This window comes from Bradyrhizobium sp. C9 (genome assembly GCF_002532045.1).
Lineage (GTDB): Bacteria > Pseudomonadota > Alphaproteobacteria > Rhizobiales > Xanthobacteraceae > Bradyrhizobium.
In genome coordinates this window covers 57,672-288,357 of the sequence record NZ_NWTG01000003.1, presented here as the reverse complement: position 1 = coordinate 288,357, position 230,686 = coordinate 57,672, and the positions used below count along the sequence as shown (strand labels likewise).

The window sequence follows — 230,686 nt, the reverse complement described above, 5'->3', positions numbered from 1 at the left end:
ATGATGCGGTGTGAGTCGAGATCATCCAGCGTCCGCGGCGTGCCGAAGCGCTTGATGTATTCCGGCGAGCAATAGGCATGGAAGCCGATCGAGAACAGCTTGCGCTGGATCAGGTCGGGCTGGGTCGGCTTGCGGGTGCGGATCGCGACGTCGGCCTCGCGCATCGACAAATCGAGATCCTCATCGGTGACGATCAGCGAGATCCGAATATCCGGATAGAGCGCGACGAATTCGTCGAGCCGCGGGATCAGCCAGTTGATGCCGAGTGCCGGCGGCGTCGTGATCTTGAGGTCGCCGCTGGGGCGCTCGCGGCTGTCAGTGAGCTTGGCGCGCGCCGCCTGCAGCTGCATGAAGACGTCATGCGCGGTGCGGAACAGCAGGTCGCCCTGTTCGGTGAGGATCAGGCCGCGGGCGTGGCGGTGAAACAGCGAGACCGAGAGCTCCTGCTCCAGCGCGCTGACCTGACGGGAGACTGCCGATTGCGACAGGCCGAGCTGCTCGCCGGCATGCGTGAAGCTGCCAGCCTCCGCCGCCGCGTGAAAGACCTTCAGCTTGTCCCAATCCATGTCCGTAAATCCGTCGCGAGATCGTGCCATGATTATTCCGCCGCTGCGCGATCGCTCGCGCGAAGAGCAATGAAGCGTTCGGCCTCGAGCGCCGCCATGCAGCCGAGACCGGCGGCGGTGACCGCCTGCCGAAAGGTTTCATCCGCCACGTCGCCCGCGGCGAACAGGCCGGGCACCGAGGTCGCCGTGGAGTTCGGCGCCACCTCGACATAGCCCGACGGTTTCAGCTTGATCTGGCCTTTGACGAGCTCCGTCGCCGGCGCATGGCCGATCGCGATGAAGACGCCGTCGGTCTTGAGGTCGGTCAGCGCGCCGGTCTTGACGTTCTTGAGCCGCACATGGGTGACCTTGTTCGGATTCTCGGTGCCGCAGATCTCGTCGATTGCGGAATCCCACACCACCTTGATCTTGGGATGCTTGAACAGCCGCTCCTGCAGGATGCGCTCGGCGCGGAAGTGATCGCGGCGATGCACGATGGTGACCTGCGAGGCGTGATTGGTCAGGTACAGCGCTTCCTCGACCGCGGTGTTGCCGCCGCCGACCACCACGACCTCCTTGCCGCGGTAGAAGAAGCCGTCGCAGGTCGCGCAGGCCGACACGCCGCCGCCCTGGAATTTCTCTTCCGAGGGCAGCCCGAGCCAGCGCGCTTGGGCGCCGGTGGCGAGAATCACCGTCTCGGCGAGATAGACGTCGCCGGAGTCGCAGGTCAGGCGAAACGGGCGCTGGCCGAGCTCCAGCTTGTTGACGAGATCGGTGACGATCTTGGTGCCGACATGGGCCGCCTGCTTCTCCATCTGCTCCATCAGCCAGGGGCCCTGGATCACGTCGGCGAAGCCCGGATAGTTCTCCACGTCGGTGGTGATGGTGAGCTGCCCGCCCGGCTGAATGCCCTGGATCAGGATCGGTTCGAGCATCGCGCGCGCCGCGTAGATCGCTGCGGTGTAACCGGCGGGGCCGGACCCGATGATGACGACCTTGGCATGGGTAGGCGCGGGCATTGTGAGATCCCTCTGTTTTTGGGGATTTTGATCAAGGACTTGTGCGGGAAGCGCCCCGGAAACGCGTCACGGCGGCGCCAAAAGTGTCAAATCCAAGTCTAGGATATCTGGGAAGCTATGCAAGATTTGCAATCCATGGCAGCGATTTTTCCCCGGAACTGAAGTCACATTTGCGAAATCGTGCGCTGCACGCGCAATAAAATTGCGCAATGCCGGCTGCCTGCGCTATGAGAGTTGCCGGCAGACCTGCCAAGCCTTCCGAACCCTGAGGGGAACCCAAGTCGCGTGTCGAAGAACCTTGACGAGATCGACCTCAAAATCCTCGCCGAGATCCAGGCCGATGGCCGAATCACCAATGTGGAACTCGCCAAACGCGTCGGGATCTCGCCGCCACCCTGCCTGCGCAGGGTCCGGGCGCTGGAAGAGGAGGGCTACATTCAGGGCTACCGCGGCCTGCTCGATCCCCGCCGCCTCGGCTTCGACGTCACGGTGTTCGCCTCGGTGCATCTGTCGAGCCAGGCCGACGCTGATCTCCGCGCCTTCGAGAGTTTTGTGCGCGCCGAGCCCTTGGTGCGGGAATGCTGGATGCTGTCGGGAGAAGTCGATTTCATCCTCAAATGCGTCGCCCCCGACATGGCGACGTTCCAGGATTTCGTCACCCACCTCACGGCGGCGCCGCATGTGCGCAACGTGAGGACATCGCTGGTGCTGCACAATTCGAAATACGAAGCCGCGGTGCCGTTGGGCGTGAAGGCGGCGGGCTGACGCGCCGCGAGCACCTGCCTAAGGCGTTGCGTTAGCATCGAACCCGGAATCTCGAGATTCGGGGTTCGACCATTTCATTCGCGCTGCGGATATGACTGCGATTACCTCTTGCGCATCGCGTCGACGCTGATCGGGCCTGGGCCCGAGGTCGCGAGATACAGGCAGGCGAAGCAGAACGCGATCGCCAGACTGCCGTTGTTGAGCAGCGGATAGAAGCCTTTCGGGAAGTGCCCCATGAAGTAGGCGAAAGCCATTTCACCCGCCAGGATGAAGGCCACGATCCGTGAAAACAGGCCGATCATCAGGAGACCGCCCAGGACCAACTCGAGCGTGCCGGCAGCTCCGATCAACGAGAACAGTTCGACCTTCTCGAACATTGTCCCGGGCGGGAACTTGAAAAGCTTGGCGACGCCGAACTGAAACAGCAGCAGTCCGGTGATGAACCGGAACAGGCTGAGTGCCACCGGCTGAAACTTGGATAACATCTGGTCCATTGTCATTTGCCCCCTGTTTGACACACTGGAACGTTGCACGAAGCAGAAACACACGGTGTTCGCCACCAGAATGTGATGTCAACACCTTGCACCTGGAATCATTCCTCGCCCGATGGATGTTGCGAGAGAATGCGACAGTGACACGGTGACCGCGCCACGATGCGTGTTGCGACGCAATCTTCGGCTCCGTCCCCGGTCCCCGACATGATTATACTGCATAAACATGTCACGGCCTCACTAGTATGCCGCCTTGCCGCCCTCCACTCACATTGCTGTCAGACGTGGGGAAAACGCGGGCACAAAAAAAGCCGCGTGCAACACGCGGCCTTTTTGCACCAGTCACGTCAGGGTAACTACCGCCATTCGACCTTGGTGATCTCGTAGGCCTTGGCGCCGCCCGGCGCCATCACTTCGACGGTGGTGCCCTTCTTCTTGCCGATCAGCGCGCGCGCAAGCGGCGAGGTGATGGAGATGCGGCCCTTCTTGGCGTCGGCCTCGACTTCGCCGACGATCTGCCACACCGCTTTCTTCTCGGTGTCCTCATCGATCAGCGTCACGGTCGCGCCGAACTTGATGGTGTCGCCGGACAGTTTCGAAATGTCGATGATGTCGGCGCGCGCGAGCTTGTCCTCGAGCTCGGCGATGCGACCCTCGTTATGCGACTGCTCTTCCTTGGCGGCGTGATACTCGGCGTTCTCCGAGAGGTCGCCGTGTGAACGCGCTTCCGCAATGTGTTCGATGATGCGCGGACGATCCTCCGACTGTCGCTTCTTGAGCTCGTTCGTCAGCGCGGCGTAACCGCCCGCGGTCATCGGAACCTTATCCATCATCTTCGTCCTTCATCGTGCGCGCCCGACGGCCGTGCACGAATATCCAGTTCAGCTAACGCAGGAATCAGGACGCGAATGCGCCCGGAAGCCCAGTGATTTTCGGCCCCGCTAAGGGCCGTGACAACATCCAATCGCGCGGTGAGTTCCAGCCATTCGGCTAATTGACCGCTTCGGGCCTTCAGCCCGGGCAGCGGTCAGCTTTCGGAAAAGTAACTCTGAAGCGTGCGGACCTCAAGGTCTCCGTCCCGATAGGCCCGGATCCCCCGCGCGGCCGCCACCGCGCCTGAAAGAGTGGTGTAATATGGCACTTTATGCAAGAGGGCAGCCCGCCGCAGCGAGCGGCTGTCAGCCAGGGCCTGCGGACCTTCGGTGGTATTGAAGACCAGCTGGACGTCGCCATTGGTGATGGCGTCGACGATGTGCGGACGGCCTTCGAGCACCTTGTTCACCTTCTCCGTCGGCACGCCGTTGTCGCTGAGATAGCGCTGCGTGCCCGAGGTTGCCATCACCTTGAAGCCGAGCGAGTGCAACAGCCGCACCGCATCGGCAATGCGCATCTTGTCGTCGCCGCGTACCGAGACGAACACCGTGCCCTGGCGCGGCACACGCGTGCCGCCGCCGAGCTGGCTCTTCGCGAATGCGACCTCGAAGGAGCGGTCGAGCCCCATCACTTCGCCGGTCGAACGCATCTCCGGTCCGAGCACGGTGTCGACGCCGGGGAAGCGCGCGAACGGGAATACCGATTCCTTGACGCCGACATGGTCGAGCTTCTTCTTCTTCAGCTTGAAGTCGGCGAGCTTTTCGCCGGCCATGATCCGCGCCGCGATCTTGGCGACCGGCGTGCCGATCACCTTGGCGACGAATGGCACGGTGCGGGATGCGCGCGGGTTGACCTCGAGCACGTAGATCTCGCCGTCCTTGATGGCGTATTGCACGTTCATCAGGCCGACCACGTCGAGGCCGAGCGCGAGCTCGCGGGTCTGGCGCTCCAGCTCGTCGATAGTCTTGGCGTCGAGCGAGTGCGGCGGTAGCGAGCACGCGGAGTCGCCGGAGTGAATGCCGGCTTCCTCGATGTGCTCCATGATGCCGACGATGAAGGTGTCCTTGCCGTCGGAGAGGCAGTCGACGTCGACTTCGGTCGCATCGGACAGATAGCGGTCGAACAGCAGCGGGTTCTTGCCGAGCACGGTGTTGATCTGCCCGGTCTTGTCGTTCGGGTAGCGTGCCTTGACGTCGGCGGGAACCAGCTCGGGCAGGGTGCCGAGCAGATAGTCGTTGAGCTGGGTCTCCTCGCGGATGATCTGCATCGCGCGGCCGCCGAGCACGTAGGACGGGCGCACCACCAGCGGCAGATCGAGATCGGCGGCCACCAGTCGTGCCTGCTCGACCGAATAGGCGATGCCGTTCTTCGGCTGCTTGAGACGCAGCTTGTCGAGCACACGCTTGAAGCGGTCGCGGTCCTCGGCGAGGTCGATTGCATCCGGTGAGGTGCCGAGGATCGGCACTTCGGCGGCTTCGAGCGCGCGCGCAAGCTTCAGCGGGGTCTGGCCGCCGAACTGCACGATCACGCCGTGCAGCGTGCCGTTCTTGCGCTCGGTCGCGACGATCTCCAGCACGTCCTCGGCGGTGAGCGGCTCGAAATACAGCCGGTTCGCGGTGTCGTAGTCGGTCGATACCGTCTCCGGATTGCAGTTGACCATGATGGTCTCGTAGCCGGCGTCCTCGAGCGCGAAGCAGGCGTGACAGCAGCAATAGTCGAACTCGATGCCCTGGCCGATGCGGTTCGGCCCGCCGCCGAGAATGATCACCTTCTTGCGGTCCGACGGCGCGCTCTCGTCGGCAAGCTCGCCGGCGAACGGCCGTTCATAGGTCGAATACATGTAGGCGGTGGGCGAAGCGAACTCGGCCGCGCAGGTGTCGATGCGCTTGAACACCGGGCGCACCCCGAGCGCGTGGCGCTTGGCGGTGACGTCGGCCTCGGTGGTGTCCGTGAGCACGGCGAGCCGCGCATCCGAAAAGCCCATTGCTTTCAGGGTTCGCATTGCGAACGCGTTCGGCGGCAGGCCGTTGCTGCGGACCTTGTCCTCCATCTCGACGATGGCGCGCATCTCCGCCAGGAACCAAGGGTCGATCTTGCAGGAGTTGAAGATCTCCTCGTCGGTCCAGCCGAGCCGCATCGCCTGCGCGACCTGCAGGATGCGGTTCGGTGTCGGCGTGCCCAGCGCGGCGCGAATCGCGTTCTTGTCGTCGCCGCGGCCGAGCCCCTCGATCTCGATTTCGTCGAGACCGGTCAGGCCGGTCTCGAGCCCGCGCAGGGCCTTCTGCAGGCTCTCCTGGAAGGTGCGGCCGATCGCCATCACTTCGCCGACCGACTTCATCGAGGTGGTCAGCGTGGAGGAGGCGCCGGGGAATTTCTCGAACGCAAAGCGCGGAATCTTCGTGACGACGTAGTCGATGGTCGGCTCGAACGAGGCGGGGGTGGCGCCGCCGGTGATGTCGTTGGCGATCTCGTCGAGCGTGTAGCCGACCGCGAGCTTGGCCGCGACCTTGGCGATCGGGAAGCCGGTGGCTTTCGACGCCAGCGCCGACGAGCGCGACACGCGCGGATTCATCTCGATCACGACCATGCGGCCGTCGACCGGGTTGATGCCGAACTGGACGTTGGAGCCGCCGGTCTCGACGCCGATCTCGCGCAGCACCGCCAGCGAGGCATCGCGCATGACCTGGTATTCCTTGTCGGTCAGCGTCAGGGCCGGCGCGATGGTGATGGAATCGCCGGTATGCACGCCCATCGGATCGAGGTTCTCGATCGAGCAGATGATGATGCAATTGTCCTTCTTGTCGCGCACCACCTCCATCTCGTACTCTTTCCAGCCGAGCACGCTTTCCTCGATCAGGACCTCGTTGGTCGGGGAGGCGTCGAGCCCGCGCTCGATGATGTCGAGGAATTCTTCCTTGTTGTAGGCTATGCCGCCGCCGGTGCCGCCCATCGTGAAGGAGGGCCGGATGATCGCAGGCAAGCCGATCTCCGACAGCGCCATCAACGCCTCGCCGAAGGCGTGCTCCTGATAGCGCTTGCGGCGGTCGTTCTCGCCAAGCGTCCACTGCCGCTCGAGTTCTTCCAGCGCCGCGCCGGACAGCTTCTCCCGCTCGGCAAGATATTTGTCGCGGTAGGTCTTCTTCAGCGCCGAGGCGTTGGCGAGGCGCGATTTTGGCGTCTCCAGCCCGATCTTGGTCATGGCCTCGCGGAACAGCTGGCGATCCTCGGCCTTGTCGATGGCGTCAGCGGTGGCGCCGATCATCTCGACGTCGAACTTGTCGAGCGTGCCCTGGCGGCGCAGCGAGAGCGCGCAGTTCAGCGCGGTCTGGCCACCCATGGTCGGCAACAGCGCAAAGCCGCCCGGGATGACGTTGCGCTCCTTCTCGATGATCTTGCCGACGATCTCGGGGGTGATCGGTTCGATATAGGTCGCGTCCGCCAGTTCCGGATCGGTCATGATGGTGGCCGGATTGGAATTGACGAGGACGACGCGGTAACCCTCTTCCTTCAGAGCCTTCACCGCCTGCGTGCCGGAATAGTCGAATTCGCAGGCTTGGCCGATCACGATGGGACCGGCGCCGATGATCAGGATGGTGGAGATGTCGGTTCTTTTGGGCATCAGCTCTCGCGGACTGGAATTTGGGCACAAAAAAAGGGCGCGCGTCCCGCGCGTCCCTCGAGCCATGCGCCACGTCTTGTAGCGCCGGAAGCGCGATCCCTCGCGCGCGGGAGGTCTTTAGACCAGTTTCCGCACCTGCGAAACCCCCAAAAACGCCCAATCAACTGCGATTCTGGGGGAAATTCCTCATTCGACCCATGCCCGGCTGGGGGTGCTCAGGACGCGGGGCTGGGTCATACAGGCCCGGCTTCGCCCTGCGGGCTCGCCGCGCGGTAGCCTTCGCCACAAAAGGCTTACCGAGCCGAAGCTGCGTGAGCAGCGAAGGCTGGAGGCCCGGCCTGGAGTTGAACCAGGATAAACAGTGTTGCACCACTGCCGCGTCGACGCTTCCGCCACCGGGCCGAGTGGATCATTGCTGATTATTTCAGCGGCCGCTACGTTTACTTTTGGTTAACCCTAATATCTTGCACAACCTCTGGTCAGTGGTGCGCCACGAACGTCATCCGCCACGGATTGTGCCCGATGTTGCGCGGCGCGCGTGCGGCGTCAAAGCCGGCGGCGGCGAGCTTTGCGATCATCTCGTCCTCGCGGTAGCGCTGCAGCCCGATCTTGGTGCGCAGTTGCCGGTAATCGGACAGCGCGGTCGAGGCGAGCCCGATCAAGGCATCGCGCAGGAAGCCATGGGTCGCGGCAAAACGCAGCAGCGCGATGACGTCTCGGGCCATGCCGACTTCGGGCCGCAGGATATCGCCGAGCACGAAGCGGCCCGAGGGTTTCAGCAGGCGGTGGATCACGTCGAACGCGGTGTCGAGCTCTTGCGGCGTCATGTATTGCGCCACCGAGTTCATCACCACGAGGTCGATCGAATCCGCCTCCATGTTCTTCAGCTCGTCGAGCGAGCGGACGCGGATCTTGGTGTCGGGCGCAAAGCGCGCGACCAGGCGGCCGCGCACGCCGGGCGCAGGCTCCGCCAGATAGAGCTGGGCGCAGGCATTGGCGACCTTCGCCGCCGACAGCGCCTCACCGCAGGCATAATCCAGCACCACGGCGCCGGGCGAGGTGATGTAGCCGATGATGTCGTTGGCGATGACCTGGAAATGCAGGTCGCGGTGCAGTCGGCTCGCATAGATCGTATGCGTGGAATCGTAATAGTCGATCCATTCATCCATCGCGCTTGGTATCCGGCAGCATGGGTTCCTGACTTCCAGGAACAGGTGGGCTGATGATGCGTTAGCGGTCCGGCGGCCAATGTTCAATGCGCCGAAATACGGGGGTTCCTAACAGGAAGGTCCAACGTGAGCAAAGCCAAGAGTGAAACCAAGACTGAAAAGATATCGCCCGATCTCGACACGCCGAGCGATCTGCCGCAAGCGGCGGTGGACACGATCTCGGCCTCGCTCAACACGCTTCTGGCCGACGCCTTCGCGCTCTACCTGAAGACCAAGAATTTTCACTGGCATGTCAGCGGCCGGCATTTCCATGATTACCATTTGTTGCTGGACGAGCAGTCGGACGCGATCTTCGCGACCACCGACCAGCTCGCCGAGCGGGTGCGCAAGCTCGGCGGCGCGACACTGCGGTCGATCGGCGACATCGGCAAGCACCAGACCATCAGGGACAATGACGAGCACTATGTCCCGCCGCGCGAAATGCTGCGCGAGTTGATGGAAGACAACAAGCACATGGCGGCGGCGATGCGCAAGGCGCACAAGCTCGCCGACGACCATGAGGATTCAGGCACCGCCGGCCTGCTCGAAACCTTCATCGACGAGACCGAGCGCCGCACCTGGTTCCTGTTCGAGGCAAGCCGCCAGGAAGGCAGCAACGCGGCGTAAAGCGAGCTGCCCTGCCACGCCGGCCGGATAGCCTGCAGGCGATAGCGGGACGGCGCTCGTCCGCGGCCACTAGCCGGAGTTGGCGGCTTTTGCCGGCGGCCCCGCCGGTGAGCGCAACGCGATGTAAATCGCGGGGATCACCAGCACCGTGAGCAGGGTCGACGACGCCAGGCCAAACAGCAGCGATATCGCCAATCCCTGGAAGATCGGGTCGAGCAGGATCGTTGCGGCTCCGATCATGGCGGCAAGCGCAGTGAGCAGGATGGGCTTGAAGCGAACCGCACCGGCCTCAAGCACGACCTCGCGGAGCGAAGCGCCGCCTTTGCCGCTATGGCGAATGAAGTCGACGAGCAGGATCGAGTTTCGCACGATAATGCCGGCCAGCGCGATGAAGCCGATCATCGACGTCGCCGTGAACGGTGCGCCCAGCAGCCAGTGTCCGATCAGGATGCCAATCAGCGTGAGCGGGATCGGCGTCAGGATGACGAGCGGCAGGCGGAAGCTCCCGAACTGAGCGACGACCAGCACGTAGATTCCGAGGATGGCCGCGCCGAAGGCGGCGCCCATGTCGCGGAAGGTCACATAGGTGATCTCCCACTCGCCATCCCATAGCAGCGTCGGACGTGACTCGTCCGCTGGCTGGCCGTGCAGGCTGGTCGCGGGCTTCGGCAAATTGCCCCAATCGTGGGTGTCGATGCGGCTCGCAACCTCCATCATGCCGTAGAGCGGCGCCTCGAAGCGGCCGGCGAGTTCGGCCATCACCATGTCGGCGAACCGGCCATCCCTGCGGAAGATCACCGGCGATCCCTGTTCGACCGTAGCTTTCACCACCTGTCCAAGTTCGACGACCGTCTTGCTGCCAGGCAGCGTGTTGGCCGGCACGGGTGTCGATGCCAGGGCCTCGTCCCAGGCGAGGCCACGTTTCGGCAACCGCACCACGATCTCGATCGGGTTGCGGTCTTCGCCGCGGTGCGAATAGCCGATCGGGGTGCCGCCGAACAGCGCCTGGATCGTATCGTAGACGTCGCGCTGCTCCACGGCGAAGAATTCCAGCCGATCCTGGTCGATCGACAACCGCAACCGGGGACGTTTCTCGCCGATCGAATCGTCGATGTCGACGATGAACGGCACATCGGCAAATATTTTCTTCAACTCGGCAGTGACTGCGCGGCGCGTCGCAGCGTCGGGGCCGTAGACCTCGGCGAGCAGTGTCGCCAGCACCGGTGGTCCCGGTGGAACCTCGACCACCTTGACGCTGGTTCCCTTGGGTGCGTCAAGCGCCTTGAGCCGTTGCCGGAGTTCGAGCGCAATATCGTGGCTTGCGCGTTTGCGGTCACCGCGCGCGGCCAGATTGATCTGAAGCTCACCCAGCTCGGGCTTTTCGCGCAGATAGTAATGTCGCACCAAACCGTTGAAATTGAAGGGGGCTGCGGTGCCGGCGTACGATTGCAACGAGGTCGTTTCCGGCAGCTGTCTCGCAATGTCGGCCGCAGCAAATAGCGTTCTCTCCGTGGCCTCCAGGCTTGCGCCCTCGGGCAGATCGACCATAACCGCGATCTCCGATTTGTTGTCGAAGGGCAGCAACTTGACGGTCACCGACTTGGTCGCGAAAAGCGTCATCGAGAGCAACGTCGCCACCCCGACGCCGAGCAGGAAGATCCAGGCCGCACGCTTGCTTCGGACGACCGGCGTCGCAAGGCGGCGGTACAGTCGGCCGAGGCGCCCCTCCTGGTGCAGGTGCGCGCTCGCCACGTCGTTCCTGGGCGCGAGCTTCAACATGAGCCAAGGCGCGACCACCACCGCAACGAAGAACGAGAACAACATCGCTGCCGACGCGTTGGCCGGAATCGGAGCCATGTAGGGGCCCATGAGGCCGGACACGAACAGCATCGGCAACAGGGCGGCGACGACCGTAAGCGTTGCGATGACGGTGGGATTTCCGACTTCGGCGACCGCCTCGACCGTTGCCTGCAATCGCGACCGCCCGTCATGCATCGCCCAGTGGCGGGCGATGTTCTCGACGATCACGATCGCATCATCGACCAGGATGCCGATCGAGAAGATCAGCGCAAAGAGGCTGACGCGATTGATAGTGTAACCCATCAGGTTGGCGGCGAACATCGTCAGCAATATCGTCGTTGGTATGACGACGAACGTCACAACGGCTTCGCGCCAGCCGATCGCGATCGCGATCAGCACAACGATCGAGACGGTCGCGAGTCCGAGGTGAAACAACAGCTCGTTGGCCTTCTCGTTGGCGGTCTCGCCATAGTCGCGCGTCACCGTGACCTGGATGTCGTCGGGGACGAGCCGCGCCTTCAGCTGGTCGAGCCGGCGGGCGATGTCGGCCGACACCACCACGGCATTGGCGCCGGCGCGCTTGGCGAGCGCGAGGCTGACTGCCGGCACGCGCCGCCATTGCCCGGCGCCATCACGCGCGTCGTTCCAGACGCGGTGCTCGACCGTGTTCGGTCCGATCACCACCGACGCGACATCCTTGACGTAGACCGGCCGGCCATCCCGGGTCGCGATCAAGAGCAAGCCGATGTCGGGAATGCCGGAGAGCGTCTGGCCGGCGGCCACGTTGCGCACGAGCCCGGAATCGCGGACCTGGCCTGCTACGAACGAGCGGTTGGCTTCCTTGACCTTAGCGACCAGCTGCTGGAGCGTGACGCCGAAAAGCGACAGCCTCTCCGGATCGGGTTCTACCCGGATCTGCTGTGCGGAACCGCCGGACACATAGGTCAGCCCGATATTGTCGATCTTGATGAGCTCGGAGCGCAGTTTGTCGGCGAGTTCGAACAGATCCTTGTCACTCCAGCGCTCGGCTGCTTCCGGCTTCGGCGACAGCGTCAAGACCGTCACCGCCACGTCGTTGATGCCCCGGCCGACGATCAACGGCTCGGGAATGCCGACAGGGATATGGTCGAGATTGGCCCGAACCTTCTCGTGGACGCGCAGGATCGCGTCCTCGAACTTGGTGCCGACCAAGAATCGCGCGGTGACCATTACGCGATCATCCTCGGTCTGGCTGTAGACATGCTCGACGCCGTCGATCCCCTTGACGATCGCCTCCAGCGGCTTGCTGACGAGCTCAACCGCGTCGGGGCCGCGCAAGCCGTCCGCGTTGATGCGGATGTCGACCATGGGCACGCTGATCTGTGGCTCCTCCTCGCGGGGAATCACCATGACGGCGATCAGGCCGACGGCAAGCGATGCAAGCAGGAACAAGGAGGTGAGCGGCGACGTCAGGGTCGCCCTGGTCAGCCGGCCGGACAGCCCGAGATTCATGGTTGCACCAGTTGGTCGCCGTCGCGCAGCCCGGACAGGATTTCGAGCCCGTCCGGAAGCGCAGGCATAGGTACATTGCGGCCACGCTGCACCGGCACTTCGACGGTCCGGTCGGCCTGGCGAAGCTGGACGTAGTCGATTCCGAATCTGGTCCTGACATAGCTTGCCGGAATCACGAAGGCCGGTCGCGTGCCGGCCGAGATCCACACCCTCAGTCGGTCGCCCACGAAATATTCGCCGAGACCTTCGACTGTGGCGTCCGCAATCACGCGCCCTTCCTCGATCTGCGGGTAGACGAGGTCGATGACGCCGCCCTTGGGAGCTTCCTCGCCGAGTTCTGCGGCATCGATACGGATGCTGTCGCCCGGCTTGAGGAATCGGGCGTGCCGTTCCGGCACGCGCAGCCGCAGCTTGAAATGCTGTTGCGCGACGGTGACGATGGCATCGCCGGGCAGCACGACCGAACCCACGGTCACGAGCTTCTTCAGGACCCGGCCATCGGAGGGCGCCAGTACGCGGCCCTCGCTCAGTTGCTGGCTGATCACGGCCCGCTCGGCCGTCCTTGCGCGCAGACCATTGTCGGCGACGTTCAATGCGGTCCGCGCCTCGTCGAGTTTGACGCGCGGCAGCGTGCCGCGTTCGACAAGTCCTTCGATCCGCGTGAAATCGATCTGCGCCTGGTTGGCCTGCGCCTGCAAGGCCTCGATCTGTGCGTCGAGCGACTTCATCTGCAGCACGAGCTTTTCGTCGCCGACCGTCGCGATGACCTGACCGGCCGCTACGCGATCGCCCTCGCGGACATTGAGCTGGGCAACCGTACCGCTGATGCGTCCGCGGGCGGGAGCCACGCTGATGCTCTCCACCGTTGCGAACACGGCCTTTTCGTCAGCAACCCGATGCTGCGCCACAGTGAGCGTGTCGGCGCGAGCCGGCGCCAAAGAGAGCGCGAAGGCGGTGAGGGCCGCTGGCAATATCGAAATTCGCATCGGAAATATCCGTCTCGTCATGGAAGTCGTGACGTCGCGCGCGGGTTCATCCCTTATCTTCGCCGCCGGCGCGGAAGTGTTGATCCTGCTCAATGGATGACCGTCGCGAGATCATAAAGTTCGCCTTCGTCTGCCGCCGGCCGGAGCGCAATAGGCTTCATAGAGCGCTTGCAGAACCTTCCGCGCGGGCTCGCTTGCGATCGAATAGAAGATCGTCTGCCCGTCGCGGCGAGCGGAGACCAGGCCATCCTTGCGAAGGAGCGCAAGATGCTGAGAGACCGTGGAATCCCGCAGATCGAGGAACTCGGCGAGCTCGCCCACAGATCGCTCGCCGTCGATCAACTGGCAGATGATCAGCAGCCTGTGGCGGTTGGAGAGAGACTTCAGGAGATTGCTCGCCTGATCGGCCGCGCTTTGCATGTCGTCGATATTTATATTCATACTTGCGTATATACGAACAATAGAATATATCGTCAAGCATTATCGATGACCGGGACGACCGGCGGAACGTTCAACCAAGGGAGGTGAGCATGGCGGAAGTTGTCGTGATCGGGGCCGGTCTGAGCGGCACGCTGATGGCCTACGAACTGTTGCCGCAGCTTGGCAAGGACGACCGCCTCAGCGTGATTTCGCAGGGGGCTCTCTACCACTTTGTCCCGTCAAACCCCTGGGTGGCGGTCGGCTGGCGCAGGCGCGACGAGATCGAGATCGATCTCGAGAAGGTCATGAAGCGCAAGAATATCCGCCTGCTCGTGCAGGGCGCGAAGCGCGTGTACCCGACGGAGAACCGCGTCGAGCTCGGCGACGGCACGTCTGTCGGCTATGACTATCTCGTGGTCGCGACCGGCCCGGAGCTTGCCTTCGACGAGATTCCGGGGCTCGGGCCGCAAGGCCATACCCAATCGGTCTGTCACGTCGACCACGCTTCGCATGCAAGGGAGGCGTTCGACCGGCTGGCCGCCAATCCAGGCCCCGTCGTGATCGGCGCGGTCCAGGGAGCGTCGTGCTTTGGGCCCGCGTACGAATTCCTGTTCATCCTGGAAACCGAACTGCGCCGCCGCAAGCTGCGCGACCAAGTGCCGATGACCTTCGTTACCTCGGAACCCTATATCGGTCACCTCGGGCTCGATGGCGTCGGCGATACCAAGGGCCTGCTCGAGAGCGAGATGCGTGCGAAGCACGTCAAGTGGATCACCAATGCCCGCGTCAACGCCGTCGAGGCGGGCAAGATGCTGGTCGAGGAACTGGCCGAAGACGGCTCGGTTCGCAAGACCCACGAACTGCCCTTTGCCTATTCGATGATGTTGCCGGCGTTTCGCGGCGTCGAGGCGGTCCGCGGCATCGACGGGCTGACCAATCCGCGCGGCTTCGTCGTCGTCGACAAGCATCAGCGCAATCCAGCCTTTCCCAACATATTCGCGGTCGGCGTCTGCGTGGCGATCCCGCCGATCGGGGCGACCGCAGTGCCGGTCGGCGTGCCGAAGACCGGCTTCATGATCGAGTCCATGGTGACGGCAACAGCGATGAACATTGGCGCGCTGCTCAAGGGCAGGGAGCCGACGACTCAACCGACCTGGAATGCGATCTGTCTTGCCGATTTCGGCGATTCCGGCGTCGCCTTCCTGGCGCAACCGCAGATCCCGCCGCGCAACGTCAACTGGTCCGCGAAGGGCGAGTGGGTCCACTACGCCAAGGTCGCCTTCGAAAAATACTTTCTCCGCAAGATGCGGCGCGGCGAGAGCGAGCCGTTCTATGAGCGCTTCGTGCTCGACAAGCTCAACATCGCCAAGATCAAGGAGGTCCGTACCGGAACATGAGCGAGACGTGTCAGATCGTGTGTGGGCATTGCGGGCGGACCAATCGTCTGCCGGCGGGGCGCGCGCCGGACGGTGCGCGCTGCGGCTCCTGCCATCAACCGATGTTCACCGGCCATCCGATCGAGGTCGACGAAGAGGGTTTCGCGCGTCATCTCGCGAACAGCGACATTCCCTTGCTCGTCGACGTCTGGGCTCCCTGGTGCGCTCCGTGCCGTGCCATGGCGCCGATGTTCGAACGTGCGGCGGGGCAGCTCGAGCCGAAGGTGCGGCTGCTCAAGCTCAACTCCGACCGCGCGCCTGCCACCTCGTCTCGTCTCAATGTCACGGGGATTCCGACCCTGTTGCTGATGCGCCGCGGGCGCGAGATTGCCCGTCATTCCGGGGTGATGGACGCACGCGGCATCGTTGCCTGGGCCGAGGCTGGTCTTACCCGTTCCTGATGTCACTGAAACTGAGGAGTTTGCCATGAATATCGACAAGGCCGTTCTTGCCTTCGCGGGGTGTGTCGTCTTGCTCGGCCTCGTGCTCGGCACCTACGTCAACGCCTACTGGTACCTGCTGACGGCCTTTGCCGGGCTGAACATGGTCCAGGCATCGTTTACCGGGTTCTGCCCCGCTGCGATGGTGTTCAAGAGGCTCGGGCTGCCCGGCGGATGCGCGTTCAGCTAGCCCTTGCAGTTGTTGACTTCGCAGCGCGAATGCCTGCTCTTCTCCGGAGAGACCTATGACATACCATTTCTCGAAAACCGTCGACATGCCGTTCGACGCAGCCGTCAGCGCCACGACGGCTGCGCTGAAGAGCCACGGCTTCGGTGTGCTCACGCAAATCGACGTCAAGGACACCCTCAACAAGAAGATCGGAGCTGAATTCCGGCCGTATCTGATCCTCGGGGCGTGCAACCCGAAGCTCGCCTACGAGGCGCTCACGCTGGAGGACAAGATCGGCACCATGCTGCCCTGCAATGTGGTGGTGCAGCAGCACGAAGGCGGCAGAGTGGAGATTTCGGCGGTCGATCCCGTTGCTTCGATGAGTGCGATCGAGAACCCCAAGCTCGGCGCCGTCGCCGGCAAGGTTCGCGACCTGCTCCGGCAGGTTGTCGCCGAGATCGCCTGAGACAGGCGCAGCGGATCGCCAAGCAGTGATGTATCTCGCCCTCGGTGACAAGATATGGAGGTCGCTTGCTGCAGGACTGTGCGGCAACGCCGCGCACTCCGGTGTGATGTATCTCAAGCGGTGGATGGGCTGGCTTCCGACCTTCCATCCCTACCGGGACCTGCAGCACGGTCTGAGCGAATGGCTCGGAGGCGCGGTGCATCCGGCGGTGCCGTGGGCGATGTCTTTCGTCAACGGCACCTTGATTCTCGGGATATTGTTTCGCGTCAGCTACCATTTACTGCCGGGCCACAGCGGGATCGCCAAGGGATTCGTGTTCGGCATTCTGGGCTGGATCGCAATGGGGCTGCTCTACTTTCCGGTGCTCGGCCGTGGCCTGTTTGCGTCCCAGCTCGGCCTCGGCAGCCTTCCGGCCGGATTTTCCCTCGTCATGGTGCTTGCGTACAGCGTATTCCTCGGCGCCGCGTACTCGGCGCTGCATGTGAGCGACGTGCATTGATCGGTGGGGTCAGGTGCGCCTCCACAGCCGCACCAGCGGCCCGTTCTTGCCCATCACCGGATCGGTCACGGGGATCGCCACCAGCGGGATCGTCTTCAGCGCCCGGACGTGGTTCTCCGGCGTCGGTCGTTGCAGGTCCATCGGCGGGCCCGGGGGATAGGCGCCGACCACGCTGAAGTCGCCGCTCGCCGACAGGCATTGATGCCCGGTGCCGGCCGGCAGGATCGCGACGTCGCCGGCTGTGATCTCGAGCGCACGGCCGCGCTCGCCGCCGAACTGCACGCGCGCGCCGCCGCGGGCGACGCCCAGCACCTCGTGCACGGTGGCGTGGTAATGCGCGAAGTCGTAGACGCCGTTGCGCCACATCGCGCCCCAACCATTGCTGCCGAACAGCTGCTCGATCGTGGCCTCGGGATTCTTGCCGACGCCGACCGCGCCCTTGTAAACCAGGAACGGCATCGGATTGTTCGGCACCAGGCCGTCGTCCTGAAAGACGATGCTCAGGGGTTCGGCATCCTTACTCAGCACCGGCATGGCGGCTCTCCAGCGTTGCGAGGGGCGGTGATATCAAACCGTCGGTCCGGGAACCGTTCCCGCTAGATTTTGAACTTCAACACCTCGTCCTGGAATTTGAGCCCATGTCCCGGCCGCTCCGGCGCGGTGATCATGCCGTTGGCAATCTTCGGCGGATCGACCCAGAGGTCGTCGATCAGGGCCATGTTCTCGCACCAGATGCCGTTCGGAATCGAAGCCAACAGGTGCACATTGAGTTCGGGGAACAGATGCGGCGCGATGGTGATGCCGAACGTGTCCGCAAGCGCCGCGATCTTGCGCAGGTCGGTCATGCCGCCGCGCATCGGGTCGGGTTGCAGGATCGGCAGGCAGGGATTGAGAAAGAACGGCCGCAGATCGTAGCGCGTGAAATGGGTCTCGCCGCCGACGACGCGCATGTCGAGCGCCGCCGCGATGCGCTGATAGCCGGCGAAATCATCGGCCGGCACCGGCTCCTCCAGCCAGTAGATATCGTATTTCTCGAATTTGCGTCCCATCTCGATGGCGACATCGGCACTCCAGCCCATGTTGACGTCGATCATGATGTCGATGTCGGGCCCGACCGCCTCGCGCATGCGGCGCACATTGTCGAGGTCCTGCGCGGGGGTGTGAACATGGGCGACCTGCATCTTGATCGCCTTGTAGCCCTGCTTCACGAAATGCAGCGCCTTCTCGATCATGCCGTCGCCGCCGGCGCCGCGGAAACAGCCGGAACCATAGATCGGAATCTCCGAGCGATAGTGCCCCCACAGCCGGTGCAGCGGCAGGCCGGCGCGCTTTCCGACCGCGTCCCACAGCGCGATGTCGAGCGCCGACATCGCCATCGCGGCGATGCCGCCGCGGCCATAGGTCATCGTCGCCGTCCACAGATCGCGCCAGATCGCCTCGATCGCGGTGGCATCCTTGCCGATCACACGCGGGATGATGCACTCGTCGAGACAGGCCGCGATCGATTGCATCGCCGGGCGGAACACGAATAGATAGCCCATGCCGGTGATGCCGCCCGACGTCTCGACGTCGCAGATCAGGATGTCGCGCGTCGCGCCCAGCGCTGCGCCCTTGAGCCAGCGGTCGTCGGCCCAGGGCAGCCGCAGCATCGTGACGCGGATGTCGCGGATGGTCATGTCTGGATTGGCTGAGGTCATCGGGCGTTTCCCTTCGCAGGCCGGATCATGTTGCCTGATCTCGGACAGGGAGACTCAATCACAGAGCACTGGCGCCAATCCAGCGCTGTAAGTCATGCCTCCAATGCGCGAAGATGCGATTGCATTCAGGCGCTTTTGGGAAGCTCGAACACCATGCAGGTCGTGGTGGCGTGCGCGATCAGCTTGCCGTTCTGATCGGTGATGCGGCCTTCGGCGGTCGCGGCGCGCCGGCCGGCGTTGAGCACCCGGCCCTCGGTGCGGATCTTGCCGGTGTCCTGGCTCATGCTGCGGACAAAGGAGATCTTGAACTCCAGCGTGGTGTAGCCCGAACCTTTCGGCAGCGTGGTCTGCACCGCGAGCGCCATCGCGGAATCGAGCAGGATCGCGACATAGCCGCCGTGCACCGAGCCGATCGGGTTGTAGTGGCGCAGCCCGGGGATGCTGTGGATCACCACATGACCCAACTCGGCGGTGCAGTCGAACGGCTCCACGTTCTCCATGATCGGCGGCTCCGGCAGCGTGCGGGCGAAGATGCCGCGCACGAAGTCGAGCCCCGGCATCGACGCCATCACCTCGATCGAGGAGACGCCGTAGACGGGCTCTGGGGTGGCGCTGTCGGTCATGTCGGGCAATCCTGCTGCTTGATGATCGTCATCATATGACGAGTAGCTTGGCAGAGTCCGCTCATGCAAGGCGTGACAAAAGATCATGCCCGGACCAGATGGTCCGGGCATGCGGTATTCCATGAAGGGCTGCGCCGACGGCCGCGATCTACGCCGCCTGCTTCTTTTTCCGCATCAGATCGGCAAACCGCTGGAACAGATAGTGCGAGTCGCGCGGGCCGGGTGAGGCTTCCGGGTGGTACTGCACCGAGAACACCGGCTTGCCCTCGAGCGCGATGCCGCAATTGGAGCCGTCGAACAGCGAGATATGGGTCTGGGTCGCACCGGCAGGCAGCGTCGCCTGGTCCACCGCAAAGCCGTGGTTCATCGAGGTGATCTCGACCTTGCCGGTGGTCTCGTCCTTGACCGGATGGTTGGCGCCGTGGTGGCCCTGATGCATCTTCATGGTCTTGGCGCCGACGGCAAGGCCCAGCATCTGATGGCCGAGGCAGATGCCGAAGGTCGGCGTCCCCGACGCGATCACCTTCTGGATGACGGGCACGGCATATTTTCCGGTCGCGGCGGGATCGCCGGGGCCGTTCGACAGGAACACGCCGTCCGGCTTCATCGCCAGGATGTCCTCGGCCGCCGTCGTCGCCGGCACCACGGTCACCTTGGCGCCGACGCCGGCCAGCAGACGCAGGATGTTGCGCTTGATGCCGTAGTCGATCGCGACCACGTTGAATTCCGGCGCGGTCTGCTGGCCAAAACCCTTGCCCCACTCCCAGGGGGTCTCATCCCAGGTGAAGCGCTGGCCGGAGGTGACCATCGGCACCAGGTCCATGCCCTCGAGGCCGGGCCATTCGCGAGCCTCTTCCTTCAGGCCGTGCAGGTCGAACTCGCCATTCCTGGCGTGCGCGATCACCGCGTTGGGCATGCCCTTGGAGCGGATCAGCGCGGTCAGCGCCCTTGTATCGATGCCGGACAGGCCGATGATCCCGCGCGCCTTCAACCACTGGTCGAGGTGGCGGGTGGCACGGTAGTTCGAGGGATCGGTGATCGCCGAGCGCAGGATCACGCCGCGCGCGCCTGGCGTCGCGGCCATGTTCACCGTCTCGATGTCTTCCTCGTTGGTACCGACATTGCCGATATGGGGGAAGGTGAAGGTGATGATCTGGCCGGCATAGGACGGATCGGTGAGGATCTCCTCATAGCCGGTCATCGCGGTGTTGAAGCAGACCTCGCCGACGGCGTGGCCTTCCGCGCCGAGACCGAAGCCTTCCAGCACGGTACCATCGGCGAGCACAAGGAGCGCGGTCGGTTTGTGGTCCGGCCAGGCGGGAGCGTTTTCGGGGGTTGTCATGAGCCCTTTAAATAGTCGCCGCACCCTGCGGCGTCAAAGCGAAAGGGCACGGATTCACACGGCAGTGTCCGCCGATTTGACAGGCCGGAACGGCCTTTTAATCTAAAGTTCCCTGAAGCGGCCGTTTGCTTGCCGAAAATGACCCGGTCCGGAGCTCCCGCATGGACAACACGATGCCGATCCTGCTCGTCCCGGGCCTCATCTGCTCGCCGCGGATTTTTGCCCCGGTCATCCCGGCGCTGTGGCGGTGCGGGCCGGTCACGGTCGCCAACCATGTCAGGGACGACAATATGGGGGCGATCGCCCGCCGGATCCTGGCCGAGGCGCCGCCGCGCTTTGCGCTCGCCGGGCACTCGATGGGCGGTTACATCGCCTTCGAGATCATGCGTCAGGCGCCCGAGCGGGTCGCGAAATTGGCGCTGATGAACACCCAGGCGCGGGCGGACACCCCGGAGGCGACCGCACGCCGCCGTGGCATGATCGAACGTGCCAAAACCGGTCAGTACCGGAACGTGGTCGACGAGCTGTTTCCGGGCTTCGTGCATCCGTCGCGGCAAGGGGATGCAGGCCTGCGGAAGATCGTCGAGGACATGAGCGAGGACGTCGGCGCCGAGGCCTTCATCCGCCAGCAGAACGCCGTGCTCAGCCGGCCGGATTCACGACCGAGCATGGCCTGGATCAAGTGCCCGACGCTGGTGCTGACGTCGGATACCGACAACACCGTGCCGAACGCGTTGTCAGACGAGATGGCCAACGGCATCCCCGGGGCCAGGCTCGTGGTGATCCCCGATTGCGGTCACCTGCCGCAGCTGGAGCAGCCGCAGGCCTGTGCCGATGCGCTGGTCGAGTGGCTGCGAAACTGAGGTAGAGTGGATATCGCACGCGCACATGCCGGCCGCGTCACGGCACCAGCCGAGAGGCCGCGGGGGACGCCGCTGATGGCTGCATGGCCCGCACCAGCTTGATGAATTCGACCGTCGCAGGCGACAGCGTGCGATGGCGCCGCGCATACAATGCGAAGGTCGCGCTGATGGTCAGGTCCCAGACCCTGAGCACGGTGAGGCCCCCGTCCTTGGCATGGCCGGCGAACAGCGAGTCGGGCGCCCAGCCGACCGCATCGCTGTGAAGAACCGCCTGCACCATCGCCGAGAAGCTTCCGACCGAAATGCGCGGCGTGAGCTGCTCGTGCGGCGAGACGCTCAGTGCGATCTTGCCGAATTTTCCGAGATTGCGGCGGGCAAGCGCTCTGGAGAGCGGCGGGCCGGCGAATGGATAGCCGAGAAAGTCTTCCGGCCGGAGGCTCTTGCGCCGCGCCAGCGGATGGGTGCTCCGACAGAATAGAGACATCGGCGTCGTCGCCAGAATCTCGCTGTCCAGATTCTCCCGTCCCTCGGCCTCGGTCGCGTCGGCAATGGCGATGTCGGATATTCCCTCCGATACATCGTCGACCGCCTGTTTGCTGTCGAGCGTGCGCAGCACGCATGTGAGCTTGGGGTGCGCTCCCGCCAGCCGCCCCAGCGCCTGCGGCGCCCACAACTCCGCCGGAAACACGCTGGCGCTGACCGTGATCCCGCCGGTTTCGAGGCCCCTTGCGAGATCGATCTCTCTGACCAGCTCGGACATTTCCCGAAGGACTGTGCGGCCCTGTGCCAGCACGATCGCGCCGAACATGGTCGGTTCAAGCGTGCCGGCGCCGCGATCGAACAGGCGTACCCCGAGTTCGTCCTCGAGCGCCTGCACGCTCTTGGTGAGGGCGGATTGCGTGACGCCGAGACCATTCGCGGCGCGGGTGAAATGACGGTGCTCGGCGAGGGCGCGAACCATCTGGATCTGTCGGAGCGTCGGCACGATGAAATACACTCATATGATAAGTAATATTATGAATTTGACATATATCGATACCGAGCGCTACCGCGGGCGAAACCAACTCATCCAGGGAGGGAGTTTCGATGACCGGACGTTCGACGATGGTCGGTATCATGATGGCCGCGACGATGGGGCTCGGCACGGAAGCCGCGCTGGCGCAACAGCAGCCGCCGCTGAACGCCGCCGATTCCGATCCCGTCAAGATGGGATGGATGATCGGCTCGCCGCCGCCCGCGGACAAGCTCATCCAGTTTTCCAACGGCTCGCATTTCGCCTTTCCGCAGACGCGCTGGTCGTTTGCGAATTTCCGTCGCTTTGTGCCGACGAGCAATATCTGGCGCGGCGACAGTGCCGCATCGCCGCTGCCGCGCGCCGAGCTCGCCGACATCGACACCATCACCTTTCAACCGCTCGGCCAATCCGGGACCATGACGTGGGCGCAATCGCTCGCTGCCAACTACACCGACGCGATCGTCGTGCTCCACAAGGGCAAGATCGTCTACGAGCGCTATTTCGGCGTGATGAACCAGCATGCCACGCACATCGCGATGTCGGTGACGAAGTCGTTCTTCGGCACGCTTGGCGCCACGCTGGTCGCCGAGGGCAAGCTCGACGAGAAGGCCCCGGTTTCTCAATACATTCCGGAGCTCAGGGACACGGCCTACGGCGATGCGACCGTGCGGCAGGTCCTGGATATGACTGTCGGCGTCAAATATTCTGAGAACTACGCCGATCCCAAGGCCGAGATCTTCGACCATGTGAGGGCCGGCGGTCTCGTGCCGCGCCCGCCCGGCTATAGCGGGCCGACCAGCTTCTACGGCTTCCTCGAGACATTGAAGAAGGAAGGCCAGCACGGCGAGGCGTTCGCCTACAAGACCGTCAACAGCGACGTGCTCGGCTGGCTGATCCGTCGGGCGTCCGGCAAGACCGTCGGCGAACTGCTCTCCGAGCGCATCTGGCAGAAGCTCGGCATGGAGCAGGACGCCTACATGCTGATCGACAGTGAGGGGACGGAATTCGCCGGCGGCGGGCTGAATGCGGCCGTCCGGGATCTGGCGCGTTTTGGCGAGATGATGCGGCTTGACGGAACCCATAACGGCCAACAGATCGTGCCGAAGGCCGTCGTCGACGACATCCGCAATGGCGGCCGGAAGTCCGATTTCGAGAAGGCCGGCTACAGGACGCTTCCGGGCTGGAGCTACCGCGACATGTGGTGGGTCAGCCACAATGAGCACGGCGCCTTCATGGCGCGTGGCGTCAACGGTCAGGCAATCTACGTCGATCCCAAGGCCGAGATGGTCATCGCCCGCTTCGGCTCGCATCCGCTCGCGGCCAACGCCTACAACGATCCGACGACGCTGCCGGCATTCGATGCGCTGGCCAGGCATCTGATGCAGTGAAACTGCCCGGCGCGCCGGCGTACCGGCGGCGGCGCCAATGCCGGCCCGAGGCCGGCCGTCCCGGTCCTGGGGAGGCCAGAACCGGGGCTTAACTGTTGTTCTGGCCGGGCGAAGGGCTTAGATCAGCATCCTGTAGGACGAGAGGACATCAGGATGCTGCGCGACGATATCAATACTGCGGTCAAGGAAGCGATGAAGGCGAAGGACGAGCGCAAGCTTTCCACGCTGCGCATGGTCAATTCGACCATCAAGAACGCCGACATCGACGCGCGCGGGCAGGGCAAGCCGCCACTCTCCGATGCCGAGCTCCTGAGCGTCCTGCAGAAGATGATCAAGCAGCGCCAGGAATCGGTCGAACTCTATGACAAGGGCGGCCGTGCCGAGCTCGCCGCCCAGGAGCGCGAGGAGATCGCCGTGATCTCCGCCTACCTGCCGAAGCAGATGTCCGAGGACGACGTGAAGGCCGCGATCGCGGCCATCATCGCCGAGACCAATGCTGCCGGGATCAAGGACATGGGCAAGGTGATCGGCGCCCTGAAGGCGAAATACGCCGGCCAGATGGATTTCGGCAAGGCCAGCGGCCTGGTGAAGGCCGCGCTCGCGGGATAGTGGCGGAGGCTTCCGATGTTTCGTGTCGCGGCGGACAGTCTGGAAGCTTACCTCGCCTTCGATCCGGGCCGGACCGCGGATCTCGAACAAGTCCATGCGCTGATGCGAAAGGCCGCGCCTTCGCTCAAGCGGCACTTTCATGCGGGCACACCGGCCGGCGAGGCCGGCATGCGCATGAACATGATCGGCTACGGTCAGTTTCGCTACGCGATCAAGTCCGGCAAGACGGCGGTCTGGCCGGTGATCGGGGTGGCGCTGCAGAAGAACTACATCAGCATCTATGTCGCGGTCACCCGTAACGGGAATCCGCTGGTGTCCTGCTACGCCGGTCAACTCGGCGAATTGCGGGCCGGTGGCAACAATTTCAGCTTCGAGGCGTTTGTTGATCTGAAGGCAGCTGCCGTTGCGGCGCTGTTCGCCGAGGCCGCCGATATCTTCAAGGCGGACAAGGAGAACCCGGTCCGCTACATGCAGGGAAGCTGAGATCGGCTTGCCGAGAGCCGGCGCCGGCGCCTTCGGGGCGAAGTTCTGGATAAACTGGAGACAGGCCATGGCCGATCAGCAAGCTCCTTCCGGTCCGGATCTGACACAAGGTGTGGCACTCTCGGACGTCCCGGGCACGATGTTGCTCGGCCATGTCGGCGACGCGGACGTGCTGCTGGTGCGTTCGGGGGCGGATATCTTCGCCATCGACGCGCATTGCAGCCATTACCACGGTCCACTCGCCGAAGGCCTGGTGGAGGGCGAGACCGTCCATTGCCCCTGGCATCACGCCTGCTTTGACATTCGCACCGGTGAAGCGACCGCTGCGCCCGCCTTCAGCGCGCTCGCGGTCTGGAAGGTCGAGCACGACGGCGATCGCATCGTCGTGCGCGAGAAGCGCGAGCAGCCGAAACCCCGCGTCAAGGGATCGGTCGATTCGCCCAGCAGGATCGTGATCGTCGGCGGAGGCGCGGCTGGGTTCGCCGCCGCCGAGATGCTGCGACGGCAGGACTATCGCGGCGGCATCGTCATGCTGAGCGGCGAGACCGCGCCGCCGGTGGATCGGCCGAACCTGTCGAAGGACTTCCTCGCCGGCAGCGCGCCGGAAGACTGGCTGCCGCTGAAGCCGGACAATTTCTATCCCGATACGACGATCGATCTCAGGCTGGGGACCGAGGTCAAGTCGATCGACATCGGCCGTCGCAACGTCGTGCTGGCCGGCGGCGAAACAATTCCATATGACCGGCTGCTGCTGGCGACCGGCGCGGAGCCGATGCGGCTGCCGATCCCGGGCGTGGATCAGCCCCACGTTCACGTGCTGCGCACGCTCGACGATTGCCGCGCGATCATCGCCTCGGCCAGTGGAGCGCGCCGCGCGGTCGTGATCGGCGCAAGCTTCATCGGGCTCGAGGTTGCGGCCTCGTTGCGCGCGAGGGAGATCGAGGTTCACGTGGTCGGGCTGGAACAGCGGCCGCTGGAGCGCGTGCTCGGGCCTGAGATGGGTGATTTTGTCCGCGCGCTGCACGAAGAGCATGGTGTCGTCTTCCACCTCGGCGACACGGTGAGTGCGATCGAGGGCAAGCGCGCGCACCTGAAGAGCGGACCCGTGCTCGATGCCGATTTCGTCGTGCTCGGCGTCGGCGTGAAGCCGCGGCTGGCGCTGGCGGAGGGGGCCGGGCTCGCGATCGATCGCGGCGTGAAAGTGGACGCCTATCTGGAGACCAGTGTCTCCGGCATCTACGCGGCCGGCGACATCGCGCGCTGGCCCGATCCGCACAGCCGCGAGGCGATCCGGGTCGAGCATTGGGTGGTGGCCGAGCGCCAGGGCCAGACCGCCGCGCGGAATATGCTTGGACAGCGCGAGGTATTCGATGCGGTGCCGTTCTTCTGGAGCCAGCATTACGACGTGCCGATCAACTATGTCGGCCACGCTGAGCAGTGGGACGAGATCGCAGTAGACGGCAGCATCGCCGGCAGGGACTGCATGCTTCGCTACAAGCGCGGCGGGCGTGTGCTCGCCGTCGCGTCGATCTATCGCGACCGCGAAAGCCTCGAGGCCGAGTTCGCCATGCAGCGGGCGGCAGCCTGACGGCTTCCCCGCAAGGAGGGGTTTGTGGTCGGGCGGCGATGGTCTAGTCTGCTGCCATGCTTCAGGAAGCCAAAACCTACGACGAACTCTACCGCAACTTCCGCTGGGACGTCCCCGCCCGCTTCAACATGGCTACCGCATGCTGCGACCGCCATGCCGACGGTACCGGTCGGCTCGCGCTGGTCTATGTCGATGAGGATGGCGGCGCCACGCGCACCTCGTTTGATGAAGTCGCCGACGCCTCACGCCGCTTCGCCAATGTCCTGACTGCCGATGGCCTCGTGCGCGGCGACCGCGTCGCGGTGTTCCTGTCGCAATCGCTCGAATTGCCGGTCGCGCATCTTGCCGCGTTCCGCGCGGCGCTGATCTCGATCCCGCTGTTTGCACTGTTCGGCGAGGATGCGCTCGAATTCCGCCTGTCGAACTCGGCGGCGAAAGCCGTCATCACCGATGAGGCCGGCTGGGAGAAGATCGCCAAGATCCGCGATCGCCTGCCCGAGCTGAAGAGCGTCTACATCGTCGGCGAAAAGACGCCAGCCGGTACGAAGTCATTCTGGAGCGCGATCCGATCGGCGTCCCCTGAATTTGCCACTGTGGACACGTCGGCCGACGATCCCGCGTTGATCATCTACACCTCGGGCACCACGGGCAATCCGAAGGGCGCGCTGCATGCGCATCGCGTGGTGCTCGGCCATCTGCCCAATGTCGAGATGTGCCACAACTTCCTGCCCAAGCCCCGCGACTTGATGTGGACGCCGGCCGACTGGGCCTGGATCGGCGGCCTGATCAACGGCCTGTTCGCGTTCTGGTACCACGGCATCCCGATGGTCGGTCACCGCGCCCGCAAATTCGAGCCGCAGGCCGCGATGCAGATGATGGCCGAGCTCGGCATCCGCAACGTGTTCCTGCCGCCGACCGCGCTGAAGCTGATGCGGCAGGCCGATGTGAAGAATTCCGGCGTCAGGCTGCGCAGCATCTTCACCGGCGGCGAGTCGCTCGGCGGCGAATTGCTCGGCTGGGTGCGCGAGACCTTCGGCATCGATGCCCATGAGGTGTTCGGGCAGACCGAATGCAATTTGGTGATCGGCAGCAATTCCAATCTGTTTCCGATCCGGCCGGGCTCGATGGGCCGCGCCACGCCGGGCTTCGACGTCCGCATCGTCAACGACAGAGGCGAGGAGCTGCCGCGTGGCCAGCGCGGCATCATCGGCGTGCGCCAGCCGTGCCCTTGCACCATGCTCAAGTATTGGCGCAATCCGGAGGCGACCGCGAAGAAGTATGCCGGCGAATTCCTGCTGACCGGCGATCTCGGCGTGCAGGATGACGACGGCTATTTCTGGTACGTCAGCCGCGAGGACGACGTCATCACGACTGCCGGCTATCGCGTCGGCCCGTCCGAGATCGAGCATACGCTGATGAAGCATCCGGCGGTCGCGATGTCGGCGGTGGTCGGCATTCCCGATCCGATCCGCACCGAATCGATCAAGGCCTGGATCGTGCTGCGTCCGGGCCATGCGCCGAGCGACGCGCTGGCGCGCGAGATCCAGGAGTTCGTCAAGGTCCAGCTCGCCGCCCACGAATATCCGCGCTTCGTGCAGTTCGCCGACAGCCTGCCGATGACGGCCACTGGCAAGGTGCTGCGGCGCGAGTTGCGGGCGCTGGGGTAGGCCCGCGACACAATATTGATCGGCGTCAATGCGGCTCTCGCCATTGCCTGCATCGATGCAGGATCAATCATTCGCGGCAGGACTGATGTCGGTTTCTGGCAAGTTCGATCCGGTGGTGCGCAAGATTCGCGTGGCTGACATCGCGGAGGCGCTGGGGCAGGGACTGCGCGATTTCCAGGCCGTGCCGCTCTACGGACTGATGTTCGGTGCGATCTACGTGCTCGGTGGCAATGCGATCCTGCTGTGCCTGACCGCGCTCGGCATGGTCTATCTGGCCTATCCGCTCGCGGCGGGGTTTGCGCTGATCGGCCCGTTCGTTGCGGTAGGTCTGTACGAGATCAGCAGGCGCCGCGAAGCGGGCCAGCCGATTTCGCTCGGCGCGATCTGGTCGAAGCTGCGCTCGCGCGGCGAAATCGGCTGGATGGCGTTCGTCACGTTGTTCGTGTTCGTGATCTGGATGTACCAGGTGAGGCTGCTGCTCGCGCTCCTGCTCGGGCTCAACGTTTCCTTTTCCAGCTTTCGCGAATTCCTGACGGTGGTGCTGACCACCAATGAGGGCCTCTTGTTCCTCGCCATCGGCAATGCCGACGGGGCGGCGCTGTCGCTGATTCTGTTCTCGCTGACCGTAATATCGTTCCCGCTGCTGCTGGATCGCGAAGTCGATTTCGTGACTGCTATGATCACGAGCGTGCGTGCCGTCGTGACGAGCCCGCTGCCCATGATCGGATGGGCCGCGGTTATCGTCGTGCTGCTGATCGTCTCGGCGATCCCGTATTTCCTTGGCCTGCTCGTGACAATTCCGGTGCTTGGGCACACGACCTGGCATCTCTACCGTCGCGTCGTGGTCCCGGTCGGTTCCTTTGCGGATCCGATGCTGCGGCGGGAGTGATCTTCACGACGGCATCGGGATTCCCAATTCCTTCAGCGCGGCCATCATGCGCTGTGGCGGCTGCATCGGGATCGCCATGGGCTTGCCCGTCTCCATGAGGCTCTTCAGGCTGGAAAGGATCGCCGGCCAGCCGGTGCGGCCGCCGGACAGGATGTCGTCGCTGATCGGGCGATCATGCGATTGCAGCAAGGTCAGCTTCACGCCGTCGCCGGCCGGCTCGATCTCGTAGGTCACGAGCGTCGGCCCGAGCTTCTCGACGAGCTGCGGCCAGTTGACGTTGAAGGTGATGGTCAGCCGCCTCAAGGGATCGCACTCGATCACCTCGCCGGAGATGTGCAGCGCACCGTCGGGCGTGCGCACGATGTAGGCGCCACCGACCCGAAGATCGACTTCGACCGCGTTGCCGGAGAAATACTGCCGGCTGAACTCAGCATTCGTCAGTGCTTGCCATACCCTCTCCGGCGTGGAAGCGATGTAGATCGCGTAGATGATCGCCGGTTTGAATTTCTCGATATTCATGTCCGCACGTATCCTTCGATAGATTTTCATTGTCACTCGAAGCCGTCGATCGCGAGCGCGGCAGGCGGGATCGTGACCGCCTTGCCGGTCTCGAGCAGGCTCTTGAGCCCGGACAGGATCGCCGGCCAGCCTTTGGAAATGCCGTCGAGCAGCTTGCTGCCGACGCCGAAGCCCTCATGTGTGACGGTCAGCTTCACGACATTGCCGAACGGCTCGAGCGTGAACACAACTTTCGTTGCCGGTTCCTTGCGCATGTCAGGGTCGGCCTCGTGCTTGAACGTGTAGGCGAGGCGCCGCGGCCGGTCGGCCTCGAGGATCTCGCCGGTGTCGGTGGTCTTGCCGCTCATCACCAGCGCGAGCGGCGAGCCGACCTTCCAGTCCGATTTCAGCTCGGTGTCGAACCAGTACTGCCGCGTGAAGCTACTGTTGGTCAGCGCGTCCCACAGTCTGTCCGGCGTGGTCTCGATGTAGGTAACGTAGACGAATTCGGGCTTAGGCATGGTAGGCCTCCCTCGCGCCGCTGGTGAGCAGGTCGGCCGGCAGCTCGCGTCCGGTCTCCAGGAAGCTCTTCAGGCTTGCAATCACCATCGGCCAGCCGCCGGAGATGTCACGCAGCGTCTTCGGACCGAGATTGTCGTGCGTCACGGTCAGCTTGACCACCCCGCCGTGCGGTTCGATGTCGAAGGTCACGCGTGAGACCTGTTCGCGCGCATGACCTTCCTTCACCACGTCCCAGCTGTAGGCGAGCTTGCTCGGCGGATCCGCGATCAGCACTTCGCCCTGCACGGCGCGGCTGCTGTCCTTGGACAAGTGGTAGGGCGAGCCGACCTTCCAGTCCGAGCTGACACGATAGCCGAACCAGAAGCGTTCGGTGAACTCGCTTGATGTCAGCGCGTGCCACAGCTTGTCGGCGGTGGTCTCGATATAGGTGACGTAGACGTAGTCCGGCTTACTCATCACGCTTCTCCAATTGTCTTTTCAGTTCACTGAGCGCGGCGAGCTTGCCGCGCTCGAACTTCTTGATCCACCGCTCGCCGATCTGATGGATCGGAACCGGGTTGAGGTAATGCAGCTTCTCGCGGCCATGCTTGATCGTGGTGACGAGGTTGGCCTCCTCGAGAATCACAAGGTGCTTGGTGACGGCCTGACGCGTCATGTCGAGGCCGTCGCAGAGCTCGCCGAGCGTCTGCCCGTTCTGATCGTGAAGCCGGTCAAGCAGCGTCCGCCGTGAGGCATCCGCGAGGGCTTTGAAGACTTCATCCATGGGTCGGATAATATGCAACCAAATGGTTGCATGTCAAGAGCGTGTGTTTGGGCACCGGTATGGCCGTGCTAGCGTTCCGCACAGCCAACGCAGATTGGCCTGGGAATTCGGGGTGGTGCACATGGGTGGTCGTGCTACGGCAGTTTGCTGCGCGTTCATTTTCGTCCTGCTCGCGAATGCTGCGAGCGCCCAGCAGCAGAAGATCGGCGACCCGCCTGAAGCCTCCAACATGCGGCTGGTTGGAACCAGCGACCTGCAGGCGCGCAGCGCCTATCAGCCGACCATCCATCACCAGGGCGACCGGTGGATCGCCTATATCGGCCATCACGGCGGCACCGACGACATTCCTGATCCCGTCAATCCGATGACCGGTAAGCCTGAACCAAATGGCACCTCGATCGTCGACGTCACCGATCCCGCGCATCCGAAATATCTGCGGCACATTCCAGGCCAGGAAGGCAAATACGAATCCGGCGGCGCGCAGATGGTGCGGATCTGCGACGGCAAGGATCTGCCGAAGGGCGATCGCAACGCGGTCTACATGCTGCGCACTTTCGGCAGCGAGGCACATGAGATCTGGAACGTGGCCGATCCCGCTAATCCCGTGCTGGTCACCCGGATCGGCGGGCTGAAGGACACGCACAAGAATTTCTGGGAATGCGACACCGGCATCGCCTTCCTGGTGTCGGGCGCACCGGACTGGCGCACGCGGCGCATGACGCAAATCTACGATCTCTCCGATCCCGCGCATCCCGTGAAGATCAGGGACTTCGGCCTGCCCGGGCAGGAGCCGGGCGCGACCGGCGCGGTGCCGACCGAATTGCACGGGCCGATCTCGACCGGGCCGAAGGGCAACCGGGTCTATTTCGGCTACGGCACCGACAAGGGCGGCTTCCTGCAGATCGTCGATCGCGACAAGCTTCTGAATGGGCCCAAGGAGCCGACACCGGACAATCTGAAATTCCCGGAGATCGCGCGGATGCCGCTGTCGGCGATGAACGGCGCGCACACGGTGTTTCCGATGCCTGGCATGCCGATCGCGGAATTCGCCCATGACAAGGACGGCAAGAGCCGCGACATTGTGATGATCGTCGACGAGGCGATCCAGAATGAATGCGGCGAGGCGCGGCAGATGGTGTGGTTTGCAGACGTCACCACCGAAGCGCGGCCGATGCTGATCTCGAGCTACACCGTGCCCGAGGCTTGGGGCGCGTTCTGCGAACGCGGCGGCCGGTTCGGCTCGCATTCGTCGAACGAGAGCATGGCGCCGGTCTATTACAAGAGGCTCGCCTTCATCGCCTTCTTCAACGCCGGCGTCCGCGCACTAGATATCCGCGATCCCTATCATCCAAAGGAAGTGGGCTACTTCATTCCCTCGATCACGGCGGCGACCGACAAACGCTGCGTCACGATCGACGGCAAGGACCGTTGCAAGGTCGCGATCCAGACCAACAATGTCGAGACCGACGCGCGCGGCTACATCTACGCGGTCGACCGCGCCAACACCGGCCTGCATATTCTGGAACTGACCGGCGCGGCGCGGGCCGCCGCCGGCCTGCAGTGAGCGGACGATGACGCGCCCGTGGCCGGTCATCGCGGCGATGTTCCTGGCGCTCGCCGGCCTTTCCGCCGTGGCGGGCTACGAGATGGCGCCGCCGCGGCCCGCGCAATGGCGCGAGATCGCCTGGCCGTTCCCGCGTGATGGCTGGCCCGCCGGCCGCGCCTTCCATTGCGGTGTAGCGGAGTGCGGCGCCGACGTAGAGGTCTACCTCAGGCCAAAGCTCGGCTTCTGCAACTGCGACAGCGGCGTCGCTGATGACGACGAGGTCGACCGCGTTTCCGATGTCGACATGATCAGCCCGCGCTTCGTGCCGTTGAAGGCCGGCGATGTCGTCGATATCGCCGAGATGCGCGGACGGATCAGGGCGTATGATCTTGATGGCAAGCGCACCGCGGTCGGCATCGCTGTGTCGCATCGTTGCGATCTGATGGCGGTGGCGGCGCAGGGAAAAGGCGATACTGCGAATGTGCAGCGCGAGGTGCTGGCGTTGCTGGGCTCGCAGCAAATCGTCAAATGGATGACTGCGGCTGTACAAGGGCGTTGAGGAGCCTGTCTCTCGCGCGGGAAAAATGAACGTGCCGCACACACCGCCGTCGTCCTGGCGAAAGCCGGGCCCCATAACCACCGCATTTGACGATGAATGGGATCGTGGCCGCAACATCGCCCGACTATTGTCATTCGGGGTAATGGGTCCTGGCTTTCGCCAGGACGACATCAGAATGGCCGTCAAATGGCAGCGGCGCACTGGATACACCATTCTGCGGGAGCGACCGGGGCGAGCAGGAACTGGTTTCCTCTTCCGGCTTCTACGTGCATAATTCGAACTCAACTCAGAGAGCCCCCATGTCCCTGCAAGCCTATTTCGCCTTCGTCGCCGCCTGCATTGCGCTGGCGCTGTTGCCCGGTCCGATCGTCACGATGGTGATCGCCAACGGGCTGCGCTACGGCACGCGCGCCGCGCTGACCAATGTGCTGGGCGCGCAGGTCGGCCTCGCGATTGTGATCGGCATCGTCGCCGTCGGGCTGACCTCGCTGATGGCGACGATGGGCTACTGGTTCAACTGGGTGCGCTTTGCGGGCGCCGCCTATCTGGTCTGGCTCGGCATCAAGCTGATCCGTTCGCCGGTCGAGGGCGTCGGCACCGACGATCGGCCGCCGCCGCCGCGCGGCGGGTTCTTCCTGCAGGGCTTTCTGGTGCTGCTCTCGAACCCGAAGGTGCTGGTGTTCTTCGGCGCCTTCATTCCGCAGTTCATGGACATGGACAAGCCGCACCTTCCGCAGGTGGCGCTGCTCGGCGTCACCTTCATGGCGACCGCCGTGCTGACCGACGCCGCCTACGCCTTGGCGGCCGGCCGCGCCCGCAAGTTCTTCTCCAAGGAGCGGACGCGGCTGATGTCGCGCATCTCCGGCGGCTTCATGATCGGCGGCGGCATCTGGCTGGCGCTGACGCGGGCGCGCTGAGCCCGGCGCCGGAACGGTCGCCCGCGCTACACCGCGAGCCGCTCGACGAGGTCGCGCACCAGGCCGGTCAAGAGGTCGAGCTTGTATCCGGTCATCGGCAGCGGCTTGGCTCCGGATGTTGCCAGCTCGGCGGCTTGCGCGATGGTCGCCGCGTCGGCCGGCTTTCCCTGCAGTGCCGCCGCGCTTGCCGCAAGACGCAGCGGGACCGGGGCGATGCCGCCGGCGGTGATGTGGACCTCGCGGAATACGCCGCGCTCTATCACGGCCCGCACGCAGATCTCGACCAGCGGCCATTCCGCATGCGTCCGGCTGATCGCGCGCTTGTAGAGCGCGCGCTCGCCGGCCAGCGGGGCAGGGAGCTCGATCCGCTCGATCCGTTCGCCCGCTGCGAGCAGATTGTCGGCCGCCCCGTCGCTGCCGTCGCCGAGCAGGTCGGTGATCGACAATCTGCTGCGCCGGTCGGTGACGATCTTCGCATCATAAGCCAGCAGTGCCATCGCCATGGTCGACGGATGCGGCGCCACGCAGGGGCCGAGATCGAACGCGACGTGATAGAGATGGTTGCCTGCTCGCGCCGGACAGTCGGAGCCGCCCTTCTTGAGACAGGCGATCTGCGGATTGCGGAAATACCAGCAGCGCGAGCGCTGGGCGAGATTGCCGCCGAGCGTTGCCATGTGCCGGATCTGCGGCGTGGCCAGGCCCTGCGCGGCCGCGGCAATGCCGGGATAGGCTTGCGCGAGCCGCGCATCGGATGCGATCGCGGCGATCGCGGTCAGCGCGCCGATCCGCGCCGAGCCATCCTCATTCCAAGCGATCCCGATCGTGTCGGGGCTGGCGGTGAGATCGATGATCGATCCGCACGACAGGCCGCTGCGGCGGCGCTCCGACAGGTCGGTGCCGGCGGCACGGAATTCGGGCGCGGACAGTACTTCTGCGGTTGCGACACTCATGCGGCATCCCTCCCTTTCAGCGCGGCGACGATGCGGTCGGGCCGGATCGGAATCTCGGTGAGGCGGACCCCGATCGCGTCGTGGATCGCGTTCGCGACCGCGGCCGAGGTCGGCACCGTCGAGGCCTCGCCGATGCCGACACTGTTGCCGAGCACATGGTCGAAGCCGGCTTCGTCGAAATGCACATCGATCTCCGGCGTGTCGGCGATCCCCGGGATGCGATAGTCCTCCATCCCCGCGGTCAGCACGTCACCGCTGGTCGGATCGAGCTCGCGCGCTTCGTAGAGCGCGTAGCCGAGGCCCTGGATCACCGCGCCGCAGGCCTGGCTGTGCGCCAGCGCCGGCGCTGCGATCTTGCCGACCGCGATGCCGGTGTGCACGTTGATCACGCGGACATGGCCGAGCCAGGTGTCGACCTCCACCTCGATCACCTGCACCGAGCTCGGTACGCCGGCGCCGACCGCGATGTTCGAGAAGCGGCGCATCATCCAGCCGAACACCATGCCCATCAGGCCGACCTCGCGCAGCGGCGAGCGGATGCCGGGCGCGGTGTTCTTGCCGTCCTCGCCGCGCGTCTCCGTCACCGCGATGTCGGGCGAGCGCGCGATCAGCTCGCGCCAGGGCGCGTTCGAGCCGGGCGCGGGCTTTCGTGTCGCCTGTTCGAGGATCGCGGCCTTCAGCTTCCGCACCGCCTGCAGCGTCGGCGGCATCACCGAGGCGGTGACGCGGCTGCCGCCGGAGCCCGGCCCCTCGGGCAGCGATGAATCGCCGATCCGCACGTCGATGTCGGCAGACTCAAGATCGAACTCGCGCGCGATCGTATCGGCGAGCACGCTGCGGCTGCCGGTGCCGATGTCCTGCGTCGCGGTGCTGGCGACGATGCGGCCGCCCTTGACCGCGACCTCGACCTTCACGTTGGGCTGCCAGAGATAGAGCCAGTAGCCGGTCGCCATGCCGATGCCGCGGCGATAGCGCCCATTCTGCGCAGGCTTGCGGTTGCGCCAGAGTTCGAGCCCGGAGGCCCAGTCATAAAGCCGCTGACGATTGGGATCGGGATCCCATCGCTTGCGCAAGGCGATCGGGTCGACCTTGAGCCGCAGCGCGGCCTCGTCGATCGCCTGCTCCACTGCGAACGCCATCGGCGGACCGCCGGGGCCGCGGAACGCCGCGCCGGGTGGCAGATTGCTGATGACGTCGAAATCCGAAAGATCCTTTGCCTCGGCCGGATAGATCAGCCGCGCCAGGCCCGCAATCGTCGAGTTGGTCGCGGCGCCCGTATCGGCATGCGCGGTGACGGAGAGCGCCTTCAGGCCGCCCTTGTCGGAGGGCAGCAGCGCGACCTTCAGCTCCGCGGCCGGCCGATAGCCGGCGACGGAGAGTTCTTCCTGCCGATCATAGGCAACTCTGACAGGCGCCTTCGCCTCGCGCGCGAGCTCGATGGCGGCGATGGTCTCGGTGCCGAGGCTCGCCTTCGATCCGAAGCCGCCGCCGACGTGCTCGGCGATCACGCGGACCTTGTCATGATCGAGCTTGTAGCGCTTGGCGATCTGCTCCTTCAGGTGGAACACCTGCTGGGTCGAGGCGTGCAGGGTCAGCCGGTCGCCGTCGAAGCGCGCCACCGCGGCGTGCGGCTCGAGACATGCATGCTGCTGCGTCGCGGTGCGGAAGGTGGCCTCGACGAGCAGCTTGTTGTTGGCCTGACGCGCCTCGTCGACCCAGTTGCGGGCCTTCTTGGCGCGGGTCGAGAACACCGCGGTCGGCCCGCGGATGTTCTGCTTCCATGGCGCCGGCCCGCCGGCCGCTTCCGAGACATTGCCGGCCCGCTTGCGGCTGGCCTTGTCGAACACCACAGGCGCGCCATCCTTGCGCCCGGCGTCGAGCCCGACCACCGCGGGCAACCGTTCGCTGCTCAGCTTGATCGCAGCCAGCGCGGCCAGCGCCGTCTTGCGGTCCTTTGCGGCGACCGCCGCGATCGGCTCGCCGACATAGCGCACGATCCGGTCGTCGCCGAGCAGCGACACGGCGGCGACGCCGGCGATCGCGCGCGCTGGAGCGAGATCAAGCGCGGTGATGCGGGCATGCGCCTCGCGCGAGCGCAGGATCAGGCCCTCGAGCTGGCCATCGTGGTTGATGTCGACGGTGTATTTCGCCGCGCCCGTCACCTTGTCGCGCGCCTCGATGCGGGGAGCTGCGACATTGTCGCCGTCGAAGCGGCCGGCGCAGGCATCCGCCACCGCACGGAAGATGCCGTCATAGGCGCCGCAGCGGCAGAGATGGCCCGACAGCGCCGCGCCGATCTCTTCGCGCGAAGGCACCGCCGTCCCCCTGGTTGCGCGCCAGCGGTCGCAGAACGCGGTCGCCTCCACGATGAAGCCCGGCGTACAGAAGCCGCATTGCAGGGCGTCATGCGCCATGAACGCCTTCTGCACCGGATGCAGCCCGGCGGCGCCGATGGCTTCGACCGTCGTCACCGCTTTGCCGGCCGCGGCGTGCGCTGGCATCAGGCAGCTTGCGACCGGCGCGCCATCGACCAGCACCGTGCAGGCGCCGCAGACGCCGGCGCCGCAGACGAGCTTGGTGCCGGTGAGCTTGAGCTGGTCGCGCACGATGTCGATCAAGAGCGCATCGGGATCATCGGGCAGCGATTCAACGCGGCCATTGATGGTCGTCGTGCTCATGGATGTTCTCCTGTCTTGCTGCGTGTCGGCTTTTGCCTGATCGCCGCCTTCTTGATGGGCGGCCTTGCGGATTTCGGCGAAGATTTGGACAAGACGCCGGCGCAGAGCGTCCGCACCATCACGGCCATGTCCCTCAGGAACGCATCGGACGGCTGCATCGCCGGATACTGCGACTTCGATGCGTACACTGACATTTCGACCAGCCGCGCGAATTCGGTCGGCGAGAGGCCCTGCGGCAGCTCAAGCTGCTGCTTGCGAACGATCTTCGAAATCGTCGCGACCATGCGCTCCGCATAGCGCGCGGCGTAGGTCTGGTAGAGGTCGCGCGCGTGCACGAGGTGCTCGGAATACAATTCCTCGAGATGCGGCGAGCCGTCCAGCGACGCTATCATGGTCGACATCCGCGCGGTCATGCCCGCGGCAAGGATGTCGCCGAGATTGCCACCTGCTGTCTCTGCCTCGGCAACGGCAATCTCCTCGGCCGCGATCGCGGACTCATGCACGCGCTCGATCACGGCGCGGAACAGCGCTTCCTTGGATTCGAAATGATGATAGAGCGCCTGCCGCGTCAGGCCGGCCGCTTCGGCGACCTGCTCGATCGAGGAACGGCGAAAGCCGTGCCGGCGGAATACCAGCATGGTCGCATCGAGTATGCGGGTTTTCGGTCCCATTTGACGAATTTGACAAATATAGTAGAATTGTCAAATCGCGATTTGGTGAGGGCGCCGCCGCAGCCTGGCGGCGGTGTCTCGCGCCAGTGTGAGCCGTATCACGGATCGGCGCGCGCTGCCCGCGTAAAGCTTCGTCATGCAAGGGCACCCGATCGCCCGGAGCTTGCGAGGATACGCAGATGGCCCAGGACATGACACAGGTCTACTTCCACTGCTCGAATACGCGCGGCGTGCTGATGGATCGCCGCGGCACCTCGGTGACCAGCCTCGCCGAGGCCTGCGAGGCGGCGACCCGCATGATGCGCTCGCTGGTCGCAACGGTCAGTCTAGAAGATTGGCGCGACTGGGCCGTGCATGTCAGCGACGAGGACGGCGAGGAGATCGTCATCCTGCCATTCGCATTCGTTCTCGGCAAACCGCACTAAGAGCGAGCCATGTCGTCGCTGCTGTCATTGCTACCTCTGCGCCGCGGTCTGAATGCGATCACGACCGGCTGGCAGAATTTGATCGAGCGAATGTGCGATCCCTACCGGCCCGAGCAGCACTACATGCGCGGGCCGGGCCCCAAATGGCGTGCGAAGCATCCTGTCCACGCCGGGTCAGCGGGTTGAGCGCGGCAATCCAGATTTAGAACGATCCTAAAGGATTGCGCTGCAAGCCGGACGCATCGTCGCAGGTCCCGGACGCGCTCGTTGCGAGAGCGCAACACGATCAACGATAAGTCCAACACTGGATGGGTTCTAATCGCTGCGCGACTGCTCGCATCTCTCATCGTGATAGTGACGACGGGAATGGAGACTCCCGAAATTAGGTAGCGAAGTTGACTGCGACGACCAAATCCCTGCGGCGGTGGGGCGCCGTCCACAAATGGACCAGCCTGATCTGCACCCTGTTCATGCTGTTATTGTGCATCACCGGCCTGCCGCTGATCTTCCACGACGAGATCGACGATCTCCTGCACAGTTCGGTCAAGCCGGCCGAGGTGCCCGCAGGCACGCCGCCGGCCAATCTGGATCATCTGCTCACCAACGCGCTCGCGCACGCGCCGGGTAAGGTGCCGCATTTCCTGATCTGGGATCGCGACGAGCCCGGCGCGATCTGGGTCAGCGTCGGCCCGACGATCGACGCCGATCCGACCAACAATCTCCTGATCCGGATGGATACGCATACCGGCGCCTATCTCGATTCCCCCGACGTGACCGGCCGCTTCACCTACATCATGCTGAAGCTGCACACCGACATGTTCGCAGGGCTTCCCGGAAAACTGTTCCTCGGATTGATGGGGATCCTGTTCTGCGTCGCGATCATCTCCGGCATCGTGGTCTACGCGCCGTCGATGCGAAAGCTTCGGTTCGGCGCCTATCGCGCGCAGCGGACCCGCGTCGTGCGCTGGCTCGACGTGCACAATCTCGCCGGTATCCTGCTCGTCGCCTGGACGCTGGTGGTCGGCTTTACCGGCGTCATCAACACCTGGGCCGACCTCGTGCTCAAGATGTGGCAGTTCGGCCAGCTTGCCGAGATGACCGCGCAGTACAAGGACCGGCCGGTGCCGACGAAGCTGACCTCGCTGAACGGCGCGGTTGAAGTGGCCCGGCACGCGGCGCCCGGCATGACGCCGAGCTTCGTCGCGTTCCCGGGAACCCTGTTCAGCAGCAAGAGCCACTACGCGGTGTTCCTGCACGGCGACACGCCGCTGACTTCGCGGCTGCTGAAGCCCGCGCTGATCGATGCGGAAACGGGCACGCTGACCGACAGCCGCGATATGCCCTGGTATGTGTCGACGCTCTACGTCTCGCAGCCGCTGCATTTCGGCGATTACGGCGGCATGCCGCTCAAGATCGTCTGGGCGCTGCTCGACATCCTCACCGTCTTCATCCTGGTCACCGGCGTGTATCTGTGGCTGCGCCGGCGCAAGGCGGGCGTGAGCGTGGAGCGCGCCATCGCCAACGCCGCCTCGATCGACAACCCCGCGCTCACGTCGTGACATCAGCATGGTCGCACATCGTTCATTGACCCGGATCTTCGCCGCCCCGCTCGTGATCGCGATCGTGAGCACGGTGGGATTGATCAGCGCGCTGGTCGGCGACGGCTGGTGGGATGCCGTCTCCTGGGTGGCGCTCGGCCTGCCCGTGTTGCTCTACCTGCTCTTCCTCTGGCGGCGCCGGCCGAATTGATCGGAATATGCGCATCCCTGCGGTGTCTCAACCGCGGAGATGCGGCAGAATTCGGAATGGCAATCGAACAGGCGGTCACGAGCCGTTATTCGGCTGGCAAGATGATATCGCCATTTTCCGCGCTCACATCGAAGAACCCTATTCGATGTTTCGCAGCCAGCTGTCGTACAACGCTGTACGCTTGCTCTGCACACGACCATGTAAATGCGGAATAGATTACATGTCGCCCCACGCAATGATCGGTGACTTTGGGGTCGTCAAAATCGTCAGATCGGAATGGTCCGTTCATCGCGGGGAAAACTTTTATTATGTCTTGGAAATAAGCCTGAAGTGAAGGTGTCGACACGCTTGGATCGTTGTAACTATGGCCCTCAGACCATTTTGTCTGTTGCCCGTACCACTCAAGAAAGCTCTTTCTTTCTTCCGGGGCGACGGATGGCTCGAACACCATCAAGTCATAACTCATAGGAACCTCGCAACGTTGGGGAAGCGCCCTAGCTGCGCCCTGAAATCCTAGATCAGTGCTTCCTTGCGCAGCGTCGCCTCGATCTCGCCGAGGATGCGCGCCAGCCGCTCGGCCCATGCGGTCTCTCCGGCCGGGTCGGAGATCAGGTCCTGGCGGATCTCGATGCCGGAATTCATCAGGCCGCGCTTCTCGCCATGCACGGGGATCGTGTAGTCGGTCTCGTCGCTGACTGCATAGGGCTCGTTGTCGCCGACCACGAGATCGCCCTCGCTGCGCAGATGCTTCAGCAGCAGCGGCGGCAGCATCGTGTCGCGGTGATAGAGCGTGCCGATGTGCCAGGGACGCGCGATGCCGGCATAAACCGGCGTGAAGCTGTGCAGCGACACCAGCACCGTCGGCATGCCCCGATGCGCACGCGCGTCGATGATCGCGTCGATGCGCTGATGATAGGGATCGAAGATCTGCGCGCGGCGCAACTCGGCGGCTTCGCGCGACAGGCCTTCATTGCCGGGAACGGTGGTGGCTTCGCTGATCAACGGAACCGAGCTTGCGACATGCGGCGGACGATTGCAGTCGATCACGAGCCGCGAGTAGCGCTGCGCGATCAGATGTGCGCCGAGCAGGTCGGAGAGCTGAGTTGCAACGCCGGCGATGCCGATGTCCCAGGCGATATGCCGGACGAGCTCGCTTTCAGGCAGGCCGAGGTCGCCGAGCGGCGAGGGAATCAGCCTGCCGTAATGATCGCAGGTGAACAGGAACGGCGAGCTGCCATCGGAATTGTGTTCAAGAACCGGTGAAGCGTCGGTGCTTGCGAGCAGGAACGATGGGCCACCGCCGTAATTCAAGGGCCTTTTCCTCAACTTTGCCTATTCAAGCGGCATGCTGGTCTGGAATCGAGCAGCTTTCTCTATAGATTAAGCGATCCGAAATCACGATGATTGTTTGAAGATGCCGCTCCTGACTATCCATCACAAGACCGTTTATCGCTATGCGCGCCCGGTGGCGTTCGGCGAACACCGCATCATGCTGCGCCCCCGCGACGGCCATGATCTGCGCGTGCTCGACAGCGCACTTGTGATCGACCCGCAGCCGATGTCGCTGCGCTGGATTCACGACGTATTCGGCAACAGCGTCGCGATCGCCACCTTCGACGAGCGCGCCGACACGCTGTCCTTTGTCTCGACGGCGACGGTGGAACACAATGCGGCGGATACGTTCGCGCTGACGCCTGACGACGCCGCCTACTTCTATCCGTTCCTCTACGACGATGAGGAATTCCCCGATCTGCAGCAGTTCATCACGCCGCAATATGGCGATCCGAACGGCGAGCTGTCGGCCTGGGCACGGCGCTTCCTCGACGTCGAGGCGCCGACACTGACCTTCAAGATCCTGAGCGACATGACGCATGGCATTCGCGAGGCATTCAGCTATCGCAAGCGGTACGAGCAGGGTACCCAGCATCCGCTCGATACGCTGCGGACGAAGTCCGGCACCTGCCGCGACTATGCGCTGTTCATGATCGAAGCGCTGCGCCGGCTCGGCATCGCTGCGCGCTTCGTCTCCGGCTATCTCGCGATGCCCCCCGGCAGCGCGCATGGTTATGTCGGCGGCGGCTCGACCCATGCCTGGGTGCAGGTCTATCTGCCGAGCGCGGGCTGGATCGAGTTCGATCCGACCAACGGCATCGTCGGCACGCGCGACCTGATCCGCGTCGCGGTGGCGCGCGATCCGCGTCAGGCGGTGCCGCTGCACGGCGTCTATCTCGGCGCCGCTGATGCGTATCTCGCCATGGATGTCGACATCAAGGTCGTCTCGGTCGGCGAGAGCGCGGCGGAGCGGGAGACGGCCTGACGATGCAGATCAAGGTCGGCTTCGAGATCACCTACACGGCTCCGCAGCCGACCCCGATGGTGATCATGCTGTCGATCCATCCGTCGCGCTTCGCCGACATCGTCGGCACCGAGAGCATCTCGGCCGAGCCGGATGTTCCGATCGGGCTCTATCGCGACGGCTTCGGCAATGTCTGCGGGCGTCTGGTGGCGCCTAGCGGTGGCGTCACCTTCCGCGGCAGCGCGCTGGTGCGGGATTCCGGATTGGCTGACGTCGTCAACCCGGCAGCGCAGCAGGTTCCGATCGAGCAATTGCCTGACGATATGCTGCTCTACCTGATGCCGAGCCGCTATTGCGAGACCGACAAGCTGACCGACATCGCATGGTCGCTGTTCGGCAACACGCCGCAGGGCTGGGCGCGGGTGCAGGCGATCACCGATTTCGTGCACCATCACGTGACGTTCGGCTACGAGCACGCCCATCACATGAAGTCGGCGCACGACGTCTATGAAGGCCGCGCCGGCGTCTGCCGCGACTTCGCGCATCTGGCGCTCACCTTCTGCCGCTGCATGGGCATTCCGGCGCGCTACTGCACCGGCTATCTCGGCGACATCGGCGTGCCGCCGGATGCCGCGCCGATGGATTTCTCCGGCTGGTTCGAGGTCTATCTGTCGGGCCAGTGGTACACTTTCGATGCCCGCCACAATGTGCCGCGGATCGGCCGCATCCTGATGGCGACCGGCCGCGACGCCGCCGACGTCGCGCTCACCACGAGCTTCGGCCGCATGACGCTGACGAAGTTCGTCGTGGTGACCGATGAGGTGGTGGCCTAGCGTCCCCCGGGTTTTTCTGTCATTCCGGGATGGTGCGTCAGCACCAGACCCGGAATCTCGAGATTCCGGGTTCGATACTTCGTATCGCCCCGGAATGACTCGTTAAACACATGATCTCCGACCTTCTCTTCGTCTATGGCACGCTGATGCGCGGCTTCGACCATCCGATGGCGAAGCTGCTCGCGGGCAATGCCGAATTCCTCGGACCCGCGCAGTGCCGCGGCCGGCTTTACCTCGTGAAGCACTATCCGGGCCTCGTCGTGTCGGACGATTCCGCCGACATCGTGCACGGCGAATTGTTCCGCTTGCGCGAGCCTGAGGCCATGCTGCGCGAATTCGACATGTACGAGGCCTGCGGCGAAGGCTTTCCGCCGCCGACCGAATATGTCCGCGAAATGCTCAAGGTCACGCGCGCCGACGGTAGCGTGACCGAGGCGTGGACCTATCTCTACAACTGGCCGGTCACCGAGCTGCCGCGGATCGCGTCAGGGAAGTTTCTGGAGCCCTAGCCATTAGCGCTCGGACGCCGACATGCCTTGTAGACAAGATGGCATATCGAAAAAAAGATGAAGAGCGGAATGCCCCAGAATACGACCAGTAGGCTTCCGATCACTTCGAAGGAGTTCCAGTCTTTGAGGCCACCAAAACAGATTGTGAGCACAACGATCGAGATGGCCGCCATGATTGCGATGCGCACGAACGCTCTCATCAGACCAACTCCGCCGGTTGCCGAGGTGCCACGGATCGCGCCAGGAAAATTCCTCGAGCACTGACCGCTTCAGATTTCCCGTTCGACGCGAATGTCGACCTCACGCTCGACATAGCTCCATTCCTCGGTCGCGCGCAGCATGCCGACCAGCTCGTCGAACAGGGCGACGTGCTCAGGGGCGAATTCGAACCAGGTCAGGAAGTCGAAGGGCATGCCGAGGTCGCGGGCGTGAAACAGCTGGCGGGCGATGGCGGGGAGGAATTTCAAGGTGCCGGCGATATGGTGCGACTTGTCCTCGAAGATCTCGCGGCGCTCCGGCTGCGTCAGCTCCCACCACGCTACGGATTTCCTGATCGGGATCAGCGCCGCATGCGTCGCCTCGCTGCGGCCGAGCCCGGCCTGCACGGCGGCAAGCTTCTCGCGCTCGTCCTTGTCGGTGTAGCGCAGATGGCTGGCGACGCCGGCGAGCCGCCAGGAGGTCTGCGCCGGCAGCAGCGGCAGCGCGATCGCCTCGCTCGCAACGATCGACAGCGCCGCGACCTTCGGCAGCGTCTCGCCCTTCACCCGCGTGATGGACGTGACCTGCCAGCCGCCGCTCTGTCCGCCTCTGAATGTCGTGAACATGGCGCTATCCAATCCCGGAAGCGGGGAGGGGGCAAGCTCGCCGTGCAGGCTCTCCACCGTGGATTCGGGGGTAGCCCGCTCGACGAGCCGTGACGGACCAGGCCTGTGAATAGCCCGGAAAAGCCCCACATTGTTCGGCATGCCCTGGCGTGCCGCTATATGGCTAACCGGTTGTCCGCGATTCGTCGCCCGAGCCCTGAATCACCCTGATGCGTTTCACGCCCGAATTCCTCGATGAGCTGCGCGCCCGACTTCCGGTCTCGGAAGTCGTGGGCAGGCGCGTCAAGCTCAAGAAGGCCGGGCGGGAGTGGAAGGGCCTGTCGCCGTTCCAGCAGGAGAAGACGCCCTCGTTCTTCGTCAACGACCAGAAGCAGGCCTGGTTCGACTTCTCGTCCGGGCTGAACGGCAACATCTTCGACTTCCTGATGAAGACCGAGGGCGTGACTTTCCCCGAGGCGGTGGAACGTCTGGCCGCGATGGCGGGTGTCGCGCTGCCGGCCGTGACGCCCGATGCCGCGCGCCACGAGCAGCATCGCCGCACCCTGCACGACGTGATGGAACTGGCGACGAAGTTCTTCGCCGACACGCTGGCCTCGCGGGGCGGCGCCAAGGCACGCGGCTATCTCGCCGACCGCAGCATCTCGCCGGCGACCCAGCTCCAGTTCCGCATGGGCTATGCGCCGCCGGATCGTTTTGCGCTGAAGGAGCATCTCGGCGCGCAAGGCGTCTCGACCGAGGATATGGTGGAGGCCGGGCTGCTGGTGTCCGGCGAGGACAAGCCGGTGCCGTTCGATCGCTTCCGCGACCGCGTCATGTTCCCGATCACGGATGTCCGCGGCCGCGTCATTGCGTTCGGCGGCCGCGCGCTGGAGAAGGACGTTCCGGCCAAGTACCTGAACTCGCCGGAAACCCCGCTGTTTCACAAGGGCGACAATCTCTACAATCTGTTCACCGCGCGCCAGGCCGCGCATGACGGCGCGCAGCTGATCGTCGTCGAGGGTTATGTCGACGTCATCGCGATGGTCACCTCGGGCTTTCCCGGCGCCGTCGCGCCGCTCGGCACCGCGCTGACCGAGAACCAGCTGGCGATGCTCTGGAAGATGGTGGACGAGCCGGTCCTCTGCTTCGATGGCGACCGCGCCGGCAAGAAGGCCGCCTATCGCGCCGCCGACCTTGCCTTGCCCCAGCTCAAGCCGGGAAAGAGCCTGCGTATCGCGCTGCTGCCGGAAGGGCAGGACCCCGACGATCTCGCACGCTCCGGCGGCCGCGGCGCGATCGAGGATGTGATCGGCGCCGCGCGGCCGCTCGCCGAAATGATCTGGTCGCGCGAGATCGAAGGCGGCAATTTCGACACCCCCGAGCGCCGCGCGGCGCTGGAGGCGCGGATCGGCGAGCTCACCAATGGCATCCGCGACGAGGTGGTGCGGCGCTATTACCGGCAGGATTTGCAGGAGCGGCTGCAACGCAATTTTGCCCCGGACGGGGGACGCGGCGGTTACGGCCGCGGCGGCTACGGCAACCGCGGCAATTTCGGCGGCGGACGCGGCGGCGAATCACCCCGCCAGTTTGCCCCGCGCGGCCCGGGCCAGGGCGGCCGGTTCGGCGTCAAGGGCGGCGCCACCCCCGGGTTTTCACGGGGCCCCTATCAGGCCGCGAGCCAGCAACTGGCCAACAGCCCGATCATGCGCGGCCAGCGCAGCGCGATCTCGAGCCGAGAGGCGCTGATCCTGCAATCTCTGATCAATCACCCCTGGCTGCTGCACGACCATCTCGAGGAGGTGGCGGCCCTGGAGCTCGCCCATCCCGAGGCCCACAAGCTGCGGGCTGCCATCATTGCGGCCTTTGCCCACGACCATCACCACTCTCCTGATGTCGAGGAGCAGGCCGAGAAGATGCGCGCCGATCTCGAATCAAGCGGATTATCACAGATACTTCAAAGGGTTGAGCGGGCGATCACAACCCAGGCGGTGTGGGGGGCGCAGATCGGCGCGGCGCGCGAGGATGTTTTATCGACCTGGCGTCAACTCGTTGCCTTGCATCAGAAAACCCACGCCTTACTTAGGGAAAGAAAAGATGCGGAAGCCGCCTTGGCTGAAGACTCCAGCGAGGCCAATCTGGCATGGTTGCAGGATATCCAGGCCCGGATGGCAGAAGCCGACGGGACCGAAGCCCTGATTGAAGGGTTCGGCGAATTATCGGGCCGGTTCCAGCGTAACGTCTGATAATAAAAATGCTGCGGACGGCGCTGGCCGAACCCGCAAAAAGACTCGCCAAATCCATGGTTTGGCTGCAAAAACAGGGTTAAGCGAAACTTAATAGCCTCGCGGCTATTTCAAGATGGAAACCGTCGAGACGGATCAGAGGGGTGGCGAGATTTTGCGCCGCCCTTTGTGCGTCGAGAGAGTAAATCTAGATTTTGTGCGGATGCGCGTGCGTGGCGCCATTCTGCATGACCGCGTTTCGGGAGCTTAGTGAATGGCCACCAAGGCAAAGACGCTGCAGGTTAAGGACAAGGAAAAAGACGACAAGGCAGCGGATACTCCTGAGAAGGATGCCGCTGACGCGCCGTCGCCGTTGCTCGACCTGTCGGATGCCGCGGTGAAGAAGATGATCAAGCAGGCCAAGAAGCGCGGCTTCGTGACCTTCGATCAGCTCAACGAAGTGCTGCCCTCCGACACGACCTCGCCCGAACAGATCGAAGACATCATGTCGATGCTGTCCGACATGGGCATCAACGTTACCGAGGCGGATGACAGCGAAGGCGAGGACGAGAAGGACGACGGCGACGACGAGACCGATAACGAGCTCGTCGAGGTCACGCAGAAGGCCGTCACCGAGGTCAAGAAGTCGGAGCCCGGCGAGCGCACCGACGATCCCGTGCGCATGTATCTGCGCGAGATGGGCACGGTGGAATTGCTCTCCCGCGAGGGCGAAATCGCCATTGCAAAACGCATCGAGGCCGGCCGCGAGGCGATGATCGCGGGCCTCTGCGAAAGCCCGCTGACCTTCCAGGCCATCATCATCTGGCGCGACGAGCTCAACGAAGGAAAGATCTTCCTCCGCGACATCATCGATCTCGAAGCCACCTATGCGGGCCCCGAGTCGAAGGGCGGCATCAATCCGAACCTGATCGGCAACAACGGCGCCGAGGGCGCCGCCGCTGAAGGCAATGGCGGCGACGTGCAGGCCGGCGCGCCGGCCCATGTTGCGCCGCCCGCAGCGCCGCCGTCGCCGACCCCGTTCCGCGCCGCGCCCGCCGGTGGCGAAGCCGGCGTTGAGGAGAAGGATCCGGGCGAAGCTGCCGCCGAGTCCGACATGGACGACGACGAGTTCGAGAACCAGATGTCGCTCGCCGCCATCGAGGCCGAGCTGAAGCCGAAGGTGGTCGAGACCTTCGACAAGATCGCATCCGAGTACAAGAAGCTGCGCCGCCTGCAGGAGCAGGACATTGCCAACCAGCTGCAGAGCGAGTCGCTGTCGCCCTCGCAGGAGCGCAAGTACAAGAAGCTGAAGGACGAGATCATCGTCGAGGTGAAGTCGCTGCGCCTCAACCAGGCCCGCATCGATTCACTGGTCGAGCAGCTCTACGACATCAACAAGAAGCTGGTCTCGTTCGAGGGCCGCCTGCTGCGCCTCGGCGACAGCCACGGCGTCGCGCGCGAGGATTTCCTGCGCAACTACCAGGGCTCGGAGCTCGATCCGCGCTGGCTCAACCGCGTCTCCAAGCTGTCGGCCAAGGGCTGGAAGAACTTCGTCCATCACGAGAAGGACCGCATCAAGGACCTGCGCCACGAGATCCAGTCGCTGGCGGCGCTGACCGGGCTCGAGATCGGCGAATTCCGCAAGATCGTGCACGGCGTGCAGAAGGGCGAGCGCGAGGCCCGTCAGGCCAAGAAGGAGATGGTGGAAGCCAACCTCCGCCTCGTGATCTCGATCGCCAAGAAATACACCAACCGCGGCCTGCAATTCCTCGACCTGATCCAGGAAGGCAATATCGGCCTGATGAAGGCGGTCGATAAGTTCGAATATCGCCGCGGCTACAAGTTCTCGACCTACGCCACCTGGTGGATCCGGCAGGCGATCACCCGTTCGATCGCCGACCAGGCCCGCACCATCCGCATCCCCGTGCACATGATCGAGACGATCAACAAGATCGTCCGCACCTCGCGCCAGATGCTGAACGAGATCGGCCGCGAGCCGACCCCGGAAGAGCTTGCCGAGAAGCTCGGCATGCCCCTGGAGAAGGTCCGCAAGGTCCTCAAGATCGCCAAGGAGCCGTTGTCGCTCGAAACCCCGGTCGGTGACGAAGAGGATTCGCATCTCGGCGATTTCATCGAGGACAAGAACGCGATCCTGCCGATCGACGCCGCGATCCAGTCGAACCTGCGCGAAACCACGACGCGCGTGCTGGCCTCGCTCACCCCGCGCGAGGAGCGCGTGCTGCGCATGCGCTTCGGCATCGGCATGAACACCGACCACACGCTGGAAGAAGTCGGCCAGCAGTTCTCGGTCACCCGCGAACGCATCCGCCAGATCGAAGCCAAGGCGCTGCGCAAGCTGAAGCACCCGTCACGGTCGCGCAAGCTGCGGAGCTTCCTGGATAACTGATGCTGTCATTGCCGGGCTTGACCCGGCAATCCATCGAAACAAAAGCGGCGGGCAAAGGCCCGCCGTTTTTTTGTTGGTTAGTGCATAACTCGCCCGTCAACGCCCGTGGCTACCCCTCTCTCCAACCCTCCCCCACAAGGGGGGAGGGAGCCTGACGAGCGTGCTCGCCTGACGTTGATCCACCAATCTTGCCATCGCGTCACAACGGCACATCGCGCGCCGTATGACAGTGACAATGTGAGTGAAGCACAGGCGGAAGGGCTCCCTCCCCCCTTGTGGGGGAGGGTTGGGGAGAGGGGTGCCGCTTGCTCCGATGTCGATGGGGCGCGAAGACTTCGCGCGCCGCTACTTCTTCTTCGCGCCGACGCGCTCGATGGTCTTGATTTCGAGCGGCGGGCGGCCGCCCTTTTCGGCGATCTCGCGGTCCTGCTCGCGCAGGAAGGCGCGCGCGGGCTCGTCGCCGTCCAGCCCGCCCAGCAGCTCCGAGGGCACGCGGCGGTTGGAGCGCTGCGAGCCGTCTTCATAGAAGACGTTGAAGAAGGCGAATTCGCCTTTGGGATTGGTCCCGGGTTTTTTCGGCATGGGCGGCTTGTCTCCGATCAGGCCGCCGCTGTCAAAGCAAATTACCTGCCGCGCGTGCCGATCTGCCCTGCACCATAGGACCCTTGCGCAGCGTCCGGTGCAATTCGGCCCCGCGATGCGATCGCGGCGGCCTCCGGTCACATCAACGACACATAGGCCTTAGCCCTCGAACAGCACGAACGCCGCCCACACGCTCGCGTCCTTGGCGCCCGCGACCTTGCCGTCGCGCGCATCGCGCCGGGTCTGGCGCAGCGCGTCCGAATAGGTCAGGCCCTCGGCGAGGTGCTCGTAGAAGCGCACGGTGAAGTTGGCGGTGCCCTCGTCGGCGACCGGCCACAGCGTCAGCAGCGCGCGGCGCGCGCCGGCGATGCCGAGCGCGGTCGGCAGGCCGCGCAGGCCGCTGACGAAGCTCTCGTCGCCGCGGCCGGTCTCGCAGGCCGAGAGCACCAGCAGATCAAGCCCGGACAGGTCCCAGTCCATCACCTCGAAGGCATAGAGATAGCCGTCCTTGTCGTCGTGCAGCGGAAACCTGCTGTCACCCGCGCCGGACAGCACGATGCCGCTCTGCCAGAGCGTGTCGAGGCCGGACGCCGTGCTGTCGTGATAGAAGCCGTGGGTCGCCAGATGCGCGATGCGCGCCTTGCTGATTGCCTCGCGCAGTGCGGCTTCGCTGACGCCGCGCCCGGTCAGCATCTCGACCGGAGCGCCGCGCGCGCGGGCGAGCTTTGCGATCGCCTCGATCTCGGTCTTGGTGCCGGGCAGCGGCATCGGCCCCGGCTGGCCGTATTCGATGCCACCGGCGAGCAGCATCGCGCCCGTCCGGTCGAGCTTTTCGCGCGCATGGATCGCGATCAGTGCGTCGGGGCTGGTCAGCATCCGGATCGTGGTGCGATCCTCTAGCAGGCCGCCGTCGGCGCCGGGCAGCAGCGAGAACGGCACGGCAAACAGGAAGCCGTCCGGTACCACATAGAGCGTGGTCTTGTCCTTCAGCAGAGGCTCCAGCGGCGCGAACAGCCGCGTGCGGAGGTTCTGGAAGCGGCCTTTGCTGCCGAGCGCCCTGTCGTCGGGCGTCCTGTCGTCGCGTTCCTTGGCGTCTGGATCTGGCGCGGCGGTCCGTGTCGTGCGCAGCCGTGCGATCTCGGTCCGCACGCCGCTGTCGACCATCCGGCCGGGATCGCCGAGATCGACCACGCGCGGTTCGCTCGTTGCGGTCTCGACGATGGCGTAGAGCACGGTCGCGGACAGCGGCTCCTTCGACTGGCGATCCGCCTTCCATTGCCGGGTGATGAAGTAGTTGATGACGGCTTCCTGCGGCGCGAGCAGCTGCGAGGGACGGATCGGATCCTGCGGCAGCTTCGCGCCGATCGCGTCGAGCCGCTTGTTCAGCGCCTTCTCGGCCGCGTCCTGCCGCTGCCACACGGATCTCGCCCAGTCGTCGATATTGCCCGACGAGAACAGCTCCTGCTTCTCGCCGTTGAGCCGCAGCGACGCGCGCAGCAGCGTCGCGGTCTCCTCGTCCTTATCAGCCATTTGCGTCTCGAGCCGGCGCAGCGCGGTGGCGTCGCCGCCGCCGAGCGTCTTCCAGCGCAGCACGGCGGCGGCAAAGGCCGGCTGTGCCACCGACGATCCGGCGCCGGTGGCGAAGCGACCGAACGCGAACAGCAGATGGTCGGCATGGGCGCGGATCGCCTCTGCGACCGCGCGATCGCCGGCGGTGCCGACCTCGCGCTTCATCCAGTCGAACATCTCGCGGTCGAGCGCGGTGAACGCGCGCACCGCGCGGTTCGGATCATCAGCGATCAGGGCTGTCGCGATGCCGAGCTTGATCTCGAAGCTGAGCGGATGCTGCGCGGTGAAGGCGCGGGTCGAAATCGCCAGCGCGGTCTCGCGCAGCTGCATGCCCGCATCTCGCTCGCCGCGGCGCTCGCGCTGACCGGCAGCCAGCACCGCGGCCTTGATGCGCAGGAAATCCGCAAAATTCTCCTCATTGGCGACGATCGCCTCCAGCCGCGCCAGGTCGGCTGGCGGCATCGCGGCGTCGCCTGAGGCGAGCATGTCGGTGTAGAACAGCCAGGCATCGGCCTGTCCGGCGAAGCTCGGATCCTTCGGCGCGAGCACGGTCGCTATCGCGCGATGCCGGCGGAAGTAGCGGCGGGCATCGTCGAAACGTCCGAGATTGAGGAAATCCTGTCCGGCGTTGTTGACCGTCACCAGCGTATTGAGATGGTTCTCGCCGTAATGCCTGGCGCGCTTCTCGATCGCGAACAGATCGAGCTCGAGCGCCTTCGCCGGCGCGCCGATCTCGCGCAACATGTCGGCATAATTGTTGGCGAGCTTCCAGGTGGTGCGATGGTCGGGCCCGAGCGCCTTCTCGGAAAGCTCGAAATTGTGCCGGCCCAAATTCGTCGCCGACGCCGCCGAGCCGTTGGCCGACAGCGCAACCGCGAGCTTGTCGTTGGCGATCAGCGATTCCTCGGAGCCTTCGCCCCAATAGGCGTTGAAGGCGGCGATCGCCTTCATGTAGAGCGGGACGGCTTCCGCGATCCTGGCGTGGTCGGATATCAGGATCGCGTACATCAGCAGCACGTCAGCACTGCCGGGCGGCGATTGCGCCGCCGCCTTGCCCTTGAACGCGCGCACGAACAGTTTTTCGGCCAGATCGTCGCGCTTGACCGCGCGCAGCGCGGCGGTCGCGTCGAAATATTGCTCCATGACGAATTGCGCGTCGTCGAGTCTGTCTGCCGCATCCAGCGCTGCAAGCAGCTGCGCATAGCCGGCATCGAACTTGCCGCCGCGCGTCAGCGCGATGGCGTTCTTCATCTGCGCGCCGATCGCCTGGGTGCCGCCGGCGCCTTGCGCCGGCGTGCGCTTGGCGGGGGAGTTCTGCGCTGCGGCGCTTTCGATCGGTCGGGTCAGAACAGCGCCGAACACGAGGATAATACTGAGTGATGCTGCTATCCGACGCGCGCGTGCGAGTCCCCCGGTGATCGTCATCGATTGCGTATCCTCATCGTATCGCGTTCCCAGCAAATGACGGCTTGGTCGCTGGCAGGCTGACGACGCTTTAGCGGCGCGCCTTTGTATGAACAAGACACGGCGGCCGGTCGCGCGTGGCGCGGAACCGGCGAGCCGAATTAGTGCTTCTTGGTCGCCGCCGATGCCTGTGGCGTTCATGCGTCGCACCCCGAATTGCTGCCATGCCATGTGCCGCGGGCTGTCGTCGGCGGCCGCTTGCATGCCACCGGCATGGCCGAGCCATCGGATGATGTTACCGTCGGCATGCCGGCCGGCTGTGCCGCAGCGATCGGCCGGCCTTTTGGACCGGCAGGCCGCGCGCGCGTCGGCGCAGTTTCCGGGCGACCGCCTTTCGCTTCGCAATGCAAACGCGCGCGGGTCGAAAGCGGCGGCTTTTTCTGACCATCGTCACTTGCACCGTCCCGCCCGATTCGCGTATGAGGCGCATCCTTCCTCTTCTGCAACTTTTCCTTTCATCGAAGGCGCCCCGCCGATGTCCAACGCCACCCTCGACGCCAACAAGGCGCTGGTGCTCGCGCATTGCGACGCCGTGACCAATCGGCTCGATCCCAACGCGATCCGCGTGCAGCTGGCGTCCGACTTCTTCGATCATGCCGCCGGCAAGCGGATGAGCGCCGAGGAGGTGATCGCGCATGCAACGGCCATGCACGAGACCTTCGCCGATCTGTCGGCGGTGGCGGAATGCCTGGTGGCCGAGCGCGACATCGTCGCCGGCCGCTTCGTCTGGCGCGGCCGGCACCGCAGCCCGTGGCGCGGCATTGCCCCAACCGGCCGCCACGTCGAATTCCGCGGCATGACGTTCTGGCGGATTCACGACGGCAAGATCAGCGAGCGCTGGGCCGAGATCGACTTCGTCGATCTGGAGCGGCAGCTCAAGGATTGAGGGGAATCTGCACAACTCCGCCGTGCTGCGACCGTGATCCGCGGCGATCGTCCGCGGTGTGCATCACAGGCTGACACCGACCAAGCCGATTGCCAGCGCCGCGGCCAACTGGCCGCCGCTGCGCCGCTTCATCGCCGGCGAGCATCGCCTCGGCCTGTTGATGGCGCAGCGCCGCTGGACCGCGGCGGCTCACGAATTCCTGCGCTTCGGCGTGAAGCAGGCATGGGCCTGCCTGTTCGGCGGCATCGCGGTGGCGCTGATGATTGGTACCTGGCGCTTCTATCCGCCGGACGCGCTGCTTGCGCGCTACGATTTCCTGTTTCTCTGCATGCTCGCCGTGCAGGCAGCACTGCTGGCAGGAAAGCTCGAGACATGGGAGGAGGCCAGGGTCATCCTGATCTACCATATCGTCGGCACCGCGATGGAGCTGTTCAAGACACACGTCGGCTCCTGGATCTATCCGGAGCCCAGCATCTTCCATATCGGCGGCGTGCCGCTGTTCTCGGGCTTCATGTATTCCTGCATCGGTAGCTACATCTGCCGCTGCTGGCGGCTGTTCGATTTCCGCTTCACACAGCATCCGCGCCGCCTCAGCCTGATCGCCCTCAGCGTCGCGATCTATGTCAACTTCTTCAGCCACCACTACGTCATCGACCTGCGCTGGCTGTTGTTTGTCTGGGCGATCTGGCTGTTCGGCCGCACCCGCGTCCATTTCAAGGTCTGGACCCGCTATCGCGCGATGCCGCTGCTGCTCGGCCTCGTGCTCGTGTCGCTGTTCATCTGGTTCACGGAGAACATCGGCACCTTCACCAAGACCTGGCTCTATCCCTCGCAGCGGCTCGGCTGGTCGATGGTCGGAATCGACAAGCTCGGCTCCTGGTTCCTGCTCCTGATCATTAGCTACACGCTGGTCAGCCTGGTCAATGCGCCGCTGGAGTGGAGGAGCGAGAGCGCGGCCGCGGATGCGCCGCGGCGGGACGCCGAGGCCACCGGTCAAGTGTCGGTGCCGACGCTTTGACTGCCTCGTTTGCTCCGTGGCATGATCGGCCGTTCGAAGCAGGAGGGATTGTTGCATGCTGAGGTGTCGTTTGGCGGTCGTGTTCGGCGCCTTGCTGCTTGCCACCCCCTCCTATGCCGCCCGCTGCGGCGGCAGTTTTCCGGCCTTCGTGCAGTCGTTCTCTCAGGAGGCAGCCAGCGCCGGCATCCAGCAGGACGTGATCTCGCAGGCGCTCGGCGGGGTGCAGCAGGACGGCGGGGTGCTCGCCTTCGACCGGCGGCAGCGCTACACCTTCAACAAGACCTTCGAGCAGTATGTCGCAACCCGCGTCGGCTCGGGGCGCATCAATGGCGGCCGCGCGATGTTGCAGCGGCACGCCGCGCTGCTCTCGAAGATCGAGCAGCAATACGGCGTGCCGCGCCAGATCCTGGTCGCGATCTGGGGGCTGGAGACCGATTTCGGCAAGGGCGACATGGGCAAGCTGCCGGTGTTCCGCGTGCTCACGACGCTGGCGCATGATTGCCGCCGCACCGACCTGTTCCAGGGCGAACTGCTCGCCGCGCTCAAGATCCTGCAACGCGGCGACCTCAGGCTCAACGACATGATCGGCGCCTATGCCGGCGAGATCGGCCAGACGCAATTTTTGCCGTCGTCCTACATCAAGTATGGCGTTGATTTCGACGGCGACGGCCATGTCGATCTGCGCCACTCGGTGCCCGACGTGCTGGCCTCGACCGCGAACCTGTTGCACTCGAACGGCTTCAAGATGGGCGCGCCCTACGGCGAAGGCAGCGCCAACTTCGAGGCGATGCGCGAGTGGAACAGGGCGGTGATCTATCGCAAGACGATCGGGTATTTTGCCGATCAGCTCATCGGGCGGTAAGGGCTCTTGTAGGGCGGATTAGCGTAGCGCAATCCGCCGCCATCGGATGCGCGATCGGCGGATTACGCCTTCGGCTCATCCGCCCTACGTTCTGACCGCTCGACGCGGAGCCCCCAATGGAAACCATCGGCAGCCAAAAAATCTGGTCGTTCTTCGACCGCCGGGGATGCCATCACGAAGAACTCGGCGGTGCGGGAGGGGCCGGGGCATCGCGTCGGCTCCTATCTCGAACTCGCGACCAAGATCGCCGAGCTGCAATTCCTTAACCGCGACCATGTGCTGCTGTTTCGCGGCCAGGGCGCCGACTTCAGGAACGTCAAGCGCAACTCGTCGCTGAAGCCGACGCTGTTCCGCGGCGGACGCGGCAATCCGGACCGCGAGACGCTAGCGTCGCGGTTCGCGGCGCTGGCCCGCGCCGAGCGGATCCTGATTGCGGACTACGCGAAAGCAAAATTGCTCGGGCTGGAGCGACTGAAGCGGCATCGCATCCTGCGCTGGTCGATCCTGCAGCATTACGAGGTCTGCACCACGCCGCTGCTCGACGTCACCCATTCGATCCGCATCGCGGCGTCGTTTGCCTCGCTGGCGGAGACCAGCACCGCGTTCCTCTATGTGCTCGGCGTGCCGAACTTGAGCGGCGCGATCACGGCGAGCGCCGAGGCCGGCCTGCAAATCGTACGTCTCTCCAGCGTCTGCCCGCCGGCGGCGGTGCGGCCGCATATCCAGGAGGGCTATCTGCTCGGCGAATACCCCGAAATGTCCGGCACCGAGCAGAAGGAAAACTATTTCCCCTACGAGATGGATTTCGGCCGGCGGCTGGTCGCAAAATTCTCGTTCGCGCCGGCCTCGTTCTGGAAGAACGACAATTTCCCGCAGGTGACGAAGAGCGCGCTCTATCCGTCGGAGAAAAGCGATCCGCTGTTTCGGCTGGCGCTCGGGGTGAAGAAGCAGCTGGGGTGATCAGCGCTTCGCAGCGCGATTCGTGGGGCGGATTAGCTGCGGGCGCAAGCGCGCGCCCGTGCTGAAGCATGGATTGCTTCGCTTCGCTCGCAATGACGAAGTTGTAGTGGCCGTGTAATCGCTTCACCCGTCACCCTGAGGAGGCCGCGCAGCGGCCGTCTCGAAGGGGCGACGGCCACCGGTCGGGCCGTGCATCCTTCGAGGCTCGCTCCGCTCGCACCTCAGGATGACGGGACTGATGACGTTCGCAGGGACGGCGCTATCACCTGGCGACGTCGCGCATTGAGCCGGCCCGCGCCGCCTCGCGCGCGATCCGCCGTGCCGCCGTCTTCTCCATCATCCGCTGCATCACCTTCCAGTAGGTCGCGGGACGGAAGCGCTGCAGCAGGTCCATGAAGCGGGCGTCCTTGCCGATCAGGATGCGCGGCTGGTTCTTCTCGATGCCGGCGATGATGCGCTGCGCGGCTGCGGTCGGCGTGGTCCTGGCCAGCGCGTCGAAACGCTCGATCGATTCGGAGCGGCGGGCATTGTCGGTGATACCGGTGCCGGAGCGCGAGTTGCGCGCGATGTTGGTGGCGACGCCGCCGGGATGCACGACGGAGAGCCGGACCGGACTGTTCGCCACCGCGAGCTCGTGGCGCAGGCTTTCCGAGAAGCCGCGCACCGCGAACTTGGCCGCGCAATAGGCGCTCTGGCCGGGCGGGGCGAGGATGCCGAAGATCGAGGAGATGTTGACGATGTGCGCCTCGCGCTGCCGCGAAAGCAGCGGCAGGAAGGCGCGGGTGCCGTGCACCACGCCCCAGAAATTGATGTTGAACAGCCACTCCATCTGGGCCTGCTCGATCTCGTCGAACTGGCCGAGCAGCGCGACGCCGGCATTGTTGACGACGATGTTGAGCCCGGGATGGGCGGCGCCGGCGGCCTCGGCGAATGCCGTGATCTCGCCGGGCTCGCTGACATCGAGGCGATGCACCGTGACCTTGCGCGGGCTCGCTTTGGCGATCTCGGCGGCGGCGGCCTGCAGGCCGGCCTCGTCGCGGTCGGCGATCGCCAGATCGCAGCCGCGCAGCGCCAGTTCATGCGCGAGAGCGCGGCCGATGCCGCTGGCGGCCCCGGTTACGGCGGCGGCAGATCCAGAGATCGCGGTCATGTCAGGTCAGCTCCATCTGAAAAGAGCATTAGATGAAAAGGGGGTTGGGCATGCTGTACGGGCACACGGCTGGTTTTCCCACTTTTCTCAAATTGGAACCGAACCATCCAGCGATTTTAGGCATTGACCCCGGCTCGCTCTGCAAAACAGCGATCCTCAAGGAGGCCCAGCCATGGGACAATCGAGACCCTGTCGTGCGAAGGCCCTGGTCGTCGAAGACGACCCGCTGCAGCGCGAGATGATCGAGCTGCTGCTCGCGGAGAGCGAGTTCGACGTCATTTCCTGTGAGAGCGCGGAGGCCGCGGAATTGGTCCTGCAGAGCAACGGCGACCATGTCGTGCTGATGCTGACGGATGTCGAGCTGGCCGGAAACATGACCGGCGTCGAGCTCGCTTATGCCGCCAAGAAATACAGCCCCGATCTCGATGTGATCGTGACCTCGGGCAAGCCGCTGCGGCAGCGCCTGCCTGACGGCGCCCTGTTCTGGTCCAAGCCCTGGGCGCCGCTGGACGTCATCCGGGTTGCCGAGATGAAGGCGTCGGAGCTGTCCGGCGGCGGGTCGCGCAGATCCTGACAAGAGCAGGATCCCCTAACGGAGTTGTCAGCGCGGGTCGGGTGCCGGCCGGGCGCTGGCTGCTTCCGCCCTGGGGGAGGGACGTGATATGGGCGGCGGACGTCCCCTTGAGGATTTGAAATGACCTGGTCCTTCCTGCTGACCACCCTGATCGTGGTCGCTTCCCCCGGCACCGGCGTGCTCTACACCCTGGCGGTGGCGCTGACCCGCGGCTCGCGTGCGAGCGTGGCGGCGGCGTTCGGCTGCACGCTCGGGATCGTGCCCCAGATGATCGCGGCGATGCTCGGCCTTGCCGCCATCCTGCACACCAGCGCCATGGCCTTCGCCGCGCTCAAATGGGGCGGCGTGGTCTACCTGCTCTACATGGCCTGGCAGGCGCTGCGCGAGCGCGGCGCGCTCGCCGTCGACACCGAGATCAAGCCGCGCTCGAGCGGGCGGGTGATCGTGACCGCGATCCTGATCAACATCCTCAATCCGAAGCTGTCGATCTTCTTCCTGGCCTTCCTGCCGCAGTTCATCGCCGTCGACGAACCGCACCCGCTGGCGCGGATGGTCGAACTCAGCTGCGTGTTCATGGCGATGACCTTTGCGGTGTTCGCGGTCTACGGGCTGTTCGCAGCGTCGGTGCGCGACCGCGTCATCACCCGGCCGAAGGTGATGGCCTGGCTGCGGCGGAGCTTTGCCGCGGGCTTTGCCCTGCTCGGCGCCAAGCTCGCCTTCGCGGAGCGTTGAGCTCGTCCTCGCTCGCGGCTTGCGGCAGGCAATAAAAAAGCAGGCCTTGCGCCTGCTGCCTTGCGTCCCTGCCTGGGCAGGTGGTCCGGATCGGGTGCCCGGGCAGGGCAGGAGCCGCTACCCGGGCTAGAAATTGGTTACTTCTTGGCGGCCTTCTTCTTGGTGGCCTTTTTCGCCTTCGCCTTCTTCGCCTTCTTCGCTTTCTTAGCCATAGTATCCTCTCAGGGTTTCATGGATTGAACGCGACTCCGAGGCATGCTTGGCGGAGGGCCAGCCTCGCAACATCCTCAGTATCAAACTCAGCAGATTCGGAGGCTGCTGCCGCGTGCTGTCACCGCGCTGTCATCGTGTTATCCACAGCTGTTACGTGTTTTCGCCAGTTTTTCGCCAGTGTGCGCGTGTCACGCATCGCTGCGTCGTCGCATCCGTCATGCTTAACGACACGCAAACGGCCGGTTCGGGAATCTTCATCAATTCAAAACCACAGCACGGATTGGGGCGCGGCGGGTGAGAGTCCGTTAAGCGGCGCGGCCGCATCCTGTCCCTAAGGCAACGGGGATTGCCATTGGGAGAAAACGCCTCAAGGGGCGGACGGTCATTTCAGGAGAGGCGAGGCCGATACGGGTCTCGAACAGGGGCGATGTTGAGCGTTCCGACGCTTTGGACGGTATTCATTATCAATTTTCTCGCGCTCGGCCTGATCTGGGCCTATGTCGCGCGAAGCTATCCGGCTTTCGGCGCCGCGCGGTTCTGGACCGCGTCCGCCTTTGTCGCGTCCGCCGGCGCCGCCTGCGCGATGCTCCGAGTCATGATGACGGACTCGCTGCTGCCGCTGCTCGCGGCGGGCACGCTGATGGTGTTCGCCGCCGGCCTTGCAGCGATGGGCATCGAGCGTTTCTACGGCAAGCCGGTCGGCTGGCGCAGCACCGCGCTGTCCACCGCACTCGCCTTCGCCGGCCTCGGCTTCTTCATCTTTGCTTATGACAGCATGCCGATGCGCATCCTGGTCTACACCGTCGCCCAGGTCATGCCGCTGGCCTTGACGCTGAAGCTGTTGCTGTCGCCCGAGAACGGCCGCGTCAGCCCCGGCGCGCGGCTTGCCGGCATCGTCGCCTCCGTGCTGATCGGCATCTATGCGCTGCGGCTCGTCGGCGCCGTGCTGGAGCCCGGCGCGTTCAACTTCGTTCGCTTCAATGCGGGCCAGTCGCTGGTGATCCTGCTGATGGTATTCCTGTCGATGGCGCTGAATTTCGGCTTCCTGCTGATGGCGATCGATCGGCTGCGCAACGAGGTCGCCGACCTCGCCCTGCTCGACGATCTCACCGGCGTCGGCAACCGTCGCCATCTCCTGCAGCGCCTGACCGAGGAATGCGCGCGCTCCGACCGCAACGGCGAGGCGTTCGCGCTGCTGGTGATCGACCTCGACGGCTTCAAGGGCATCAACGACACCCATGGCCACGCCGCCGGCGACGCCTGCCTGCAGCACTTCACGCTGATGGCCCAGACAAGGCTGCGCCCGGGCGACATGCTGGCCCGCACCGGCGGCGACGAGTTCTGCATCGTGCTGCCGTCCTCGACGCTGCGCGAGGGTGCGATGATCGCCCGCCGCGTGCTGGAGGTCTGCCGCGCCGACGCCGAGCAGTGCACCGGCAACGACATTCCGATCGCGGTCTCGATCGGCATCGCGCAATGGACCCGCGAGATCGGCATGCATCCCGACCGCCTGATCGCCGCCGCCGATCACGCCCTCTACGACGCCAAGAAGGGCGGCAAGAACGGCTATGCGACCTATGAGCCAAAGCTGCCGCCCGAGATGGTCGATCTGGTGAAGGCGAGCCTGCGCCAGCGCGCCTGAGCGTGCTACGAGGGGGCGATACTGGATATTTCCGTGATGCCTCGCCTGCTCGCCGTACTCCTTGCGCTCGTCCTGTCGTCCGCCGCATCAGCCGAAACTGATCTTGCGGCGATCGCGCGATCGCAGGGCACGCCGGAGATTCCCGGATTGAAGATGGTGTGGCTGTCGCCCTGGGGCGACGTCGCCAAATCCCATCCCTGGCGCAACATCATCGTGCACCAGACCGAGGGCCCGGCCGGCTCGGCGCGAAATGGCGCCGCCGAGCAGCACAAGAACCCGACCCGCCGCGGCGTCATGGTCTGGGTCGAATCCGACGGCACGGTCTATTGGGCGGTCGCCGACAATCTGGTCCCGACCCATACCGACGGCGCCGACCGCAACGACAACAAGTACATCGACAACAGCAAGACCTATCGCCAGGTCAACAAGGACACCTCGATCGGCGTCGAGTTCGCCGGCAATTATCCCGATGTCACGAGGGGCCCGACCGACGCACAGATCGCCGCCTGGCGCGTTCTGGTGAAGGTGCTGCGCGCGCGTTACGGCATCCCGCTGGAGCGGGTCTACGCGCACAACTGGATCGACTTCAAGGACGCCCGCTACTGCGAAGGCTGCGCGCTCGCCACGATGGCGCGAGAGTGGGGCGAGTAGGGCGCGTAGTCGTCATGACGAGGACACTCGGCCCAGCATACAGTCGTCATCGACCGGCTGGACGCCGCCGCGTACCGGTTCCCCGCTTTCGCTGAGCCATTCCCAAACAAGCGCTCGCGTTAACGACGCTTGGCGATTTCCGGCCTGGGCGAAATCGCTTCGAAGCTTGTTAAAATTTGCTGGGTACCTGTTCGAAGCACAGGGATCGGGGAAGGACATGGCCAAGCGGGCGAAACGTAGGAAGGCTGAGGCGGCGCTCGCGCTGCCGGTGGCGGGAAGAGTTGCAATTGGCGCCGTGGCGGCTGTCGCATTGGGGTACGGCTTGATGTGGCGGCCGGCGAGCGTCCAGCCGACGCGGAAGCAGGCCGCGCACCAGGTCCCGGCGCCATCCAGTCCTGCGCCATCTAGTCCTGCACCATCGGCTCCTGTTCGCGTAGCCGCACCGGTTCAGGCTCCAGCGCCAGCTCCTGTTCCGATCCCGGTCGTCCCAGCGCCCGTCCGGATCGAAACACCAAAAGCCGCTGACGCCCCCGGAAAATTTGTTCGGCAGGTGGTCGACTACGCCAGTCACCAGACGCCGGGCACCGTCGTCATCGATACCGGAAACACATTCCTTTACCTCGTTCTGAACGACGGACAGGCGATGCGCTACGGCATCGGTGTCGGCCGCGAAGGTTTCACATGGTCCGGTGAACAGGTCGTGGCCCGCAAAACAGAATGGCCGGATTGGCGTCCGCCGGCAGAGATGATTTCGCGCCAGCCTTATCTGCCGCGGTTCATGGCAGGAGGTCCCGGCAATCCGCTCGGTGCCCGGGCGATGTATCTCGGCGAGACCGAGTATCGAATTCACGGCACCAACAAGCCCGACACGATCGGCAAGCGGGTGTCGTCCGGCTGCATCCGGCTGACCAACGAAGACGTCATGGACCTCTATGATCGGGTGAAGGTCGGCGCGAAGGTGATCGTGCTTCCGGCACAGGCTGCCCATCGACCGTCGCAGGGAGCGCCGCCCTACACCGCCTCGACGCAGGGCCCGGCGTCGCCGTCGAACCAGCCCTCGGCAACGAACGTGCAGTTGCTGTCACCTCGACCGAGGATGGCCGACGCCCAGTAGTTCAATCCGAGCATCATGCCAAATGCCAGTTTCGCAGGATGGGTGGAGCGAAAGCAGGCGGCCCGGACTTTATTGAGTATGCGCGCTTCTCGCACCGCTGCCGCGCCATGGCCGCGAGCGCACGGCGCTCGCAATAGCGGGGGCGTCGTTACCCGTACATCCGCAAGCCATCGCTGGTTTCTTCTGCGTGGAGATGGATGATTGCCTTGCTACCAGAGCTTGATCCACAACCGCGTTGCTCGCAACGGGGGGCTTGCAATGTGGTGGAGGGTTATCGCGTTTGTTTACGCGCTTGGTTACTTGTGGGCTTTCTTTGATGCCGCGCATGACGAGACGGCATTTCGCCTGATCACGACAGCACTACTGCTCCCCGCGCTCGTGAGTCTGTTTTTGCTGGCCTTCAACACGCATCTTCTTCCGAAACTGTTTTGGAGAATCTACGCCATCGTATTCGTGGCGTACTGGGCGGTCCCATTGGTCTTGGGCGCGAAGACGCTGATCAACGCAAGCGGCATTCTGATTTACGCAATCATCATCGCGGTCTGCGTGGTTTTCACGTTGCCTGTAGTGCGGAGCTTGTGGTGGCTTTCCTTCGCGCACACTGAACCCGGCTCGGAGCACCTTGGTGACCCGGCCGCCCGCTAGATCGGTGTCTGGTCCGCTTTCAGATCGAGTGAATGGAAGAACAGCCACCTAGCGGCGTTCGGCCAGCAACAAAAAAGCCGGCGTTGCCGCCGGCTTTCGTGTCTCTTGGCTCAATCGCCGCCGTGCGATCAGTGCGCGGCTTCGAGTGCGGCTTCCTGCCGGGCGATCGTGCCCTTGACGGCCGACTGCACCTTCTCGAACGCGCGGACCTCGATCTGCCGCACGCGCTCGCGCGACACGCCGAACTCGGCGGCGAGGTCTTCCAGCGTCATCGGCTCATCCGCCAGACGCCGCGCCTCGAAGATGCGGCGTTCGCGCGGGTTGAGCACGCCGATCGCACCGTTCAGGGCCTGGCGGCGATGATCGAACTCTTCGCTCTCGGCCATCAAGGCTTCGGCGTTGGGAGAGTTGTCGACCAGCCAGTCCTGCCATTCGCCGGCTTCGCCGTCGTCGCGGATCGGGGCGTTGAGCGACGCGTCACCGCCGAGGCGGCGATTCATGTCGATCACGTCCTGATCGGTCACGCCGAGGCGCTTGGCAATCAGCTTCACCTGGTCGGGGTGGAGATCACCCTCTTCCAGCGCGGAGATCTTGCTCTTCGCCTTGCGCAGGTTGAAGAACAGCTTCTTCTGGTTCGCGGTGGTGCCCATCTTCACGAGCGACCAGGAACGCAGAATGTACTCTTGTATTGACGCCTTGATCCACCACATGGCGTATGTGGCGAGACGGAAGCCCTTCTCGGGCTCGAATCGCTTCACCGCCTGCATCAGGCCGACATTGCCTTCCGAGACGACCTCGGAGATCGGCAAGCCGTAGCCGCGATAGCCCATGGCAATCTTGGCCACGAGCCTGAGATGGCTGGTGACAAGCTTATGCGCCGCGTCGCGATCGTCATGCTCGCGCCAACGCTTGGCGAGCATGTACTCCTGCTGGGGCTCCAGCATGGGGAACTTGCGGATCTCGGCGAGGTAACGTGAAAGGCCGGATTCTCCATTGAGGACCGGCAACGTAGCTGTACGGGCCATTACTTGCGCCCTCCAGTGGTTCAGACCCCCGATAGCGGCGGGCCCGGCAGGTGGCCGCTGGGTTAAAGCCGGCCATGCTGCGATGTTCCGCGTTGGATATTCAACGCAGGTGCAACATACACCAAACTGTCCGTGATAGGGAAGGATTGCTGACGTCACGTCCCCGTGTGGCAGGTATAACCTGTTGTCATAACGGAGCTTTTCCGGGAGGGGTGCGTCATACCGCCGCTGCCAGCGCCCGCTGCAGGAGAAGCAAATCCTCCGGCAAAGCCGACTCCCAGTGCAAAAGTTCCCCGGTGCGGGGGTGTTCCAAAGCCAGCAGATAGGCGTGCAGGGCCTGCCGGTCGAGCGCGGTAAGTGCGTGCTTACCTTCCGGACCGAGCTGTCCGGCCTTGGTCTTGAAGTGCGCGCCGTAAACGCTGTCGCCCATCAGGGGATGGCCGAGATGGGCGAGGTGCACCCGGATCTGATGGGTCCGCCCGGTCTCGAGCCGGCAGGCCAAGAGCGAGGCGACCGGCTTACCGTCGCGGCCGGCAAAGCTCTCGCGCACCTCGAAATGGGTGATCGCCTCGCGGCCGCCCTGGCGGACGGCCATTTTCTCGCGGGCATGCGGGTGGCGGTCGATCGGCGCGTCGATGGTGCCGTGGGGCCGGTTCGGCACGCCCCAGGCGAACGCCATGTAGCCGCGCTCCATCGCCCCGGTGCGGCCGTGGTCGGCGAATTGCGCGGTCAGCGACTGATGGGCCTGGTCGTTCTTGGCAACCACCATCAGCCCCGTGGTGTCCTTGTCGAGCCGGTGCACGATGCCCGGCCGCTTGACCCCGCCGATGCCCGACAGGCTCAAGCCGCAATGCGCGATCAGCGCATTGACCAGCGTTCCCGAGGCGTGGCCGGCCGCGGGATGCACGACGAGCCCCCTGGGCTTGTTGATGACGATGATGTCGTCGTCCTCGAACACGATGTCGAGCGCGATGTCCTCACCCTGAGGCTCGGCGGGCACGGCCTCCGGCACGTCGATTATGATCGTATCGCCGTTGGCGACATGATAAGCGGGGTCGCGGACGACGGCGTCCTTGACGGTCACGGAACCGGCGAGGATCAGCGCCTTCAGCCGGGACCGCGACAGCTCCGGAGTGCGCTGCGCGAGCACGCGGTCAAGCCGGGCCGAGCCTTCGTCGCCCGCGACGATGACCTCCAGCTTCCGACCGCCATTCGAAGAAACCTGATTCAAATCGACCTGTTGCAAAGATAGAGCCTTGTGATGACCGACACCGCTGTGACCGAACCGACCCCCGACCAGGCCGCGCTGATCGCGCGCGTGCGGCGCATGATGCTGATCGCGGGCCTGACCTCGGCATTGGCCGTGGCCGTCGTGTTGATTGCCATCGGCTACCGCCTTTATCGCAGCGAGGGAAGCCCCGTTTCCGTATCCGACGTCACTGCTGCGCTGCCGAAGGGCGCCCGTATCGTCGCAACCGGCATCGCCGGCGAACGGCTGGTCCTCACGCTTGATATAGGCGGTGCAACAGAGATCCGCACATTTGATGCAAAGACACTGAAACCTGTCGGCAGGCTGAGCTTCGTCAACGAGCCCTGATCGCAGCAATCGCGAAGCCGCGCAGGCAATAAGCCAAATCCGCAACCAAAAGCTGCAGCATGTTTTTTGCGCATGCGTTCGTGCATCGAGAATGTGTGCCGCCATCTTTTCGGCTGAGTTGCACGCTCAGCTTGCGCCATGTCGCGATCCAACCCCAGCGCTTCCAGCGAACAGAGAGTTGAATCCGATGCATCGGGTTCGTACGCGGACCCGACGCGTCGCTCGGTGTTGACCGCGCTTGCGGGCTGCGCCTGTCTCGCCGCGATCGAGCCCGCAACCGCCGACGATGACGAGCAGCCGGGCGCCAGTGAGCGACCGCAAAAAGCCGATTTGCTGGTCCGCGCCGAAGGCGACAAGGCCGGCCAGGTCATCAAGTCGGATGATCTGACCTTGGGCGGACCGCCCATTCGCGCCTGGCCGCAGGATCCGAAAACCTCGGTCGTGCGCAAGGGTTCGCGGCTCAACGAGGTCGTGCTCGTCAAGCTCGATCCGAACGAACTCGACGACGCCACGCGTGCGCGCGCGCCGGACGGAATCGTCTGCTACTCGATCATCTGCTCGCATGCCGGATGTCCGATCACCGCCTGGGTGAAGCAGGATCAGGGCGACAAGAACGTTCTGAAATGCCTCTGTCACAACTCCGAATACGATCCGCGGCAGAATGCGCAGGTCGTGTTCGGGCCGGCGCCACGTCGCCTCGCGGCCTTGCCGCTGACGGTTGCCGATGGCGCGATCACGGTCGCAGCGCCATTCGTCGGGAAGGTGGGTGCTCAGCAGGGAGGATGAGGCCGCACCGGGAGTTCTGCATGACCTAAAGCATGATCCGGAAAAGTGCGAAGCGGTTTTCCGCGCGACAAACGCGGAACGCGTTTGCGCAGAGATCATGCTCAAAGCAAAAACTGAAAAAACAAAACAGAGCAGGGAGGTAGCATCTCATGACAAGCAAGCAGTGGTTACTGTCGAGTTGTGTCGCATTCACGTGCCTCATTTCGACCTACGCCGTCGCAGGGCCGATCGAAAACTACAGTTCCGTCACCTCTGCGCGTCTCGAAAATCCCGAACCCGGCAACTGGATGCTCTATCGCCGGACCTATGACGGACAGGGTTTCAGTCCGCTCACCCAGATCAACACATCCAACGTCAAGGACCTCAAGCCGGCCTGGACCTTCTCGACCGGCGTCATCGAGGGCCATGAGGCGCCGCCGATCGTCAACAACGGCGTGATGTTCGTCGCGACCCCGATGGGGCAGGTGATCGCGCTCAACGCCAAGACCGGCGACGAGTACTGGCGCTACAAGCGGCAGCTTCCCGACGATCTGTTCCAGCTGCATCCGACCAGCCGCGGCGTCGGCCTGTGGGAGGACAAGCTCTATCTCGCCACCACCGACGATCATGTCGTCGCGCTCGATGCCAAGACCGGCAAGGTGGTCTGGGACACCAAGGTCCAGGACTACAAGAAGGGACAGTACCTGACGCTGATGCCGCTGGTGGTCGACGGCAAGGTGATCGTCGGCGGCTCCGGCGGTGAGTTCGGCGTGCGCGGCTATGTCGTCGCCTACGACGCCAACAGCGGCAAGGAGCTGTGGCGCACCTTCACCATCCCCGGCGAAGGCGAGCCCGGTCACGAGACCTGGAGCGGCGACGACTGGAAGTCGGGCGGCGGATCGGCCTGGATGACCGGCACCTACGACAAGGATACCAAGACGGTCTATTGGGGCGTCGGCAACGCCGCGCCATGGCCCGGCTCGATGCATCCCGGCGACAATCTCTACACCAGCTCGGTGATCGCGCTCGATCCCGACAGCGGCAAGATCAAGACCCACTTCCAGTATCACCAGAACGATTCCTGGGACTGGGACGAGGTCGATGCGCCGATGCTGATCGACATGCAGCGCGACGGAAAGTCGTTCAAGAGCCTGGTTCATCCGGGCCGCGATGCGATCTTCTGGGTGCTGGAGCGCAAGCCGGACAAGATCAACTACGTCGCCGGCTGGCCGTTCGTGAAGACCAATGTCTGGAAGGGTGTCGAGGCCGAGACCGGCCGGCCGATCCTCGATCCCGACCACAAGCCGGTGCTCGGCAAGCGGGTCGAGTTCTGCCCGTCGCTGTGGGGCGGCAAGGACTGGCCGTCGGCGGCCTATAGCCCGAACACCAAGCTGGTCTACGTTCCCGCCAACGAGAACTTCTGCGGCGGTTTCACCGGCGAGAAGCAGCCGCTGGTTCCCGGCCAGCTCTGGCTCGGCACCAAGCCGGAGGACATCGGCCTGATACCCGCACCCAATGCCGATCATTTCGGCGAGTTGCAGGCGTGGGATCCGGCCACCGGCAAGAAGGTCTGGCAGCACGACTACAAGACCTCGCAACTGTTCGGTGCGGTGACGGCGACCGCGGGCGATCTCGTTCTCGCCGGCGGCACCAACGACCGCGCCTTCCGCATCTTCAATGCCAAGACCGGCGAACTGTTGTGGGAGCAGAAAACCAACTCCGGCATCATGGCGATGCCGATGTCCTATGAGGTCGATGGCACGCAGTACATCGCGGTCCAGTCGGGCTGGGGCGTCGACGCGCAGCGCATCCAGGACGCGCTCGCCGGCAAGGTCGCGGGCTTCGAGAACAACGTCCCGCAAGGCGGCGTGATCTGGGTGTTCGCGCTCGACAAGAAGTAAGGCGCAACCAAAGCTTCGGTTCTGTTGATTCAGAACCGAAGCTTCAGGAAACGCTTCTCACCGATAGGGGGCGATGCGATCGGGAAGCGGCGAGGGGGCAGCCCGCCGCTTCCCGGTCCGCTTTTGCGCCATCGCATGATGAATGAGAGTTCGCTTTTGGCCGCTAGTTCGATGCACCTCTCCCGCTTGCGGGGGAGGTCGGATCGCATCGAAGATGCGAGCCGGGTGGGGGCTCTCTCCACGAGATGACTCGGGGAGATAGCCCCCACCCTAGCCCTCCCCCGCAAGCGGGAGAGGGGACGCAGGTTCCTTGTGGCTGCTACTGCCTCACGTCTCCAGCTGCTTGCCGATCGGAAGCGCGCGGATGCGCTTGCCGGTGGCGGCAAAGATCGCGTTGCTCAGGGCCGGTGCGAACGGCGGCACGCCGGGCTCGCCGACGCCGCTCGGCGGGGTGTCTGCCCCCGGCGGCACGATGTAGACGTTGGTGACGACAGGCGACTCGTCGATCCGGATCACCGGGAAATCGTCGAAATTGCTCTGCTGCACCTTGCCGTCCTTGAAGCTGATCTCGCCGTATTTGGCCAGGCTCAACCCCATGATCGCAGCGCCCTCGATCTGCGAGGCGATCCGCTCCGGATTGACGTAGGTGCCGCAATCGATCGCGGTGTCGACCCGCGGCACCGTGAGCTTGCCCTTGTCGTCAACGGCCACCTCGACGATGGTCGCGATGTAGCTGACGAAGGAACGATGCACGGCGATGCCGAGACCATGGCCTTTCGGCACGGTGCGGCCCCACTCGCCCTTTTCGGCGACCAGCTCGACCACCTTGCGTAAGCGCGCGGTGTCGATCGGATAGCTGTCGTAGGGCTCGCCGTAGTTCCAGGGATCCTTCACCGAGGACAGGTTGACGATCCGCGGGCTGCCGATCAGCTCCAGCAGCATCTCCTTCTGGTCGCGGTTCGTCGCATGCGCGATCTCCCCGACCATGGATTGCACCGCGAAGGCGCGCGGGATGTTCGACACCGAACGGAACCAGCCGATCCGCGTCATCGCCGCCGCTTCCGGATTCTCGCACTGCAGATTGGCGATCTCGAACGGGTTGTCGATCAGGCCCATGCCGAGCTCGAACGGCGCTTCGTGGTTGGCGCCGGCGGCGAAGGTCGAAGCGATGGTCGGCGCCACGCTGCGGTGCCGCCACGCAATCACCTTGCCGCTCTTGTCGAGACCGGCCTCGATCCGTTCCACGGAGACGGTGTGCAGGAAGTCGTGATGGACGTCGTCCTCACGGGTCCACTGCACCTTGACCGGTGCGCCGAGTTCCTTCGACAGCAATGCCGCCTCGAGCGCGAAGTCGCATTTCGACTTGCGGCCGAAGCCGCCGCCGAGCAGCGTCACGTTGACGGTGACATTGTCCTCGGGGATGCCAAGCGTCTTGGCGACATCCTCGCGGGTGCCGCCGGGGCTCTGCACCGGCGCCCAGATCTCGGCCTTGTCGCCCTTGACGTCGGCGACCGCGACCGGCGGCTCCATGCTGACATGGGCGAGATGCGGCAGATAGTATTCGCCGACAATGACCTTGTCGGCGTTCTTCAGCGCCGCATCGACGTCGCCCTCCTTGCGCACCACCAGGCCCGGCTTTCGCGCGGCCTCCTCAAGTGACGCACGATACGTGACGGAGTCGTACTTGGCGTTGGCGCCGTCATCCCAGACGATCTTCAGCTGGTCGCGGCCCTTGATCGCGGCACCGGTGTTGCGCGCGATCACGGCCACGCCGCCGAGCGGTTGGAATTTCGACGGCCAGGGCCAGCCTTTGACCTCCATCACCTTCTCGACGCCCGGCACCTTCATCGCTGCGCTGTCATCGAACGACTTGACCTTGCCGCCGGTGACCGGTGGGCGGGCGATGACGGCGTATTTCAGGCCGGGCAGGCGGGTATCGGCGCCGTAATGCGCCTTGCCGGTGGTGATGTCGTGCAGGTCGACGATCGAGACCTGGCCCTTGCCGAGATAGCGGAAGTCCTTCGGGTCCTTCAGCTTGAGGCCTTTGATATCAGGCACCGGTTCCTTGGCGGCATCGGCGGCGAGTTCGCCGAAACCGATCTTGCGGCCACTTGAGCTGTGGACCACTTCGTGGTTCTGCGCCTTCACTTCGGTGACCGGCACGCCCCATTTCTTGGCGGCGGCGGCTTCCAGCATCGCGCGCGCCGAGGCGCCGATCTGGCGCATCGGGATCAGATAATGTCGCGTGCTGCGGGAGCCGTCGGTGTCCTGGTTGCCGAACTTGACCTCGTCGCCATGCGCCTGCTGGACATGGACGCGCGACCAGTCGGCCTCCATTTCCTCGGCGACGATCAAAGGCAGGCTGGTGCGGACCCCGGTGCCCATCTCGGAGCGGTGCGCCAGGATCGTGACGATGCCATCGGGGGCGATCGCGACGAACACGCGCGGATCGACCACGACGCCATGCGGCATCTTGCCGGCGCCGGTCTCATAGGCGAACGCCTGCCGTGTCATCACCGGCGCGGCGAGCACGAAGGAGCCGGCGATGCCGAGACCCTTGAGGATGCTGCGGCGCGACAAGTTCTCGACTTTGACGTGCTTCTCGAAGCCGCGAAGCTTGCGAGAATTGGTGGGGATATTGGTGCGAATGTTCATGTCACACCCCCGTCGATGCGAGGTGGACGGCATTCTCGATCCGCTGGTAGCAGCCGCAGCGGCAGATGTTGCCCGACATGGCCTCGCGGATCTGGTCGTGGTTGGGTTTCGGATTCTGGTCCAGCAGCGCCGCGGCCTGCATGATCTGGCCGGCCTGGCAGTAGCCGCACTGCGGAACATTGACCTGGCGCCACGCCTTCTGCACCGGATGGTCGCCGGTCGGGTGCAGCCCCTCGATGGTGGTGACCTCGCGGCCGGCCGCGTCGGAGACCGAGGTGATGCAGGCGCGCACCGCTTCCTTGTCGATGATCACGGTGCAGGCGCCGCAGAGGGCCTGGCCGCAGCCGAACTTGGTGCCGGTGAGGCCGGCTTCGTCACGCAGATACCACAGCAGCGAAAGATCCGGGTCGCCGTCCCAATTCTGTTCCTGGCCGTTGATTTTTAGCTTGATCATGGTCTGTCCTCGCTCTGCTTAAGCTATTGACCGGTGCGGGCAGGGCGGAACGTCTTCCATGGCCTGCGGCCGCGTTGATGTTTGTTTTTGCCAAGATATTCGTGAGCCAAATTGTCGTGCCTGCGGGCTTGCGCTTTGTTCCAAGCACTCCTCTCGCGTCTCGAGCGCCTTGCCCGGCGCAGCATGGTGAAGAGCTGCGATGCTAGCAGAGGCAGGCGGCCGGGTGACTTCACAGGGCGGTGTTTTGCATTTCCGTTTGGCGAAAGCAGGGCCGTGCAGGATGCAGACATGACATCCGGAGGTGGCCATCATGCGTGCGGCGCGGCCGCATCGCGGGTCCATGCGGGTGCGGCGCGCTGAGGCCCAGAAGGGCGCAGGGGACGTTCCGGGGCTGCTTCGGTGCCGAAACCGCCGGCACGCCATGGTAAGCATGGATGACAAAATCCCCGCCGCAATGCACAAGCCATCTTGCGGCAGGCCGATTTCGAGGCTATTGCCTTCCCTCTCAACGCTCCCTTCGTCTAGCGGTTAGGACGCGGCCCTCTCAAGGCTGAAACAGGGGTTCGATTCCCCTAGGGAGCGCCAGATATTTCAATCACTTAGACCAGATTTGAAAAAGTCGTTGAATATCCGTCGAATAAGCGATGGCGGACATTGGCGAACGCTGCCAGGCAAACAGTAGACGCAATCTCATTCTAGTTTTCATCGCACGCCCAGCGTTGCTTCCGACGTACGACCGGAGACGATCGACAAGCAAAAGCCTGACCTGCGCTTCAAGGCGCGCCCCGATCTACCAGCCAAAGCGACACGCATCCTCGGGATGTGGGCAAGGCGCCCGCTCCACGTTTTCCTAGTGTGCGCGGCGTACCTGCAGCACGCAGAGATTGCAGCGGGACAAGCACACCAAATCCAAAACCATCCAATAGAGCGGCCTCTTTTTCCTGCATCGCTCGGCTGCGCAACACGTAGCCGTTGGGACCGACGGAGGAGACGAGGGCACACTTGCGACGGAAACGCAGTGGACGCTTGCGCAGCGCGTTAGCTGCCTATCGGTGCGATCGCGACGCACGCGAGTGGTGCAGCATGGAAAAGGACTAGTGTCTCCGTTCGGCCAGTTAATTGCATTCCGCGATGGGACCAAGGGAGGTGTTTTGTCCCGTGAGTGCGTTGCCGAGTTGCGTGGTAGCAGCGGCAAATGCGCCACTAACTGTCAAGGCTTGGCTGTTGAGACTTCGCTTTTCACCGCAGACTGAAACATCTTCGGTGGTGGACACGCCGGCCTGCGCCATATGATCCGGCGTTCCGTATACGGGCACGCCGTTCACGATCGTCAAGCTCACATCCGATGGGGATGCCGTCACGAGGTTGGAGTAAGCATCGGGTGAATGACCACTCATCATAAAGATATCGGCATGTCTGCCGGCTTCGATCGTACCAATCAACTGATCAACATGCGCCATGCGAGCCGGGATAGAGGTTGCCATTTCAAAGAGCTGCTTTGCTGAAAATAGCCCATTAAGCTTTGTAGTCGAGTAATCACTGGCGAACTTAAGCTCGGCCAGCATGTTGCTACTTCCGGTCGGGGACCAGTCCGGCGCTATCGCAATTGTCACGCCCTGTTGAGCCGCAGTCTCGACATCGGTTGTTTCGCCGTAAAGAACCAAATTGCTACGTGGCGACCAGACAAGCGATGCGCCGGCTTTGCTCATGTCTGCAAAATCGGATGCAACGAGGCCAACGCCGTGGATGATCACGGTGCTGGCTGTGAGCAATTTGTCATCCTTGAGGAGGCCAAATTCACTCTGTGCTTCCGCATCGGTGCGCTTGCCTTCCGCAAGATGGATGAAGAACGCCTTAATGGAGCCGTCCCTTAGACCGCTCTGATATTTTAGAAGATCGGCAGGCTTCATGTCACCCGGCCAATCCTGAGCGATAAGCGAATAGTTCGGTGGCGTGACACCGAGCGGGTTCGCCACCGGCTCGTGCCCGATGTTCGTTCCGTAAAATCCGCTGTACCAGTCGAGATTGCGCGCAAGGCCCTTGATGCAATCGTACATTGGCTTGCCGAAAGCCGGCGGAGATATACCAAGAAGCGTTGTCGTGCCGCCAATGAGTTGCTTGATCTCAGCGAACTCGTCCATGTCGCAAAACTCGGCGGCAACAATGTTTCTTTCGGGTACCTGAACCTCATTCTGATAAACTGGATCCCTGCGCCACTCATACCGATTGTTGTAGAGATGCGGCGGCGTCCAGCGCGGCAGCGTGTCGTAGATCGGGTGATTGTGCAGATCCACAAGGCCTGGATAAATGTAGTCACTCGACCGAACGATCTGGCCCTGCACGTTGGGTTGGGTCGCTGTCACCGAGACGATTTTGTCGTTTTTGATAAAGACCCAGCCATCTTGCACGACGCCTGACGGCGTCACGACATTTCCATTGAGCAAAAAATTTTGCGCGGCAGCTGATTGGCTGAACGCCGTGATTATGACTGCGAAGCTAAGAGCGCGAAATTCTGCACTCAGGGTCTGTTGCGTTTGCATATTTGCCCCCGACGGTTTGAAACCCACTCGGCCATTGGTACAATCGTCAGTTGCAGAAGGCGAGACCCAAAGCCGAAAAAAGTCGGCCTTTTGAGCGCTTTTATTCGAAGAGAGTTCAGGTGCGCGGCGTTCCCAAGTCGTCTCTTACAGCTGGGGCCATTCGAGCGAGAGCTTGTGTGCAAGCGAACGAGCTAACCCCGTTCGATGAATGTGGACGCCGATTTCGCCTAGCGGGAAATGGGGCGGAGACGTCCATGAGCACCAGTTGATGCTTGTGATGACGACATCGTCATCTCCCCAGAGCAGAAATTTCGCATGAAATCCTTCGGAGATCCGCAGCAATCGAACTCCGCGTTCTCTTACGTCGGCTGTGAGTCCCGCCGCGCCGATCCCGCTCACCTGACCTGTTGTGCTGCCATAAATAACGACCGGCTCGGTTCGGGCTGTCGCTGCGGCAACCTCGGCGGGGATGATCGCCCCAGGGAAAGCAGAGTTCCCGAACTTGTCGCTGGCCACCAGGAAACGACTTGGCTGACTTCCGCTGGCCTCCCTGAGAACCGCGTCGTGCGATGAGCCGAACACGAATCTCGCGAGGTGGGGACCGCCAATCGGCGGTCGCCGCGCAAGAGTGGATGCCCGTGTGTGCAGCTCCACCGCAGTCTCGGCACGCATACCCGGACGAGAGACGAGCGACGCAAGGCTTTCCAGCGTCTGCGCAACCAAAGCCGGTTCACGAAGAACCACGGACATCTCGAACCTGTTGAAATTCGTGTAGAGCCAGTTGCACGATCCGACGACGGCGAGAAAGTTTTCCTGGCCGTCGTCGGCGACGAGCAGTTTGGCGTGCGAACCGGTAGACCTCAGATGGATGCGAACGCGGTCGCGCAACAATTCGTCGGCCGCGATTTGTTGCGCCAACGCTGTCGCATGTTTCATGGTCTTCTCGCCCGGATCATCGGGGGTCCCGGATCCCCAAAAGATGTCGATCTTCGCCCCTTTGCGCACGGCATCCTTGAATTCGCGAGACCACGCGTTGAACCCATCGGCGCGAAGAAAGGTCGAGTGAATAAATATGCGACGCGTTGCCTGGCCTATGATTTTCCTAAAGATCGCGCGGTGCTCCTCACCGCCGAAAACCACATCGTCGTCCTCGATCCTGAGCGGTGTAGGCGGAAGGAGCCCGTGCCCTTCGTCCTCATCATGGATCATGGAGTCGACGAGGATCGGCCGAGCCTTCTCGGAGTACTTCGAAACACGCGCGATCTCCGCCACGAGCGCCTGCGGCGCTGTGTCGGGAAGTCCTCGCATGTCATCGCCGTCCACGATGACCATCATGAATTCGTCCTGCCGTTCGAAGAACGTGTCCCCGTCAAAAAACAGCAAATTCTCGTCTTCGCGAAGAACCTTCTGAATGCGGGAAAAATTTTCACGTGGCGTTGTTTTCGGAAGCGTTCCCCGCACGCGAATATCGCGTACGTCGACGCCGTTCTCGCGTAACTTCTGGATCATGATGTCCGACTTGGTCTGGACGTCGCGGCGCCTGTAGACCGTTCCTGAGATGGTGTCGTAGACGAACGCCACGTTCCGCGTTGCCCGCTGCTTGGCCGTCGGAATCTCCGAGCCGCTCGCAACGACCGCTCTTCCGTAATCGGTGGTTCGGAATGCGGGAAGACCGTCGATGATCGTGGATTCGACCAGGCGGAAACGCATCATGCGCAGGATCATGACCAGGACCACGCGTCGCGGCAGGCCGAGATCGTCCGCGAGCTTGCTCGCGGATTGATCTTCACGCGACAGGGCCCACAGCACGAGTTCGTCGAGGGCGCTCCATCCACGGCCCTTTTCGATCACCGCGCGGGCCGAGGCCCGCCTGATCGGCACTGCGACAAGCACACTCATCGCCCCGCGCCCTTTATTTGGGTCGGCTTGACGATCTTGGCGGCCGGTTCTCCGCGCGCGCTTGGCGCCTTGGTGAGTTGATCCAATGTCTTGAGGAAACGTACCACGAAGGATAGCTCGTCTTTCGGATCGGCGGTTGCATGCCGCGTGGCCTCCTTGAGAAACTCGAGGGAGCCGACGATGACGAGCTGCTGCCGCGCCCGGCTGAGGAGCACGTTCATCCGCCGGGGATCCCGCAAGAACCCGAGAGCCGGAACCCCGGTTCGAGGATTGTTCCTGACAAGCGAAACAATGACGAGATCGGCTTCGCTCCCCTGAGAGGAGTCGACCGTTCCCCAAAACCTGTCGTCGCTGTTGAAGCTATCAAATCCGGAGAGGCCGTCACCTTTTGCCTTTACGACGTCGATCTCGTGCGTGAGGTGACGCACCTGGGCGCGATAGGGGGTCAGGACGGCGAGCGAGGGTTTCATTCCGTCTTGCTCGCTCGAGAGCCGTAGATTCCGTAGCATGGCTCCGATCACTCTCGCTTCCGCGCGGTTGTTCCAGCGTGGCCGATCAGACTCGACAGGTTGAGCCTTGCCGGTTCGACTGACATACGGCATGTCGACGATAACGATCGGCGAAGAGGGGAAGTCGGAGCCAAACGAAAATGGAAGTGGCTTGGCGGCGTCGGCGATCCGCTCGTCACTTGTGGTCAGGCGATCGTTGTAGAAACAGGCCGATACCAGCCGGGCAATGTTCGGGTCCATTCGGTGCTGAACGAGCAACTCGCTCGACGCGCGCCCCCCACGATCGCCCGGCGAGATTCGTCCTCCACCACGAGAGCTCGGAACGGTTCAAAGACCCGGATGGCCATGGTGCGGACACGGTTGAGCTGACTGTCGTCTGCGGCCACTGCAGTCAGCTCCTCCAGGCCCGTATCATAGAACGCCGATCCGATGATCCGATCTGCGCCTTTGAGAAGCGATCGAACGACCGAGCCATCGGCCAGGATGGCATTTATCCGCTCGCTATCGAAGGGCGGCAGCTGCTTGTGATCCCCAATGAAGAGCCGGCGCCCCGACAGCGACAGCGGTGCAAGCAAGTCCGGACCTGCAGCTTTCGCGGCTTCCTCTATGATCGCCCAGTCGAACTGCGAGCCCTCGTCGACCAGTCTTTCCACATCCGAGGATGTGGACGTCGAAAAGACCAGGTTCGCGGAGTCGAGCACAAGGGCCGTGTGGGCACGCATCCCTTCATTCTCGCGCTGCTCCGTATTGACAGCGTCGGGCCTTGCAGCCTGCTTGAAAGCATCCAACAGCTCCCGCAAACCGGACTGAAGGCCGGCCGGTGAGTTTGCTGCCAATGTCGATGGCGATGCCTTTTCGAGATATTCGATCGCCCGGAGCCTGATATCGGCGTCCGTCGAGATACTTCCTTCTGCTCCTGGTGATCTTACGACGATAGCGTCTGTGCCGTATTTATTGAGTACTCGATCGGTAGCCCGAAGGACGTGATCGAGAGCCTGATGGCTCTGGGAGCTGATGAGGATGCTTGCGGCTGGCTCATTGGCAAGTTTCCGCCGAATAATCTCGCTCACGAGCTTGGTCTTGCCGACCCCTGGAGGGCCCACAACCAGATGAGTTGGAGACGTGGACCACAGTGCCTCGAGCGCTTCACGCTTGGCGGGGTCAAGCTCTGTAAAGTGACCGTCCTTTTCGAGAAGGTCGCTGGATGGCTTTAGATTCCGACGCGGATCGACAAACATGGTCACGAGATCGCGCTGTTCGCCGATTACGCGGGAAGTCCGCAGCCTTCTTTTGATCAAGCTCTCCGTGCCATGATCTCCCTTCTTGCGAAGGAACAGCGAGTCCTCGCGCCTCGGTAAGTCGAACGCCGAAAATTCGTAGATGCGTTCTCCGGCGTCGCCCCTTGTCGCCGTTTCAAAGCGGGCCGGTACGTCACCCGATCCGGTTCCCCCGAGCCCGCCAGAGGTGCTGATCCGCCAGTCGACGTCGACGCCCTGATCGTCCTTGTCGAACAGCTTTTCCATGACATCGGCGGTCGCGCGATCTCCGATGCTTGCCGCAATTTCGTCGCGCTCCGTGCTGCGGGGCATTAGCTGAACGATGATCTTCCCCGATTCTCGGCGTGTGCCGACAATCTCGATTGGAAGAATTTCGAGCGCCCTCAATATCGCCTCGACTGATTGCACGAGAAGGAACGCTTGACGCAGAGTTCGCGTCTCGGGATCTTCTTCAGTAGTCGCCTCCTTCACGAGCGGGAGTGTCCACTCCAGAATGTCGTCACTCGCCTTGGAAAGGGTTCTGACGACGACCTCCTTGTTCGGAAGAACTTCGATGCTGTGCCTCACCGGAAAGACGTCGCACTCTCGAAGCGCAAAATCTTCGTCGCGAGCCTTGATTGCCGTCACCACGCCGACCTGCCAGGTCTCGGTCCCGAGTTCCGTAAAGCGCTGTACCCGATAAGAAGTCGTGTCCGTCAGGACGAAAAGGTGATCCGGGTCGTCCTCACCGGAGGCGGCCGCTATCCGCGCGCCGGTCGCGAGATCGCTTTCCACGAACAATCGCTGCGAAGGGACGTCGGCCGAATCGATCGTCTGCTCGCTGAGATCGTAGATCGTCTCCGACATCTTCTGATTGGGCCGAAACAAAAGAAGAAACTTTCCCGATCGAGAGTTGCCGTGTCCGGATAGTTCCCGGCCTAACGCCGCGACGGCTTTGACGACGGCGGACGCCTCGACCACTTCATCGCGATCCGGGTCGATCATCATACGAAGAAAATCGATCTCACCTTCGATCAGTTCGATGGCCGTGCCGGCCGTAAAAGGATCCTCCTCTCGCACCTTGGCGGGATCGACTCCGACCAGGCTCGCGAAAAGACATCCTAAGGCCTTCCAGTCATGTGCATAGGAGTATGTCAGGCTTTCAAGCCGGCCTCTTGCCGCCTGAAGGGTCTGTGGCGCGGCGGCCCGCTCGCCGAGAACGAGACTCCATTCGAAGCCTCCGAGCCGGAAGTCAGGATCGGAAGTTCCCTCGGTGAAAACGGCGTATTCATCGATCCTGCCGTGCAGAAGGCCTCGTGAATGCAGGATGCTGAGCGCTCGCGACAGCCGCGCCAAATTTCGCCAGAGAACGATTCGATTTGCGGGAATATCGAGCGCTCTCATCCAGGAGCGGCGTGGCGCCGTGCGGAGCTTACCCGCCAACGGCATCGGCCCCGGCTCGTGTACGATGCAAAAGGTGTCCGACGTCTCGATCATAGCCACGACGCCGGCGAAGAGGTCCTCCGCACCGGGGTAGCTCATGATCCGATCGACTTGCAGCCGCTCGTGACGCCAGATTTCCCGCAACTCATTGTCAGCTTCTGTCCCGGTCTTGGGCCAGTACTTCAGCAGGCGATCTTGGCGGCTCTCCCGCTCGGTCCCCTCGATGAGGGCGGGGCGGAGACTCTTGCTCTGGGGTCCTTTTAGGTAATCGTCAGGAAGATCGAACAGGTCCTCCAACGAAGGCAGATGCGATTTTCGGGCCATGGGCAATCCTAGACGCGGCCGCGATTCGGTGACAGCGCGAAAGGCATTGCTTCAACGGACTAGGGACTTCCCCGCCCAGGACCAATGGAAGCGGGGAAGAAACGAAGTTTGGGTTGACTCTTCAGAGACGCTGGAGCGCCATTCGAATGGCGAATCATCGAATCTTCCGGATAGATGGATTTAAGCGTATGCGGTTTCGTAACCTTGAAAAATACCAGCGGGGCAAGTCCGGCAACACGATGGAATTAGGCATCCCCTTGCCGCAAACGCCCGATGGGCGGGTTTACCGATACTCGCCGAACGAGAACGCGCACCCGCGACATTTTGTACTCGGCAGCCGCGTTCCGGAATTCGCCCTGCCGGAAGCCATGACCCCGCGCATGTCGCACCGACCGGGCATTCCAGAAACGGTTTGTCCCTATAGCGGAGTTGTCGCGGCCGATAACGACTTCACCCATCCTGACGATCTCGCCGCGGCGAAGAAAATCGTCGAACATGCCGCGCATGCAGACATGCAGGAGGCGATCCACGGGATGTTTGAAGATCTCGGGCGAAAGCTTTCGGGAAGCAAGTTTATCAAGGTCAAGACGGGCGGCCGGTCTGCACCCAAACCGGTGCCGCGCTTCCTCCGCAGTGACCTGCTGCGTGAACTGGTCTGCGACGAATGCGGCCGTGACTATGGCGTCTTCGCCATCTCGTTGTTCTGTCCCGACTGCGGCGCCCCGAACATTCATCTCCATTTCGCTCGCGAAGTGGCGCTGGTCCGGGATCAGGTCAAGCTCGCGGACGGTCTCGGGGAGGACCAGAGCGAGCTCGCCTATCGGCTCATGGGAAACGCGCACGAGGACGTGCTGACCGCCTTCGAGGCGACGCTCAAAACGGTGTATCTCTACAAGGTCGCAATGCGCCCACCAGAGTCGCCAGAAGTAAAGGCTGTCGGTAACGCATTTCAGAACATTGGGCGTGGCCGGCAACGCTTTGCGGAATTCGGCTTCGATCCCTATGCCACGCTATCAGCGGAAGCGCTTGCGGTTTTGACACTGAACATCCAGAAGCGTCACGTCATCGGTCATAATCTCGGCGTCGCGGACGCCGCTTTCGCCGAGCATGCGGCCGATGCCCGTCTCGGCGAGACCGTGCCGCTGGTCGGCGACGACATCCTGCAATTCGCGGAGATCGGGCAGATGGTCGTGAACGGCATTGACGCGTGGTTGGCAAACGGTTCGCCACCGCCAGTCGGAAATGCGACGACCAACCCGATCGTAGCACCTCGGGCGAGGGAGCCCGCCGCTGTGAAGATCGGAGAATTGGGGCCGCTCGCTATCAAGATTGGGCTATGGATCGCCAGAGAATCGACTCACGGTTACAGTGATTTCATACCTGAGGAAGAGCTCCTCGCTGCCTTCCCGGAGGCCTCGGTTGACGAAGTGGCTTTTGCCGTCGCTGAGCTGTCGACGGACGATTTTATCAACACGACCTCATTCATAGCCAAGCGACTTCCGCGCATGACGAGCAATCCCAGCCTCTACATCACGTTCGACCCGTATGCCCTGAAGACAGATCCCGCTGTCGACGTCGTTACGCTCGTGGACATGGTCTTGGCGAAGAAGGAAACAGCCCAGGTCGAGGAATTGCATAAGGAAACAGGCTGGCCGCTTCGGCGCTTTAACCCGGCTTTCGCCTATCTTATTTCACAAATCGATGAGCGTCGCGTCCTAAAAGGCGGCACGAATGAATATCCGGCGCGTGGCTTCTATCTCGTGGACCAGGATCGGGTGGAGTTGCATCGTTTCGGTTCTCGTCTGCGTCGATAACCGATCGTCCATCACTCCGGCGTCGAGGGAAGACAGAAAGCCGTCCTTCCGGCGCTTTGCCCGCACGCGGGCATAGCTATATTAATCGAGCCCCATCGACTAGTGAGCGCGCCTATGAGCGAACCTAACGCTATCGAAGTATTTCAGGATCTCATACTCCGTGCGCCGGCCGGAGATATCTCTGTTATCCGGTCTGCCTTGGTCGGACATGTCTCCGGGCCCTGGCAGCATGCGCCTGAGGCCGAGAAATCGTTGAAAAGAAACACCTCACTCGATGGCGATGTGATCGCTTTCCAGCGCGCGTCGGATGCGGTGCTGCCGGCGGCAGGCTTGACCTTGTGGTCCCGCCCGGACGGCTATGAGGTCTCAAACATCGTTCCGCGCGAGACGGGTAAACTTGGCTACGGGACGTACAATGCGCTTCTGCGGGAGTTTGCCGATTTAATCGCTCGGCCCGCCGCCATCGGTGGTGGATTTTTAGTCGAGGTTACATCTGACAGCCAATCCCTCCAGGACGTGTCCTCTCCCGATGTCGCCGCCGCCCTGAGGCGCTTCTCTGGTGCCGCGAACAAATCGACAGGGGCGACACATCCGGCAGATCGCAAGCGATGGATGCACTTTCTTATCCTCGCACATCAAAGCGGAGGCGCGCTTAGTGCCGATTTTCTTACCCGCTGGCTGGTCGAGGCCGAGGGCTGGGACGACGAGTCGGCGCACGATCTGGCTATCCAATATGAGTTTGCGCAGGATCTGCTGCAGGCCTATGACGACGAGCGGACCTAAACCTCATGACGCCGCAAGAAGTTGCGCGCATTGCGGGGCTGGGTTTGCCGGTGCTTTGTACTGACACGTGCTCCGTTCTCGATATCATGCGCGATCCAACACGAGATACAGCCCGCGCGCATGAGCGAGTTGCCGCGCAGGCGCTGCTGGCGGCGATGACGACGGGGCCTCAGCTCGTCGGCCTCGTCGCAGACCAGGTGCGGCGAGAGTTTGCTGAAAATGTACCAAAGGTCGAACAAGAAGCGATCCAAGCGCTGACGAAGCTACGTGAGCGCATCATCCGCGCGAACGAAATCGACAAGGTTTTCGGCGGAACGGGCGTCGTCGATCTCTCCCATTTGGATGATCATGTCCAGCGCGCGCATGCCGTTGCTGATCATTGGATGGCAGCTTCGGAGACGGTAAGGCCATCACCCGCCATCGCGGATCGGGCCTTTGCTAGGCTGATGGCGCCGCATACCCCGGGGAGGCGCGGGCAGTCGATGAAGGACTGCGTCGTGATCGAAACTTATTTGGAAGTCATCGCCGTGCTTCGCGCAGCCGGGCTTACCTCACCGATCGTGTTCGCGTCTTCCAATACCGCGGATTACGCTAACGAGCAGCGAGGCATATTGAACGCCGATCTACAGGCCGAATTTAGCCCGATCAACGTACAATATGCGCCAAATCTTTCAGCCGCAAAACATTTGCTTGGGGTGTAATCGAACGAGAGAGCATCCGTTCTGCCCGGTGACTGTGGGGCGGCGGTCAGACCGCGCGCCCAAGTTTGATTACGAGCCTGGATCCTCTAATCATGCCATGTTATTGGGCCGGACCCGATGGGGATGTTCATCTCTGGCTGCTGATAATGTCAGGTCAGCAGTGTCTAATATTCGAGACAGCGGATGACTATCGGGCCGGTTCAAAATGTTTGCATCGGCACGGCCGAGCTGTGCGAGCGCAACCAATAGCCAAGCGTCAAAGCCTCGTGACGATTGAAGAACGTCTCGAAGTCGAAGACATGCCGATCGCCATTTAGGTCCGCGAGCAGCACCTCGCTGCGGCCAAGACTACCGCCGCGCTGCGAACCACAATAGCCAACGATCGTCGCGAACAGATCGGTCTCGCGCACAATACCGAACCGCTCACGGAATGGAGGAGATTCCACGCAATACCGGCACGGGTTGGCAGGATCGAAATCAGCCTTGCGCCGCGTGCGATGCGGATGGCCGGTGACCAGCGCTACGATTGGCCGGCCGCCATGGCCTTGTTCGACAAAGCGCCAGAGCGTGGATGTCATGGTGTTGCCGAACCCTCTGCTCAGGCTCTTGACGAAGGCAAGGCTCGGAACCGAAGAGGTGGCCTCTTCCACAAAACGGCCAGCGAGAAAAAGCAGCTGGCCGGCGGCGTAGTTTGCCTCGGCCTCCATGATCTGGTGACACGCGGGTGTGAGCGTCTGCTCTGTGTCACCCAACATCATGCCAATGTGCCAGGGGATGATGTCGTGGCCGATCTCGTGGGCCTCGTTCCAGCGGTGCTTAAGGATGGGCAGATCCTGGTCGAGCAGGATCCGCTTCTGGTCGGGCAAATAGAGGGCCTTCAGACTAAGACTTTGGACCGCATCGCGCAGGATCGTCGGGCGCAAGAGAACTTGAAGGCCCGCGACCTTCAGGCGCGAGAAAGTCTCCCGCAAAAGGCTGTCGTCCGTGGTCGAGTAGTAGCCGCGGTCGAGCTTCAACAGGTCCCGAACCAAGCGCAGGTCGACCGGCGGCTCGGGATTGCCAAGGCCCCGCAAGACCTTGTCAACCTGTCCGTCAATGTCGGCGATCGTCCGATCTTTGAGGCTGACGTTTTTCACTTCACTCGCTTGGGATCCTGCTCGCTCAAGACAGCTACGAACGCTTCAAGAGCGGAATTTTCTTCCGGAGTGAGCTTCTGCACAGCCTCGGAGCGTGCGGCAAATCGTACGGCTTCCTGCCGCAAGCCGGTGTCATTTGCCGCGGCTAGGCCTGCGAGCTGCATCAAGCGCCGCTGCGACACCTCAAAGGTCTGCGCCAGTTTGAAGACCGTTCGTGGCTCTGGAACATAATGGACGTCGTCCTCGATCACGAGGAGTTCGCTGGCGTCGAGGTCGGCAACCTCAGCCAGCCTCTCCATCGAAAAGCCGCGGCGACGGCGCATCAGGTTCACGAATTTGCCAAACGCGATCCGCGTTTCCTCGACGACGGTAGTCTGCCCGGTCGCAGTAGGCCGCTCCTCCGACACCGGATCGAACGCAAGCAAGCCGGCGCCGATGACGGCGTCGCCTTCACGACGTGCCCGAGCCATCCACCACTCTTTGCTTCGTTCAAGTTTCATCGTTCTCCTCCTTTTCGAAGAACGCGCGAGCCTGCTCGCTGGTCATCTCAAAGTATCTTAAATTCTGGTACGCCGCGTCCTGACCCAGATCGGTCATCCCGATCTTGCGGTAGAAGTTATCGGCCTGAGGCAGCGAATGCAGCCCCAGACGTCCCTTGAATCCCTCGTCTTCGCTGAGCGCGACGGCAGCCGTGATGAGAGCCGTACCGACGCCGCGCAGGCGCGGAGCGTTCCCGAGGTCTGGCCGGTTCCAGGGAGCGACCTCAAGGTAGTCCAGATAGACGAGCGGCTTGCCGCGCTGGTTGGCTTCCCGGCCCATTTTCGTGAGGTCGATTTGTGCGAGTCCTTGCGTCTCACCGAGGGCGACGACGCTGAAGCCGCGGAAGGCCAGCAGCCCTTGGACACGGGCTGTCTTCTTGTTCCAATCCCAGTGCCAGCTTTGCGGCCACTGGTCCATCGGCACGCCCTTGCGCGCGAGCTCCTGAAGTATGCTCAGCAGGGCAGGCCGCCACTTCGTCTGCCAGTCGTTGAGTTGCACCTGCTCGATCGCATCGCGCAGCTCGGCTTCGACGCTTCCACCGCTCGCGACGTCGAGAAGATAGATTTTCGAGACGTCGACCGTCATAGAAGCATCAACTCCGCCTTTTCCTTCGTCGCGTCGTTCTCGAACAAGAGCTTTTCGCCCTTTTCGACCCGAGCATCGATCGTCTGATAGAGGCGCAAGGCCTGCCGGAGCACGGCAGTCTTGGTGATCTCCTTCCGGGCCGACAATTCGTCCAGAACCCGCATCTCGGCGTCGGTGAGGTTCAGCGTCATGGTTCGCTTCGCCGTCATCTCATCCTCCGTCGTTGTCCGCAGCATATAGAGAATCAACGGATTTTGTCAACGTGAAATAGCTGTTTTACATAGCTTGAATAGCCAAAATTTAGCTATTATATCCTGATCTCAACGCCGCCGCCCCCGGGCTGCCGGCCAAAATGGAGCAGGATATGGGACGGCAACACGTCGGCCATGACGAGATCGCCGCCTTTGCGCAGGACAAGGTGAACCTGCCCAAAGAGACGGCGGATGAGTACCGGGCTCAGGCCCGGCGGCTTCGCGAGAAGCTCGAGGGTTATCTGTCCGAGCATCCGGACTTCACCCTGAAGAAGATGCTGCTCTCGGGCAGCCTGGCGAAGGGCACGGCGCTTCGCTCCCTCAACGACATCGATGTCGCCTGCTACATCAGCGGCGCCGATGCGCCGAAGGATGTGCGGGCGCTGCTCGACTATCTCGCCGAGCGGCTGCGCAAGGCTTTCCCCAACTTCAACCCCGACCAAGTCAAGCCGCAGACCTATTCCGTCACCGTCTCTTTCCGGGGGACGGGCCTCGATGTCGATGTCGTGCCGATCCTCTATGACGGCGATCCCAAGTGGTACGGCAACCTCGTCAGCCAGGACGACGGCTCGTTCCTGAAGACGAGCATTCCGCTGCATCTGGACTTCGCCGCCAAGCGCAAGCGCGCGCAGGAGAAGCATTTCGCCCAGGTCGTCCGGCTGGTGAAGTTCTGGGCGAGGCGCGCGAAGCAGGAGCGGGACGGCTTCCGCTTCAAATCCTTCATGATCGAGATGATTCTGGCAAAGCTCTGCGATGATGGCCTCGATTTCGCCGACTATCCGGATGCGCTCCAGCACTTCTTCACCTACGTCGCCCGTACCGACATGCGGTCGAAAATCGTCTTCGGCGACTACTATCCGGCGTCCTCGGTCGGCACCTTCACCGACACGGTGCAGATCATCGATCCCGTGAACGCCACCAACAACGTCGCCCGGCTCTACACGACGGCGAATGCGGATGCGATCGTCGATGCCGCGCTCGACGCCGGCGACGCTATCGATGCGGCGCTTGCGGCTCCCAATAGACAACTGACCGTCGCCTATTGGCAGAAGGTCTTCGGCTCCTCCTTCCAGGCGTGAGGTCGACAATGTCCTATAGCTACAGCTTTACCGAAAGCACGACTTTCACGGTCACCCACGCGCGCCACATGGCAGCCAAGGTCGCGACCGACCTGAAGCGCATGCAGCGCTTCTATGGCAAGCCGTCCGACGAAAGCATCGCGGACTACGAGACCGAAGCGACCGAGATGCTGCGGGCCGGCTATCTCGACACGGTGACCTACGGCTTCAAGAAGGACGGTAAGTGGATCGAGCCGACCCTGCGTTACACCTCCCGCGACCTCGCTGGCGCCTCGGCTAACGACGACGACCCCGGCAAGATCCGGCCGGGCGCCGACGTCGGCGGCGCCTCCTTCTACAGCTACATGACCTACACGGCGGCCTGGGACCGCCTCAGCCAGACCGAGCGCGACGCCTTCAAGGCCAGCCTGCCGTTTTCGCGAGGCGGTGCCCCGGAGCCCGGAATATCTGGCTATCTGTCGAACGACCGCACCTATTCGTCCGGGGGCAGAGCCCTCGACCGCGCCACCGTCAGGAGCTTCTAATGAACACCAAGCCGACCCTCGACGAGCTGTTCGAGCGCCGCATCACCTATCCCGACATCGATCCGCAGGCGCGGTTTGCTCGGCTGGTCGGGCTCGACGAGCAGAAGAACCGCCTTGCGAAAATCCTCGGCCTGCTCGTCAATCCGGGCGGCCTTGCCGATTGGGCGAAGAAGTACCATCCGGGCGCACAGGCGCTGCTCGACACGGTGCTGCGACGCCCTCCGCTGATCGTGCTCGCTGGTGACGTCGGCTCGGGCAAGACGGAGCTGGCCGAGACGATCGGCGATGCGGTGGCGCGACAGGAGAAGATCGACATCACCCTGCTGCCGCTCAGCCTGTCCACCCGAGGCCAGGGCCGGGTTGGCGAGATGACGCAGCTGCTTTCGGCGGCGTTCGACTATACCCTGGCGGAGGCGACCAAGCTCAAGTCGGCGTCTGGCCGCTCGCGCGGGGCCGTGATCTTGCTGGTCGACGAGGCCGACGCGCTGGCGCAGTCGCGCGAAGCGGCTCAGATGCACCACGAGGACCGCGCCGGCGTGAACGCCTTCATCCGCGGCATCGACCGGATCGCCAATGCGAAGCTGCCGGCGGCCGTCCTGATGTGCACCAACCGCCTCAATGCGCTCGATCCTGCGGTGCGCCGCCGCGCGGCCGACGTGGTGAGCTTCGCACGGCCCAGCGACGAGCAGCGCCGCTTCGTGCTGTCCAGCCGGCTGGAACCCATCGGTCTCGGGCGTCATCATATCGATGGCCTGGTCTCGGCGACCGGGCCGCAGCGGGGCGGACGCGATTACGGCTTCACCTTCTCCGACCTGACGCAGCGGCTGCTGCCGACGATCGTGCTGGACGCCTATCCGACCAGCGCGGTCGATGGCGCGCGCGCGGTCGAGATTGCCCGGTCGATTGTTCCAACGCCGCCCTTCAAGGACGGCGAGATGCCGAGGTAAGATCTCCATGACCCAGGCCGTAACCGTCCGGCGCGACGGAGACACCTTCCAGGCGCGACTGTTTTGGCATCACGCGGCGCGCCTGCTCGATCCCGATAGCCCCGTCGTGCGCGTGGGCTTCGAGATAGGACCGAAGAGCTTCGACGACATCTGGGTCGAATACGATGCTGCGCGCAGCGCGGTCGACCACTATGGCGACCCACTGCGGCGCGAGCACATGCAGTGCAAATGGCATGTCACGCCCGGCACCTATGGCTACTCCCATCTCGTGGACCCGGAGTTCATCAACGCCAATGCCCGATCATTGCTGCAGCGGGCGCGAGAGGCGCAGCTTGCCCATGCCCCCCAGGGCTGCGGCGTGCGGTTCAAGCTGGTGACCAACTGGCGCCTCGACCGCGACGACCCGCTGCGCGAAATGGTCGGCACCCGTTCCGGCGCGATGCGGCTCGAGCGGCTATATGGCTCGGTGACCGACAACAGCAAGGCTGGCGCCGTGCGCAAGGCTTGGCGCGAGCATCTCGGCATCGATGAAGCCGAGCTTCGGCTGCTGGCACGCACGCTCGCCTTTGGCGAGGCGACCGACACTCTCGATGGGCTGCGCGATCAGCTTGACCTGTTGTTTGCCTATGTCGGCCTGCAGCGCATTTCCGCCAACCAGAGCGCGTTCCCCTATGACGATGTTGTCTTCCAGTGGATGGCGCAGGGTCGGCTCGAATTCGACCGCGCCGGCTTCCGCGCCGTCTGCGCTCGGGAAGATCTGCTGGGCGCTGCGCGAGGCGGACCGCGGGTCTTTGGCGTCAAATCCTTCGAGCACGCCTTCGATCGGCTCGAGGAGCGTTGTCATGCCGTGCTGGACATGATCCCGTCCTTTGACGAGCGTTATATCCGCAGCGACGGGGACTGGGAAACAAAGCTCTATCCCGCGCTGCGAGGCTTTCTGCTCGCTGCTGCCAAGGACCAGCCGCGCCTGCGGCTTGCGCTTGACGCCCACGTCACGCTGGCCTTCGTCGCCGGCTCCATCATCAACATCAAGTCGGGCCGCCAGGTCGAGCTCGAGCAGCGCAGTACCGGCCGTCGGCTCTGGTCGGCCGGTGACGCAATTTCCGATCCGAGCTGGCCGGCCCTCGTCGCGGAAACAGTGGAGCTTCGGAGTGACCAGCCGGATCTCGCTGTCGCGCTCGGCCTGACTCATGACGTTTCGGCCGATGCGCGCCGATACTGCGAAACCGCGCTTCCGAGTGTCGGCCGGCTTTTGATCCTGAAGCCGAGTTCTGGCTCAGGTGCGCAGTCGGTCACCTGCGGGCGCCACGCTTTCGAGCTCGCGGACGCTGCGACCAGCGCGGTTCGGGCGGTTAAAGCCGATGTGATCGGCATCACCCATCTATTCATCGCTGCGCCCAATGCCTTCACGTTCTTTCTTGGCCAGCGCCAGACGGCGCTTGGCTCTGTTCGGCTCTATGAGTTTGATTTCGACGGCGGACGTGGCCGTTCCTACATGGCCGCTTTGACGCTTCCGTTCTCCAAGGCAAACGCATGAGGCAAACCCCAAGAGCGGCGCTGACCTATGATCCGCTAGGATCCAGCGCCACGCGACCGCTTCCGTTGCGGGGGCCCGGCCGCTTTCGTCTTCAGCTGCGCGATCTCGCCCATCATCTCTTCTATCCGCTTGCGTCCGCGCGATCCCGCAACATTTCTGTCAAAAAGCGCACACTCGCTTGCGCGTCGCAGTGAGAAGGCAAGAATCTTGGAGCAGGGAACGCGATCCGATGCATGAGCGAAAGTAGCGTCACCTCTGCCGGCGGGATCACGATCACGGAACGCAGCCTGGTGGTCTTGTTAATTAAGCGCGCTGCTCCACGGATGCGTCCATATCGACATGATTTTGCGCCGATGCGGTGCGGCCCCGTTTGGTAGTCAGTCTCGTCGGTCACGCAGTTGGCCCTGTTAGGTCTTCCTTGACGCCGCGAGCGACGATCCGGAGCGTGCCGTCCGGAAGTGGCCGCTGCAGCTTCAGGGCCTCGTCCAGAGGGGCCGTCATCCAGGTCTCGACTTCGTCCGGCGTCGTCAGGACCACCGGCATCGCCTTGGGGTGAATGGCGCCGACCTCTGCGTTCGGCAGCGTTGTGAGGAACGCGAAGAGGTCGTTGGTCGTCTCTCCTTCCTTGACCTTCCGGACAGACGTCCAGTTGGTCCAGATGCCGGCGAAGCAGACGAGGGGGCGTGTCTCACCGAGCGCGAACCAGATATCACCGCCCTCAGCCTTGTTGAACTCGCTGAAGGAGTTGAAGGGCACCACGCAGCGGTTTTCGGCTCCCAGCCATCGCGTCCAGTGCTTGCTCTTCACGTTTCGGATGTTAGTTGTGCCGCCGTCCGGCTCCATCCGTAGCAGTTCCTTAAAATCGACGGTCTTGCCCTTGGCCTGCAGCTTTTCGGCCCGTTTCTTCGTGGCGTCCATCAGCGCCTTTGACGACGACGGCATTCCCCACCGCGCACTGGTGAGTTCGCGGCCTTCGGCCCCGTTGCGCACGATCGGTGCCGTGTAGTCCGGGAAAACTCCCGGCATGGGCGCCAGATTGCCGACATACCGGTTCACAACGCGAAACAGCGCGCTGATCGCGGCCTGGTTTGTCGTGATCGAATAAAGATTGCACATCGGTCAGGGTTCGGTTCGAGGATGGCGCGGCTGCCACGTCAACTGTAGCAGAGTCGCGGATGGACGCCGGCCCGCCTTGGCGCATTGGCGGCAGCGCAGCCGGCTGGCGAGATCGTGCACGAAGGTGGTCGGCGGGTGCTTCATCGCCGCGAGGTCCACGTCGCTCGGCGTCTTGCAACGCGCGCACCTGATCTCGAGCCAAGGGAAGCCTCCATTCACGGCCTGATCGATGGTTGGCGACGGATCGATCGGTTCGCCATCACTCCACATCCGCTCGTTCCAGCTTTCGCAAAGCAGCCTATCGGCTTGCTGGATCATCGCCTCGCCTTTGGCCCGCATCTCCGCCGATTGGGTAGCCAGGATGTTGGCCATCGCGCGTGCCTTGCCGAGCTCTTTTGCCAGAGCCTTGCGATCGCCGCCCGACAGGGGCGTAGGGTGATACTTCGGGGCCATCCGGGCATCCAGACGCAAAGAGATCGGATCGGCAAATCCTGAGCGACTACGGCGTCTCGAATGCCGGCCAGCACCCGTCTTCTTCATGCCTGCCGGTGCGCTGCTGGCAGGTGTTGTCGAGCAGCCGCTGCGCGACGTCCTTCCAGAGCGCGTTGGCGCCATACAGTCGAACGGCATCGGCGGTCTGGATTTCCACGGTCCGTTGGCAACGGCGGCAGGAGGTGCGGAGTACGTGGCGCTGAATTTCGGAAAGACGCCGCTGCCGCATTTGGACCTCGGTCGTACCGACGCGAGGGTCTTTGAGGACGGAGGCCCAATATTCAGCCGGGAGCGGCGCATCTGAACCAGCAGCGGAGGGGCTCGGCCTACGGGCGGCTTCAGCGGCCAGTTTTTCCATCTGCTTTGGGGTCGGCATGCGCCAGCTCGCGGGTCGGTCGGTCATGCCTGAATTAGAACATAACAAGAACAAAAGTCGAGTCCGTTCAGGGGCCTGGATGAGAAAAATCGGCCTGCTGGACGGGTCGCGGTGTCGGAACCAAGGCGGTTCGTTCGTCTTGAATCCGGCATCAGTAATGGAGTTCCCCGCGATGGCCCCCCGCGCCAACTGGAAAGGCTTCCTTCGTCTTTCCCTCGTCACCTGTCCGGTTGCGCTCTATCCGGCCACCTCGGAATCCGAAAAGGTCTCGTTCAACCAGCTGAACCGGAAGACCGGCCATCGGATCAAGTACGCCAAGGTCGACGCCGACACCGGCGAGGAGGTCGACAACGAGGACATCGTCAAGGGCTACAAGGTTGATACCGATACCTTCATCGAGGTGACCAAGGAGGAGCTCGAGAACGTCGCGCTAGAATCGACACGAACCATCGAGATCGACGAGTTCGTCGACCGCAGCGAGATCGATCCGCGATATCTCATTCGCCCCTATTACCTGCGTCCCGACGGTAAAGTCGGGCACGATGCCTTCGCGGTCATTCGGGAAACCATCCGCGAGATGAACAAGGTCGCAATCGGCCGCGTGGTGCTGACCAATCGCGAGCACATCATCGCGCTCGAGCCGCTCGATAAAGGGCTTATGGGCACGCTACTCCGCTACCCCTATGAAGTCCGTTCCGCGGACGAGTATTTCGATGACATTCAGGATGTCAAAGTTACCAAGGACATGCTTGATCTCGCCAAGCACATCGTCAATCAGAAGGCGGGCCATTTCGAGCCGGATAAGTTCGAAGACCAGTGCGAGACCGCCCTCATCGATCTCATCAATCAGAAGCGCGCCGGCAAACCCATCACCGCGAAAGCGCGTCCTCGAGGTGAGAATGTCGTGGACCTGATGGACGCGCTGCGCAAGAGCATCGGACGAGACGCGACGGGCCCGACAGAGGCGCCGAAGAAGACGGCCAAGAAGCCGCGCACGGCGGCGGCAGGGCAGAAGGAAATGCTGATGCCGATTGCCGGCAAGAAGCCAGCGAAGGAAGCCGCGGCAAAGAAGCCGGCGACCAGACCGCAGCGGAAGTCAGCCTAGCGTGTCGTGAAGCGTCCCGTGATGCCAGACGGCCGTTAGTTCGTCGTCCGCGGCAGAGAGCGATATGGCTGCGCTGAAAAAGACTTCCAGGAGATCGATGTTGAGTGCGGGCATTCTCGCATACCGCAAGGGCGCTCGCGGGCTCGAGGTTCTGCTGGTTCATCCCGGCGGTCCGTTCTGGCGCAAGAAGGATAATGGCGCTTGGTCCATTCCGAAGGGCGAAATCGATGGCGCGGATGCTCCGGAGCAGGTCGCGCGGCGCGAGTTTGCCGAAGAACTCGGCCCGAGTGCTTCGATTGGTCCACTCCGGGCGCTGGGGGAGGTCCGACAGCGAGGAGGGAAGCGCGTTATCGCATTCGCCGGCGAAGGCCATTTTGACCCGGCGGCGCTGACCAGCAATACCTTCGATATCGAATGGCCGCCACGAAGCGGTCGACGGCAGAACTTTCCCGAAGTCGACCGCGCGGAATGGTTCAATATCGAGTTCGCGCGGACCAAGATGCTGTCCGGGCAGGTAGAGCTTCTGGATCGTCTTTTGGCGATCGCGGTTGAGAGCGCCGGGAAATGACGTTCAGGATTGGAATCATTTCGGACACGCACGGCCTGTTGAGGCCCGAGGCGGAACGAGGCCTGACGGGTGTCAATCACATCATCCATGCCGGCGACATCGGGCGCCCCGAGATCGTCGACGCACTTCGGCGGATCGCGCCCGTCACGGCCATTCGTGGAAACGTGGACAGCGGCGAGTGGGCCCACCAATATCCCGACACGAAACTCGTGCGCTTGGCGGGAAAGTCGATCTACGTGCTGCACGACCTGAAGACGCTGCAGATCGATCCCTGCGCCGGCATCGACGTCATTGTCTCCGGGCATTCCCACGTGCCGAAGATCGACACGGTCGGTGGAATTCTTTATCTGAATCCCGGCAGCGCGGGACACCGGCGCTTCAAGCTGCCGATCACGCTTGCGACGCTCGAAGTCACGCGTGAGGGCGTGCGACCGGAAATCCACGACCTTGGAGGCGACTGAGCGCACCACTACGGAATTCACAGCGAAGGAGGCGAATGCGTTAATTCGTTCCGTTGGCCGGGTTACGCCCGAACGGAAGCGCTATTTGCGCGAGCGTTCTCGCTCGCGCACGACATCCTTGGCCCGCTTGTCGGACCTGAGCCCGAGATAGACCGGCTGGCGCAATTCGCCTTTGCTTGTCCACTCCGCGAATTTGACCTCGGCAACCAGCGAGGGCCTGACCCAGGTCGTGGCGGCCTCGTCCTTCACTTTGGCAGGAAAGGGTGACTTAGAGGCCCTCAGCTTCAAGAGCTTGGCATGGAGGTCTTCTAGGGCCTTGTGGCTGAAGCCAGTGCCGACGTGTCCGATGTAGCGCCATGCGTCGTCTTCCCGCACGGCGAGGACCAGGGCGCCGAAGAACGGCCTGGTGCGCCTGGGCGCCGTGAAGCCGACGATCACCACTTCCTGTCGCTTTGCCGTCTTGATCTTCAGCCAATCCGGGGTCCGGCTTCCGGACGCATACGAACTGTCGGCGCGCTTTGCCATGATGCCTTCGAGACCCTTCCGCTCGGCCTCGGCGAAGAATTTCGTACCGTCCCCTTTGCGGTGAGGGCTGAAGGCGATCAGCTTGTCGCGCGGCAGAATTGCCTTCAGCCGCTTCTTGCGCTCGAGAAGAGGCCGGTTGCGCAAGTCTGCTGCGTTCTCAAACATGAGATCGAAGGCACAATACAGGAGCTTCGCCTCATGGCGCAGCGCGTTTTGAAGCAACTGGAAATGCGAGACGCCGTCCTTTCCGATCGCGACGAGCTCTCCGTCGATCACGGCATCGCCCTTCACGCCCTCCAGCGCTTTGGCGACCTCGATATAGCTGCGGCTGATGATCTTGCCGTTGCGGCTGTAGAGCGCAACCTTGCCCCGCCGGATTTCCGCGATCATCCGGAAGCCGTCATACTTGTCCTCGAAAACCCAGCCGGGGTCGTCGAACGGCGCGTCGGTGAGCGTAGCGAGCATCGGCTGCAGGCGCTTGGGCAGGGTCGACGTCCGGCTCATTCGAGGCCAATCCTTAAGAGCACGTTGCGAAATGCGTGGACGTCCTTCAAGGATTAGGGAACGCTTCGGGGCCGCGTCGTGTTCCGCGGGCTCCGTGGCGTGCGTGACGTTGACGCTCGATTGAGGAGGGCGGACCGGACCGATGGCGAGAAAACTCAAGACCTACCAGACTTCGCTGGGCTTCTTCGATCTGGCGATTGCCACTCCCTCCATGAAAGCGGCCCTCGAAGCCTGGGGCGCCAACAGTAATCTCTTCCACCAGGGCGCAGCGAGGGAAAGCGACGATCCGGACATCATCGCTGCGGCCATGAAGAAGCCTGGCGTCGTTCTCAGGCGCCCGGTCGGATCCGACGGATCCTTCAGCGAGCAAGCCGAACTGCCCTCCGATCTCGGTGGGGATAGGAGATCGACGAACGCCCCGCGCAAATCGAAGGGGCAAATTGCGAAGGAGCCTTCCTCACGTCCCGTCGACAAGACGGCCGAGCGGAAGGCTGCGCTTGCCTACGAACGGGAGGAGAGGCGCCGGGAGAGTGAACGGGCGAGGGAGGAGGCCGCCAGGCAGAGAGAACGTGAGCGCCGTCAGCAGGCGGTCGACAAGGCGCAGGCTGCGCTGGACAAGGCGGAGCAGGAGCACGCGAAGCGGGCTGCCGCCATCCAGGCCGAGGTTGAGGCTCTCGCGAAGAGATCGCAAACCGAAGACGATCGCTGGAATAAGGAAAAGGAGCGATTGGAAGCTGCGCTGCAGCGTGCGCGGAGTTAGTTTCTTGGCAGTTCTTGCTCGGCGGCACCGAGGGAAGGCAAAGGGTTGCCGTCAAGCGATCATCGTTCGGGGTCTGGTGCGCGCGCTGCGGCTCGGTTCACCGTGGTGCGGTCCCCTCGGTGCTCGGGAGCGAGCTCCATGACCGCTTGATGCAGCTCGCCGAAATCGTCAGCGGACTTTCGGGGGGCTTGTTCGCCCACTGCCAGAAGCGATCGAACCGCATCCATCACAGGTCCTCCCGCAGGCCCCGGAAAAACGGGTGCCGAACCTTTCCCTCGGCCGACTTCGCGCGATACTCGATCTCGGCCAGAAGCTTGGGTTCGACCCAGATGCCCTTGTGACCGATGCGCTTGGTATAAGGCTGGGTCTTTCGGATGAGGGGTTTAAGCCGTTTCTGGAGATTGGCGGCGGAGGCCTTGTCGAAGCCGTGGTCGACTTTGCCGGCGTAGACCAGATCGTCGCCCTTGCGCCGGCCGACGTAGATGCCGTCCCACTTCGTCCCATCGAGTGCGAAACCGGCAATGGTCAGCGTCTCACGCTGTACGCAGGTCTTCTTGACCCAATCATTCGTCCGTCCCGTCGGATAGGCGCTGCCCCGGACCTTTGAGACGACACCCTCAAGGCCGAGCTTGCAGGCGTGCGCGAACATCTCGCGGCCGTCTATCTCGAAGCTTTCGCTGAACTGGATGTCGGTGCCGCCAAGGATCTTCTTGAGTTCGGCTTTGCGCTGAGAGAGCGGTAGCTTCCGGATATCCCGGCCGTTCAGATAGAGCAGATCGAACGCGACGAGCACGATGCTCTTCGATTTGCCCTTGAGCTCGTTCTGCAGGACCGAGAAGTCGGTCGTGCCGTCGGCGGCAGGTACCACGATCTCGCCGTCCACCACCGCCGAGTTCGCCTTGATCCGCCAGGCATCATGAGCGACCTTCTTGAAGCGATGCGTCCAATCGTGGCCGCGCCGGGTGAAGATCTTCGCCGTCTCGTTGGCCAGATGGACCTGAACACGGTAGCCGTCGAACTTGATTTCGTGAATCCAGCGCTCTCCGGATGGCACCTTCTCGATCGAGGTGGCCAGGGCCGGTTCGATGAAGCCGGGGAAGGGCGCCTTGACGCCGATGGCCGCCGGCATTTTACGCTGAAACGCCACTGAAGAACTCCACGCTACAGGCGATTCAAATTGGCACAGTTCGAATCGTTCCGGAACCTGCGAATCCTTGTCGCGTTGCCTCGACGCCACGAACAGGAGGTATCCATGGCGGCAGCGAAGAAGTCGAAGACGGCGCGCGGGCGAAAGCAGGACCGGGCACGGGTGGCCGGCGGGCAGGACTATGAAGTGCAGTACGAGGCGAAGAAGAGGCGAAAGTCGGCGTCGGCGGTGAAGAAGGCTGTCAAAAAGGTCGGCAATACGCGGAAGCGGGTGGAAAGGCGGCTAGGCCGCTGAGGTCGAGGAGGGGTGGGCGTCGGTGTTTAGCGCCGGCCCTCCTCGTCGGGGGAGCATTCTGGGCAGGTATCACCAATCGAGTCCAGCACATCGCGAACCGCGGCCTCCGCTGCGTGAGGGGAGACGTCTGCTGGCGGGTCCTGGCGGGCGATATCGAAGGCGCGCTCTCGTGCATGCGGATCGGCGCGGTCCTGCATCCAACCGTGCTCCTCGCACTCGCGGATGGCGCCCGCTTCCTGGAGCACTTGGATCGCCCATCCGCGCAGGGTCCGTGTTGTCGGCTTTCGCTCAATGGTCATCAGCATTGAAATAGACTCCGAATACGACGAATCCTGTGGCCCGTCGTTTGTTCCGGCTGCTAGCACAAGGCTGGGATTCCCAGTCAACAGAGGACAAGGTTTCCCCTATTTTGCGACTACCGTGAAAATGCCAGGCGTTCTCGCAAGGTTGCCTGCATCACGTGCACACTCAGGTCTCTCACTGTGTCGGCGCGTGCGGCCGGAGCCGCACCGGGCTCTCGTGAACCGAGCCGCTTTGCGTATCGGCCGCCGTGCGGCTTCGATCCCTCGCGCAAAGAGATGCGGAGCTCCTCGCCGGGGGCACTCGGGAAAGGGGCCCGCCGTCATGAAGTATGCCGGCGTCGCTATCACTGCCCCGTTCCCGGGTGACCTTTTAACCGGTCTCGTCGCTGCACTCGGTCCCGCGTGCCGCCTTCGGCGTCGCTATGCTCACGCTCCTGCGGGAGCCATTTCTCTTTAAGGCGATGCGCCCTGGCGCGCCTGGTCGGGCCTGCGGCCCTATGACCGAGCTCTAAGAGCGAGTCTCGTCGCGCATCGAGATCAAGTTCACAAAGAGATAGAAGGTAATCCCGTCCGATGGTAAGAGCCAATATGCGATGCGGCGAAGTTTGTTGCCTTGAGCGGAAATCAACGTGCAAGTAACCGGCTATTGTTCACTTGGGAAACAGCTTGTCCCGAATGTAGCGGGACGTCGGCGTTAGCCTGATCCGTCGCGGCTTGCGCCAGACCGCCTTGTCGATCTCCTTTGTGTCACCAATCTTCAATTGGCCGGACGCTTTCTTAGCCACGAAAACAGCATCGCTCATCTTGCGCCCAGATCGGCGGTTCGTGCCCTTCACTTCCTTCCAGAGCTTCAACGGTCCGAGTTTGATTTTCGGAAGTTCTTCCGCAACCTCTCGACGAAGGCACGCCCTGTCACTCTCACCGGCACGCTTGCGGCCGCCCGGAAACATCCAGAGCCCGTCGCGACGGCGTCTGACAAGAAGCGCACGCCCGTTCTTCGCAACGACAAGCTTTGAGGATTTCGCCATAACCCCTCAAATCGGTTTCACAATCCGAGATCTGTTTAGGCCGCTTGGGCCGCTAAGAGCAGTGACGCGGACCGCGTTCCTTCTCTTCACAAAAGGACTATCACGATGTGGGGCCGAGCTTGCATGATCCTGAGCGATCTATCGCGCAAACGTTCGTATGTCTTGGAGAAAGATCATTGAGCAGTTAAGTTTTGAACTGCTTTAAGGAACAGCAAGCTGGCATCGGCCAGGCGTTCTCGGTTGGGCAAGCCGCTCGCCTCTCATTCGGCGACGGCGATAGATTTTCTCTACCTCTCGTATCGGACATGGTCTTCAGGTACTCTCGATGAGCAATTTGATCCGACTCCGCTACAACACAATGGCAGACGAAAGCCCGGGCGGGGAGTGGAAATGGCGCGTGATCTTGGAGAGAGATGGTGGATACGAGGAAGTTCTCGTAAAGAAGCTCTCGATTAACGTGCCTTCATTCTCTCAAGCGGACGAGATGCCTATTGTGGGACGCAAGTATCACATTGCTTGCTACGGCGAATTAACGATAAAAGACGGACACGGAACCATATGCAAACCCAGGTAAGGTCGCCTTGGTTCGGGCTGCTCTCCTTATCACTTATGTTTTCCGGTTTGGCTCCGGTACAGCGAAGGTCGCCGCGGTTACGCGGATCTGCTTACCGCACAGCCGCGCGGCGATGCTGTTCATGGTGGTCATCACGGCATATATCGGATTTGTGAAAACGTCTCATTTCGAGCCCCAGCCGGTGCCGTAATGGGCCCTGCTCCGAACAAGGTCTGATGACGGTAACTGTCCCTCATGGACGATGAGACAAAGACACGACTTTGAGTCGAACACATGGACTTCGATGCTCAAGGGACTTTCTGGCTAAGATGCAGGTCGGTCCAACAATGCGGAGATCACCCGCAATTAAACTGAATGACTGCCCAGGAACACCTTCACTCAAGCAAATTCAACTGCACACAGGTTCAGGCTGGCACGTATGACGTCGTCGGATAGGCTGAGGACGATAAGGATCGTTCAATTATTTGTGCAATCCGTCTGCTCTAAATAGAACGGCCCGCGGACACCCGCGCTGAACGTCTCGGCGGCGCCCAAAGCTTCAAGGAGGCGTGCTTTGGGGTCATTCCAGTCGCGTGTTGATCTCAGCGAGCCGAGCGCTATCGCATTACCGCATCCGCACGCATCGAACCCATGGACCGATTCTCCAACCTGGTAATCGTCCGAGATATGGAACAGCCGGGCGGCGTAGCCGACAAGGAACGTCCCGCCGTATTCAGCAGAATCCCTCGTCCTAGCAAAGCCGCCATACTTCATTCGAGCTCTCACGGCGTCGATGAAGTCGGTGACCATGTAAGTCATCACATCGACACCCACGCGCGGCCTGTTAGGATGGAAGCCAAACGCCAAAAGCTGTCCCATCCGGAATGAGCTGGTAAAGCCCATGACGAAATCACCGCTCCGGAATACCTTCCTGTCGTTGCGGACGACGAGAGAGTAGTTCGAGTCCAAACCGGCGCTATCGCCACCGATGTAAACAGTGCCTTTATTAACCAGTCCAACAATACACGTCATTGCGCCCCAATCTCCTCAGCTACGCTCCGGAAGCAAACTACGGTTCATCGTGAGAACGAATCAGGTCCCTTCTGACGCACTAAAGAACGACCTGATTTCATTTCAGTGGCTGGTCGACCACCGCGCCACGCCTTTGCATGTTCTACCTCATCATTCTAGATCAGAATCAGACGTGAAGTTTAATGAGGTCGTGCGCGTGAAATGACGGGGTCAATGGCGTTATCGTGTACAACGATGGACTTACCAGAAGTCACGACGGCCTTTGCAACGGCTCCCCTCGACTGGCAGTTCAGCATCGCCACCTTTGCGCTGCAGTCTGCTATTTAGACCGACACCCCGGTCTACATCGGTTCCATAGTTTCGCCGCACGGCGATCTCCGGGCTGACTTTGCATTTGCAGCGACGCAGGTCCGCTCAGAAGATAATCGTGGATGATGAGGTCCTGAACAAAGCAAGCAACGTACCAATCTGAATACGCATGTTTAAAGAAATTCGTAGAAGTTCGTCGCGTCAAAATCAAAAATAGCTCGCGATGTCGCCTCATCGCCCATCACCGACATGCCCTGATCGCCCGGCGATGACTGGTTTTAGTGGTAAAGCGAACACGGCGAATTATGAGTAGGCGCGCTAGCGCCGATACAGATCCGGCTTGAATTCTTGCGGTGAGGGCGGGACAAAGCCGTGATCGTCGGGTTTGCAACAGACCGGACGCGGCATCCTGACAGTGCGAAGCGCATGCAGGCGTGTGGTCTTTGTATGGCTGAGCCGGATTCACCTCCCGGAGCCAGCGGGTATCATTGCAGAAGCTGCAGCGCGGTGAGGTAATGATGGATCCTCCCCGACACCATGAAAGAGCTGAATGTCGCCCCTTACCTTCGGCAGTTGACAAGATTACTCGATTTCGACGAACAGCTTCGGCGCAACCTAGATCGCCTCATGCTCGATGCGTTTGGTGTGGGCCTGGGTCTTGCGGATCAGCGGCGTCAGTAGTTTGTGGAGATCGGTGGCCGAGGCCTTGTCGAAGCCGTGGTCGACCTTGCCGGCGTAGAACATCTCGTCACCCGCACGCCGGCCAACATAAATGTCGCCACATTCATTGCCGTCCAGCGCAAAGCTCTCAATGATGCGTGAGCATATCGCCTGCACGCGGACTCTCTGAGTCAATTCTGTGCATGTCGGCTTTTACAACCCGATCGTGTGGGCGGATTAGGTCCTTCGAGATGAGATTTGCATCACGCCTCGAGCAAAACGAGTGGCGCAGTCGATCGCTTCCGAGCCGACCTAAGGATGATGAGAAAGCCCAAGAGGAAGCTTGAGTGGCACGAGGCCGCGTACAAGACGGGACCGTCGCCCGACCCGCCTGGGGGAATACTGTGGAAGTTTGAGTCGGACCGAGAACAAACCTTGGTATAGGCTTTGCAGCCCATGCGATATCACCCGCTTACCTTTGTAGAGTTGAGCATCTGCCAGGTTTTCCATACTTTCGATTTCAAAGCTGAATCATTCGATCGAACGGGTCGAAGCCTTGAACTGACGCGATTCACCTAGACGGTTTTGCGCTCCATTCAGACTTGAGCACGAGAGTAAATGGAAGCACGTGAGCCCACCTCCACATCCTGAGGCGGACCTCAGGCTGATTACGCGCAAAAAGGACTTGGGTCTTATCTTGCGAAGGCGCTCCCTATTCGAGATCGCACTCAGCCAAGCGGGGTCGGCGTTCATCATAAGCAGCGAGAATGGAAGAAGCGGAAGGCTGAGCCTCTGCTTGGGAACATACGAGTCTTTAGAGCGGCCACTTCAGTTTCGCTTATAGCAGGGGCCTGGCCGCAGTTGCCGCTTTAATAACGATGGCTGTCGCGCGACTCGCTAGCGAGTTTGCGTCACCCTCTTTGAATGCGAGTCGAGATGACATTTACAGAGCTTTTCATCAAGCGTCCGGTTTTATCTATCGTCGTCAGTCTACTGATCTTGCTGATCGGCCTTCGCGCGGCCGCTGTTCTGCCAATCCGGCAGTATCCCAAACTGTCTAACACGGTCGTCAATATCACGACCTCCTATCCTGGCGCCTCCGCCGACATGATCCAGGGGTTCATCACCACTCCTCTGGAGCAGGCGGTCGCTTCCGCAGAGGGCGTCGACTATGTCACTTCCTCATCTGTGCTCGGTGCGTCGACGATCCAAGTCTACATCAAGCTCAATTTCGATCCCAACGAGGCACTCACCGAGGTGCTGTCTAAGGTCAATTCAGTCAAATCGTTAATCCCGAAAGAATCGAACGATCCGGTCGTCACTAAGTCAAGCGGTCAGGCTACCGCTGTCATGTACATCGCCTTCTCCAGCGAGGAACTGACGGCCAGCGCGATCTCGGACTATCTCTCGCGCGTCGTGCAACCGGTTATGTCGACCGTCGACGGCGTTGCGGCGGCTGACATCCTGGGCAGCCAAAGTTTTGCGATGCGGCTATGGCTCGATGCTGCGAAAATGGCGGGGCACGGCGTGTCGCCGGCAGATGTTTCGGCCGCAATCGCCGCCAACAACTTCCAGGCCGCGTCCGGTCAGACCAAGGGCTATTTCACCATCTCCGACGTCACGACAAACACCGACCTGCGGAGTGTCGATGACTTCAAGCGCATGGTCGTCAAAGCGAATGACGGCGGCTTTGTACGCATGGAGGACATTGCGGCAGTCGAGCTTGCCGCGCAGACCACAGACGTCAGCGTCTCCATGAACGGCGAGCACGCGGTCTTCATCGGTGTCCAGGCGAGCCCGCAGGGCAATCCGCTAAACATAGTGCGAGGTGTTCGGGCGCTGTTTCCAGAAATGGAACGTAACCTGCCGCCGGCACTGAAGATGAAAGTGGCCTACGATTCCACCAAATTCATTCAATCGTCGATCGATGAAGTGGAGAAGACGCTCATTGAGGCCGTCGTGATAGTGGTGGTGGTCATCTTTCTATTCCTGGCCTCGCTGCGGTCGGTAATCATTCCCGTCGTTACCATTCCGTTGTCGCTCGTCGGTGTCTGCAGCATGATGCTGGCGCTGGGATTTTCATTCAATCTCCTTACCCTCCTTGCGATGGTACTCGCGATCGGTCTCGTGGTCGACGACGCGATCGTCGTGGTGGAGAACGTTCATCGCCATCTGGAAGAAGGTGCGCCGCCCCTCCAGGCTGCTGCGAGAGGCGCGCGCGAGATCGTGGGCCCCGTCGTCTCCATGACGATTACGTTGGCCGCCGTATACGCGCCCATCGGTTTTCTCGGGGGCGTCACCGGCGCGCTGTTCCGCGAGTTCGCGTTTACGCTGGCGGGGGCGGTGATCGTGTCGGGCGTGATCGCTTTGACGCTGTCGCCGATGATGTGCTCGGTCTGCCTGAAGAGCGCTGAGAAGGGGCGGTTTGCAAGAGTTGTGAACCGCGTGTTTGGCGCCACGACACGCTGGTACGGACGCAAGCTCGACCGCTCGCTCGACTATCGTCCGATTACCGGGCTGTTCGCCCTGACCATGCTGGGTCTCGTCGGTTTTCTCTATATGCACACTTCCAAGGAACTCGCGCCGGAGGAAGATCAAGGGATTGTATTCGCGCTAACCAAAGCGCCGAAATACGCCAACATCGACTACCTCAACTATTACGGCGCCAAGCTCGAAAAGGCGTTTCAGAAGTTTCCCGAGACCGATTTGAGCTTCGTGCTCAACGGCACTAGCGGCTCGCGGGGAGGGATGGCCGGCATGTTGCTCAAGCCTTGGGATGAGCGCAAGCGGTCATCGATCGCGCTAAAGTCCCTTGTCCAGGTCGAGCTGTCCAAAATCGAAGGTATTAACGCATTTGCGTTTAGCCTGCCGTCGCTTCCGGGAGGCACGGACGGGCTACCAGTGCAGATGGTGATCAATTCGACGCTAGGTTTCCAATCCGTCTATGAGCAGATGTCGAACCTGAAGGATGCCGCGCGCAAAAGCGGTCTGTTCATGGTCAGCGATTCTGACCTCGAGTTCAATCAGCCCGTGGTACGAATCAAGGTCGATCGATCGAAGGCCAACGATCTTGGCATCACCATGCAGAATATTGGTAACGCGCTCGCCACCCTACTTGGCGGAAACTACGTCAATCACTTCAATCTGCAAGGCCGTTCGTACCAAGTGATTCCGCAGGTGCCCCGCGAGCAACGCCTGGCCCCGGAAGCGATCGGAAACTATTATGTGAAGACCGCGAAAGGTTCGATGCTTCCGCTGTCTACCGTAGTCTCGGTGGAGACTGCGACTGATCCGAACGCACTCACGCACTACAACCAGCTCAACTGCGCGACCTTTCAAGCCGTGCCGATGCCCGGCGTTACGATCGGTCAGGCCGTGGACTTCCTGGAAGCGCAGGCAAAGAAACTGCCCGCAGGCTTCAGCCACGACTTCCTTGCCGACGCCCGGCAATATGTGCACGAGGGTAACCAACTGGCCATTACCTTCGCGTTTGCCCTTATCGTCATATTCTTGGCGCTTGCGGCGCAGTTCGAAAGTCTGCGCGATCCCCTCGTTATTATGATCAGCGTGCCGATGGCAATCGTCGGCGCCCTGATACCGCTATTTTTGGGCTGGGCGACGATCAACATCTACACCCAGGTCGGACTGCTAACGCTGGTCGGGTTGATTTCCAAGCATGGCATCTTGATGGTTGAGTTCGCCAATGAACTGCAGCTCAAGGAGCGACTTGACCGTCGCTCGGCTATAGAGATGGCGGCGCGCGTCCGGTTGCGTCCAATCTTGATGACGACGGCGGCGATGGTCACGGGCCTCATACCCTTGTTGACCGCAACGGGAGCTGGCGCCGCGAGTCGCTTTTCGATCGGGCTGGTGCTCGTCGCTGGCATGTCTATCGGCACGCTCTTCACTCTCTTCGTGCTGCCGGCGGTCTATGTCGCAATCGCGTCCGATCACCGAGCCGACGCGAGCGCCGGTCACGGGAAGAACGGCACAGAGGTTGAACTCACCGGCGCTGCTGATGTCCAGCTGGCCAAATAGTAACGATTAATCAATCCGCGTTCGCTCGATTGCTGCTCCGGATAGGGCGTTGTTCGCCGACCGCTGCGTCAGGCGGCCGGCGAAGAACTTGTCAACGCTGAAAAGGTGATGTTGCTATTATCCCAACGTCTCTGGAGCGAATTGCTTTACTCCCGTCTGAGCGCCTCGCATTGCTAGTTGAAAACGACGACCTCTGGGTTGCAACGACCTTAGGGTTTAGTTGCCGACAGTTCAAGTCCACTGGGGACCGTTCGGAACTGGTCGTCAGGGGCCCCTCGCATCTACGACCGCCGCAGTCATGGCTTCGATACGAAAACCAGCGATCGACAGCCGAAAAATAGACTGACACGTATTAGCTGAGTGATCGCGGTCGGGTAGGGGAAGTACAACGCAGCTTCATACAACCGAAGTCGATAATAAGAGAAACTAGCGCGCTTGGCCACGGCCAAAAGCCAATGTGAAGGTCGCCGGAGCTGCGAAGCGAGGGCGGAATCTGCCGCAATCCTGATGACCAATGTCCACGTCTGATTCGCTGACGTGTGATCGGACGCGCTCCGGACTAGGAAGGTTAAGTAAATGCCTGAGTTTGATGGTGCTATGCTATTTTTGGCCGCAACAACTTGTTTTGCGGCCTTTGTAAATGGAGCCATTGGCTACGGTTTTTCGTCGCTCACTGTACCCCTTGCGCTGGTTTTCTACCCCAATCGCATTCTCAACCCGGCCATTGTTATCATCGAAGTCTTCGTCAACGTTTACGTTCTCTTCATCAATCTGAAGGGTGTGCCGGCGGTTTGGAGACGAGTGTTTCCCATCTTGCTTGGGCTCTTGCCAGGCATTGCGCTCGGGGGCTATGCGTTGGCCTCACTGCAGCCGGGCTGGATCAAATTCGCCACGTACACGATCATTTTGCCCCTGATCTTGTTGCAAGCCGCGGGCTGGCGCCGCCCTATCGAAGCGAGCTGGCTGATCGGTCTGCCATTCGGGTCGATGCTGGGCATCCTCTATTCGGTGACGACTATCTCTGGCCCGCCTTTGGCCATGCTGTTTAACAACCAGGGCCTCGTCAAAAACGAATTTCGCGCCGGTCTTGCCCTGGTTCGCGTAGTGGAATCGAGCGCGACTGCCTTTGTCTACTACAAGCTCGGCCTTTTCATTTCCGAAAGCGGCAGCCTGCTTTATGCCTTTATACCCAGTGTTTTGCTCGGCATCCCGCTGGGATCCTACGTCATTCGGCGGCTTGATCCGGAGATGTTTCGACGCATTTGCATGAGCTTTGATGCTTGGATCGTGGGATTCGGTCTGTCACGGGTGTTGATCGAGCTCGATCTCGTGCAGAACGGCTGGGCTTACAGCGTGATGACGGCGACAATACTGATCGATTTTTGCTTGCTATACTCATTCGTTACCACGCACAGTCCGACCTGGTCAGAACGACAGTCGCGGCGCTCCGCGGATATAAGCGCTTGAGGGATGCCGGCGACCAGCTCGCTATCGAACGCACGCTTCCTGGACCTAACCAGATAGCAAAGGTAATTGATGACTGCACGCGACGCCGATGCTGCCCTTCTGGCGCCAACATAAATGGCAGGGAGGATTTGGTTGATTGCTCCATCACAACCCAGCGCTCCGACACCGGGAATTTGGAATCGCAGCTCTGATTTTCCGTCACGTTCGGATGATCTGCCGCGATCCGATGCCCCGGTATAGCGTAGAAGTTCCCCGCGGTCAGCTCCGGTCCTCCATGAATGTTCGTGTATTGAGCTCAGGCGTAGCGCAGCGCCTTTGCGTTTTGTGAGAGCTTCCAGATTGACAGCAAATGCTGCCGGGGAGCTGACGGCCGTGTTCACGCGAGCTGTGGTGTTCTTCTCGAAGTAAACGCAAGGTCCGGGTGCCGTCGGCTTTGTGCGCTTTGCGACAAAGGCAACTCGAGCTGTTGCGCCTCTAACCGTCGGAAACAAGCAAAGACTAGTGTCCTTCGTACGGCTAGCTATCCGAGAAAGATAGGCCAAACCGGTGTCCGGGGCTTGACGATCATTCCGCGTTGACGCTTGCCACTCCGGGAGTGGCTCGAGCTTTTGCGATGGCATCGCATTTGCAGGGATGAAAAATGTCAACGTGAGGCCATCATCGGACCGCTTGCAGGCGGCGCACACAGGATGAGGGGCGCCGCGCTCACCAGCCCGTTCTCTCAGGAGTGCCTGTGATACCATCTGCCAATTGGGCAGCCGGCCTGCTTGGGACGCGGCTTGCGTTTTTTGTTGCCGGATTTGGCCTCGCGGCGTGGGCGCCTTTGGTGCCGCTCGCCAAGGAGCGGCTCGCGGTAGATGACCGCATGCTCGGTCTTCTGCTGCTCTGTCTCGGAATGGGATCCGTTCTCGCTATGCTTTTGACCAGCGTGTCGAATGCGCGGTACGGCAGCAAGCCCATTATCTTCGTCGGTGGACTCGGCCTCGCGCTTATCCTGCCGTGGCTTGCTATCGCCGGAACACCTCTTGCGCTCGGTGCCACGCTGTTTGCGTTCGGCGTTTCACTGGGGGCGATCGATGTAGCCATGAACATCTATGCGATTGAACTGGAGCGCGCCACCGGCCGTCCATTGATGTCCGGCTTCCATGCCCATTACAGCATCGGCGAATTCACCGGCTCTGCCGCCGTGACTTTGTTCCTTTCGCTTCAGCTTGGTCCGCTTTTTTCGACGTTAGTCTGTTCGATGTTTATGATGATCGCGATTGGGTCGGCCTGGCCGCGGTTGACCGCGACGAGTGTAAGGCAGCAGGGGCCAGTGTTTGTCTTGCCCCATCGCAGCGTGGTGCTAATAGCTGCGCTCGCGGCTATTACGTTTCTTGTCGAAGGTGCAATGCTTGATTGGAGCGCTTTGCTTCTCGTTGGGCAAGATCTTCTCGCTGAGGCGCATGGAGGTCTTGGCTGTATGCTCTTCGCCATCGCGATGACTGCGGGACGTCTCGGCGGAGATGCCGTAGTGGAGCGAATCGGCGACCGTGCCACATTGATGCTCGGAACTCTACCAATCATGATAGGCTTCCTGGCTGTGGTCGCCGCGCCGGTTGCGGTGATTGCCATGGCGGGGTTCCTGCTTATTGGATTGGGTATTTCAAATGTTGTACCTGTGCTGTGTCGCCGCGCCGGCAAACAGAAGGTGATGCCGGTGGGCGTTGCAATCGCGGTCATCACGACAGCTGGCTACGCCGGTATACTGATGGGTCCCGCCAGCATCGGGCTCGTCGCACACATGACCGGCTTGCCTTTTGCGTTCGGCATGTTAGGCGCGCTCATGTGCATCGTCACGCTGTCGGCGCGGATGGTTATGGCCGAACCTCGCTAGGCCGCCGATCGAGAGGAAAAGGACACCGGCACGTTTCGAGCCAATGATCGGCTGCGGCGCCGGCGTTCAAGGCTGAGAGTCGATCAGATCTCAACCTGATAGCAGCAAAACGGCACTCTCGATCACAACCATTCCTCTGTTCCTGCGAGTTGGCTCGCTGAACCGTAGCTAGGATGTGCGTGTCACTTGGATGAATCGAACGTCCAACCGAGCGCTGCTGACGAAGAGCGTTGGGCAACGCGGGGCAAAGTTAATCGTTACGCGAGCGACGGGGCCAGCTAGGTGATACCCGTGCACGGATCCTCGGATGGGCCTGCTTACGCCACTTGTCGGGGACAAGCAGTGCCGTCCATTTGCTGTCGGCGAGATATGCCCGATACGCTAGCTGAATGCCATCTTCCAGCGAGGTCTGGGCATGCCAGCCGAGCCTGGCCAGACGACTGATGTCGAGCAGCTTGCGCGGCGTGCCGTCCGGGCGCGACGTGTCGAAGCTGATCTCACCGCGAAAACCGACGGCGGCCGCGACCATGAGTGCGAACTCGGCGATGGTGATGTCCTCGCCGGTGCCGATATTGACCAGTTCGGGCGATGAATAGGTCTTCATCAGATGGACGCAGGCGTCGGCGAGATCGTCGACATAGAGGAATTCGCGGCGCGGCGTGCCGGTGCCCCACACCACGACGTTGCCGGCGCCCGAAACCTTGGCCTCGTGGAAGCGGCGGATCAGCGCGGCGACGACGTGGCTGTATTCGGGGTGATAATTGTCGCCGGGACCGTAGAGATTGGTCGGCATCACGCTGATGAAATCGGCGCCGTACTGGCTGCGATAGGCCTCGGCCATCTTGATGCCGGCGATCTTGGCGATGGCATAGGGCTCGTTGGTCGGCTCCAGCGGGCCGGTCAACATCGAATCCTCGCGCAGCGGCTGCGGCGCCAGGCGCGGATAGATGCAGGACGAGCCGAAGAACATCAGCTTCTCGCAGCCATTGGCGTGAGCCGCCTCGATCACGTTGCTCGAGATCGCCAGATTGTCGTAGAGGAACTCGGCCCGCAGCGTGTTGTTGGCGACGATGCCGCCGACCTTGGCGGCGGCGAGGAATACAGCCTGAGGCCGCTTCGCGGCAAACCAGGCGTTGACCGCGGTTTGGTCGCGCAAATCGACCTCGCTGCGCGACACCGTCAGGAGATCGGCCTCCTCGCGCGCCAGCCGGCGCATCAGCGCCGAGCCGACCATGCCGCGATGGCCGGCGACGAAGACCGTCTTGCCCTTCAGCTCAAACGCCGTGCTTGCCATTGGCCGCGTCCTGCCTGGCCTCGACGAGATCGCTGGCGACCATTTCCTTCACCAGCTGCGCGAACGGCGTCTTCGGCGTCCAGCCGAGCTTGGCGCGCGCCTTGCTGGCGTCGCCGATCAGAAGATCGACCTCGGTCGGGCGGAAATAGGTCGGATCGATCTGCACCAGGGTGTTGCCGGACGCCTTGTCGATACCGACCTCCTCGACGCCCTTGCCACGCCATTCGATGCTGCGGCCGACCTCGGCAAACGCCAGCTCGACGAACTCGCGGACCGACCGCGTTTCGCCGGTCGCGAGCACGAAGTCGCCGGGCTCGTCGACCTGCAGGATCCTGTGCATGCCCTCGACATAGTCGCGGGCGTGGCCCCAGTCGCGCTTGGCGTCGAGATTGCCGAGATAGAGCTTGTTCTCGAGGCCGACCTCGATGCGGGCGACGGCGCGGGTGATCTTGCGCGTCACGAAGGTCTCGCCGCGGATCGGGCTTTCATGGTTGAACAGGATGCCGTTGCTGGCGAACATGCCATAGGCCTCGCGGTAGTTCACCGTGATCCAGTAGCCGTAGAGCTTGGCGACGCCATAGGGCGAGCGCGGATAGAACGGCGTGGTTTCCTTCTGCGGCACCTCCTGCACGAGGCCGTAAAGCTCCGAGGTCGAGGCCTGGTAGAACCGCGCCTCCTTCTCCATGCCGAGGATACGGATCGCTTCCAAAAGGCGCAATACGCCGATCGCGTCGGCATTGGCGGTGTATTCCGGGCTCTCGAAACTGACCTGGACGTGGCTCTGGGCGGCGAGGTTGTAGATCTCGGTCGGCCGGATCTGCTGCACCAGGCGGATCAGATTGGTCGAATCGGTCATGTCGCCATAGTGCATCAGGAACGGCACGTTGCCGGCATGCGGGTCCTGGTAGAGATGGTCGACGCGCGCGGTGTTGAACGAGGACGACCGCCGCTTGATCCCGTGCACGGTGTAGCCGAGACCGAGCAGATATTCGGCGAGATACGCGCCGTCCTGCCCGGTGACGCCGGTGATCAGCGCAACGCGCCGCTTTGAGTCCTGAGCCGCCATTGTTTCTCTTAGTTCCGCCGGAACGAGGGCGCCCTTTCGAAACGCGATTTGCGGAGCCCCTTCTCGATCTAGATGCGCAAGCGCGCACCACCCGCAATAAGAGGAAAGCGATCGCAACTCTAGTCATACACCTCACGTAGAAATGCGCACTATATACATTGATTTATTCTCGACCGTACCATTCAGCGCGTTTGGAATGTCAACTGGTAGCATGACTGCTGCGCAGGTCACGACGATTGACATCGTCGGTCCGGCGAAGTCGCGCCATAGTCAAAAAGAACGTCAGCTAACACACGCGACCCACTTGACACCCGCGCAAACGAGCTGGACGAAAACGCCGTGCACGCAAACCAAGTTAGACGCGCTGCTCCAGCGATGTTTCCTATGAGGCGGATGCCGACGGTCTGTGTTCCTTATCCATCTCCAGGTACATGCTGTATCCATTTGCATGGTTCGGTTATGGCCGAATAGAGCGATGTGCTGAAGCGCGGTTGTCGACGCATTTATAGAGAATGACGGCATGCAAGCCAGCACACAGTGAAGCTACACACCAATATCGTATTCTACAAAGCGGCCCCGCCTCCGAATAGAGCACGCGATCTGGTCGCTAGGGGCATCGACCTCTGCGCTTCTGCCAATAGTGCAGCTCGCGTAGGAAGTGCACGGGAGACGCAAGACGAAATGAGGAAGAGTAGCAAACGTCGGTATAGTTCTTCGAACGTTTCGATATCGAAAGCTTACGTTCGTACAATAGAGTGTTCGATGCCAATCGTATAGCTTACATCCAAGTATGATGAGCGTCTTAAGCCGGCCTAGAGCGGATGCGTAAATACGTCGACACCCGGCCATGTGAAGAGTGTTGTGAGGCTGCATCCTTCTGTCCAATGGAGCGCGGCCGGTGCAAGCCTCTCGTGGAGACCCTCGGTGAGGTGAGGGGACTCAGTGCCCCCACACCAGCTGCTAACCGGATCGGCCGCGTCGCCGCGCGTTTCTCGGGAGTTTGAGCTGAAGAGCCGTGAATGGCTCATTAGTGACGATGAGCCAAATAAGACATGACGTTTTACTGTGAGACAACGGGTCTGTCGATCTGGTTCAAATGTCCTCAATCTATGAAGTCTGACGCCCTGCGCGATATATCCTCGCACTGGGCTTGTTGCGACGCCGGTTGTTATCGTCGCCATCGAGCAACGGATCTGTTTGTGCCGGGGTTAGATGCCGCACCAAGCCGCGCAAGCGCGCCTGCATATAGAGCCCACCTCGAAGCAGTCACGCCATTCGCGGCCGCATCGCAGCTTGCACTCGATAGCGGACAACCAAAGACGGAGTGTGGCTGGGCGAGGCGATGATGGTTGAAAGACATAGAACTCACGCCTGTGAATGCGACGGTGACAGGCAACTCAACCGGGCGCGCGAATTTCGTGAAAATGCTCCTTTAGGGGACATTTGGCTTCTTGAACGTGGGCTGCATTGATCGATATGTGTGGAATAGTCGGCATCTTGGGACGTGGTCCGGTCGCTGGGCAATTGGTCGCTTCGCTCAGACGATTGGAATATCGTGGCTATGACTCCGCGGGCGTCGCGACGCTCGAAGGTCTCCGTATCGAGCGCCGGCGCGCTGAAGGTAAGCTGAGAAACCTTGAGGAGCGGCTGCGCGATTATCCGCCGTCGGGTCATAGCGGTATTGGTCACACTCGCTGGGCGACGCATGGAAAACCGACCGAAAGCAATGCTCACCCGCACGCAACGGAAAATGTCGCGGTCGTTCATAACGGGATCATTGAGAATTTCCGCGAACTGCGGGCCGAACTGGAGCGGAATGGAGCTCATTTCAGCTCAGAGACCGACACCGAGGTGGTGGCGCATCTCGTCGAATCGTATCTCAAGAATGGTTACTCGCCGCGGGATGCGGTACAAGCCTCGCTGCCACGACTGCGCGGAGCTTTCGCTCTGGCATTCCTGTTCAAAGGCCATGAGGATCTTTTGATCGGGGCGCGCAAGGGGTCGCCCCTTGCGATCGGACATGGTACCGGCGAAGTTTATCTGGGATCGGACGCGATCGCACTCGCGCCCTTGACTGATGCCATCACCTATCTTGAAGACGGCGACTGGGCCGTGCTTACCCGTACGATCTGCATGATCTATGGCGAAGACGGGGCTGTCGTGCATCGGGAAACATCAAAGTCTGGCGTGTCGTCACTCCTGGTGGACAAGGCGAACTATCGCCACTTCATGGCCAAGGAAATCCACGAGCAGCCGACAGCGGTCGGGCAGACATTGGCGCATTATCTCGATATGGCAGCCGAGCGCATAGCCCTGCCGCTCACACTACCGTTCGACTTTAATTTCATTCAGCGCATCTCAATTACGGCATGCGGCACGGCAAGTTATGCCGGTTATATCGCCAAATACTGGTTCGAGCGGCTGGCGCGCCTGCCTGTCGAAATCGATGTTGCCTCCGAGTTCCGCTACAGGGAGGCGCCTCTGCGCCACGGCGATCTCGCGATCGTCATCTCGCAGTCGGGGGAAACCGCCGACACGCTGGCTGCGTTGCGCTATGCCAAGAGCCAGGGTCTGCACACGATATCCGTGGTCAACGTCCCGACGTCGACGATCGCGCGCGAGAGCGAATCCGTGCTGCCGACACTGGCGGGTCCAGAAATCGGCGTCGCCTCCACCAAGGCATTCGTCTGCCAGCTGGCGGTGATGGCGGCGCTTGCCGTCGCAGCAGGCAGGGAGCGCGGCATACTGTCCGAGATCGATGAATCTAAGCTCGTACGCGAGCTTATCGAAGTGCCGCGGCTGATTGCTGCGGCGCTGTTGGTCGAGCCACAGATCGAGAAGCTCGCGCGTGATATCGCAAAGTCGAGCGACGTGCTCTATCTCGGCCGAGGCACATCGGCGCCCCTGGCGTTAGAAGGCGCGCTCAAGTTGAAGGAAATCTCTTATATCCACTCGGAAGGTTATGCCGCCGGCGAGCTCAAGCACGGACCAATCGCATTAGTCGACGAGACCATGCCCGTGGTGGTGATAGCGCCTTACGACGACGTCTTCGAGAAAACAGTCTCGAACATGCAGGAAGTGGCCGCTCGAGGCGGCAGCATTATTTTGATCACCGATGCGAAGGGCGCCTCGGACGCGACGGTGGATACGCTCATGACCATAGTGTTGCCAAACATGGCAGCAAGCTTTACGCCCATGGTTTATGCCATCGCGGTGCAACTGCTGGCCTATCATACCGCCGTGGTTATGGGGACGGACGTGGATCAGCCGCGTAATCTTGCAAAATCGGTCACTGTTGAATAGACACCGCAGCAACGTCGACGTGCTCTCCAGCGGCAGTTCTGCGATACAAGAACATGACAGATAATAGTCTGGCTCGCCACCGCGTCCTGGCGGAGATTATGGAGACTACGATCTGGGTAGGCTCTGTCCGGCGCCAACTGACCCTCGGAAGGAGGGCGATCCGATGGCCCGAAAAGGCGAACTTTCGGCCGCCTTCATTCGTGATGGACGTCTAGCATGACAGTTGCACTTTTCGTTTGAGGTGAGCGGGCCGTGCGTCGGCCTGGTGAGCTCGCCGCCAGAGCGACCATGCGAGAACACGGTCGATCGAGATGCGCCGTTGAGCGAGCTTGATAGCGATGCGACGGATTTCCTGGATCGACCAGCGATGCCGCGCACGATCGAAGAGCCCGGATCGAGGCAGTGATCGTCCGCACCCTTGAGACGAAACCGCCCGACGCCACTCACTGGAGCTCGCGCAGAATGGCGAGGGCCAGTGGACTGTCGGTCTCGACGGTACAGTGGATATGGCGCACCTTCAGCCTGCAACCGCGTCGGTTGGAGACCTTTAAGCTTTCAAACAATCTTGACTTCGTCGCCAAGGTTCGCGGCGTCGTCGGCCTCTACGTGGCCCCGCCCGAGCGAGCCATCGTGCTGTGTATCGACGAAAAGCCGCAGATCTAGGCGCTGGATCGGAGCCAACCCTCGTTCCGCGTGCGGCCTGGTCAGGTGGAACGCCGCAGTCACGACTACAAGCGCCATGGCACGACATCGCTATTTGCCGCTCTCGACATCGCAACCGGCCGGGTCATCGGCAAGCGTTACGGGCACCACGCGCCACAGAATGCAGCAAGTTTCTGATGAGATCAAAGTCGCCGTGCGGACGATATGGATGTTCATCTCGTCATAGACAATAACGCAACCCATAAGAGGCCGCTGATCCCAAACTGGCTGGCCAAGAGACCGCGCTGGCACGTCCACCTGACAGCAATCAGCTCATCCCTGGTCAATCAGGTCGAACGTTTCGTTGCCCGCATCACCGAGCGCAAAATCAGGCGCGGCATCTACCGCAGCGTGGCGGAGCTACGTGCTGAGATCACGTCCTTCATCGAACAGCACAACGCCGACCCCAGCCCATTCCGATGGACCAAATCAGCCGACGACATTCTCAGCTCCATCGAACGCTTCTGCGCTTACAATGCGTCAGCCAAGGCCTAAAACGCCATGAACTTCTGGTTTAGGACACTAGATTATGCGCGATGTCCCGCATACGGGTTTTCGCCTGAAACGTCCGCGCGCGCATTGCTGCGCCGATCGCGGGCAATTTCCAGAGGAAAATGCCCCCCCAATGCAAGGCTATCGAGTGGCGGGGTGCTGCCCCCAGCGCGCTCGCGAAAAATTCGCGCTTCAGGCTGCGGTCATGTACTGCAGGTGATGATCCCGCAGCTGAGGCGGTCATCCCGGCATCGCTGTCTTCAGCAACACAGCGGCTGCGACGGAAGCGGACCCGAGGCGACATGGGCTTGCGCATCCGGAAAAACGCTCTTGGTCAGCTACTCGTCAGCGAAGCGGTCTAACCAGGAAGGCTGCGCATTCTCGACTCTTCTATCGGAGATAAAATATGACGGGCATCGGCCGAGCTGGCAAATCGCACGTTGGAGCAGGAGCCGACAGCACTGGGGTATCGAGCAGTTCGAGCCTGGAGTTCGGCCTCGTCCCTGGGGAACGCAGTCAATCTTTCGACGCCGTCGTGGAGCGGATGCGCTCCGGGCCTCAAGATAGAACCGCGCCGATCGTGAACCGGCAACCAACTTCGGATGTCGCGGCGCCAACACGAGATGAGGTTAAGGCAGCAAAGCGAACGTTGGGCAGCCTGCTTGAGGACCTTAATACTTGTCGTAGGGCAGCCACGCGCGGCCGGACCTTGTCCGAGAGGCAAGAGCTGATCGATCAAGTCGTCAAGGCAGGCTTAGCAGTTCTGGACTACTACGCTGCTCTGCCCCCAGGTTTGGCGGGGCGCATTCTGCCCGACGATCGGGCTCGCCAGCTCCGCGATGAGACGCTGGGCGCGGCCGACGAATGTAACGCCGTGGCTGCTGCGATTTTCGATGACCTGGAGAAGAGCAGACATAAAGCAGCAGCCCTGCTCGGCAGGATCATCCGCACCGCTTCGCCTGACCAGCTGAACCGCGTGCTTTCAGGCGTGGAGCCCTACTATGAGCACTGCATGGAGTGGTGGAGAAAGAGGGCATTGCGCTCGGAGCGGATGCAGTCCGTCTGCGCGGCTACTGCCGACCTACCAAGCAGCACGCCCGAGTTGCGGAAGTCCGAAGAGGCCGCGCTACGACTGCATACCGGCTATGCACTCAATACGAAGTACAAGTATCTGGAATCGCAGATCACTCTCGCGCAGCTCTCCCTAGCGAGCAGGTTGGGACCAGCCGTGCGAGACGCCCTTATCGATGGAGACGGGCGGGTGCGTCTGCTCGGGACCTTCATCGAGGATGTTGTTCCGGCATTCGCCTCGACGGCCGAGGCCGTGATGAACCGCAACGGAGCGCCGCTTGACGCTGAGCACCGCGACGTTCTGGAAGGAGTCATGGAGCGGCTTTCGGAATTTGCGTCAGGAGTGAGCGGCATGGTTGCCAGCCTGACGGACGCCGGAGCGGGAGCCGATCTTCGGTTAGAATTGCTGGATCAGATAGTGGAAGGTGCGTGGCTTACAGCGGACGAAGTCATGCGGCTGCTGGCACTTCAGCCAAAGACGCCAGCCACGATTGAACCGCCGGCTTGGGCTGTGCTGCCGGAACATACTGCCGGGGTGGGCGAAGGCACTGCAGCGCGCAGGAAGGGCAAAGGCAGGCGCGCAGCGGCCGCAGGCGAGGGGAGTTCGACAGCTGGGGGCGCTGAGCCGCAGCTCGCCGGGTCCGACGCTGGCACGGGCTCAACACGCAAGGTTATCGTACTCTCAGATCTGGGTACAAAGAAACTCACGAGCGCGGAGGAGGCCCGCGCGCGGGCGTCATCGTCGGAGAGCGGAAACCTGACGATGTGGCAGGCTCCGCCCTCCAGAGAAGCGCTGACGGGACTGCTCAAGCGATTGGACGAACTTTTGCAGTTCGATCTGCCCGCTCAGCAAAGCGCCGTCTCGCAAGCGCGTCAGATGAAACCCGAGGACGCCGACCACGTCCTAAATATCGTCGTCGAGCGCCTCCATAGACAGGCCGCCGAGATCGAAGCCTGTGCAGCCGCGGTGGAGGAGCCTCGTCGAAGTGGCTTGCTCACGCCCGCGCAAGTGCCCGAAGTGCACGACAAGATAGTCCGGCTCAAGGCGATGTATTCCGAGGTGCAGGGACAGGCAAACTCATTGAAGAGGCAAAGAGCCGCGATCATGATCGATTGCATGAAGAGCTACGGCTTTCCCTCGCAGAAATACCTTGAACGGTTGCGGGCGGCCGGGGAGTTGGAGCCTCCGGATCCACCGCGCGCGTTGAGCGGCGATCCGGGGACGCTGTTCGAGATTAAGCTGCGGCCCAAGGCACTGCGCAACGGTGCGGCGGCGAATCCGATGTGGGTGCACATCCATACGAAGCGGCCGGTACATGCGTGGCAGTTGGCGACGGCGGCTGACGCCGACTTCGCCGCTTGCCATGTAAAATCCAATGAACAGCGCGGCTACAATCGGCACTGGCAGAGCGCGCGAGCCGCGATGGGGCACGAAAACGTCGTGATCCACCGCGGCAAGCTCACGCCTGCATTCTGTAGGTCCTTGTTGAACAACGCAGTTGGTGGCCTGTCCGACGTCAGATAATTTGAGACTGATTAGGCTTTTCGCGAAGAGTGGCTCTGGCTCATCTAGGTCAGCATTACAGTTGCATGTTCCTGAGAACTCTGAATCCATGGCGACCATGATTCGGGATCTGATGATTGCTGGCACGTCGGTTGAAGATACGCTGACGCTGTGGGCTTCGTCGTTGGCGACGTGACGGGTCCAATGAGCCCTATTGGAAAGCGCCAACCCGACTTCATGGAATTTAACGACAGGGCAGCGCGCTTAGCTTCCAAGAAGTTGATCGGGATCGTGTCTCGCGCGAAGCGCTCAGATCAGACATAAGGTTGGCGGCCGGTCGATCGCTTCAAGTGTTTCCGCCGCCGCCGTTCTCCTCCAGTGCGGCATCGAGGTACTCGATCAGCGTATGTCCGGCGAAGGGCTTGGCCAAAAAGCCAGCCGCTCCCGCGCTCAGGGCTGAGGCGCGCACGCGGTCGTTGGGGAAGGCAGTAATGAAAATGAATGGCACACCGTAGCCACGGGTCCGCATTTCCGCGAGCAAGTCCAAGCCGCTCATAACCGGCATCTGCACATCCGTGATTACACAAGAGGTTTCGTTCAACCGCGGCGACCTCAAGAACTCCTCGGCGGACACAAACGTTTGAACGACGTAGCCACGCGATTTCAAAAGGTTCTCTGTCGCCGCACGGACCGATGCGTCGTCATCAACGACAGAAATCAAAGGCGTGGACAAGACAGGCCCTCCTGACGCGGGACTAGCGACTGCCGAGGCATTAGCCATCCCTGGGCGAAAAGTGGGCTTGCGCGGTTAAATTGTAAAATCATACTTAGGTTTGTTCGGGACGGTTAGCACGGAGTCCCAGCGTCTCAGTCATCCTGATCAAATCCGCCAGCGACCGGGCCCGCATCTTTTTCATCACGTGTCCCCGATAGATCTTGACCGTAATCTCGGCGAGCCCCAGCTCGGCAGCTATCTGCTTGTTCATCAAGCCGGTAGCGACTAGTTTCATAACCGCCTGCTCGCGCGGGCTTAGGGTCTCAAATAGGGACTTGAGATTCACGACGGTCTGCTCGGCTGCCCGTCTTTTGCGATCGCGTTCGGTCGCCGCGATCACAGCGTCCAGTAGTTCCTGATCGCGAAACGGTTTTGTGAGAAAATCGACCGCTCCACCCTTCATGGCCCTGACGCTCATGGGAATGTCGCCATGGCCTGTAATGAAGATGATGGGAATATGAATGTTCGACTTGGCTAGCTCAGTCTGGAACTCAAGGCCGCTCAAGCCGGGCAGTCGGACATCAAGAACCAGGCAGCTAACGACGTCCGGAAGTTTGCTCTGCAGCATTTCTCGGGCCGATCCGAATGCAACGACGTCCAGGCCGACGGATTGAAAAAGGTTTGTAAGCGACCGACGCATCGAGACATCATCTTCGACAATGAAGACAATCGCATTTGCCGATGCCTCGGCTCTGCTGCCTTCGCGCTGGGAGTTTGAGCGTTCGTTCACGACACCACCTCCTTGTGCAACGGCAGGTCAAACCGAAAGCTCGCTCCGGGTCCCTGCCTGTGGACGATTGAAAGACGCCCTCCGTGAGCTTCCACAATCGAGCGGCAGATCGAAAGGCCCATGCCAAGGCCGCTCGATTTTGTCGTGAAGAAGGGGTCTAACACCCGATCGGCGTCATTCTCCGAGATGCCGACGCCATTATCAGTCACCGCAAGCCGCACGTGTTCCATATCGTCCCTAGATGACTGGATCACCAGTTCGCGCGTCCTGTCCGTAACTGCGTCCATAGCTTCGATCCCGTTCATCACCAGATTGATCATCACCTGCTGCAGCTGAATCCGGTCGCCCAGAACCGCCGGCAGCGCTGCCGTCAGCTCGGTTTTCAGTGTCACTTGGTGGCTAACCAGCTCACGATTCACCAGCGCAATGACATCCTTAACGACGTCATTGATGTCGAGCGGAAGCATTTCGATCTCGCCCTTCTTCGCAAGCGCGCGAACGCGACGGATCACCTCGCTTGCCCGGATTGCGTCTTCGATTATCCATTCAACGGATGAGCGCGCAGCGGAAAGATCAGGAGTTTTGCGGCCCATCCAACCTAGGCACGCGTCGGCGTTGCTGATAATCGCGGCGAGTGGCTGGTTGATTTCGTGGGCGATGGAGGTGGTCAGCTCTCCTAACGTCGTCACGCGCGTCACATGCGCGAGCTCCGCCTGTGCCTTCCGCAGCTCTTGTTCAGCCTGGTCTGCGCGGATAATAGCGGTGATGTCGGTGCTGACGCCACGGTAGCCAAGAAAATTGCCGCTTACGTCAAAAAATGGCTTACCGCTCGTCCGGACGTAGATCGGACATCCCATCCGGTTGACAGTGCGATAGACCAAATCACGAAATGGCAGATGTGCCTCTAGCCTTGCACGATGTTGCCGCCATTTCTCAGGTTCGTCTTCCAAGTCGCAAGCAATGTCCCAACGCGGCAGACCCAGGAGGCCTGTGGCAAGGATTCCCGCAGCGCTGGTATGTTCCGATAAGTGAGTGACTTTATGGTCTGGCCCGGTCTCCCAGAGCCAGTCGGAAGCTGTTTCAGCGTAGTCGCGAAAGCGCTGCTCGCTTTCGCGCAGCGCAGCAAGTGTGCTTTCCAGGCGTTCTCTGGCCGCGTATTGCTCAGTGACATCCATATGTGTCCCAATGAGCTCGCCGATATTGCCGTCGCTGCCAACCACGACATGGGCCACAGAATGTATGTGCCTCATCGAGCCATCCGGGAGCAAAATTCGAAAATCATATTCGAAGCGGTTTTGCTTGCCGTCTCTCGCAAGTCGCTGCACGTCCTGAAGCCGCGGCAGGTCGTCCGGATGTATCCGCGAACGAATAGTCTCTATGGACACGGTCTCTTGCGGGTCGAAGCCGAAGAGACGATTCACTTCGGCGGAGCGATACACAAAATCGACTCCGTGGACGTCCCATGACCAACTGCCAGTATGACTGAGATGCTGGGCTTCGGCCAGATAGGCCTCGCTGCGGCGTAGCTGCTGCTCTACTTGCTTTGTAACTGTGATATCCGTCGCTGCCCCGACAAACTCGATTTCGCCAGAGGCGGTTGTCGTCGCTCGCGCCCGCGCGCGGATGTGCTTCACCGAGCCGTCCGGTAGCAGCAATCGGTATTCATGCTCGAACTCCTGCGGGTCTTGCATCGCTCGATCGATCGTCTGTTGGACGGAAGCTCGATCTTCCGGGTGCGTGCGCTCGACGACGAGTTGCGGGCTCGGTATCGTCTTCGGATCCAACTGGAAAATTCGAAAAAGCTCTTTTGACCAAAAAACCTCGCCAGTGGCGAAGTTCCAGCCGAAGCTGCCTGTGTGGCTCAACTCCTGCGCTTGAGCCAAATGGGCTTCGCTGCGCTGTAGGGCAAGCTCCGTCTGCCGTTTTTCGGTGATATCTTCGCAGGATATCAGGACAACCGGCTTGTCATCGGCCCAAAGCATGGCTTTGGCATTTTCTCGCACCCACAGGACCACGCCGTCTTTTCTGACTTTTTGGGCGTCCCAGGTTTGCGATTGACCGATATCTTCAAGGCATCTGCGAATGCATGTGCGTGCGAACTCGCGATCCTCCTCCAGAAAGAGCCTCAGAACGGATTGACCGATGAGTTCGGAGCGCGCATAGCCGAGGTGTGTCGCGCCGAACGTATTGACGTTGAGGATGGTACCGGCTTCGTCGACCATGACGTACATGGCCGGATTGTGCTCAAAGATTGCGCGCCACCGCTTTTCACGGTCCTTCAAATCGGCCGTGCTGCGCCGGAGTTCGGCCGCAGTCTCATGCGCAGCCTCTCTTTCCTGGCGGATTTTTCCAATCAGGTGTGTTCCGACAATCGAGACGGTAAAGAATGCGACAACCACCAGAAGAACTTGAGGGTCATCGATCCGCAGACTAAACGCCGGCGGTGCAAAGTAGTACGCCAAAGCAGCGATAGCTAAGACCGAAAGCGCGGATGAGGCGATAAAGCTGCCGATCAATGAAAACAGCAATATAACCAGCAAATAGCCGAACGCCGTCGCAGCGAAATGTGTTTGAAGGTACAAGGAAGCTAGCGTCACCACCGCCAGCGTTATGCTGCCGAAAGTAAACTGCGTGGCAGAACGTTTGAAGTTATTGATCTGGTTATACATTCTTGGACCGTCCGGCCTTTCTCCGGCGGGAGAGTTATAACATTTTAGGCAAAAATGGGGCAATTCTTTCCGCTCCACGCTCAAGAGCGGTTCCGGGTAAATTGCTTACAGCTGAACTCAGCACGTGCCGAAGAAACGCGCATTACAAACGTAGGTATAGTTGTTCTAAACCTTTCCAAATGGCGCGCCGACGTGCGTACAATCGAGGCTCAGATGTCTGTTTTCTTTCACTGCGATAGCCCTTTGGCAGGCGCGCGCGGCTGTGGAGGCCGCGGCCGAGCACAACTGTATGCGGCCAAGGCACGTCCAGCGGCGGGGTAGCTGCGAGCCGCGGGTCTGCCAGGACGTGACGCTGAACAATGAGACGCCCGTCGTTGAATATCTAAAGAGCGCCGACAAGCAGTGGAGCGCCGTGAGTTTGCTCAATGCGATCCATCTCGACCTGGTGAAGGTGCCGATCTGGTTCACGAGTCATCACTGCCGCAGCATCGGTGGACGAGGCCAGTTCGCTGGCCACGCGCCAAGCCGTTTCATGGATAGATCCAGTAACTTTGCCCGTCAGGCCCGGCCAGGTTCGGTCGGAATCGTATGGTCTGCCCCGGCCGACCTTACGCCGTCATCTGGATCGCGTTGGGGCACGACACCGAGTCGTGGTACGACCCGCAGATTCCGCGAGAAGAACTCCGGCTCGCAGTTCATTCGGCTGTGCCGATTTGAACTGCGAAAAATTCGGAGTTGGCTACGCTCAGTTCGAGCGTGCCTTGAAATCACGGACAGGACCTGGAGCCTATATCCTTGAGCTTCGTGTATCGGCACCGGCGGTGGGCTGCTCGAGCCGGGCATGTAGGGTCGCGTCGTCGAGCTCGCCTTCCCACCAGGACACGAACACAGCGGCGATGCCATTGCCAGTGATGTTGGTAAGGGCTCGCACCTCGCTCATGAACTTGTCGATCGAAAATACGATCGCCATGCCCGGCACCAATGCCGGGTTGACCACCGACAATGTCGCGGCGAGTGTAATGAAGCCTGCGCCGGTGACGCCGCTTGCTCCCTTCGAGGTCAGCATTGCCACGAGCAAGATCGTGAGCTGCTGGCCAAAGGTCAGATCGACCCCGAGTGCCTGGGCAATGAACAATGTCGCAAGCGTCATATAAATGTTGGTGCCGTCGAGGTTGAAGGAGTAGCCGGTTGGCACCACGAGGCCGACCACGGGCTTTGAGCAGCCCAGCCGCTCGAGCTTCTCCATCAATTGCGGCAGCGCGCTTTCCGAGGACGAGGTGCCAAGCACGATCAGAAGCTCATCCTTAATATAGATAATGAACTTGAAGATCGAAAAGCCGACGATCCGCGCGATCAGGCCGAGCACGACGACCACAAATATCGCGGCCGTCGCATAGAACAGTACGATCAGTCCGATCAGATTACCGAGCGCCGCCGGCCCGAACTTGCCAATTGTGAAGGCCATCGCGCCGAACGCGCCGATCGGGGCGGCTTTCATGATGATGGCAATCACGCCGAACACTGCGTGCGCGACGTCGTCAATCATGCCGCGCAGTCGTTCTCCACGCTCGCCCAGCGCCATCAGCGAAAAGCCAAACAGAATCGCGAACAGGAGCACTTGCAGAACATCGCCGCGGGCGAGGGCGCCGACCACCGTATCGGGAATGATATTGAGAAAAAAATCGACGGTCTTCGAGGCTTCCGCCTGCTTGACGTAGTTGGCGACCGCCGCAGCGTCCGGTTTGACCGCAAGACCATGGCCGATTTGGACCAGATTGCCCATGACAAGGCCCAACACCAAGGCAAAGCTCGATACGATCTCGAAATAGACCAGCGCTTTAACGCCGACGCGCCCGACTTTCTTTGCATCCTGGATATGTGCGATCCCGGATGCGACGGTGCAGAAGATGATCGGTGCGATCACCATCTTGATCAGCTTGATGAAGCCATCACCAAGCGCCTTGACCCAGTCGTTGGTCGCGACCGACGGCCATAGCCAGCCGACGATGGCGCCAATCACGATCGCGATCAACACCTGAACGTAGAGAATTTTATACCAAGTCTGCGACGCGCGTGCGGGCGCCGCAGTTGCCATGGTGGTCATGACGCTTCCTTCCCGAATACACTCGAATGCGAGCCGCTGCGTCGTTAGAGGCGACGGCATCATACGAGGCTGTCATTTTAGCCGTGTCCAATTGAAGACGATTCCGGGAGCCGGCGCGTCATTCCAAAGGCAGGCGTTCAGTTACGTTATCTTTTTTCGTCAAGCAAGATCCGCACCAGAGCCAACCTGCAGTCGATCGAGTCGCGATCGGATAAGTACCTGTCTTCTGACAAGGTCTTTGAATCTTCGAACGGCATTTGTGAGGTCGATCGAGAAGGCGTTGCTCAGCGTCATGCCGCATTTTGCTGGCAAGTGTCCCGAGGCACCTCTTGGCATAGAAATCCTAGAGTGATCAGTACCCTTCAAGTGCGCGACTTGATGCAACAGTACGTTACATTGGTAAAATTGATTGTTTGGATCGTAGGCATCCAGGCGATGGAAGCGTGCGACATCTAGAGGGCCGGTCGATGTGAGGTCGTATCGGCATCGGCGCTCGCCGAGCCGATAGCGTTACGATGGGGTTCTCGACTCGATCATTCTGCTCTGAACTCTTTGCCAGGCAGCACGAGACCAACTTATTCTTGCTGCAGATATACGGGCGAGCTCGAATCGAGTTACGACAATCGGATGGCGGTGAATGTGCTCCAGTATGGTCCGGTAAGACCGATGGTTCGGCAGAATTTCTGCGCATCATCCGCATTGTGAAGGTCGCCCGATCAGCTTGCCATGTCCATGATTGTCCAAGGTCGTAGGCTGGACGGTCGCTAGATAATGGACGAGCGCTAGATAGGAGTGAGCTTTGCCACCACGAATAGCGCTTTCTACTTGGGGTGCCGAAAGTCGCTTCATCGATATTCGGTATCCCTCCAGGGAGCGCGCTTCTCCATGATGATGGCGCGATAGTGCCGCCGTTCGCGGCCGGCCTCTCACCTGGAGCTCTCAAATGCCTATTTGATGTCAGATCCATCCACCCGGTTCCTGTGTACGCCGGAGGCTGCGCGTTATCTTAGCCTATCCGGCCGCACGCTCGAAAAGCACCGCACGTATGGCACGGGGCCAGCGTATCGAAAGATCGGCGGTCGCGGTCGCGTCATCTACGCACTGGATGGTTTGAGAGCATGGGCCGATCTCGGCACCAAGACGTCGACGTCTGATCCCGGCAAGGGAACTGTGCTGCCGGCCAAGAAGCCCCAATCCGGCGTCCCTTCGCAGGCCAGGAATCTCGCCGATAGCCGAGGCTGCGACAGTGCAGGGACTAGATGCAGCGGGTGTGCACGATGGCGAGCTTGGATTCATCCGCTAGCAGTTTTGGTGCGTCGCAAAAAATCTTCACCGAAGCGGAGCCCGACCGAGCCGCTTGGGACCATTGCTGTATACAGAAATTCCATTGTAAGCCCGAATATTCGTCACTTTTTTGGCCCCTTTCAAATTTATGTATACAGTCGGTGTCCCTAAGCGAGGAATCGGCACATGAGCCATTGCTTTCCGACGAATGTCTGGTACGCGGCCGCTTGGGATGCAGAGGTGAAGCAGGCGCTGTTGCCGCGCACGATCTGCGGCAAGCACGTTGTGATGTATCGGCGCGCCAACGGGGAGGTGGCGGCACTGGAGGACGCCTGTTGGCATCGGTTGGTGCCGCTCTCAAAAGGGCGTCTTGAGGGCGACAGCGTTGTCTGCGGCTATCATGGGCTGAAATTCAACGCGCAGGGCCGCTGCACCTTCATGCCCTCGCAAGAGACGATCAACCCCTCCGCCTGTGTGCGTGCCTATCCTGTGGTCGAGCGCGATCGCTTCGTCTGGCTGTGGATGGGTGATCCGGCGCTGGCCGACCCGCGCTTGGTGCCGGATATGCACTGGAACGATGATTCCGCTTGGGCCGGTGACGGTGACACCATTCACCTGAAATGCGATTATCGTCTGGTTGTCGACAACCTCATGGACCTGACGCATGAAACGTTTGTGCACGGTGCCAGCATCGGCAATAACGCCATCGCGGAAGCGCCGTTTGACGTCACCCATGGTGAGAAGACCGCTACCGTAACGCGCTGGATGAAGGGGATTAGCGCCCCGCCGTTCTGGGCCAAGCAATTGCAAAAACCTGGTCCGGTGGACCGCTGGCAAATCATTCGTTTCGAGGCGCCGTGCACCATCAATATCGACGTCGGAGTGGCGCCCGCCGGAACAGGCGCGCCGGAAGGCAACCGATCGGCCGGCGTCAATGGTATTGTCCTCAACACCATTACGCCCGAAACGGAAACGAGCTGCCATTATTTCTGGGCCTTCGTGCGCAATTATCGCCTGAACGAGCAGCGCCTGACCACCGAACTCCGTCAAGGCGTTTCTGGCATCTTCCGCGAGGACGAGGTCATTCTCGAGGCGCAGCAGCGCGCAATCGACGAAAATCCAGACCGGGTCTTCTATAATCTCAACATCGATGCTGGCGCGATGTGGGCTCGCCGCTTGATAGATCGCATGATCGAGGCCGAGAATCCCTCGCAAGGTCAGCAGGCCGCGGAGTAGAGCATGGTCGAACGCGACAGCGATCGTTCAGTCTCGCAAACAGTACGCGCCCAGCTCAGCTTGCGCGACCTGATCCTTTCGGGTGACTTGCGGCCAGGCGAGCGGATCTCCGAGTTGCAGGCTGTGGAGACGACCGGCGCATCGCGCACCCCGGTGCGAATGGCATTGGTTCGGCTGGAGGAGGAAGGACTTCTGGAAGCGATCCCTTCTGGCGGTTTCATGGTGAAGGCATTCTCCGAGCGAGATGTCCTGGATTCAATCGAACTGCGTGGTACGGTGGAGGGGCTGGCCGCGCGCTTTGCCGCCGAGCGCGGCGTTCCGTCGCGCGATCTTGAGCCTCTAAAAGGATGTCTTGACGAGATCGACGGCTTGGTGCGGCAGGATCCAATCTCCGTCGAGGCATTTTCCTCCTACGTCGCGCTCAATGCGCGTTTTCACGCGCTATTGACCGAATTGTCGCGCAGTCCTCCCTTGATCCGGCAGGTCGATCGCGCGTCGGCGCTCCCATTCGCCTCGCCCAGCGGCTTTGTGATGACTCAATCGACACTGCCGGATGCGCGCCACACACTCTTGATTGCACAAGATCAACATCGCGTCGTGATCGATGCAATCGAAAATCGCGAAGGCGCACGGGCCGAGGCAATCATGCGCGAGCACGCCCGAGTGGCGGCGCGCAATCTGCGCCTGGTGCTCAGGAACAAGACGCATTCTGACCTGCTGCCAGGACTGGCGCTCATCAGGATGGCAGGCGATTAAAGGAAATCTCCATGCGGTTCATTGAAAGCTGGACACCCGCAACGCTCGTCGCGACGCGCGATCTGACACCTTCGATCCGCGAGTTCCTGATCAAACCGGAAAACTTTGATGGCGCGGCTTATCCGGTCGGCAGCCATATCAATATCGCCGTCACTATCGATGGGCGCCCGGATACGCGATCCTATTCCTTGGTCGGCGAACCCGAGCGAACCGGCTATCGTATCGCCGTGCGGCGCGCGGAGGACTCCCGCGGCGGCTCGCAGTACATGTGGTCGCTCGCGCCGGGCGCCCGACTGACCATTACATTGCCGGCCTCTTTGCTGCCGATTGACTGGGCGCGCCGGCACTACTGCCTAATCGCGGGCGGCATCGGCATTACGCCACTGATCGGGGCAGCTTTGGCGTTGGCGCGCCGCGATGCCGACTTCACTCTGCATTATGCCGTTACTTCTCGTGAGCAAGCCATCTATTTGGATGTTCTCGCTCCCCTGCTGAACAAGCGGCTTATTGTCCATGCGGGCAACGAAGGGCGCAGGCTCAATTTGGATGACTTGTTCGCTTCGCTGCCGCGCGACGCCTTGACCCTCTTGTGCGGTCCGATCCGGATGCTCGATGCCGCGCGCCGGGCCTGGACTGGTGCAGGACGCGCACTATCCGACCTACGTTACGAGACCTTCGGTTCGAGCAGCTCACTGCCGACCGAGGGGTTTCGGGTGCGCCTTGCAGATCAGGCCATTGAGATCGAGATTCCGCGCGATCGCTCGTTGCTGGACGTGCTCAATGGGGCCGGTTACGAGGTGATTTCGGATTGCCGGCGCGGCGAGTGCGGCGTCTGCGCCATCGATCTCGTCAAAATCGACGGTGAGCTTGACCACCGCGACGTTTTCTTCAGCGAGCAGCAAAAGCACGCGAACGAAAAGATCTGTGCATGTGTTTCTCGCGCCCGCGGCATGATCACCGTCGATATACTGCACCGACCGGACGCGCTATAGGTTCACTGCGACTCCTTGTTTTAGGTAGCAGATCGTTGCCTCAGAACTCGGCAACTAACGTATGCTTATGGTTTGTTACGTTCACAGAACAGTGGCGCATGATTGCCGGATGGCGGTCCGCGGCCCGTCTTTCTCCTCGACAAGGCGAAAGTTGAGCACGGAATGAACTCCGAGAGCCGGTCTCGTCCATTCTCGCAATGGGGCTGTGACGGGAGTTCTGCGCTTATACACGCCGGCCCTTGAGCGACACCAACAAACAACCAACATGTCGAAGCAGCATCCACGTCAGGATTTGCATCGAGACATTGCGGATGCGCATCTCGGGCGGCCGCTCTGCCGTCTCATTCTGCCGTCGCTGTCTGCTTGAGAACAAAGATGCCGGAAACTTGACAGCGCGTTAGGTTCACCCCGCAGTATCTCTGGCAGTTATGCGCGTTTTTCTCACGCTGGACACAGAGCCCACCACATTTCGCAAGCGGCACGGGGATTGCTGGATGGCGAGCTGAGAAGCGGCCGCCGTCAGGCCGGTCGAAGCTGCCCTGTCACAGGAGTTTCCGATGAGCCTTGCGATTCTGCATTTGCTCGCAGAAACGACGCGATCGCTGCGCCGGTATGGCGACGTGCTCTCGCCGGTGGGCTGACGCACATGGATGCCCTTTCGCCAGAAATCTGGCAATCCGTTGCGCTCACGGTCGAGCTCGCCAGCGTGACGACAATGATCCTGCTGGTGATTGGCGCGCCGCTCGCGTGGTGGTTGGCACGGTCAAAAACGGTTTTGAGCGAGGCGGTGGCGACAATGGTCGCGCTGCCGCTTGTGCTGCCACCCACGGCGCTCGGTTTCTGCGTACTCGTCCTGCTCGGCCCGAACGGACCAGGTGGGCTTCTCGCCTCTTTCTGGGGCGAGCACACGCTCGCCTTTACCTTTGCGGGAATCGTGGTCGGATCGGTCCTCTCGGCGCTCCCTTTGGTGGTGCAGCCTATCCGTAGCGCCTTTGTTGCGATGGGTAACCACCCGCAGGAAGTTGTGGCGAGTCAGCGCGTTTCTGCGTTGTTCGCCTTCATTACCGTCGGCCTGCCGCTGGCACGGCTGGAGTTCCTCAAGGCTGGTTTGGTTGGCTTTGCTCATACGATCGGCACATTCGGTGTCGTGATGATGATCGGAGGCAACATTCCCGGGCGCACCAAAGTGTTGTCAGCTTATGTCATTGACTACGTCCAAGCATCGCGCTGGCGCGAGGCAGGTTGGGTTGCCGGCGGTATGGTAATGTTCGCCTTTGCGGTCATGTTCACTTTGACTCTCATCGACAAACGATGTGCCAGGAGAGGCACGTGAGGGGCAGGCGCACTAAGCCGGATCGAAGCATCTTCGGCGTACTGGCCAAGCTGGCCGGTCATAACCGAGCAGCAGTATTGCAAGTCAGATCCGTCCATTCTTAACGAGGACACAATGAATAAGCTCGTTGCAGCCGCGGCGGCCGCTGGTATCAGCTTCAATTCAGCACACTCCGCGCCTTTGCCCGAGGCGAGGGCCGATGACGTCGGAGTTTCCAAGCAGCGCCTTGCCAAACTGGACGAGTTCTTTGCTAGCGAGATCGCAGCCAAGCGCGTGCCGGGCGCAGTGGTTGCAATCGCCAGAGACGGCAAGCTCATTCACTACAAGGCGTACGGGCAACTCGATCCTGAAAAAGGAACCTCGATGAGGCTCGATGCGATGTTCGCGCTCGCGTCTATGACCAAACCGATGGTGGCGGTTGCTGGGCTTACCCTCATGGAACAAGGTCGCCTGCCTCTGAGGGCCAGACTTACGGATTACTATCCCGAATTTGCAAACATGAAAGTGGGAGTATCGCAGCCTGACGGTTCGTTAAAATTCGAAGCGCAGAGTTCCCCGATCTACGTCCACGACCTTTATCGCCACACATCAGGTCTCACCTATGGCGCGCCGCCGGACAGCTCAGACCAAGTGGCGCGTCTCTATCCGGATTTCGCAGCGCCACCGGTCAAGGGCGATAAGAAGGCTTTCATCGAAGGCATTACCAAGCTGCCGTTGGCGCACCAACCGGGAACGGAATTCGAATACGGCTTCTCGACCGACGTGCTTGGCGCTGTCGTGGAACAGGTTAGCGAGCAGCCACTAGGCGAGTATCTTTCCAGCAACCTGTGGAAGCCGATCGGAATGCTGGATGCCACTTTCCATTTGTCGGGATCGCAACGCGAGCGGCTCGCGCGTCCATTTAAAGACGACCCACTGACGGGAAAGCCACAGGGCATCGAGCTCCTCGAAAGTCCGACGAAGTTTGACTGCGGGGGAGCCTGTGCATTCGCGACAGTTGGTGATTATGTTCGCTTTGGGCAAATGCTGCTAAACGGCGGGGAACTCGATGGCCAGCGCATTCTCGGTCCCAGGACGGTGCATCACATGATCTCCAACCACCTTGGGCCAGAGATCAAAAACAAGGTCGCTAATGTGGAGCCGCACCGTGCCGGCTTTGGGTTCGGGCTCGGAGTGGCTGTACGCATAAGCGAGGGTCTCTCGGCCGTTCCAGGCAATCCAGGTGAGTTCACCTGGACCGGCGCTTACGGAACACAATTTTTCTGTGATCCAAAGGAGCGCCTGGTCGTGGTGGTTGGAACGGCTGCGCCCGGAGAGATCCGCAAGTACTACCGCGAGCAAGTCCAGAATATCGTCTATGCCGGCATAGTTCGCTAGCTCGCTTGCCGCCGGCAAAGCGCGATGAACAGATTGGATGATCAGCAAGTGATGTTTGCTGCTGCGGATCGACGTCAAACTAAAAATACCACACCGTCGTCTGCTATCCGCGTTGCGCGAATCGGACCCAGTACATGGAAACGGCGAGATCGCCTCTGCCATCGCTGCGAAGCTCACCGGAGAAAGGTGTGGTTTCGTGATGCGCCAAGCCATCGCCTCGCTAGCGCTTGGCTCGCGCGATGAACGATGAACGTTTCTGGATGAAAGCTCTCAAACGCGCCCCGCCTTGCGCCCGCAATCCCGGCGGGCTTGGTACCGCGCGTCATTGACCCAAGGCAGATTGGATCGATCCGCCCTGAAAGGTGAAGGCGGTGTACTGCGGCGCGGAGGGCTCGCTATCGCGCCGTTCTTGGTCGCCGGTTCGGGTTGTTGGTGACTGCCACTTTGGTGTCGTTGCGCAGTTGCGACGATCGCGGCCTCCATTGCATCTGAGAATGGCGAACAAGTCCCATTGAAATCGGTGAGCAGTGCGGTGCCGCGTGAACTGCGGCAATTGCCGTGTCGGCCGGTGTCGGGACCGTGCTTAAAGAGCGAGTATAACGCATTGGCCGCGAGGGACGAGCCATTGTGCTGCATTGTTGGAGTTCTGACATCGACGGTCAAAACCGGACACCATTGGCACGGTGAGCGCGCTCAGTTGCGCAGCTTGCGCTTAGCTCGCCGATCCCACTGCAAATCACGGAGTGGCGGCTTGGTAACCGTCAGATGTTTGCCGGGCAGTGGCCCATTTTTTGCTGCTGAATGTGAGCAATTCGTCAGGGCCGACGAGAAACTTGGAAGGGGTTCATGAGTGGGGCAACGGAAACTTTCTACAGCGTGATCAGACGCCAAGGTATCACGCGTCGCAGTTTCCACAAGTTTTGCAGTTTGACGGCCTCGAGCTTCGGACTCGGCCCGCTCGCCGCAAGCAGGATTGCCAATGCCCTAGAGACCAAACCGCGTATGCCCGTCATCTGGCTGCACGGGCTCGAGTGTACCTGCTGCTCGGAAAGCTTCATCCGCTCGGCCCATCCGCTAATTAAAGACGTCCTGTTGTCGATGATTTCGCTCGACTACGACGATATGATCATGGCCGCGGCAGGTCACCAGGCTGAAGCCATCCTCGAGGAAGCCCGTCTCAGGTACAAAGGCAGATATGTGCTTGCCGTCGAAGGCAACCCGCCGCTGAATGAGGGGGGCATGTTCTGCATTGACGGCGGCAAGCCGTTCGTCGAGAGGCTCAGGTGGATGGCGGAATCATCCATGGCGGTCATTGCCTGGGGGACCTGCGCATCCTGGGGCTGCGTGCAAGCGGCCAAGCCCAATCCGACCGGCGCTGTACCGATCGATAAGGTGATCACCGACAAGCCGATCGTCAAGGTTCCCGGGTGTCCCCCCATCGCAGAGGTCATGACCGGCCTAGTGACCTTCATCACCACGTTCGGAAGGCTTCCTGAGCTCGATCGCCAAGGACGCCCAAAGATGTTTTATTCCGAGCGCATCCACGACAAGTGCTATCGACGTTCGCATTTCGACGCCGGCCAATTTGTCGAGGCGTGGGACGATGAGTGCGCCCGCAAGGGCTACTGCCTGTACAAGATGGGATGCAAAGGGCCGACCACCTACAATGCCTGTTCTGCCCTTCGCTGGAACGGCGGCGTTTCATTCCCCATTCAATCAGGCCACGGCTGCTTCGGCTGCTCCGAAGACGGCTTTTGGGACAAAGGTTCGTTTTACGATCGGCTCACGACCATCCAGCAGTTCGGCATCGAGAAGAACGCCGATCAGATCGGCATGGCCGCTGCCGGCGCGGTTGGGCTGACCGTCGCCGCACATGCGGCGATCACGGCCGTGAAGCGATTGACCCACAAGCCGGATCGCGCAGTTCGCAAAGATAAGCCGACTTAAAGGGGGCGACGGTGGTGGTCCAGACACCGAATGGGTTCAACCTCGATCGTTCCGGCAAGCGAATTGTGATCGATCCGCTGACCAGGATCGAGGGCCACCTGCGCGTCGAAGCCAACCTCGATGCGGACAACGTGGTCCGCAATGCGGTCTCGAGCGGGACGATGTGGCGTGGAATCGAAGTCATTCTGCGCGGGCGGGATCCGCGCGACGCCTGGGCGTTCACCGAGCGGATTTGCGGTGTCTGCACCGGCACCCATGCGCTCACCTCGGTGCGTGCCGTTGAAAACGCGCTAGGGATCACCATTCCGGAAAATGCGAACTCGATCCGCAACATCATGCAGCTTTGCCTGCTTGTGCATGATCATCTCGTGCATTTTTATCATCTGCACGCGCTGGATTGGGTCGACGTCATCTCTGCGCTCAAGGCCGATCCCAAGTCCACTTCGGCGCTGGCGCAGTCTATCTCGCCCTGGCCGCTTTCGTCCCCTGGTTATTTCAAGGACCTGCAGATCAGGCTCACCAAATTCTTCGGATCAGGGCAGCCCGGTCCGTTCAAGAACGGCTATTGGGGTCATCCGGCATACAAGCTGCCACCTGAGGTGAACTTGATCACCGTGGCGCATTATTTGGAGGCGCTCGACTTCCAGAAGGAGATCGTCAAGATCCAAGCAGTCTATGGCGGCAAGAACCCGCATCCGAACTGGCTGGTCGGCGGCGTGGCCTGCGCGATCAATATCGATGGAACTGGTGCGGCCGGTGCGATCAATATGGAGCGGCTTAACCTGGTGTCCTCGGTCATCGACCGTTCAATCGAGTTTGTCGAGCAGGTCTACCTGCCCGACATTGCGGCGATCGGCTCGTTCTATAAAGACTGGCTGCATGGCGGCGGACTTTCCAGCAAAAGCGTGATGTCCTACGGCGACATCCCTGAAAACGCTAACGACTGTTCCGCGAAAAGTCTCAAGCTGCCGCGCGGTGTCATTCTTGGCGGCAATCTTGAGGAGATTTTGCCGATCGACCATGGCGATCCCGAGCAGATCCAGGAATTCGTCGCGCATTCATGGTATAAATACCCGAGCGAGTTCAGCGGACTGCATCCCTGGGAGGGCATCACCGAGCCGAACTTTGAGCTGGGGGCAAAGGTCAAAGGCAGCAGAACCGATATCAAGGAGCTCGACGAAGGCGGCAAGTATTCCTGGATCAAAGCGCCGCGCTGGCGCGGCCACGCCGTCGAGGTCGGACCATTGGCGCGATACATCATCGGTTATGCGCAAGGCAAAGCCGAATTCAAGGAGCCGACCAACAGACTGCTCAAGGGGCTCAATCTTCCCCTGAGCGCGCTGTTTTCGACATTTGGCCGTACTGCGACGCGGGCACTCGAATGCCAGTGGGCGGCACATCAGATGCGTTATTTTCAGGACAAGCTGGTCGTCCACATCAAGGCCGGCAATAGCGCGACCGCCAACGTCAGCAAGTGGAAGCCGGAAAGCTGGCCTAACGAGGCCAAGGGCTACGGTTTCACTGAGGCGCCGCGCGGCGCGCTCGGGCACTGGATCAAGATCAAGGACACCAAGATCGACAATTACCAATGTGTCGTGCCGACCACGTGGAACGGGTCTCCTCGCGATTCCAAGGGCAATATTGGCGCCTTTGAAGCTTCGCTGATCGGTACCCCGATCGCGGACCCGCAGCGGCCCCTGGAGATCTTGCGTACGATCCATTCCTTTGATCCGTGCTTGGCCTGCTCAACCCATGTGATCAGTCCTGACGGCCAAGAAATGGCTTCAGTCAATGTTCGGTAGGGACATGGCCGACAAGGCTCCGCAAAACCCTACCGCCGTCGATGCGCCGCCAACTGTTAGCGGCGGCGGCGGTGGCGCCGCTTACGTCTATGAAGCGCCGGTGCGACTGTGGCATTGGGTCAATGCGGCGGCCATTCTGGTGCTGGGCGTAACCGGCTATCTCATTGGAACCGGGACACCGGCGACGCCGGGAGAGGCTAGCGGCAATTTCTTGTTCGGCTATATCCGCTTTGCGCATTTCTCTGCGGGATATGTGCTTGGCGTCGGCTTCCTGCTGCGCATCTACTGGGCCCTGATGGGAAACCCGCATGCCATGCAAATATTTCGCGTGCCGCTCTGGCGCAGCTGCATTTGGCGCGAAGTGTACGATGAGATGCGCTGGTACGCGTTTCTCGCAGTTGAGCCCGACAGGCGCGTCGGGCACAATCGGCTGGCTCAACTTGCGATGTTCTTTATGTTCACGCAGACGATCACGTTCATGATCGTCACAGGCTTTGCACTTTATGGACAGGGTGCGGGCCGTGACAGCTGGCAGTACAAGCTGTTCGGCTGGGTATTTGCAATCTGGCCTAACAGTCAGGACGTCCATACGTGGCATCATCTCGGGCTGTGGATCGTCGTGACCTTTGCGCTGGTTCACATCTACGCGGTGATCCGGGAAGACATCATGTCGGGGCGGAGCATCTCCTCGATGATTTCGGGTCAGCGTCAGTTCCGCGATTGACTGGGAAGCGGATGCTGACTCCGGAGAGCAAGAAAAGGATCCTGGTGCTCGGCATCGGCAATATCCTATGGGCCGACGAGGGATTCGGCGTGCGAGTGGTAGAGGAGTTTCATCGTCGCTACACCATCGATGACAACGTCTCCATCCTCGATGGTGGCACGCAGGGGCTCTACCTTGTCAGCTTCCTTGAGCAGGCCGATTGCCTGATCGTGTTCGATGCCATCGACTATGGACTTTCGCCCGGGAAGTTGATGCTTGTGCGGAATGACGAGGTGCCGAAATTTACCGCTGCCAAGAAGCTGAGTCTGCATCAGACCGGCTTTCAAGAGGTCTTGAGTGCAGCCGACCTGCTTGACCGCTGCCCGCGAGAGCTCGCTCTGATCGGCTGTCAGCCGCTGGACCTGGAGCGTTGGGGCGGTCCGCTGACTGCACCGGTGCGCTTTCAGATCGCGCCCGCGATTGAACTGGCTTGCAAACTGCTGGCCCAGTGGGGCTCGCCGGCGAAACTGCGGGCTTCGCCGCTGCCTGTATCAGAACGGCTGTTGGGGAACAATATCGACCATGTCAATTATGAAACGGAGCGGCCGATCTAGCGGCCCGCGGCTATTCATGTGCCTTGGCTTACCAATGACGATTGTTGAGACCGACGGCATCACGGCGCTATGCGAGTATGGCGATGAACAGCGGCGTGTCTCAGTCATGCTGCTCTCCGGCGCGTCGGTCGGCGCCAAGGTCCTCGTCCATATCGACACAGCGGTGCGGCTCTTGGAGGAGGACGAAGCAAGGCGGATCTCGGAAGCACTCGACGGGCTCGAGGCCGGCCTCAGTGGCGAGGACTGCGATCGCTTCTTTGCGGATTTGATCGGTCGTGAGCCGCAATTGCCCGACCACCTGCGGTAGCGGCGCCGCGCACAGACATCGCGCTACCGCGCCTTGCTCGCAAATCGAATCTGCATCGTAGGCAACCTATGCACAGCAGATGTCAAGCGCTTACACCTGCTGATCCGGGCGCGCACGCGATTGCAGCGAGACGATGGATTGGCATGTGCCTTGCTAATAGCTCGCCGAGCAGAACCAAAGATTATCGGAAAGGCGTCTGATGAAATTCCAGCCGGCGCAGCATGATTTGGCGCGGCCCGCTCTGTCCGAGGTAGCGAGAGCGAACGCCGGTGCACATCTGACCGCGCAGGATCCCGGGAGTTGGGGCGTGGAGCTGCTGTCGGCAGCGGGTCCCGTAAATTCGCTGTGGGCCAACCACGTCGCAAACGCGCTTTCTGAACAGATCAAGGCGCACCGGCGGCCCATGCAAGGGGGCGCAACCGCGCGCGGCGCCGGTAGCGAGCTGGGTGGGCGGCTCGGCCTGCGTGGCCCGCCGACGCAGATCGAGTGCCATCAGCGCGGCACACTGCGCCGGGTCGGCAAGAGCCAGATCCGTTTGGTCAAGGTCGACCGCATCTCGGCACCGATCGTCGGACCACACGCCGGCGGCGACTGCACCGCCGATAGCATTGCCTCTCGGCGAGCCCCACGGAACTTCGCATCATGAAAACGGCGGCGCGTATTCGATACGAAGCCGCCGCTGCGGCGGTGGGCGGGTTTCCCGTGAATGCGGATAGTCGCGACATCGTCCATAGCGAGCCAACGGCTGTGGCGACGCTGGCCAGGCGCGCTTGGCGCGATGCCGACGAGCTTGCAAAAAACTGTCCGAATGCCATCACGCTGCTATCGAACACAGCTGCCGCCGCTCGTGGCCAGAAGAGTAGCGCACGCACGCAACTGTACAGGCTTTCGAATCTCAATGATCTCGAGCGCAACCTGATTGCCGAAGTGCTTGGAGAAGGCGAGGTCGCCGGCGTCGTTGCGCTGCCAGATGGCTCTCAGGCGGAAATCCAGGAGTCCGTACTTGCGGGAATCTGGCGCGTGCGCATCGGGACGGATCCGGCACACGAATATGTTGAAGTCGGGGCGATCCCGCAGATCGTGCAGCGCGCCGCAACGGACCTGACGTCGACCGATCTGGCGATCGGCACCGCGCCGGATGGGGCGATGAACGTGCTGCCGGTGCTCGCCGAAACACGCGAGCGGGCCCGCGCCTGGCGGCCTGGCATGCGCACGCATGTCATCAATCTCACCCTTTTGCCGATGAACGACATCGACCTGGCGTTTCTCCAGCAAAGCGTGGGCAATGGTCCGGTCCAGCTCGTCTTTCGCGGCTACGGCGCATGCCGAGTGCAGGCGACTGCGACACGGAATGTGTGGTCGGTGCAGTTCTTCAATTCTATCGACAACATCATCCTGGATACGCTTGAGATCGGCGGCGTGCCAATTGTTGCGTTGGCTGCCGACGAGGATTTCGAGGATTCCGCCGAACGCCTGCAGGAAATCATGAAGGCTTACGTCACGTGAAGAACTTGGAGAATATTTGGCATTCGGCCGGTTCTCACGGACGGCGCCCGACGTGGCGTTGGCTGGATCGTGCACAATCGACCAGAGAGCGATGGCGACACAGACTGCTGCGCGAGTGCGTTGCGTCCCAAAAATTGAAAGCGTCTTCGGCTTTCGCACGTCGATGTCCGGCTTCGGGTCGGTTGAAAATGATGCTTGAGCGCGAACAGGACCTTCGCAGGAGCAAGAACCCCGATGTGTCGGCACCTGAGGAGATGCTCGTAGCAGCCGACTGCGATATCGCCGGTCGAGCCGTGCGCACGCGACCGACCTTGAACGATCCGTGTTCAGGGTCCAAGCGATCGGGGTTTCGCACGTGCAGAGGGCAGGGCCCGTTAGCATGATGGGCGCGCCTTGGGCCATGAAGTTGGTCGCCTTCTTGCGCAAGAGCAACCGCCAACGGCATGCTGGACCGAAATCGAACCTGCGCTTGCGAGTTCGATTCCGCAACATTGAGCTTGGTGGCAGCGAAATCGCATCATTGGGCTCGATTGCCTGTTGCTCCCTGCTTTCGGCGATCTCACGCAACGACATGGGTGGCGCCCGCGCCGAAGCAGCGGTCCTTGCCACGATGTGGCCGCCCAACCGCCGAGCGCTAAATCATACCGAAGCGCCACGTCTCTGTCCGATCGACCGCTGGCATTTCTTGCGCGAGATGATGACGGAGCGGTGCGCATGAGCCTCGTCGCTCGCAACAAAATCGATGTCACCATATCGCTTGCTGCCGACGTCATCGCCGCGGTCGAGATCCTGCCGCGAGCCCGGCCGCCACTGGCACGGCTGTTCGCCGGCAAACCGGCCTCGGCGTTGCTCAAGGCGCTGCCGCATCTCTTCCCAGTATGTGCCGCTGCGCAACAAACCGCATTGCTGTCCGCGATCGAGGCGGCACGTGACGAAAAGATCATCCTCGCGACGACACAGCGTCGTATGCTCTTGGTCGTTGCCGAGCGCATCTCAGAATTGCTGCGGGGCCTCTTGGTCGGGTTTCCTACGCCGAATGTCAGTGCGGCGGCGATCCGGTCCCTCATACGAGGACTGTCAATGCTTGTGGGCGGCGCACGGCCAGCACGCGGCTCTATTCGGCGTGAGGCTATAGCGCAGATTGTGGCTTCGCTCGCGGCACTCGGCATGCCGGATGAAGATGGCGCGCCGAGGCCCGGTAGCCCGTTCGCGCTTTGCATTGCAGCGCTTGACGAAGTCGACCTGAGGTCCATCTCGATCGCGCACTCGTTCCTGTCCGTTGCCGACGACCGCAACATCACTGAACGGCTGCTCGGCGATGACCCGACATTTTGCCATTGTCCCGATCTTGGTGGGCATGCGCCCGAGACGGGTCCATGGGCGCGCCAAATGACGCGTGATCGGCTCTGGCTGGGTCGGTCGGGTGCGGTCGCGCGGCTGAAGGCCAGAATTGCAGAAATCCGGCAGCTATGCGATTGGCTCAAGTCCGGTGCTCATATCGAATCGGCCGAGCCTGGGATCATCGAAAGCTACAGGTTAGGTCCTGGACGAGGAGCGGCCGCGATCGAATGCGCCAGGGGCCGGCTCTATCACGCGGTCGAGCTTGATCCTCAGGGCCAGATATCCCGCTTCGAATGTCTTGCGCCGACGGAATGGAATTTCCATTGGCGCGGACCACTTGTCCGGAATCTGCAGGGCGCGGGGCTGACGACGAGACGACATCAGAAAGCGGTTCGTGCGGTGATTGAATCGCTTGATCCCTGCGTCGGATTCACACTCAAGTTTCGCAAAGTTGACGATGCATGAAATGGCGCTTTGTCAAAGCATCGTCGAAATCGTCGAGGAGGAGGCGCATCGCCGATCGTTTTCCCAGGTGCGGAGCGTCTGTCTGGAGATCGGGGCGTTGAGCCATGTTGCGCCTGAAGCGATCAGGTTCTGCTTTGCTGTCGTTGCAACGCGGACCATTGCCGAGGGCGCGGCTGTTAGAATCATCGAATGTCCCGGCGTGGCCTGGTGCATGACCTGTTCGAAGAGCATCGAGATTGCACGGCGCGATGAGTGCTGTCCATGCTGCGGCAGCTATCAGTTGCAGGTAACAGCAGGCGAGGAGATGCGAGTGAAAGAGCTGGAGATCGATTGATGTGTAGCGTATGCGGCTGCAGCGGACAGGCGTCTTCAACTGAACGCGCCGAAGTGCATGATGCGCAAGGTCGCGTTCGCGGCCGTCCCGATGTGCAGGACAATTGCGATCGCCATGAGGTGCATCTGCATGGCGACCAGGGCCTGCAGCATTCACACCATGCCGGCCATGGCCATGATCACCCTCATCATCTTGGCCATCATCAGGCGCATGATGGGCAGGCGTTTGTGAGCCGCGGCGCCGACCCGGCTGCATTGAAGGTCGCGGGTAAGAGCTGCGAGCATATCATTCAGGTCGGGCGCGACATCCTTGGCAAGAATAACAGGATCGCGGCGGAAAACCGCGCCCTCTTCATGGCCCACGAACTGCTCGTATTTAATCTTATGTCCAGTCCTGGTGCAGGCAAGACCTCGCTGTTGGTCCGCGCCGTGTCCGAGCTCAAGCGCAGCTGGACGATCGGGGTCATCGAGGGCGATCAGCAGACCTCGAACGATGCCGAACGCATTCGCTCGGCCGGCGTGCCAGCTATTCAAGTCAATACCGGCAAGTGTTGTCATCTCGATGCTGCCATGATTGGTGAGGCCTATCGCCGCTTGCCGCCGCTCACGCGCGGTATTCTCTTCATCGAGAACGTCGGCAATCTGGTCTGTCCCGCTGCCTTCGATCTAGGCGAGGCCTGCAAGATCGTGGTGTTGTCGACCACCGAAGGCGAAGACAAGCCGCTCAAATATCCGGATATGTTTGCCGCTTCTTCGCTCATGCTGATCAACAAGATTGATCTGGCATCGCTGCTTGAGTTCGATTTGGGCAGGACCGTCGAATACGCAAGACGCGTCAATCCCAAGATCGAAGTGCTCACGGTCTCGGCGCGGACCGGCGAGGGTTTTGGCTCACTCTACGGTTGGATCGATGAGCAGGCAGCGCATCAAAGGCGCGCCTTGGAGGACACCAGGCGATGAGCGCCGCCGCCATCTGCGACCGAACACGGCTGCGCGTGCGCGTGAGCGGGGCCGTGCAAGGAGTCGGCTTTCGCCCCTACGTCTATGGCCTTGCCAGGCGATACGGATTGGCGGGATTCGTCGTCAATGGCCCCGAGGGCGTCACAATCGAAGTCGAGGGTAACCGGGCGTCCGAGTTTGTCGCTGCTTTGCCGCTCGAGCCGCCTCCACTTGCACGTATCGACCACATCTGCGTTCAGCGGACCGGGGCGCTCGCGGCACAAGATTTTTCGATTCACACGAGCGAAGGCGGCAGGTTGTCAACTCGGATCGTTGCCGATGCCGCGACCTGCCGGCAATGCCTGGGCGAGCTATTCGATCCAGAAAATCGCCATTACCTTTATCCCTTCGTCAGCTGCTCCCATTGCGGCCCGCGCTACACGATCGCCGAACAGCTTCCGTATGATCGCCGCAACACGGTCATGAAGGCTTTCAGGCTGTGTGCCGCCTGCGCGGCCGAATATGCCGATCCAGCGAGCCGCAGGTTTCGCGCGGAGGCGATCGCGTGTCCGATATGCGGTCCTCGGCTTAGCCATGGGGTCAACGCCATTGCTGCGGCGATTGCCGGCGGCCAAATCGTGGCAATAAAGGGGCTCGGCGGGTATCAGCTGCTTTGCGATGCGCGCAACCAGGACGCCGTGCAGCGTTTGCGCAGCAGAAAGCAGCGCCCCCAGAAGCCGTTCGCGGTCATGGTCGGTTCCATAGAGCGTGTCAACGAAATCGCGGAAGCGAACGCGGCAGAGCTTGCGCTGCTCGAATCCGTAGCACGTCCCATCGTGCTTTTAACTTCGCGCAATGATTTGGCGCCCGCGACGGCTCCTGGCTTATCGCGCGTAGGTGTCATGTTGCCGGTAGCGCCACTGCATCACCTCATCTTTCATGCGCTTCACTCGACAGGAACATGGCTTGCGGGGGCAGCCCCGGTCATCGTCGCAACCAGCGCCAATTCTTGCGGCGAACCGCTCGTGATCGACAACGCGCAGGCGCTGCGGCGGCTCAAGGGGATTGCCGACCTTGTCGTGACCCATGATCGAGATATCCTGACGCGCGCCGATGACACCGTGCTGTCGGTGGTGGCCAGCCGGCCTCAGTTCGTTCGCCGGGCACGTGGCTATGTTCCCGAACCGATCCGGCTTGCGAGGTCTGTGCCGGTCGTGCTCGCCGTCGGCGGCGCCCTGAAGTCAACCGTCACCATCACGCGGGGCAACGAAGCCTTCGTCTCCCAGCATATTGGCGATCTTGATACGGCCGAAGGGATCTGTGTGTTCGAGCAGACGATCCACCACCTCACATCGACCCTTGATGTGGAGCCTGTCGTCATTGCCCATGATATGCATCCCGATATGGCGTCGACCCGGTTTGCGCAAGCAAGCGGCCGGGCGCTTGTCGCCGTCCAGCATCACCACGCCCACGCTGCCGCTGTCATCGCTGAGCACGGGCACGCCGGACCTGCGCTTGCCTTGGTGCTCGACGGCCATGGCTTCGGTTCCGACGGCGGTAACTGGGGTGGCGAGCTATTATTGTGCGAAGGAACGAGGTTTCGACGCATCGGGCATCTCGCGCCCCTGCAAATGCCTGGCGGCGATCGCGCAGCCCGCGAGCCGTGGCGTATGGCAAGCGCAGTATTGCAGGCGCTCGGCCGGGGTCATGAAATCGCGCCTCGCTTTGCTGCGCAGCGGCAGGCTGGGCGTGTGTCAGCATTGCTCGATCAAGCGGGCGGAGCCACGACGACCAGCGCGGGCCGGTTATTCGATGCCGCGGCGGCGCTGCTGGGGGTTGCAAGTTTGCAGAGTTATGAGGGCGAGGCCGCGATGAAGCTCGAGGCGTTGGTACGGCGGACTGCAATTCTCGAAGCGGGCTGGACCATCGACCGCGACGTGCTGTCGCTTCGCCCGCTGTTTTCGCGGTTGATTGCAGACAACATCGACGCCGCGGACGGAGCCGGGCTGTTTCATGGCACCTTTGCCGTCGCCTGCATCGACTGGGTCAGGCGCGCTGCGCGGAGAACCGGCGTCAATACCATCGTTCTAAGCGGCGGCTGTTTTCTGAACGCGGTGCTGGCGGATGAAATTGAGCGCGGTTGCTGCAGCGCAGGCCTCAACCCGCTGGTGCCACGGAAACTGCCGCCCAACGATGGTGGTTTGAGCCTTGGTCAGGCCTGGGTTGCCGCTCTGCAGACTGCCGAACAGTCGTCAGCCCTGGAAGGAGCAACCTGATATGTGTCTTTCGGTCCCGGCAAAGATTTCGAAAATTCTTCCCGACGATATGGCGATCGTGTCCATCGATGGGGTCAGCTTGGAAATATCGATCGCTCTCGTCGAGGAGCTCGATGTCGGCGACAACGTTCTTGTCCATGTCGGCTACGCGCTATCCAAGATCGACCCGACAGAAGCCAAGCGCACGTTGGAGCTCCTGCAGGAACTAGGCAGTGCAGGGCGGGAACCCCGATCATGAAATATGCCGATGAATTTCGTGACAAGACCATCGCACAGGGGCTCGCGCGGGCGATTGGCGCCGAAGCCGGTCCGCGACGGGCTTACCGGTTCATGGAATTCTGCGGCGGGCACACTCATGCGATCTCCCGCTACGGCCTCGAGGATTTGTTGCCTGCGAATGTTCGCATGATCCACGGGCCCGGTTGTCCAGTCTGCGTTCTGCCCGCGAGCCGGATCGACATGGCGGTCCGGCTCGCCGAGCGTCCGGAGGTCACTCTGTGCGTGTATGGCGACCTGATGCGCGCGCCCGGGTCGCAGGGGCAGTCCCTGATGCGCGCCAAAGCGCTCGGCGCAGACATTCGGATGGTCTATTCGACGCTCGACGCTATCCGGCTCGCCGAACAGGTGCCAACCAGGGAGGTGGTCTTCTTTGCCATCGGATTTGAGACCACGACGCCCCCGACGGCGGTGATGGTCCGGATTGCCGAAAAGAAGCGGCTGAGGGGCCTCAGCGTGTTCTGCAACCACGTGCTTACGCCCTCTGCGATGCACAGCATTCTCGAGAACCCGAAGATGCGCAACATCGGTGGGGTCGCAATCGATGGCTTCGTCGGTCCTGCACATGTCAGTACGATCATCGGTACGCAGCCTTACGAGCCCCTAGTGGAACAATTCGGTAAGCCGATCGTCATCGCGGGATTTGAACCGCTCGACGTGATGCAGGCAATCCTGATGCTGGTGCGGCAGGTGAACGAAGGCCGCTACGAGGTGGAGAACCAATACAGCCGTGCGGTGACGCGCCAAGGCAATCGTCGCGCCAAGGACGAGGTCTCGCAGGTATTCGAACTGCGTGAACAGTTCGAGTGGCGAGGGCTTGGGCTCGTCCCCAACAGCGGACTGAAGCTGAAGCGGGCTTATGCCGGATTTGATGCCGAGGCGCGCTTTGCGATGCACGAACTGCGTGTCGCCGACAATCCGGCATGCGAGTGCTGCGCGATCCTGCGCGGCGCCAAGCGGCCGGTTGACTGCAAGCTGTTTGGAACCGTCTGCACGCCGGAAACACCCGTTGGGTCCTGCATGGTTTCCTCGGAAGGCGCCTGTGCTGCGTATTGGACCTACGGCCGAGTTCGCGATGATCAGGTGAGGCGGTTGTCATGAGCGTCAAGGATTATCATGGCAAGCTCGACGTCGAGAACGGACGCGTTGATCTTTCCCACGGATCTGGGGGGCGCGCCATGGCACAATTGATCTCCGGCCTTTTTCACCAAGCCTTCGGTAATGAATGGCTCGCCCGCTGCAATGATCAGTCGGCGTTTGAGGTTGCGGCAGGCAGGATGGTGATGACGACCGACGGCTATGTGGTCTCGCCACTGTTTTTTCCTGGCGGCAATATCGGGTCATTGGCTGTGCACGGCACGATCAATGATGTCGTGATGGCCGGCGCGCGTCCGCTCTATCTGTCAGCTAGCTTCATCATCGAGGAGGGTTTTCGGTTTTCGGATCTAAGGACGATTGCGCAGTCGATGGGCGCGGCGGCGCGCGGTGCCGGCGTTTACATCATCACTGGGGATACCAAGGTCGTCGAGCGCGGCAAGGCGGATGGGTTGTTCATCTCTACGACCGGGATCGGGGTTCTGGCCGATGGGCTCGATCTGTCCGCCGACAAAGCAAGGATCGGGGACCGTGTGCTGGTGTCGGGCAGCCTTGGCGATCATGGGGTGGCGATCATGTCAACGCGCCAGAACGCCGCTCTTCAAGTTGAGATCGTCTCGGATTCCGCATCGCTGCATGACTTGGTGGCCGTCATGGTGGCGGCTGGCGGGCGCGGCATCCACGTGATGCGTGACCCCACGCGCGGCGGTCTTGCCGCCACCCTCAACGAGATTGCGCATCAATCTGGCCTCGGGTTCCGTCTGCAGGAAGCGGCCATTCCGGTAAAGCCCGCTGTTGCGGCAACCTGCGAACTCCTTGGGCTTGATCCGATCCATGTCGCTAATGAGGGCAAGCTCGTTGCGATCGTCGCGCCTGGTGTGGCTGATGCCGTGCTTGCGGCCATGAAGGGGCATCCGCTCGGATGCGATGCAGCCGATATTGGCGAGGCCGTAGCTGACGATCACAAATTTGTGCAAGTGGCGACCAGTTTTGGCGGCGGAAGAATTGTCGATTGGTTGTCAGGCGAACAATTGCCTCGGATCTGTTGAACACGCCACGCGCATTTGCGGGGAGCATGAGGGAACGATGATTAGCTCAGCGAGCATGCTCGTCTCAATACGCTTCGCATCTGCTTGTTTGAAATCCTGCGTAGCTAGTCCAAGATCGCTGAATTCCTGCGCCATTTAGGCGCCGGCCTCGCAATATCGTTGCGCTCTTGCGATTAAAAAACCCCTCTAGGCAGGGAGCGTTCAAATGAAGGTCGGAGTCCCCAAGGAAATCAAGGCGCACGAATATCGCGTGGGCCTTACCCCTGGAGCCGTCCGCGAATATGTGGCAGCGGGCCACCGCGTGATGATCGAGGCCAATGCCGGCGCCGGCATTGGTGCAACCGATGACGATTATCGCGCCGCCGGCGCAACGATTCTCGATTCCGCAGGCGAGGTATTTGCATCGAGCGAGATGATCGTAAAGGTTAAGGAGCCTCAACCGTCCGAATGGAGCCAGCTGCGGGAGAGCCAGATCCTCTTCACTTACCTGCATCTGGCGCCGGACCCGGAGCAGGCCAAGGGGCTCCTGAAATCTGGGTGCACCGCGATCGCTTATGAGACCGTAACTGATGCCCATGGTGGTCTTCCACTGCTGGCGCCGATGAGCGAGGTCGCGGGTAGGCTTGCGATCGAAGCTGCGGGTAGTGCGCTGAAGCGCAGTGCAGGCGGACGAGGGCTGTTGATCGGTGGAGTGCCCGGTGTTCAGCCGGCTCGGATCGTGGTGATCGGAGGCGGCGTCGTCGGCACGCACGCCGCACGCATGGCGGTCGGTTTGGGCGCGGAGGTCACCATCATCGACCGTTCGATACCCCGGCTCCGCGAGTTGGACGAGCTATTCGAAGGGCGCGTTCGTACCAGATTTTCCACCATCGAATCCGTGGAGGAGGAGGTATTTGCGGCCGATGTGGTCATTGGTGCGGTGCTCGTTCCAGGAGCGAGCGCGCCGAAGCTGGTCCGCCGGAGCATGCTGAGCTCAATGCGCAAAAGGGCGGTCATCGTCGATGTCGCTATCGATCAAGGCGGCTGCTTTGAGACATCGCACCCAACCACTCACGCTGATCCAACTTACGAAGTGGATGGCATCATTCACTACTGCGTCGCGAATATGCCCGGCGCTGTGCCGCTAACCTCGAGCCAGGCACTGAACAACGCCACGCTGCCGTTTGGTTTGGCTCTGGCCAACAAGGGCTTTTCCGCCGTGCTCGATAATCCGCACCTGCGCGCGGGCCTCAATGTCCATCGGGGCCGGCTGACTTACAAGGCGGTTGCCGAGAGTCTCGGGCTCCCCTTCTCTCCGATCGAACAGGCTGCGGCCTGATTCCCAGAGGCCCACACGGGCGTTTCCTCCCTGACTTGGGCCACCCTTCGGGGTGGCTTTTTTTTCGGCAATTTCGATCTGCCGAGCCCCGCTGGCGTCTCTTCGGAGTACGGACCGAAGCCGAGGGGGCATCAGACGATCGCGCTTGGCTTTCGGTCGTCCCCGTGATGCCAGCCGAAGTAGTTCCGTCCTCTACAGGGAAAGCAGATTTTCCGGTAATCCGCGGGGATTAACATTGCCTGCCGCGGCTCGCCCAGAAGGACCGCGATCATCGAAGCGACCTTTATCTGCGCGATCGGGCACGACGTTTTTTGGCTGTGCTGTGGAGAGGCGAGCCGGGCTGACGAACGTGGCCTGATCGGCCGACCGCCGCCGGATCGACCCTGCGCTCCAACTATGCGTCGCGATCAAGCTGCCGTGAGGCCGATTGTAGCATTTGCGACAATCGTTGAGGCGGCGACATGCCTTGGAAAATAGCCGAGACAAATCAAGCCCAAGCTCTTTGGCATAAGACTTGAAAGCAAGAAGCGGTCCGCACTTTGCTTATGGAATCGCAGTAATGGCCTACAAGATAATCGCGTCCCAGTGCACCGTCTGTGGCGCGTGTGAGTTCGAATGTCCCAACGCGGCGATCAGCCTGAAGAACGATATATATGTGATCAATCCAGCCAAGTGCACTCAATGTGAGGGTCATTTTGACGCGCCGCAATGCGCTGTCGTTTGCCCAGTGCCCGACACCTGCGTGCCGGCATAAGAGGTCGCCGATGAGGGGAACTCCGGCGCAAAGCAGGATGAAGACTCTAGCGACGGCTCTCTGGGTTGGGGACCTGATTCTCTCACCCGCTGATCCCGCGTTGGCCATGACTTGCACGATCAGCTTGGAGGGTCGCGCTGGGCAATCGTCGTCGGCTAGAGTTTTCCGTGTGGGAGCGGAGTAGACAATGGTAGCTGTACAAGAGACGGTCGAGCGCGTCCGGCGCATCGACGTCGACCAGTATCGATATGGGTTTGAGACGCTGATCGAGTCCGACAAGGCCCCGAAGGGGCTGTCGGAAGACACCGTCCGCTTCATCTCCGCAAAGAAGAATGAACCGGCCTGGATGCTGGAATGGCGCCTCGAGGCGTATCGCCGCTGGCTGACCATGACCGAGCCGACCTGGGCGCGCGTCGACTATCCGAAGATCGACTACCAGGACATCTACTACTACGCGGCGCCGAAGCCGAAGAAGACGCTGTCCTCGATCGACGAGATCGATCCGGAAATCCTCAAGACCTACGAGAAGCTCGGCATCCCCCTGCGCGAGGTCGCGATCCTCGAGGGCGTCGAGCCGCCGCCTGGTGGTGAGCAGACGCCGAACCGCAAGATCGCGGTCGACGCCGTGTTCGATTCGGTCTCGGTTGCGACCACCTTCCAGAAGGAGCTGAAGGCGGCCGGCGTGATCTTCATGCCGATCTCGGAGGCGATCCGCGAGCATCCCGAGCTGGTGCAGAAATATCTCGGCACCGTGGTGCCGACCTCGGACAATTACTTCGCGACATTGAATTCGGCTGTGTTCTCCGACGGCTCGTTCGTCTACGTGCCGCCGGGCGTGCGCTGCCCGATGGAGTTGTCGACCTATTTCCGCATCAACGAGCGCAACACCGGCCAGTTCGAGCGCACGCTGATCATCGCCGACAAGGGCTCCTACGTCTCCTATCTCGAGGGCTGCACCGCGCCGCAGCGCGACGAGAACCAGCTGCACGCCGCCGTGGTCGAGCTCGTCACGCTCGACGATGCCGAGATCAAGTATTCGACGGTGCAGAACTGGTACCCGGGCAATTCGGAAGGCAAGGGCGGCATCTACAATTTCGTCACCAAGCGTGGCGACTGCCGTGGTCGCAATTCGAAGATCTCCTGGACCCAGGTCGAGACCGGTTCGGCGATCACCTGGAAATATCCGAGCTGCATCCTGCGCGGCGACAATTCGAGCGGCGAGTTCTACTCGATCGCGATCTCGAACGGTTTCCAGCAGGTCGACAGCGGCACCAAGATGATCCACCTCGGCAAGAACACGTCGAGCCGGATCATCTCCAAGGGCATCGCCGCCGGCAAGTCGCAGAACACTTATCGCGGCCTGGTCAGCGCCCATCGCAAGGCAACCGGCGCGCGCAACTACACCGCCTGCGACTCGCTTCTGATCGGCGACAAATGCGGCGCGCACACCGTGCCCTATGTCGAGGCCAAGAATTCCTCGGCGACGTTCGAGCATGAAGCGACGACGTCGAAGATTTCCGAGGACGTGCTGTTCTACTGCGTGCAGAGAGGCTTGAGCGAGCAACAGGCCACTGGCCTCGTCGTCAACGGTTTCGCGAAAGACGTGCTGCAAAAGTTGCCGATGGAATTTGCGGTTGAGGCGCAGAAGTTGATCTCTATCTCGCTCGAGGGATCCGTCGGGTAACTAAACGTTTCCGCGAGCCCTTGCGATTGCGGCTTGCGTTCTGGATGACGCATTTCAGGGGCAGGTTAAATGGCGCTACTCGAAGTCCGAGATTTGCATGTTGGTATCGAGGGCTGCGAAATTCTTCGCGGCCTCGATCTTGCGGTCAATGCGGGTGAGGTGCATGCAATCATGGGGCCGAACGGCTCCGGAAAGTCCACACTCAGTCACGTTATCTCCGGCAAGCCCGGCTATCAAGTTAGCGCTGGCCAAATCCTATTCAACGGTGAGGACCTGCTCGCGATGGAGGCAAGCGAGCGCGCGACTAGGGGCGTATTTCTTGCCTTCCAATATCCGGTGGAAATTCCCGGGGCGACCACCATGAACTTCCTGCGCGCGGCGCTGAACGCCCAGCGCAAGGCGCGAGCACAAACGGAATTCTCCACCCCCGATTTTATAAAACGCGTTCGCGAGGTTGCTAATTCGCTCAATATACCGCAAGGCATGCTCAAGCGCGGCCTCAATGTCGGATTTTCCGGCGGCGAGAAGAAACGCAACGAGATTCTGCAGATGGCGCTGCTCGAACCGAGCCTGTGCATCCTGGACGAGATAGATTCCGGTCTCGACATTGACGCGCTGCGGATTGTCGCGGGTGGCATCAACGCTCTGCGTTCGTCGGAGCGCGCGATGATTGTAATCAGCCACTATCGGCGGCTTCTCGACTACATCGTGCCGGACGTTATCCACGTGATGTCGAAAGGGCAGATAAGAAAGAGCGGCGGAAAAGAACTCGCGCTGGAGCTTGAGGCTTGTGGCTACGCACAATTCGAAGACGCGGCGTGACCGCGCACGAGATTTCCCGATGAAGCAGGTTGTGACCAAAACCGCCGCCGGGCGCGCAACGGACAATGTCTTTGCCGCGGCGCATGGACGGTTGCCTGGCTCCGGGCTCGTCGCTCATATCCGTGCGAGGGCGTTCGAAGCCTACGAGCGTGCCGGCCTCCCGCAACGCATCGAGGCCTGGAAATACACCGATCTGCGCGCGCTGATGGGCGCGGTCCTGCCGCTCGCTCCGCGACCCGATGCGGCTGCGCTGGTGCGCGCAGCGGCGTCGGTTAAGCAAACAGCAGTCGATCGGGCGGTCAAACTCGTCTTGGTGGATGGTGTATTCGTACCGGAGCTTTCTGATGTGGACAGTCTGGAAGACGGGGTCGCTGTGCGGTCGCTCCGAGAGGTCCTGGAAGATACGACCGACAGTGCGATGGCCGGCCTGGTGCTGTCGACGACGACTGATGCGGTGATCTCGCTCAATGCGGCAATGGCGACCGATGGCTTCGTGATTACGATCGCTGACGGCGAAGCGGTGAAGCGTCCGATTCAGATCGTTCACGTCACGACCGGATCGTTGGTGTCCAACTTCACGCGTTCCTATCTGCAACTTGGCCAAGGCGCGCATGCGGCCTTAGTGGAGAGTTTCGTCTCGGCTGAAGGCGCGAGCGGCTATCAGACCAACGATGCGACAATTGCCCTGGTTGGTGACGAGGCGAACCTGTCGCATATCCGACTGGCGGCCGACGCCGCTGACGCCGTGCATATCTCATCAAGCATCATCGCGGTCGGCGCAAAAGCGAAGCTCGATTTCTTCAGCATGACTTGTAGCGGCTCCGTCAGTCGCTACCAGGGATTCGTCACGCTGACTGGCGAGGGATCCAAGCTCTCGGCGAACGCCGTCAATCTCATCAGGCACAAGCAGCATGTCGACACGACAATGGTCGTCGATCACGCCGTGCCACATTGCACCAGTCGGGAGAAGTTCCGTGCGGTGATCGACGAATGCGGCCGTTCGGTGCTCCAAGGCCGGATTGTCGTTCGTCCTGGCGCGCAGAAGACGGACGCCACGCTGACGACGCGGGCGCTGCTTCTGTCCGACGAGGCCCGGGCCGACAACAAGCCCGAACTCGAAATCTTGGCCGACGACGTGACTTGCGGCCACGGATCGACGTCAGGTGCGCTGGACGGTGCACTCGTATTTTATCTGCGTGCTCGCGGTCTATCCGAAAAGGACGCGCAGGCGTTGCTGATTGGAGCATTCCTGGGCGAGGCGATTGAGGAAATCGTCCCCGAGAGCCTGCGCGATTTTGTGACCGCGCAAACTGAACACTGGATGCAGGCGCGGAGATGAGCGTGCATCCCGCGATGAGCAATGGCAGGTACGAGGTCAACCGTCTGCGTGCGGACTTTCCTGCGCTGAGCATGACGGTTTATGGCAGGCCGCTGGTCTATCTCGACAATGCCGCCTCGGCTCAGAAGCCGAAGGCGGTACTTGACCGCATGATGCAGGTCTACTCAAGCGAATATGCCAACGTTCATCGCGGTTTGCACTACCTCGCTAACGCTGCGACCGAGGCGTATGAAGGCGCGCGTGCCAAGCTGGCGCAATTTGTGAACGCCCGTCTAAACGAAGAGATCATCTTCACCCGCAGCGCCACCGAGGCAATCAATCTGGTCGCCCAGACCTTCGGCCGTGAACGCGTCACCCCGGGGGATGAGATCGTTCTCTCGATGATGGAACATCATTCCAACATCGTGCCGTGGCATTTTCTCAGAGAGCGCCACGGCGCGGTGATCAAATGGGCACCAGTGGATGATGACGGCAACTTCCTGCTGGATGCCTTTGAGCAGCTCCTGACCCGGCGCACCAAGATGGTTGCGATCACACAAATGTCGAATGCTCTGGGGACCGTCTTACCGGTAAAGGAGGTGGTGAGGATCGCTCATGCTCGCGGTATCCCGGTGCTGATCGATGGTTCGCAAGGATGCGTCCATCTGAACGCCGACGTCTGCGACATCGATTGCGATTTCTACGTGATGACGGGCCACAAACTCTATGGTCCGACCGGCATCGGCGTGCTCTACGGCAAATCTGAGCATCTGGCGTTGATGCCACCCTTCAATGGCGGGGGCGAAATGATCCGTGAGGTCTCACGTACCGGCGTCATCTATGGTGATCCGCCGCACCGCTTCGAGGCGGGTACGCCACCGATCGTCGAGGCGGTCGGTCTGGGGGCGGCTGTGGACTACATCAATTCAATAGGCAAGAAGCAGATCCGCGAGCACGAAAGCGCACTGCTTGCTTACGCTCAGCAGCAGCTGGCGGACATCAACTCCGTGCGCTTGATCGGCACACCAGCCGAGAAGGGGCCGATCATCTCCTTTGATATGAAGGGTGCGCATGCGCATGATATTGCCACCGTCATCGACCGCGCAGGTGTGGCGGTGCGGGCAGGGGCCCATTGCGCGATGCCGCTGCTCAAGCGCTTCGGTGTTCTGGCGACATGCCGTGCGTCCTTCGGCCTCTACAACACACGTGAAGAGATTGATACGCTCGTCGGTGCGCTCATCAAGGCGCGGCAGCTGTTCTCGTGAGACGGCGAGTGGGCCACGTCTAAGTGGCTAGGGAGCTTGCATCGAACTCGGCGGGCGATGACGTCATCCACATGACCATCATCGTCTTCGCTGAAGGTAAGCATCCGTCGTGCCCGGCAGCATAGATGGTATTGGCAAGCCGGAGCCGCCAGCCACCCACTCGTCCATGTTAGCGGCCGTCCCGCCGCGCGCGATCGCAAAATCTTGCAATCGGCGGCAACTGCGCGTCTTCGAGAACTGCGCGGCGCAACTTCGCGCATAGCCGGCACTTGTTCCATTTCGAACAGGGTCAACGAAGAAGTCTCCGCGCAAAGCGCGATGTCGCGTTCGCAACAACAACCAGCCTCATCGGACGGGCCGCGCTAACTGTGTCTATTTGTTCTGGTTTTTGCGCTCCCGACGGACTGGCATGCTCGTTGCAAAAGTCTTTATCAGCAAGAAGCACTTCCAACCGCTAACCCTTGAAGGACATCAGCATGAGTCTCGCCACGACCCAGAGCATTGCAGAAATCAGGGCTCGTAACAAACAGCTGATCGACGAGGTGCTGAAGGTCTATCCAGAGAAGACCGCGAAGCGGCGTGCCAAGCATCTCAACGTTCACCAGTCCGGGAAGTCCGATTGCGGAGTCAAGTCCAACATAAAATCCATACCTGGTGTGATGACAATCAGAGGCTGCGCCTATGCAGGATCCAAGGGGGTGGTCTGGGGGCCGATCAAGGACATGGTCCATATCAGCCACGGCCCGGTTGGCTGCGGCCAGTATTCGTGGGGCTCGCGTCGTAACTATTACGTTGGCACAACGGGCATCGATAGTTTTGTAACCCTGCAATTCACCTCCGATTTCCAGGAGAAGGACATCGTATTCGGTGGCGACAAGAAGCTGGTCAAAGTCCTTGACGAAATCCAGGAGCTTTTCCCGCTCAACCACGGCATCACCATCCAATCGGAATGCCCGATCGGATTGATCGGGGACGACATCGAGGCCGTGTCAAGGTCGAAATCCAAGGAATATGGTGGCAAGACCATCGTGCCTGTCCGCTGTGAGGGCTTTCGCGGCGTGTCGCAGTCGCTTGGCCACCACATCGCCAACGACGCGGTGCGCGATTGGATCTTCGACAAGCTCGACCCCGACGGCAAACCAAAGTTCGAGCCGACGCCCTACGATGTTGCGATCATTGGTGACTACAATATCGGCGGCGACGCCTGGTCATCGCGAATTCTGCTGGAGGAAATGGGCCTGCGGGTGATTGCACAGTGGTCCGGCGACGGTTCACTCGCCGAGCTCGAAGCAACGCCGAAGGCGAAGCTCAACATTCTGCATTGCTACCGTTCGATGAACTACATCTCGCGTCATATGGAGGAGAAGTTCGGTATCCCCTGGTGCGAGTACAACTTCTTCGGACCTTCAAAGATCGCAGAATCGCTGCGCAAGATTGCCGGCTATTTCGACGACAAGATCAAGGAGGGTGCCGAGCGGGTGATCGAAAAGTACCAGCCGCTGGTGAACGCCGTGATCGCAAAATATCGCCCGCGCCTGCAGGGCAAGACGGTGATGCTGTACGTCGGCGGGCTTCGTCCGCGTCATGTGATTGGCGCCTACGAGGACCTCGGCATGGAAGTCGTGGGAACCGGATACGAGTTCGGTCATAACGACGACTATCAGCGCACTGCCCAGCATTATGTAAAGGACAGCACGCTCATCTACGACGATGTCAACGGCTATGAGTTCGAGCGCTTCGTGGAAAAGCTCCAGCCTGATCTGGTCGGCTCGGGCATCAAGGAAAAGTACGTTTTCCAAAAGATGGGTGTGCCGTTCCGGCAGATGCATTCCTGGGACTATTCGGGCCCATATCACGGCTATGACGGCTTTGCGATCTTTGCGCGCGACATGGACATGGCTGTCAACTCGCCGATCTGGAAGAAGATGAAGGCACCTTGGAAGGAAGCCTCGAAAGCCAAGCTCTTGGCTGCAGAGTAACAAGCACTTGGTTTCACAATAGAGCAACCGATCCCGCTCTCTGCGGAGAGTTGGGCGATATCAATTTCGATAGTGAAGGATCCTAACATGGCGCAGAGTGCAGAACATGTGCTCGATCATCTCGAACTGTTCCGCGGTCCAGAATACCAACAAATGCTGGCCGACAAGAAGTTGTTCGAAAATCCCCGCGATCCTGCCGAGGTCGAACGTATCAAGGAATGGACGAAAACCCCCGAATATCGCGAAAAGAATTTCGCGCGGGAGGCGCTTGCGGTAAATCCGGCCAAAGCCTGCCAGCCGCTTGGCGCCGTTTTCGTCTCAGTCGGTTTTGAGGGCACGCTGCCCTTCGTCCATGGCTCGCAAGGCTGCGTGGCCTATTACCGCAGCCATCTGTCGCGGCACTTTAAGGAGCCGAGCTCCTGCGTGTCTTCGTCGATGACGGAAGACGCCGCTGTGTTCGGGGGGCTGAACAATATGATCGACGGCCTCGCCAACAGCTATAACATGTACAAACCCAAGATGATTGCGGTCTCGACGACCTGCATGGCTGAGGTAATCGGCGATGACCTCAACGCCTTCATCAAGACGTCGAAGGAAAAAGGCTCGGTTCCGGCAGAGTTCGACGTGCCGTTCGCACATACGCCGGCGTTCGTCGGCAGCCACGTCACGGGCTACGACAACGCACTCAAGGGCATTCTCGAGCATTTTTGGGACGGCAAGGCCGGAACGGCGCCGAAGCTGGAGCGCAAGCCAAATGAGGCAATCAACATCATCGGCGGCTTTGATGGCAATACCGTTGGAAATCTTCGCGAGATCAAGCGAATCTTGGCATTGATGGGCATCGAACATACGATTCTCGCCGATAACTCTGAAGTCTTCGATACCCCGACCGACGGCGAGTTCCGGATGTATGACGGCGGCACCACGCTGGAAGACGCGGCGAACGCGATTCACGCCAAGGCGACAATCTCCATGCAGCAATGGTGTACGGAAAAAACGCTGCCGTTCGTGTCCGAGCATGGCCAGGACGTCGTGTCTTTCAATTACCCGGTCGGTGTGTCCGCAACAGATGATTTTCTCGTGGCGTTATCACGCATCAGCGGCAAGGAGATTCCGGAGGAGCTCGCGCGAGAGCGTGGCCGCTTGGTTGATGCCATCGCGGACTCCAGCGCGCATATCCATGGCAAGAAGTTCGCGATCTATGGCGATCCTGATCTCTGCTATGGGTTGGCTGCCTTTCTGCTCGAACTCGGCGCCGAACCGACCCATGTGCTGTCCACCAATGGCAACAAGGCGTGGCAGGAAAAAATGCAGGCGCTGTTTGCAAGCTCGCCATTTGGTCAGGCCTGCCAAGCCTATCCGGGGCGGGACCTCTGGCACATGCGCTCGCTCTTGTTCACAGAGCCGGTTGACTTTCTGATTGGCAATACACACGGCAAGTACCTGGAACGGGACACTGGAACGCCACTAATCCGAATCGGGTTTCCAATTTTTGATCGACATCACCATCACCGCTCCCCCGTGTGGGGCTATCAGGGCGGCCTGAATGTGCTGGTGAAGATCCTCGACAAGATCTTCGATGAAATTGACAAGAAGACCAATGTTCTTGGCAAGACTGACTATAGCTTCGACATCATTCGTTGATGGCGGAGAGTGCGCGTGCCATCGCCGGAACACTCGCCGATGGCGCGCGTGCAACATGGTCGGCAGAGAGTTGCTTTCGCAGAGAGGAATAAACTGATGAGTTCGCTAGCGGCCACGGTCCAGGATATCTTCAGCGAGCCGGGCTGCGCCAAGAATGGCAATAAGTCGGAGGCTGAGCGCAAGAAGGGTTGCACCAAGCAACTGCAGCCGGGCAGCGCTGCGGGCGGGTGTGCCTTCGACGGCGCCAAGATTGCGCTGCAGCCACTTACCGACGTCGCTCACCTCGTGCATGGTCCGACCGCATGCGAAGGCAATTCTTGGGACAATCGCGGCGCGGCGTCATCCGGCTCTAGTCTGTGGCGCACGGCGTTCACAACCGATATGAACGAAACCGATATCGTATTTGGGGGCGAGAAGCGGCTCTGCAGAGCGATTAAAGAGATCATCGACAAGCACGACCCGCCCGCAATATTCGTCTATCAGACCTGCATCCCGGCCATGATCGGCGACGATATCAACGCGGTCTGCAAGGCGGCGTCTCATAGGTTCGGCAAGCCGGTGATTCCGATCAATTCGCCGGGGTTCGTTGGTTCCAAGAACCTCGGTAACAAGCTCGCCGGCGAGGCCTTGCTCGACTATGTAATCGGAACGCAGGAGCCGGACTACGCCACACCGTACGATGTCAACCTGATCGGAGAATTTAATCTCTCGGGAGAACTCTGGCAGGTAAAGCCGTTGTTCGAAGAGCTTGGCATCCGGATTCTGTCTTGCATCTCGGGCGATGGCAAATATCGCGAAGTCGCTTCATCCCATCGCGCACGGGCGGCGATGCTGGTTTGCTCGAAGGCCATGGTCAACGTCGCACGCAAGATGGAGGAACGCTACGGGATCCCGTTCTTCGAAGGGTCGTTCTACGGTATTCAGGATTCGAGCGATTCGCTGCGCCAGATTGCCCGCCTATTGGTTGAACGTGGCGCGCCGCAAGAGCTGCTCGGGCGCACCGAAGCGGTGATCGCACGCGAGGAGGCGAGAGCGTGGGCTGCGATCGAGCCGTACAAGCCACGATTCAAAGGCAAGAAGGCTTTATTGATTACCGGCGGCGTCAAGTCATGGTCGGTCGTTGCGGCGCTACAGGAAGCCGGCCTGGAAATGGTCGGAACCAGTGTGAAGAAGTCAACGAGGGAGGACAAGGACCGCATCAAGCTGCTCATGGGGCAAGATGCCCACATGATCGAGGATATGACGCCGCGCGAAATGTACAGAATGCTGAAGGACGCCAAGGCGGACATCATGCTCTCGGGCGGCAAATCGCAGTTCGTTGCATTGAAGGCGGCGATGCCTTGGCTCGATGTCAACCAGGAGCGTTGCCACGCCTATATGGGCTATGTCGGGATGGTCAAGCTGGTGGAGGAGATCGATAAGTCGCTCTCTAACCCGATGTGGGTGCAGCTACGTCGACCGGCGCCATGGGAGGCTTTGGCCAAGGCGATGGTGCATATGCAATCGCCGGTGGCGGCGATCGCGCGCGATCCGGCGCTCGCCGAAGCGGCGCGGCGCGCGAGAAAGATCTGCTCCTGCAACACGGTCGATCTCGGCACGATCGAAGATGCGATCTACGCGCATGGCCTGAAGAGCGTCGAGGCAGTCAGAAATCACACCAATGCCGTCGGTGGCTGCTGCAAGCGACGCATCGAGGACGTCCTGGCGTCCGCGCCGCGCGCCGGGCTGCAGGCCGCCGAATAGGAAGGTGTCATGGCCATCGCGACGTTGCCGACAAAAGCATGCGCGGTTAACCCGTTGAAGATGAGCCAGCCGATCGGCGGCGCATTTGCGTTCATGGGGCTAAGCGGGGCGATGCCGCTTTTGCACGGCTCACAAGGTTGCACCTCCTTCGGGCTCACCCTCTTTGTGCGGCATTTCAAGGAGGCTGTACCGCTGCAGACCACTGCGATGAGCGAGGTCGCGACCGTGCTCGGCGGCTATGAGAATCTCGAGCAGGCGATACTCAATATCTACAATCGTACCAAGCCAAAGATCATCGGAATCTGCTCGACCGGTGTCACCGAGACCAATGGAGACGATGTCGATGCCTACCTCAAGCTGATCCGGGACAAGCATCCGCAGCTTGCGAAATTACCGCTGGTTTATGTCTCGACGCCTGATTTCAAGGGGGCGTTCCAGGACGGCTGGGAGAAGGCCGTGGCGAGCATTGTGGAGTTGCTGGTGGAAGGGCCAAACGTCAATGGCCTGCGCGATCCATCGAGGGTGAATGTTCTTCCAGGATGCCACCTCACGCCGGGTGATCTTGATGAACTTCGTGCCATCCTGGAGGATTTTGGGTTGCGGCCGTCCTTCCTGCCTGATCTGGCGGGGTCGCTCGACGGGCATATCCCTGATGACTTTACCCCAACGACCATCGGCGGCATCGGCGTGGACGAAATCGCGAGCATGGGCCGCGCAGGGTGGACTATCGCGATAGGCGGGCAGATGCGGCGAGCAGCAGAGGTCATGCAGGCCAGGACCGGCGTGCCATTTCGCCTGTTCGAACGGTTATGCGGTCTCGGTCCGAACGACGAATTCGTGACTTTTCTGAGCGAGATCAGCGGCCGCCCCGTGCCATCGAAATATCGGCGCCAGCGCGGCCAGCTCACCGACGCAATGCTGGACGCGCACTTCCATATTGGTGGTCGCAAACTTGCAATCGCGGCCGAGCCAGACCTGCTGTTCGACCTGTCCAGTATGCTGCACGAGATGGGCGCGCAGGTGAGCGCGGCGGTGACGACCACGCAGTCGGCGGTGATCGAGCGGATCAAGACCAAGGAGGTGCTGATCGGCGATCTTGAGGATCTGGAAGAGCTAGCCAGAACAAAGCATTGCGACCTGCTGATCACGCATTCGCATGGCAGGCAAGCGGCGGCTCGGCTGAAAATCCCGTTCTATCGAGCCGGTTTTCCGATGTTCGATCGGCTTGGTGCAGGGCACCAGCTATCCGTCGGTTATCGTGGTACGCGCGCTCTGATCTTTGATATCGCCAATCTTGTGATCGCGGACCGCGAGGAGAATCATCAGCCGACGCCCGATAGATGGAGGCCTTTGGCGGCACTGCCGCTAACGTCGGGCCACCGCAGCGCAGCTGAGAGGTCGACTGCATGAAGGTCGCATTCGCCACGCAAGACCTAAGACGCGTCGATGCCCATTTTGGGTGGGCAAAGAATATCGCTATCTACGATGTCGCGCCAAACGGGCACGTGTTTCTCAAAGCGGTTGAGTTCGAGGGAGATCTCAAGGAAGACGGTGACGACGATAAGCTGGCGCCGAAGATCGAGGCAATCAAGGATTGTGCAATCCTGTATGTTGCCGCCATCGGCGGTGCCGGTGCTGCGCGGGTGGTGGCCAACAACATCCATCCTATCAAGGTGAATAAGCCAGAGAACATCCTGGCGCTGCTCGAAAAGCTCGAGCGCGTATTGAAGGGCACGCCGCCGCCGTGGCTACGCAAGGCCTTGGCGAAGGACCAACGGCGCACATTCGAGTTCGACGAATGAGGTGAGATGACCGAGGCCACAGAAATGGCGCAGCAGGGCGACGCCCTCGATTCCCCGTTCCTCAAGGAACTGGTCAAGATATGGCGTGCTCAGGATACCAACGGAGCCTGGGAGGCCAAGAGCGATTTCGAGCTGCTTGAACCCTATATCTTGGACAAGGAGAAGCGACGGGCACTGCCGATTGTCGGCGATCCTGATCCCGACACGCTGTGGCGGCTGGAGCTGTTCTTCAATGCAGTCGCACTCTCGATCGAGAGAGCTACCGGCGTGATGATCCAGCCGATGCTGAAGATGCACCATGAAGGTTTTGGCCGCATGGTGCTGATCGGGGGGCGGCTGATCGCCGTGAACAGGCAGCTGCGCGATATGCATCGCTTCGGCTTCGATAACCTCGCAAAGCTCGCGCAGGAGGGTGACAAATATGTCGGGGCCGGAATTGACTTGATTCGGAAATTTCCGGACGTGGCAAACTATTGAGGGCATTCATGAGCGATCGTGAACTACTGAAGGCGGAGCTAAAGAAACTTTCGGCCAAAGCGCTCCAAGCCAAAATGGATCTGCACGACCTCTCGGAAGAACTTCCCATCAACTGGACATCGATCATGGTGGTGGCGCAGAAGGCGCATGATGCCTATGCCGAACTCGAACGCAAGAGCCATGATTTGAAGGCGCTGGAAGTTAATTAGAGGAGGCCGATTCATGTCATTTGCAACGCGTGATGGCCGCGACTGGACGCCGGACTACTTGATTTCGATAGATGCCAACAAGTGCATCGGCTGTGGCCGGTGTTTCAAGGTGTGCGGTCGAGATGTCATGACGTTGAGGGGGATCAACGAAAGTGGCGAACTTGTCGACCTCGACAATGACGATGACGATGAAATTGAAAAGAAGATCATGGTTTTGAATGATCAGGGCGCCTGCATCGGCTGCGGAGCCTGCGCCAGAGTTTGCCCGGCCAGTTGTCAGACCCACGGATCAGCCGCAACCGAAGCTGCGTAAGCCGAAGGCCGGGTCTGTCCCTACGGCAGGCGTGCGGCATGTAGCGGGCGAGAGCCATTGCTGGTCGCGTGCAACACGGGCGTGAAGATCAGGCCGGCCTGCGCTGATAGTCTCGATGGTCTAGACGACCTGCCGCGGCCCGACGATGCCGCTGCACCGAACGGCGGGGACAGCGCAACAGCGCGTCACGAAATGGTCGATATCGGCAGCACACGACTAAAACGCACAGAACTGGAAAACGAGAGCGTAAGGGCGGGCCGGTCCTCGATAGACGTGTGCATTTGTTCAAGTATCTGATCAAACCCCCAGCCTGCAAGTGCTCTAATGAAAGGCGATCGTGCGTGTGGCGATGAGTGGCCAGTCCTTGAGGGATGGACCATCGTCAATGTGACGTAATGTGCACTCACCGAATGCAATTCGATGAGTAGCGCGTGCGGCGCGAATGCGCGCGGAGCGCCTGGTCGTAGCGTGCGAGGCGGACAGAGGCTTTGCGCTATCTGGGTCAGCTTGCGGTAAGCTAGGCTGTGTATTCTAGTCGGCAGAGCTTGCGCGGCACGAGCTCAACAGCGTGCAAATTTGCCGATAGGAGAGCGATCTGATGTATGGCAGAATCGTTGGCTCATCGAGCCCGTCCACAGGCGCCAGCCAAGCTGATGAAGCGGGAGAGGCGGGGGACAGCTCGCATTTTGCGGAAATGGTTGCAGGCGTCGGTTCAAGTGGGGCGTCGCCGGCGCGATACTCTCTGGAATCCAATCCGCCCATTTCCGAGATCGATCGCTCTTCCTTCAATGACGGACTGTGGAGATTTCTGGGTTCTGATATCCAGAGCATCGCAAGTAGCCGGGAAGAGTACTCGGATTTCGTATCCAAGAAAGCTGAGCGCGCAGCAACGGTCGCTGGAAGCTATCTCCACACCTACGATGATCTGTCCAGGCCAGCGAAATTTTTCAGCTATAAATTGGGTGACGAAACGGTCGGCCTCTTAAGAGTGGGAGGTCCGGTTCGGATCAAAGGAGACGCCTTCCGGAACCAGTTTGGCCGCAACGATCTGACGTCTGTGGTAGACCTTCGGGTGACACATCCCCTGGTCGAGAATGCGGGCGATATTCTGCTGGAACATCAACTGAGAATTGATGCGCGCAACGGCGCTGAGCCGCTGATCTTGTCAAAACCAGCCTTAGGCGGGATGGAACCCCGCCTGGTGGAAATGGGTTTTGTTCACGTGGGGCGAAACCACTGGGTGCTTGATCCTCACCAGCATCCGGAAGTGTGGACCAAGAATGAGAACGACGAGTGGCAGCGAGTAGGCAGGCCTACAAAGTACCTCGCCAAGGCAGGGGATGGTGATAGCGCTACCCAAGCGCCTCGCCAGTGTGACTCTTCTGACGAAGATGAATCGACAGCATACTACTACTTGGAGCGCGCCCTTGCGGGGATGCACACAGAGTAGAGCAGCTGTAAGTCGCGGGAGCCGGCAGGAAATGGCTGGCGTTTCGTGGATTGCGCGCGCCAGCGAAGGCTATGGCCTGATGAGGCGCACGCTCCCGGTGTGCGCCCAAGGATGATTTTGGCGGTGACCGCGGTTACCGCCAACAGCGGGCACGCCGACTTTAAGGCGTGCCTCGCTGCGAGCTATTAGATCGACTGCAGCAACGACGCGTGCGGCGTTGTTAGCTGGCGGTCAATGCGGCGTCTGCGGAGCATTCAGCAGTCCCTGCATTTTCGCCAGTCTTGGTTGAAATGCATCATTCTCATCAGTCAAGCTGCGCAGGCCCGCAAACGCAAGCACATCTATGCACATGCGAAGATCGAGAATACAAAGAGACGGTGTGCTTCGTCACATACCGTAGACAGCCACACCATTCCGCAGTGCGATGCGACTCGCCTGACTGTGGACGAAAGCGGAACCTTCGAAAGGCTAGAAGATCAATGCTTGCGCGGGATTCGTCTCATCATGCACCAACGCGAGTGAGTTGTTGTACAGGCGAGCTTTTACGTCTCGAGTGCTACAATGCGGAGCCAATCTGGCGAGCTCCTACGGTTGTCGCATTGTTGACACAGGTGATATGAAGCGTGTCGTCGTATTCGACGAGCAATGAATGCAGTCAGACGCCATTTACGCGATTTGCGGTCTTAGCGACATTCCAAGCCGCCGGGCCATGGGATTCCGTCTTATGATCGTCGATCACGACGGCAATCAGCGGCCGTGGTCTATCGTTGTGGTGCGCTGGGGCAAGACGGTGCTCGGTTATCTCAATAGATGCCCGCACAACGGCGTTAATTTGGACTGGGAGCGGAACGAGTTCCTCGATCCATACGGCGTCCGGCTGATGTGCGGTAAACACGGATCGACCTTCGAACTTGGCACTGGCCGGTGCGTCGAAGGTCCGTGCAAGGGCAGAGCGCTCACGCCGATCGCCTTGACAGTTCTGGATGGTGATATCTGTGTCGTCGGCGTGCGTCTTGTCGAAGACGATACGCCTTTTGATGAATGAAGCCAGCGCTCAGACCGGCCGATTTTCGTTTCGATTCTTCACGGGTTCCATCCTCTTCAGCCCATCTTCGTACGAGATCTCATCACAGGACAGATCCAGATTCTTTGCCGCATCGAGCAGGTAATCCAGCTTGCCACCTGAATCGAGCTTCTTGATGTCGTCCTTGTTGATTCCGACCAGGTCCATCATCTCCTTCCAAACTGTGGACTCGTCGCACGGAAGGACGTGGAAAGTGGCATCGCCAAGCCTGACTCGGTATTTCGCCAGCAGATCTATGTTGTTGCAGAACATGAAGTAGCTGCCGTCGGGGCTTAACGCGCCGTCCAGCACGCCTGCAACGTCGGCAAGATAGGCGAAGGAATGCAGATAGCCGGCTAGCACCGGAATGGTTCGCTCTCCATCATGGGCGATGGTCAAAACTTGTTCGATCGAATAGTCCGGCGGCCGCTTCTCGTCCGCGACCTGGGTTTGGAATTTCAGTGCGACGTCACCGCGAAAGCCGAACCGCCCAGGCTTAATGGTCCCGCCTTTGAATACGGCATTGAGCAGGCGACCCTCCTTCTCAAGTCTGCCGAGTGCGGTGTTCTCGATTGCAGTCATTAGAACGTTCCTCGATCTAAGCGTTTCACCAACGCTTCGGCGTCGGTGCGAGATGCAATGCAAATTGCTTGCCGCCCATGTGCAGCGGTCTGCGGCATAGCCGGGAAGGAAAAGGCGTGAAATGGGCACCGACAGCCTGAAGCAGCCTTGTCCGAAATTCGACACGAGTACCAAAGTCAACAGGCGTGGCCCGAAAAGGCAAGCATCATCAAATGTCTGCGCGCTGGCACATGACTTGCCAAGAGCACGCAGTCCTAAGCAGATGAAGGATAAGCCATGATCAACCTGACGGATAGCGCGGTGAATGCGGTCAAGAGTGCGATTTCATCATCGACACAGCCAGCTGGCGGCCTGCGCATTATGGTCGAGGCAGGCGGCTGCAACGGGTTCAAATACACGATGGGTCTGGTTGAGGAACCGAAGCCCGACGACAAAGTGATTGAGTGCGGTGACCTGAAGGTGTTTGTCGACGACAAGAGCCATCAACATCTGGTCGGAACAACCATCGACTTCGTGATGGCGCTGGAGAGCGCAGGCTTCACCTTTCACAACCCGAACGCCACCTCGAGCTGCTCCTGCGGAAAATCGTTCAGCTGATATGGAAGAGACATCGAGCATGTCGGCCGAATCAGAGCAACTCAGGCAATTGCAGGCCGCCGTGAACGGCCGAAGACCGCGCATTCGCGCCGTACTCGAGAAGATCCGATCCATTCTGCAACGGGGTGACAGCAGTCGAGTGATCCGGATCGGTGGCAGCAGGAACATGGTCTGCGTTGGTGGCAGCGCGTTTTGCGAGCTTTTGAGCGGATCGTTGGAAGGCGTTCAGGCGCGGCTTGTCGAGAGACTCGGCGAATTCGTCCGTTTCATCCCGGTTGCTGCAGCAGCCAAGGCGTGAGATTGAGTGGGGGATCAGGTGCCGATTTATCTCGATAACAACGCGACGACGCGGACTGATCCGTCCGTCGTGCAAGCCATGTTGCCTTACTTCACCGAGCGATTCGGCAATGCCTCATCCAGCCACGCCTTTGGCGGCGAGGCCGCAACCGCGCTGAAGCAGGCGCGCCGTAGCTTGCAGGATCTGTTGGGGAATGCCGACGATCATGAGATCATTTTTACCTCAGGTGGGACCGAGGCAAATAATGCTGCCATCCTCTCGGCGCTTGCGAGCCAGGAAGGCCGTGACGAGATCGTTACCACCTCGGTTGAGCACTCCGCCATCCTTTCCCTGGTCGAGCAATTGGCGCCGAAAGGCGTCAAGACACATATCATACCGGTAGATTCCCGCGGCCGGCTCGACATCGAGGCGTTTCGCTGCGCGCTCGGGCCCCGCACGGCGATCGTCTCGACCATGTGGGCCAATAACGAGACCGGTACGATTTTTCCCGTGGAGTTTCTGGCCGGGTTGACCCGTGAGGCAGGCGCGCTGTTTCACACCGATGCGGTCCAGGCCGTCGGTAAGGAACGCGTCGACCTGAAGGACAGTGCGATCGACATGCTGTCGCTTTCGGCGCACAAGCTGCATGGCCCAAAAGGGATTGGCGCGCTCTATCTGCGCAAAGGGACAAAATTCCGGCCGCTGATTTGGGGCGGATCACAGGAACGTCGACGCCGCGGCGGTACTGAGAATATCCCTGGCATCGTTGGTCTTGGAAAAGCTGCGGAGCTGGCGGTGGAGCGGCTCGAGCCGGAGCGTGTTCGCATTGGTGCGTTGCGCGACCGCCTGGAGCAGGGGATTTTGCGCAGCGGCGAGTGCGCGGTGCTCGGCGATACTAGCAACCGGCTAACCAACACGGCCAACATCGCGTTCGATGATCTTGAAAGCGAAGCAATCGTCCATCATCTCGATCGTGCGGGCATTGCAGTGTCGCTGGGGGCAGCCTGCAAGTCCGGCTCAATGGAGCCATCGCATGTTCTGCGCGCCATGCGGGTGCCGGAGCGGAGTATGCGCGGCGCGGTGCGCTTTTCTCTGTCGCGTGAAACCTCTGTTGCGGAGGTCGATGAGGTCGTGTGCGTACTATGCGACATCGTGGCTCGCCTGCGCGCCAATTTGCGGGGATCGGCCAGTCTGGCCAGCTATGCGCGGCAGTCGAGGGAGTTGAGCTCGTGAAGATCATGATTCGCCGCGCTCCGGACTCGGGCCTGTCGATCTACGTGCCGAAAAAGGATCTCGAACAGTCGATCGTGGAATCCGAGCACGAGACGCTATGGGGCGGCTGGATCAAAATAGCCAATGGCTGGGTGCTCGATTTGCCGCAGATGGCGACCGATACGCGCTTACCGGTGACAATCAATGCCAAGAAACGAGGCGAAAACGGTGACGATCCGTGAATGCGCCCGTGCAAATCGATTTTGTCAACGCAACCGATGCTAAGGCCATTCTCGCGGACGTTGCTGCCGGGCTGAGGGCCGCGAGCATTGTTCCCTATATCGGTCCTGGCCTTGCTGAACTGTCCAGACCCGATGTGCCGACGACGCCTGAGGCGTTATCTGCTTTCTTCGCCAGCAAGGTCGCGCTGCCGCGACGGGCCAAGAGCAATGCATGGGCCGCGGCGCAGCACATCGAAATCAGCAAACATCGCTCCACCGTGACGGCATTGATGGCGCAGGCCTTCGCTCGGCCGGTCGAGCCGACCGCCTTGCACGATCATCTTGCGTCTCTGTCGCTGCCCATCATAGTCGATACATGGTATGATGGCGCGATGCGCGGGGCGTTGGATAAGCGCGATGGATGGGGCGAAGTGCAGGGTATCACCCGCGCCAGCATTGGCGAGAATCGCTGGTATCGCTTTTATGACTCGATTGGCCAAGCGGTCGACGGTGTCGTGGCGGATGGCTGGGCGACGGTGCTGTACAAGCCGCATGGCGGTGTGCAGCCGGCAAAGAACTTCCTGATCTCCGACGCGGACTATGTCGAGGTGCTGACCGAAATCGACATCCAGACACCGATTCCGGACATCATCAAAGAAAGGCGGATCGGACAGAGCTTTCTCTTCATCGGCTGTCGGTTCAACGACCAGCTGTTGCGTAGCTATGCCCGGCAAATCATCAAGCGTACAGCCAAAACCCACTATGCGATCGTTGATCTAGATGCGCTCTCACGCAATGAGCTCCGCTTTCTGCGCGAGCAGGGCCTGACGCCGCTTGCGATTGGATTGCCTCGCGCAGTCGAGATACTGCTCACCCATTAGGGCGTTGCGAAGCCAGACCACCAGGTCGCATCGGCCTATTGTCAGATGCCGCATCGCATCAAGGTCAACGGGGAAGGAGCCGGGATCGCGCATGCGTGGCGTTTGAATGAATGCACCCGCCGTGGAGCTCGGCGGCAGGAACACGACGTGCTTGTTGGCTTTCAAACACGCGCATGGTTGCTGTTCTTGCATTCGGTTGCGTTGCTGTTCCAGCTAACTGTTTGGCGCATGGCTACAATCGCATCGACTCTACCATGGCATATGAGTTGCTACTGCTCTTGCTGAGGCTCTCGGGGCTGGTCCTGAGATCATTGCCTGCAGGGAGACATGGGAAATGAACGCGGTCGTCGGGCGCGGAAAATGTGCCAAAGCTGCGGTAGGTGCCAGCAAGATGGTGCAGGCCGCCGAGCATAAGGGCTGCCGCACCTCGTCCAACTCCGGGCAGGCGAGTTGCGGCTCGCGGGCAGGGCAAGCCGATCTGCCGACCGAGATCTGGGAAAAAGTGAAGAGCCATCCCTGCTACAGCGAAGAGGCGCATCATCATTACGCGCGCATGCACGTCGCAGTAGCGCCAGCCTGCAACATCCAGTGCAACTACTGCAACCGCAAATACGACTGCGCCAACGAATCACGTCCGGGCGTGGTGAGCGAGAAGCTCACGCCGGAGCAGGCGGTAAAGAAAGCGCTTGCGGTCGCGGCCACTATTCCCCAGATGACCGTGCTTGGCATCGCCGGTCCCGGCGATCCGCTGGCCAATCCAGAAAAGACGTTCAAGACGTTCGAACTCGTCGCCAAAGCGGCTCCGGACATCAAGCTGTGTCTATCAACCAATGGGCTGAGCCTGCCAGATTATGTTGACGTCATCGCCAAGTCCAAGGTTGACCATGTCACGATCACCATCAACATGATCGACCCCGAAATCGGCGCCAAGATCTATCCTTGGATCTTCTTCAACCACAGGCGCTACACCGGCCTCGACGCGGCAAGGGTACTTGCCGATCGCCAGCTGCTAGGCTTGGAGATGCTTAGCGAACGGGGGATCCTGTGTAAGGTCAACTCTGTGATGATCCCGCATATCAACGACGGTCACTTGGTCGAAGTGAACAAGGCGGTGAAGTCGCGCGGCGCCTTCCTCCACAATATCATGCCGCTGATCTCCGCACCCGAGTACGGCACGGTGTTTGGCCTCAACGGTCAACGCGGGCCGACAGCGCAGGAATTGAAGGCGCTGCAAGATGCTTGCGAAGGGGAGATGAACATGATGCGTCACTGCCGTCAGTGCCGTGCCGATGCTGTGGGTCTACTCGGAGAAGATCGCAGCGCAGAGTTTACGACCGACCGAGTCATGAAGATGGACGTCAAATACGATCTCGAGATGCGCAAGGCTTACCAAGACCGGGTAGAGGATGAGCGTGCTGCCAAGGCCGCGGCCAGCAAAGAAGAGCTCGGGGAATTGGCCGGAGCGGCGAGCGAGATCTCGCTTCTGGTGGCAGTCGCAACCAAAGGCTCCGGCCTGATCAACGAGCACTTTGGACATGCGAGGGAATTCCAAGTCTACGAACTTTCCACATCCGGCACTAAATTCGTCGGCCACCGCCGCGTAGACGTCTACTGCCAAGGCGGTGATGGGGAGAAGGATAGGCTTTCGACTATCATTCGCGGCATCAATGACTGCCACGCGGTGTTCGTGGCCAAAATCGGCGGCAGCCCGAAAAGCAACCTGATCAAGGCCGGAATCGAGCCGGTTGATCAATACGCGCATGAGTTGTTTGAGAAGTCGGTGATCTCCTGGTTCCGATCTTATCTCGACCGGGTGAAAAGCGGTGAGATCCAGCACGTGAAGCGCGGCGACGCGTCGATTCGGCAGAAAGCCGTGATCTCTGCGGCGTAGGGGGGGATGTGCCATTCAAGATCATTGCTTCGCAGTGTACGAGCTGCTCAGCCTGCGAACCCTTGTGCCCGAACGTTGCAATCTCTGAGAAGGCGGGGAGCTTCGTCATTGAACCGGCAAAATGTACCGAATGCATTGGCTATTTCGACGAGCCGCAATGCGTCGCCGCCTGTCCAGTCGACAATACCTGCGTTGTTGACACATCCTTGGCGCGATACCAGGCGCCAGCCTAAAGGTGAGCCCAGTGAACGGATTGCCGCCGCTTGATGATGCGAACCGTGCCCAGGAATGAGCCCATGCGCCTGCTCCTGCGAAGCGAGCCCCATCGCAGCCTCGCCGTCTGGCCCGGATCTTCGCTTGATGTGCGAGGAATGGCGCCGATGCTGGCCGGCCAGCACAATGAAGTTGATCGCGCCGTTGCGCGCCGCATCGCTGCAGCTGTTCTACCGATTGATGAGTCATGCGGAGGTCGAGTGCCGCCACTCTCTGGCATGGGTTGTCCGCGATGAGTGGCCGTTAGCCATGGCGAACGACCCGAACGCCTCCGTGCGATTCGAGAATATGCAGGGACTGTTGCCGAGGGTGCGAACTGCACCGCAGCACGGTCCTGACCGGTATCTCCGCCTTGAAATGGCGTGCGGCATTGCCGCTGGTGAATCGCGGGATGTCTTCGAGAATGAGGACAAATCGATGCAGGACCTCGCTTGCGCTGGTATGGCGGCGGCCCTGCGTGTCCATGAGGAGCGCTGCATGAATAAAATCGTTCGCGATAGCGACGTCGTCGAGCTCAGCGGGCCGCCTTTCTTCAGCTTTAGCGAAAAGGTACGGGCCAATCGCACCATCCGTAATGATGGCACCTTTCGCGGCAAAGAGATTGGCGAGGTGTTGGTCAAGAAGGGAGAGGTGGGTTACGTCGTTTCGATCGGAACGTTCCTGCAGCAATTCTACATCTACGGCGTCGAGTTTCTCGAACGTGGCTACCGCGTTGGCATGAAGCGCAAGGAGCTTGAGTCGGTGGACGCGTGCGAGGAGATCGATGATTTGCCATTGCCGGAAGAGGCTGTGTCATGACTGAGGACCGCTTTCCGAAATATCGGCGGGGCCAACGCGTTAAAGCGGCGGTCGACCTCATCAACGATGGCTCTTTTCCCAATACGGAACCCGACGGGATCGTGCTCGGCGCCGGAGCAACCGGCGAGATCGTCAGAGTCGCTATCCATACCGAAGCCGACGTGCCGATCTATACTGTCGATTTTGGTGTGCAACGGCTCATTGGCTGTTTTGAAGAAGAAATCACGGTGCTCTGAAGGGGGGCTTTCGCGATGACTGCCGCGCTGATGAGGAAGGTAAAAACCGGGTTGGTTCCTCACCCAAACGAGCTCGATCGCATGCGGATCGAGCGCGGCTTGAGCTCGCGCAAGCGCTATCTGTATGTCTCGCCGAACGTGACGCCAGTGAGGGGTGGTTATCTGATCGAGAGTCCCTGTTGCTCGCGCAATATCGACCAGGATGGTGGTCTCATTGATGTCGCGCTGATTCTTTACGACACCGTCAGTGGGATCTGGAAGCTGTTTTGCAAGAACCACGCGCAAGGGATCTGGGAATTTTACAGCCTTTACCACCACTTGACTTCAGCAATCGATGAGTTGAACGCGGATCCGGAGCGCCTGTTCTGGCAATGACGACCACCTTAGGGAGTCCTAGAGGAGCCACGATGGCGCTTACTGCGGAGGAATTGATTGAAATCGAAGGGCTGCTTGCTGTCGACGGCGCGGACATGGGCCCCCTTGTCGAGCTGCGGCGCCGCTTTCCGCAGCTTGCATGCGTTCGCTGCGATGCGTCGGATGTGACGGATCAGCCGTCCCGGCGGTTCCCTCGTTTCGACCTGCATTTGCTCGACGGGTCGGATCACTGCGTGCAGATTACGGCCGATCCGAAGCGGGCGACCGGCATCGTGTTGGCAAGAAGGAATGTTGCGCGGTGAGCGGGATTGAACTGGCAGCGCATCGGCCTGATGGTGCGGACAGGATGGAGGCAAATACGTCCTTCATTCCATTGTCCGATCCCGATATCACCTTCGCCGAGCTCTCCGCCGTGGAAACGATTCTGTGCTCGCCGCAGATCTCCAATGGGTCGGTCACTGAGGCGTTCGAGCACGCTTTTGCAGCCTATCTTGGCCGCAAATATGCCGTTGCGGTCTCGAGCGGCACCATTGGGCTCGTGCTTGCGCTCAAGGCGGTCGGCATCGGGCCAGGGCAGGAAGTCATCGCTTCGCCCTATTCCCTCCGCGAGACCGTCCATGCGATCGGTCTTGCAGGCGCGCGGGCGGTATTTGCCGACATCGACTATTGGTCGGGAACATTGGTCCCAGATAAAGCCGAAGAGCGCATCACGGCCCACACGCGGGCGATTGTCGCCGGCAATCCCAACGGCCATCCCGCGCCGTGGTCGGAATTGCGGGCGATCGCGCAGCGCCACCATCTGGCGCTTCTAGAGGATTCCACCGAAGCAATCGGATCGCGCTACAAGGGCGAACTCGTCGGCCGGTTTGGCGACCTGGCGGTCTTCGACTTTGCCCAGCCCTTGGCCCTAAGTTGTGGCGAAGGCGCAATGGTGGTAACGGACGATATCGACATCGCGGTTGGCTTGCGTCGCTATCGCGCCCACCGCCTGGACGAACGCTCCTCCGTGATCGTCGGTGCCGCAGCACCATACCAAGCCGGCATGAGCGATGTCACGGCAGCCTTGGGTCTGGCGCAGCTTAAGCGTCTCGATGAAATCCTGGAGCGTCGTCGGCTGGTGGAGCAGCTCTACAACGCGCATATGCAATCATTTGAGGGCATCAAGCCGCCTTACGTTGGTCCCCATGTGACCGAGGTGAATTGGTTGCTCTATCTCGTCCATCTTGGAACACGCTTCACGCGATCCGGTCGCGATGCCATCGTCGATGATCTGCGAGTCGCCCAAATTGAAGCCGTCGCTTATAGCCATCCGCTGCACTTGCAACGCCACTACTTCGAACTCGGCTATCGACGTGGCGATTTCCTTGTTGCCGAAAAGATCGCCGATCGCGCCCTGGCGCTGCCGTTTCACACCCATCTCACGAACGACAGGATCGAGTTCATTGTCGAAGCCGTAAAGGATGCCTCGATCAACGTGGGCGCAGGGGCAGCGATCTACTGAGATGCGCGTCATCCACTACATCGACGGACCACGATCGAATGCGATGATCCCACTTGCGACGTCGCGCGAGATGAGCGGGGCGACCGAGGGGGGCCGTGGGCACGAAGAAGACCTGCTCGAAAGTAGCGAGGCGCGGTCTCCAAGCCGCGGCTGGAGGCCACGCAAGCTTCCGGAAACGGAGCACGTCGCAACAGAGATCCTCAGTTTCGGCTCGGGTCTTTAAAGTCGGCCAAATAGGGGTTGCCATGACTTCTCAACAGGTCATCATTCACGTCCGCTTCGCTCCAAACGGGAGAGTGATCCAAATCAGCGAGCGCCCGGCGAAGCTCACGCCGAACCAATGGTTTGATGTCCTCAATACCCGTGCCGGCTCGACCTATCGGCCGCTCGCTCGTGGCCGCGGCGTTTTTCGGCTGGCCCGGGCTGCAGTCGAAGCTTTCAAGCAGGAAACTGCGAGGCCTGGATAAGCAAAGGGATGATCGGCCCGATGTGTGATCAGATCGAGGTGTTTGCCGTCTGTCCGGTCGATGCCATCGAGCGGTGTGGCGCCAAGGCCTTTAGCTTGTCGCAGGTAGACGACAGCGGCGAGAGCCGGCCGTTTCCAATTGTTGTGGTTCGCACTTTTGACGATGACTATCTAGGCTACGTCAATCGTTGTCCGCATGACAGCTTATGGCTCAACATCGGCTCCGGCGAGTTCTTCTCCTCCGATCGCTCCTTTCTCAGATGCGCACGGCACGGTGCGAAATTTGAGATCGACACCGGGCTGTGCATCGATGGTCCCTGCACTGGACAAACACTTGAGCCGATCGCACTCGCCGTCATCGAAGGTGACGTCTGCCTGTGTGGCATCAAGCTACTTGAGGATGATCGGTTTTCCGAGCCGTTCGAGGACAGCGACGAAACCATGGATATAACGATCCATCCCGATTAGCAGGCGTCACTTGGCTGTTGCTCAACACGTCTCCGGCGCGTTGTCGCCGAATAATGCCATCGTACCAGCGAGTGCTGGGCGCGGACGCGCGTCAATGCTTTGGCGTTGAGAGGCGAACAGCCGAACCTCGTGCGACCGCGACCTTCGCGGCACCTAGGAGGTGCTTTGGCGCTAGCGCACCAAATCGAGCCAGCAGGCCATTGCCGCCGCTGGATACGATGTCTTTGAGAAGGAAATGCCCTCGGCGGTTACGCCGAGGGCACCGTCTGGGCTGGTTGAAATGGGGGGACCCAGACTGACAGGACCGTTTGGTCTGGAGGAATGACGATCCTGTGTCACAATTCTTGGACGACCGCCGAAGCGGGCGTAGCAATTGCAATGCCAAGCTTTCGTTCATGCGATGCCCTTAGCGAGTGCCGCACCATAGTCAGCCGGTGGCGGCCGCCAAGGTCGAATGCACGAACGGGCGCGTTGGCGTGGTCCGGCTATTGTGCGTGCGAACGGTGCGCAACGCGAAATGCTGAAGCGGGAGCGTACCAAACGCGATGTGCCATATGTCACGCATGGAACAAGGGAGGGTGACAATGTTGCAACCTCGGCATAATTGTCAGTCGCGCCGGATAATCGTCAATCGCGCCGGAGCATAGAATGAGATCGCTGAAGAAATGATCGCTACGCATCTGGTGCGGAACTTGCTTGGAAAAGTTGGATGGTTGCGTAAGTAATGCGGAGGGAGACACCGCGAGGTTGAAGCTGATCAAGGAGGATATTCTAGATGTCGAGTATCGCTGATCGTCAGCGATCATCATCGGCATGTCGCCCGCTTTCGCAAGCTGGAGTGGGAATTAGTAGGATCAATTGGTCGATGCGGCGTTCGACTGAGGAGCAGGTTGTTCGGGCGGATGCGCTCGGATCTTGTCTCTTTTCAGATGACGGAGGCCGTTGATTTCAGGATAGGCGCATGAACGCAGAAACCGAATTCGAGCTTCCTCAACTTTATAGGCATCACGTCTTTGCCTGCAACACGCAGCGACCGCCGAATCATCCGCACGGCAGTTGCGGCGCTTCTGGGGCGCAGGCCCTCTGGGATCGGATGGGCAAGGCGATCGAAGCGCAAGACCTCACTGATGTCGGTTTCACGGTGACGGGCTGCCTTGGCTTTTGTAACTCCGGTCCTTTGATGGTCGTCTATCCAGACGGAATCTGGTATCGCGCCACCACGCCTGAGGACGTTGATGAAATCGTAGACTCTCATCTCAAGCAGGGCAAACGTGTCGATCGCCTCGTGATGGTGCTGAGGCGAAGCTAAAGGCGTCGCTTGAGCGCCGCTCGCCCTTTGTATCGAACATCGCAGGCCTATCCGCCCAGTAGCTAGCATCTTGGAACGTTCGACAATGATCGGGTGCCCTAACGCTTCCAGTACGTGCCCAACACGGGACTGCTTACTTGTCGCTATGGCGTTGGTTTCAAGAACATGCGCTACAAGGTAAGCCTTGATCGGATTCTACTCATGATCGGGGCCGAAGAGCCCTGAGCTCATGTCCTTGCAAGTGCGGTCGTTCTCTCGCAGGGGGCGACCGCCTTGAATTCTTGGCGCCGATAGGCAGGCGGCCGCTTCTGCTAATGCCGGGAAGCACGAGCAGGAGCCTATCACTAGTGGCTCGATTTGATTGTTTTCCACCACTTACCGACACATCCGTGACGCACAGCGCGAGCAATGCTGGGAGTGGCTCCTGGTCACCGGCGAGACGACGCGTCTTTACGCATCATCTCGCTGGCGTTTGTACTGTATTATAACGGAGAGACGCGTCCGGCGACCCGGCGCGTCCGGGAAGTTCACTGAAGCGTGTTTCCAGCCTCAGAACTTGTAGGTGATGCCACCGCTGACGAGCCATGGGTCGATATTGGCGCGACCAGTGACGGCAATCGCATTGTTCACGGTCGCCGAATAATCCGGCCGCAACCACAACTTCTTCACGTCGAAGTTGAGGCCCCAATGGCGGTCAAGCATATAATCGAAGCCGAATTGGACCGCGGCGCCGAACTGGTTGGCGATGTGCAAATCCGTCACGGCAAGGCCGGCGAGCGACGTATTGGCAGCCGATTGGTTGAAGAATACGGTGTAGTTGATGCCCGCGCCGATGTAAGGCTTGAGCGGGCCGAAATCGGTGAAGTGATATTGCAGAGTCAGCGTTGGCGGCAACAGCCAAGCCTTGCCGATATCTAGTCCATTTAGCTTACCTGTGCCGTTGATGTGATGGCGGCTCACACCGAGAATGAGTTCGGCGGCAACGTTTCTTGTGAAGAAATAGGTGATATCGAGCTCCGGTACCGCTTGGTCGCTGATCGATAGCCCGGAGGCTGGCGAGGATAGCGGCGACGCCCCGGCGACATTGACGGAGCTGCCTGCGGTATCCGGTAAAACGCCGAGAACGCGCAGGCGGATCATCCACGGATTGAAGGGTTCGATTGGGGGGGCTTTGTAGTAGATAGGGGCCTGCGCCAGATCGGCGGCCTGAACCGACATGCTGGCCAACGAGCTCGCGAGCGCGAGCAGCGATGTCGTCGTCAGAATTGCTTTGATCCTCATCGAATTCTCCATTCCAAAGTTCGCGCGAAGAGTCGCGCGAGACCTCTGTCACACATGGGAGACGGCGATTGATTTGATGCTGATCAAAATGGCGGCGCACGTAGCGCAATTATGCAGCCACGTTGCATAAGGATCACGACCACGAAGCTCCGTGGTTCTGTCCGTATCGTTTATTCAGTTTAACATTCCGTCTGAGCCGAATCTATTCAATAACCGTGTCTCGGCTCAAAGCTCTGATCAAATCCCGGCTGCAGGAATCTTGTGCGCGATAGAACTGCGGTGGTTTCCCACACCGCAGGCGACGACATGTCTTATTCAAACCGAGCAATCTGAGCGCCGCTGGTTACGAAGAGCCACGCACGTCGGCCGTCTCGCCGAACATGCCGTCGGCCATCCTGACAAAGCGATAAGGCAGGATCGTTGTTCGCATTGGTTGGCGGCGCAGTCGTATGATCGATCGTATCCTCACATCTGCGGGCAGTGCGTGCCCTGTTGTTCGTGGGAGCATCCCTCAAGGTCACCTTGCGCGTCCCGGCCAAGCAACGACAGCACGGCTTCATGATCGAATCCGGCGCATCTTGCACCATCGACGTCGATCAGCGGACGTCTGATCAGGAGCGGATCTGCCAGCATTAACGTCAGTGCGCTCGCTGCGTCGATTGCGTCAGGATTAACTTCGCCTGACCTGATACGAGGCGCGGCTCGGTTGAACCAGGATGCAATCGGCGTCCTGCCGAAGAAGTGTCGCAATTCCTCCGCAGCCCACGGCTCCTTCAATATATCCTTGGCTATCACGTCATGGCCAGCGGCCTTCAGCGCCAGCATCTGACGTGCATTGGTGACGCAGCCGGGTTTTTGATAAAAGACGATTGTCGCCATGGTCTGCTTATGTGGGTTCGCTGAGCTGAACGATCGGCGACGGGTTCCGCTATGTCGGAGAGCGCATTTGACGCTCGTGCAAATGATCACACATAAGCGGCTTGAGCACCGTACCGTGCTTGCGCCCCTTCTTAACGTCTTCGTTGGACGATTAACTCATCAACGAGAATTGGCCTTTCATGTCTCGCAAACGAAGCGCGGGGCAGAACCGCAGCTAGTTTCGATCCGAGGCACCCTTGTAAGTCGCTTCTTGCTGCCTTCAGGCTCAGGCGCGTCGTTCTGATCAGTTGGATCAATTGGTCGGTGAGCCGCACAATTTACCTCGCATCATCGACCACGAACCCCATCGCCGGTCACATGCCTTAGAGATGCCAACCTCGACTGCATCTCGCTCTGCCAAAATTGCCGACCACTGGCTTGCAAGAAGAGGAGCAAGTCCCGTTCCATTTGAGAGCATTGGATCTGGTCATGCCAAGCTGCCGTTTTCCAGCCTGATTGGTTGGCCGGTGTTCGTTTTCTGACAGCCGAGCGGATCCTGTCCGGTGCAAAACACTCCGGGGTTATTCAACGGCTCGTTGGCTTTTTAGAATGCAATCAGAAGCTTAATGAGCGCGGACAGTGTTGGCATGACGGTTGCTATTAAGCGGCAGCAACACTGAGTGAGGGCTGAGTGCACGCCGACGCGTAAGGCGAGCGATGCGCTCCTTCCCTTGAACCCGTGTGCCCCGTTTCTGAGAGAGAAACAAGCTCGCGTGTAGGAAGCGCGCAACTTTTGGCAAATCGGTTGATGGAGAACAACATGTCTTCACTGAGACAAATCGCGTTCTACGGAAAGGGCGGCATCGGCAAGTCGACCACTTCCCAGAATACGTTGGCGGCACTGGCCGAGATGGGTCAGAAAATCCTGATCGTGGGATGCGATCCTAAGGCGGACTCGACCCGCCTGATCCTGCATGCCAAGGCGCAGGACACGATTTTGAGCCTTGCAGCGAGCGCCGGCAGCGTGGAGGACCTCGAACTCGAGGACGTGATGAAGGTCGGCTACAAGGACATCCGCTGCGTGGAGTCCGGCGGTCCTGAGCCGGGTGTCGGCTGCGCCGGCCGCGGCGTCATCACCTCGATCAATTTCCTGGAGGAAAACGGCGCCTATGAGGACATTGACTATGTGTCCTACGACGTGCTCGGCGACGTGGTTTGTGGTGGCTTTGCGATGCCGATCCGGGAAAACAAGGCGCAGGAGATCTATATCGTCATGTCCGGAGAAATGATGGCAATGTATGCCGCAAACAATATCTCCAAAGGCATCCTGAAATACGCCAACTCTGGCGGCGTGCGGCTGGGCGGCCTGATCTGCAACGAGCGGCAGACCGACAAAGAGCTGGAACTGGCGGAGGCGCTGGCCAAGAAGTTGGGCACTCAGCTGATCTACTTTGTGCCGCGCGACAATGTGGTGCAACATGCCGAGTTGCGCCGCATGACGGTGCTGGAGTATGCGCCCGAGTCGAAGCAGGCCGATCACTATCGCAATCTTGCGACCAAGGTTCACAACAATGGCGGCAAGGGCATCATTCCGACCCCGATCTCCATGGACGAGCTCGAGGACATGCTGATGGAGCATGGCATAATGAAGCCCGTCGACGAATCCATCGTCGGCAAGACCGCCGCCGAGCTCGCGGCCTCGTAAGGTCGCGGGTCGCGGCCTTGTGAAGGCGCGCGACGGATGCCGGTCTCCCTCACCCCCCATCCGGGGAGACCGGCATTCTGACGATCACCCGGCCAGCTAGAATGGGACGGGGCAAACGTGACGCTGTAAAAGATTCATGCCCAAAGCGAACTTCCATCCGTTTGCAGCTGTTTGCGCCGACGCGGGCAGCGAGGTGCAAAGAGGAATTGCGACCTATCGAGCGCTCACTGGTGTGCCTCCCGAAGAGGCCGACATTACGACCGACAGCAATTTCGATTGCCATGTCCTGGCGTCAATTCTGGCGGCCGCCTCGATGGATGGTGGCCCGCTTCCCGAGAAGGCCGGCCTGTCCGGCCACGAGCTGGCGGCCCTGCTGGACCACCATTTTCCATCGATCGGGGTCAAGGTGTCGGAGCAGCTCCTGGCTTTCAAGTGCGATGAGAACGACGAAATCGCAATGGTGCGCGATCTCTTGCTCAAGCAACGCTCAACGGAAGGACGTATCGGGGGTTGGCTGGCCGCGATGATCGCACGCCGCGCCATAGAGCCAAACCACTTGTGGGAAGATCTCGGATTACGCAATCGTGGCGAACTCTCTCGGCTGCTAAGTCGCCACTTCGCGCCGCTCGCCGCGCGCAATAACAACAATATGCGCTGGAAGCGCTTCTTCTACCGCTCGCTGTGCGAGGATGAAGGCCTCGTCATGTGTACAACGCCCGTTTGCACGCAATGTAGCGATTTCAATCTCTGCTTCGGCGAAGAAAGCGGCGAGAGCCGGATGGCAGAACGTCGGCGTGACGTTCTGTTGCAGACGGCTCGCCCGGTCATCGGCGTCGACTGGCCCATTTAAGCCGTTGCAAGGCTCGATCGCTCAAGTCAGCTAGAACCCGCGCGCGCTTTGGCGAGTTCAGCAGGAACTGGAGGGCGCGGCCTAACGCCGTTTCGATGCGCGCGCGACCATGGGTCTAAGGCGGGCGGGCCACAAATACTCCGCGACATTCGTGCCTGCCGGCGTGTCGCAATCGCGTTAACATTCGAGCTCGGTGTTGCGAGTGGCAGGATGAGCCGTCCGCTTCATAAGCCTGTCGCGTTTGCGACAATCAATTAGCGAAGGCAAGCTAGCCGCTGAAGTAAGCATATTGTTTTCAACGGGTTAAAAAGCGTGGCGGGCTGGCATGGGGGTTGCTGAAGCGCCTGTGGGTCAAAAGCAATGAGGAGCCCTTTCGTGATGGCCGCTACCAAGACCGCCAAGCCGGCTTGGCCCGAGCAGGCGAGCGCCAAGCCGACCGTGCTCAACGACACGACATTACGCGACGGCGAGCAGGCGCCTGGCGTTGCGTTCACCACAGAGGAAAAGCTGGCGATCGCGCAGGCGCTGGCGCGGGCCGGCGTGACGGAGATCGAGGCGGGAACGCCCGCGATGGGCAACGAGGAGATCACCGCCATCCACGCAATCGTCGAAGCAGAGCTTCCGCTGACCACCATAGGCTGGTGCCGGATGCGCGAAGCCGACATCGACGCGGCGATCGAAGCGAAGGTGTCCATGGTCAATGTGTCGATCCCGAGTTCCGATATCCAGATCGCGGCCAAGCTTGGCGGTCGTCGCGACCTGGCGCTGGAACAAGTGAAGCGAGTGGTAGGTTATGCACGTGAGCGGGGACTTGAGGTTGCCGTCGGCGGCGAGGACTCCTCCCGCGCCGACATCGACTTTCTCATCAGACTGATAGCCGCGGCAAAATCGGCGGGAGCGCGTCGCTTTCGTATTGCCGATACGCTCAGTGTGCTCGACCCGGACACAACCTCCGCTCTGGTCGGAAATTTGCGGGCGACCACCGATCTCGAACTTGAGTTTCATGGTCACGACGATCTCGGCCTCGCAACCGCCAACACGCTCTCCGCCATCAAGGCCGGCGCGAGCCACGCCTCGGTAACCGTTATCGGCCTCGGCGAACGGGCTGGAAATGCACCGCTCGAGGAAGTCGCGGTCGCGCTCAAGCAGCTCTACAGGCGCGAGACCGGCATCATACTTCCGGAACTCGAGAAGGTCGCCGCAGTGGTTGCAGCGGCAGCCGCACGTGCGATTCCTCTGAACAAAGCCATCGTCGGAGAGCATATTTTTACGCATGAATCGGGCATTCACGTGGATGGCCTTTTAAAAGATCAACGTACCTACCAGTCGCTTGATCCGGTTCTGCTTGGGCGCCGCAACAGTTTTGTGATCGGTAAGCATTCCGGGCTGTCGGCGATCACCGCGTTGCTCAATGAATTACAGCTCGTCGCCAGCGCCGACCAAGCCAGACAGATCCTGACGCAAGTCCGCAAGCATGCCATAAAGCACAAGGTGCCGGTCGAGCGCGAAACAGTAGCAGCGATCTGGCGCGATGTGTGCGGATACTTGTCGCCCCACCCGGCCTGAAGAGGCGTACCCAGCAAGATCTGGACAGGCTATTCGAAAACCAAGCGCCGCGAGGACGGTATCGGGCATCGTTAATCGACGGCCACGACGGCCTGCCTCAGCATGGTCGCGCGAGGTTGGCTGCAGCAGGATCACCAGGCGGTGCCGCGCTGTCGCCGATCGTCCACGTGCCAATTCAAAGGGAGTTTTCGATGAGTAACTCGCACCCATCAGCCGGTATCCTGGATCGGCTCAACAAAGCCTCGTCCGCGGAAGAGTTTTTTTCACTGCTAGGCGTCGAATACGACCCCGGAATCGTCAATGTCGCGCGCCTTCACATCCTAAAGCGCATGGGACAATATCTTGCCAAGGAGCAATTCGCTGGTGCCGCAGAACCGGATATCAGAGCTCGTTGCAAAGCGATGCTGGAACAGGCCTATGCCGACTTCGTGGCATCGTCGCCAATCGACCAGCGGGTGTTCAAGGTTTTGAAGGATGCTGTTGCAGACCATGACAAGCCGATGGCCTTTGTCCCATTGAGCGAGCTGAAGTGATCTCGCGCTTTCAAGGTTTGTCACCAAGTGTGGCGTGGTGATGATCCCTCGTGCAACCTTCGTCTTCTTCCGGATCGACTCTCCGCAGCCATGGCTCGCGCGGCGCTGTCGTATTCCCGACCCATGTTCGGAGTGGTCGTGTCCTGGGGATTAGCAGCCCTTCCAAGTGTCCCCTAAGTCATTGCGTTCGCCTAATCTTCCCCGAGTTTTGCAACTGGTACGACACTTGCTGTTGTCGGGTCGATCCGGTCATCGATGCAGACAAATGGTAGCCGTTCGAGATGAGATTTGAAGGAAGACCTTTCACGCTACGTCTACTGCCGGCCGAGTTGTGCGGCATCATCTCGTGGTTCACGCTCGCGCAGTGGCACCCCAAATGGCTTTTGACGCAATTGAAACTGCCATCGAGCCCGCGATGGGAGGCAATGGGTAACTCGCCCGTCAGCGCCACACCTCGGAAACGTATGCATATCATCGTCCAAATCAGGCGGGTGCCCACTTGCGCGCAGATCCACAGCTACCTCAGAGCCGATAGCAACATGCGCCAGGAAAAGAGCCAAACCTCCCCTGCGAGTCGGCGGCGCTGGCGGCCGAGCACTCATCGCATGAAAGTGCGGTGGCATCGACCGAGTCGTCATGGCCGATGCGGAGCGCTAGGCCGAAAGCAAGGTGCAGCTATTGCGCAGCAAGCGGACCGGCGTAATCAGCCATGGAGAGAGTCAATTAGAGTGACCGCAGTGGCCAGGCCGCCTTGCTGGCGCTTGTCGAATAGAGCGCGCAATGAACCTGTCTTGGGGCCATCTCGGAACTTGGCCAGCCAGATACGTTCACCCCGTGCGACGCCTCTCGTTGCGCGGTCGGGCCGCGCCGAGCAAGCGGAAACAACGAGCAGCAAGCCATCTGCTGATCAAAAGTGATCTCCAGCCAGCCGAAGTAGAAACCAATCCTGTGGCGCGGGCGCGCGCATTTTGAGGGGAATTTAAAGCATGAGCAATGTCACCAAAACGGCCGCGCCGGCGGCCGGCCGCGCGGCGGCCAAAAAGGAACTTCCGGAGCACTTCAAGGCCTACAAGCATGTCTGGGTTTTTGTCGAGCAGGAGCGTGGCCAGGTGCATCCGGTTTCCTGGGAGCTCATGGGAGCGGGGCGCAGGCTTGCCGACAGGCTGAAGGTGAATCTCGCCGCGGTCGTTATCGGTCCGGAGGGGCAGCCGACGCGCAACGCCGCGCTGGAGTCATTTTGCTATGGCGCCGATCTGGCCTATCTCGTGAGCGACAATGTATTGTCGGATTACCGCAACGAATCATACACTAAAGCGCTAACCGAACTCGTCAACACCTACAAGCCTGAGATCCTGTTGTTAGGCGCGACGACACTCGGTCGCGATCTTGCAGGTTCGGTGGCGACCACCTTGTCGACGGGACTCACAGCCGACTGTACTGCGCTCGACGTCGACGCCGACGGTTCGCTTGCGGCGACGCGTCCGACCTTTGGCGGCTCGCTGCTGTGCACGATTTATACCTTGAACTATCGTCCACAGATGGCAACCGTCCGCCCGCGCGTCATGCCGATGCCGGAGCGCGTCGTACGCGATGCCGCTCGTATCATCATCCATCCGCTTGGCCTTGTTGAAGACGATATCGTCACGAAGGTGCTGACGTTCATTCCCGACCGGGATTCCGAAACGTCAAATCTAGCCTATGCCGATGTTGTCGTCGCCGGCGGCCTAGGACTGGGATCGCTCGAGAATTTTCGGCTGGTGCGCGAGCTAGCAACTCTGCTTGGCGCCGAGTATGGCTGCTCGCGTCCTCTGGTGCAGAAGGGATGGGTGACGTCTGACCGGCAGATCGGCCAGACCGGCAAGACCATTCGGCCAAAGCTCTATATTGCGGCCGGCATTTCCGGCGCGATCCAGCACAGGGTCGGCGTGGAGGGGGCGGACCTGATCGTCGCCATCAATACCGACAAAAACGCGCCGATCTTCGACTTCGCCCATGTCGCGATCATCAGCGACGCCATGCAGTTGCTCCCGTCGCTGACGGCCGCATTTCGCGCCAGGCTTTTGCCGGATTCGCGCGCCCGGCTCGCGGTCTAGAGGAGATGCCGTGATGATCGAAGAGAGGTTTGATGCGATCGTGGTCGGAGCCGGTATGGCTGGAAACGCAGCGGCGTTGACCATGGCCAAGCGCGGCATGAAGGTGCTGCAGCTCGAGCGAGGCGAATATCCGGGATCGAAGAATGTGCAGGGCGCAATTCTCTATGCCGACATGATGGAAAAGCTGATCCCCGAGTTTCGCGGGGAGGCGCCGCTCGAGCGCCATCTGGTCGAACAGCGGTTCTGGATGATGGACGATCGCTCGCATGTTGGCATGCACTACCGCTCGGATGACTTCAACGAGGAGCGGCCGAACAGATACACGATCATACGCGCGCAGTTTGACAAATGGTTCTCCTCGAAGGTGCGGGAGGCCGGCGCGACCGTGCTGTGCGAGACGACAGTCACCGAGCTCGTACGGGACGACCGCGAGAGGATCGTCGGGGTTCGTACTGATCGCCGCGACGGCGAAATACACGCCGACGTCGTCGTGCTGGCCGAGGGTGTCAATGGCCTGCTCGGGACGCGCGCGGGCCTGCGGTCGCGGCCGAAACCCGATAATGTGGCACTCGCGGTGAAGGAAATGCACTTTTTGCCTCGCGAGACTATCGAGGCCCGTTTCAATCTCAAGGGCGACGAAGGCGTTGTGATCGAGGCGGCCGGTACCATTTCTCGCGGCATGACCGGAATGGGTTTCATCTATGCCAACAAGGAGTGCATTTCGCTCGGCATCGGCTGTCTCGTCGCTGATTTCCAGCGCACCGCCCAGACGCCCTACGGCATGCTCGATCATTTCAAGCAGCATCCGTCCGTGGCGCCGCTCATCGCAGGTTCCGAAGTCAAGGAATACGCGGCGCATCTCATTCCTGAAGGCGGCTACAAGGCAATCCCGCAGCTCTACGGCGAGGGCTGGGTGGTGGTCGGGGACGCGGCACAGCTCAACAATGCCATTCATCGCGAAGGTTCCAATCTTGCGATGACTTCAGGCCGCATCGCGGCCGAAGCGATCGCCCAGGTAAAATCGCGCCGCGAGCCGATGACCGCGACAAATCTGTCGCTCTACAAGAAGATGCTCGACGAGTCCTTTGTCATCAAAGATCTAAAGAAGTACAAGGATATGCCGATGCTGATGCACACCCATTCGCAAAACTTCTTCCTTACCTATCCGCAGCTTATTTCCAAGGCGCTGCAGAACTTTGTACGTGTCGATGGCACGCCGAAGGTTGAGAAGGAGAAGGCGACCTTGAAATCCTTCGTCAAGGCGCGGTCATGGACAGGTCTGTTCGGCGATGCGTGTCGTTTTACCCGGGCCTGGCGCTGACCGGCAACAGTGTGAAGTCCAGCAATGGAAGATCAAAGCATGAATGTCGAGCCTACAGTACGCGTCGAAGACAAGCTGTACTACAACCGCTATCTTGTCGACGTCGGTCGCCCTCACGTCACGGTGCGCGCGCACACGACGCCGTCGCCACAGCTACTTGCGCTTTTGAGCGCCTGTCCCGCGCGATGCTACGAACTCAACGACAACGGCCAAGTTGAGATAACCGTCGACGGCTGCATTGAGTGCGGCACCTGCCGTGTGATCGCCGAACCCACCGGTGACATCAAGTGGAGTTATCCGCGCGGCGGTTACGGCGTGCTGTTCAAGTTTGGGTGAAGTGCAACAAAGGGCCGCGATGTGATCGCCATGAGACGGGGGATTTCACCGCCTTTGCGGGCATTCTGGCTCATCTGCACTGCAGGTGGATTCGAACGAGGCGCGCAGCCGTGGGGGACGCCCGGCGAGGCACAGCTTGAGGATATTACACCCGCTCTGGACCGGCGAAGGATTGGTTGTGGCACCATTGAGTGGTGCCACAAACGGAGTCGATTCGACGGCGCAAAGGATATTTAGCCCATCGCCGTGGAAGGAGCCGGGCCGGCGGCCTCGATCGCAACCGCCACTGATTGCACAATCGCAGCAAAGCGCACGGCAGTCTGGATCACTCCGGAACTGACGCCCTCAGCCCGCAGCGTCTTCTCGTGAGCGTCGACACAGGCACCGCAGCCGTTTATGGCCGAGACTGCTAGCGACCACAGCTCGAAATCGGACTTATCCACGCCGGGATTGCCGATCACGTTCATGCGCAGCCGTGGCGGCATGGTCTTGTATTCCGGGTTGGATACGAGATGAACGAATCGGTAGTAGACGTTGTTCATCGCCATCACAGAGGCTGCAGATTTCGCTGCGGCGATCGCCGCAGGCGTCATCACGGCGGTGGCTGCCGCTTCAATCGCGGTAATCAGGGCTGCATTGCGAGTGGCAATGGCGCTCGCCAGCAGCAGGCCGTATTGTCGCTGCGGCGACAGCGTATCATCGGCCAGCAATGACGCAAGGTTAAGCCTGACGTCCTTGGCGAAATTGGGAATCGTCTCATTCAACTGCTCAATCGACGACATGCCGCCTCACGCAACCTTCAGTGTTTCGCCGCCGACTTCGCGGTTACAGGGACAAAGTTCGTCGGTTTGTAGCGCGTCCAGAACGCGGAGCGTGTCCTTGGGGCTACGCCCGACATTGAGATTGGTCGCATAGATGTGTTGGATTGTGTTCTCGGGATCGACGATAAAGGTGTAGCGATAGGCGACGCCCTCGGGCGAACGCACGCCAAGGCCATCGACTAAGGTCCCTTTTGTGTCGGCAAACTGCCAAATCGGTAAATTGTGCAGGTCTGCATGCGAGCGCCGCCAGGCAAGCTTGCAGAACTCATTGTCAGTCGAACCACCCATTACGACAGCATCGCGATCGGCGAATTCCTTGGATAGCCGGCCGAACTCGGCGATCTCGGTCGGACAGACGAACGTGAAATCTTTGGGATAGAAAAAGATGATCTTCCATTTTTCGGGGAAGCTCGTTTCGGTCAGCGTCTCGAACGCGCTGTGTCCTTCTTCTTCATGCGCCTGAAAGCCGGGCTTCACGCCAGTGATTTCGAACGGCGGCAACTGACTTCCAATTCCGAGCATGCTGACCTCACAAGTTTGCTTTGCGTTTGTGCCATCACTGGTGAAGCAAGCTATATGCCATCCGTTCTCAAGATCGGATTGTCAGCGGCCCGGGCGCAGGCATCTGATCGTGAGGTCCGATGGCTCTCACATCCGCCTCCATTGCGCCGCGTGGAAACGCGATGCTCGATCGCTTGGAACCGTCGGTGAGCGCGTGCGTATATCACGAGTGGGGTACCGCAGTTAAAAAGTCGCAGCCAGATTCCTCGACCAGCGATTGAACCGCTGGTCGAAACGGCTACTTGCCTACCGAGAATGGACCTCGGCGCTGGCGGCACAGCATCCGGATATCTCACGGTGTGAAACGGCTGCGAAGCTAGGGTTGTTTTTGTAGGCCGTGAAGGAGCGCAACCGGCGATTCCGGAGCCGACCTTGGCATTATTCTCGCAACCGTCATCAAGCTGTCCGGTATCATAGTCCCCAAATAGCTCCAGCTGGGATTGAAAGCGCGGCGTCGCGCCGGGCGCGTGGCGACGTCGCGCCACCATTCCTCTACGGCTTGACGATCGCAAGGGAGCAGCATGCCACCATCACCCGTAAAAGCGCTCCAATCGACAAGGGAATTTCTTGGAACAGCTGTCAGGAGCGGCACACCCCGAGTGATCGCGTCAACAAATTCAGCTCGCAGGCCGCGGCCAACCGCTTCTTGTTTGGCGAATTTGCTGATCACGAGGAGATCGACTTTGTCGCGAAGCGCTTGGGAAACGACAACTGCGGCCTCAGCTAGTCCGTTTGTATCGAGCGTACAGGACGCTGCCCCGCTGCCGAGTAGCTGGGAAATCGAGATCTCTCGCCCTGTCGCAACGTCGACGGCGAGCATAACGTGCGTGCCGTTTGTATTTATAAAGTGTCGCTGGACGATGCCGCCGACGCGTACGTCATGCCGCGCGAGATCCTGGACGAAATTGGCGAGCAGCCCATCGGCGTCGTCCTCTGGCTGGTAGAGAATCGCCGCCAAAGCTGTCGCATCGACGTTGTCAAAATTGTCGATCATGGCCGTGATCCGATTTCTGATCGTTTCGGGTGTCGGCGCGCCGCTATAGAGCATCTTCGAGTGGTATCGCAGGCGTTATGAGCAACCGCTCGGGGGGTGAGACCGGCAGGGCTCGCGCGACCTCGGCGAATACGTCCATTCCGTTGCTGAGCCCTAGCGCGTCATAGGAGCGGCGTGGGATGCGGGACAAAAGCGGCACGCCCGAACGGCCAGTTTCGAGCGCTAGAACCAACGTGATCTCCGATTCGTCGAACGGAAGGGAGGCTTTGATGCGTGCCGGAAAGACATTCAGGAAGGAGCTTGCGCGTGGAGCCTCGCGCGCGATGCTGACATCGGCGGCTGCAATGCGCAGCCGTAGCTGCGCGCCAGGTCTGAGCGGCGGCCCAGGTATTAGCAGACGCGCGCCTCTGAGGCGGACGATGATGAGTCCATAGCGCCCGTCGTAGCCGCCGACCACGGTATCAACGCAAACCGCCGCTTCCCCACGCGCGGCAAGCACTGGATCACTTTGAACGACTTGAAGCGGTCCGGCCGCAGTCACCATGCCATCTTTCATCATGACGAGATGATCGGCGAAGCGCTCGATGTCAGCCATGTCATGGCAGATATAGATCATCGGCAACCTGAGCTCTTCACGCATGCGCTCGATAAATGGCAGAATCTCGCGCTTGGCGGCACGGTCGAGCACAATGAGCGGGTCGTCCAGCAAAAGTAGCCGCGGTTGGGCTAGTAGCGCGCTGCCTAGGGCAAGTCGCTGTCGCTCGGCGCCGGAAAGATGTGACGGAGAGCAGTCAAGCAGCGACGCCAAGTCGAGCAACTTAACCACACCATCAAAGTCGATCAGTGTCGCCCTCGATTTCGATGCATTGTACAGAAGAGTGCGCTTGACAGACAAATGAGAAAAAAGAATGGGTCGCTGAAATACATATGCGACAGGACGCAGATGAGGCGGCCGAAACGTCGTCTCGTTCTGCCAAATTTCACCATCAACGCCGCAGAATCCACTCGGTAGAGGCTGGATGCCGGCGATGCAACGCGCGAGTGTGGTCTTGCCGCACCCCGGAGGACCGAAAATTGCCGTGACACCTTTGGCCGGCACCATGAATTGCGCATTCAGCGGGATGCTTGCGGGAGCACCGTTGAAGGCGACTTCGATATAGCCCGGTCTTGCTTCTCTCACCTGCCCGCGCCTATGCTGTATCTTGCCGTCAAATCATGAGGAGAATGGCCGAAGGCGATGATCACCATGCCGCCGACAATCCATTCTGCTTGGCTCCAGCGCGGCGTCTCCGCCCCGAGGAAGCCAAAAGGCGCGGGGGCAGCATTGCAGATCGACGGTGTTACGACAGCCGGCATCTTGAGCGTCTCCGTGCCATTGAGGATCGTGGCAATCGAACGCTTCCGGGCGCGCATACCAATCACACACGCAAGGCGAGAATCCGATAACGCGAAATCCTCAGCCAGCTTGGCTGGGCGCCGGTTGTCCGCTGGCTGAACTGGCAAGGCTTGCGTCGTTTGGCTGTAGAGGTGTCGGCTACCGCCAGAGCTTGATGCCGCTTCGGGGCCGGCAATCGGCGTGAAAGACGCCACAGCGTTGGTGACCAATGTGAAGTGTGCGCCGGTACCCACATTCATGGCTTCCGCAACGTCAGGCGCAAGCAGCATCAAAGCCAGGTCGAATAGGATCAACCGGATAAACCTCATTGGGACCCTGAACATGGACCGCGGCGACTGCTTTCGTCGCGGTAGCTCCTTGCTCCTCACCCAGCAATCTGCGTGCCGGTTCTAAAAAATGGCGCACAGCGCGCTTTGGCTCGTGGTGAAACTCTTATGTGTCCCACCCAGTGTGTGGAATGGCCGCCTCGTGTCGTCGGGTTTCAGACGTTCGCGTCGCCAATCGGCCACGCAGGACGGACGAAATAGATCCTGAAGATGATGCCGTCGGCTCTGGCGTCGAGAACGACGTTGCAGGCGTCGCTACAATTTGTCGTCCGTCTGATCTGCGCCGACAAAAGGGGTGCTCATCGGCTGCATTTGGTTCATTTAGCAAGAAGTTTAGTGATATCTTGGATTTCGAAAATCCGCCTTACCTTGAGCTCACCAGCATCACGATCCAGCCCTCGTCTACCCCTAGCGCGATCGCCCTTGCAACCCTCAGACGACGCCTCACGCGCGAACTCACGAATGATCTCCTGATCTCATCACCAGCACGCAGGTGGCTTCGTCTGCGAACAATCGCTTGCGCTCGCTGCCTGGACCGCTCTCGCGTCCTGCTGCGGGCGCATAGGAGAACGCAAGAAGCCATGACTATCGCCCGACTCCGTATTAGCGCTCCGCAGTCACCGTATCGAGTGTGCGACATCGTAGTCTTGGAGACGGACCCGACGCCGACAAGCGCCAGATTTGCTTCGGGCCGTTCCAAGTGTGCGCGTTAGTTCGTCAGAAACACCATCGAAAGCCTGCAATGTATCCTACGATATCGCCACATGCCATAAGCTCCCAGCGCGTTCATTTCGCCGGCGGTCGGCCGCCAAGGTGTCGAGGATGATCTGCGATGGATTGCCGCGAATGTCTCCACGGCTTATCGCGTGAGTTGTGGTCAGATTGACCCAGCGTCGATCTATAACTCGGCACGGTCCGCATTGTCCGAAGTTCCAGAGGCTACTTATTCGAGCGGGTTGCCAATAGGCGGGACAAATAGTTCCGAACGCAATGGCATTCGTCGACGTCATTCGCCAGAGGTGACCACGCGCAGATGCGTGTTGTACTCGGCCTCAAACGCCCACCTCGTTTCGAAACAATCAGCGAGTCTGTGCGCGGAGGAAGCCGCAGCGATATACATCAGTTGGCATAGATTCTGCTCAGCATAAGCAGCACTGAAGTAATGCGAGAATGTCGGCGCTGCAGCGTTTGTTGTAAATGGCGCGCGGCGCTTTCTCATGTCGCTGTGTGAGGATTGTTGGAGGCACTTGCGGCTGCTGGCGAGCCGCCAAACCGAATGTTCGTCAGGTACGAGTCCGCCAAGGCTGAGCAGAAGGGGGACGTCGCTTTAAGTGCAAGAAGGCCAGCCGCACCGAAAAGCCGCGCATCAATCGCGAAGTGACCTCGCATCGGGGTCCACGCACTAGGAGGAGAGGTGAATCATAATGTACAGATTGGTTGCCTTAATGCTAGCGCTGTTGGCTCAGCAGGAGTGCAAAACCGCGCAGGCGAACGCGGCGGAGGATGTCGTGAATGCGCCCCTCGCGCGGTCGGATTACGAGCGTGCACTGACGACCGCAGACCGATATGGCCGGCTTACCGTGAATGTCCCAGACGTGCCGTTTTGGCTGGGCGAGCGCGAGGCGTTCGTCTATCGGCGGACGACCCATGGCAGGCACCAGTTTATCCTGGTTGATGCCGAGAAAGGCGTAAAGGAGCCCGCTTTTGATCAAGCTAGACTCGCGGCCGCACTGAACAAAGCGAGCCACCAGAACTATCAGCCCGAGGATCTTCCCTTCGACCATTTCGAGCTGACCGACAAGGGTGGCAGGATGAGCTTCGACCTCGAGAATACGCGTTGGAGCTGCGAGCTTGCAAGCTATACCTGCACCGCCAATGCAACGCACTCGGGCGCCAATCAGCAGAGCCCCTATGACGACACGCCGCGGGCAGACAACGATCCAAACAAGAAAGGCGCATCACCTGATGGCACATGGCTGGCCTACATTCGAAACTACAATCTCTTCCTGCGCAGCCAAGACGGTTTGCAGGACTTCCAGTTGACCTGGGACGGAGCTGAGGGTGACTATTATGCTCTCTCGACACTAAGATGGTCTCCAGCCTCAACTCACCTGGCCGTCTACCGGATCCGTCCAGCCCACCAACGGGAAGTCCATTACCTCGAATCGTCGCCGGCGCACCAGCGTCAACCCAGACATTTCACCTTGGTGTATCCAAAACCAGGTGATGCCTTGGCATTGCTCCAGCCCGTGCTGTTTGAAGTCAGCAGCCGACGCGCGGTAACAATCGATAATGCCGCGTTCCAGAATCCTTACGGCCTTTCGGCGATCCAGTGGTGGAAGGACGGGCGGGGCTTCACCTTCGAATATAATCAGCGTGGCCACCAGCTCTATCGCCTGGTGGCGGTCGATGCCGCCACGGGCCAAGCGCGCGCGTTGATTGATGAGGCAAGCAAGACCTTTGTCGATTACCAGCCATTGGTGATGAAGCAGCTGAATAGTGGAAAAACGTTTCGCTATGACGTCGATGATGGAAAGGAGATCATCTGGGCCTCGGAGCGCGATGGTTACGAGCACCTCTATTTGTTTGACGGCCGAACAGGCGAGCTCAAGAACCAGATCACCAGAGGAGATTGGGTGGTCCGTGCGGTGTATTGTGTCGATCCAGTGAAGCGTGAGATCTGGTTTGGCGCCAGCGGAATGAACCCTGATGAGGATCCCTATTTCGTCCATGCCTATCGGATCGGCTTTGATGGAAAAGGACTCACGTCACTGACGCCTGAGCCAGCCAATCATCACATCGAGTTCTCGCCTAGCGGTCGATACTATGTCGATCCGTGGTCACGCATCGGCGTTCCGCCCCGCATGGTGCTGTACCGTGCCAGTGATAATGCCGAACTGATGCAGGTTGAGAGCGCGGAGATCTCCGAGCTCACTGCCGCTGGCTGGCAGCCGCCGCTCAGCTTCCACGCCAAGGGGCGCGACGGCGAGACGGACATATGGGGTATCATTCACTTGCCGACTAATTTCGATCAGCGCAAGAGATATCCAGTGGTGGAGCACATCTATGCAGGCCCCACTGGTTCCTTCGTTCCCAAGTCCTTCTCAGCTTCAATCGAGCCGCTCACACAACTCGGCTTTATCGTTGTTCAGATTGATGGAATGGGTACCAACCATCGCTCGCGCGCGTTCCACGACATTGCCTGGAAAAATCTGAGGGACGCCGGCTTTCCGGACCGGATCCTATGGCACAAGGCGGCGAGTGCGAAGTACTCCTGGTATGATATATCCAACGTCGGTATCTTTGGCACTTCCGCCGGTGGGCAAAACGCGGTGAGCGCGTTACTTTTCCATCCCGATTTCTATAAGGTCGCGGTCGCGAACAGTGGCTACTACGACAACCGGCTAGACAAGATCTGGTGGAACGAACAGTGGATGGGGTGGCCGGTCGGCGTCGAATATTCGCAATCGTCCGCCATCGACAATGCGGCCAAACTGCAAGGTAGATTGCTTCTCATAGTCGGCGAAATGGACCGCAACGTCGATCCTTCCGCCACGTTCCAGCTTGCCGATCGGCTCATCAAGGCGGGAAAATACTTCGACATGCTGTATGTGCCAGGCGCAGATCACGGAACACCGGGCAGTTATGCACAGCTCAAGCTCCTGGAGTTCTTGGTCCGTAACATTCTCGAGCAAACACAGCCAAACTGGAACACCGGCTCAATGGAACTGCCGAAGAGCAAATCAGGCCATGATGGCTGACAATCCATCGGGATCCAGGCCCCGGTGCGTGGCGCTCCACGATCGCGTTCTCGAAATTGAGAAATGCTCGTTGCCATCTACGAGGTCTCTCGCACATGCTGTCATGCGTACCTCCATCCTGATCGGCGCACGTAGCTGCTGATGCCGACAACGGCTTCATCAATTGGCCCCAAATCAGGGCGCGAATGCTGCGCGCGGCGGTGGACTGCGAAGCCCGCGACGTCGCGCCCGATCCTCGCTTTAAGTGAGAGTCGAGAAGCGGGGGCGCTCAAGCAAGCCGGAAGAACTCAGTGCCGGATTCGCTTCATTGTGAGCTCCAGCTTGACACGGTGCAATTTGACGTCGCTGCGGGAGGCTTTGGTGCTCGCACCATCTTCCCTTGGCAAGTTGACGAGCCTGGCTCTGTAAGCCGGCAGCCTATTTCTCTATAGAGGGCTTTGGCGTTGTGTCGGTGCGCGCGGGTAATATCGGATAATCGATCTTAGGCAGCTGCCCGGTAAGTGAGTTTAGAAACGCGACGATGTCGTCTTTTTCTCTATCGTTGAGCTTCACTCCGAGTTGTATCTCGCTCATCACGCCAACAGCTTGCTTGAGGCTCCAAACTTGGCCCGAATGGAAGTAGGGAGGACGCAATGCGACGTTGCGCAACGGCGCGGAGCGGAAAACATACTCGTCGTTAGGTACCTTGGTGACGGCGAAACGGCCCTTGTCGTCCCTCGGCAGCAGGCTTGCAGTTGGCCGTTCCGTCACGCCGAACGGGAAGTAGTCTTGGCCGCCGACGTTGATACCATTGTGGCAAGATGAGCATCCCTTTTCTATGAACAGCTTTAATCCTGCTTTCTGCTGAGCACTGAGAGCATACGCATCGCCCTCAAGGTATTGATCGAAGGGAGCGGCGGGCGTGATCAAGGTCGCCTCGAAGGCCTCGATGGCCTTGGCGAAATTGTCAAAGGTAATGGGCGTCGCGTCGTTAGGAAACGCCTTGCTGAACATTACGATATAATCGGTCATTGAATTCAACGTATTGAGAAGGCGAGCGGGCGTCGCATTCATTTCCGCGCTGGCCTGGACGGGGCCTACGGCTTGCGCCTTGAGGTCAGCCGCGCGCCCGTCCCAGAACTGTGCCACATTGAAGACTGCGTTATAGACCGTTGGCGCTCGACGTGAACCTAGCTGCCAGCGATGACCAACAGACCTCGGGCCGGCATCTGCTCCGCCGGTCCCAAGATTGTGACATGTATTGCAGCTAATGACCCCGCTCGCCGATAGCCTCGGATCGAAGAACAGGATCTTGCCGAGTGTAACCTTTTCGTGGGTAATAGGGTTGTCCCTGACCGCAGGTACGATAGAGGGGATCGGCTTGAAAATCTGCCTCGCTGCACTCATCAATTCATCGTCGGCGCCTGCTGTTGACGAAGCCAGGATCCCAGCGGCCAGAACACATGACTTGGCTGCGATGTAAAGCGTTCGTGCCGCTGATTTCCTCATCCTTGGCTTTGCCTTTGTCGTAGTTCGTGAAAGCCGCGAACAGAGTGCTAGGTCGCAGCTAGCCTGTCTATCATCGAAATGACTCCCAGCGATCAAAGACGAGCGACATCCATTGGGGTACTCATCCAAGTCTGATCCGCTGTTGCTGCGTAGTAGCAACCGCCGTGCCAATGGAGTTCAAGGGGGGCCGTTGATTTGGTCTTGAACAATTGCAGGAATGCCAGCAGTCGGCTCGAACCTTTGGGATCAACCGGCGTTCCACACGCGACGATGGCCATGCTGACGAAGTGTATTTCGGCCTGCTATCTCAACCGATAGGCAAGCCATAAAGCTGTCGGTTTCGCGATTTTAGACGCGTAGGCTTACAACTAGATCGGACGCTAAGCAAAAACGCGGAGCATCGACGCAATTCGTCGCGTCATTGATGCGACTAAATCGTGTGACCTTGCGAATCCGTCAACTATGCGTTGCGTTCCAGCGTGGCCGAGCAGTTATCGGCCGTCGTTGGATAAGGCTTCGTATGCGCTGCGTCCAGTGAAGCGTGCAATTGCCGAAGAACTCTCCTTGCGAGCTCCCGTCGATATATGGATATGCCTATCTTGGAGCGTATTGACACTTGTTCGACGATCAAAGTGCTTGAATCGACCGTAACGTCAGGTTGTAGGCAGTGCCATGCAGGATCGGTCGCCTTGCAGAAATGTCATGTTGGGAACTAACATCGCGAATGTCACAAGCCTAGACACAATACCTACAGCGGGCTGCGTCCGCTGCATGCAGCCAGCCTGCGTTGCGCTTTGATCTTGGCAACAAGGTTTGGCGCGCGATGCAACGATGATTCGGACCGCAAATGACGCCGGCCGCTCCTGCCGATGCGGCGACCTGCTTTCCTAGACAAACGATACTCGCGAGGCAAAGAGCAATAGTGAAGATTGTGCAACTTAAGAGAGTTATGTTGAGCCAAAAGCGACGAACCGGTTGGGCTTATCGCGCGCCTCGCCATGTCACCGCCCTTGTTGCGATCGCAGCTACGTGGTTCACGGGATACGCTAGCGCGCGAGAACGTAGATCGGAAGAGATCTTGACGTCTTGCAGACCAGACGTGATGCGATTCTGTGACCGTTTTACAGGGCGTGGCGATATGGACGCGGCCATGTTTTGCCTTAGGGACAATTTCAAAGGCTTGCGCGTCGAATGTCGCCGCGTGATGCCAACCGCGGCGGAGAGAAACGGTGGGTCGAAAAGACGAGGCGTCAAAAACGTTCCGATCCTGCATCGAGAGTGAGGCACCGGAGCGGGGGGATTCTTAAGCACCGGAATGCTCGCATTAGCCTCCGATCGAGGCCCGGAAGGAACCGGTTGATGCCGTTGCGGCGTTCTCAACGAGCTTTTCAGTGGATTCACTTGAACCGATGGGACTGCTTTTGGTTGAGTTCGCCGAAGGGCTCAAGACCAGAGGAAACGCGGTCGTCAGGAGCCGCTCAAAGGCTGCAAGCTGTTCAAGCAGACGCTTCTCAACGGCAGCACTCTCCTCGCGAGGCAGTTCCGTCTTAAGCAATCGACGACAGCGCCAGATCTCGTTTCTCACCCATCTGATCTCACTTAATCTATCGTCAATCGAAGTCATCACAAATGCAGGTTCACTTGAGCATTGGGGGTGCAACGCGTACGCTTCAGCACTGCGTAGTCCCTCCGTCCGCATTCATGCCGATGGAGTTCGTCGCCATTGCTCGGCGGATGTGGCGAGCGGTTCGATGTATTCAACACTGCTATCAACCGATATCACCTTACGCTGGGCGTGCGAGCGGAATTTTCTGCGGATTGCTGCGGGTTTTCGGCGCTACGATCATCTGGGTTGAGGAATTTCTGCGCTCCACAGGGTCGATCGGCGCGCAGTCACGTGCAAACGCAGGGCAGCAGCTCACGACTGGAAAACGGAGCGATGTGTTCCCCCGACGATGATCAGTGTTGCCGTCGGACCATCACATTCGTTTCCCGATGGGCATGTCCATGAGTAAGGTGCGCGCGCTTCACCAACATCCTGGAAAGGCATGGCGGCGGTGTTTTCCCCTATAGATAAAAACGAGCGTTACCGCGATATCCCGGGCGTGGCCCGATCGAACGAGCGCAGGAGCGGGCGTGGGACCTCACTGGGTGAATGTCACTCGAAATCGTGTCGAACTGAATGGACGCCCCATTGGTAGCCGCTGCGATAGTCGGCTGTGCAACGCCACGCTTCGATACCAATTTAGTAGCTTGAACCCCACGTTGCGTCAGGTTGTAGTCTCGCAAAGACAAAGGCAGGCGGGACGGTCGTCGAATGGTTCAGCATGATCGGACAGGGATGGCTTCCTTATTGCCGACATTGTCGCTTGCGGGCCATGGGCAAGACCTTGGGTCCATCGGCGGGAGACGGCTGTGCTGGCCGTTGTTAATCGCGCTGCAACAACCGGAGTCGTGATATGTCATGAGGTGATGGAGTGATGCGCGCAGCAGGATGTCGCTGACAACTGCTTTAATCACGTTCCTCGCTGTGCAGTGAGGGCCCCGCCGAGTGAACCGCCGGTCCTCGCAAGAGATGCTTCAACTGCGTAGGCGGTTAACATTCAGCCATAAGCGGTGACTAGTCGCATTGAGCTTGTGGCTGAACAAGGCGCCGCAGTGAAAGCTCGGAAGATCCCATGTCTACTCAAGCCAATCTGACGACGGCGCTAAGCGAGATCGATTGTGCTCGCGACATCGTTGAATTCTCAACTGTGGTGGTTGCGCGCGACAAGCAGCTGCGCAAGGCGGACCATCCGGTCTTTCTGCAAAAGGCTGCGCTTGAGTTTCAGTCTAGATTCCTGCCGAATTTCGAGGAAAGCATCCGTGCCGGGAGATCGTGGGGATATGCCACGACATGCAATGCGGTGAGCCGGAAGGCCGGAGGTCAGGTCGGCCGGGACGTTTGCGAAAGAATAGCTTCTCGCGTGTCGCTGCTTGACCATGCGCTGATTGGAAAAATCGGGATAAGAGCCCTTTCCATATTCGCCGCATCATTCGGTCGGCATTCCAACAGAGCAGAATGTCGCAAAGGGGCGATCAGAATAGCGAAGTTTTGTCGCGAGGAAAGCAGGCCGCTTCAAGAGTTGAACAATCTGAGCCTGGCGGCGCTGATAAACGGCTTCAGCAAATGGCCGGAAGAAGCAGACTTTCGCCAGGCGGCGGTTGCAATTGCGGGCGATGTCATTCGGCGCGCAGGCCGCCATCACCAACTCTCCGACTTTACACAGCAAGGATTGGTGAGCCTGGTCAACGGATTCAGCAAGTGGCCGGATGAGGCGGCTTCGCGCCAGGCAGCAGTCACGCTTGCACTCGAAATTCTGCATCGTTTCGGCAGGCTCTGCGAGTTTCCTCAGCAGGGATTGGCCATCCTGGTGAACGGTTTCAGCAAGTGGCCGGAAGAGCTGGCGTGTGGTCAAGTCACGATTGCGATCGCAGGCGAAGTTCTTCGTCGGGTCGCCCGGTTTCATGAGTTTGGCGAGCAGGATCTGGCAAATTTGGTGAATGGCTTTAGTAAATGGCCGGATGAGGCAGTCTCTCGTCAAGCCACAATCGCGATCGCAAGTGAGCTCCTGCACCGTGCTGACCAACTTCCTCACTATAGCCAACAAGGATTGGCAAACTTGGTGAACGGGTTTTGCAAATGGCCTGAAGATGCGACCTGTCGTAAAGCTGCAATTGCGATCGCTGGTGAGGTACTTTGGCGTGCTGTCCAGCTCCCCGATCTTACCCAACAGGGCCTGGCGAACCTGGTGAATGGCTTTAGCAAGTGGCCGGAAGAGCCGGCGTTTCGCCGAGCAGCGGTCGCACTCGCTCGTGAGGTTCTGCGCCGCGCCACTCAGCTCTACGATTTTTCACAGCAGGGGCTCGCGAACCTAGTGAACGGCTTCAGCAATTGGCCGGAGGAGCTGCCGTGTGGTCAAGTGACCGTTGTGCTCGCGGACGAGGTCCTTCGCCGTGCCGGCCGCAGGACGGGACTCTCAGACTTCACTGCCCAGGATCTCAGGGGCCTGGTGATCGGTTTCAACAGATGGCCGCTGCAGAGCGCTGCTCGCCAAGCCACGATCGCGATCGTCAATGAGGTCCTAGGCCGCGGTATCCGGTTCTTTGACTTTACCAAACCGGAATCGGAGAGTCTGATGGATGGCTTCAATAGGTGGCCGCAAGGCGAAGCAGGGCATGGGGCGATAGCGAAGATCATCGAGGAGCTGCAACTGATACAAAGTGAAGCCACTCAGCTCCGGTCAGGGGAGAAGTGGTCCCACCAAACAAGGCAATCGGCCAAAGAAGCCTCTTCCTAGCGGTGTTCATGCGTAGGATGCGGCGAGGTCACAACACGACAATCCCACGCAGCGACCCTCTTGGGATGCAGTCGGAGGCGTGCACAGCCACAGAATTGAGTAAACAATCGGAAGGACGTAGTTGTTGATCCAGGCTGAGAAGGATGTCGTCGAGCAGATGCTCTCATCATTGGCGATCAGCTTGTTGCAGAATCGTGTTGCGCCCTCCTACGAACAGGTGATGCATCATTTCGGATTAGCCTGCGAAAGAGCGGGGCTGATCGCGACGGAAGAGGTGGCAGTTCGGATATTGAAGCGCGTTTCAAGCGAAATCAACGAGGCGCAGTCGGTGCTCGAGTTTATCGGACGCGGGGCGGATCTATTGCATTGATCTCGAAGTTAAGAATATTCTCTCGAATCAGTGTCAGATGCAGCCGGGCGCGCGTTGTTCGACTGAGAAAGCGCCCCGGCAAGGGCCGAGTCGTCCGCTTTTGCTGGCCGAAACCTGCGGCAGTCTGAGCCGATCTGGCAAGATCGATCCTTGCCGCCAATGTCAGAATAGGTGGGAACTCGCTATCCGGGAGGTTATGCCAGCCTTTGCCGATTGCGCCGGGGCGTATCGCCTAGCGTCCCAACGTGGCCATCTGAATGAGCAGGGGGCGGTTTGTTGCCTCGGGAGTAAAGGAGCCGCAACTCGCCGGCTGTCAGCGCCGCGCCGCCGGGGCGCCGTAAACAGCGAGCATTTTGCCAAGCTTAAAACTCGGTTGATCCTCGTCTGCTTTTCGTCGGTCCGCTATCTACGCCTAAGCTTCGGGAGAGGCTGATGGCCAGCCGTCCGCCCAGTGTTCGTCGCTCCGAAGCCCGTCAGCTTATCGACAGCTACGTCTCGTAGCAGGAACGTCTTTACTGGCTGGTCCGGCTTGATGTTCTCAGATCGGCAAGAGAATTGGATGGTATCCATCAAGGGATTTACCGCCGAGGCTTTGGCTGTGCTGCGGTGAGCTGCAGTTGCTCGCCTGCAGGCCGGTAGGTGTGCGCGCCAGCCGTGGGCGGTGATTGCGCCGTATGACCGCCAGCTTTGTCATCAGCCGATCAGCGCGCCAACCCTGGTGAGGCTGACGGCTTAAAGGTGCGGCTGCGGACGCGCTTGGTTTGGATACGGAGAGACGGCGATGAATACAGAGCAGCTTGGCTCAGGCACTCCTTCCGGAACTTCCGATTCGGAAACCTCCGAGCCGGCATCTGCGACTGCCACGCAGTGGGGCGAAGCCCTGACGGATGCGCTGGCGTCCGCCGGCGAGGCGTCCAGCTCGCAGCTCGAGGTCTTGTCGACCTGGGCTGCCGAAGGCGGGCAGGGGCAACACGAGGACCGTCGAGAAGCGGTAAGTCGTACGAGGGCTTGGCAGGACAGAGGCGATGTCAATGAGGCCCTAGATCTGTCGTCCCTGTCCCTGACCGGCTTGCCTGCGCCGACCCTGGCAGGGCTGCGTCGGCTGAATGTCGACGACAATCAGCTGAACAGCCTTCCTGGGAACCTTCCGGCCAGTCTCCAGTGGCTCTCTGCCAGCAATAATCGGCTGACCGGCCTGCCCGAGCTTCCAAATGGCCTGCTGCAGCTCGATGTCATCAGCAACGGGCTCACCAACCTGCCCGCACAGCTACCGCCCGGGTTGCTGCGGCTGAGGGTCGATAACAATCAGCTAACCAGTCTGCCTGATCGCCTTCCGGCGACGCTTGAGGAACTGGACGCCAGCGGCAACCGCTTGACCAATCTGCCCGACCTTCCATCCCGGCTCCAGCGCCTCAACGTCGACCACAATCAGCTGACGGACTTGCCCGAGCCTCTTCCGGGCGGGCTCCAATGGCTCAGCGCTAGCCATAACGAACTGACCAGTCTGCCCGAAACGGCGCTTCCCGACCTAATTTGGCTCGGCGCCAGCAACAACCAGCTGACCAGCGTACCCGAGACCCTCCTGACACAGCTAAGCGGTTATTCTAGCGTTAATCTGGAGAATAATCCGCTCCCCGATTTGGTGCAGGCTGGCCTGACGGCAGCGATACATGCAGCAGGCGATGCAGGCCCGCAGGTCTTTTTATCGACGGCCGAAGGCGCGCTGCGAGTCCAGCCGCGCTCCCTGCAAGAGGTTGTGGCGCACTGGCTCGAGGCCGAGCCGTCGGTAATGGCCACTTGGCAGCGCTTCGCCCAAGAATCGGGTGCGCAAGACTATGCACGCTTCCTCGACCGGCTCCGGGGTACCGTGAACTATGGCAACGACGGGTTCCGGCAGGCGGTCGTCGAGGATCTGCGGCAGGCAGCCGTCAGGCCGCGTTTGCGTGAGCAGTTTTTCCAGCTGGCCTCGGGAGCGAGCGAGCGCTGCGAAGATCGGGTTACCTTGACCTGGAACGGCATGCAGAGCGCACGTCTGAACGCTGACGTTGAAGACGGCGTCTATGACGGGCGGTTGGCCGAGCTGCTTCAGCAGGGCCGTGTCCTGTTTCGGCTGGAGGCGCTGGACGGGATCGCACGCGAGACGGTCAACTCGCTTCGTCGTGCCGATCCTGACGCCGACGTCGACGAGATCGAGGTCTACCTTGCCTACCAGACCCGGCTGCGCGACCCGCTGCAGCTGCTGCACATCGCTCCGGACATGCGCTTCTTGAATGTCTCTAACGTAACCGAGGACGATATTGTCAGGGCCGAGGCGTCGGTGCGCAATCAGGAGGCAGCGGAATTTCCGGACTACCTGGCAACGCGCTGGCATCCATGGGAGAGCGTATTGAGGCGCATCGCACCAGAAGACCATGCTGCAATGGAGAGGCGGCTCGTCGACGCGATGGGGGATGAATTCCAAGCCCGCTTGGATCGGCGACTGGCCGAGAATAGTCTGACGGGCGATGCCGATGCAGAGCGAGTGCTTGGCGCCCAGATTCGCAAAGAGATCGCCCTCGAGATCAAAGGCCCGGTTATGCACCAGGTCCTCGAAAGATTCGGATTTGAGCTTTGAAGCGCCCTCGAGCGGGAGCCGTCGATCCGGCCAGCTGCGCGCAATCTCAGGCGGCTATCGATCCTTATCGAGGAACGAATGGAGAAGTTTCGTCGAGCGAATGAGTTGCCGGCAGGTCTTGGTCGCTTGGTAGTGCGGACGATCAAGAGAAATACTTCTCTCGGCTGCTCGACCAGGCGAGCATTCTGTCGAATATCACTCGTTCATCTCTGATAGCGAAATGGATAGTGAGCCGGTCCCTCAGTCGCCCTTGTGCCTCGTAGGCTCTCGATATTCGTTGCGCGAGACCGATAGGACCCTCGCTGCATCACGCTCGCCTCCAAATCACGAAACATGGTGTAGTTTCGACGAATCCACTGATGCAGTTCGGTGGTCCAGTCCTTTTCGTCGCGCAGATACCCGGTGAAGGAAAAGCTCAGTCGATCGACATATCTCTTTAGAAACAACGGCAGCGCGGAAATCCGGAGCACTCGCTCACAATCCATCGCTTCAGGTAGTCCTCCGCGCAGCACGAATTCATTGTGGACGGTGACCAGCGCCGCCGGTGGAATCTGTCGCCGCAGCATTTCATAACCACGGAAGGAATGGCGGTCAGCGCCCGCGACGAAGAGGATGACAGGCGCGACATAGCAGCGCGCGGTTTCCTTCATGAAACCGATCTCCTCGCACATCTTGAAGAACTCGTCGAAGGCGTGGAAGCCGAGGTCGATCACCTTGGCTACCCGATCGTGGATGATCAGTGGATCCATCAGTTGCATCTTACCGCAAGTGTCAATTACATCTGCGGTCTCCGTGATACTTGGAAGATAATCGAGCAATGACGGCTCCTTCAGATTGACATCGAAGGAGAGCGCCGTGCCATTTTTCAGCAGCAGGTACTCGCTCACGAGGCGAGCGACGAGAGTTTTTCCGACCTGCGGGCTAGGAGAGCAGATGATGTAGATGGGGGTCGCTAACATAGCCAGCAGATCAATCTCGCTTCGTCCTTGGGCTCAACCCGTCGCTCGCCGATAATGCGACTACTTTTCGTCGCTCCGAGTCGCTGACTTGGCGCCGGCCAATTCCGTCAAGTTGATGCGATCAAACTCGCTCCAGACATTTGCCAGCCAGTGCCGTACATAGCCGCGCAGAACGAAGGAATTGTTCGCCGGCTGATCGTTCCGCCCCTTGTTTGCGACGAAATCTACGAATGGGACAGAAGCGACTTCGACCTGCTCATAGGCCATCTCGTTGAGCTTCGGGATGGTCAACTCGGTCGCATGCTTGATGCGGTGAAAATAGGAATTATAGGTCGACTGGTCCCACTGGAAGAATTGAGTATCGTTGATGAAGTTCTTCACCAGATAGTACTTTGCGCCGGCCATGTAGGTCGCGGTCTCGGCGATCTCGTCCAGCGAAGCGATGGATGATCCCAGAATATGGAATACGGCAAAAGTAATCTGGCCGGATCGCGCCGAATCCAAAAAGCCGATGTCGCGCAAGGAGGCCAGTGCTGTGGATAGTAAGCCGGCGCGAGCATCGATAACGGTGACGGATAGCCCTGAGTTCAGGGTATCGAAGATCTTCATCTGGTCCGCCGTCGTCGTCATATCGACGATCTCGGTGATTGCGGGATAGAATCGCTTCAATGTTCCCCGCGGCGACTCCGTGTCGAATGCGCGTGTTTGCACGTTATTGACGTTGAAGTAGTCCAGAAGCGTTCGTGATACGGTCGTCTTGCCGACGCCTCCTTTGTCCGCGCCCACTACAATCACAACCGGCTTCACCATGGAATTCTCCTGAGACACTCGCTATTGCCGCGCGCGACGTGCGCAATCGGCGTGTCTTTGCTTTGGATGCGAACATGGCAGAAAGAAGGGGCTATTGAATCTTCGACGCGGGTGCGGCCCGATTGATGAGGTTTTCCAGTGCCGAGCCATCGGAGCTCTTTGATTGCGACGACGATGCAATTCGATGACAATAACTAATCTCTCGTGATCGCGTTTCACGTGAGGTTTGTGGTGAGCTGAAAGGACAAATTATTCGAGCAGTCGACCATGCGCGCTGATGATCGCGATCACCATCGTGCTCATTCAATTTGATCTTTGATCAGCGCAAACAATTCGAGAGTCTCACGTACGTCAGGAAAGTCGCGCTTTGGCGTGGGCATGACCGAGGTGTTCCGCATCGGTGCTTAAGACGCTTCGGCGCGTTGGGTCGCACGGCCGTGTTGATCCAGTCGATCGTCAGACATCTAACTCGACAATCATAGCGGCCGTCTCATCCGGCAGGCAACGTGACGAGCGAGCACAATAAGAAAAGCATCGAGCAGCGGCCTGTTTAAAGCCTCGTTGCACATTCGAATGTCAAAGCGCCGAGCTGAGCGCTCGGCCCAGAACCTCGACCCTGTGGACCTGTTCGACGGCGGGAAGCGGTATCCGACGGGCCTTCTGCAGTTGCTTGATCGGCGAGCCTGATGACCATCTCAATTAGGGATCGTCCTTTGAACATGGGCGTCACCGACCACCCCCGTGCTTGCATCTAGCGACACGGAGGTTGGTCGCTCGGAGAGTCGCCCGTTCGCTACGCGAAACACGTCGAAAGCGATAATTTTCACGTACATACAATCGGGTCCGCCACAATGCGGCCGATCAGGTGGCATCCCAGGCGGCGCCGTCGAGGGAACCCGCCATTATGTCTGCCACTGCCACGATGGGCCGCTGCTGATCATCGCCACAGGTATTCAGGATCGAGCCGCGTGACATCACAGAACATAACGCCAGTTCGCCACGGTCGCAGCAGCTGAGCACACCTGTAACGCGCAAGCCAGCTAAAAGCAGATATTCGCCGGCAAATCGGGTAAGGAGCGGAAACAAGAAGCGTCGACTTCATAGCTCATGGTTCTCTGCCCCGGAGTCCGCCGACAGGAGCAAACTCTAGCTCTGCGAAGGCCCCAGGGCCAAGAATCCCGCTCAGGCCAGCAGTCAGAGATTAGCAACGATCGGCAAGCGGTTAATGTGTGATTACGCCGCTAGTGCGAGAATTTGAGCGCAGTTTTTTCTGCTCCGCCGCAGCCAACTGCCGGTTCTTTACCGGAGGACATGGAGAGCGAGCCTCGCTGCCTGCGGCGCTGAGGGGGGCCTGAGAGTTAATTGGGTTTTTTCGGTAAAGCGGGTGATGGTGTGGCGCCTAGCTGCTCGGCGTGTGACGGGGGCGTCGTGCCCGATGGGACAGTTGCCGACTCGGCCGCGACCGGTGGGGAGCGGCCGACGATAACGGTGAGCAGACCCTGGCCCCACAGCCGCTGCGCGATCCTCTTGGCGTCTTCCAACGTCACCGCATCGACCATGGCATTGTAGTTTTCGATATAGTCGATGGGTAGCTTGTCAAGCTGATGCTGCAGCAGCGTTCGCGCTAGCTTCGATGAAGAATTGAGAGCCAGCATCTTCGAGCCCTTCAGGTAAGACTTTGCATCGTCGAGTTCTTGTTGGGTCGGCCCCTCGTCGGCGATATAGCGGACCTGCTTCTCAATCTCTTCGAGCGTCTCGCCGGCACGATTGGCACGGGTGCCGCTATTGCCCACGAACACGGCGGAATGATTCATCCAGACCAACTGCTGACGGACGGAATAGGCCAGCCCGCGCTTATCGCGAACTTCGCGAAACAGCCGTGACGACAGACCGCCGCCGCCGAGAATTTGGTTGACGATATTGGCGGCCATGAAATCGGGCTTACTGCGGCAGACGCCGGGACCACCGAAAGTCACAGCCGTCTGGGCCACATCGAGCGGAATGAAGACCCGCTGCGGCGGCTTTGCTGCGACGACGTCCCGAATCGGCACCGAGTCCGCCTTGGCCGGCAGGCCGCCAAAGGCCTTGTCGAGCAGTCCGCAGAGGACGTCTGGCTGAATGTCACCGACCACAGCGATCTTGAGGGTGTCTTTTGCTAGCACGCGCCGGACATAGCCCTTGAGATCGGTGACGCCAATCTTCGGGACGCTCTCGAGCGTGCCTCCGGCCGGTCGAGCATAGGGATGATCGTTAAAGGCGACTTCGAGGAACTTGCGATTGGCGAGCGATGAAGGATTGTTTGAATCATTCCTGAGGTTCGCAAGCAAGCTGGCACGAATCCGTTCAACATCCTCCGCGTCGAAACGGGGTAAGGTTAGTGCCATCCGTAAAAGGTCGAAGGCCTCATCCGCGTTTTCCTCGAGCGTGCGCAAGGCACCGCGGAACTGATCGCGGGTCGATCCAAAACTCAGCTCAATGGCGCGACGGTCGAGCCGCTCGTGAAAGCTCTTGGAGTCGAGATCGCCGGAGCCTTCATCGAGCAAGTCAGCGACCATGTAGCCGACGCCGGCTTTGTCCGCGGGGTCCTGTGTCGCGCCGCCGTCGAAAGCGAATTCCATCGCAATAAACGGGACAGTTGCGTCCCTGACGAACCAGGCTTCTACCCCACAGGGCGAGACCAGGCGCTGGATCTTGGTCGCGGGAACGGTCTTGGCGGCGGCGAGCGAATCTGGCGAAACAAGCATCCCAATTGACAATGAAGCTCCGCCGATGAGGAAGGCACGCCGTGTAAAGGAACAGGTCATGATCGTTTCTCCGTGTGCTTTGGTGTCGCTTTGATGAGATAGCCGGTTACCGAGCGCTTCTTGTCGAGCCATTTGCGCGAGGCCTCGAGTACCTGCTCCGGCCGCACGGCGCGGATGCTGTCCGACCAGCCTTGGACGTCGTCGATGCTCAATCCGGTCGTCAGCCCGCCGCCATACCAGGTCGCGAGCTCTTCCAAGTTGTCGTGGGCATAGATTGCTTGCGCGATCAGCTGTGTCTTGACCCGCTCGAGATCCTCTGCCTGCGGGGAATTGCGCGCAACATTGGCGACCGTCTCGTCAATGGCGCACTCGAGCTGCCCGAGCTTAACGCCCGGCCTCGGCATGGCATAAATCTCGAATTGCGAGGGATCGAGCGCGGTGGCGCGGTAGTGCGTCCAGGCGCTGATCGCGAGCCGCTTGTCGATTACCAGCGCGCGATAGAGATATGAGTTGATGCCACCACCCATCAATTTGTCGAGCACCTCCAGCGCTGGACTCTCCCCGGCTGCCGCGGTGCGAGCCGAGGGTACGAGATACCGGCGGCGCAAGGCTGGCTGCTCGACGCGGGGATCTGCCAACGTCACGGTGCGCGCCGCGGCCGGCGTTGGCTCCTGCGGTCGCAGGCGTTCCGCAGGAATCGATGGCTGCGGGGGAATGCCGCCAAAATTCCTCTCCACCATCGGGTGGACCTCGTTGACCTTGACGTCACCCGCGATGATCAGGATGGCGTTGTTCGGCGCGTAGAAACGCTTGTAGAATGCGAGCGCGCTCTCGCGGTCTAGATTTTCAATCTCCTGCCGCCAGCCGACCACAGGGTGGCCGTAGGGATGATTGAGGTAGAGCGCCGCCATCATTTGCTCGACAAGCCGCGCATCCGGCCTGTTGGCGATGCGCATGTTAAATTCCTCCAGCACGACGTCGCGCTCCGACAATACGTCCCAATCGTTGAGAATAAGACCGGTCATGCGGTCGGCTTCAAATTCCATCATCTTGCCGAGCTGTTCGCGCGGCACGTGCTGGAAATAACTGGTATAGTCCCTCCCGGTGAAGGCGTTCTGGTTGCCGCCGACACGCAGCACGGTCTGGGAGAATTCGTTCGCCGGATGTTTGGTTGTGCCCTTGAACATCAGGTGTTCAAGGAAATGCGCTAGCCCCGATTTGCCCGCCGGCTCATCGGCGGAGCCGACCTTATACCAGATCATCTGAGTCACAACGGGAGCGCGATGATCCGGAATCATCACTACTTTCAGGCCGTTTGGAAGCGCGAGGGTAGCCGGTCGGCCCGATCTGGCCTTGTTCTCAGCAAAGATGCTCTGTTCCTCAGAAGAGTATAGGTTACGATCGGTGCCATCAGCCGTCCTGTGCTCGACCGTCGAGGCCGTCTGTGTCACTGAATTGATTGCGCCAGTAGCGATGCCCGCCGACATGGCGCTGACGGAACTCTGGTCCTTCATGGGCTTGCCTTCGCTCCATAGAGATCCATGTTTTGTGGCAGATAGACCGACAAAACAGGAAGCTGCACACGGTTTGGCAAGGAGCAAAGGTCGGGCCAATTGCCCGCTGCGCGGCACGGCCGCACGGCGCGCCAACCGGACGCAAAACCGATCCGACGCGCGTGTTCTGGTCAACGGCCGGCAGGTCGTGAACACGACATTGCGCAAGGTAGCGCACGACAATCTGGCACAAACCTTGGAATGGGAGTAGAGAAAGACGAATTTGAGCCGCGACGCCGGATCAAATCCCTCTCGCTTGTTACTGTCTCGTTCTACGCCACGGGAGTGGCTTGGCGATGTTTCTCATGGTCGCGAGGCGAGCGTTGGCGAGAAGCTCCTTGGAGTACGCTGTGCCGAAGTAGTCGAGGACGAAGGTGCCAGAATAGCGTAGATTATCGCACGCGCGGATGAGGCTATCGAGCATTGCGCCGACTTGCCCAATGCGGTCGCGATAGCGCGCGCGAATAACATTAACAGCGTTCATCGAATGAACCGCCTCGTCGGCAATTACCTCTCGCAGCCAATGATGAAACGTGTTGTTGCCAAGAGCGTCGTAAAACGGCTTTTCTGCCGCGTAGGCGCGGCAAGTGCACATTTCGTCAAACGCAATCATAACCAGCAAGGAGAATTCGTCCTTCAGGAATTCGGTGATCGGACCAAAGTCAGGCGATCGAGCGCCCAATCTCTCGCGAAGATCCTTTTCGGATCCGTTCGCGACAAGCTCAATGATGCGGATGAAGCCATTGGTGTGTCGCTCTTCATCAATCGCCCAGGCGTTGAGAAATGCCGCAGCTTCATCGGTCGCGATGAGATTTCTGGCGGCAAGTTCTTGTTTCAAAAACCGGGCGTCATATTCCGTGTATAGATCAGGCCACAATTTATCCCAACGTGCGCATACAGCTGATGGTTCGGCGCAGAACATCGCAGGTGTAAGAGCGCTGAACAATTCGTTTGGATTCCAGTCCCGTCGAACCGGCGTGATCATCCTTGGCCCCTAGCCGCGAGTGCTCGGGCGAACGTTTTTGTCTTCCCGAACCTTGCCAAATATTAGCTGCATCCGAAACGGCCGTCGCCTCATAGTTTTGGTGGGGTAATTCCGGGTCGTACTGTTCTCGGCCCAATCTGAGGTCCCGGTCAATGGCCAGCGAAAGTTCACCGCGGTGAGAAGCAAGTCAAGAATAAGCGGAATACGCGCGACTACTGCTCGGTGGGTCGAACGCCGCCTCCGTGAAGCCGACCGGTTCCGTCGTACTGATCGACACGCATAGCATCGTCAGTCCACCATCGACCGGTGGCTCGGACAGCACGACACCTTTGCCGCCACTATCTGATGCCGCGACTTCGAGCGATTGGTCATGCGCCAAGCAACGTGCTGTGCGAGCTAGTTGAGCAGACTCGGAGCATTGGAGCGGTTGGCAATGCTCCCCGATCCATCTTCGTCGAACTTTATTCTTGTCGCACTCTGCCCTGTCCGGTGTGATACTTACATGTCCAGAGTCCGACGCCGCGGAGCAGGGCTGCGAGAGCACTTTATCAAGCACATGGTTTTCCTGTTTGTGGACGGCAAGCCCTCACGATCGTTTGTGGCACGTCACTTGCTCGGTCGAGAAGTGACAATAGTGGCCTCACAATTGTAAGCTGGTGTGCAGACACGCCAATTGGTGATCATGGGAGACATGCAGGAGCTCTGCTCAGGCATCGTCTCGTCTATATACAATCACACAGGAGATGGTGATGACAAAAGAAACTGGGATCAACGATGACATCGGCATTGCAGCCGGCGCATTTCAGGACTTCACAAAGCGAGCCATCGGAGCGCAAAGCGAGTTTGTGAGAAAATACTCAGAGGCTTATTGGCACTGGCAGGAGCGCATTCAAATCGAATCGACACAGTTGGCGGAGTTCTTCAAGGATGTCTCCTCGACATCGTCAGCGCCCGACCAGATCGGCATTCTTCAGGGGTGGATGAAAGGCGCCAAGCAGCGGTTCACGGAGAATGTTGTCTATTCTATCGAAACCGCGAAAGCTCTCACGAATGTCGGACTGCAGGCATAATTTGATCTCTGCCGATGCAAGGTGGCAGTGTAGCAAGCATCTGCAAGGTAAGTGATGGATAAGTTGCACTGTTATTACACGTGGCGATTCGTATAATTATCGACCACATGGCTTATCATTCTTGAGGTTTGGCGGCGGCGTGCAGTGCGGCCGCTTCGGGCGAGCCTAGCTATCGAAAAGCCGGCCACTCAGGCGTCAAGCTCTGCACGCTATTGTTCGCCGCGCCACCTTGCTCGGGTCAAGGCGTTATCCGTCTGCGGTTGTGGATCCTCGGTCTCCGTCTTACTTTCTAGCGCAAGCGACAGTTTGAGATTGTTGCGCAACATTGCATTTGAGGGTTCTCTTTCGAGAGCTTTGCGGTATAGCCCTTGTGCCTCTTGATGGCGGCCCTTCTGATCGAGGACAACGCCCTTGGCGTTCAGTGTTCGCAGATCGCCGGGAGCCGCCAAGAGGACATTATCGAGTACCTCAAGCGCTTCATCGGGCGATTTGCGGGCCAGCAGGACCCGCGCAAGTGGGATTGCCGCATCGACATTGTTTGGTTGTTGCTTCAGCGTATCGCGCAGAGCTTGCTCATCAGCATCCCGACCGAGGCTGTATGCAATTCGTTCACGCACGCCAGGATCGATCGCCTTGGCGTTAGCTAGCTCTGACGAGAGTGTCTGCCGCGGTGAAAGGGCCGACCTATCCGGGTTAGCGCAGCCTGCCAGCAGAACGATAGCGAGCGAGCCTGAGCACAAGGCTGAGCGAAAGAAGCGAGCGTGTCGCCAGAAGCTTATCCCGTGGGAATTCATAGGCTATCTCACGACGAGCTGCTGTGCTCTGTTAACTTGCGGCGGGAAGCAGCCCGCCCCGCTCCGAGGACGGAACCCTTTCCTTGGCAGCCGGAAGTTTCACGGACCCAATCGGCTGGACTGTGAAATCCGAGGCGAGATCCTGATAAGACAGAACGGGCAGATCGATCCCGTTGCGGGTGAGAAAGCCGCGTACGAAGCGCCGGATATCCATCGAGCCGAGAATGACGGGCTGGCTTTGGCTTTGTGCGATGGTCGAATGGATCTGACGAAATTGTGAGAGCAGTTTCTCGCTCTGCCAATCGTCCAGAACGAGATATGGTCCGACAGCGGTTTCGCGCACCGAACCGCGCACTATCTCTTCAGTCTCACGCTCGATGATAAAGGCGGCCACAACGCGGTGGGCATTGGCATAGCGAAAGCAGATCTGCCGCTTCAGCGCGGCGCGAACATATTCAGTGAGCAGGACGGCGTTCTGCTCGCGTTCACTCCATTCTGCAAGGCCCTCCAGGAGGAGGCGAGTGTTGCGAATGGGTATCCCCTCATCGAGCAGGCGGCGCAGGACCTCTGCGATCCGAGGAATGGTCGCCGTACGAAGCACTTCTTTCACCAGATCTGCGTACTCCTGCTCCATTCGGGCAAGCAGTTGACGAGTTTCTTGAATGCCGACCAGGCGCTGTGCGTAGCGCGTCAATGTGGAACGGAGACGTAAAGCAAGAATTTCGACCGGACGGTGGTGTCCGATCCCGGCGGCTTTGAGCGCAGCTGCATGGCGTTCTTCGATCCATACGCGAGCCGTCTCCGGGTCTTGCCGAAATGGAATGCCGCTTAGTTCAACGTTCGCAATATCATCGTTGAGCGCGAGCTGCGTCGGATCGATCACGTCCCGTTCAACCGGCACGCTATCGACATCTATCCTGAACTGCGACTTGGACAAGTTCTGGTCAATCTGGGCCGGGATACGCGGAACCGTGATTCCAAGGTCAGCCGATACCGACGTTGAAACGCGCGCGATGCTTTGTTCCAACTCGTCTTTGTCGATTGAATGTATCAGGTTCGGCGCAAGGAATAACGCGATCGGAAGTGCTTCCGCGTGAGCTGCTTGCTTCTGTGTCTGTGCTGGAGCCGGAGCCGGAGCCGAAGCGGTGACATTTGCGCCTGGCTTCGCGGCAGGCTTGTCGCCTTTCGCGCCGACCTTGACATAGCTTGCGGCAGCGAAGAGTGCGGCCAAAATGACGAACGGGGGCAAGGGGAAGCCAGGAACGAATCCCATTAACAACAAGACGCCGGCGGCCAACCGAAGCGCTTGCGTGCTCGCCGTAAGTTGGCTGACAATATCGGCCCCAAGCTTGAGCTTGGAGGGCCCGTTGACGCGCGTGACGATGGTCGCGGCTGTAATCGACAGCAACAGTGCCGGAATCTGCGAAATGAGCGCGTCACCTATTGTCAGCAGCGTATAGTGATGCATCGCGGCATCGAGCGACATACCCTTGGAGAGCAGGCCGATGCTGATTCCGCCCAGCATGTTGATGCAGATGACGATCAGTCCGGCGATCGCGTCGCCTTTCACGAATTTCATGGCGCCATCCATTGCACCATGAAGTTGGCTTTCTTGCTCAAGCGCCGCGCGCCGGCGACGTGCTTCGTGTTGATCGATATGGTTGTTGCGCAGCTCCGCATCTATCGCCATCTGCTTGCCCGGAAGTGCATCGAGCGTGAAGCGCGCTGACACCTCTGCGACGCGCTCGGCGCCTTTGGCAAGGACCATGAACTGCACCATGGTCACGATCAGGAATATGACGATTCCGACAGCGATGTTCCCCGAAATGACGAAGTCGCCAAAGGTGTGGATGATGCTGCCGGCGTCGCCCTCCGCAAGAATTAGGCGCGTTGTTGCGATGGTCAGCGCCAGACGAAAAACCGTCGAAATCAGAATGACGCCCGGCAGCGACGAAAAATCAAGCGGCGTGCTGAGATAGAGGGCAACCATCAGCAGCAATATGGCAAAGCCTAGGTTGAAGCCGATAAGCATGTCAATCACGATGATCGGGATCGGCATGATCATCATGCCGATCGCTAGGAGCAGCATCAGTGCGACCATGATATCCGGATGGGCCGGTGCGCGGGCGACGAGATTTCGTAGGTGCCTGGCCATGCAAAGCCTCATTGTTTGACCGGAGGCGGACTGCCCCGCAAGGAAACATAGCGCTTGAAGGTGGCCTGCGCCTCGGCCATGCGGCCAGCCTGGCGCAGAGCATGGCTGCGCAGCAGCAGCAGTGGCAGACGCGACGATGGCTGATCATCAAGCATGTCCAGCCTGTCCAATACCGATAGCGCTTCCTCCCCGAGGCGCTGTGAGATGAGAGCATAGGCGAGGAGGCGAAGCAGCTCGACGTCTTGAGAATGTTCGTGAACGACGAGCCGCAAGAAAGCCAGACTGTGTGCGCTCTGCCCGCACGCAAGGTGGACATAGGAAAGCGCGCAGAGCAAATCGCGCTCGGGCCCAGAGATCGGAACTAACCGATCGGTCTTGGAAACATTCGACGACTGGGTAGGTGTGAAGTGCTGCACGTCGTGCGGATCTGGCATTGCTAGCCTTGGATCAAGCTGTTGTGATTCTGCCGGAGCAGGATCAACCGCCGCAGCTCCAGCCGCAGAAGCGCGGCCCCTTCGCCGGCCACGGAGCCCTCTGGCGCGGCTGACAGCGCATCGGCCAAGCGCTCGAGGACAAGGCCGTGTTGCTCTGGACGTACAACATGCGAATGACGCAGGCGGGGCGTGACGAAGGAGAGCAGGCTATGCGCGAGATTGGGGCCCGTCAGCCAGGCAAGTTCCGAACTTGTTTCGATCTTACCTACGTGCTCGGTGGCATCGGTGGGATTGATCCGCGAGATTGGATCGATTGACTTGAGTTCGAGCGCGTTTTCGATCGTGCTGGCAGCCAACCGCTCCTGCGCTTGGCGCTGTTGGACAACTGACGTGTGGCCCTTGCCGTTTCCATGGACCTTGTCGATGCCGATGCTGCTGGCCTGAGATGTGGCCGGGGCGATGACAGCTGCATGATGCTCGTTGTTAATTCCCTGAAAGCCGGTGCCAGGCTCTACGGACCGCTGCGGCAGCCTAGTCATGAAACGTTCCTTCGTTGGCCGCGGGCTAAAACTCTAATAAGACAAAGCAGCAAGCTGGCCATTGCGTGTCAGCAGCACACGTCCGTCCTCGATCTCCTTTACGGTCCATCCATTGCTCAGGAGTGCACCCGCGAAGTACTTTTGACCAGCAATGACCAGATAAGGGGCGCTTCCGCGCCAAACTGCCTGGACGGCAATTGCGGGGGGCGCCTTCTCCTCCTTGATGGCGACCGCACTGACGAGCGTATAAGCACCATTGCTTTGGACATCGAACCGCTGCTGGACTTCCCGCCATTTAGCGAGCGAGGCAGGCGTAATAGTGCCATCGGCGGTCACAACGCCCGGCCCGGAACTGACTTTGATGCCGAGCAGGCCCGCCGCGTCAACTTCCCCTTGCAGCCGTTGAGCCGCTGCGTCGGTGGCCGGAACATCAGGGGTCGCGAGCGCGATTTTGGGGACAATGTCCGTGGCGGAGGACGAGGTGCTCAGCGCTGCGGCGCTGTCGAACTGGACAAATCTCGTTGAAAGGGTGCCAACTGCGGCAGAGCTGATGAGGACCAAGGCAAGCGGGATAATCGGTACATGCCAGCGCCCGGTAGAGCCGGCTTGCTGAGTGCCTTCGGTCGAGCAGCGAATGGACATCGCGCCCATATGGATGACGGCAGGAAGAGGGACAACAACGGTCTCATTTGGCGAAATAGGGCCGCGACCCTCGATCGCGACGTCCGCGGCAAGGGCCTCGATCTCGATCGAGCTGATATGCCAGCTGACGCGAAGATGGTGCGGTTCGAGGCCTTGCTCGATGAAGACCAAATCAGCATCGAGGCTGCTGCCAATCAAGCAGGAGCCGCTCCCCGCTTTGCCGGTCAACCCGGAATAACACCCCGACAACACTTCGAATAGCGGGGAAGCTGGTTCATTCACGATCGTCTCCTGAATGAAGAACGAGACCGTACGGCAAAGCCGTACGGTCTGTTGCGACTTCACAGATCATGCGGCCGGCAAAAGCGGGAGGATATAATTTCGTCCCGCTTCATCCGTTACTGCACCCGCTCGTCGGCCACTTTCTTGACGGTCGAGAGTTCTGTCGAGACGACGCGAAGTTCTACATCCCTTTCAGCAGCCTTCGTGCTGCTGGCAGTCAGGGCGGCGAGCTGCCTGTTGAATGCCGCTTCTCCCGCAGCTTCAGCTGCGGCGGAACCCGCGGCTGCAGTAGCAGTACCAGCTGCGCCACCCGCCGTCGAGGAATGAGAAGCACCAACCTTATCAGCCATATTGTCTCTCCTGTTTATTTGAAGATTGCCGCGCCTTGCGGCTCCGATTTTCCTGACGCCGCAACATGCGAGGTCAGGAATCCTCCTCTGTCTCGGCCATGGCGTCGTCGAAACGACCCATTGCACTACTTACAAACTGCATAGCGACGGCGCCGAGAGCGACGTTGAACGCTTGCTGCATAGCAGCGGCTTGCGAGTCAGCGTCTGGACCAGACGCGCCGCCATTTAAGGGAGCGCCTGCACCATGCGATTGGCCATGATCATCGTGCTCGCCAGGCGCCCGAGATCCTTTTTTGCCGCCGCCAGTCGCGTGGAGGTCGGAATCAAGGTGCCCAGCGGCGCTAGAGCTGGAAATGCGCATCGGGTTCTCCTACTTCAAAACTTCGTTCGTGCGGAGGGAGCGGTCGCCGTCACAGCTACTATGGAAGCATTAGCTTTCGACAAGCTGACGAGCCTCAGAAATTCTGTGAGCCGATCTCTTTGATGTTGCCTCTGGACAGGCCGCCTCATATTTCGGCAGTGTGTCGGCGAAAGCTGCAGATCACAGGGTTGGTACAAGACCTCGCCTATGTGGCACTTGATCAGGCAAGCCGTTGTTCATCAAAGCGCAGCGTTGACAAGCGGAATGTAAGCGCCGGACGGATAAAATGGGCTTAAGCTTTGACGTGGCCCATCTCGGGGCTCGCCCGGCTTTGGACCCCTCGCAGCTCGTTCGGCAGTTTAGGTACCTCGAACCACGCAGCGATTTGTCTAGATCCTGTCCCGGGCTGCTGCGCCAGGATAAAGTTGCTCATGCGAGTCAGCGATGAAGAGCGATCTTCCATTCCCGCTCGGAGCAGGCCCATAAAAATGGATCACTTTCGTGGACAGCGATCAGGAGGCGCTGAAGACAAGGACCTTGAGCGTCACCTCCATTAATGTGCTCTCGATCCGACGACGTAAACCGGTCAGGCACGCCACTCCACCGGTTCCGTCGCGGCGTGAAGGCATCAACAAGTTTACCGTCCGCGATGGGTGGCGCAATCGGCCCGGCGAAATCTTCGCGGTGGCGCACGCGATGTGAGAACGCCCGTCGGGTGCTCGAGTGCAGCCGACAAATGCGCTGGTTTAGCTAGCGACAAGCACGCTCGTCGGTGTAAGCATCGAATATGCTTGCGCGACCTGCGCGGCGGGGACGACCCTACCGCGCAGGCCGCGCAAGCTGGCCTTTCGTCCAGCTTTATCCGGTGTCGATAGCGCCGCTACGACTAGGCGTAGGTACCTGCAGCTTGCGTGCGCTCGGATTCAATCCGTGCCTTGAGGTTATTCAGATAGTCCTCCGCGTAGGACTGGGCCATCGACACCGGCAGGTTGATGCCGGCCGTCGCCGCTTCTTGAATTGCCTGCTTCACCAAGCCTTCTCGAATCGCTATCTTGACCTCGGGGCCGGCGATGCAGCCCACGGCCTGCGCCGCAAGACTCAGCCCGGCTTCCTCCAGCGCCTTCTTCATGTTGCCGCCGCTGATCGCGGTGTGCAGAAGATTTGCAGCTTGCGCTTCGGCCTCGATCACCATTGAAGCAAGATCGGCCAGTTCGCCCAGCCCTGGAATGAAGCCGAGTACACCAACGGCCGTCGCTGTCCAGTCGAGTACCTTCGAGCCTACCTTGAGCACGTCATTAATTGCGTGCATGAGGGCGCCACCGTTCTTCTTGGGAGACTTGATGTCGGGCTGATCCGCCGCGCCAATCATCATGTCTGCGGTGGCCTCCTGTTCGGCCGGCGTTTGAGCGGCATGCGTTTTCAATTGCGGAGCGGCGCGGTTCGCACCAGACATGTTGTTGAAGAACTGGTTGAAATCGTTTCTGCTGATGTTTCCGGAATCGACCGTATGGCCGCCGCCGAAGTCGAAAAACTTGTGGTGGGTTTTGTAACCGGTAATCGCGTTGTTCATCAACCCGAACAGCACAGGATCCGAGAGCAGCTGGGAAGCCGCGCTTCGCACCTCAGGGGAAAGGCTCTTGTCGTCCACCATACTCACGAGCTTTTCCCGGGTCAGATCGCCATTTCCAAAAAAAGCGTCCTGGTTCTTGTTGATCGTGTTTAGTGTGCTCAGCTCGGGTCGAGTGAGACTCATCGATGACGAAGCGACCTGCAGGAAGTCCTCTTTGTGGACCTTATCTATCGAGCCGCCGTACAACTGCTTCCATTGATCCGGGTGGTCGAGAAAATATTGAGCCGCCGCGAGGACCTGTGGGGGGCATTTGCCAATGTCGGCGTTGCCGTCCACGATGCGCCTGAAATCCGCAAGGCTCAAGTTCTTGGGCAGGTTATCGGAATAGCGGTAGAGTTCGCGCAAGGCATCGGTCAGTGTCATTACCGATGGCTCACCGTTCCCGGTACCGTCGGATGGCATGTAGTTCTGCTCGTAGGTCCGCGCCCGCTGCTCCTGAAACGCGGCGACTTGAGGGTGATGGTCGGAAAAGCCGCTGAGATCGCCCGCTTTGATCCTGCCGCCACAGCGGCCGTCGCCTTGCGAACCGATCGCATAGAAGAGCTCCGGGTCCTGTTGCAGTGCCTCGATCGCCGCCTTTAGATCCGGCGGTGTCGAGGGATCGTTGGCCAAATCTCCCAGAGACTTCCAATCAAGCGGGCATTTGTCCTTGTGGCGGTTCAGCACAGAGACAATCTGCAGTTCCGCATTAGTCAGCGTGCCACCGTTCCAGGTGATCCTTGAGCTTTGTACGGGCGCTTCCGCAATGATTGGGCTGCCGGCAGCACAGGACGGCTGTGGGTCATCCTGATATGCATCCAATGCTGCCCTTATCTCTGGTGGCAGGATACTCCGCGCCTCCTGCGTGAGTTCCTCAGTCAGTTGCTTGGTTGGTTCTGTGGAGGCCGCCACTTGCGAGGTCGTGTCTTTCGAGGAGAGGCTGGCCAGCATCGCCTGAAAGCTGGAAAAGTCCTGCGCCGAGGAGGGAGGGGCGGGCATTCCGGAGAAAGCCACAGTTGAGTTGGCGGTTGGCGATAGGTCGACTGACATTACACGTCCTCCGATGTAAGTGTGCACCACAAGACGGTCACCGGCGCGGCCCGAGATCGCGACGAACAAGGAGTGTTGATCGGCAGAGTTCAACAGGTCCTACCACTTGCATCCTGTTGCTCAGTGCGCCTTCAGCGCTCAGTTTCGCGACTATCCATGGGAACGCCGCCGTCTAAATATTCACGCCGTATGGTAAAACAGACAACCTTTCGAGAAGCTGACGGCGCTCAGACGATTTCAAGGTGATTGGTGAAATAGCCTCGCCCGCAAGGGACCTGGACGTATTTGAATGCCGGTGCCAGCTTTGTTTGGTTGCGTTCGCCTGGCCTGGTGCCATGTCAGCGAGTTAAAGCTTTACGTCTGCCTATCGGGAGCATTCGTTGATTTGGTCCAACAATCTCGCAAGAGCTCCGGAATACCTTAAGGTGGGCGCTGATTTCGCAGTAGCCACCCCCGCGCCTGCGCCGGAAAAAGTGCTGGCGCCCTTCTGAGCTGCGCATCCAGCATGGTCGGCTCAGATACCGGTCGTCGACCAAGTCCTCGAAAAACTCCATCGTCAGACGCGTTGAGCGGACCCAGGTTGCACTGACAAACATCAGAGCTCGGCCGCGCCGCCCTCTGTCCTTTTATTCGTCCTTGGCCGCCGCGCTCTTCGACTCTGCATCGAACCCACGTCGCGAGCTCAGTACGAGATAACAGTTGGATCACGCGGTTACGAAGGGCGGACGCAAACTGGCCGCAAGAGCAGGTTTAGCGACTTGTGAGACGAATAAGTCATCTCCTCGCCATTCGGCCGTGTGCGGCACACCCGCGATGGCGAAAATTGTTGTCCGGAAGTGCCTGCCTGACATTACATTGCAGTTTCTCAGCATGTCGATCTAAGGAATGAGGCAGCTTGGCGAGTGAAGACCAGTGTCCTTGGCGGCACGTCCGGGAATCCGCCGCTTCACCTCGGTACTTACATTGACCGGGATATTCCGATTGCGATCGAATTCCTACCGTGCGGTCGCGAGGTCCTGATCCAGAGCCGTTTAACTGTAGGGCGTCGATGGCCAGCGTCAGCGGCGCGCCGAGCGTCCTGGCGACGTCAGGCAGGTGAAAACAGGAACATTTAGCACTTTCTTCAAGATGACAGCCTCCGAGATCGGATGAGTATACCTGCTGCTATTTTCACGACAGGATCGACACCAAAATTCGTCCCAAATTTGGGGGCCGATGCTTCTTCCTAAATGGAAACCAGTCGCGGTCATCAGGTAACGAACGCTCGTCAGCTTTCGGTCAGCTCGCTTCTCTAAGGTGCTGGCCCATTCGCGCTCACGAATGCTGCCAATTTTGTCACGCGACATAAACGGTTCTTCTCATGTTGCCTGCCGTTGCCTCGACCGCTCTCAACTCGGCCGAACGTATCTCCAGCGGCTGTTCATCGGTGCGGGACCAGTTTCATGATAGTCTTACGCAGGCGGATGCTCTTGTCCGCTTGCCGCTTCTGCTGTCGCATCGGCGGGTGTAAGACCGACCTGTATACCAAAGTGCGGGCGAGCACGAAGGCACCTGTCGTCGACTCGCTTGCAAATGAGATAGGAGAAATTGCGTTGCGGATGGAGTTTTCGCGTATTAATCGGTCTAAAGCTATATTCCATGATATTTATGCTTCGGATGATCCGAGGGCATATTTCTCGATCCTCGGGGACTTGGATTATATGATCCCGGACGTGGCTGAGCCGGTTGTGCGCCAAATCCTGGCAGCGAAAGCTTCGGCAACCGGCCTTAAGCCCGTCGTGCTCGATGTTGGATGTTCATACGGCATCAACGCAGCGGTGCATCGCTTTCCGCTGACCTTCGGGGGCTTGCGTCACCGCTACGCCCGGCGTGAGATGAGGGCGATCAGTTCAGAGACACTGGTGAGTCTCGATCGCAGTTTTTATGCAGCCTGGCCTGATGTCGGGTTGGCACGCTTTATTGGCCTCGATGTGTCGGCACGGGCGATCAGCTATGCAAAGAGTGTTGGCCTCTTGGAGCATGGCATCGTCGCTGACCTTGAAAAAGAGGCGCTATCGACGGACAGCGCGCGCATTCTCCGCTCCGTCGATGTTATCATGTCAACCGGATGCATCGGCTACGTTACCGAGAAGACGTTCAGCGAGATTCTCGATGCGACAGAGAAGCAACCATGGATCATCTCCTTCGTGCTACGCATGTTCCCATTTGAATCGTTGGCCGAAGCGTTTGCAAAGCGTGGTCTTGTGACAGAACGTCTTACCGGCGCGACGTTTATCCAGCGTCGCTTTCGCGATGCTGAAGAGTTTGAAAGTTGTTTGGCCAGCTTAGCTGCCCTTGGCGTGGATGCGACCGGCCTCGAATCAGAAGGGCTGTTGCATGCGGATCTGATCTTGTCTCGCCCAGAGGCGGATGCGCGGGCCATGCCTCTGGAAGACGTTGTCACCGTCGCCAGCGGCAGAGGACGACCGATTGGACCCCGTTACGTTCATGTTGAAAGCAACGAGGGCTTGCAGGTTGCGCTGGAGCCCTGACAGTTAGGGACCACTGTGCAGCGCGCGAGTCCCTTCGGCGCTGGATCAAGACGTCGAAAAACAAGGCCATTCTGGTCGAAGGCGCGCCAGAGCCAATGTTGTTTCGCCGACGATGGATAACAACTCGTCCAGATGCCATTTGTCGCGGCGAGCGGAAGCGCTGCGGTTCAGATCGGAGAGCGCCTTGCCGAATTCCCTCTCTACTGACGCGCGGTTTCATAGATCGCATCAATGCGATACCTGGGTCAGAATGTTCTCGACTATGCGCAAGCTTAACGGAAACTGGAAAGGCAGCCCAACCGCGTCTCCAATCATCTGCAGCGGAAGTGACAGCGGCGATAGAGTGGTCCGGGCGGTCGGTATGTTTTTGCCTTCTAAATCTTGGTCTCTCCAATTGACGAATCCCGGCGCGTAGTGCCTATCTATAGTCAGTCACGGTCTTCCGTTCCCCACACCTTGTAGGGCGGAAGCTAAGAGGGAACCCGGTGCGCCAAAACGGCAACTCCGGGGCTGCCCCCGCAACTGTAAGCGGCGAGCGGTTGTCATCATGGTCACTGGCGCGACACAGCGCCGGGAAGGCCGACGGCCGCAGTGACCCGCGAGCCAGGAGACCTGCCGCGACCGAATGAAAGTCCTCGGGCGGGGTGCCCCGGTGGGTCGCTTGCAGCCGGGGACATTTGCCCGGATTCCTCGCAAGTCGTCCGCGCGGCCCGCGCCTAACATCGCGGGGTTGCCGATGTCGCCGTCTTACAATTTCGATCAGCAGGGTCATCTCACTGAGCCGCCGCATGTGCAGCCGCGCCCAGCGCAGGCAAGGCCTACCCCGCCTGAGTCGGATCTTGTGTTGCCATCGCCGGCTCCGCTGCCGCGCCCCCTTGCGCCATCGCCAAGGCCGGCCGATCTCAAGCTCGATCGGACGCGCGACGACCTGTTGACGCCGTTCGGCAAGCTGACGGTGACCGACCGTTACCTGCTCGCCGGCGAATTGCTCCAGGACATGTTCGCGCGGGTGTCTTGCGCCTTCGCGGATGATGTTGCGCATGCCCAACGTCTCTATGATGCGATGTCTCGGCTGTGGTTCATGCCGGCCACACCGGTACTGTCCAACGGCGGCACCACGCGCGGTCTGCCGATCTCTTGCTTCCTTAACTCGGTGTCGGACTCGCTCGAAGGCATCGTCGGCACCTGGAACGAGAATGTCTGGCTTGCCTCTAACGGCGGCGGCATCGGCACCTACTGGGGCAACGTTCGCTCGATCGGCGAGAAGGTGAAAGGCGGCGTTACCTCGGGTATCATCCCGTTCATCCACGTTATGGACGGCCTGACATTGGCGATCAGCCAGGGCTCGTTGCGGCGCGGCTCTGCGGCGGTCTATCTCGATATACACCATCCCGAGATCGAGGAGTTCCTCGAGATCCGCAAGGCGTCCGGCGACTTTAACCGCAAGAGTCTCAACCTGCACCACGGGATCAACGTTACCGACGCGTTCATGCGTGCCGTGGGCGCCGGCACCGCGTTCGCTCTGCGCAGCCCGAAGACCAACGATGTCATCCGCGAGATCGACGCCCGTCAGCTGTGGCAACGCATCCTGGAGAACCGGCTGCAGACCGGCGAGCCTTATCTGTTGTTTATTGACACCGTGAACCGGTCGCTCCCCAAGCACCAGCGCGAGCTCGGCCTCAAGGTCTCTACCTCCAACCTGTGCAGCGAAATTACCCTGCCGACCGGCATCGATCATCGCGGCGAGGAGCGCACCGCGGTGTGCTGCCTATCGTCGCTCAACCTCGAGACCTGGGACCAGTGGAATGAGAAGCCAGGCTTCGTCGAGGACGTCATGCGCTTCCTCGACAACGTGCTGACCCACTTCATCACGGTGGCGCCGGACGGCATGAAGCGTGCCCGCTACGCCGCCTTGCGCGAGCGCTCCGTCGGCCTCGGCGTCATGGGCTTCCATTCGTTCCTGCAGGCCAAGGGCATTCCGATGGAAAGTGTCGTGGCCAAGTCGTTCAATCTGAACATGTTCCGAAAAATCCGTCGCGATGCCGATGCGGCATCCGTGACGCTCGCGCGCGAGCGCGGGCCGTGCCCGGATGCACTGGAACGCGGTGTGATGGCGCGCTTCAGCCATAAGATCGCGATCGCGCCAACCGCCTCGATCAGCATCATTTGCGGCGGGACTAGCGCTTGCGTCGAGCCGATCCCGGCCAACATCTACACCCATAAGACCTTGTCCGGTGCCATCTCGGTGCGTAATCCGCATCTCGCCAAGCTGCTGGCCGTCAAGCGCGCCGATACTTCGGCGACCTGGCAGTCGATCATCGCGCACGAGGGTTCGGTCGCCCATCTCGACATCCTGTCGGAGCACGAAAAAGCGGTCTTTCGTACCGCCTTCGAAATCGACCAGCGCTGGATCGTCGAGCTTGCCGCCGACCGCGCCGCGTTCATTTGCCAGAGCCAGTCGATTAACCTCTATCTGCCGGCTGACGTCGATAAGTGGGACCTTCACATGCTGCATTGGACGGCATGGAAGCGCGGGGTGAAGAGCCTCTACTACTGCCGTTCAAAATCGATCTCGCGCGCGGCGTTCGCCGGCAACATCGCTGACGGCGACAAGGCGGCGCCGCCGCAACCGCCGCAGCCGCACACTGACTATGAGGAGTGCCTCGCATGTCAGTGATCGATCTCTCATCCGTCGATCCGCGCACACTGATCGGCAAACGGTGCGTCGGCCTCCTCGACTCGACCGGCAGCTATGACGTCGATCGCTACGCCTGGGCTTATGAGTTCTGGAAGCGCCAGCAGCAGACCCATTGGATGGGCGAGGAGGTGCCGCTTGGTGCCGACCTCAAGGATTGGGCATCGGACCGCGTTACCGACAGTGAGCGCGCGCTGCTCACTCAGATCTTCCGCTTCTTCACCCAATCGGACATCGAAGTCGGCGATAACTATCTTAAGCGCTACATCCCGATCTTCCAGCCGCTCACCGTCCAGATGATGATGGCGGCCTTCACCAATATGGAGACGGTCCACATCGATGCCTATGCGCTGCTGCTCAAAACGCTCGGCATGCCCAAGACCGAGTTCGAGGCATTTCGCGGCTATTCCGAGATGCGTGCCAAGGCGGACTACATGCACGAGTTCGGCGTCGACACAGTAGCCGATGTCGCCAGGACCTTGGCGATGTTCGGCGCCTTCACCGAAGGCATGGCGTTGTTCGCGAGCTTCGCGATGCTGCTCAATTTCCCCCGCCACAACAAGATGAACGGCATGGGACAGATCGTAAGCTGGTCGGTTCGCGACGAGAGCCTGCATTGTGAGGGCATTATCAAGCTGTTTCACGAATGGAACCGCGAAACCGGCGCGGTGACGCGCTCTGTCCGTGACGATATCGTCGAGGTCGCCAAAACCATGGTGAAGCTGGAGGAGAATTTCGTCGACCTCGCCTTCGGCCTCGGCAAGATCGAGGGCATGAGGCCCGAGCAGATTCACACTTACGTCCGCTATGTTGCCGACTGGCGACTGACCCAGTTGCGGATTGCCCCGGTCTTCGGCTTCTTCGAAGCCAAGGAGGGCGGGTTCACCCAGCTCAAGGCGCATCCGCTGCCTTGGCTCGTCGAGATTCTCAATGGCGTCGAGCACGCCAATTTCTTCGAGCAGCGCGCCACCGAGTACTCCAAGGCGGCGAGCCGCGGCAGCTGGGACGGCGAAGACGGGGTGTGGGCAGCTTTCGGCCGGACGTAGCCAGACGGAACAGCGCTTTGGAGCGCCCCCGAATTTTCCGACGTTTGCGAAAGTCGGCTCTGCCGCTGCTTGCGGGGCCGCAGCGGACCTCAAGTGGCATGGTCTATGCCGCTCGAAATCATGGTCGCGGGCCTTTGGGATGGACGTGCCAAAGTGGAGGTGTTGAGCACACCTAAGGTGTCCGCCAGTATCTGAGTTTATCAAAAACGCTCCGGCTGGGATGAGCAGAGGCAGCGCGGTATCGGGCAACCGATCGAAGAAAACTGCGCCCGTTGATGTGCCGATGCGCAAATGAACTCAATCCCGGTTTCACGAGGCCCGTGAGGCAATCTCCACGCGGTTTTGCGTTAAGGCCGCCTGCAATGCGGCTTGAGAAGATTGGTTGCACACGCTCGCCGTCCTGTTGGGGAGGGCGGACGGAAACTGTTTTACGCAACTTAGCCAAAGGGACGGGGTAAAACCTGACTTGAATGATGCGAGCTCTCATCGGGGCGGCTGTGTACGTGACAATCGCGCGTGATGGTCAAGGCGGCGACTCCGTGGCGTCGGTCCATGTAAAGCGCAAGGCGGAGAAGGCAAAAGTGAGAAGAGGCGCATTGGTGATCGTTTGTCTCGCGCCGTGCAGCGATTTTGACGCGACCAGCTCTCTGCACTGATCGATTGGGCCTTAAAGAGGGAGCTTGGCAATTTTTCCGCCGGCCGGGGGCCGTCACCAACTGCTGTTGCCGTCCGCAATTTCAATCTATCGGCGCCAGTGACATGGCCCTGCCGAGGCACGGGCCATGGTCGCTAGCGGGGAGGCGGATCTTCCCCACAGTCCGCACGTCGATCTTCAGCCGGGTCTTCGAGCCAAAGGGTCGGGTCCAGCGACGGTGCGAGACGAATGAAGCCCTCTTCTCTGCATTCGGCTGTGTGAGGCACCCCAAAAAAGATTGAAAACCTTTGTGGGGTGGTCCTTGCTCGGCCTCACTCCGCTGCGCGTCAGCATATCGATCTGAGCCTGTGACTGTTTAGCCAATGAAAACCTAGTAATCCTTGGAGAGATGTCCGTCCAGCATACGCAACTCGGAACGTTCTGGTGGTGCGGCGTCGGAAGGACCTGGCTCGGACGGCCCGGCCTGCAATGGTCGAGCGTAGGAGGGGCCGGCGTGCGATGGCCCGGCGTGGGACGGTCCGGCCTGCAATGGTCCGGCGTACGATGGCCCTGCAAGCGATAGCCCGGCATGCGAAGGCTCGGCATGCCACGGCCCTACGTGCGAAGGGCCTGCATCCAAATCCTGCCATATCAGATCCTGATCGACACCAGGATGAGCCTCGATCGCCTGAGCGATCGTCTGGTGGGAGGGATACTGCGGGGGCTTTCCGGTTCTGGCGCGGCGTGCAGCCGGCGTATGCGCATCGTCTTCCCAACCCAAGTGGCGATGGATGCGCTAAATCCAGGTGCGGCGAATAGGGATGGCCTGCGTCCAGATATGGCGAATAGGCATCACCCTGCGGACCGGCGGGGCGGCATATTGTGGCGGAGCACTAGGGCGCTGGCGGAGTTCACGTCTAGGACCGTCCGGGCGTTCCCTATTCGCTGGCACGTCAGACCCCAATCCAGTGCGACTTGCTCGGAGCCAGAAGCATCCACAGAAGACAGACGCCTCCACGCCCGGCGAGATCATCCCGGAATGGTGGCGAAATCAATCTCGGAATGCGCAGGCCGCAGGGTCGTGTCCCAACTGATGGTGTAGCTCGGTAGAGCAAAGCCGCCTGCACGCGCGAGATCGTCCGAATTCGCAGTTTCGCTGCCATGGGATGTTGGGCGCATCGAAACGAAGAACTCGGGAACTCCCAGCCAAAGGCGTTCTTCAGTCACTTTGAGGATGATAGATGAGATAAACGACGTGGCCGGACCCCAAGATCGCGTTACTTTGCCTGCTCCTCAACTCGGCCGTGTAGAGCTCACCGTTTATGGTGAACTGTATGCGCGGGTTCTGCGGGGTCGGAAGTAGATTCCAGGTGTTCAGTATGTACATCATGCCGCTGTGCGAGACCTCTCGGCCCTGGCCTTGATTGTCCCAGCGGCTGTGGTTCCAATCGTCGCCGAGAAAAGGTCCGATATCCGGTAATTCCGCTCCGCGGCGATAGGCCTCTGATGATCCGGGAGACGACGAGCCGGTGCCCCGCACGGGCTGAGCATGGTCACGCAACTCGAACCGTGTGATTGGATTGAGAGCAACCAGTGATTCAACACTGTTATAAATATATGAGGGAGCGCTGGCTGACGACGATGACGCAGGCTCGTGGAGCGGCTGACGGGCTCTCCGGAATTCACTCATCTGGCTAGCGCGCGGATGATGGACGAGTTGAACGTCCCTGCGTCCACCCGGTCCCAATGTGGCCGAGTAAAGCTGACTCTCGATGGTGAACTGTGCTGGGCCGAACTGATTCGGCAAGAGACCGACGTTACCGAGTATGTCGATCAGGGCGTCCGAGGCAGGTTGGGAACGGTGGCGCCAGTTGTCGACCATATGTCCGATTTCCGGTAGCTCTTGAGGGGGCAATGATGGCCCGATGAACGACGGGGGTCTTGCGATACCACGCGCCGGCGCAGAGCGCGCATAGTCACGCAACTCAGACACTGTGGATGCATTCGGATGAGGCACTGGCTCAAGGCCACCGTAGATATTTGACGCCGCAGCCCTGGTAGACGACCGTGACTCGGGTTGTTGCACCTGTTCGCTAAGCCAGTTCGAATAGCTGGGCCGCGAGCCAGGATACGGCGTAGGCGACGTCGGAGTGGGCTCTTGCATCTGCTCTCTGAAGCAATCCCAAGCTCCCGTGCTCGGGGTAGCCGGCGTTGCCGGAAGCTCCCGATACGGGCTGGGTTGCAGGCCATGATGTGGTGTGGACGACGGAGTGGGTTCTTGCATCGCTTCCCTAAACCAATCCCAGGCTCCCGCGCTCGGGGTGGCTGGCGTTGCCGGAAGCTCCTGATACGAGCTGGGCTGCAGGCCACGGTGTGGTGCGGACAATGACGGAGCTGGTTGTTGCATCACTTCCCTAAACCAATCCCAGGCTCCCTCGCTCGGGGTAGCGGGCGCTGCCGGAAGCTCATCAAGCGAACTCGGCTGCGGAGCGGCTTGCCCGTCGAGCGAGCCCGCTTGTCCCGGTGGACCCAACCCCAGCGCTCGATTCGCCTCGACAGCTTGTTGATATTGCCAGAGCCTTGGCAACGCCGTCCTGAGAAGATTCCGCAAGCGAACGTCATCGCCCGCAAACTCGTCGGCCTCGGCACGTAAAGCCTCTAGATTCTCAATCCGACCGGTGATTGGGGGCTTCTGTGTCGCCTGAAGCCAGGCGCTGAACTGGCGAAGTGCCCACAGGTTCACGCCGATTTTCGGGGCCACCTCGTTGAAGCCGAGAAAAAGCGCCTCGTCATCCGCGCTGGCGGAAACTTCCTGAGGCGGGAACGGCTGGGGCACGTTGGCGCGTTGTCGGTAGTTCTGAAGAAGATTCCATGCGCGTGGAAACTCTCTAAGATAGGAGCCCTTCCCAGAGTTAATATAGCGGTCTCGCTTCTCGGGATCAGCCTGAGTAATACTTACCCCGCGCTTGTTGAGCCACCTACCGAAGCTGTTAAGAGCCCTACGGTACTCCTGCATGGTTACCGGCGCAAAGCCGCGCTTAACGCCTTCGTCACACGCAGCGTTGATGAGCGCCTCGTCTTCGGGGAAGAGAGCCTCGACCCGCCGACCGCCCCGCGGCAATGTCATCACCGACGCTCCGACTGCGGTGACCGGAGCCTCAACTGGCCGGCCGCCTCGCGTCAACGTGGTCACCGGCGCTCCGACTACGAATTGCTCGAGCCTTGTCAACGCTGCCTCGATACGAGCGCCCAAGTGAACATCATTGGCCGCAAACTCGTTCCCCTCGGCACGCAATGCTTGAAGATTCTGTAGTTGGCTGCTGATTGGTGGCTTCTGCTTCGCCTGAAGCCAGACGCTGAAGTTGCGCAGTACCTCTAGATCCCTCCGGATCGTGCGATCGCTTGGTCCGCTTTTCTTGGCTTCCTCGCGGATAGTGCCATCGCTGGCTCGGCGTTTCTTTGATGCCTCGCGGAATCTAGAAAAAAGCTCCTCGTCCGGGCCATCGTTCTCGCGGCTTCGCTTGGACGGCACTTCAGTCGAACGGCCGAAGGGGGTATGGGGTATGTCCACGCTTTGGCGCGTGCTGCTGAATGAGTGGCTCTCAATGGACGGCACCTGCATCGAACCGCCGGCATCAGCGCGCCGAATCGCTTCACCGCCGTCTGCGGTTTGCCCATCAGGCGAACCCGCTTCTGCGGAGCTCTCATAAAACGCACTGTGTTGCAGCTCGCTCAGCTGCCGCTCAAACCTCGCTTGCTGGCTCGTATTGCCCGGTTCTTGCTCCTGCTGCTCCAGCGGGGCGTTGTACGCCTGAAACTCACCAGGGCTGAATGGGTTGATGTTGTTCCGGTCCACTCTAATCGTCCTTGAGAATGTCGATTGTGCGCAAATCCGCCACTCGGACGTGTGCACGGCTCAAGGTGAGAGAAGTTTCAGCAGCAAAGCTCGTTGTCCACTCGAAACAGCAACAAACAAGAAATTGGCGCAGCTGCAAGCCGCGATCCTCCGGTTAATCGAGCCCGCCCGACCACACGAACCGCGCGCTGCCACGTCCATTCCATTTGCGCTCGCTAGGCCGCCTCGCCCTCGAGGTTCCGGTTCTCATTTTAGGATGGTTAGCTTTCTAGAAGCTGACGAGTTCTCAGGATGGTTCAATTGTGCGGTTCTGCTTCGTCTGTACTGAAGAGCGGTGACAGCGAAAGGCATAACGGTTTACCCGCGACGAGCCAATGCGACTCGACGATGGGCCAATGCGCGATTGTCTCGCCTGGCGACATATCTATGACGGGAGCTCGCTTTATCGATCAAGCTCCATCACCAATGGGCGTACCAAGTAAGTGTCGCGTCCTTGGACGCACCAAAGGCGATCTTTAGCGCGCCGATGCTGATGGCGGCTTTGGGAAAAACTGGCTGGTATCACTCGGTCCGAACCATCCAAACCGAGTTGCGGGCGCAGGAGTTTTCCTTTGCACCGGGGCACTCACGGCGTTTGGGACTCTGCTCTCGCTCTCGCTGCCTTCGGCACCTTATAGCTACACGGTTTGATCAGGACCTGTCGGCCGCACTGCTGGAATTCGGCGACAACCTCAATATTCCAGTAAACGTCAGCGCCGAGGTGAAGGGGCAGATTAGTGGGCGCATCCAGATCTGCCACCGCGCGAGTTCCTCGAACGTTTGACCAAACTCTACAATCTTCAATGCTACTACGATGAGCTCGTGCTGCGTGTATCAAATGAGGCGCAAAGTCGTCTGCTTGTGTTGAAACCGATCAGCTTCGATGCATTCAAGGCGGCCCTCGATGCACTCAACATCTCCGACATCTTGTGAGAACGTCACCCCGAGATGGCCTCGTCCTGGTTTCTGGTCCACCACGTTCATCGCGCTCTTGGACCAGACGCTAAACGGCCTGTAGCGGAGGCGCAGACGCGGCCGCACGCGGCCGTCTAAAAGCAGTTCGCGGGAGTCGGTCCTGAAGCTATTTCGTGGATCCTCAACCAAGATCGGTCGCGACGGACGGCCGGCAGCTCCCTATTCTTCCGACGGGCCGCGTCAGGACAGCATCGTGCGCGAGCCTGCGCCAAGCAGAGATGAATTGAAAATGCGCAGCAGCTTTCGGCGGAGGTCAATGCCTTCTCCATTGGCTCATTGCGAATCCTTTTGACGCTCGTCAGCTTCTCGAAAGCTAACTCTCTTAGCATGAGAGAGCGGATGTCTAGAGGGCGATACCGCCTATCCATCTTAATGGAGATGCACGTCGAGCACCCGATGCTCTGCCGGCAGCTCGGAGGCTGCACTCCACACGAGCCTTCGAAACGGTTCTCTGGAGGTCGCAATGCAAATGGCCTTCGTCGAACTATGGCTCGAGCCAAACTTTCAAAGGCGGAACAGGATGAATTTCAACTCAATCAGTCCAACGAGCACAAGCCCGCAACCCGATTCACCATCAGCGCCTGCGGGTCCTGCGGGCTTTGAGCACCAGCTGCGCGAGGTTGAAGATAGTGCTCTGCCACCTGCTGCGGGATCTCCCGTGCAGCAGGGCAAAGCCTACTCGCCATATCTGGACGCCCGGCATCCCTATTCGCAATATTTGGAGTCGGGGCATCCCTATTCATCACCGTTGGATCGGGACGATGATCTATATGCGCCGGCTGCG

The 230,686-nt window shown here is 60.7% G+C and carries 204 protein-coding genes, 1 tRNA gene, 1 pseudogene and 1 riboswitch (1 of these 207 running past the window's edge); of the genes and pseudogenes, 128 read left to right on the top strand and 78 right to left on the bottom strand.

The window, feature by feature from the left end; genetic code table 11:
* Together CO675_RS08995 and trxB are read right to left on the bottom strand one after the other, a co-directional pair.
* A protein-coding gene (locus CO675_RS08995) for a LysR family transcriptional regulator (RefSeq protein WP_029081982.1) crosses the window boundary here: on the bottom strand, window positions 1–596 show its 5' portion. Its footprint begins 325 nt before the window's first position; 596 of the gene's 921 nt are visible here — the first part of the coding sequence; its start codon is at window positions 594–596; the stop codon falls past the left edge of the window.
* 2 nt (window positions 597–598) lie between these two features.
* Entirely contained in the window at window positions 599–1,564 is a 966-nt protein-coding gene (trxB, locus tag CO675_RS08990) for a thioredoxin-disulfide reductase (RefSeq protein ID WP_097671568.1), read from the bottom strand.
* A gap of 285 nt (window positions 1,565–1,849) precedes the next feature.
* On the opposite strand from trxB, the gene CO675_RS08985 reads away from it, so the two are divergent.
* Window positions 1,850–2,329 (top strand): Lrp/AsnC family transcriptional regulator, encoded by a 480-nt coding sequence (locus CO675_RS08985; protein WP_097671567.1) that lies wholly within the window; start codon window positions 1,850–1,852, stop codon window positions 2,327–2,329.
* Between the two features lie 101 nt (window positions 2,330–2,430).
* Here the strand turns inward: CO675_RS08985 and CO675_RS08980 are convergent, their stop codons facing one another.
* The 4 genes from CO675_RS08980 to CO675_RS08965 all read right to left on the bottom strand — a co-directional run bounded on the left by CO675_RS08980 (window position 2,431) and on the right by CO675_RS08965 (window position 8,481).
* Window positions 2,431–2,823 (bottom strand): DoxX family protein, encoded by a 393-nt coding sequence (locus tag CO675_RS08980; RefSeq protein ID WP_097671566.1) that lies wholly within the window; start codon window positions 2,821–2,823, stop codon window positions 2,431–2,433.
* 353 nt (window positions 2,824–3,176) lie between these two features.
* Window positions 3,177–3,650, bottom strand: a complete 474-nt coding sequence (gene greA / locus CO675_RS08975) for a transcription elongation factor GreA (RefSeq protein WP_097671816.1) — start codon at window positions 3,648–3,650, stop codon at window positions 3,177–3,179.
* Window positions 3,651–3,847: 197 nt separating this feature from the next.
* Entirely contained in the window at window positions 3,848–7,312 is a 3,465-nt protein-coding gene (gene carB / locus CO675_RS08970) for a carbamoyl-phosphate synthase large subunit (protein ID WP_097671565.1), read from the bottom strand.
* Between the two features lie 479 nt (window positions 7,313–7,791).
* Window positions 7,792–8,481, bottom strand: coding sequence for a class I SAM-dependent methyltransferase (locus CO675_RS08965; protein ID WP_097671564.1), 690 nt, complete (start codon window positions 8,479–8,481; stop codon window positions 7,792–7,794).
* Window positions 8,482–8,607: 126 nt separating this feature from the next.
* On the opposite strand from CO675_RS08965, the gene CO675_RS08960 reads away from it, so the two are divergent.
* A complete protein-coding gene (locus tag CO675_RS08960; RefSeq protein ID WP_097671563.1) occupies window positions 8,608–9,147 on the top strand; it encodes a Dps family protein in 540 nt (179 codons plus the stop codon).
* Between the two features lie 69 nt (window positions 9,148–9,216).
* Here the strand turns inward: CO675_RS08960 and CO675_RS08955 are convergent, their stop codons facing one another.
* The gene (locus CO675_RS08955; RefSeq protein WP_097671562.1) at window positions 9,217–12,438 is read right to left on the bottom strand and encodes an efflux RND transporter permease subunit; all 3,222 of its coding nucleotides are present in this window, start codon (window positions 12,436–12,438) and stop codon (window positions 9,217–9,219) included.
* Window positions 12,435–13,376: an efflux RND transporter periplasmic adaptor subunit gene (locus CO675_RS08950; RefSeq protein WP_245452707.1), complete on the bottom strand. Its 942-nt coding sequence runs from the start codon at window positions 13,374–13,376 to the stop codon at window positions 12,435–12,437. Before CO675_RS08950 ends, CO675_RS08955 begins: the two co-directional genes overlap by 4 nt.
* Here CO675_RS08950 and CO675_RS41375 point away from each other — a divergent pair.
* Entirely contained in the window at window positions 13,291–13,524 is a 234-nt protein-coding gene (locus CO675_RS41375; RefSeq protein WP_245452714.1) for a hypothetical protein, read from the top strand. The genes CO675_RS08950 and CO675_RS41375 overlap by 86 nt on opposite strands.
* Window positions 13,525–13,535: 11 nt before the next feature.
* On the opposite strand, the gene CO675_RS08945 is transcribed toward CO675_RS41375, so the two are convergent.
* On the bottom strand, window positions 13,536–13,844 hold the full coding sequence (locus tag CO675_RS08945; protein ID WP_198964545.1) for an ArsR/SmtB family transcription factor: 309 nt from the start codon (window positions 13,842–13,844) through the stop codon (window positions 13,536–13,538).
* Window positions 13,845–13,954: 110 nt separating this feature from the next.
* Between CO675_RS08945 and CO675_RS08940 the strand changes: the two genes are divergently transcribed.
* The 5 genes from CO675_RS08940 to CO675_RS08920 are packed head-to-tail and all read left to right on the top strand — an operon-like array spanning window position 13,955 to window position 16,854.
* Window positions 13,955–15,241, top strand: a complete 1,287-nt coding sequence (locus CO675_RS08940; protein ID WP_097671559.1) for an NAD(P)/FAD-dependent oxidoreductase — start codon at window positions 13,955–13,957, stop codon at window positions 15,239–15,241.
* Window positions 15,238–15,681 carry a thioredoxin family protein gene (locus CO675_RS08935; protein ID WP_097671558.1) on the top strand — a complete coding sequence of 148 codons (444 nt, stop codon included), beginning with the start codon at window positions 15,238–15,240 and terminating at the stop codon, window positions 15,679–15,681. The genes CO675_RS08940 and CO675_RS08935 overlap by 4 nt, the downstream gene beginning before the upstream one ends.
* 25 nt (window positions 15,682–15,706) lie before the next feature.
* Entirely contained in the window at window positions 15,707–15,910 is a 204-nt protein-coding gene (locus CO675_RS08930) for a YgaP family membrane protein (protein WP_097671557.1), read from the top strand.
* A 55-nt stretch (window positions 15,911–15,965) separates the two neighbouring features.
* On the top strand, window positions 15,966–16,355 hold the full coding sequence (locus CO675_RS08925) for a DUF302 domain-containing protein (protein WP_097671556.1): 390 nt from the start codon (window positions 15,966–15,968) through the stop codon (window positions 16,353–16,355).
* Between the two features lie 28 nt (window positions 16,356–16,383).
* Window positions 16,384–16,854, top strand: coding sequence for a DUF6789 family protein (locus CO675_RS08920; RefSeq protein ID WP_097671555.1), 471 nt, complete (start codon window positions 16,384–16,386; stop codon window positions 16,852–16,854).
* A gap of 9 nt (window positions 16,855–16,863) precedes the next feature.
* Here CO675_RS08920 and CO675_RS08915 read toward each other — a convergent pair whose 3' ends face one another.
* The 4 genes from CO675_RS08915 to carA form a co-directional block, all read right to left on the bottom strand.
* Entirely contained in the window at window positions 16,864–17,388 is a 525-nt protein-coding gene (locus CO675_RS08915) for a hypothetical protein (protein WP_097671554.1), read from the bottom strand.
* 62 nt (window positions 17,389–17,450) lie between these two features.
* The gene (locus CO675_RS08910; RefSeq protein ID WP_097671553.1) at window positions 17,451–18,551 is read right to left on the bottom strand and encodes a mandelate racemase/muconate lactonizing enzyme family protein; all 1,101 of its coding nucleotides are present in this window, start codon (window positions 18,549–18,551) and stop codon (window positions 17,451–17,453) included.
* 125 nt (window positions 18,552–18,676) lie between these two features.
* Complete coding sequence (locus CO675_RS08905) at window positions 18,677–19,174, bottom strand: PaaI family thioesterase (protein ID WP_097671552.1); 498 nt, start codon at window positions 19,172–19,174, stop codon at window positions 18,677–18,679.
* Window positions 19,175–19,322: 148 nt separating this feature from the next.
* A complete protein-coding gene (carA, locus tag CO675_RS08900) occupies window positions 19,323–20,516 on the bottom strand; it encodes a glutamine-hydrolyzing carbamoyl-phosphate synthase small subunit (RefSeq protein WP_097671551.1) in 1,194 nt (397 codons plus the stop codon).
* 161 nt (window positions 20,517–20,677) lie between these two features.
* On the opposite strand from carA, the gene CO675_RS08895 reads away from it, so the two are divergent.
* On the top strand, window positions 20,678–21,379 hold the full coding sequence (locus CO675_RS08895) for an alpha/beta fold hydrolase (protein ID WP_097671550.1): 702 nt from the start codon (window positions 20,678–20,680) through the stop codon (window positions 21,377–21,379).
* A 37-nt stretch (window positions 21,380–21,416) separates the two neighbouring features.
* On the opposite strand, the gene CO675_RS08890 is transcribed toward CO675_RS08895, so the two are convergent.
* Window positions 21,417–22,364: a LysR family transcriptional regulator gene (locus CO675_RS08890; RefSeq protein WP_143278922.1), complete on the bottom strand. Its 948-nt coding sequence runs from the start codon at window positions 22,362–22,364 to the stop codon at window positions 21,417–21,419.
* 101 nt (window positions 22,365–22,465) lie between these two features.
* On the opposite strand from CO675_RS08890, the gene CO675_RS08885 reads away from it, so the two are divergent.
* The 6 genes from CO675_RS08885 to CO675_RS08860 all read left to right on the top strand — a co-directional run bounded on the left by CO675_RS08885 (window position 22,466) and on the right by CO675_RS08860 (window position 29,018).
* Entirely contained in the window at window positions 22,466–23,782 is a 1,317-nt protein-coding gene (locus CO675_RS08885) for a serine hydrolase domain-containing protein (RefSeq protein ID WP_097671548.1), read from the top strand.
* 153 nt (window positions 23,783–23,935) lie between these two features.
* Complete coding sequence (locus CO675_RS08880) at window positions 23,936–24,391, top strand: GatB/YqeY domain-containing protein (RefSeq protein WP_097671547.1); 456 nt, start codon at window positions 23,936–23,938, stop codon at window positions 24,389–24,391.
* Between the two features lie 15 nt (window positions 24,392–24,406).
* On the top strand, window positions 24,407–24,874 hold the full coding sequence (locus CO675_RS08875; protein WP_097671546.1) for a hypothetical protein: 468 nt from the start codon (window positions 24,407–24,409) through the stop codon (window positions 24,872–24,874).
* A 67-nt stretch (window positions 24,875–24,941) separates the two neighbouring features.
* Entirely contained in the window at window positions 24,942–26,462 is a 1,521-nt protein-coding gene (locus CO675_RS08870) for an FAD-dependent oxidoreductase (RefSeq protein ID WP_097671545.1), read from the top strand.
* A 56-nt stretch (window positions 26,463–26,518) separates the two neighbouring features.
* Window positions 26,519–28,129 (top strand): acyl-CoA synthetase, encoded by a 1,611-nt coding sequence (locus CO675_RS08865; protein WP_097671544.1) that lies wholly within the window; start codon window positions 26,519–26,521, stop codon window positions 28,127–28,129.
* A gap of 85 nt (window positions 28,130–28,214) precedes the next feature.
* Window positions 28,215–29,018 carry a DUF2189 domain-containing protein gene (locus tag CO675_RS08860; RefSeq protein WP_097671815.1) on the top strand — a complete coding sequence of 268 codons (804 nt, stop codon included), beginning with the start codon at window positions 28,215–28,217 and terminating at the stop codon, window positions 29,016–29,018.
* Window positions 29,019–29,021: 3 nt separating this feature from the next.
* On the opposite strand, the gene CO675_RS08855 is transcribed toward CO675_RS08860, so the two are convergent.
* Genes CO675_RS08855 through CO675_RS08840 form a run of 4 tightly spaced genes read right to left on the bottom strand, consistent with a single transcriptional unit; the run spans window position 29,022 to window position 30,801 of the window.
* On the bottom strand, window positions 29,022–29,537 hold the full coding sequence (locus CO675_RS08855) for an SRPBCC family protein (RefSeq protein WP_097671543.1): 516 nt from the start codon (window positions 29,535–29,537) through the stop codon (window positions 29,022–29,024).
* Window positions 29,538–29,569: 32 nt separating this feature from the next.
* Window positions 29,570–30,037, bottom strand: coding sequence for an SRPBCC family protein (locus CO675_RS08850; RefSeq protein WP_097671542.1), 468 nt, complete (start codon window positions 30,035–30,037; stop codon window positions 29,570–29,572).
* A complete protein-coding gene (locus tag CO675_RS08845; RefSeq protein ID WP_097671541.1) occupies window positions 30,030–30,494 on the bottom strand; it encodes an SRPBCC family protein in 465 nt (154 codons plus the stop codon). The genes CO675_RS08850 and CO675_RS08845 overlap by 8 nt, the downstream gene beginning before the upstream one ends.
* Window positions 30,487–30,801, bottom strand: coding sequence for an ArsR/SmtB family transcription factor (locus tag CO675_RS08840; protein WP_097671540.1), 315 nt, complete (start codon window positions 30,799–30,801; stop codon window positions 30,487–30,489). Before CO675_RS08840 ends, CO675_RS08845 begins: the two co-directional genes overlap by 8 nt.
* 121 nt (window positions 30,802–30,922) lie before the next feature.
* Here CO675_RS08840 and CO675_RS08835 point away from each other — a divergent pair, with 121 nt between their 5' ends.
* The 3 genes from CO675_RS08835 (at window position 30,923) to CO675_RS08825 (ending at window position 33,823) form a co-directional block, all read left to right on the top strand.
* A complete protein-coding gene (locus tag CO675_RS08835) occupies window positions 30,923–32,365 on the top strand; it encodes an LVIVD repeat-containing protein (protein ID WP_097671539.1) in 1,443 nt (480 codons plus the stop codon).
* A gap of 7 nt (window positions 32,366–32,372) precedes the next feature.
* Window positions 32,373–32,906, top strand: a complete 534-nt coding sequence (locus CO675_RS08830) for a hypothetical protein (RefSeq protein ID WP_097671538.1) — start codon at window positions 32,373–32,375, stop codon at window positions 32,904–32,906.
* A 299-nt stretch (window positions 32,907–33,205) separates the two neighbouring features.
* Window positions 33,206–33,823, top strand: coding sequence for a LysE family translocator (locus tag CO675_RS08825; RefSeq protein ID WP_050402699.1), 618 nt, complete (start codon window positions 33,206–33,208; stop codon window positions 33,821–33,823).
* A 26-nt stretch (window positions 33,824–33,849) separates the two neighbouring features.
* On the opposite strand, the gene CO675_RS08820 is transcribed toward CO675_RS08825, so the two are convergent.
* Genes CO675_RS08820 through CO675_RS08810 form a run of 3 tightly spaced genes read right to left on the bottom strand, consistent with a single transcriptional unit; the run spans window position 33,850 to window position 38,122 of the window.
* Complete coding sequence (locus tag CO675_RS08820; protein WP_097671537.1) at window positions 33,850–34,773, bottom strand: FAD binding domain-containing protein; 924 nt, start codon at window positions 34,771–34,773, stop codon at window positions 33,850–33,852.
* The gene (locus tag CO675_RS08815; RefSeq protein ID WP_097671536.1) at window positions 34,770–37,451 is read right to left on the bottom strand and encodes a molybdopterin-dependent oxidoreductase; all 2,682 of its coding nucleotides are present in this window, start codon (window positions 37,449–37,451) and stop codon (window positions 34,770–34,772) included. The genes CO675_RS08820 and CO675_RS08815 overlap by 4 nt, the downstream gene beginning before the upstream one ends.
* Window positions 37,448–38,122 (bottom strand): TetR/AcrR family transcriptional regulator, encoded by a 675-nt coding sequence (locus CO675_RS08810; RefSeq protein ID WP_097671535.1) that lies wholly within the window; start codon window positions 38,120–38,122, stop codon window positions 37,448–37,450. The genes CO675_RS08815 and CO675_RS08810 overlap by 4 nt, the downstream gene beginning before the upstream one ends.
* Before the next feature lie 191 nt (window positions 38,123–38,313).
* On the opposite strand from CO675_RS08810, the gene CO675_RS08805 reads away from it, so the two are divergent.
* The 4 genes from CO675_RS08805 to CO675_RS08795 all read left to right on the top strand — a co-directional run bounded on the left by CO675_RS08805 (window position 38,314) and on the right by CO675_RS08795 (window position 40,296).
* Window positions 38,314–38,547, top strand: a complete 234-nt coding sequence (locus CO675_RS08805) for a DUF6894 family protein (protein ID WP_097671814.1) — start codon at window positions 38,314–38,316, stop codon at window positions 38,545–38,547.
* Window positions 38,548–38,556: 9 nt separating this feature from the next.
* Entirely contained in the window at window positions 38,557–38,733 is a 177-nt protein-coding gene (locus tag CO675_RS40900) for a hypothetical protein (RefSeq protein ID WP_198964544.1), read from the top strand.
* Window positions 38,734–39,017: 284 nt separating this feature from the next.
* Window positions 39,018–40,106, top strand: coding sequence for a PepSY-associated TM helix domain-containing protein (locus CO675_RS08800; protein ID WP_245452705.1), 1,089 nt, complete (start codon window positions 39,018–39,020; stop codon window positions 40,104–40,106).
* A gap of 7 nt (window positions 40,107–40,113) precedes the next feature.
* A complete protein-coding gene (locus CO675_RS08795; RefSeq protein WP_097671533.1) occupies window positions 40,114–40,296 on the top strand; it encodes a hypothetical protein in 183 nt (60 codons plus the stop codon).
* 85 nt (window positions 40,297–40,381) lie between these two features.
* Here the strand turns inward: CO675_RS08795 and CO675_RS08790 are convergent, their stop codons facing one another.
* Window positions 40,382–40,762 carry a hypothetical protein gene (locus CO675_RS08790; protein ID WP_097671532.1) on the bottom strand — a complete coding sequence of 127 codons (381 nt, stop codon included), beginning with the start codon at window positions 40,760–40,762 and terminating at the stop codon, window positions 40,382–40,384.
* Between the two features lie 47 nt (window positions 40,763–40,809).
* Window positions 40,810–41,607, bottom strand: coding sequence for an N-formylglutamate amidohydrolase (locus CO675_RS08785; RefSeq protein ID WP_097671531.1), 798 nt, complete (start codon window positions 41,605–41,607; stop codon window positions 40,810–40,812).
* Window positions 41,608–41,710: 103 nt separating this feature from the next.
* On the opposite strand from CO675_RS08785, the gene CO675_RS08780 reads away from it, so the two are divergent.
* From CO675_RS08780 to CO675_RS08770, 3 genes are all read left to right on the top strand, one after another.
* Entirely contained in the window at window positions 41,711–42,613 is a 903-nt protein-coding gene (locus CO675_RS08780) for a transglutaminase family protein (protein WP_097671813.1), read from the top strand.
* Window positions 42,614–42,615: 2 nt separating this feature from the next.
* Window positions 42,616–43,425, top strand: a complete 810-nt coding sequence (locus CO675_RS08775) for a transglutaminase-like domain-containing protein (RefSeq protein WP_097671530.1) — start codon at window positions 42,616–42,618, stop codon at window positions 43,423–43,425.
* 110 nt (window positions 43,426–43,535) lie between these two features.
* Entirely contained in the window at window positions 43,536–43,934 is a 399-nt protein-coding gene (locus CO675_RS08770; protein ID WP_097671529.1) for a gamma-glutamylcyclotransferase family protein, read from the top strand.
* Here CO675_RS08770 and CO675_RS08765 read toward each other — a convergent pair.
* Both CO675_RS08765 and CO675_RS08760 read right to left on the bottom strand, forming a co-directional pair.
* Complete coding sequence (locus CO675_RS08765) at window positions 43,931–44,134, bottom strand: hypothetical protein (RefSeq protein WP_097671528.1); 204 nt, start codon at window positions 44,132–44,134, stop codon at window positions 43,931–43,933. The two genes, CO675_RS08770 and CO675_RS08765, sit on opposite strands and share 4 nt — an antisense overlap.
* A 69-nt stretch (window positions 44,135–44,203) precedes the next feature.
* The gene (locus CO675_RS08760) at window positions 44,204–44,758 is read right to left on the bottom strand and encodes a chlorite dismutase family protein (RefSeq protein WP_097671527.1); all 555 of its coding nucleotides are present in this window, start codon (window positions 44,756–44,758) and stop codon (window positions 44,204–44,206) included.
* Between the two features lie 209 nt (window positions 44,759–44,967).
* Between CO675_RS08760 and dnaG the strand changes: the two genes are divergently transcribed.
* Together dnaG and rpoD are read left to right on the top strand one after the other, a co-directional pair.
* Window positions 44,968–46,980 (top strand): DNA primase, encoded by a 2,013-nt coding sequence (gene dnaG / locus CO675_RS08755; RefSeq protein ID WP_097671526.1) that lies wholly within the window; start codon window positions 44,968–44,970, stop codon window positions 46,978–46,980.
* 253 nt (window positions 46,981–47,233) lie between these two features.
* Complete coding sequence (gene rpoD / locus CO675_RS08750; protein WP_097671525.1) at window positions 47,234–49,366, top strand: RNA polymerase sigma factor RpoD; 2,133 nt, start codon at window positions 47,234–47,236, stop codon at window positions 49,364–49,366.
* A 345-nt stretch (window positions 49,367–49,711) separates the two neighbouring features.
* On the opposite strand, the gene CO675_RS08745 is transcribed toward rpoD, so the two are convergent.
* On the bottom strand, window positions 49,712–49,948 hold the full coding sequence (locus tag CO675_RS08745; RefSeq protein WP_092124162.1) for a hypothetical protein: 237 nt from the start codon (window positions 49,946–49,948) through the stop codon (window positions 49,712–49,714).
* Window positions 49,949–50,107: 159 nt separating this feature from the next.
* Window positions 50,108–52,942 carry a CHAT domain-containing protein gene (locus tag CO675_RS08740; protein ID WP_158231205.1) on the bottom strand — a complete coding sequence of 945 codons (2,835 nt, stop codon included), beginning with the start codon at window positions 52,940–52,942 and terminating at the stop codon, window positions 50,108–50,110.
* Window positions 52,943–53,456: 514 nt separating this feature from the next.
* Here CO675_RS08740 and CO675_RS40445 point away from each other — a divergent pair.
* From CO675_RS40445 to CO675_RS08720, 4 genes are all read left to right on the top strand, one after another.
* Window positions 53,457–53,867, top strand: coding sequence for an ester cyclase (locus CO675_RS40445; protein ID WP_158231204.1), 411 nt, complete (start codon window positions 53,457–53,459; stop codon window positions 53,865–53,867).
* A 58-nt stretch (window positions 53,868–53,925) separates the two neighbouring features.
* Window positions 53,926–54,885, top strand: coding sequence for a DUF817 domain-containing protein (locus CO675_RS08730; RefSeq protein ID WP_245452681.1), 960 nt, complete (start codon window positions 53,926–53,928; stop codon window positions 54,883–54,885).
* Between the two features lie 55 nt (window positions 54,886–54,940).
* The gene (locus CO675_RS08725) at window positions 54,941–55,747 is read left to right on the top strand and encodes a lytic murein transglycosylase (RefSeq protein WP_097671523.1); all 807 of its coding nucleotides are present in this window, start codon (window positions 54,941–54,943) and stop codon (window positions 55,745–55,747) included.
* Between the two features lie 189 nt (window positions 55,748–55,936).
* Window positions 55,937–56,707: an FRG domain-containing protein gene (locus CO675_RS08720; RefSeq protein ID WP_158231203.1), complete on the top strand. Its 771-nt coding sequence runs from the start codon at window positions 55,937–55,939 to the stop codon at window positions 56,705–56,707.
* 262 nt (window positions 56,708–56,969) lie between these two features.
* Here the strand turns inward: CO675_RS08720 and CO675_RS08715 are convergent, their stop codons facing one another.
* Window positions 56,970–57,857: an SDR family NAD(P)-dependent oxidoreductase gene (locus tag CO675_RS08715; protein WP_097671521.1), complete on the bottom strand. Its 888-nt coding sequence runs from the start codon at window positions 57,855–57,857 to the stop codon at window positions 56,970–56,972.
* A gap of 172 nt (window positions 57,858–58,029) precedes the next feature.
* Here CO675_RS08715 and CO675_RS08710 point away from each other — a divergent pair, with 172 nt between their 5' ends.
* From CO675_RS08710 to CO675_RS08685, 6 genes are all read left to right on the top strand, one after another.
* Window positions 58,030–58,431, top strand: a complete 402-nt coding sequence (locus CO675_RS08710; protein ID WP_097671520.1) for a response regulator — start codon at window positions 58,030–58,032, stop codon at window positions 58,429–58,431.
* Window positions 58,432–58,551: 120 nt separating this feature from the next.
* On the top strand, window positions 58,552–59,163 hold the full coding sequence (locus tag CO675_RS08705; RefSeq protein WP_097671519.1) for a LysE family translocator: 612 nt from the start codon (window positions 58,552–58,554) through the stop codon (window positions 59,161–59,163).
* Window positions 59,164–59,803: 640 nt separating this feature from the next.
* The gene (locus tag CO675_RS08700; protein WP_097671518.1) at window positions 59,804–61,018 is read left to right on the top strand and encodes a GGDEF domain-containing protein; all 1,215 of its coding nucleotides are present in this window, start codon (window positions 59,804–59,806) and stop codon (window positions 61,016–61,018) included.
* A 36-nt stretch (window positions 61,019–61,054) separates the two neighbouring features.
* Window positions 61,055–61,669 carry a peptidoglycan recognition protein family protein gene (locus CO675_RS08695; RefSeq protein WP_097671517.1) on the top strand — a complete coding sequence of 205 codons (615 nt, stop codon included), beginning with the start codon at window positions 61,055–61,057 and terminating at the stop codon, window positions 61,667–61,669.
* A 217-nt stretch (window positions 61,670–61,886) separates the two neighbouring features.
* Complete coding sequence (locus tag CO675_RS08690) at window positions 61,887–62,783, top strand: L,D-transpeptidase (RefSeq protein WP_097671810.1); 897 nt, start codon at window positions 61,887–61,889, stop codon at window positions 62,781–62,783.
* A 201-nt stretch (window positions 62,784–62,984) separates the two neighbouring features.
* Window positions 62,985–63,428, top strand: a complete 444-nt coding sequence (locus CO675_RS08685; protein WP_143278921.1) for a hypothetical protein — start codon at window positions 62,985–62,987, stop codon at window positions 63,426–63,428.
* Between the two features lie 128 nt (window positions 63,429–63,556).
* Here the strand turns inward: CO675_RS08685 and rpoH are convergent, their stop codons facing one another.
* Together rpoH and CO675_RS08675 are read right to left on the bottom strand one after the other, a co-directional pair.
* On the bottom strand, window positions 63,557–64,453 hold the full coding sequence (gene rpoH / locus CO675_RS08680; RefSeq protein ID WP_024581019.1) for an RNA polymerase sigma factor RpoH: 897 nt from the start codon (window positions 64,451–64,453) through the stop codon (window positions 63,557–63,559).
* 217 nt (window positions 64,454–64,670) lie between these two features.
* Complete coding sequence (locus CO675_RS08675) at window positions 64,671–65,651, bottom strand: RluA family pseudouridine synthase (protein WP_097671809.1); 981 nt, start codon at window positions 65,649–65,651, stop codon at window positions 64,671–64,673.
* Between the two features lie 63 nt (window positions 65,652–65,714).
* On the opposite strand from CO675_RS08675, the gene CO675_RS08670 reads away from it, so the two are divergent.
* From CO675_RS08670 to CO675_RS08660, 3 genes are all read left to right on the top strand, one after another.
* Entirely contained in the window at window positions 65,715–66,050 is a 336-nt protein-coding gene (locus tag CO675_RS08670; protein WP_097671515.1) for a hypothetical protein, read from the top strand.
* A 138-nt stretch (window positions 66,051–66,188) separates the two neighbouring features.
* A complete protein-coding gene (locus tag CO675_RS08665) occupies window positions 66,189–66,836 on the top strand; it encodes a QcrA and Rieske domain-containing protein (RefSeq protein WP_097671514.1) in 648 nt (215 codons plus the stop codon).
* 149 nt (window positions 66,837–66,985) lie between these two features.
* On the top strand, window positions 66,986–68,716 hold the full coding sequence (locus CO675_RS08660; RefSeq protein WP_097671513.1) for a methanol/ethanol family PQQ-dependent dehydrogenase: 1,731 nt from the start codon (window positions 66,986–66,988) through the stop codon (window positions 68,714–68,716).
* A 327-nt stretch (window positions 68,717–69,043) separates the two neighbouring features.
* Here CO675_RS08660 and CO675_RS08655 read toward each other — a convergent pair whose 3' ends face one another.
* Entirely contained in the window at window positions 69,044–71,371 is a 2,328-nt protein-coding gene (locus tag CO675_RS08655; protein ID WP_097671512.1) for a xanthine dehydrogenase family protein molybdopterin-binding subunit, read from the bottom strand.
* Between the two features lies 1 nt (window position 71,372).
* On the bottom strand, window positions 71,373–71,825 hold the full coding sequence (locus tag CO675_RS08650) for a (2Fe-2S)-binding protein (protein ID WP_074130888.1): 453 nt from the start codon (window positions 71,823–71,825) through the stop codon (window positions 71,373–71,375).
* A 510-nt stretch (window positions 71,826–72,335) separates the two neighbouring features.
* Between CO675_RS08650 and CO675_RS08645 the strand changes: the two genes are divergently transcribed.
* Window positions 72,336–72,410, top strand: a tRNA-Glu gene (locus CO675_RS08645).
* Between the two features lie 530 nt (window positions 72,411–72,940).
* Here CO675_RS08645 and CO675_RS08640 read toward each other — a convergent pair.
* The 4 genes from CO675_RS08640 to CO675_RS08625 form a co-directional block, all read right to left on the bottom strand.
* Window positions 72,941–74,365 (bottom strand): amidohydrolase family protein, encoded by a 1,425-nt coding sequence (locus tag CO675_RS08640; RefSeq protein WP_018269856.1) that lies wholly within the window; start codon window positions 74,363–74,365, stop codon window positions 72,941–72,943.
* Window positions 74,366–74,509: 144 nt separating this feature from the next.
* Window positions 74,510–76,264 carry a phospholipase D-like domain-containing protein gene (locus tag CO675_RS08635; RefSeq protein WP_018269857.1) on the bottom strand — a complete coding sequence of 585 codons (1,755 nt, stop codon included), beginning with the start codon at window positions 76,262–76,264 and terminating at the stop codon, window positions 74,510–74,512.
* Entirely contained in the window at window positions 76,261–77,013 is a 753-nt protein-coding gene (locus CO675_RS08630) for a C-terminal helicase domain-containing protein (RefSeq protein WP_097671511.1), read from the bottom strand. The genes CO675_RS08635 and CO675_RS08630 overlap by 4 nt, the downstream gene beginning before the upstream one ends.
* Window positions 76,959–79,796: an AAA domain-containing protein gene (locus CO675_RS08625; protein ID WP_097671510.1), complete on the bottom strand. Its 2,838-nt coding sequence runs from the start codon at window positions 79,794–79,796 to the stop codon at window positions 76,959–76,961. Before CO675_RS08625 ends, CO675_RS08630 begins: the two co-directional genes overlap by 55 nt.
* Window positions 79,797–79,984: 188 nt before the next feature.
* On the opposite strand from CO675_RS08625, the gene CO675_RS08620 reads away from it, so the two are divergent.
* From CO675_RS08620 to CO675_RS08610, 3 genes are all read left to right on the top strand, one after another.
* Window positions 79,985–81,610, top strand: coding sequence for a hypothetical protein (locus CO675_RS08620; protein ID WP_018269858.1), 1,626 nt, complete (start codon window positions 79,985–79,987; stop codon window positions 81,608–81,610).
* Between the two features lie 114 nt (window positions 81,611–81,724).
* Entirely contained in the window at window positions 81,725–82,393 is a 669-nt protein-coding gene (locus tag CO675_RS08615; RefSeq protein WP_018269859.1) for a DUF1889 family protein, read from the top strand.
* Window positions 82,394–82,398: 5 nt separating this feature from the next.
* Window positions 82,399–83,094: a hypothetical protein gene (locus tag CO675_RS08610; protein ID WP_018269860.1), complete on the top strand. Its 696-nt coding sequence runs from the start codon at window positions 82,399–82,401 to the stop codon at window positions 83,092–83,094.
* 200 nt (window positions 83,095–83,294) lie between these two features.
* On the opposite strand, the gene CO675_RS08605 is transcribed toward CO675_RS08610, so the two are convergent.
* From CO675_RS08605 to CO675_RS08590, 4 genes are read right to left on the bottom strand one after another with little or no spacing between them, the layout of a single operon-like run.
* A complete protein-coding gene (locus CO675_RS08605; protein ID WP_018269861.1) occupies window positions 83,295–84,230 on the bottom strand; it encodes an ImmA/IrrE family metallo-endopeptidase in 936 nt (311 codons plus the stop codon).
* Window positions 84,227–84,730, bottom strand: a complete 504-nt coding sequence (locus CO675_RS08600) for a helix-turn-helix domain-containing protein (RefSeq protein ID WP_141381990.1) — start codon at window positions 84,728–84,730, stop codon at window positions 84,227–84,229. Before CO675_RS08600 ends, CO675_RS08605 begins: the two co-directional genes overlap by 4 nt.
* Entirely contained in the window at window positions 84,720–85,355 is a 636-nt protein-coding gene (locus CO675_RS08595) for a GNAT family protein (protein WP_018269863.1), read from the bottom strand. The genes CO675_RS08600 and CO675_RS08595 overlap by 11 nt, the downstream gene beginning before the upstream one ends.
* Window positions 85,352–85,564: a ribbon-helix-helix protein, CopG family gene (locus tag CO675_RS08590; RefSeq protein ID WP_026192281.1), complete on the bottom strand. Its 213-nt coding sequence runs from the start codon at window positions 85,562–85,564 to the stop codon at window positions 85,352–85,354. The genes CO675_RS08595 and CO675_RS08590 overlap by 4 nt, the downstream gene beginning before the upstream one ends.
* Before the next feature lie 155 nt (window positions 85,565–85,719).
* Here CO675_RS08590 and CO675_RS08585 point away from each other — a divergent pair, with 155 nt between their 5' ends.
* The 4 genes from CO675_RS08585 to CO675_RS08570 are packed head-to-tail and all read left to right on the top strand — an operon-like array spanning window position 85,720 to window position 89,693.
* Complete coding sequence (locus tag CO675_RS08585; protein WP_026192282.1) at window positions 85,720–86,685, top strand: CBASS oligonucleotide cyclase; 966 nt, start codon at window positions 85,720–85,722, stop codon at window positions 86,683–86,685.
* Window positions 86,686–86,693: 8 nt separating this feature from the next.
* Window positions 86,694–87,209, top strand: coding sequence for an HORMA-1 domain-containing protein (locus CO675_RS08580; protein ID WP_018269866.1), 516 nt, complete (start codon window positions 86,694–86,696; stop codon window positions 87,207–87,209).
* On the top strand, window positions 87,209–88,156 hold the full coding sequence (locus CO675_RS08575) for an AAA family ATPase (protein ID WP_018269867.1): 948 nt from the start codon (window positions 87,209–87,211) through the stop codon (window positions 88,154–88,156). The genes CO675_RS08580 and CO675_RS08575 overlap by 1 nt, the downstream gene beginning before the upstream one ends.
* A complete protein-coding gene (locus CO675_RS08570) occupies window positions 88,113–89,693 on the top strand; it encodes an SAVED domain-containing protein (protein WP_245452679.1) in 1,581 nt (526 codons plus the stop codon). Before CO675_RS08575 ends, CO675_RS08570 begins: the two co-directional genes overlap by 44 nt.
* A gap of 390 nt (window positions 89,694–90,083) precedes the next feature.
* On the opposite strand, the gene CO675_RS08565 is transcribed toward CO675_RS08570, so the two are convergent.
* Genes CO675_RS08565 through CO675_RS08555 form a run of 3 tightly spaced genes read right to left on the bottom strand, consistent with a single transcriptional unit; the run spans window position 90,084 to window position 91,704 of the window.
* On the bottom strand, window positions 90,084–90,809 hold the full coding sequence (locus CO675_RS08565; RefSeq protein WP_018269869.1) for an SOS response-associated peptidase: 726 nt from the start codon (window positions 90,807–90,809) through the stop codon (window positions 90,084–90,086).
* A gap of 3 nt (window positions 90,810–90,812) precedes the next feature.
* Window positions 90,813–91,262, bottom strand: coding sequence for a hypothetical protein (locus CO675_RS08560; RefSeq protein ID WP_018269870.1), 450 nt, complete (start codon window positions 91,260–91,262; stop codon window positions 90,813–90,815).
* 46 nt (window positions 91,263–91,308) lie between these two features.
* On the bottom strand, window positions 91,309–91,704 hold the full coding sequence (locus tag CO675_RS08555) for a hypothetical protein (RefSeq protein WP_174771015.1): 396 nt from the start codon (window positions 91,702–91,704) through the stop codon (window positions 91,309–91,311).
* A 145-nt stretch (window positions 91,705–91,849) separates the two neighbouring features.
* Between CO675_RS08555 and ku the strand changes: the two genes are divergently transcribed.
* From ku to CO675_RS08540, 3 genes are all read left to right on the top strand, one after another.
* A complete protein-coding gene (gene ku / locus CO675_RS08550) occupies window positions 91,850–92,782 on the top strand; it encodes a non-homologous end joining protein Ku (protein WP_097671808.1) in 933 nt (310 codons plus the stop codon).
* Between the two features lie 64 nt (window positions 92,783–92,846).
* Window positions 92,847–93,350 (top strand): NUDIX hydrolase, encoded by a 504-nt coding sequence (locus CO675_RS08545; RefSeq protein WP_097671509.1) that lies wholly within the window; start codon window positions 92,847–92,849, stop codon window positions 93,348–93,350.
* Window positions 93,347–93,811, top strand: coding sequence for a metallophosphoesterase family protein (locus CO675_RS08540; RefSeq protein WP_097671508.1), 465 nt, complete (start codon window positions 93,347–93,349; stop codon window positions 93,809–93,811). Before CO675_RS08545 ends, CO675_RS08540 begins: the two co-directional genes overlap by 4 nt.
* 81 nt (window positions 93,812–93,892) lie before the next feature.
* On the opposite strand, the gene ligD (CO675_RS08535) is transcribed toward CO675_RS08540, so the two are convergent.
* Window positions 93,893–94,840 (bottom strand): non-homologous end-joining DNA ligase, encoded by a 948-nt coding sequence (gene ligD / locus CO675_RS08535; protein ID WP_097671507.1) that lies wholly within the window; start codon window positions 94,838–94,840, stop codon window positions 93,893–93,895.
* Between the two features lie 142 nt (window positions 94,841–94,982).
* Here ligD (CO675_RS08535) and CO675_RS08530 point away from each other — a divergent pair, with 142 nt between their 5' ends.
* Window positions 94,983–95,600 carry a hypothetical protein gene (locus CO675_RS08530; protein ID WP_018269877.1) on the top strand — a complete coding sequence of 206 codons (618 nt, stop codon included), beginning with the start codon at window positions 94,983–94,985 and terminating at the stop codon, window positions 95,598–95,600.
* Window positions 95,601–95,826: 226 nt separating this feature from the next.
* Here the strand turns inward: CO675_RS08530 and ligD (CO675_RS08525) are convergent, their stop codons facing one another.
* Window positions 95,827–96,747 (bottom strand): non-homologous end-joining DNA ligase, encoded by a 921-nt coding sequence (gene ligD / locus CO675_RS08525; protein ID WP_097671506.1) that lies wholly within the window; start codon window positions 96,745–96,747, stop codon window positions 95,827–95,829.
* Window positions 96,748–96,852: 105 nt separating this feature from the next.
* Between ligD (CO675_RS08525) and CO675_RS08520 the strand changes: the two genes are divergently transcribed.
* Entirely contained in the window at window positions 96,853–97,041 is a 189-nt protein-coding gene (locus CO675_RS08520; protein ID WP_026192287.1) for a DUF3606 domain-containing protein, read from the top strand.
* Window positions 97,042–97,067: 26 nt separating this feature from the next.
* On the opposite strand, the gene CO675_RS08515 is transcribed toward CO675_RS08520, so the two are convergent.
* The 4 genes from CO675_RS08515 to CO675_RS08495 all read right to left on the bottom strand — a co-directional run bounded on the left by CO675_RS08515 (window position 97,068) and on the right by CO675_RS08495 (window position 101,102).
* Complete coding sequence (locus CO675_RS08515; protein ID WP_018269880.1) at window positions 97,068–97,346, bottom strand: hypothetical protein; 279 nt, start codon at window positions 97,344–97,346, stop codon at window positions 97,068–97,070.
* Between the two features lie 647 nt (window positions 97,347–97,993).
* Window positions 97,994–98,371, bottom strand: a complete 378-nt coding sequence (locus CO675_RS08510) for an NUDIX hydrolase (protein WP_016848005.1) — start codon at window positions 98,369–98,371, stop codon at window positions 97,994–97,996.
* Between the two features lie 1,030 nt (window positions 98,372–99,401).
* Entirely contained in the window at window positions 99,402–99,956 is a 555-nt protein-coding gene (locus CO675_RS08500; RefSeq protein ID WP_018269882.1) for a hypothetical protein, read from the bottom strand.
* Between the two features lie 924 nt (window positions 99,957–100,880).
* Window positions 100,881–101,102, bottom strand: coding sequence for an ATP dependent DNA ligase (locus CO675_RS08495; RefSeq protein WP_018269883.1), 222 nt, complete (start codon window positions 101,100–101,102; stop codon window positions 100,881–100,883).
* A 759-nt stretch (window positions 101,103–101,861) separates the two neighbouring features.
* On the opposite strand from CO675_RS08495, the gene CO675_RS08490 reads away from it, so the two are divergent.
* From CO675_RS08490 to CO675_RS08480, 3 genes are all read left to right on the top strand, one after another.
* Entirely contained in the window at window positions 101,862–104,963 is a 3,102-nt protein-coding gene (locus CO675_RS08490; protein WP_026192289.1) for an efflux RND transporter permease subunit, read from the top strand.
* 576 nt (window positions 104,964–105,539) lie between these two features.
* Window positions 105,540–106,430 (top strand): sulfite exporter TauE/SafE family protein, encoded by an 891-nt coding sequence (locus tag CO675_RS08485; protein ID WP_016848000.1) that lies wholly within the window; start codon window positions 105,540–105,542, stop codon window positions 106,428–106,430.
* Window positions 106,431–107,166: 736 nt separating this feature from the next.
* Window positions 107,167–108,306: an MFS transporter gene (locus CO675_RS08480; protein WP_198964559.1), complete on the top strand. Its 1,140-nt coding sequence runs from the start codon at window positions 107,167–107,169 to the stop codon at window positions 108,304–108,306.
* 250 nt (window positions 108,307–108,556) lie between these two features.
* On the opposite strand, the gene fcl is transcribed toward CO675_RS08480, so the two are convergent.
* Both fcl and gmd read right to left on the bottom strand, forming a co-directional pair.
* Window positions 108,557–109,600: a GDP-L-fucose synthase gene (gene fcl / locus CO675_RS08475; RefSeq protein ID WP_018269886.1), complete on the bottom strand. Its 1,044-nt coding sequence runs from the start codon at window positions 109,598–109,600 to the stop codon at window positions 108,557–108,559.
* The gene (gmd, locus tag CO675_RS08470) at window positions 109,581–110,666 is read right to left on the bottom strand and encodes a GDP-mannose 4,6-dehydratase (protein ID WP_018269887.1); all 1,086 of its coding nucleotides are present in this window, start codon (window positions 110,664–110,666) and stop codon (window positions 109,581–109,583) included. Before gmd ends, fcl begins: the two co-directional genes overlap by 20 nt.
* 1,476 nt (window positions 110,667–112,142) lie before the next feature.
* On the opposite strand from gmd, the gene glmS reads away from it, so the two are divergent.
* The 4 genes from glmS to CO675_RS08455 all read left to right on the top strand — a co-directional run bounded on the left by glmS (window position 112,143) and on the right by CO675_RS08455 (window position 117,759).
* Window positions 112,143–113,969, top strand: coding sequence for a glutamine--fructose-6-phosphate transaminase (isomerizing) (glmS, locus tag CO675_RS08465; RefSeq protein ID WP_097671504.1), 1,827 nt, complete (start codon window positions 112,143–112,145; stop codon window positions 113,967–113,969).
* Between the two features lie 402 nt (window positions 113,970–114,371).
* Window positions 114,372–114,632 carry a hypothetical protein gene (locus CO675_RS08460; protein ID WP_097671503.1) on the top strand — a complete coding sequence of 87 codons (261 nt, stop codon included), beginning with the start codon at window positions 114,372–114,374 and terminating at the stop codon, window positions 114,630–114,632.
* Window positions 114,633–114,836: 204 nt separating this feature from the next.
* Complete coding sequence (locus tag CO675_RS39840; protein WP_143278919.1) at window positions 114,837–115,166, top strand: hypothetical protein; 330 nt, start codon at window positions 114,837–114,839, stop codon at window positions 115,164–115,166.
* A 403-nt stretch (window positions 115,167–115,569) separates the two neighbouring features.
* Window positions 115,570–117,759: a T3SS effector XopP-like protein gene (locus CO675_RS08455; RefSeq protein ID WP_018269891.1), complete on the top strand. Its 2,190-nt coding sequence runs from the start codon at window positions 115,570–115,572 to the stop codon at window positions 117,757–117,759.
* A 325-nt stretch (window positions 117,760–118,084) separates the two neighbouring features.
* Here CO675_RS08455 and CO675_RS08450 read toward each other — a convergent pair whose 3' ends face one another.
* From CO675_RS08450 to CO675_RS08435, 4 genes are all read right to left on the bottom strand, one after another.
* Entirely contained in the window at window positions 118,085–118,519 is a 435-nt protein-coding gene (locus tag CO675_RS08450) for a response regulator transcription factor (protein WP_018269893.1), read from the bottom strand.
* A gap of 46 nt (window positions 118,520–118,565) precedes the next feature.
* On the bottom strand, window positions 118,566–119,243 hold the full coding sequence (locus CO675_RS08445; protein WP_018269894.1) for a response regulator transcription factor: 678 nt from the start codon (window positions 119,241–119,243) through the stop codon (window positions 118,566–118,568).
* On the bottom strand, window positions 119,240–121,912 hold the full coding sequence (locus CO675_RS08440; RefSeq protein WP_016839799.1) for a PAS domain S-box protein: 2,673 nt from the start codon (window positions 121,910–121,912) through the stop codon (window positions 119,240–119,242). Before CO675_RS08440 ends, CO675_RS08445 begins: the two co-directional genes overlap by 4 nt.
* Window positions 121,913–122,699: 787 nt before the next feature.
* A complete protein-coding gene (locus CO675_RS08435; protein ID WP_016839801.1) occupies window positions 122,700–124,016 on the bottom strand; it encodes a dicarboxylate/amino acid:cation symporter in 1,317 nt (438 codons plus the stop codon).
* 954 nt (window positions 124,017–124,970) lie between these two features.
* On the opposite strand from CO675_RS08435, the pseudogene CO675_RS41370 reads away from it, so the two are divergent.
* The 37 genes and pseudogenes from CO675_RS41370 (at window position 124,971) to CO675_RS08250 (ending at window position 163,470) form a co-directional block, all read left to right on the top strand.
* A pseudogene (locus CO675_RS41370) lies at window positions 124,971–125,248 on the top strand (helix-turn-helix transcriptional regulator).
* A gap of 238 nt (window positions 125,249–125,486) precedes the next feature.
* On the top strand, window positions 125,487–126,536 hold the full coding sequence (locus CO675_RS08425) for an aromatic ring-hydroxylating dioxygenase subunit alpha (RefSeq protein WP_018269897.1): 1,050 nt from the start codon (window positions 125,487–125,489) through the stop codon (window positions 126,534–126,536).
* A 3-nt stretch (window positions 126,537–126,539) separates the two neighbouring features.
* The gene (locus CO675_RS08420; RefSeq protein ID WP_016839803.1) at window positions 126,540–127,292 is read left to right on the top strand and encodes a GntR family transcriptional regulator; all 753 of its coding nucleotides are present in this window, start codon (window positions 126,540–126,542) and stop codon (window positions 127,290–127,292) included.
* Between the two features lie 11 nt (window positions 127,293–127,303).
* Window positions 127,304–128,284, top strand: a complete 981-nt coding sequence (locus tag CO675_RS08415; protein WP_097671502.1) for a PDR/VanB family oxidoreductase — start codon at window positions 127,304–127,306, stop codon at window positions 128,282–128,284.
* Between the two features lie 646 nt (window positions 128,285–128,930).
* Entirely contained in the window at window positions 128,931–129,617 is a 687-nt protein-coding gene (locus tag CO675_RS08410) for a molybdate ABC transporter permease subunit (protein WP_016846835.1), read from the top strand.
* 114 nt (window positions 129,618–129,731) lie between these two features.
* Window positions 129,732–130,994, top strand: a complete 1,263-nt coding sequence (locus CO675_RS08405; protein WP_016846836.1) for a serine hydrolase domain-containing protein — start codon at window positions 129,732–129,734, stop codon at window positions 130,992–130,994.
* A gap of 846 nt (window positions 130,995–131,840) precedes the next feature.
* A complete protein-coding gene (locus CO675_RS08400; RefSeq protein ID WP_028344289.1) occupies window positions 131,841–132,941 on the top strand; it encodes a hydrogenase small subunit in 1,101 nt (366 codons plus the stop codon).
* Between the two features lie 11 nt (window positions 132,942–132,952).
* Window positions 132,953–134,743, top strand: coding sequence for a nickel-dependent hydrogenase large subunit (locus CO675_RS08395; RefSeq protein ID WP_028344288.1), 1,791 nt, complete (start codon window positions 132,953–132,955; stop codon window positions 134,741–134,743).
* A 4-nt stretch (window positions 134,744–134,747) separates the two neighbouring features.
* Entirely contained in the window at window positions 134,748–135,467 is a 720-nt protein-coding gene (cybH, locus tag CO675_RS08390) for a Ni/Fe-hydrogenase, b-type cytochrome subunit (protein ID WP_016846839.1), read from the top strand.
* Window positions 135,468–135,478: 11 nt separating this feature from the next.
* Window positions 135,479–136,060 carry a HyaD/HybD family hydrogenase maturation endopeptidase gene (locus tag CO675_RS08385; RefSeq protein ID WP_097671501.1) on the top strand — a complete coding sequence of 194 codons (582 nt, stop codon included), beginning with the start codon at window positions 135,479–135,481 and terminating at the stop codon, window positions 136,058–136,060.
* A gap of 16 nt (window positions 136,061–136,076) precedes the next feature.
* A complete protein-coding gene (locus tag CO675_RS08380) occupies window positions 136,077–136,367 on the top strand; it encodes a HypC/HybG/HupF family hydrogenase formation chaperone (protein WP_026192295.1) in 291 nt (96 codons plus the stop codon).
* A 199-nt stretch (window positions 136,368–136,566) separates the two neighbouring features.
* Complete coding sequence (locus CO675_RS08375; RefSeq protein WP_016846842.1) at window positions 136,567–137,013, top strand: hypothetical protein; 447 nt, start codon at window positions 136,567–136,569, stop codon at window positions 137,011–137,013.
* Entirely contained in the window at window positions 137,010–137,873 is an 864-nt protein-coding gene (locus CO675_RS08370; RefSeq protein WP_198964543.1) for a hydrogenase expression/formation protein, read from the top strand. Before CO675_RS08375 ends, CO675_RS08370 begins: the two co-directional genes overlap by 4 nt.
* A gap of 322 nt (window positions 137,874–138,195) precedes the next feature.
* On the top strand, window positions 138,196–138,591 hold the full coding sequence (gene hybE, locus CO675_RS08365) for a [NiFe]-hydrogenase assembly chaperone HybE (RefSeq protein ID WP_158231202.1): 396 nt from the start codon (window positions 138,196–138,198) through the stop codon (window positions 138,589–138,591).
* Window positions 138,588–139,679 carry a nickel-dependent hydrogenase large subunit gene (locus CO675_RS08360; RefSeq protein WP_016846845.1) on the top strand — a complete coding sequence of 364 codons (1,092 nt, stop codon included), beginning with the start codon at window positions 138,588–138,590 and terminating at the stop codon, window positions 139,677–139,679. The genes hybE and CO675_RS08360 overlap by 4 nt, the downstream gene beginning before the upstream one ends.
* Complete coding sequence (gene hypA / locus CO675_RS08355; protein WP_016846846.1) at window positions 139,672–140,013, top strand: hydrogenase maturation nickel metallochaperone HypA; 342 nt, start codon at window positions 139,672–139,674, stop codon at window positions 140,011–140,013. The genes CO675_RS08360 and hypA overlap by 8 nt, the downstream gene beginning before the upstream one ends.
* Window positions 140,013–140,972: a hydrogenase nickel incorporation protein HypB gene (gene hypB / locus CO675_RS08350; protein ID WP_026192296.1), complete on the top strand. Its 960-nt coding sequence runs from the start codon at window positions 140,013–140,015 to the stop codon at window positions 140,970–140,972. The genes hypA and hypB overlap by 1 nt, the downstream gene beginning before the upstream one ends.
* Entirely contained in the window at window positions 140,969–143,227 is a 2,259-nt protein-coding gene (hypF, locus tag CO675_RS08345) for a carbamoyltransferase HypF (protein ID WP_097671499.1), read from the top strand. The genes hypB and hypF overlap by 4 nt, the downstream gene beginning before the upstream one ends.
* 1 nt (window position 143,228) lies before the next feature.
* Entirely contained in the window at window positions 143,229–143,465 is a 237-nt protein-coding gene (locus CO675_RS08340) for a HypC/HybG/HupF family hydrogenase formation chaperone (protein ID WP_075968855.1), read from the top strand.
* Window positions 143,462–144,604 (top strand): hydrogenase formation protein HypD, encoded by a 1,143-nt coding sequence (gene hypD / locus CO675_RS08335; RefSeq protein ID WP_016846852.1) that lies wholly within the window; start codon window positions 143,462–143,464, stop codon window positions 144,602–144,604. Before CO675_RS08340 ends, hypD begins: the two co-directional genes overlap by 4 nt.
* Entirely contained in the window at window positions 144,601–145,647 is a 1,047-nt protein-coding gene (gene hypE / locus CO675_RS08330; RefSeq protein WP_016846853.1) for a hydrogenase expression/formation protein HypE, read from the top strand. Before hypD ends, hypE begins: the two co-directional genes overlap by 4 nt.
* A gap of 205 nt (window positions 145,648–145,852) precedes the next feature.
* Window positions 145,853–146,965 (top strand): alanine dehydrogenase, encoded by a 1,113-nt coding sequence (gene ald, locus CO675_RS08325; protein ID WP_018269904.1) that lies wholly within the window; start codon window positions 145,853–145,855, stop codon window positions 146,963–146,965.
* Window positions 146,966–147,524: 559 nt separating this feature from the next.
* Window positions 147,525–147,719, top strand: a complete 195-nt coding sequence (locus CO675_RS08320; RefSeq protein WP_075968854.1) for a 4Fe-4S binding protein — start codon at window positions 147,525–147,527, stop codon at window positions 147,717–147,719.
* A gap of 187 nt (window positions 147,720–147,906) precedes the next feature.
* Entirely contained in the window at window positions 147,907–149,403 is a 1,497-nt protein-coding gene (gene sufB, locus CO675_RS08315; RefSeq protein WP_097671498.1) for a Fe-S cluster assembly protein SufB, read from the top strand.
* 69 nt (window positions 149,404–149,472) lie between these two features.
* Window positions 149,473–150,225, top strand: a complete 753-nt coding sequence (gene sufC / locus CO675_RS08310) for a Fe-S cluster assembly ATPase SufC (RefSeq protein WP_028343124.1) — start codon at window positions 149,473–149,475, stop codon at window positions 150,223–150,225.
* A gap of 19 nt (window positions 150,226–150,244) precedes the next feature.
* Window positions 150,245–151,564: a Fe-S cluster assembly protein SufD gene (sufD, locus tag CO675_RS08305; protein ID WP_016848149.1), complete on the top strand. Its 1,320-nt coding sequence runs from the start codon at window positions 150,245–150,247 to the stop codon at window positions 151,562–151,564.
* Window positions 151,561–152,808 carry a cysteine desulfurase gene (locus CO675_RS08300; protein WP_016848150.1) on the top strand — a complete coding sequence of 416 codons (1,248 nt, stop codon included), beginning with the start codon at window positions 151,561–151,563 and terminating at the stop codon, window positions 152,806–152,808. Before sufD ends, CO675_RS08300 begins: the two co-directional genes overlap by 4 nt.
* Window positions 152,809–153,284: 476 nt before the next feature.
* Entirely contained in the window at window positions 153,285–154,787 is a 1,503-nt protein-coding gene (gene nifD, locus CO675_RS08295) for a nitrogenase molybdenum-iron protein alpha chain (RefSeq protein ID WP_026192298.1), read from the top strand.
* An 87-nt stretch (window positions 154,788–154,874) separates the two neighbouring features.
* A complete protein-coding gene (nifK, locus tag CO675_RS08290) occupies window positions 154,875–156,431 on the top strand; it encodes a nitrogenase molybdenum-iron protein subunit beta (protein WP_018269909.1) in 1,557 nt (518 codons plus the stop codon).
* A gap of 96 nt (window positions 156,432–156,527) precedes the next feature.
* Window positions 156,528–158,174, top strand: coding sequence for a nitrogenase iron-molybdenum cofactor biosynthesis protein NifE (gene nifE, locus CO675_RS08285; RefSeq protein WP_097671497.1), 1,647 nt, complete (start codon window positions 156,528–156,530; stop codon window positions 158,172–158,174).
* A 9-nt stretch (window positions 158,175–158,183) separates the two neighbouring features.
* A complete protein-coding gene (gene nifN / locus CO675_RS08280; RefSeq protein ID WP_026192299.1) occupies window positions 158,184–159,584 on the top strand; it encodes a nitrogenase iron-molybdenum cofactor biosynthesis protein NifN in 1,401 nt (466 codons plus the stop codon).
* Window positions 159,581–159,976: a nitrogen fixation protein NifX gene (gene nifX / locus CO675_RS08275; RefSeq protein WP_018269911.1), complete on the top strand. Its 396-nt coding sequence runs from the start codon at window positions 159,581–159,583 to the stop codon at window positions 159,974–159,976. The genes nifN and nifX overlap by 4 nt, the downstream gene beginning before the upstream one ends.
* Window positions 159,977–159,982: 6 nt before the next feature.
* Entirely contained in the window at window positions 159,983–160,453 is a 471-nt protein-coding gene (locus CO675_RS08270) for a NifX-associated nitrogen fixation protein (RefSeq protein WP_018269912.1), read from the top strand.
* An 8-nt stretch (window positions 160,454–160,461) separates the two neighbouring features.
* The gene (locus tag CO675_RS08265) at window positions 160,462–160,662 is read left to right on the top strand and encodes a CCE_0567 family metalloprotein (RefSeq protein ID WP_016848159.1); all 201 of its coding nucleotides are present in this window, start codon (window positions 160,462–160,464) and stop codon (window positions 160,660–160,662) included.
* A 13-nt stretch (window positions 160,663–160,675) separates the two neighbouring features.
* Entirely contained in the window at window positions 160,676–160,975 is a 300-nt protein-coding gene (gene fdxB, locus CO675_RS08260) for a ferredoxin III, nif-specific (RefSeq protein ID WP_018269913.1), read from the top strand.
* A 598-nt stretch (window positions 160,976–161,573) separates the two neighbouring features.
* Entirely contained in the window at window positions 161,574–162,425 is an 852-nt protein-coding gene (locus tag CO675_RS08255; RefSeq protein ID WP_018269914.1) for a hypothetical protein, read from the top strand.
* A 649-nt stretch (window positions 162,426–163,074) separates the two neighbouring features.
* Window positions 163,075–163,470, top strand: a complete 396-nt coding sequence (locus tag CO675_RS08250; RefSeq protein ID WP_026192300.1) for a Rieske (2Fe-2S) protein — start codon at window positions 163,075–163,077, stop codon at window positions 163,468–163,470.
* Window positions 163,471–163,479: 9 nt separating this feature from the next.
* On the opposite strand, the gene CO675_RS08245 is transcribed toward CO675_RS08250, so the two are convergent.
* Window positions 163,480–164,070, bottom strand: a complete 591-nt coding sequence (locus CO675_RS08245; protein ID WP_016848163.1) for a hypothetical protein — start codon at window positions 164,068–164,070, stop codon at window positions 163,480–163,482.
* 276 nt (window positions 164,071–164,346) lie between these two features.
* On the opposite strand from CO675_RS08245, the gene CO675_RS08240 reads away from it, so the two are divergent.
* From CO675_RS08240 to CO675_RS08165, 14 genes are all read left to right on the top strand, one after another.
* Entirely contained in the window at window positions 164,347–164,667 is a 321-nt protein-coding gene (locus CO675_RS08240) for a HesB/IscA family protein (RefSeq protein WP_018269916.1), read from the top strand.
* 19 nt (window positions 164,668–164,686) lie between these two features.
* Window positions 164,687–164,965 (top strand): hypothetical protein, encoded by a 279-nt coding sequence (locus CO675_RS08235; RefSeq protein WP_026192301.1) that lies wholly within the window; start codon window positions 164,687–164,689, stop codon window positions 164,963–164,965.
* An 18-nt stretch (window positions 164,966–164,983) separates the two neighbouring features.
* Window positions 164,984–166,177: a cysteine desulfurase NifS gene (gene nifS / locus CO675_RS08230; protein ID WP_018269918.1), complete on the top strand. Its 1,194-nt coding sequence runs from the start codon at window positions 164,984–164,986 to the stop codon at window positions 166,175–166,177.
* Window positions 166,174–166,398, top strand: coding sequence for a putative nitrogen fixation protein NifT (nifT, locus tag CO675_RS08225; protein WP_018269919.1), 225 nt, complete (start codon window positions 166,174–166,176; stop codon window positions 166,396–166,398). The genes nifS and nifT overlap by 4 nt, the downstream gene beginning before the upstream one ends.
* A complete protein-coding gene (locus CO675_RS08220; RefSeq protein WP_018269920.1) occupies window positions 166,395–167,258 on the top strand; it encodes an SIR2 family NAD-dependent protein deacylase in 864 nt (287 codons plus the stop codon). The genes nifT and CO675_RS08220 overlap by 4 nt, the downstream gene beginning before the upstream one ends.
* Before the next feature lie 334 nt (window positions 167,259–167,592).
* Window positions 167,593–169,149: a nitrogenase cofactor biosynthesis protein NifB gene (gene nifB, locus CO675_RS08215; RefSeq protein WP_018269921.1), complete on the top strand. Its 1,557-nt coding sequence runs from the start codon at window positions 167,593–167,595 to the stop codon at window positions 169,147–169,149.
* Window positions 169,150–169,157: 8 nt separating this feature from the next.
* On the top strand, window positions 169,158–169,382 hold the full coding sequence (locus CO675_RS08210) for a 4Fe-4S binding protein (protein ID WP_075968411.1): 225 nt from the start codon (window positions 169,158–169,160) through the stop codon (window positions 169,380–169,382).
* Window positions 169,383–169,899: 517 nt separating this feature from the next.
* Window positions 169,900–170,220: a nitrogen fixation protein NifZ gene (locus tag CO675_RS08205; RefSeq protein WP_026192302.1), complete on the top strand. Its 321-nt coding sequence runs from the start codon at window positions 169,900–169,902 to the stop codon at window positions 170,218–170,220.
* The gene (locus tag CO675_RS08200) at window positions 170,217–170,456 is read left to right on the top strand and encodes a nitrogen fixation protein NifZ (RefSeq protein WP_016848172.1); all 240 of its coding nucleotides are present in this window, start codon (window positions 170,217–170,219) and stop codon (window positions 170,454–170,456) included. Before CO675_RS08205 ends, CO675_RS08200 begins: the two co-directional genes overlap by 4 nt.
* Before the next feature lie 15 nt (window positions 170,457–170,471).
* Window positions 170,472–170,831 (top strand): DUF3024 domain-containing protein, encoded by a 360-nt coding sequence (locus tag CO675_RS08195; protein WP_016848173.1) that lies wholly within the window; start codon window positions 170,472–170,474, stop codon window positions 170,829–170,831.
* A gap of 32 nt (window positions 170,832–170,863) precedes the next feature.
* Window positions 170,864–171,133: a DUF6129 family protein gene (locus tag CO675_RS08190; RefSeq protein ID WP_097671496.1), complete on the top strand. Its 270-nt coding sequence runs from the start codon at window positions 170,864–170,866 to the stop codon at window positions 171,131–171,133.
* Between the two features lie 44 nt (window positions 171,134–171,177).
* Window positions 171,178–172,332: a DegT/DnrJ/EryC1/StrS family aminotransferase gene (locus CO675_RS08185; RefSeq protein ID WP_018269923.1), complete on the top strand. Its 1,155-nt coding sequence runs from the start codon at window positions 171,178–171,180 to the stop codon at window positions 172,330–172,332.
* Between the two features lie 475 nt (window positions 172,333–172,807).
* Entirely contained in the window at window positions 172,808–173,266 is a 459-nt protein-coding gene (locus tag CO675_RS08170) for a Rieske (2Fe-2S) protein (RefSeq protein WP_016848177.1), read from the top strand.
* A gap of 961 nt (window positions 173,267–174,227) precedes the next feature.
* Complete coding sequence (locus CO675_RS08165) at window positions 174,228–174,575, top strand: (2Fe-2S) ferredoxin domain-containing protein (RefSeq protein WP_035632565.1); 348 nt, start codon at window positions 174,228–174,230, stop codon at window positions 174,573–174,575.
* Between the two features lie 549 nt (window positions 174,576–175,124).
* Here CO675_RS08165 and CO675_RS08160 read toward each other — a convergent pair.
* On the bottom strand, window positions 175,125–175,868 hold the full coding sequence (locus CO675_RS08160) for an OmpW/AlkL family protein (RefSeq protein ID WP_198964542.1): 744 nt from the start codon (window positions 175,866–175,868) through the stop codon (window positions 175,125–175,127).
* Between the two features lie 453 nt (window positions 175,869–176,321).
* Complete coding sequence (locus CO675_RS08155) at window positions 176,322–176,825, bottom strand: ArsC/Spx/MgsR family protein (protein ID WP_349644017.1); 504 nt, start codon at window positions 176,823–176,825, stop codon at window positions 176,322–176,324.
* Between the two features lie 709 nt (window positions 176,826–177,534).
* Between CO675_RS08155 and nifH the strand changes: the two genes are divergently transcribed.
* The 7 genes from nifH (at window position 177,535) to CO675_RS08120 (ending at window position 185,118) form a co-directional block, all read left to right on the top strand.
* Entirely contained in the window at window positions 177,535–178,419 is an 885-nt protein-coding gene (gene nifH / locus CO675_RS08150) for a nitrogenase iron protein (protein ID WP_026192307.1), read from the top strand.
* A gap of 136 nt (window positions 178,420–178,555) precedes the next feature.
* The gene (locus tag CO675_RS08145) at window positions 178,556–179,269 is read left to right on the top strand and encodes a nitrogen fixation protein NifQ (protein ID WP_210291207.1); all 714 of its coding nucleotides are present in this window, start codon (window positions 178,556–178,558) and stop codon (window positions 179,267–179,269) included.
* 378 nt (window positions 179,270–179,647) lie between these two features.
* Complete coding sequence (nifV, locus tag CO675_RS08140; RefSeq protein WP_016848184.1) at window positions 179,648–180,835, top strand: homocitrate synthase; 1,188 nt, start codon at window positions 179,648–179,650, stop codon at window positions 180,833–180,835.
* Between the two features lie 191 nt (window positions 180,836–181,026).
* Window positions 181,027–181,368 carry a nitrogenase stabilizing/protective protein NifW gene (gene nifW / locus CO675_RS08135; protein ID WP_016848185.1) on the top strand — a complete coding sequence of 114 codons (342 nt, stop codon included), beginning with the start codon at window positions 181,027–181,029 and terminating at the stop codon, window positions 181,366–181,368.
* A 986-nt stretch (window positions 181,369–182,354) separates the two neighbouring features.
* Complete coding sequence (locus CO675_RS08130; RefSeq protein WP_016848186.1) at window positions 182,355–183,461, top strand: electron transfer flavoprotein subunit alpha/FixB family protein; 1,107 nt, start codon at window positions 182,355–182,357, stop codon at window positions 183,459–183,461.
* A gap of 13 nt (window positions 183,462–183,474) precedes the next feature.
* Window positions 183,475–184,782 carry an FAD-dependent oxidoreductase gene (locus CO675_RS08125; RefSeq protein WP_016848187.1) on the top strand — a complete coding sequence of 436 codons (1,308 nt, stop codon included), beginning with the start codon at window positions 183,475–183,477 and terminating at the stop codon, window positions 184,780–184,782.
* Window positions 184,783–184,821: 39 nt separating this feature from the next.
* The gene (locus CO675_RS08120; RefSeq protein ID WP_016848188.1) at window positions 184,822–185,118 is read left to right on the top strand and encodes a ferredoxin family protein; all 297 of its coding nucleotides are present in this window, start codon (window positions 184,822–184,824) and stop codon (window positions 185,116–185,118) included.
* A gap of 233 nt (window positions 185,119–185,351) precedes the next feature.
* Here CO675_RS08120 and ahpD read toward each other — a convergent pair whose 3' ends face one another.
* The 5 genes from ahpD to CO675_RS41360 all read right to left on the bottom strand — a co-directional run bounded on the left by ahpD (window position 185,352) and on the right by CO675_RS41360 (window position 189,183).
* Window positions 185,352–185,900 carry an alkylhydroperoxidase, AhpD family gene (gene ahpD / locus CO675_RS08115; protein ID WP_016848189.1) on the bottom strand — a complete coding sequence of 183 codons (549 nt, stop codon included), beginning with the start codon at window positions 185,898–185,900 and terminating at the stop codon, window positions 185,352–185,354.
* 6 nt (window positions 185,901–185,906) lie between these two features.
* Window positions 185,907–186,461, bottom strand: a complete 555-nt coding sequence (locus CO675_RS08110; protein ID WP_026192308.1) for a peroxiredoxin — start codon at window positions 186,459–186,461, stop codon at window positions 185,907–185,909.
* A gap of 355 nt (window positions 186,462–186,816) precedes the next feature.
* Window positions 186,817–187,494: a DUF2478 domain-containing protein gene (locus CO675_RS08105; protein ID WP_097671495.1), complete on the bottom strand. Its 678-nt coding sequence runs from the start codon at window positions 187,492–187,494 to the stop codon at window positions 186,817–186,819.
* A 43-nt stretch (window positions 187,495–187,537) separates the two neighbouring features.
* Window positions 187,538–188,674, bottom strand: a complete 1,137-nt coding sequence (gene modC, locus CO675_RS08100; RefSeq protein WP_198964541.1) for a molybdenum ABC transporter ATP-binding protein — start codon at window positions 188,672–188,674, stop codon at window positions 187,538–187,540.
* Window positions 188,671–189,183, bottom strand: coding sequence for a type 2 periplasmic-binding domain-containing protein (locus tag CO675_RS41360; protein WP_245452678.1), 513 nt, complete (start codon window positions 189,181–189,183; stop codon window positions 188,671–188,673). The genes modC and CO675_RS41360 overlap by 4 nt, the downstream gene beginning before the upstream one ends.
* A 1,457-nt stretch (window positions 189,184–190,640) precedes the next feature.
* On the opposite strand from CO675_RS41360, the gene CO675_RS08090 reads away from it, so the two are divergent.
* Window positions 190,641–192,977: a S9 family peptidase gene (locus CO675_RS08090; protein WP_097671493.1), complete on the top strand. Its 2,337-nt coding sequence runs from the start codon at window positions 190,641–190,643 to the stop codon at window positions 192,975–192,977.
* A gap of 417 nt (window positions 192,978–193,394) precedes the next feature.
* Here the strand turns inward: CO675_RS08090 and CO675_RS08085 are convergent, their stop codons facing one another.
* Window positions 193,395–194,465: a cytochrome-c peroxidase gene (locus tag CO675_RS08085; RefSeq protein ID WP_097671492.1), complete on the bottom strand. Its 1,071-nt coding sequence runs from the start codon at window positions 194,463–194,465 to the stop codon at window positions 193,395–193,397.
* A gap of 2,270 nt (window positions 194,466–196,735) precedes the next feature.
* Window positions 196,736–196,924: a DUF802 domain-containing protein gene (locus CO675_RS41975; RefSeq protein WP_461847331.1), complete on the bottom strand. Its 189-nt coding sequence runs from the start codon at window positions 196,922–196,924 to the stop codon at window positions 196,736–196,738.
* Between the two features lie 219 nt (window positions 196,925–197,143).
* Between CO675_RS41975 and CO675_RS08070 the strand changes: the two genes are divergently transcribed.
* The 3 genes from CO675_RS08070 (at window position 197,144) to CO675_RS08060 (ending at window position 201,789) form a co-directional block, all read left to right on the top strand.
* Entirely contained in the window at window positions 197,144–198,805 is a 1,662-nt protein-coding gene (locus CO675_RS08070) for a hypothetical protein (protein ID WP_097671489.1), read from the top strand.
* A gap of 124 nt (window positions 198,806–198,929) precedes the next feature.
* A complete protein-coding gene (locus CO675_RS08065; RefSeq protein WP_233475201.1) occupies window positions 198,930–199,175 on the top strand; it encodes a hypothetical protein in 246 nt (81 codons plus the stop codon).
* 781 nt (window positions 199,176–199,956) lie between these two features.
* Entirely contained in the window at window positions 199,957–201,789 is a 1,833-nt protein-coding gene (locus tag CO675_RS08060; protein WP_097671487.1) for an NEL-type E3 ubiquitin ligase domain-containing protein, read from the top strand.
* A gap of 203 nt (window positions 201,790–201,992) precedes the next feature.
* On the opposite strand, the gene CO675_RS08055 is transcribed toward CO675_RS08060, so the two are convergent.
* The 5 genes from CO675_RS08055 to CO675_RS08035 form a co-directional block, all read right to left on the bottom strand.
* Window positions 201,993–202,748 carry a hypothetical protein gene (locus tag CO675_RS08055; RefSeq protein WP_097671486.1) on the bottom strand — a complete coding sequence of 252 codons (756 nt, stop codon included), beginning with the start codon at window positions 202,746–202,748 and terminating at the stop codon, window positions 201,993–201,995.
* Window positions 202,749–202,808: 60 nt separating this feature from the next.
* On the bottom strand, window positions 202,809–203,558 hold the full coding sequence (locus tag CO675_RS08050; protein ID WP_097671485.1) for a P-loop NTPase family protein: 750 nt from the start codon (window positions 203,556–203,558) through the stop codon (window positions 202,809–202,811).
* A gap of 1,358 nt (window positions 203,559–204,916) precedes the next feature.
* Complete coding sequence (locus tag CO675_RS08045) at window positions 204,917–206,362, bottom strand: M16 family metallopeptidase (protein WP_198964540.1); 1,446 nt, start codon at window positions 206,360–206,362, stop codon at window positions 204,917–204,919.
* Window positions 206,359–207,600: a M16 family metallopeptidase gene (locus tag CO675_RS08040; protein ID WP_097671483.1), complete on the bottom strand. Its 1,242-nt coding sequence runs from the start codon at window positions 207,598–207,600 to the stop codon at window positions 206,359–206,361. The genes CO675_RS08045 and CO675_RS08040 overlap by 4 nt, the downstream gene beginning before the upstream one ends.
* A 514-nt stretch (window positions 207,601–208,114) precedes the next feature.
* Window positions 208,115–208,840 carry a hypothetical protein gene (locus CO675_RS08035; protein WP_245452677.1) on the bottom strand — a complete coding sequence of 242 codons (726 nt, stop codon included), beginning with the start codon at window positions 208,838–208,840 and terminating at the stop codon, window positions 208,115–208,117.
* A 749-nt stretch (window positions 208,841–209,589) separates the two neighbouring features.
* On the opposite strand from CO675_RS08035, the gene CO675_RS08030 reads away from it, so the two are divergent.
* Complete coding sequence (locus CO675_RS08030; protein WP_143278915.1) at window positions 209,590–209,910, top strand: hypothetical protein; 321 nt, start codon at window positions 209,590–209,592, stop codon at window positions 209,908–209,910.
* Window positions 209,911–210,119: 209 nt separating this feature from the next.
* Here the strand turns inward: CO675_RS08030 and CO675_RS08025 are convergent, their stop codons facing one another.
* From CO675_RS08025 to CO675_RS08000, 6 genes are all read right to left on the bottom strand, one after another.
* Complete coding sequence (locus CO675_RS08025; RefSeq protein ID WP_245452676.1) at window positions 210,120–210,527, bottom strand: tetratricopeptide repeat protein; 408 nt, start codon at window positions 210,525–210,527, stop codon at window positions 210,120–210,122.
* Between the two features lie 208 nt (window positions 210,528–210,735).
* Window positions 210,736–212,859, bottom strand: coding sequence for a type III secretion system export apparatus subunit SctV (sctV, locus tag CO675_RS08020; RefSeq protein WP_097671805.1), 2,124 nt, complete (start codon window positions 212,857–212,859; stop codon window positions 210,736–210,738).
* A gap of 8 nt (window positions 212,860–212,867) precedes the next feature.
* Entirely contained in the window at window positions 212,868–213,293 is a 426-nt protein-coding gene (locus CO675_RS08015) for a tetratricopeptide repeat protein (RefSeq protein ID WP_198964539.1), read from the bottom strand.
* A gap of 2 nt (window positions 213,294–213,295) precedes the next feature.
* The gene (locus CO675_RS08010; protein ID WP_097671479.1) at window positions 213,296–213,832 is read right to left on the bottom strand and encodes a hypothetical protein; all 537 of its coding nucleotides are present in this window, start codon (window positions 213,830–213,832) and stop codon (window positions 213,296–213,298) included.
* 33 nt (window positions 213,833–213,865) lie between these two features.
* Window positions 213,866–214,756, bottom strand: a complete 891-nt coding sequence (locus CO675_RS08005) for a SctD/MshK family protein (protein ID WP_198964538.1) — start codon at window positions 214,754–214,756, stop codon at window positions 213,866–213,868.
* 116 nt (window positions 214,757–214,872) lie between these two features.
* Window positions 214,873–215,106: a hypothetical protein gene (locus CO675_RS08000; RefSeq protein WP_075968406.1), complete on the bottom strand. Its 234-nt coding sequence runs from the start codon at window positions 215,104–215,106 to the stop codon at window positions 214,873–214,875.
* Between the two features lie 862 nt (window positions 215,107–215,968).
* On the opposite strand from CO675_RS08000, the gene CO675_RS39835 reads away from it, so the two are divergent.
* Complete coding sequence (locus tag CO675_RS39835; RefSeq protein ID WP_143278914.1) at window positions 215,969–216,169, top strand: hypothetical protein; 201 nt, start codon at window positions 215,969–215,971, stop codon at window positions 216,167–216,169.
* A 184-nt stretch (window positions 216,170–216,353) separates the two neighbouring features.
* On the opposite strand, the gene CO675_RS07995 is transcribed toward CO675_RS39835, so the two are convergent.
* A complete protein-coding gene (locus CO675_RS07995; protein ID WP_245452675.1) occupies window positions 216,354–218,126 on the bottom strand; it encodes an HrpF/NolX family T3SS translocon protein in 1,773 nt (590 codons plus the stop codon).
* Between the two features lie 1,598 nt (window positions 218,127–219,724).
* Here CO675_RS07995 and CO675_RS07990 point away from each other — a divergent pair.
* From CO675_RS07990 to CO675_RS07980, 3 genes are all read left to right on the top strand, one after another.
* Window positions 219,725–220,657 carry a class I SAM-dependent methyltransferase gene (locus CO675_RS07990; RefSeq protein WP_097671802.1) on the top strand — a complete coding sequence of 311 codons (933 nt, stop codon included), beginning with the start codon at window positions 219,725–219,727 and terminating at the stop codon, window positions 220,655–220,657.
* Window positions 220,658–221,075: 418 nt separating this feature from the next.
* A riboswitch (cobalamin riboswitch) is annotated at window positions 221,076–221,291 on the top strand.
* A 207-nt stretch (window positions 221,292–221,498) separates the two neighbouring features.
* Entirely contained in the window at window positions 221,499–223,334 is a 1,836-nt protein-coding gene (locus CO675_RS07985) for a ribonucleoside-diphosphate reductase subunit alpha (RefSeq protein WP_245452674.1), read from the top strand.
* The gene (locus CO675_RS07980; protein ID WP_198964537.1) at window positions 223,325–224,398 is read left to right on the top strand and encodes a ribonucleotide-diphosphate reductase subunit beta; all 1,074 of its coding nucleotides are present in this window, start codon (window positions 223,325–223,327) and stop codon (window positions 224,396–224,398) included. The genes CO675_RS07985 and CO675_RS07980 overlap by 10 nt, the downstream gene beginning before the upstream one ends.
* Before the next feature lie 1,853 nt (window positions 224,399–226,251).
* On the opposite strand, the gene CO675_RS07975 is transcribed toward CO675_RS07980, so the two are convergent.
* Window positions 226,252–228,888, bottom strand: coding sequence for a hypothetical protein (locus CO675_RS07975; RefSeq protein WP_097671475.1), 2,637 nt, complete (start codon window positions 228,886–228,888; stop codon window positions 226,252–226,254).
* Between the two features lie 493 nt (window positions 228,889–229,381).
* On the opposite strand from CO675_RS07975, the gene CO675_RS41970 reads away from it, so the two are divergent.
* The gene (locus CO675_RS41970; protein ID WP_502693369.1) at window positions 229,382–229,711 is read left to right on the top strand and encodes a hypothetical protein; all 330 of its coding nucleotides are present in this window, start codon (window positions 229,382–229,384) and stop codon (window positions 229,709–229,711) included.
* Window positions 229,712–230,686 lie beyond the last annotated feature (975 nt).

Coding starts and splice junctions, on each gene's coding strand:
- trxB (WP_097671568.1), bottom strand. CDS start 1,564: ATGCCCGCGCCTACCCATGCCAAGGTCGTCATCATCGGGTCCGGCCCC.
- CO675_RS08980 (WP_097671566.1), bottom strand. CDS start 2,823: ATGGACCAGATGTTATCCAAGTTTCAGCCGGTGGCACTCAGCCTGTTC.
- greA (WP_097671816.1), bottom strand. CDS start 3,650: ATGGATAAGGTTCCGATGACCGCGGGCGGTTACGCCGCGCTGACGAAC.
- carB (WP_097671565.1), bottom strand. CDS start 7,312: ATGCCCAAAAGAACCGACATCTCCACCATCCTGATCATCGGCGCCGGT.
- CO675_RS08965 (WP_097671564.1), bottom strand. CDS start 8,481: ATGGATGAATGGATCGACTATTACGATTCCACGCATACGATCTATGCG.
- CO675_RS08955 (WP_097671562.1), bottom strand. CDS start 12,438: ATGAATCTCGGGCTGTCCGGCCGGCTGACCAGGGCGACCCTGACGTCG.
- CO675_RS41375 (WP_245452714.1), top strand. CDS start 13,291: ATGCTCTCCACCGTTGCGAACACGGCCTTTTCGTCAGCAACCCGATGC.
- CO675_RS08945 (WP_198964545.1), bottom strand. CDS start 13,844: ATGCAAAGCGCGGCCGATCAGGCGAGCAATCTCCTGAAGTCTCTCTCC.
- CO675_RS08940 (WP_097671559.1), top strand. CDS start 13,955: ATGGCGGAAGTTGTCGTGATCGGGGCCGGTCTGAGCGGCACGCTGATG.
- CO675_RS08935 (WP_097671558.1), top strand. CDS start 15,238: ATGAGCGAGACGTGTCAGATCGTGTGTGGGCATTGCGGGCGGACCAAT.
- CO675_RS08930 (WP_097671557.1), top strand. CDS start 15,707: ATGAATATCGACAAGGCCGTTCTTGCCTTCGCGGGGTGTGTCGTCTTG.
- CO675_RS08925 (WP_097671556.1), top strand. CDS start 15,966: ATGACATACCATTTCTCGAAAACCGTCGACATGCCGTTCGACGCAGCC.
- CO675_RS08920 (WP_097671555.1), top strand. CDS start 16,384: ATGTATCTCGCCCTCGGTGACAAGATATGGAGGTCGCTTGCTGCAGGA.
- CO675_RS08915 (WP_097671554.1), bottom strand. CDS start 17,388: ATGCCGGTGCTGAGTAAGGATGCCGAACCCCTGAGCATCGTCTTTCAG.
- CO675_RS08910 (WP_097671553.1), bottom strand. CDS start 18,551: ATGACCTCAGCCAATCCAGACATGACCATCCGCGACATCCGCGTCACG.
- CO675_RS08905 (WP_097671552.1), bottom strand. CDS start 19,174: ATGACCGACAGCGCCACCCCAGAGCCCGTCTACGGCGTCTCCTCGATC.
- carA (WP_097671551.1), bottom strand. CDS start 20,516: ATGACAACCCCCGAAAACGCTCCCGCCTGGCCGGACCACAAACCGACC.
- CO675_RS08895 (WP_097671550.1), top strand. CDS start 20,678: ATGGACAACACGATGCCGATCCTGCTCGTCCCGGGCCTCATCTGCTCG.
- CO675_RS08885 (WP_097671548.1), top strand. CDS start 22,466: ATGACCGGACGTTCGACGATGGTCGGTATCATGATGGCCGCGACGATG.
- CO675_RS08880 (WP_097671547.1), top strand. CDS start 23,936: ATGCTGCGCGACGATATCAATACTGCGGTCAAGGAAGCGATGAAGGCG.
- CO675_RS08875 (WP_097671546.1), top strand. CDS start 24,407: ATGTTTCGTGTCGCGGCGGACAGTCTGGAAGCTTACCTCGCCTTCGAT.
- CO675_RS08870 (WP_097671545.1), top strand. CDS start 24,942: ATGGCCGATCAGCAAGCTCCTTCCGGTCCGGATCTGACACAAGGTGTG.
- CO675_RS08865 (WP_097671544.1), top strand. CDS start 26,519: ATGCTTCAGGAAGCCAAAACCTACGACGAACTCTACCGCAACTTCCGC.
- CO675_RS08860 (WP_097671815.1), top strand. CDS start 28,215: ATGTCGGTTTCTGGCAAGTTCGATCCGGTGGTGCGCAAGATTCGCGTG.
- CO675_RS08855 (WP_097671543.1), bottom strand. CDS start 29,537: ATGAATATCGAGAAATTCAAACCGGCGATCATCTACGCGATCTACATC.
- CO675_RS08850 (WP_097671542.1), bottom strand. CDS start 30,037: ATGCCTAAGCCCGAATTCGTCTACGTTACCTACATCGAGACCACGCCG.
- CO675_RS08845 (WP_097671541.1), bottom strand. CDS start 30,494: ATGAGTAAGCCGGACTACGTCTACGTCACCTATATCGAGACCACCGCC.
- CO675_RS08840 (WP_097671540.1), bottom strand. CDS start 30,801: ATGGATGAAGTCTTCAAAGCCCTCGCGGATGCCTCACGGCGGACGCTG.
- CO675_RS08835 (WP_097671539.1), top strand. CDS start 30,923: ATGGGTGGTCGTGCTACGGCAGTTTGCTGCGCGTTCATTTTCGTCCTG.
- CO675_RS08830 (WP_097671538.1), top strand. CDS start 32,373: ATGACGCGCCCGTGGCCGGTCATCGCGGCGATGTTCCTGGCGCTCGCC.
- CO675_RS08825 (WP_050402699.1), top strand. CDS start 33,206: ATGTCCCTGCAAGCCTATTTCGCCTTCGTCGCCGCCTGCATTGCGCTG.
- CO675_RS08820 (WP_097671537.1), bottom strand. CDS start 34,773: ATGAGTGTCGCAACCGCAGAAGTACTGTCCGCGCCCGAATTCCGTGCC.
- CO675_RS08815 (WP_097671536.1), bottom strand. CDS start 37,451: ATGAGCACGACGACCATCAATGGCCGCGTTGAATCGCTGCCCGATGAT.
- CO675_RS08810 (WP_097671535.1), bottom strand. CDS start 38,122: ATGGGACCGAAAACCCGCATACTCGATGCGACCATGCTGGTATTCCGC.
- CO675_RS08805 (WP_097671814.1), top strand. CDS start 38,314: ATGACACAGGTCTACTTCCACTGCTCGAATACGCGCGGCGTGCTGATG.
- CO675_RS40900 (WP_198964544.1), top strand. CDS start 38,557: ATGTCGTCGCTGCTGTCATTGCTACCTCTGCGCCGCGGTCTGAATGCG.
- CO675_RS08800 (WP_245452705.1), top strand. CDS start 39,018: ATGCTGTTATTGTGCATCACCGGCCTGCCGCTGATCTTCCACGACGAG.
- CO675_RS08795 (WP_097671533.1), top strand. CDS start 40,114: ATGGTCGCACATCGTTCATTGACCCGGATCTTCGCCGCCCCGCTCGTG.
- CO675_RS08790 (WP_097671532.1), bottom strand. CDS start 40,762: ATGAGTTATGACTTGATGGTGTTCGAGCCATCCGTCGCCCCGGAAGAA.
- CO675_RS08780 (WP_097671813.1), top strand. CDS start 41,711: ATGCCGCTCCTGACTATCCATCACAAGACCGTTTATCGCTATGCGCGC.
- CO675_RS08775 (WP_097671530.1), top strand. CDS start 42,616: ATGCAGATCAAGGTCGGCTTCGAGATCACCTACACGGCTCCGCAGCCG.
- CO675_RS08770 (WP_097671529.1), top strand. CDS start 43,536: ATGATCTCCGACCTTCTCTTCGTCTATGGCACGCTGATGCGCGGCTTC.
- CO675_RS08765 (WP_097671528.1), bottom strand. CDS start 44,134: ATGAGAGCGTTCGTGCGCATCGCAATCATGGCGGCCATCTCGATCGTT.
- CO675_RS08760 (WP_097671527.1), bottom strand. CDS start 44,758: ATGTTCACGACATTCAGAGGCGGACAGAGCGGCGGCTGGCAGGTCACG.
- dnaG (WP_097671526.1), top strand. CDS start 44,968: ATGCGTTTCACGCCCGAATTCCTCGATGAGCTGCGCGCCCGACTTCCG.
- rpoD (WP_097671525.1), top strand. CDS start 47,234: ATGGCCACCAAGGCAAAGACGCTGCAGGTTAAGGACAAGGAAAAAGAC.
- CO675_RS08745 (WP_092124162.1), bottom strand. CDS start 49,948: ATGCCGAAAAAACCCGGGACCAATCCCAAAGGCGAATTCGCCTTCTTC.
- CO675_RS08740 (WP_158231205.1), bottom strand. CDS start 52,942: ATGACGATCACCGGGGGACTCGCACGCGCGCGTCGGATAGCAGCATCA.
- CO675_RS40445 (WP_158231204.1), top strand. CDS start 53,457: ATGTCCAACGCCACCCTCGACGCCAACAAGGCGCTGGTGCTCGCGCAT.
- CO675_RS08725 (WP_097671523.1), top strand. CDS start 54,941: ATGCTGAGGTGTCGTTTGGCGGTCGTGTTCGGCGCCTTGCTGCTTGCC.
- CO675_RS08715 (WP_097671521.1), bottom strand. CDS start 57,857: ATGACCGCGATCTCTGGATCTGCCGCCGCCGTAACCGGGGCCGCCAGC.
- CO675_RS08710 (WP_097671520.1), top strand. CDS start 58,030: ATGGGACAATCGAGACCCTGTCGTGCGAAGGCCCTGGTCGTCGAAGAC.
- CO675_RS08705 (WP_097671519.1), top strand. CDS start 58,552: ATGACCTGGTCCTTCCTGCTGACCACCCTGATCGTGGTCGCTTCCCCC.
- CO675_RS08700 (WP_097671518.1), top strand. CDS start 59,804: ATGTTGAGCGTTCCGACGCTTTGGACGGTATTCATTATCAATTTTCTC.
- CO675_RS08695 (WP_097671517.1), top strand. CDS start 61,055: ATGCCTCGCCTGCTCGCCGTACTCCTTGCGCTCGTCCTGTCGTCCGCC.
- CO675_RS08690 (WP_097671810.1), top strand. CDS start 61,887: ATGGCCAAGCGGGCGAAACGTAGGAAGGCTGAGGCGGCGCTCGCGCTG.
- rpoH (WP_024581019.1), bottom strand. CDS start 64,453: ATGGCCCGTACAGCTACGTTGCCGGTCCTCAATGGAGAATCCGGCCTT.
- CO675_RS08670 (WP_097671515.1), top strand. CDS start 65,715: ATGACCGACACCGCTGTGACCGAACCGACCCCCGACCAGGCCGCGCTG.
- CO675_RS08665 (WP_097671514.1), top strand. CDS start 66,189: ATGTCGCGATCCAACCCCAGCGCTTCCAGCGAACAGAGAGTTGAATCC.
- CO675_RS08660 (WP_097671513.1), top strand. CDS start 66,986: ATGACAAGCAAGCAGTGGTTACTGTCGAGTTGTGTCGCATTCACGTGC.
- CO675_RS08655 (WP_097671512.1), bottom strand. CDS start 71,371: ATGAACATTCGCACCAATATCCCCACCAATTCTCGCAAGCTTCGCGGC.
- CO675_RS08650 (WP_074130888.1), bottom strand. CDS start 71,825: ATGATCAAGCTAAAAATCAACGGCCAGGAACAGAATTGGGACGGCGAC.
- CO675_RS08640 (WP_018269856.1), bottom strand. CDS start 74,365: ATGCAAACGCAACAGACCCTGAGTGCAGAATTTCGCGCTCTTAGCTTC.
- CO675_RS08635 (WP_018269857.1), bottom strand. CDS start 76,264: ATGAGTGTGCTTGTCGCAGTGCCGATCAGGCGGGCCTCGGCCCGCGCG.
- CO675_RS08630 (WP_097671511.1), bottom strand. CDS start 77,013: ATGGACCCGAACATTGCCCGGCTGGTATCGGCCTGTTTCTACAACGAT.
- CO675_RS08625 (WP_097671510.1), bottom strand. CDS start 79,796: ATGGCCCGAAAATCGCATCTGCCTTCGTTGGAGGACCTGTTCGATCTT.
- CO675_RS08620 (WP_018269858.1), top strand. CDS start 79,985: ATGCGGTTTCGTAACCTTGAAAAATACCAGCGGGGCAAGTCCGGCAAC.
- CO675_RS08615 (WP_018269859.1), top strand. CDS start 81,725: ATGAGCGAACCTAACGCTATCGAAGTATTTCAGGATCTCATACTCCGT.
- CO675_RS08610 (WP_018269860.1), top strand. CDS start 82,399: ATGACGCCGCAAGAAGTTGCGCGCATTGCGGGGCTGGGTTTGCCGGTG.
- CO675_RS08600 (WP_141381990.1), bottom strand. CDS start 84,730: ATGAAACTTGAACGAAGCAAAGAGTGGTGGATGGCTCGGGCACGTCGT.
- CO675_RS08595 (WP_018269863.1), bottom strand. CDS start 85,355: ATGACGGTCGACGTCTCGAAAATCTATCTTCTCGACGTCGCGAGCGGT.
- CO675_RS08590 (WP_026192281.1), bottom strand. CDS start 85,564: ATGACGGCGAAGCGAACCATGACGCTGAACCTCACCGACGCCGAGATG.
- CO675_RS08585 (WP_026192282.1), top strand. CDS start 85,720: ATGGGACGGCAACACGTCGGCCATGACGAGATCGCCGCCTTTGCGCAG.
- CO675_RS08580 (WP_018269866.1), top strand. CDS start 86,694: ATGTCCTATAGCTACAGCTTTACCGAAAGCACGACTTTCACGGTCACC.
- CO675_RS08575 (WP_018269867.1), top strand. CDS start 87,209: ATGAACACCAAGCCGACCCTCGACGAGCTGTTCGAGCGCCGCATCACC.
- CO675_RS08565 (WP_018269869.1), bottom strand. CDS start 90,809: ATGTGCAATCTTTATTCGATCACGACAAACCAGGCCGCGATCAGCGCG.
- CO675_RS08560 (WP_018269870.1), bottom strand. CDS start 91,262: ATGGCCCCGAAGTATCACCCTACGCCCCTGTCGGGCGGCGATCGCAAG.
- CO675_RS08555 (WP_174771015.1), bottom strand. CDS start 91,704: ATGACCGACCGACCCGCGAGCTGGCGCATGCCGACCCCAAAGCAGATG.
- ku (WP_097671808.1), top strand. CDS start 91,850: ATGGCCCCCCGCGCCAACTGGAAAGGCTTCCTTCGTCTTTCCCTCGTC.
- CO675_RS08545 (WP_097671509.1), top strand. CDS start 92,847: ATGGCTGCGCTGAAAAAGACTTCCAGGAGATCGATGTTGAGTGCGGGC.
- CO675_RS08540 (WP_097671508.1), top strand. CDS start 93,347: ATGACGTTCAGGATTGGAATCATTTCGGACACGCACGGCCTGTTGAGG.
- ligD (WP_097671507.1), bottom strand. CDS start 94,840: ATGAGCCGGACGTCGACCCTGCCCAAGCGCCTGCAGCCGATGCTCGCT.
- CO675_RS08530 (WP_018269877.1), top strand. CDS start 94,983: ATGGCGAGAAAACTCAAGACCTACCAGACTTCGCTGGGCTTCTTCGAT.
- CO675_RS08520 (WP_026192287.1), top strand. CDS start 96,853: ATGGCGGCAGCGAAGAAGTCGAAGACGGCGCGCGGGCGAAAGCAGGAC.
- CO675_RS08515 (WP_018269880.1), bottom strand. CDS start 97,346: ATGCTGATGACCATTGAGCGAAAGCCGACAACACGGACCCTGCGCGGA.
- CO675_RS08510 (WP_016848005.1), bottom strand. CDS start 98,371: ATGGCGAAATCCTCAAAGCTTGTCGTTGCGAAGAACGGGCGTGCGCTT.
- CO675_RS08500 (WP_018269882.1), bottom strand. CDS start 99,956: ATGACGTGTATTGTTGGACTGGTTAATAAAGGCACTGTTTACATCGGT.
- CO675_RS08490 (WP_026192289.1), top strand. CDS start 101,862: ATGACATTTACAGAGCTTTTCATCAAGCGTCCGGTTTTATCTATCGTC.
- CO675_RS08485 (WP_016848000.1), top strand. CDS start 105,540: ATGCCTGAGTTTGATGGTGCTATGCTATTTTTGGCCGCAACAACTTGT.
- fcl (WP_018269886.1), bottom strand. CDS start 109,600: ATGGCAAGCACGGCGTTTGAGCTGAAGGGCAAGACGGTCTTCGTCGCC.
- gmd (WP_018269887.1), bottom strand. CDS start 110,666: ATGGCGGCTCAGGACTCAAAGCGGCGCGTTGCGCTGATCACCGGCGTC.
- glmS (WP_097671504.1), top strand. CDS start 112,143: ATGTGTGGAATAGTCGGCATCTTGGGACGTGGTCCGGTCGCTGGGCAA.
- CO675_RS39840 (WP_143278919.1), top strand. CDS start 114,837: ATGGATGTTCATCTCGTCATAGACAATAACGCAACCCATAAGAGGCCG.
- CO675_RS08455 (WP_018269891.1), top strand. CDS start 115,570: ATGACGGGCATCGGCCGAGCTGGCAAATCGCACGTTGGAGCAGGAGCC.
- CO675_RS08450 (WP_018269893.1), bottom strand. CDS start 118,519: ATGGCTAATGCCTCGGCAGTCGCTAGTCCCGCGTCAGGAGGGCCTGTC.
- CO675_RS08440 (WP_016839799.1), bottom strand. CDS start 121,912: ATGTATAACCAGATCAATAACTTCAAACGTTCTGCCACGCAGTTTACT.
- CO675_RS08435 (WP_016839801.1), bottom strand. CDS start 124,016: ATGACCACCATGGCAACTGCGGCGCCCGCACGCGCGTCGCAGACTTGG.
- CO675_RS08425 (WP_018269897.1), top strand. CDS start 125,487: ATGAGCCATTGCTTTCCGACGAATGTCTGGTACGCGGCCGCTTGGGAT.
- CO675_RS08420 (WP_016839803.1), top strand. CDS start 126,540: ATGGTCGAACGCGACAGCGATCGTTCAGTCTCGCAAACAGTACGCGCC.
- CO675_RS08415 (WP_097671502.1), top strand. CDS start 127,304: ATGCGGTTCATTGAAAGCTGGACACCCGCAACGCTCGTCGCGACGCGC.
- CO675_RS08410 (WP_016846835.1), top strand. CDS start 128,931: ATGGATGCCCTTTCGCCAGAAATCTGGCAATCCGTTGCGCTCACGGTC.
- CO675_RS08405 (WP_016846836.1), top strand. CDS start 129,732: ATGAATAAGCTCGTTGCAGCCGCGGCGGCCGCTGGTATCAGCTTCAAT.
- CO675_RS08400 (WP_028344289.1), top strand. CDS start 131,841: ATGAGTGGGGCAACGGAAACTTTCTACAGCGTGATCAGACGCCAAGGT.
- cybH (WP_016846839.1), top strand. CDS start 134,748: ATGGCCGACAAGGCTCCGCAAAACCCTACCGCCGTCGATGCGCCGCCA.
- CO675_RS08385 (WP_097671501.1), top strand. CDS start 135,479: ATGCTGACTCCGGAGAGCAAGAAAAGGATCCTGGTGCTCGGCATCGGC.
- CO675_RS08380 (WP_026192295.1), top strand. CDS start 136,077: ATGTGCCTTGGCTTACCAATGACGATTGTTGAGACCGACGGCATCACG.
- CO675_RS08375 (WP_016846842.1), top strand. CDS start 136,567: ATGAAATTCCAGCCGGCGCAGCATGATTTGGCGCGGCCCGCTCTGTCC.
- CO675_RS08370 (WP_198964543.1), top strand. CDS start 137,010: ATGAAAACGGCGGCGCGTATTCGATACGAAGCCGCCGCTGCGGCGGTG.
- CO675_RS08360 (WP_016846845.1), top strand. CDS start 138,588: ATGAGCCTCGTCGCTCGCAACAAAATCGATGTCACCATATCGCTTGCT.
- hypA (WP_016846846.1), top strand. CDS start 139,672: ATGCATGAAATGGCGCTTTGTCAAAGCATCGTCGAAATCGTCGAGGAG.
- hypB (WP_026192296.1), top strand. CDS start 140,013: ATGTGTAGCGTATGCGGCTGCAGCGGACAGGCGTCTTCAACTGAACGC.
- hypF (WP_097671499.1), top strand. CDS start 140,969: ATGAGCGCCGCCGCCATCTGCGACCGAACACGGCTGCGCGTGCGCGTG.
- CO675_RS08340 (WP_075968855.1), top strand. CDS start 143,229: ATGTGTCTTTCGGTCCCGGCAAAGATTTCGAAAATTCTTCCCGACGAT.
- hypD (WP_016846852.1), top strand. CDS start 143,462: ATGAAATATGCCGATGAATTTCGTGACAAGACCATCGCACAGGGGCTC.
- hypE (WP_016846853.1), top strand. CDS start 144,601: ATGAGCGTCAAGGATTATCATGGCAAGCTCGACGTCGAGAACGGACGC.
- ald (WP_018269904.1), top strand. CDS start 145,853: ATGAAGGTCGGAGTCCCCAAGGAAATCAAGGCGCACGAATATCGCGTG.
- CO675_RS08320 (WP_075968854.1), top strand. CDS start 147,525: ATGGCCTACAAGATAATCGCGTCCCAGTGCACCGTCTGTGGCGCGTGT.
- sufB (WP_097671498.1), top strand. CDS start 147,907: ATGGTAGCTGTACAAGAGACGGTCGAGCGCGTCCGGCGCATCGACGTC.
- sufC (WP_028343124.1), top strand. CDS start 149,473: ATGGCGCTACTCGAAGTCCGAGATTTGCATGTTGGTATCGAGGGCTGC.
- sufD (WP_016848149.1), top strand. CDS start 150,245: ATGAAGCAGGTTGTGACCAAAACCGCCGCCGGGCGCGCAACGGACAAT.
- CO675_RS08300 (WP_016848150.1), top strand. CDS start 151,561: ATGAGCGTGCATCCCGCGATGAGCAATGGCAGGTACGAGGTCAACCGT.
- nifD (WP_026192298.1), top strand. CDS start 153,285: ATGAGTCTCGCCACGACCCAGAGCATTGCAGAAATCAGGGCTCGTAAC.
- nifK (WP_018269909.1), top strand. CDS start 154,875: ATGGCGCAGAGTGCAGAACATGTGCTCGATCATCTCGAACTGTTCCGC.
- nifE (WP_097671497.1), top strand. CDS start 156,528: ATGAGTTCGCTAGCGGCCACGGTCCAGGATATCTTCAGCGAGCCGGGC.
- nifN (WP_026192299.1), top strand. CDS start 158,184: ATGGCCATCGCGACGTTGCCGACAAAAGCATGCGCGGTTAACCCGTTG.
- nifX (WP_018269911.1), top strand. CDS start 159,581: ATGAAGGTCGCATTCGCCACGCAAGACCTAAGACGCGTCGATGCCCAT.
- CO675_RS08270 (WP_018269912.1), top strand. CDS start 159,983: ATGACCGAGGCCACAGAAATGGCGCAGCAGGGCGACGCCCTCGATTCC.
- CO675_RS08265 (WP_016848159.1), top strand. CDS start 160,462: ATGAGCGATCGTGAACTACTGAAGGCGGAGCTAAAGAAACTTTCGGCC.
- fdxB (WP_018269913.1), top strand. CDS start 160,676: ATGTCATTTGCAACGCGTGATGGCCGCGACTGGACGCCGGACTACTTG.
- CO675_RS08255 (WP_018269914.1), top strand. CDS start 161,574: ATGTATGGCAGAATCGTTGGCTCATCGAGCCCGTCCACAGGCGCCAGC.
- CO675_RS08250 (WP_026192300.1), top strand. CDS start 163,075: ATGCAGTCAGACGCCATTTACGCGATTTGCGGTCTTAGCGACATTCCA.
- CO675_RS08245 (WP_016848163.1), bottom strand. CDS start 164,070: ATGACTGCAATCGAGAACACCGCACTCGGCAGACTTGAGAAGGAGGGT.
- CO675_RS08240 (WP_018269916.1), top strand. CDS start 164,347: ATGATCAACCTGACGGATAGCGCGGTGAATGCGGTCAAGAGTGCGATT.
- CO675_RS08235 (WP_026192301.1), top strand. CDS start 164,687: ATGTCGGCCGAATCAGAGCAACTCAGGCAATTGCAGGCCGCCGTGAAC.
- nifB (WP_018269921.1), top strand. CDS start 167,593: ATGAACGCGGTCGTCGGGCGCGGAAAATGTGCCAAAGCTGCGGTAGGT.
- CO675_RS08205 (WP_026192302.1), top strand. CDS start 169,900: ATGAATAAAATCGTTCGCGATAGCGACGTCGTCGAGCTCAGCGGGCCG.
- CO675_RS08200 (WP_016848172.1), top strand. CDS start 170,217: ATGACTGAGGACCGCTTTCCGAAATATCGGCGGGGCCAACGCGTTAAA.
- CO675_RS08195 (WP_016848173.1), top strand. CDS start 170,472: ATGACTGCCGCGCTGATGAGGAAGGTAAAAACCGGGTTGGTTCCTCAC.
- CO675_RS08190 (WP_097671496.1), top strand. CDS start 170,864: ATGGCGCTTACTGCGGAGGAATTGATTGAAATCGAAGGGCTGCTTGCT.
- CO675_RS08185 (WP_018269923.1), top strand. CDS start 171,178: ATGGAGGCAAATACGTCCTTCATTCCATTGTCCGATCCCGATATCACC.
- CO675_RS08170 (WP_016848177.1), top strand. CDS start 172,808: ATGATCGGCCCGATGTGTGATCAGATCGAGGTGTTTGCCGTCTGTCCG.
- CO675_RS08165 (WP_035632565.1), top strand. CDS start 174,228: ATGAACGCAGAAACCGAATTCGAGCTTCCTCAACTTTATAGGCATCAC.
- CO675_RS08160 (WP_198964542.1), bottom strand. CDS start 175,868: ATGGAGAATTCGATGAGGATCAAAGCAATTCTGACGACGACATCGCTG.
- nifH (WP_026192307.1), top strand. CDS start 177,535: ATGTCTTCACTGAGACAAATCGCGTTCTACGGAAAGGGCGGCATCGGC.
- CO675_RS08145 (WP_210291207.1), top strand. CDS start 178,556: ATGCCCAAAGCGAACTTCCATCCGTTTGCAGCTGTTTGCGCCGACGCG.
- nifV (WP_016848184.1), top strand. CDS start 179,648: ATGGCCGCTACCAAGACCGCCAAGCCGGCTTGGCCCGAGCAGGCGAGC.
- nifW (WP_016848185.1), top strand. CDS start 181,027: ATGAGTAACTCGCACCCATCAGCCGGTATCCTGGATCGGCTCAACAAA.
- CO675_RS08130 (WP_016848186.1), top strand. CDS start 182,355: ATGAGCAATGTCACCAAAACGGCCGCGCCGGCGGCCGGCCGCGCGGCG.
- CO675_RS08125 (WP_016848187.1), top strand. CDS start 183,475: ATGATCGAAGAGAGGTTTGATGCGATCGTGGTCGGAGCCGGTATGGCT.
- CO675_RS08120 (WP_016848188.1), top strand. CDS start 184,822: ATGAATGTCGAGCCTACAGTACGCGTCGAAGACAAGCTGTACTACAAC.
- ahpD (WP_016848189.1), bottom strand. CDS start 185,900: ATGTCGTCGATTGAGCAGTTGAATGAGACGATTCCCAATTTCGCCAAG.
- CO675_RS08110 (WP_026192308.1), bottom strand. CDS start 186,461: ATGCTCGGAATTGGAAGTCAGTTGCCGCCGTTCGAAATCACTGGCGTG.
- CO675_RS08105 (WP_097671495.1), bottom strand. CDS start 187,494: ATGATCGACAATTTTGACAACGTCGATGCGACAGCTTTGGCGGCGATT.
- CO675_RS08090 (WP_097671493.1), top strand. CDS start 190,641: ATGTACAGATTGGTTGCCTTAATGCTAGCGCTGTTGGCTCAGCAGGAG.
- CO675_RS08085 (WP_097671492.1), bottom strand. CDS start 194,465: ATGAGGAAATCAGCGGCACGAACGCTTTACATCGCAGCCAAGTCATGT.
- CO675_RS08070 (WP_097671489.1), top strand. CDS start 197,144: ATGTCTACTCAAGCCAATCTGACGACGGCGCTAAGCGAGATCGATTGT.
- CO675_RS08060 (WP_097671487.1), top strand. CDS start 199,957: ATGAATACAGAGCAGCTTGGCTCAGGCACTCCTTCCGGAACTTCCGAT.
- CO675_RS08055 (WP_097671486.1), bottom strand. CDS start 202,748: ATGTTAGCGACCCCCATCTACATCATCTGCTCTCCTAGCCCGCAGGTC.
- CO675_RS08050 (WP_097671485.1), bottom strand. CDS start 203,558: ATGGTGAAGCCGGTTGTGATTGTAGTGGGCGCGGACAAAGGAGGCGTC.
- CO675_RS08045 (WP_198964540.1), bottom strand. CDS start 206,362: ATGACCTGTTCCTTTACACGGCGTGCCTTCCTCATCGGCGGAGCTTCA.
- CO675_RS08040 (WP_097671483.1), bottom strand. CDS start 207,600: ATGATTCCGGATCATCGCGCTCCCGTTGTGACTCAGATGATCTGGTAT.
- CO675_RS08035 (WP_245452677.1), bottom strand. CDS start 208,840: ATGATCACGCCGGTTCGACGGGACTGGAATCCAAACGAATTGTTCAGC.
- CO675_RS08030 (WP_143278915.1), top strand. CDS start 209,590: ATGACAAAAGAAACTGGGATCAACGATGACATCGGCATTGCAGCCGGC.
- sctV (WP_097671805.1), bottom strand. CDS start 212,859: ATGGCCAGGCACCTACGAAATCTCGTCGCCCGCGCACCGGCCCATCCG.
- CO675_RS08015 (WP_198964539.1), bottom strand. CDS start 213,293: ATGCCAGATCCGCACGACGTGCAGCACTTCACACCTACCCAGTCGTCG.
- CO675_RS08010 (WP_097671479.1), bottom strand. CDS start 213,832: ATGACTAGGCTGCCGCAGCGGTCCGTAGAGCCTGGCACCGGCTTTCAG.
- CO675_RS08000 (WP_075968406.1), bottom strand. CDS start 215,106: ATGGCTGATAAGGTTGGTGCTTCTCATTCCTCGACGGCGGGTGGCGCA.
- CO675_RS07995 (WP_245452675.1), bottom strand. CDS start 218,126: ATGTCAGTCGACCTATCGCCAACCGCCAACTCAACTGTGGCTTTCTCC.
- CO675_RS07990 (WP_097671802.1), top strand. CDS start 219,725: ATGGAGTTTTCGCGTATTAATCGGTCTAAAGCTATATTCCATGATATT.
- CO675_RS07980 (WP_198964537.1), top strand. CDS start 223,325: ATGTCAGTGATCGATCTCTCATCCGTCGATCCGCGCACACTGATCGGC.